Below are 168,498 nucleotides of genomic sequence, written 5' to 3' on the forward strand. Positions count from 1 at the left end.
TCGGGGTTGGAGGCAACGACCACGTCGGCTAACGGATTGGTCTCGCGAATGATGCGCTCGACCTCATCGCCGGTGCCAACCGGAACGGTCGACTTGGTCACCACGACCGTGAAGCCGGTGAGTGACTGCGCGATCTCTTTCGCGGCAGCGTAGACATAGGAGAGATCGGCGTGACCGTCACCACGGCGCGACGGCGTGCCGACCGCGATGAAAACCGCATCGGCGTCCGCGACCGGCTTGGACAGGTCGGTGGTGAAGTCGAGCCGCTTGGCCTTGACGTTGCTCGCGACCAGCTCGTCCAGCCCGGGCTCGTAGATCGGGATCTCGCCGCGATGCAGTGCCGCGATCTTCTTCTCGTCCTTGTCGACGCAGGTGATGTCGTGACCGAAATCCGCAAAGCAGGCGCCGGACACCAGTCCCACATAGCCCGTGCCGATCATCGCGATGCGCATGAAAAGGTCTCTTTGTGTGGACGATAGACGTTTCGCAAACTCATCTAGTACATTTTCCTAGGCGCTCGCACGCCCAACCGATCCAGAAAGTGCGAATTCGGATTAGATCGTTAAGCGCCTTTTTTGCCGCGGGTTCTGACCGCTTCACCTCTCGTCACTTTGGACCAGCAACGCTCCAGATTGAGGCAATGGCTGCATGGCGATTGCACAGCGGCTTCATCTGCCAGCAACAACCTTTAAGCCGCTACTCGCGACCGCTCAGTTCGTTAATAATAGCCAACAATCCAGCTCATAATTACTCTGCTGCGGGTAGCTTCCCGGCAGGCTTTTGGGTTAGAAACATGCATCAATCTGTATGGGATTTGCATGACCAAAAAGCGCGCATTAATCACCGGTGTTACGGGTCAGGACGGCGCATACTTAGCCGAGTTGCTTCTCGGGAAAGGCTATGAAGTCCACGGCATCAAGCGGCGGACCTCACTTTTCAATACAGATCGCATTGACCACCTGTACCTCGATCCACACGAGCCCAATCCGCCGTTCGTGCTCCACTACGGCGATCTGACGGACTCGTCCAGCCTCATTCGGATCGTCGGCCAGGTGCAGCCGGACGAAATCTACAACCTGGCTGCGCAGAGCCATGTAGCCGTGTCGTTTGAGGAACCCGAATATACGGCGAATTCCGATGGACTCGGCACCCTGCGGATTCTCGAAGCTATGCGCATTGTCGGGCTCGAAAAGACGGCCCGCTTCTATCAGGCATCCACCTCCGAATTATATGGCTTGGTTCAGGAAATTCCACAGAAGGAGACCACTCCTTTTTACCCGCGCTCTCCTTATGCCGTCGCCAAGCTCTACGCCTACTGGATCACAGTAAACTATCGCGAAGCGTACGGCATGTATGCTTGCAATGGCATCCTATTCAACCATGAGTCCCCGGTTCGAGGCGAGACGTTTGTCACGCGAAAAATAACCAGAGCACTCGCCCGAATCCATCTGGGTCTGCAAGAACGGCTATTCCTGGGCAATCTCGACGCACTCCGCGATTGGGGGCATGCCCGCGACTACGTTGAGATGCAGTGGCGCATGCTACAGCAGGATAAGGCGGAAGATTTTGTCATCGCCACCGGCGTGCAGCATTCCGTGAGAGACTTCGTAAACGTTGCCGCTAAAGAAGTTGGGATGCGGATCCGTTGGGAAGGCAGCGGTGTTCATGAAAAGGGTTATAACGCCTCTACGGGCAAATGCATCGTCTCAGTCGACCCCCGTTACTTCCGGCCGACTGAGGTGTCGACTCTCTTGGGAGATCCGACGAAAGCAAAGCAGAAACTCGGCTGGGAGCCAACGACCTCTTTCGAGACGCTGGTCCAGGAAATGATGAAGGAAGACCTGGAGTCTGCGAAGCGGGATGAACTAATCAAGCAACACGGATTTCGCTACTTCCCGCGTCACGAGTGACTTGCTTCAGAATGCAGACGAGTTCCCGAGATCGAGGCGGGGCGTTGGCTCGGACCAACAACGATCCAGACTAAGGCCCAGCATAAGTCGCCCCCGAGCCCCGCGGCGACTTGCTCCTAGGGTATCGGAATGACGTCTTTGACCGGAAGCGCGATTTCTTCAGTCGCGGTCCGCGGCTTGACTTCCTTAGAGCTGGTACGCGTCAACTTCATTTCGTCAGCCCATCGACGAACAATTGTTTGACGATCCCAACGTTCAATTGAGCGCTCCCTGCCAGTTGTGCTGAGGTTCTCGCGAAGGCTCTGATCTTCAGCGAGCTTGCACATTGCAATAGCTAGGGCACCGGTGTTTCCCGGATCAATGACCAGACCTGCACCTTTCACTTCGGCCGCGAGCCCGGTACCTTCACCAGCCATCGCGATCACCGGACGTCCCGAAGCGAAGATAGCGCCCAATTTCGAGGGCAGGACCAAGTCGGCAGCTTCTGACTTCTGCGGAATCAAGTGGAAGTCAGCTGTCGCCATCAGTTCATTGAAGCTCTCATTTGGCTGCAATCCAAGAAAGTGAATTGTCCGGCGGTCCGACGCCATCTCCATCAGCTTAGCCTTGTGAGGCCCCTCGCCGGCTAGGATGAAATGAATGTGCGGATGACTTGACTCAAGGGCGGCAGCGGCCTCGATGACGAGATCGAGACCTTGCTTGTTGGACATTGTTCCGGAATAGAGGGCAACGACATTCTGTTCGCTCAGACCCAGCTGCTGACGATATCTGGTCTGTTTGGGACGCGGGAAGACCGTTTGGGTGTCGATCCAGTTCCTCACCTCCACTGTTCGTTCCGGTGCGACACCCTTGTCCCAGAGGCGCTCCAGCATCTGAGGCGAGATAGTGGAGACCCGATCAAACGAGCGGAGAATAGCTGCCTCGGTCTTGAGCATCATCTGGCGCAGTGAGCTGTTCCGGAGCAACCCCAGCTCGAACGCTGCGTCCACTTCGAAATCCTGCACGTGAAGCCATGAGGTGGCTTTGATTCGACGAGCAATCGTCGAAACCAAAACAGCCGACATTAAAGACGGGGCAACCGAAAGCACGATGTCGGGCCGCCAGGAAAATGCCTGGGCCAACATTGGTGCCATGCTCGTCAATGCAAACGATGCATGATGAAGCAATCGCTTGGCACCGGACGGATTTTTGGGCACGTATATTGGCGACCGTGTGACACGGACAGCATCAATGAACTGCGCCCTGAAATAGGCTCTCTCGCAATCAGCGGGGATCTTCCAGGCCGGGTAGTACGGAGGCGCGGTGATGACTCGCACCTCGTGCCCTTCAAGGACGAGAGTTTCGCAAAGCTCCGTGTTGTATTTTGCAACGCCGATCAGATCGGGCGCATAGTTGATGCCGACCAACAAAATACGCATCAAACGAAGTCCAAGTTGACGATTAAAGTTTCAAGATTTGAGAATCAAACACTCACCAATTCAGCTAGCGGCCACCTCCAAGTGACGTCCGTAGCCGCGTAGAAAATCGTCATATGCAGCGGTGAGCCCCGCGTGCAGAGAGATCGTTGGTCGCCATCCGAGCGCCCTGATGCGCGAACTGTCGAGAAACTTGCGGGGAGTGCCATCAGGCTTAGCCGCATCGAAAACGAGTCGGCCCTTGTAGCCGACGACTTCGGCGACGGTCCTCGCAAAATCTGCAATGGACAGTTCGTCGCCGCTCCCGACATTGATCGGCTGGTCGCTTGAATAGTTCTTGAGAAGGAAGATACAGGCGTCCGCGAAATCTTCCACGTTGAGAAACTCTCGAAGCGGCGTGCCGGTGCCCCAGACACTCACGGTCGGCGCCTGCGCAAGCTTTGCTTCATGAAAGCGACGGATCAGCGCGGCCGGTACATGACTGTGATCGGGGTGGTAGTTGTCGCCACGGCCGTACAAGTTGGTAGGCATCGCCGAAATGTAATCGTCCCCGTACTGCCGTCGATACGCTTGGCACATCTTGAGACCCGCGATCTTCGCGATGGCATACCATTCGTTCGTCGGCTCGAGCGGCCCGGTCAGTAATTCACTCTCGGCGATCGGTTGTTTGGCATGCTTGGGATAAATGCAAGACGACCCCAGAAACAAGAGGCGCCGCACACCGATGCTGTGACTTGCGCGGATCACATTGAGCTCGATGGCGAGATTTTCGCAGAGAAAGTCCACGGGAAAGCTGCTGTTCGCCGCGATGCCCCCAACCTTCGCGGCAGCATGCACCACCGCGTCAGGACGGTTCGATTCCAGCCATCGGAGCGTCGGCTCCTCCTTGGTCAGGTCCAACTCGCGACGATCCGCAGAAAGCACCGTACAATTTTCGGAAGCGAGACGCTGCAATACGGCTGAACCGACCATGCCACGATGACCCGCGACGAAGACCCGCTTGCCCGAAAGTTCGTAGGTAGAAGCCCCAGTCATATTTACCCCCTGACTCGGTCTTCCCTATGCGGAAACCGACAACTCAGCCCTTTTACGTGCCGCGGATGCGCCGGTAGCGAGGGCTCGCGTGCCATCTCAATTGCTAACACAATCTTCACCATCGAGCAGCCCGCTTGGCCAGGCAAAGGTATTAATGGTGAACTGCAGCAACGTGCATAGACTCGATGCGGACGACTGGCACGAAAACAGGCAGCGCAGCCGCGCTATCCGCACGACTGCTTCGTCGACCAAAACGTCATCTCGCTAGGCGCGGATCAGTATGCGCGCCGGAGGATCGGGCCCATGGGCGCACAGACGCGGTCCAAATACCAACCGTATGGGGTCTCCACCCGAACGAGCGGACAGTGATGCGACGGCACATACCGGTAGGGATAGGGCTGCGCCCAAAAAGTAACCGGCGTTACCTGGGCGGCGCCGGTGAGCAAGGGCGCGCTTGCAGGCATCTGCATGCCAGCCTCTGCACAGGTGGCAGCAAACAGGGAAGTGGCCAATGCCAAAAGACCCACGCGCGCAAACGTCTTCATCCGTAATGCTCCCTTTGCCCTAACGGACCTCACCAGCGAAGCAACCCTTGCGGACTGTTCCGGCAGCACTGAGATCCATCGATCACCCCAGAAATCGCCCTAAATAGCCGGGGTAGATTACCAAGCCCAACCGGCGAAACGCAACTATTCCGGGCGGCAAATTTGCGGCAGATGCGAAATGGCACAGTACTGTGGCTTCTCGGCCCTAGTTCTCTCCGCTCCAGGCGCCCGGAGCGCCAAGGTCGGGTGAGCGGCGGTAGACGTCACGAAGAAACTGATAGTCCACCGTCTGCGCGAGCGGCACGTCCTCCTCACCGAGCTTCGCGAACGTCAGGATGTCCCGAAGGGTCCTCCAGCGGCTTTCGTCATAATCGGCGATGCGGCCGCCGGTCGGCAGCACGAGGCTTCGCTGCTGTTGCAACTCGGCTTTCAGACGGTCCGGGCTGAGCCTTTCCGGCGCGAAACTGGCTAGAACAGGCACGCTCCGTGCATAGTCGGCATAGACAAACTGCCAGCCGCGGATCAGGCCTTGTAGTACGTCGGTAATCACGGATGGGCGGTCATGAATGAGGTCGTTGCTGGCAAAATAGACCAGCCCGGGGACATGAATACCGTAGTCCTGCGGCTTGATCACATTCAGCCGGACATAGTTTGTACCGGACAGAGTTGGCTGATCATCGATGGCAGCGATGATGGCGTCGACCTCGCCGGCGCGGAGCGCATCGAAGCTGTTGCGATCGGCTACTTTCGTCACTTGGCTACGGGGCAGGCCGAGCTGTGCCATCATCGCATCGAAGACGACGTCCCCCTCGCTGGCCCTGCGATAGCCGACGCGTTTGCCGAGAAGGTCAGGGGGGCGGCGCAACCCGGAGCTTTCCAGGGTAAAAATCGCGATCGATGTATCCAGAAAGCTTGCTGCGAACGCCGTTACCGGAACGCCGCGCCACGCCGCCAGCAGAAACTTCTGGCCGCTTGTCACGCCAATGGCATGCTCGCGCGCGATCTTTTCGACGAAATTCGGGTCATCAGGGTGCGGCCCCAACGCGATCCGGGAAGTAAAAAAGCCCTGCTTGAGCGCAATCAATTCGCCGGCAAAGCGCGCCGCGTAGGGTCCATCGAGGAGCAGAGTTGCCGCCGCCGCTGGGTTCGACGCTTGCCGCAGCGGCACGGAATCCGGGCGTAGTGCGACAAGGGCAAGACCCAGCAAGGCAACGGCCGCAAGACCGGGCGCCACATACCGGCTGGACCTTCGCCTTGATCGCCGTCGGGACCAGGTCTGAGGCACTGAAGCCATCCTAAGGAACTATGAAATTTAACATATCAGGCAGGGGCAAATGCGCTACAATCGATCTGTTGAAGTAAGGTTACTTTTGCGTTCTCCTTGTTTTTATTGCGATTTTGCTCGATAGCACTGTGTATTCGGATAGCGAATTGGTCGTAGGTGAGTTTTAACGCGATGACAATTCTATTGCCCAGATCAGCGTCTGTGCCTGATTCCGCTACGGAAATTCGCCTGCTGGAGCAGGTTTCGCCCGCATCTCAGGGTTCGGCATGGAGCTTTCTTCGACCATCGATCGTGGAACGGATGGCGATGGTCGGCGATGCCGTGCTGGTGGTGCTGAGCGGGCTCGGATGCGCAATTGTCTACCATCTCTACACGCAATCGGCGCTCGGCAAGGCGAATGTCTATGCCGCGGCGAGCGTGCTGGTCGCGATCAACTTCGTCCTGCTGACGACGGTCCAGCACGGCTACCGTCTTAAGAACATCACCAGCCTGTCGCGCATGTTCCGCACCACGGTCACCACGTGGACCGGGCTGTTCGGGGCGTTGCTGGCGATCGCCTTTACCATGAAGGTCAGCGAGGAGTTTTCCCGCGGCACGACGATCTCGTTCTACCTGGTCGGACTTGCCGTGCTGCTCGCCTGGAAGGTGGCCATCGGCCGCTGGACCGCCCGGGCGCTGGCCACCGGGGCGTTCGCCAACAGCCGCGCGATCATGATCGCCGAATTGGGGCTGCCGGCCGCCTCCAACACCATGATGGACCTCGCCCAGCACGGCTATCGCCTGATGCGGATCATGGAGATCCGCGGCAGCGATCTCGCCTCGCCGCTGCTGCTGTCGGCGATCGCGCCGCGCTTCGACGAGCTGATCGCCTATGCGCGCGAGAACCGGATCGAGCATATCTTCCTGTTGATGAACTGGAGCCGGCAGCACGCCATCGACAGCATTCTGGACGCGCTGAAGATCCTGCCCGTTCCCGTGCATCTGGTGCCGGATGCCCACGCCGCCCGCTTCCTGCGCTATCCGCTGCGATCGACCGGCGGCACCTTCACGGCGGAGCTGCGCCGCGCGCCGCTGTCGTGGAACGAACGCGCGCTCAAGCGCACGCTCGACCTCGCCGGCATCAGCCTGGCGCTGATGGTGTTCGCCCCCGTGATGCTGCTGACCGCGCTGGCGATCAAGGCGACCTCGAAGGGGCCGGTGTTCTTCCGCCAGACCCGCAACGGCTTCAACGGGCGCGCCTTCAAGATCTACAAGTTCCGCACCATGCGCGTGCTCGAGGACGGCCCGAAGATCGTGCAGGCGCAGAAGAACGACCCGCGCGTGACCGGCATCGGCAAATGGCTGCGCAAGACCTCGATCGACGAGCTGCCGCAGCTGTTCAACGTGCTCAAGGGCGACATGTCGCTGGTCGGCCCCCGCCCGCACGCCGCCGCCCACAACTCGGAATATGAGCAGATCATCGGCAACTACGCCTTCCGCCACCACGTCAAGCCCGGCATCACCGGCTGGGCCCAGGTTAATGGTTATCGCGGAGAAACGCGCACCGTCGGCATGATGCAGAAGCGCGTGGAGTATGATCTGTGGTACATCAACAACTGGAGTCTTTGGTTGGATATCAAAATTGCGGTTCGAACCCTTGCGATTGGCTTTGGTCAGAACGCAGCCTATTGAACTCGGAACGACCAACTTCTTAACATACGCGAACAGATGCCCTGGAAAGTGATATGAAAGAGCTGAGCTCAATATCTGGTTACAAATTCCGTGATGCCGAATTGAATCAAGCTCATTCATACTTGGTGCCGTCGCTAATCTCAATTCTGGATAGCATTGGTCGACCGGCAAAGAGCTTGCGCTTAATGGATCTCGGCTGTGGCAACGGATCAGTTGCGGAGCTACTGCATAAGCGCGGATATTCCGTTGTCGGGGTCGATCCTTCCGAAGATGGAGTTCGGAAAGCAAAAGAAAACTATCCGCACCTCACAATCGATCGAGCATCCGCCTATGATGATCTCGCGAAAGTCTACGGGAAATTCGATATCGTCGTCAGCCTCGAGGTCGTTGAGCATGTCTACAGTCCCCGCGATTACGCGAACACCGTTTACGACCTTCTTTCTCCGGGTGGCATAGCCATCATTAGCACGCCGTATCATGGATATCTCAAAAATGTGGCACTCGCCCTGGCGGGAAAACTAGACGCACATTTTACAGCCTTGTGGGATAACGGCCACATCAAGTTTTGGTCCATCCGAACGTTGACGAAACTCCTGGAAGAGACGGGATTCAAAGACGTTCGCTTCCTGCGCGTCGGACGTGTCCCAACGTTTGCAAAATCGATGGTCGCTTACGCGCGAAAATAACTTCAAGCGAGATGATAGCCCGTCAGCCGCCCAAGCTCCGCCAACCGTTGTTCATTTCCCTCACACTTGCTCAACTTGGATTCGAACTCTTCGATTTTCGCACCCACGAGAAACCGATACCAAAAGCCCTGGAGAAAGTGATAAACTAGGCCTGGTCGGCCGTCCAAAAAACCGAGTTGAAACGCATAACGATAGATAAAGTAGAACAGCGGTCCGAACCAGAATGGCAAGCGGTTGTAGACCTGCTCCTTGATGCGTCGCTTCAAAGCCGCCTGTTGAGATGCGGATTCCCAACTTAGCTCTTCGAGCGGACCGAGCCGGTATTTTCGGGTAAGCACATCGATAGCTTCGCGCGTAGCGTAGTTATTGTGTTTATCCGTGAAGAACGTGAGATCGTTTAGATTTACGTCCGAGAATCCGCCATCGAGCGTTACAGTCCTTCCGCCCCCGACAATTATATGCTCATCCATCCAACGCTGTTCGATTCGGCCATGGCCCGTGCGCCAAATTCGAAGCAGTATGAGAGGATAGCGACCGCCATGACGTATCCAACGCCCCATGAAGATGTGCTTTCGCTTTAGGTTCACCCCTACGACATCCGGTGGCAAGAGCGGAAGTTGTTTCTGAATTTCGGCCGTCAAATCCGATTCGATAATCTCGTCCGCATCCAAACGCATCACCCACGCCGCCGTTATTGGCGCGTTCGCCAGGGCCCAATCGAACTGCTTTGCCTGGCTCACAAATTTGTTGCGCAGAACTTTCGCTCCCGCTCCCTCCGCAATTTCTGTTGTTCGATCTGTTGAGTGACTGTCAACGACGAACACCTCCTTCGCTATCCCACGGACTGATTCAATAGCGCGTGCGAGGTGAATCGATTCGTTGAATGTGAGAATGATCACCGCAAGGTCAACCATAGATGGTTTCCGTATCTTTGTGGAAAGCTTAAAAGTTAACTGGATTGAATCGCGTTCGATGACGCGCGTACGATTCGTTCATGTGCTGCTTGGTCCTGTGCGGAAAAGCGATGTCCAATAACCTTCGCCGGCACACCGCCAACAATTGTGTATGGAGGCACGTCACGCGTCACCAAGGCTCCTGCGCCCACGATCGCGCCGGAACCGATACGCACACCCTCCATGATGAGCACGCGCATACCGATCCACACATCCATTCCGAGCACGGTCACAGATCGTGCTCTCGTTGGCATACCGAGTCGGGTCGGCGTACCCACGATTCCAAAAGCGTGATCGACCCCGATTATTTTGCACCCGGAGGAAACAAGGCAGAGGTCACCGATGACAACCGTGCCGTGGCACTCGAATTGAGGCCCTAAATACACATAACGTCCAATTCGGCTGCCGCGACCGATCTTGATCATTCCAGAACGTGGCCCCTGGAAGCCTTCGCCCACTTCGTCGAGCCTATATACAGATCGGAACAGCGGGACCAGCAATCTTCGAATGAATGCCTTTCCGCTGCCTTCGATTTCCTTTCGGCTGCGCGCAATAATGGCATCAGCTGCTCGTTCGGGCTCCTCTGCTCGGGCGGCAATTGCACTTCGCTTACCCATGAGATCTCGCTTTAAAGATGGCGGTCTCGATTATCTCGGCCTGGACGGTAGGGCACCAACGGGCCGCGATCTCCTCACGGCAATGAGATCGTATTTGCTCTCGGTCAATTTCCGGGCTCAACCATGCAGAAATAACGCGCGCAAGGCTCTTCGGATCATTTTGTCTGAAGCGCGCTCCGGTTACCCCCTCCCGGACCGCCTCTACCTCTGGCATTTGCTCATCATCATTGTCGTGAGTGATAACTGGTGTGCCGTACATCAGGCTGTGCATCGCAGTTAGGCCAACTTTGCCCGGCGACACGGTCACGGTCGATCTGTAGAGGAGCTGTGACAATACCCGCTCATCATAACAAGCACCGAAGAAATGTACTGGCAGAGCGAGATGAGTTGCTAGATTCTTCAGAGATTGAGCCATTGGACCGTCTCCGACCAGTAACACATTGCAACGCGTTCCCTGGGTCCTCAGAATCTCCACCGCCTCAAACAGGAGATCGAAACGGCAAGCTTGGGTAAGACGCGCTGTGCAGATAATTATCGGACAGCCTCGCTCCCGGAAGAAGCTGTCAGGATCAACGTCGTTTAGATCGCCGCGAGCAATGAGATTGAAGAAGCGATCCGAGGTTGAATAATCAAGGCTGTTATAGACAACATCGATGCGCTCTTCCGGATATCCTGCCGCCGTTCCCAACCGTTTGGCACGCGGGGCATACACGAGCATCCGATCGGCAAGCCTAAAAAAGAGAAGTCGCAAGTTGCTTTTGATTGTGCCCTCGCGACGCTTCCAACCGTGCTCCCAGAACAGGACAGAGATGTGCCGACGGCGCGCTAACCAGGCCGCAACCCACGTCGACAGAAAATTCGGGTTGCCGAGAAAAATGAGTGCGTCGAGCTGCTCTGTCGCCGCTATTTTGATAGCCTCGGGCTGCCATAGGAATTGTTTAACAACCGCGAACGGCGCCGGACGGAAGCGCTTGACCGCCGACGGATCGACGTGGAGGATTCGATCAAATGGCTCGCCACTACCTACGAATAGATACTCTATGCGGTCAGAGCGATCGAGCGCCTCCATGACTGCTCGGCGATAGTGTGGCCACATATGATACACGATGGCAACTTTTAGCATGAGCAACACTGGTTAGATGGACACTTGACAGGTTCGACCAGAAGGCCCGGCCGCCTAGATGAAAACGATGCAGGGCATAGGATCAGTTTGAGAGATTATCGCGTGCGCTCTGTTGGTACACTTGCACGGAACGCACGAAGACAGGATTGTCACCGCTGCTGATTACTAAGATCATATGATGGCGATCGATCACCGAGAAATCGAGGTAATCCTCCATCCTTTCTCGTGGCGCTAAGTAACTCCTCCAGCAATGCGACGGAGCAACGGGCGTACCGTTAAAGAATGTCTGAATACAGCCGGGGCGACCTGCAGTTGCCGGTGTCCAAACTCCAGTGACGATCTGCCATTCGTTCCAATCGGTCTCAGCCGGAAATACTTCCGGTTTTAGTGTAAAGGATCCGGCGCGCTTACAAAACGGACGGTGGCAAATTTGAGTTCCCACTCTTAGATCGCCACTTGCAAGATACGGCCCAAACCAGTCGATCCAACTGCTGAGAAAGCCGGGCGGCGACACTTTGTAGTACTCAAGTATGTCCCACTCGGCAAAGTGCGTAAATCCAGCGTTCTGCCCCGGCCAACGATCATCACCACTTCCGTCGAGATGCTCCTTGGACATAGCCCAGAATGAGGGGTGTGCACCATTTGCCGAGCGCCGAGTCGGATCGAACCTAAGCTTCACCTGTATACAAGCGCCACCGCCAAAGGCTGTACCAACGAAGCCGGGCGGTTTGGGCGACATTGCGGCTGAGACAAGATGGCCACTGAAGTCGCCTTGAGCCGAGATGCTACCATCTGAGTGTGTTTGCGAGAGCTGCTGGTTGGCTCTGACATTGAACCAATTCCAGCGGTACCATCGGTACCCCGGCCGATAGGAGTCATCTTCATCGAAGCTCTGATTGCCCTTACTGAAGTCGCTATCGAATGTTTTCAGTTCGTAACCCACTGCTCGGCAGGGAGAAGGCACTTCGGCCATCGCTGGAGCAGCTGCTGCGACTGCAATGATGCAGAGGAATGAATTAAGACTGCTTTTCATTGCTCGGGCCTTTACTTCCCTGAGGGAGAAGCCATTCAGAAAAAAAGAACTCCGCCTCTTGAGAACGCTTCTTGTCTTTGGTTACGAAACGCAAGAGACGCCTTGCACCGCGTTGCAGTTGAGGTCTCAATTGCTGACGGATGGCGAACCAAGGCCAATAGATCATGCGCCCGACGACGAATACAGGATTAGACATCCCAAGAAATTCACGGTGCATCTTCTTCACCGAAAGGTATTCACCTCGCTTGCGCGATTTGAATTGCGCGGAGGCTTGGCTCTCCCGAATTCGAAATGCGCCGAGGCGTTTACTTACCCAATATCCGCGTCGCCCCCAGCGTAGGCGCAGAAAGAAAGCATAATCGGTGTAAACTCTTAGATTGTACGCTTCGCGCGGGAGATAGCGGCTTATCGAGCGCTTCCAATAAACGCACTCCGAACACATCTGCCTATAGAATAGAAAATGGTCGAGATCTGACAGGCCGCTTATGGGCGGCCCATAGTAGTAGCCTCGATTCCCCTCGTCGAATGCGACGTCATCCGAGTAAACGAAGTCGACGTCGCATTTGGCAAAGACTGCTCTTACCTCTGAGAAGGCGCCTGGCATCACAATGTCATCAGCGTTTAGCCACAAGACAATATCGCTGCGCGCCATACGAAGGCCTTTTTGCAACGCATCGAGTTGCCCCTGGTCGGGCTCAGAAATTACTCTTATAGGCAAGCTTGGGAACGCGGCCGCCACAGCAAGTGTATTGTCGGTGCTATTACCATCAACCAAAATGACTTCTATGCCATTGGTACCTTGCGATAGGACGGACCGCAGCGTCGCAGCAAGGTACGGCCCTGCATTGTATGCCGGAATGACCACGCTGATTGAAAAAGGGGGGCCGCTGCTAGTCATGGGCCGCAACCATAGTTCTTCGGGCGGACTGGTGCCACCGAACAATGAACAACGAGAGCACAATCGCGAAAAGCACGAAGTGGGCCGCAGCACGTAACCACAGCGATGTGGTTGCGTTCATCACCACGAGGGGAATGCATGCTCCTGCGACTAGAACGACCGCTGCAACAAGCGATGCAAATAGCTCTGGCGGCGCTGATATCCGCGCCTGGAAAAACACCGAAAAGGGAGCTTTCGCGAACATGGCCGCTCCTGCAACCACCGCAAGGGTCAATGGTTGTATGCCAACTTGATACTTGCTGGGCAACAATAAGACTATGAACGGACCGACTTCTATGAAGACCACGACGCCCAGCACGCTCACACAGAATGCCATCACCCCCGCGCGCATTGTCTCGCGGAGCTGGTCGTACTCTCGAGTAGCTGCGCTTAGGCGGCGCAGGAGCAAAGGGCCGAATATCCCCGGCAGAAATATCACTACGTTATAGAATTGGTTACCCAGCGCAAAAACGGCTCCTTCGACAGCGCCTCCGCGGATAAGGAGTTGTCGCTGCAGAAACCAAAGACCGAACTGGAATGACAGCGAGGCGCAAAAGGAGAGCAGCGAGAACAAGAAGATGCTGCTTCCATTGCGCTTAAGAAATCCGACGAAGGAGTCGTGGACGTGCCTAACATCTCGGTGCAGGCCACCACCAAGCAGCATCGATACCGAGAGGATTCCACCTGTTGAAACGGAAAGCGCCGCAAGCCGTAATGCTTCGGTTAGCGACACGCTCTGCGCTATCGCAAGGGTCACGCACAGCGTCGCGGCGCTTAAAAGCGCGCCAAGCGCACTCCTGAACCGTTCACCGCGAGCTATCAATGCAGCCCCGCTTAGCAACTGCAAGCTACTCATGCCTGTAAACACAAGAAACCAAGCCAACCCACCAAAACCAAGCGACATCTGAGGAAACGCAAAATAGAAGCAACCTAATGCGACCACCATCGCAAATGAAACCGCCCCCAACAGAACGGCGCTTAATATTGAATTTTCGAGCTGCAAGCGATGCCCCCCGCCGCGCGCAAGAACCACGGCAATTGGCGTAGGTGAGTTTAAGGTCGTAAAAAGCACAATCAGATTAGTGGAGGTCTGAAGAAATGCGTATAAACCAAAATCGGCAGAGTTCATCGCGTGAGCGAAAAGCAAAATGCTGACGAAGCTAAGAGCGCGAGCCAGCACTGTCAGGACTACATAGGTTACCAATGACGCGGGGATCATATTTAGTGGTCAAGCCAAGGCGCGTGATGGGAGCGTGATTGCAAGAAAGAAGACGAGAAACGAAGGGTATAGATTTTGGAGCGCCGCCTCCACAGAAGCGAAAGCGACGGTCACGGTGCAGGCTGCTACTGCGAAATTGAGCAGAGCCAACTCATTTCGGTCTGGAAATCGCTGTCGGGAGAGACGTCGCGCCGCAGCCAAGCAGGCATAAGGTGCGCTCAATAACACCGCAATAACTCCTAGAGCTCCTATGATTCCAGATTTCGCAAGGTAGTTGATCAGGACAGAATGGTAGTAGAATAGAAGACTCTTGTCCGCGCTAAGGTCCTCAGTCGCGAACGTCGTTCCAAGCCCATTGCCAACTATCATATTGCTATCGAAATCTGACAAACCTAATTTCCAGATTTCTATACGGCCCATCGTAGAGCCAGAATACTGGTCTTCTCTGACCGAAATTGGCATGAGGTCAGTAGCTATGGCGATAGGAAGTATGGTGGAAGCGAGCACGGCACTCGCAAATAACATCCACGGCCACACAATAGAGCGCCGCAAAATACCCGAGTAAATGAGTCGGATGATTCCAAATTCGCAGAGGAGAGAAAGAGGAAAAGCGATTTCGCCAGTCCGCGAGTCGGCCATGTAAATTACCATCGCACCAACTGCGGCAATGATACCATCGCGTAAGCGCAGGATTACGCGGCGCTTACTGAAGAGAGCTGCGGATCCGAATACTGTTGCAACCAAGCTAGCAAAATAGCCCAAGATCGCCGGATGCGGCGTCAATCCATAGAGTCGTTCCCGCTGAAGCCCAATCAAACGAAAGGCACGCTCGGGCGCAACAAAGCCTAACGCAAGTGACCCAATGACGACCGCGGCGCTGGTAAAGAGAATTATCCGAGCGATCCTTGTTCGGTCAGAAAGCGCCAGCGTACCGGCGAAAATCGCGAGAATCCCTGCGCCTAGGATCCTCGCAAATATAGAGAAAGAAACGTCAACAGCACCATTTGAAAGCATGGTGAGGCCGAGCGCGCCAAGAAAGAACGCAATCGACCAGCCACGACCAATGCCGCGCATTGGTACGAACGGCGTCGCAAGGCACATGAGAACAATGATGACCCAGCGGACCGGCGGCACTACGTCGGCGGCGCCGCCGAGGAGTTCGGGTTCGACAGCCCAAGAAAATACAAACAATGCGCATAAGAGAGGAACCGCCCAAGTCCCAGCTACGCCGCGATCCTTCCTATCGACCGCAGCACGTGGCGCCGCCAACACGTCCTCGGTAGACATTAAATTACCCTTTGTTTCCGAGCGTTAGCGCCGCGAAGTAGGTTGACGTGCTGACCGGGGCCCGATAGCGCCGAACGAATGCTAGAAGCGGCACACGCTTTCCGAATACTTCTGACAGATACAGCTTAAGGTCTATATCCTTTCGGTGACGAACGGCAAAACGTAGGGCCCGCGCGCAGCCGACCGGTAGCAGCCAGAGGGGCGCTCTGATTAGCTCCTTGCGCAGGTAATTTGCTGCTTCGAACGCGAGATGACGACCTTGGCTCCGATTGATGGGGGATTGCGAGTGGAAAACACGTATTGCCGGTGCACTGCGGATTTCGAACCCAGCGTCCATAAGCCGCAGCGATCGCTCCACCTCCTCACCCTGGCGATAGAACTCGCTAATATAGTCACCTGTCGCGGTGATCGCCTCGCGGCGATAAACATTCCCGCAGCCCTTGTACGTTCGAACGCGGATCGAATTCGATTCGAGTGGCCAGAGATATCCATGATCAGCCAGCCGAATGTTTAAGGCAGCGACCCCGGTGCTCGGATGCTCCCGCATGAACGCAATGATAAGCTCGAGACCGTTATCGTCCTCCAACCAGCTATCATCATCGAGATTGAGAATGAATTCGCCAGTGCAATGCGCCGCTCCATAATTGCGCGCTCCAATAAGCCCTAAATTCTTAGGCGTACGCAGATAAATAACCCCTGGGAATTCCCTTACAGTATCGCGGATTGCAGAGTCTGGTGTACCATCATCGACCACTACGATTTCTTTATCGACGTAGCATTGGTCTATCGTGCGATACAACGTAGTGCGCAGGTCCTGCGCGCGGATATACGATGGGATAAGTATCGAAACTCTACCGATCACAAAAGCAACGGCGTTACTCGCGCGCATACCGTGAAGCTGGTCTGAGCGCATCGCGGACGCAAGGGGTACATTCGTCACCTCTGTACCGAATTCAGGCAAGAGCGTCTCCATTATACCATTCTCGCGAGAGCTTTTCGAACGCTGTGCTCGAGATGATGACGCCTATCTTTGCTGGATGGAATACCGAAAGAAACTCACGTTTCGCATGGTACCCAAAATTGTATCGACTCGCTTGTATCCCTCTAACGTGACCTCATTGCATCGGTCCGATTTGTAGTAGCAAGCCTTGACCTTGATTGTCCTCGGACAGTTGTTCTTAATGCTAACAACATGATCCACCATAGCTGGATTTACGACCTGTGGACGAGCAGCAGCTTCCACGTCGAGACACGGGCGGCCGAGTGCATCTCGAATCGGTGCGTTGGATTGCTCGGCTTGTCCTTGCATCATAAACTTTGACACGTTCGGAGTTGTGGTGGTTTGCGCTGGCGCTGGAGCCGGCAGGACTGCAAGCGCAGCACCAAACACTCCTCCGCATAATCGACCGCACTGCATACTCACTATCTCCAAGGTCTCTCGTCCGTCGCGATCCCGGGTATAGGCAACTTGAGCCCATCCGCGACAAGTCGTTTATACAGGCTCTGTCTTGAAACAATATCGGCCGAGCCAAGCGCGGCGAGCAGTTGCTCACGGTGTTGCCACCCCGCACTCTCCAGATTCAGTGCCGCGTCTTCTATGAAATCAGAATCGACCATCTCTTCAAACTCTGAGACCACCGCAGAGCGCAGGGCTGGACTCAACATCGGGAAAACCCCTAGCGCCATCCGGTTGCGGCGCAGCGATATCCAACCCTCGTGCGGCCCCTCTGCGTAGGACCGATCGAGAAAGCGGATTAATTGAACCTCGAAACCGCTACGTGCCGTTTCAGCCGAATAGAGCATCAACCACAGAAATGAATCTCTGGGGCTTAACGCTAGCGCCAGCCTGATGTCCTTTAAGGCATCTGATACGCTGCGATCCGCCTCTGCCGAGTTCTTGCGCGCCATCGCGTCTTCTGCAAGCCGCAGCTGCACAAGGGCTTTAGCGCGCACGATCTCCGATTGCGAGAGTACTGCAGCTGCTTTGGCATCGATCTTGTCCAAAACGTGCACGAGAGCACCTGGCCTAAACCGATCGTCGGCCATGATTCGCGTGGCGGCATCGCTCGCCGGTATCGTACGCCAGAACGACGGCAGGACGATAGCCGACCACAGCCCGCTCGCGAATCCGCTCGTGAGTAGCACACTGCGCAGCACTGCGTGCGCACCACCCCTCGGTCTGTTACTCCACATACCCATATCGGGCATAGTATTTTTGGTAGTAATAACGACCATGATATGACTCGTAGCGCGCAAGCGCCTTGGTGTCAGCTTTGTTCAGCACCACGCCGAGCAGCTTGTCATGGATCTCCGGCGCCCCGCGCAGATTGTGCCTGACCACGTCGATGTTGGTCCTTCCCCACTCCACCACGAACACGTAGGAATCGACGAAGGATGAGGTGACGCGCACGTCCACCACCGGCGCCATGGGCGGCATGTCCAGCACGACGTAATCGAATCTCGAGCGCAGCTCGGTCACCAGCGCGTGCATCGCCTTGGAGGCGAGGATCTCGTTGGTGTGCAGCAGCTTCGAAGTGGTGCCCGCCGGCAGGATCGACAGCTTGGTCTCGGGATCGACGAACAGCGCGTGCTCAAGCTGGACCTTCTGGCCGACGACATCGACCAGGCCGATCTTCGCGTCGGGCACCAGGGCGCGTGACAGTGAGGGATTGCGCAAATCGGCATCGACCAGGATGACGCGCGCGCCGCCATGCGCCATGAGCTGGGCGAGGTTGGTCGAGAGCGTGCTCTTGCCCTCATTCGGCAGGGTCGAGGTGGTCGCCAGCACGCGGTTCTCACGCACGATGGAATTGAGGTCGATCGCCACCTTCACCGAGCGCACGGCTTCCGCGAAGCGCGACAGCGGGTTGTCGACGACATAGCGCAGGAGATCAGGCTCCGGATTGCCCTTCCTGGCGAGCTTGCTCCCCAGCATCTTTTCGCCGAGCCCCGGTCCGGAAGCGGCCGCGCCGAGCGCGGGCAGGATCGCGATGCAGTTCGCGCCCAGAATTTCCTCGACCTGGCCGGTGGTGCGGAACACCTTGTCGGTGAGCTCGCGCGCCAGCGCAGCGCCGAAGGCCAGCATCAAGCCGCCGAGCAAGCCCGCCACCAAGACGATCAGCGTCTTCGGAGAGCTCTTCTTGAGAGGCGCCGTCGCGGCGCTGATCACCCGCGCCTCCGTGATCGGGAACGATTGCTGCTGCACGCTTTCCATGTAGCGCTGGAGGAAATTGTCGTACATCGCCTGGTAGCTCTGCGCATTGCTCTGCAGCTCAGTCAGCTGCACCTGCGCCTGGTTGGTGAGCTGCGATTCCGAGACGACATTGGCGAGGCTCGACTTGATGCTCTCCTCGCGCGTCACCGCGATGTCGTAGTCGCTCTTGTAGGATTCCTGGATGCGCTTCAGCTCGTCCTGGATGTTCTTCTTGATCTCCGCCATCTGCCGCCGCAGGTTGACCGCGGCCAGATGATCCGGGCCGTATTTCATCGACCAGATCGATTCCTTGGAGGCCATGTCGACATATTGGCCGCGCAGCTTGACGATCGTGTCGTTCTTCAGCGCGTCGGCGACATTGGCGTCCGGGACGTCCTGCTTCTGGATGTCGTTCATGCGGTCGAGCCGCGCCTTGGCCTCGGCGGTGGCCGCATGCGCCATAATCAGCTGGCTGTTGACCTCGGCGAGCTGCTGCTCGTTCATCAGCCGGCCGCCGGTGTCGACGATGTTGTTGGCCTGCTTGAAATCGACCACCGCCCTCTGCGCGGCGGAGGCCTGGGTGCGCAGTTCCTTGATGCGGTCCTGCAGCCAGACGCTGGCGCGGCGGGTCGCCTGGTACTTCGCCTCGAGCTGGTCGACAATGTAGGCGTCGGCGATGGCGTTGGCGATTTTAGCTGCCTTATTCGGGTCTTTCGAGGTGTAGCCGATCTCCATCACATAGGTGAGACCGAGCCGCTTGATGGTGCGGTTTTTCTCGAACAGTCCGAGAGCCTTGCGGGTTTGCTCGAATTCGGATGACGCATGCTGTTCGGAGAACAGGCTACTGATGAAGCCGAGCACCGCACCGATGACGCCGCCGCCCGCCCCGGTGAATTCAGGATCATCGATCAGGTGCAGGTCCCGGATCACGGCGAGGCTGATATTCTCGGATTTCAGGATCTCGACCTGAGTCTCGACCGTCGCGGAATCGACCGCGATGTCGCCGAGCACCGATTGCTGCTGGAACAGCTGCACCTTGCGGGTGTCGATCACCATCGATGCGGTGGAGGTGAACTGCGGTGCGGCGGTGAAGAGATAGAGCAGCGCCAGGATCACGCAGGCCGAGACGATCGCGACGATGGTCGGGAATTGCCGCCTGATAATCTCGACGTAGGAAGTGAGCGTCTGGCCCGGAGAGCCGTCGCCGAAATGTTCGCGATTGATCTCCGAAGTCGGCTTGTTCACTTGCAGCATCGGGCAATTCCCAAAAGCAATCCGTTAAACTGAAGGATTGGAGGTCCGGCAGCGCGGGCTCAGCGGTCGCGATGCGCTCGCATCAGGGCGACGCCGCACGCCATAATAGCACGGCCTCATCGCAACCAGAACTGTGTTGATGCAGCGCAATGCGCCAAGCCCGTGCCAATTGATGTGAAGCTTAACGCCCGAAATGCAAAACGGCGCGATAAAGCGCCGCCTTGACTAGATCGCGAATGAGGCCGCCAGGAGGCCTTTGAACTACGGTCAAATACGGTCAGCGCGTGCTGACGCGGCCGGTGCTGGTCGTGCCGCCCACGGAGCCGCTGCCGGTACCGGAGCCGCTGTTGGCGGAGTGCAAGCCGCCGAACGTCGTGGCACCGCCGCCATTACCGCCAAACGCAAAGCCACCCGTTCCGGTCGGGCCACCTGCGCCGGTGCCGCCGCCCGCGCCACCGCCGGTCGCGGCGATCTGCACGTCACCTGTCGCCGCCTGATAGGCTGCGATCACGTCGGGGTTGTTGGTGGCGGCAATCGCGGCCTGAATCTCGTTGGCGAACGCCTGGTCGGCGGTCGCGGCCATGCGGGCGATCTGGGCGAGGCCGGCCACGATCGCGCGCATCTGGTCCTTGGTCGTCGCGGGATCCTTGAGAAGCCCGATCAGGGCCGGAACCGTGGTGGGATCAGAGGCGCCGAGATCGCGCACGCGCGAGATCAGCTGCGCACCGCCCGGATATTGCTGCAACAGGCTGCCCGGTGTGGTCTTGAAATCCGAAATGACTTGCGGCGGCAGCTGACGCTGCGGCGGGTAAATGGCTGCGCTGGCGGCGCTTGAAATCGTCACGGCAAAGGCCGCGGCGGTGGCCAGACGAAGCGCAAACTTGAGAACGCCCATAACATACCTCCAAAATATCAACGCCCGCCGTCGTGCTCGCAAATAGCCCGGGCAAATGACAGTGCAGCGCAGAAGTTAGCGTAAGAAGAAGCTGCTGTCCATCTATCCTAAAAACTTCGTAAACAAGCTAACTGCTTCAAAATTGGACAGTTTTATGAACCGCAGGCTCGCGCCGCCGCGCCGGCCTGGCCCTCTCGCCCGGGGCCGCTTCGGCCTGCCGCGCCGCCTTCACCGCAACCCCCGGCTGCGCCTCGCCCGAGCGGAACGATTGCGCCAGCCCCGCGCCGAAAAGCGCAAAGAACGGAATGGAATAGCCGGGGATCTGGAGCGTGAAATCCAGGCACGAATGCAGCAGCGACAGGCTCGCGGTGGCCGCCGCCGCCAGCGGAATGATGACGTCGCGGCGCCGGGCGAACACGCCACGCGCGAGGATGACGAACATCACGACCCAGGCGGTCGCCACCAAAAGCGCCATGGGGATGCCGACGTCGGAGGCGAGCTCGAGCGGCGTCGAGTGCGCGATATCCCAAATGCCGCGAATCGAGATGTTGGGGCTGCGGTAGGGTGGGAACGCCCATTGGAACGTCCCCATGCCGGTGCCGAACCACGGGTTGTCCGCGATGATGTGAAGCGTCGATTTCCAGGCCTCGATGCGGCCCTCGTCGACCAGCCCGTTGCTGTCGAAGCGGCTCGAGACGCGGCCGCCGAGCAGCTGCATCAGGCCAACGGCCACCACCACGCCGGAGCCAAGCGATATCCAGATGCCGGTCCGCTGCGGCAGATCCTTCCTCATGAACAATGTGAAGGAGAGGATCATGGCGAGCAGCGACAGGCTGACGCCAGCGCGCGAGCCGGTCATGAACATCGCCATCAGACAGATGAGCAGTGCTCCGAGTTGCGGCAGGATCTCGCGCGGCGGGATCGCACGAACGTCGAGCGACAGCCGCTTCCATTCGATGTGGCGCTCAGGCAGGCGGCGGCGGACGTCCTCCAGGATCAAGAGTATCCAAATCACCGCGCACGAGCCGAAATACGCCGCCGCGGTGTTGCGGTTGATGAAGGTGCCGGTGACGCTGCCCATATAGGCGGTCTTGTCCCGCCACAGGATCATGGTGGGCTCGATCAGGAAAGAGAGCACGCCATAAAGCGCGTAAAGCGCGCCGGAGATGGCGATGACCCAAAGCATGCGTCGAGCGCGCTCGCGCTCGGCGCCGACGGTGATCCCGAGCAGGATCGCAAGAATGTTCGCAAGCGGCGCCCCCAGCGCGAAGAACGCCTCGTTCTTCACGATTGAGGCTGAGGGCGCAATCGGAACGCCCAGGAGGTCGGACGCCTGCTTCCAGATCGGGTTGAACGGCGCAATCCAGGGATGATCCGACAGCTGCTCGTGCAGGACAAAGGCGTAACCCGCGACGATGACACCGATGCCGGCGATCATCCAGAGGTGCGGCTTTCGCAAGTCTCGCGTCGGCGCGAAGATCAACGCAAACCCAAGGCAAAGGCACCAGAACGCGATCGAGAGGTCGTTGGTCGAGCCGAACGGAAACGGCGCGCCGGCAACGACGAAATAGAGGATGAACGTGGCGGGAAGGCTCCACGACCAGCCTATATGGGGAAGCCGAAGGCGCATCGTTGGTTAAGCCGGCCTTTGCTCTAGCTTCTACAAGAAGCAATTGATCGGATAGATCTTCAGATCCACATTCAAGCGACTGTTACGGGTCTGCGCCCGGAAGCCGTAGAACAGTCCAATATTATCACTCCCCTGATCGAGCTTTATTCCAGGGGTTAACTCATCGGGCGGCACCAGAAGACCGATGTGACGGTTGATGGCGGAGATCTCGATCCGCCCCTCCCCGTCGCCGAAATGCCCGACAAGCTGGGTGACCGTTACCTTCGGCAGCCCGCGGCGCTGATGGCAAAGCTCCTCCTCCCAGAGCTTGGTCTGCTGGACCAGCGGCTTGTCTGATCTATCGGGAACAACGATATCCGGAAATGACGGGTGCAGCATCCCGAAGAACTTGGTTTCCTTGGAATTCGCCGACAGCCGGACCGTAAAGGAGAGCTCGCCCTTGGCCCCACGCAGGTGCTGCAAGATCGGCGCATCGGGTTCGGCGGAGACTACCACATCGATCCGATGGCGAACTCCGAGCTGCTGCGTTTGCCCGGCAGCCTCCCCGAGAAGCATAGCTCCCGCGAGAACATTGGCCAGAAAACACCAGAGGACTTGCCGCCCAAACCGCATGAGGCCTCACAACACTGGGCGGTGACCGATCACCGGCGCGCCTTGCTCAGTGGTGCCTTGATCCATAGCCGAAAACATTTGCGTCCGGTCTCTAAACGAAAATGGCACCGGGACAAAGCCCCGGTGCCATCGTTTGTGCAGATCAAGCAGGCCTTAGCTTACGGCGCCAGCTTGATGTTGTTGCGGAAGATCAGGGCATCGTTGCCGAGGTTCACGGCATCGCTGCCGGTCGCCATGATCACTCGCATGTAGTTCAGGAACTTGGCCACTTCGACGTTGGTCGAGTTCGAGACATAGATGATGTCCTGGTTCTTCATCATGACCTTGGTCGCGAGGAAGAAGCCACCCGGATCGCGGAGGTTCACGTTGAAGATGACCGGGATGGTCTCGGTGGTGTACTTGCTGACGTCGATGCCGAGCTGGGCAGCCACGTCACGCGGCTCGCGGCGGTAGAGATAGACGGCCGCCGGATTGGCTTGGCCATCGAGCAGACCGCCAGCCTTGCCAACGGCTTCGCCGAGGTTGATGCGCCAAGCATCGAAGTTGAACTCGCCGCTTTGGCCGCTCGCACCGAACGCCAGGAACTTCTGCTGTTCGCGATAGACGTAGATGCTATCGTCCGGGCGAACATAGATATTGTTCTCCGGAGCCATCACGAGATTCTCGAACGGCACGGTGGCGCGGCGCCCGCCACGCTCCAGCATGACCCAGGTCTCGAAGCCCTGGCCCTTGATGCCGCCCGCCCGCGTGATCGCGTCGAGCACCTTGTCCTTCGCACCCGCGGCGCTCGCGGGATAACGCGCCGGCGAATTGACTTCGCCAAGCACGCTGATGAGCTGGGTCCGCTGCGAGGACATCGCGACAATCGCCTGCGGCTCGATGGCGCGGTTGCCGATCTTTTCGATGATGGACCGCTGGATCTCGACCGCCGTTCGGCCCGCCGCCTTGATCTGGCCAGCATAGGGCACGGTGATGAAACCGTCATTGTCCACGGACTGGTCAGGCATGGTGACGAAGTTGCCGGGGCGCACGCCGGCTTCCGCCGGGATGAACAGACCGCCTGCTGCAGCTTCGAAGATGGTGACGGCGACCACGTCGCCGATCCCGAACACGATGCTGGCGGGAGGCCGCTTATCGGTGAATGCACCCGCGAGGCCCTTGGGCTCGTGCGTGCGCAGGATGTTCACTGTGGCAGGATTGAGCGGCACCAGCTCGTAAGCCGGCGCATTGTCGGTCTGGATCTTGTTGTTAACATCCTCGGTCAGCGGGCCGGAACCTGGATTGGTCGAGCACGCTCCCAGCGCCAAAGCGACGGCCAAAAACGCCGGCTTAAACAAATAACTCTTCGCAAAGGTATGCATGAATCGCCCCTTTAGTCCCCAATTAGCCCAAATTGGTACGGCCTAGCGGGCAGTGCGACAAGGGTTCCCGACCCGAACGAATGGTTAACGGCCCAATGAGTCCACGACTGTTGCGTGCAAGCCACGCATCGGAACCGGCATTAACCTTTTGTGACTATTTAAGGTAATGCTGTTGCCGTTTTCTCGTGCAAGGTGCCCCACCGAGCGCAGCGCTCAGCTCCTGCACGCTCTGCGGTTCTGCTATTAAGCGGGCGACCGCCACCCATTTGATGGACTTGCGACGTGTTAATATTGGCTGTTGCCTCGCTTGGGCTTCTCTCCGCCGCCTCCCCCATTCCGCCAGGGGGCAGCTGTACGAGCGCGATGGCATCCCGAGCGGCCTGCGTGCTTCAGGTCGCAAGTCCATCCTCGATCTGGAAGTTCAGCCGGACCCAAGGTCTCAAGGAGGGGGAGAGCTTCGCCGCCATCACCAAGACGGCCGAGACGATGCAATCCGATCCCGATTTCGCCGGCCTGATCGTCCGGTGCGCTCCCAAGGGCAAGGTCGACGTGCTGGTAGCCCTGATCCGCCCGTTCCCGCCCAGGAGCCACCCCAAGGTTACGATCACCTCCGCGACCGGGGGTTCCCTAACGTTCGAGGCCAGCATGGCGGCAGCAGGCGCTGCGGTCCTCCTGCCTGACGAGGTCTCCGCCTTCGCTGCGGGAAACTGGCAGACGACGCCCTCGCTGTCCGTCCTCGTCAAGGAAAGTGACAGCGAAATCAAAGGCGTGGTGGCCCTGAACGGGCTTCGCGAGGCCTATAATTCCCTGCTGGCCAATTGCGGCCAGTAGACAAAATTTAGCCATACGACTTAAGGGTCTTTTTAGAGTGCGGAACCTAAGGTCCGGAGCACGGAGTGTTTCGGATGACCGAGCTTTTGATTTTTAGCTTTCTCGCAGGCGCCGTCTTGGGCCAACGCTTTCGCGTCCTGATGCTCCTGCCGGTGACCTTCTTTTTGGTGCTCACCGTGCTCCCGGTCGGCTTGATGACAAGCCTCGGCTTCCTCGAAGGTCTGAAGGCTGCGGCGTTCGTAGCGATTGCTCTGCAGGCCGGCTATCTCTTTGGCTCAGCCGCCCGCTTTGCCCTCGCCGCCAGTCGTGCCGCCCGCGTGTTTGCCCGACCGCTGAAGACCGCCCGCTGATCTCTGGCCGCTGGTCTCCCTGGCCGAAGAAATCAAGAAGGCTTCTGAGAATCGCTGGGCAAAGCTTTCTTGGATTGAGGTTCTGCGCTTGTTGCTCGCAGACCTCTGTTGAAAACCAACCTGCGGCTTGTATGGTGACCTGACCGTTTCAGGATTCCTTCCAGGCGCGCCGTTTGTCCTTCGCTTATTTTGCCCTCATCGTTTCCATCGTTTCCGCCTCCGTTCTCGAAATTGCTGGCGCCAAGTTCGGCGCGCAGCTCGGGATGACGGCTGCGGCGCTGAGCCTGTTGGGAGCCACCTTCAGCGCACGCAAGGCCGATTACGAGCATTATCTGCGCGCCACCTCATGGGGCCGGTGGATTTTGATCCTCATTCCCGTTTGCATCGCGGCCCAGCTTGCGCCGGTCTGGTTCGGCTGGGCGCATCCGATCTGGGCGAGCAGCCACGACGCTCTCGGCGGCCTCTCGCTGGGGCCGATTACGGCGGATCTTGGTTTGACGCTGAATGCGCTGTTTCAAGCGCTTGCAGCGCTCTCGTTGCTCGGAGTGACGATCGTTGTGGTCCGTGATCGCAGCCGGGCCGAGTTGGTGCTGTTTGTCCTGAGCGGAGTAACGGCGGCCTCCGCCTTGACGTTGGATCTGCATGGGTTGTCGTCCGCCTTTGGAGCGGCCGTGCCGTCCGGGCTTGGCACAACCATGGCCGGTCTCGGTATCATGCTCAATTTGGCCGTCATGCAGCTGGCCGCCGAGCGGGCGGAGACACGCCACTCGCTGGTCCGCTCGATTGCGATCGGTCTCTGTGGTCTGGTGGGGGCCCTGGCAAGCGCGGTTGCCATTTTCGGCTTGTCCGGCACGAACAGCGCCGTCGCCGCGGCCTTTGGGATCGTGCTGCTCGTGTTGATCCTGATCATTCGCCGGCTGGACCTATCGCCATTGGCGGCAAGCGCACTATCGGTTGCCGCGATGGCGGGGACAGCGATTGTCCTGACTTTCCTCTTCGAACAGAGTTCCGGTCCGCTGCTTTTGCGGCTGGTCCCGGATGTCGGGGCTGAAACCAGAGCCGCGCTCGAACGTATGTTGGCCGACACGCGATGGTTCGGAGCAGGCGCAGGGACCTTTTCGGCCGTAGCCAGGATCTATCAGAGCGACTCCGGTGCGGTATTGACCCCACCCTCGGCAGCGATAGCCATCTTTGCCGGTATGGGATGGATTGGCCTGGCTGCGGGGCTGGGATTGGGCGTGATGGCCATAGTGCGCCTGTTCTTCGGCTCACTGAGGCGCGGACGCGACTCGTTCTTTGCCTCGGCGGCCGCTGCCTGCGTTGTCTTTGCCCTGATTCAGAGCTTCGCCGGTCCAGGGCTGCTGCGCCCGGCCGTCATCCTTTGCCTTGCCGTGATCGTGGGACTGGGATTGTCGCAAAGCGTCAGCCAGTCCTCACGATAGAGTGCCCGTCATCAAACGTTGCGATCCCCGCCGAGTGAAGCCCAGTAGTTCGGGTTCTTGGGCATCTGGATGCGAACCCAGCGATAGGACTTCTTCGACCAGGGCAGGATGTGCCCGGTGAGATTATCCAGCACGAGATCGCCGGAGAACGTGCGCACCACGACCACGAGATGATGCTCACCCCAGGTCGTGACGACCTCGCTGAGCAACACCGAGCGCGCCGGGAAGCCCTTGGCGATCAGGTCGTGACGTTTTGTCACGGCGTAATCGTTGCAATCGCCGCTGGCAGGATGCAGCAGCCATTTCTCCCCGCGCAGCCCTTCCAGATTGGGCTCGGGTTGGATTGCAGCGTTGACCCGCTGATTGACCTCCTGAAGCTGGGCCATACGTTCGGCCGTGAGCTTCAGACGACCGCCCCGGAACACGATGTGCTGCGGCCGCGGCTTACACTCGCCCTCGTATTTCAGGCAAAAGATCGTGAACGCCATCGGCGCCAAGGTCGGCTGGTCGAACTTGATATATTGGATGGCGCCCCTCAGGCCGAGCGGCGCGCCAACGAAGGCGGCCTCGGCGCTCTGCTGCGCTCCCGCAGCCATCACGACAGCGGCCACGGCCGCCAGGAACTTTACAAATCTGCGCATCTCGCGCTCCCCGTTCTTGTTGGGAAAACGCTACGCGAGACCTCTTGAAATGCGGCTCAAATGAGCAGTGGCCCTTTAGTCAAAACGGGGGCAAGTCGTTCGGAAACAATTAGGAATACCGATGTGTAACTTGTTCTGCTATGAGCGATCATGATGTCCATTGACGACGCCAGACGCGATTCGACCAGCTGATGGGCCTTTCCAAACGCTTCCGTAAGAATGTTAAGCCTCGGCTTCCCGACGGCGTGAGGATCTATTGCATCGGCGATGTGCATGGCCGCGCCGACTTGCTTCAGTCTCTCTTAACCGTCATCGACGCTGACCTCGCTCGCTCGGCTCCCGAACGGGCCATCCAGGTCTTTCTCGGTGACTATGTCGACCGCGGCCCGGACTCACGCGCCGTGCTTGATATCCTGATCGAACGCTCGAAGTCGCACGAGACGGTATGCCTCAAGGGCAATCACGAAGTCTTCCTTCTCGAGGTCCTCAACGATCCGGGACGCCTTCAGGAATGGCGCCACTATGGCGGGCTCCTGACGCTGGTCTCGTACGGCATCGCGCCGAGCATGAACCCTACCGCGGAGCAACAGATCGAACTGATCGAGGAATTGAGACGCGCGATCCCGCCCGAACATCTCGCCTTCCTTCAGCAGTTGCGCTCGTCCTTCACCTGCGGTGACTTCTTCTTTGTCCACGCCGGCGTCAAGCCGGGTGTAGCCCTCGACCGACAAAAGGACGAGGATCTGCTTTGGATCCGCGAGGAATTTCTCGAATCCGAGCGGCGTTTTGGCAAGTATATCGTTCACGGCCATACGCCTGTGAGCGCCCCCGACATCCGACCAAACCGCATCAATATCGACACCGGCGCCTATGCGACCGGTAACTTGACGCTCCTGACGATCCAAGGCGATAGTCTGCTTGCGATTTAGTCCGTCGCAGGATTGTCGGCCGGCCTTCATAGGTCCGCTTCACGAGTATTCCGAATTCAATCATGAACCACATGATCTTGCTTCGCGTCGTTGGCGTTTGCATCGCAGTGATGCTGCTGCTCTATGCAGGATTGGGATTTTACGGCGATCTGACGCGGTCGGATTTTCGGGCGAGCGATTTGTTCTTGGGCGAGATTCCGCCCGAGAAGGTCAATGTGGCTTCATCGGGCGTTCTGGCGCCGTATTCATTCGATGGCGACCTGCTCGCGAACTTCGCGGCAGCCAAAGCCGCGGACTTTCTGCACCGTCCCTCAGCCGAGGCGAACAGCAGGGCTATCGAGAACGAGGCTGCCCAAACTAGCGTCGTCGCGGCGCTGAAGGTATCCCCAATCCGGCCGGCGCTATGGCTCACCCTCGGCAGGCTGAAAGCTGAGTCCGGCGCCCCCGTGACAGCCGCGGTGAAAATGTCTTACTTGACCGGGGCCGTACCGATGCCGGTTGCTTTCGCTAGGATCCAAACCGTGACTTCGAGCGCGGCCGCAAGCGACGAGGACATCAAGCTCCTGGCGCAATCGGACATCCGCTCGGCACTTGCCAACCGTTCTCGCTACGAACAACTTCTGATCGCGGCCTATGTGCAGGCGACGCCGCAAGGAAGGTCGCTGCTGCTGGAGGCCACGCAGGCGGCCGATCCCAAGTTCAACCAGATCCTGCGGCGCTATTGACGTTCGGACGCGAATTGGTTTGCCGTGACTTCTCAACGCGCCGCTTTCGGGGCGACAGGCACGAAATCCTGCTGGCGACGCGGCTGATCCGGTTGTCCTTGGTAGACGAACATCCCCTTCTTGGTCGAGATGATGTCGCCTCGCTGCAGGCCTTGGTCGTTGAGCAGGCGCTCGGTTGCGACGAGATCGGGATCTTCCGGAACCGCCACATAGAGCTCGGGATGTTCGTGGCGCTCACGCGCGACCTCGTTGGCGCGTCGCCGTGCATCCTCGATCCGCTGCCGCCATTCGTCGCGCGTCAGTTCGGGCTCTTTTGATGGAAGATAGTCGTTGAGCGAAGATTCCGGTTCTGTTTGAGCAAGACAGGGGTGCCAACAGGCCAGACAAAGGGCGAGCCCGCCGGCGATGGTGATCGTTCGAGACGCAAACCTCCTTGCGGAAGCCGGCGAATGGTCACGCTGAATAGGTCGCAAACGGACAACTCCAGACAGAGGGCATAATGACGAGCATTGGCTGGGTGCAATTGCTTCTTCAGTTCCGCCCGAGTTTATAGCTTTGCCGATTGCAAGAAAGCGAATTCACGGGCAAGCTCCATGCTTTAGCGTGCGAGGATTTTAGCACCGTGGTTCGCAGCACCGTTTTTCTGGCTCTGTTGATCTGGTTTGGGATCCACTCGGCAACGGCCGCCCAGATCGAATACCCGCAAATTATCCGGACCCAGTATGAAGCCGTCGACCAAAAGGCCGGCGGACATTTCGTGCTCTGGTCGGAGCGCGAACGGATATTCTATGGCTTAGACCAGAAGCTTTTCCCCGGCGCCCGCTATGTCGAAATTACCCAGGTTACCCCGACAGCAGGCTCCATGACCCTCACCTATGTCGAAGTCCGTACGGTCGGCAGCACAACCTCCGACTACCTTTATCTGACGGGTAACGTCCGCTTCCGGGTCAGCGGGATGGCACTGAAAGCCAGCAACTTCCCGACCGGCAGCGGAATGACACCGTCCAATCAGTAGCCTCGGTCAGCGGCTACGGCTCGAACCGCTGCCCCGCGTCCTGCTCCCGTAGTAAGGTCGGGCTCGCCCGCCGCTAATCGGCGGAGCTTGAATCGTGCTCGGGATATTCCGCGTCGCCGTTGTTGGCGATGGTTGCGACGGGTTCACGATGATGACGTTGTGGTTGGGTGTCGATGGATCATTGACCCCTTGGGCGCCTGCGGCAACGGGCGCGAGAAGTAAAAGTCCGGCCAGAGCTACACGTTGCATTGATATCTCCCGAGCAAAAACGCCCGGCAGGCCAGCTCGTTCCCACACGTTTCTCGGATGCCCTTACCTTGGTACGGCGACCAGTTTGCCATCCCGCCACACCCCCTGAGCCGACATTCCGTTCGGAAGTTTGCCCGGCGCCAGGTTCCGCACCGCCGTCGGGCGCGAGGCGCTCTCGGTGGTGTTGGTCTTTTTTGTGGTTGTGGTCACGATGCTCGTGCTGGTCAAGTTGGGCTTATCCTTGACCCCTTGTGCGAAACAAGGTTGCACCAGGAGAGCCACAAAGGTCAGTGCAAGTAAGCCGCCGCGCATGATCAATACCGGAAAGAGGACCTCCCCGAAATGTCACAGGTTTTCGCCCAAAAGCAAGCGCCTTGGGCGGCCCGATGAGGGCTCTTGCAAACCCGGCAACGAAGCGGGGCGTGTGGGTGAAGGGCTTTGAAGCGAAAAACCCTAGCGAAACAGAACCATCCGGGTTACTTGATCGGCCTTAATGACGGACCCCGGCGACAGTGCGGCCAACGCCCCGAAGACGCACGAGATCAAGACCGGGCTTGTGCGTCTTCTGTCCAGCCAGATCCGCGACATATCGGGCAATCCGCGGCTGATGCGCGAGATCGTTTACGAACTGGCCCGCGTCAAGCTCCTGGAACAGTTCACCCACGCTGACGTGCGGGAGGCACGTGAGCTCCAGCAGCTGCTCGAACGCGCCATTCGGGAGGTTGAGCGTTCGTTTGAGCGTAGCGCCGCCGAGCAAAAGGCAGGCTCCGCAGCGTCCGATATCGCGTCGTCAGCCGTCTCGGACCCTCCGCCGGTCGATACGTCTGCTGTGCCGTCAATTCCAGTTGAATCGCCACAGCCGGCCGCCAAAATCGCGGAAAAGCCACGCCGTCCTGTCGTGCCGCCGGGATCGCCGGCCAAGCCACGCGGCGGGTTCGGCTCCCTCATGCGACTAGCCGTCATTGCCGCGACCATCGCGGGCGCCTCCACGACGGCTGCCTATTGGCCGCGCTTGAGTGCGCGATTCCTCGCGATATGGCGGTTCGCGGCACCGGCCGAGCACGCCTCGAGAAGCCCCGAACCTCAGCCCGCCACCAGCGCAATCGTCTCGAGCAGTGAAACACGCGAGCGGGCACCAGATCCTGCAAAGGAGGCGGCGCCACCTTCGATGCCTTTGCCCACCACGTTCGGCGTCTACGCCCTGAGCGAGGGCCAACTCCAGGAACTCAAAGCGGTGCCGGGAAAGATCCCGGACCATCGTGTGGCGATCTCAGCGGCAATCAACACGCCGAGCGCAACGACGCTGACGAGCGGAGACGTCAAATTCATTGTGTTCAGGCCCGACGGGGGTCTCGATGCAAGCGGGACCGAGGTTCGGGTGGTAGCCAAAGTCTCCCGAGCAATGGGGGTCGATGCCACCGGCAAGGCCGCCATGGTCAGCGCCGGCGATTCCTGGGTGGTTCGCAGCATGTCCTACCCATACAAAGTGGGTCCGATAGAGGATCAGGCGAGAATGCTGTTGTTGCAGCCAGAGCAGGACGGCTTCACGCTTTCGCCCGGGCGCTACGTCGTGGTGGTTAAAGGCATGGGCTATGACTTCAGCGTGGCCGGCATGGTCACAGATCCCAATCAATGCGTTGAGCGCATCAATGCAACGAACGGCGCATTCTACTCCCCGTGCCCACCGCCTCGCTAAAGCGGCGATGAGATCGAGATGATCGTCATCGCACGCAGTTCATTTTCAGCATGATCTTTTCGGAAGCCGACGACGCAGTTTCCGGATCGTTATCGAGCGGAGCGCATACTTCGCTTACTTTTTTGCCTTGGTATCGTTGGCTGTGTTCGCCGGCACCTCGTCGGCCTTGCCGTTGTTCGCCACGCATTTGCTGAAGTAGTCGCGCCGCTCCTTGGCCGTCCCGGCGCTGCCGGCAGCGGGATTGCCGATCTGCTTCGGCGGAAAGGCTTTGGCCAATGCTGCGTCACATGCGTGCGCCACATCGACCGTAACGGCCGAGGCGGCTACTGGTGCGCTGAAAGCCAACACGAATGCCAATCCAACTGATTTTTGCAAATGTCTGCGGGGCACCTGGCTCCCTCCTTTAGTCCGTTCCAGAACGCAACACCAAACCATATCAAAAAGAACAAAAGAACCAATCGTCAAAGGCGAACGGGGTGCACGAGACTGATCCGCGTCCTGGAGCATAGCCGAGGCCGACTCCAACTCTCTGCCCCTGGGCTCGATGCTGCTGAGCGTCTGGACCGCCCGGAAAGCGCCAAGCCTAGCTGTTGAGCTGGGGCGCTTTGAGGTCGGGGAAGCGAGTGAGCATCGCGGCCTTGACGAATTTCAGGTGCGAGATGGTGCTGGCCAGCTCCTTGAGCCGTCGCTGTCCATTCGATATGTCGGCAGCAAACAGATCCTGATGGTAGCTGTCGAGCGGCTCCCGCTCGAGATATTCATCGGTGCCGTTGCCGAATGTGACGGACGCACGCGCCAGCGCATCGTCGACGCGTCGATTGAGGCCAACCTGCTCCCTTTCGGCCTCTTGCAGGGCGGCATCGATCGCGATGATCACGGCTTCGATCCGCACGCGATCGGTCGCAGCATCGCGCTCCGCGGAGCGGGCCTTGAAGCCCTTGTCCTCGCGACGGAGGTGCAGAAGATTATGCGCGCGCGCTCTCAGGAACAGCTGGAACATTTAGGCCATCCCACATCACATTTGGGGCGATACCATCGGTCAGACATAGTTAACAAAGCCTAAACCGTCGGCCTGGTCTGCCCGGCTTTGTGCTATCCATGCTCTCCAGGACTTTTCATGTTGGGAATAGAGCTCAAGCCATCGCTTGTCGGTTCGCGCTCGCCTTCCGCGCTCCTCCAGCCCGGGTCCAGCATGAACAGCTTCGATCAGGGCATTGTCCAACAATTCAAATTCCGCCGTCTCCTCCAGCGAAAGGCCGATTAAGACCCGGTCTCCTTGCGCATCGACGAAGTACCTGCGAGGTGCGTTACGCCTTTGATCAACCATTTCTATGGCCATCAACAGATGATCCGCGCACGTCGGAGATTTTTGAAACAAACAGAAGTAACGAGCAGACGTCTTGTTTCGCCCAGCACGGCAATTGGATCGGCCATTTACGCTTTCCCGCTGCGCCTCGGAAAAATCGAGACGATTAAAACCTTGCCAGAAATGCGGACCTTTCTAAGCCATGGCTCTGAAGCGCTCAAGGATGGCTACACGTTAACCTAACCGCAAATGGTTATTTCGAGCTTCGCTGCAGCGTCCTGCACTTGATCCTTCCGTCATGATGGATGCTGATTTCGATCCAATCCCATGGAGGCCGAACCATAGGGCGCGTAGAGACGATATCGTGCGGATCGCTTGCGGGAGCGCCACGCGCGCACGCCGTACCCGCAGCAAAAGCCACCGCCGAAGATCAAAGCCAAAACCAGAATTGCTGCCATTTGGAATATCCCAATTTCCGGAATGTTCCTCCCCGGCTATTTCATCTTACCATTGTGGCGACTTCAACATCGGGGCCGCTGAATCTTTTGTCAGACGAAGATGAAGTTTGTGCAACGGATTGCTTGAAGTTTGATCGCCTGACAAAGAGCAAAGAGCCCGAGGTAGAATCTGGCCGAAGCGCTGATCTTGCCTCCCGCTGTCACGATTTCGCTACGCCATGGATCGGCAAGATCGAGCTCGAGCTCGAGAACGGACTCGCAAGATGAGTCCGTTGCTTTTGTGACAGCCGACATGGTGGCAGAACATCCTCGATTGCGGCTACGGGCACGCGCGGATCGGCCGCGCTGACGAAAAGTCCCGTGGTTGTACGGAGCGTTCAGGGCCGCTTTCCTCCAGGTAAGGTTGAGCGGTTAGCTTAATCCGCAGACTTTGTTGCGCGTTTCGTTGGATCGCATATCCATCTCCGCACCGGGCTTCCCCAAGGCCCGGCCCCACCCAAGCAAAGCCGTCGAGCGACATGGGTCCGCTTGGCGGCTTTGTCGTTGTGTCGAGATGAGAGGAATTTTTCGGTTATGGCGCGCAAGCCCTGGTCGTTCAAGGAAGATCGCAAGCTGATGGAGCTGGCCAAGTCTTCGACATCGCTGGAAGAGGCGGCGAAGCAACTCGGGCGGACGCCTGACGCGATCAAGCGCATGGCCTTGCGACTCGGCCTGTCGCTCAAGACCAAGGTCGGCAAGAAGGCCTGATAGCGCCAGCCAAGCCGTCCGGCGTGGAACCGGCAGGTCATTTCAGCGTTGCTCCATCGGGAGCTTGCTGAAAAGGCGGAGATTCCGTCGTGGCACATTATTTCATTCTCGGAATATTGGTCTGGCTTGGCATTAACGTTGCGTTTGTCGGGTTGCGCCTGTGGGTCACCCGTCCGGTCGGCCGCCAAGTCTATGCAGGCGGTTCTCAACTGAGCGAAATCCGCGTAGGGCGGCGTCTACACCGCTGACAATACAAGCAATCTCCATGCAATCGGTCCGCCAGCTCACGCACGGCGGGTCACGCCTAAATCCGCAGACCGGCTTAAACCCTATCTTAGCGCCTCCGAGGTAGAGTTGGGGTAACCCCCTCTTAACCTCCCTGGGCCGGATGAAAGCAGCACGGCCGAAACTCTCATTAGCGGCGCTCCTGCTGGCGGGCACGGCGGCGTTCGGCCTCGCCGGTCACTTCGCTGCGACGCAGTTCATCCACCATCAGCAAGCGCGCCAGCTCGAAGAGCTGACCGAAGTCGTGCTGCGCCGGTCCGAATTTGCCGTCGATTTTGCGGCCGCGAGTCTCGACGAGCTGGCGGGCCGGGGGCTTGCGACCTGTGATCCGAACTCGCTGCAGGCGATCCGCCTCCACGTCTATCAGCGCTCCGCCGTGAAGGATGTCCGCCTCGTCAATTCGGACGGCTCGGTGATCTGCTCGGCCTATTCGGAGACGCTCGAATTCGACAAGGGCTGGGTGGATCGTGCCGACATGCTTGGCTCGCGCGATTCGAGGCTGATGTTGTTCCGCGTCGAGCAGTTCGGTGGCGACGCGCTCGGCGTGCTCAGGGACGTCGGCGACAAGAAGGCGCTGGTCGCCATCCTCGGCATCAATTCCAGCCTGTTCGACATCATGCCGGCCGAGTTGCGCGCCCATGGCGAGGTGCTGCTCGCGCTCAATAACGGCGCACGGCTCGGCGAGTTCGTACTCGACGCCGGCAAGGCGCCGGCGCATCCCGTCGATTTCGAAAAGAGTTCGGCACGCTATCCGCTGCGCACCATCGTTCGCATCGACAGGTCCGTGCTGTCGACATGGAACAGCGAGGCCTACTGGCCAGTGATGGCCGTCTCGCTCGCGCTCGGCATGATGTTCGGCCTGCTTCTGTCACGGACCCGGCGCATGGAGGGTCCCGTCGCCGATCTCGATCGTGCGCTCGCGCGCGGCGAATTCAGGCCGTATTTCCAGCCGATCTTCGATCTTCGGACCCGCGATATCAGGGGCTGCGAAATCCTGGCGCGCTGGCTGCGTGAAGACGGCTCGGTGGTCCCGCCGTTAAATTTCATTCCGCTGGCGGAATCCAGCGGACGCATCGAAGCCATGACTTGGCAGTTGCTCAGGTCCGCACTGGCGGATTTCCAGCCTCATCTGAAGGCCGACAAGGATTTCAAGCTCTCGCTCAATGTCGTGCCTCGGCACCTCCTGAGCGCCGGCTTCGTCGAAACGCTTCGCAGCACCGTCGCCGCGGCGCGAGTCTCCGCGCGCCAGATCGTGGTCGAGGTGACCGAGCGGGACGAACTCGACGATCTCGCGCGCGCCGCAGCCGTCGTCAGCGAACTGCGCGACTACGGCTTCCGTGTTGCCATCGACGACGTCGGTGTCGGCCACAGCGGGCTGTCGCGGCTGAAGGGGCTCGGGGCCAACACCATCAAGATCGACAAATTCTTCGTCGACACGATCACGGTGGACACCTCGACCACGACGATCGTCGAGATGCTGGTGGCGCTCGCCAGGGACTTCCACATGACGGTGGTTGCGGAAGGCGTCGAAACCGAGGAGCAGGTGCGCGCCCTGATCTCATGCGGCGTAGAAGAGGGTCAGGGCTATCTGATCGCAGCGCCGCTGCCTTTCGCCAAGCTCAACGAGCTGATGGCGTCGCGGCCTGCGGCCGAAGCTCCGGTGGACGACACCGCGCTGGTGGCCTGAGCGTCCGGCTGGCCCCGAAACCGGCACCCTTGCCCGCATGCACTCTCCAGACCTGTCCCCGGTGCGAGTACCGGTCCCGAGGGTCTATCGGGTCCGTGCGACCTTAACGATATTCCCGGCTTTGGAGAGCGGCAGGCCGCCCGAGCGGCTATGATAATGCAATGCGTCGCAACCATCTCATCGCAGCCGCGGCCATCTGCCTCGCGCTGATCGTCTATGCCACGCTTGCCAGGCTCACAGGCAGGCCCGCGCTCATGGGCCACGCCGAAGCCTATTGGGTCGTCGTCATCGAGCGCTTCAGCGCTTACGGCCTCCTGGGCTTCCTTCTTAGCTTCCTGCTGCCGGGACGGTTCGCTTTGGCTTGCTCTCTCGTCGTCGCCGTCGCCGTGGGACTGGAGCTCATGCAAGCGCTGACGCTCGACCGGCATCCGGGCTTCCTTGACGTGCTGCAAAAGGCGGCGGGAGGCACCGTGGGCGTCATCCTCGCGCAGACCATCCTGGCCTTCTTGCCGAGACCACCGTCCTAGAGCGCCGAGAGCTCCGATCACCGGCGAGGCACCGGAGCCGGCTCTTACTTCATCATCTGCCCGCGAAGCTCACCACCCGGATTCATGGCCGTGTGAATGTTCGCGTACCACTTTCCAGCCAGCAAATCCGTCGCCTGATTGTCCGTGAGAGTCGCGCTGCCCTGGATCGGGCTCTGGACGGTCTTGAAGGGCAGCACGATGCCGGCGTTCTTGCCGGCCTCCACGGGACCATGGAAGTGTGCCCCCATCACGGGACCCGTCAGGCCGGCATAGGTGACCGTATAGGTCAGGGTTTTCGTCTCGGTATCGTAGGTCGCTTCCGCCCTGCCTGATCCGGACGAGTTGTTGGGAGGCACTTCATTGCCGCCTTTGAGGTCCGCCTGCAGCTTCACGACCTCTGCGCTTGCCGTTGCGACCGTCGTGAAGACCAGTCCACCCAGCATCGCCGTTCCTAAAAGGGTCACGCAGACCCGATGGTTGGCCTTCCTCATTGCATCCTCCTTGCGGGCTCTCAGGCCCGTGCGGGTTGGAACCCCGGCCGCAGCCGTAAATTCCAGATGCCGATTTATGCCTGATTCGAGACAACCATCGCGGGAATCTCGACCCCCGGCCGCGCTACCCTCTAACGGATCTGCTTTGTGTGGCTGAAGCCGACCGGCGCCCGCTGAGGAACTCGTTGGGCGTGAGGAGTTCGGCCATCTGCCGGTGCGTCGCCTGGAGTGCCTCGATGGCGCTATCCAGATCAAAATCCGCCTCGCGGACCGACGCGAAGAACTTCGCTGTCAGCGCCAGGTCCAGTTTGACACGGGTCGCTCCATCGCGACTTTTGCGACGATCAAGTGATAGGTGAATGGCAAGCACTCTGGCCTCGCTGCTGGGACAGTCACAGAGTTTCGCGAGTTCGTCGTATGTCATCCAGATCTGAGGCATGCTCTTCCACCACCCTTGCTCCGCCGCAGATTAGGTTTTCATGTCTAAAGGCTTCGTTGGCGCGGTGCGCTGGTTGCGGAGCTTCGCCGCAACAGCGTCAACGCAGCACTAAAACGGGCCGCTAAGACACTGGTGCCCTGGGCTGCGCCAACGGATGGTGCGGCCGCGACCGGTTGTCGAGGCCCTTGGGCAATTTGTCGGCATTGAGCTTTACCACCGCGCATCTGGCGTCCGCCGCCGGCACCTCTTCCTGGCTGTAGATCAGCGTTGCCTCGAACTTGATGTCAGGCGCTTCCCTGGCCGTTCCCGAACAGGTCGCCACCGCACCGCTGCACACGCCGGAAAGCCTGACCTCGAACTCGTCCGGACCAAACACGCTCGCGGGGCCCTCGGCATGCCGTTTCACCGTCAGGACGCCCGTGAAGCGTTGCTGATCGACCTGATAGGAGCCGCCGTAAGTGAAGAAGCTGTCGCGACCCGTGATCCGGCCCTCGACCAGATCCACGAGGCCGGTGCCCTGGCCACGCTGGGTCCTGAACCAGGCAGCGTATTTGCCGTCTCTCAGCATCAAAATACCCGTCGTAGAATTCAGACGGTATTTGCGTCGAACTCTGGGGCGCGACAATGGCTGATATAACGCGCGTTGCACCACGGTTAACCGCCTGCAAAATCGATTCGTCAAATTGACGATGTCGCACGCGCGACGCCGCCGAGCGCCATCAAAACAGTTCTATGCCGTCGCCCGCGGGCTCGACTGCCTCGACACGGCGCGCGGCGGCGGTCGACCCCAGCCCGAGAGTTCGCAGGAATTCCCGGTGGACCTCCCGCTCGCACGCCATTGTGTAACGCGCGAACAGATCGTCGAGCATAGCCACGTCTTGCGGCTCGGGCCGTTGCGCGCCCGCGACTGCGCCTGCAATCTCGAGGCGCGCGGCAACGGCGGGCAACGCCGCAGAGCTTTCGCCGAGCGAGCTCATCAGGCCCTGCGCCGAATTTATCAGACCTTCGAACTCAGCGCCCTCGTCGACGAGCTCGCTCATCAGCTTGCCGAGCCGCTGGTTGCCGGCCTCGACCTCGCGGAGCGCCTGCAGGATCTGCGGCTCGAGCTTGGCAAGCTGGGTCGGATCGCCCCGAACGCGCAGCTCCTTCAGGTCGTTGGCGCAACGCTCGATGTCGTCGAGCACGGGCCGCAAGCGCGCGGCGCCCGCCGAGACCTGGTCGGCGGTCGCCTTGAGCTCGTTGGCAATGACGACAAAGGCGCTGCCGCGGCTGCCGAGATGGCTGGCCTTGAGCCCTGCATTCATCCCGATCAGCGTAATGTCGACGGTGGCCTCGGCCAGCCCCGCGATCGCCTGGCGGAATTTCGCCAGAGTGTCCTCGACCATCGCCAGTGCATCGTCGACCGCGCGGCCGGCGCTCTCGCATGTCTCGATCAGCGTGGAGGCCTGCGCCAGCGTATGCTTGATGCGGGCCAGGAACGATGACGAGCCGCCATCCTCTCCGCCGAATAGCGAGCGACCGTGACCGACGACGCTGGCCGCATCGTTCAGGATGCTCGACAGCGCCCGAATGATTTGGCCGATGTCGCCGCCGAACTCGCGCTGAGCGTCCCTGAGCTGGGCTGCCTGCAACCGGCAGATCACGCGCCCGCCATCATCGCTCTTAATCGGCTCCGGGACCAGGCTCGGCCCGGACCCAAATGAAAGTCGCAGCCCGTGACAGACATGCTCGAGGCGCTGACGCATGCTGTCGCCAGCCTGCAACGAGACGATCGCGCCGCCGACGGCCTCGGCGATCTTCCTGGTGCTGCCGCTGGCGAGGTCGGCCAAGTGGGTGCTCCTGCTGCGCTGGTCGCGCAGGCCGGAATGGGCGGCGCCGAGCTCGGCGCTCTCCGCGATCAATTTGTTGCCGTAGCGGCTCTCGAATTCCTTCTGCCGGCCGGATGCGGTCGCGACCGCCTCCGAGAGACGCTGCTGGTCCCGCGCGCAGCCCTCGATCGAGTGCTGCACGGCCTTGCCGAGATCGTAGGCCTCCTGCGTGAAGGCGAGAAAGCCCTCGCGATCACCGTCGAGCGAAGCCGCCTCGATCCGCGCGCTGCGCGCGATGATGGTGATCATCTGGATATGCTTGAACAGCGGCTTGAGCAGCGAAGACGCCTCCACCGTGCTCTTGCCAATCGCCGTGAGCAAAGCGCTCTCGGCCGGCAGCGCCTGCGCGAGTTCGGTGAGCCGCGCGGCGATCTCCTTCAACGCGGCCGCAGCACCTTCGATCTCGGCGCCGGACAGTTCCCGGGATAGCGTCGCGAGACCCTGATTCAGCTCCTTGAAGATGATGTGGCCACGACCGAGCTCCTGGCCGACGCGCGCAAAGACGTCCTCGATTCGCGACGAGACGTCCTCGACCGCAGCGATCGCATCCGTCAACGTGCTGGCCGGGATGGCAGACATCGCGATCAACCCGCCACCGCCGTGTGCCCGGCCTGATACCAGAGCATGATTTCGCGCGGGATGTGGTGCAGCGAGACCACCTTCTCGACCCCGCCATGGGCGATGGCTTCCTTGGGCATGCCGAATACCACGGAGCTTTCCTCGTCCTGCGCCCGCGTCGAGGCGCCGAGCTTGCGCATCTCCAGCATCCCGCGCGCACCGTCGTCACCCATGCCGGTCATGATGACACCGAGCGCATTGGCGCCGGCGTGCTGGGCCGCCGAGCGGAACAGCACGTCGACCGATGGACGATGGCGCGACACCGGCGGGCCGTCCTTGATCGCGATCTGGTAGCGCAGGCCGATGCGCTGGAGCAGCATGTGACGGGCGCCGGGCGCGATATAGGCCCAACCCGGCAGCACCGCCTCGCCGTCCTCAGCCTCCTTGACGCGGATCTGGCAGACGCCGTCGAGACGCCTCGCGAAGGCCGCGGTAAACCCTGCCGGCATGTGCTGGACGATGAGGATGGGCGGACAATGCGCCGGCAGCATCTCGAGGACATCGTTGAGCGCTTCCGTTCCTCCCGTCGATGCACCGATGCACACGATGCGCTCCGTCGTCGGTCGAACCCTGCCCTGCACCGGCGGCGGGATGATGGCGTCCGCTGTCAACTTCTTCTCGATCACCCGGCGCTCCGTGCGCGCACGCACGCGCGCGCGAGCCGCCGATTTCACGGATTCGCGCAGCCGCGTCGAGCATTCGAGCAGCGCCTGCCTTGTGTCGATCTTCGGCTTGGGCACGATGTCGACGGCGCCCGCCTCGAACGCCTCGAACATCACGTCGGACCCTTCCTCGGTGAGCGAGGAGCAGATGATCACGGGGATCGGACGCTGCGCCATGATCTTGCGCAGGAACGTGAGGCCGTCCATACGCGGCATTTCAATGTCAAGAATGATGACGTCAGGCAGCTCCTGCTCGAGGCGGCGCACCGCGACAAACGGATCCGAGGCCGTCGCTATCACCTCGATCTCCGGATCCTCGCTCAGGATCGTCAGGAGGATTTGGCGCACCGACGCCGAATCGTCCACGATCAGTACGCGAACTTTCTCCTTCGACATTTTTGGTTGGGCTCCAATCAGACCTGAAAAATGGTGGGTTGAACCTGCTTCAAGCCGGGAATGGCACTGTGGATCATGGATTCGGAGTGCCCGACCAGCAAATAGCCACCCGGCCGCAAATGGCTGCAGAGTTGCTCGACCACCTTGCGCTGCGTGGGCTTGTCAAAATAGATCAGGACATTGCGGCAGAAGATGATGTCGACGTCCCGATCCACCGGATAGGACCCATCCATGAGATTCATCCGCATGAAGTGCGTCATGCGCCTGAGCTCCGGCACTACCCGCACTTCGCCGCGCGACTTGTCGCGCGAGAACAGGAAATATCGCTTCAGGAAGTGCTCCGGCACCGGCGCAAGCACGTCGCGGGTGTAGATCCCGGTCTTGGCAAGGCGCAGCACCGCGGTCGAAATGTCCGTGCCGAGGATGCGAAACTGAAATTGCGACCCGCTGCGGGTCATGTCATCCAGCACCATCGCCGTGGTATAGGCCTCCATACCGGTGGAGCTCGCCGAACTCCAGATCTTCAGCTTCGCGCTCTTGCGCCCGTGCTGCTTCAGCAAGGCCGGGACGGCGGTGTCCCTCATGAAGGTGAAATGCTGCGGCTCGCGGAAGAAATCGGTCTTGTTGGTGGTCACCACATCGATGAGATGGGTGAGCTCTGCCTCGAAATGGTCGGCCTCGAACAGATTGTCGACATATTCATTGAGATCGGAGAAGTTCAGCGCGCGAACGCGCTTGTGCAGCCGTCCCTCCAGCATCAGCCGCTTGCCCTGCGGCAGCTTGATGCCGACCTGGCCCTCGATCAATTCGGCGATGGTCCTGAAATGACGGTCCGACAGATGCACGGCCGTATCCTGCATGGCAGGCATCATCGCTGCCAACTCCGGCCCGAGATGGCCGCCTGCATCGAAGATCGGGCCATACGAGCCATCCCAAGTCCTACGCGTCAACACAATTTCCGGACGCGGACCAGACGCCCCGCAACGAGGCGCCGGTCCGCGAAAATCCTAGCGCTGGAAATCGGCGTCCCGATCGTCCTCGCCCTCGTGCATTTCGAAAGCGAAGCCGCCGCCACCGGCAGCCTTCACGGCGCGCACCGGCTTGGCTTGCGGCTTCCGGGCCGGGCGCTCGGCCGCTGCCATATGCGCGGCCTTGCTGCGCAACTGATGCACCGCCCGGTCGATCGGCGCAGCCGCTTGAGTCTTTACGGCCTGTTCGATGCGGAAATAGGCGATGGTCGACTGCAGCTGCTCGGCCTGGGATGCAAGCTCCTCCGACGTCGAGGACACCTGCTCGGACGCGCTGGCGTTCTGCTGGCCGACCTTGTCGAGCTGCTGGATCGCCTGGTTGATCTGGGCCGAGCCGACGTCCTGCTCGCGGCAGGCTGCCGTGATCTCCTCCACCAGCTCAGCGGTCTTCTTGATGTCCGGAACGAGCTTCGCAAGCATCGAGCCCGCCTCCTGCGCGACCTTGACGGTTTCGACCGACAACGTGCCGATCTCGGCGGCGGCCGCCTGGCTGCGCTCGGCAAGCTTGCGCACTTCGGAGGCGACCACCGCAAAGCCCTTGCCGTGCTCGCCCGCGCGTGCGGCCTCGACCGCGGCGTTGAGCGCCAGCAGGTCGGTCTGCCGCGCGATCTCCTGCACGATGGTGATCTTCTCGGCGATAGTCTGCATCGCATTGACGGCGCGAGTTACAGCGGCGCCGCTGGCTTCGGCATCCCTGGCCGACTGGGCGGCGATCTTTTCGGTCTGGTTGGCGTTGTCGGCATTCTGCTTCACGTTGGAAGCCATTTCCTCCATCGAGGAAGAAGCTTCTTCCGCCGAGGAGGCCTGCTCAGTCGCGCCCTGAGAGAGCTGCTCCGCGCTCGCAGAGAGCTCCTGGCTGCCGGCCGAGACGTTCTGCGCCGCGGTAAGCGCGTCCGAGACGATCTGGCGCAACTTTTCGACCATGCGCTCCAGCGCGAGGCCGAGCGTATCCTTGTCAGACAAGGGCTTTGTCTCGGTGGTCAGGTTACCCTGCGCAATCTCGTTGGCAATTGCAGCAGTTGCGTTCAAGTTCGCCGTCATCGCGTTCAGCGACTTGATCAGGTCGCCGACCTCATCATTGCTGACGACGTCGATCTTTTGGCTAAGGTCGCCGATCGCAACCGCGTCGGCGAGATTTACGGCCCGCGACAAGGAACGGCTGATATTCACGGCAATCCAGACGGCGGCAGCGATTGCAATCACGAGCGAGGCAAGAACGAGCGCGATCAACAGCATCTGGGCATGCGCACCATCCAGCTTTGCCTGCTCGGTGCGCGCGGCCATGGTGCTCTTGACGTTGGCGATATAGTCGCCCATGGCATCGATGGCTGCTCCGCCGGCCTTTTTATTTTCTGTTGCAGAACGCTCGACGGCCTTTGCCTTGTCGACTTTGACCAGCCTGATTGTCTCGTCCTCGGCCGCGTTCATGTTGAGATCGGCGGCAGCAAATTTTTCGAGTAATTTCCTGCCGTTTTCCGATGCGAGCGCGTAAAGCTCATCCTTTTTCTTGGCGATCGACGCGCGCACCGCCATGATCTCGGAAATGTTTCGGTCCGTCTCGCTTTCGGAAGGAGCCATGATGGCGTTCTTCTGAGCTCGCACCTGCATCAGGATATCCTTCTGCAGATCCTCGCCCCGCTCGATGCGACCTGACGCCGCCACAAGGACATCGGTCGTCGCGACCATGTCGGTCAGCTTCATGTACGCAACACCGCCCGCAATCATGGAGAGCAGGATGATCGCGCCAAAGGCGCTCGCAAGCTTGGCTTTGACTGTGAATCTCATGTCAATCTCGTTGGTTCGAATGGAGGTTCTTACGCTTGCTGCACTAAGTCCTGGATCAGGCGGCACGGGACGCATCAGCCGCCGCGTCGCGTCCTTCCGGAATCTCGTCGTTGGCCATCAGCTTGGCGAGGTCGAAAATGACGACAAACTTCTCGCCCTTGCGGCCGATGCCGGCGGCATAATTCGACTGCCATTTGCCCCCCACCTCGGGGATGGGCTCGATGGCCTGCTCGTCGATATCGGTAACCTCGAACACGCAATCGGCGACGAACCCGACGCCGACCAGGCGATCCTTCATCGGCACGTCGAGAATGATGATGCGGGTCGATTCCGTCGCCGTGACGCTCGGCAGACCGAGCTTGATCCTGAGATCGACGATCGGATAACCGCTGCCGCGCACGTCGATCATGCCAAGCAGGAAATTCGGCGCATGCGGCAGGCGCGAGATCGACCGCATGTCGAGGATTTCCCGGACGTTCCGGATGCTGATGCCGAACGTCTCGCCGGCGAGCCCGAGCGTCAGGTATTGCGAGGTTTCGGCCATGATGCGTTCCCGCAGTCAGAAGTGTTGGGAATGAGCGCGGTCCGGCACGAAGCCGGACCGGCGGGGCTAACGCTGAAATTCGGCGTCGCGATCGTCCTCGCCACTTTCCATGTCGAAGGCGAAGCCGCCCGCGCCGCCTGCCGCTTTGAGGGCACGCGCAGGTCTCGCGTTGGGCTTCTTGCCGCCGCGTTCGACGGCCGCCATGCTGGCAGCCTTGGCGCGGAGCTGGTTCACCGCGCGATCAATCGGCTTTGGGCCGGCCTTGGCTTTGCCTGCACTCTCCTCGATGCGGAAGAACGCAATGGTCGACTGCAACTGTTCGGCTTGCGAGGCGAGCTCTTCCGAGGTCGAGGAGACCTGTTCGGAGGCGCTGGCATTCTGTTGGCCGACCTTGTCGAGCTGCTGGATCGCCTGGTTGATCTGAGCCGAGCCAACGTCCTGCTCGCGGCAGGCGGCCGTGATCTCCTGGACCAATTCGGCGGTCTTCTTGATGTCGGGCACGAGCTTGGAGAGCATTTCGCCGGCTTCCTGCGCGACCTTGACGGTTTCGGTCGAGAGCGTGCCGATTTCGGCAGCGGCGGCCTGGCTGCGCTCGGCGAGCTTGCGCACTTCCGAGGCGACCACCGCAAAGCCCTTGCCGTGCTCGCCCGCGCGTGCGGCCTCGACCGCCGCGTTGAGGGCGAGGAGATCGGTCTGACGCGCGATCTCCTGCACGATCGTGATCTTCTCCGCGATCGTCTGCATTGCATTGACCGCCCGACCGACGGCGGCGCCGCTGGCTTCGGCGTCCCTGGAGGACTGACCCGCAATCTTTTCGGTCTGGTTGGCGTTGTCGGCGTTCTGTTTCACGTTGGAGGCCATCTCTTCCATCGAGGAGGACGCTTCCTCGGCCGAAGACGCCTGCTCGGTTGCGCCCTGCGAGAGCTGCTCGGCGCTCGCGGAGAGCTCCTGGCTGCCGGCGGAGACATTCTGGGCCGCGGTGATGGCTTCCTGCACGATCTGGCGAAGCTTCTCGACCATTCCGTTGAGCGATGTCACGAGGTCACCGACCTCATCGTTGCTGCTGATCGCAATGGTCTGAGTGAGGTCGCCGCCAGCGACGGCACCGGCCAGACCAACGGCTCGGCCGAGCCCGCGAGCGATGCTGATCGATATCCAGAGCGCGGCGCCGATTGCGACCAGTAGCGATACGGCAACGATCGAAAGCAGAGTGACTTGAGCGCGCTGGCCCTCCTCCTTCGATTCCACTGCCTGCTGCGCCATTTGCTTCTTGGTCAGCGCCACATAGCCGGAGATCGCGTCCAGGGCATCGGCCACCACCTTGCGTCCGTCGTGCATCGAACGATCGGTTGCTTTTGCCTTGTCGGACTTCGCCAGTCGGAAGGATTCTTCCTGATAAACATTCATTTTCGCGTAGGCAGCGGCGAAGACATCGAGTTGCTTCTTGCCGTTCTCGCTGGCAAGTGCGTAGACCTCGTCTCTGGTCTTCAAGTTCCCGTCGCGAATCTTTGCGGCATCGGCCGCAAATTGCTCAGCATCGGCTTCCGTGCCCATGATGGCGTTCTTTTCGGCGCGAACTTGCGACAGAATGCTCTTTTCGATCTCACCCGCTTTTTCCATCCGGGACGCGCGAAGGATCATGCTGTCCTCGGTCGCCATCATGTCGGCAAGCTTCACATAGGCCACGCCGCCCGCCACTCCCGACAGGACGATGATCACACCGAACGCGCTTGCCAGCTTGGCCTTGACCGTAAATCTCATCTTCAGCCCCTTTACGTCCCCTCGCCGGGACACGAATTCAATTCAGGATGCGTTCCATGTTCGGAACGATGACGAACTCTTCACGCCACTTGGTGATGAAGCGGATGAACTCCGGCTTCCAGTGCATCCCGACGCGCGGTGTCTGCTGCACGTCAGTTTGCGAAATCTCCGTGACCTCGTACACCTTGTCAGCGGTCACCCCGACCAGCACCGGCTCGTTGTCGATCTCGATCTCGATGACGACAATCCGCGTCTCGGCAGAATTTTCGCTTTGTGGCATGCCGAAGCGGATGCGCAGATCCGCCAGCGGAATGACGTTGCCGCGCACGTTGATCACGCTGGGAACGAACGATCGCGCGCCCGCCACCTTCGTCACCGGCACGGGATCGATGATCTCGCGTACGAGCCCGGCATCGAGGGCGAACTTCTCCTCGCCGAGCCCGATCATCACGACCTGCATCGCGTCGGCCTGATGCTCCCCGGCCTGCCGTTCGTTCATCACGCCGCCTCGCTGATGTGTTTTTCCACTTTCGACTGCGCCAGCGCCACGAGCTGCGTGACGTCGAGGATCAGCGCCGCCGTACCGTCGCCCAAAATCGTCGCGCCGGAGAAGATCGTGACGTCGGAGTGCAGCTTGGAGAGCGACTTGATCACGGTCTGGTGGTTGCCGATGATCTGGTCCGCGACGAGCCCAACCCGGCTCTCGCCGGTCGAGATGATGATGGTCTTCTGGTGACGGTCTGGCGTGCCAGATGCGGACATGATGTCGCGCAAGCGCAGGAACGGCACGAGATTGCCACGCATGTTGAGGAAGTTCCGACTGCGCGAGCGCTCGTTCTCGGCGGTCAGCTCGACGCACTCCTCCACCGCCGACAAAGGGATAATGTAGCGGCCCTCACCAACGCGGATCAGGAGGCCCTCGATGATGGCGAGGGTCAGCGGCAGGCGCAGCGTCACGGTGGTGCCCTGCCCCGGCCGCGTCGACAGATCGATCGAGCCGCGCATGTTCTCGATGGTGCGCTTGACCACGTCCATGCCGACGCCGCGGCCTGACAGCGCCGAGACGGTCTTCGCCGTCGAGAAGCCCGCATGGAACAGGAACTGGTGGATCTCGTGATCGGACAGCGTGGCGCCCGGCGCGATCAGCCCCTGCTCTTCCGCCTTGGCGCGGATGCGCGCCGTGTTGAGGCCGCCGCCATTGTCCTTCACGGTGACGAGGACCTGGGCGCCGGAATGAACGGCGGCGAGCTCGATCCGGCCCTGCTCGGTCTTGCCGGTGGCGGCGCGGGTCGCCGTATCCTCGATGCCATGATCGATGGCGTTGCGGATCAGGTGCACCAGCGGATCGGCCAGGCACTCGATCATGGTCTTGTCGAGCTCGGTGTCCTCGCCCGTGGTGACGAAATCGACCGGCTTCGACAGATCGCGCGACAAATCGTGCACCAGGCGGCGGAAGCGGCCGAACAGCGAACCGATCGGCACCATGCGTGCACCCATGGTGGTGTCGCGCAGGCTGGAGGCGAGACGCTCGATCTCCTCGGCGATCATCTTGATCGAGAGGTCGGAGCCGGACGCGGCAAGCTGGGTCAGCCGTGCCTGCGCAATAACGAGCTCTCCGACCCGGTCCATCAGCTCGTCGAGGCGTTCGGCCTGAACGCGGACGGTGGCGATACCGCGCTCATCACGCTTGCCCTCGGGCTTCGGCTCCGGCTTCGATTCGGCTATGGGCTCCGCCTTTGCGACGGGCTGCACTGCGGCCGGGGCAGCAGCCTCGACGACCGGGACGGACATTTCGGCCGCAGGCGCCGGCTCGTCGTCGAGGAGTTGAAACAGCGGTGCCGGCGGTGCTTCGAAATGTGCCAGCGGCCCAAGCGTCAGCTTCATCTCGTCCTGGACGAACATGAAGACGTCGTCGATCGCGTCCTTGTCGCAGGCGGCGTGAAGCTTGACATCCCACTTCAGATAACAGTCTTCCGGGTCCATCTCGTCGAGGAACGGGATGCCCTCGGTAATCGGCACGACGAAACAGGGGCCGAGCTTGCAGAGATCTTCCAGCAGATCGAGCGGGTTCGAGCCGTTGCGCAGGATGTGGGATTCGAATTCCAGGCGAAGGTGCCAGCCCGCCTGCTTGCTCTCGGCGGGGGCCAGCGGCGGCGCTTCGACGGTCACGACAACCGGAGCTTCAGGCCGATCGGAGAACACGAAGCGCTTGAGGTCGTCGAGGATCCCATCACCAATGACATCGTCGGTCGACCGGGGGTCTTCGATCAGCGCGCGGATATAGTCTTTGGCTGCAAGCGCGACCGAGATCAGTTCCTGGGTCGGCTTGATCTCGCCTTTGCGAACGCGATCGAAGGCGGTTTCGAATTCATGGGTGAAGGAGGCGACCTTGTCGAAGCCAAACATCGCGCCCGAACCCTTGATGGTGTGCAGGGCGCGAAAGGCGGAATCGACCAGTTCGCGGTCGTCGGGACGCAGGCCGAGGTCGAGCAGGGCCCCTTCCAGGACCTCGAACAGCTCGCTCGCTTCCTGGCGAAAGATCTCCGTCGGGTCCATGGTGCTCATGCACGCACCAGCTTGGCGACGACGGCGAGCAACTGCTCGGGCTTGAACGGCTTGGTGATCCAGCCGGTGGCGCCGGCGCTTTTGGCTTCCTGCTTGACCGTGTCGTTGGATTCAGTGGTCAGGAACACGATCGGCATGCCGACCGCGCCCGGCAGCTTGCGCAACGCGCGGATCAGCTCCAACCCGTTCATGACAGGCATATTGAGATCGGTGATGACGAGATCGAGCTTGCCGGCCTGCGCCTTGGCGAGCCCCTGCGCGCCGTCGCCGGCCTCGATCACGCTGTGGCCGGCCGGCTCGAGCACGACCTTGATCATCTGCCGGATGCTGGGAGAGTCGTCGACGGTCAGAATCGTGGCCATCAGGTGCCATCTTTCTTTTGCAAAAAATGCTGATCAATCGTCGCCTCGGTTGCGAAGCCAGCGCGGCGAAGAGTGTTGCGCAGTGACTGCGAGAATGACGTGAGCACGACCGGACGGCCCTGGGCCTCGCCGGTCTTAGTCGTCGATAGCAACAGCTGGATCGACGTCACGTCGGCCTTGTCGACGTTGGAGCAATCGATCTCGAGCCGGTCCTGCCGGCCGAACGCCTCGCGGACCTGGTCATAGACGCTGCGGATGGCGGCGATACTGCAATCTGCGGGCAACCGCAGCGACCACTTCGGCTCGGTGGCATCACGCGTCATTCGTCCCCCCAAGTCCCCGTATCGGAGTGCGTGCAACCACGAATCCGAAGCAACCGATCTTTGACGCGGAGAGTGTGCAAAGTGCTAACGGGCGCGCCCGTACAACTACGGCTGATAAGCCGATAAAACTCCCGTCTGCACGTAAGCGTGCATAGCGACTCTCATCTGACGCGTTTGCTTCAAGCATTTCTCGCGGACGCACGTTTGCTCCGTATTAAACCAGCGGCGCTATTGCTCCACGATGCCTCGCCCTTCCAACGAGCCCGGCCGCCGATGCTGACCCAAGCGCTCCTGATTGATGACAGCCGCTCTGTCCTCAATTTTCTGAAACGGCATATCGAAGCGGACGGCTTGGTCGAGGCCACCACCTTCCTCGATCCCATCGAGGCGCTGGTCTGCGCGCGGGAGCGCGCCTTCGACCTCGTGCTGGTCGACTACGAGATGCCGCATATGGATGGCATCAGCTTCATCCGCATCTTCCGTGCCCTGCCCGGCTGCGCCGACGTCCCGATCGCGATGATCACCTCGCGACAGACCGACGACATCAAGATGGAAGCGCTGCAGGCCGGCGCAACCGACTTCTTGCCCAAGCAGCCGCAGAGCGTCGAGATGACGGTGCGCCTGCGGAACTTGGTCCAGCTGGGTGCAGCCGTGCGCAAGCTCAACGATCGCGCCGCGCATCTGGCCGGCGAAGTCGCGGCCGCGACACGCAAGCTTGGCGAGCGCGAGGAGGAGATCATCCTGCGGCTCGCACTCGCGGTCGAATACCGCGACAACGACACCGGCGAGCACACGTTGCGGGTCGCCCGCTACAGCCGGGTCATCGCCGAGCAATTGGGCCTGCCGCCCCGGCTGTGCCGCGACATCTATCTCGCCGCACCCCTGCACGACGTCGGCAAGGTCGCCATTCCCGACCATATCCTGCTCAAGCCCGGCCGGCTGACCGATCAGGAGATGGCGGTGATCCGCACCCATGCGGCGATCGGCGAAAAGATTCTGGCCGACTCCGGTTGCGAGCTGATTCAGCTCGGTGCGCAAATTGCCGCAGGCCATCACGAGCGCTGGGACGGTGCGGGCTATCCGAACGGCCTCAGGGCGGATGCGATCCCGGTCGCCGCGCGCGTGGTCGCGGTCGCCGACGTCTTCGACGCCCTGACCACGCGACGGCCGTATAAAGAACCGATGCCGCTGGAGGTAGCGCGCGCCTATCTGATCGAGAACCAGGGACGGCAGTTCGACCCAGCCTGCGTCGAGGCCTTTTTGGCGCGCTGGGATGAGGTGGTGGAAATCGCCACCGGCCAAGGCGGGACATCGTTGCAGAGATCCGAAGCTGCCCTGTCACCCCTCATGGAAGACGTGGCGGGAAACTGCCGGGCCCCGAACCACTCGCCCGATCCCGCTGCGGTCTGATATCGCGCATCGGGTGGTGTTTGCTTCAACTCCGCTTTCTGCCATCGCGGGTCTGAACCTGTTCCTGCTAGAGTGAACCTGTAACAAAGGTGATTCTGATCACACTTGACTGTGCCATGCGCTGCTAAGCTTCGGCCAGGGCGGGGATCAGTCGCATGTCGTTCGAACTGGATGAGAAAGCCCATGAGAAGCCTGATCGGCACCATTGTCGTCGTGTTCTGTTTCGCGGCCCCGGCCCTTGCGGAAACGCCGGCCGCGATCGTCGAGGACGTGCAGGGCAAAGTCGACGGCGTCGAGTTCATGGACTATGTGGCGCCCGGCAAGATCATCAAGCTCGGACCCAAGGCGGGGATCACGCTCAGCTATCTCAAATCATGCCAGCGCGAGACCATCAGCGAAGGCGTCGTTCTGGTCGGCACCGAGCAGAGCACCGTGCAGCTCGGCAACGTGCAACGGGTCAAGGTCCCCTGCGACGCCAACGCCGCGCAGCTCTCGGAACGCGAGGCGAACCAGAGCGCGGCGACCACGTTTCGTACCATGCGATCCGACGGCAAGGCGGCGCCGGCCAAGCTGCCCACGATCTACGGCACGGCACCGCTGGTGCAGGCCAGGAGCGGCAGCACGCTCGTGATCGAGCGCACCGACGGCAAGGAGCCCATCATCAGCGTTCCGCTCAAGGGCGACATCATGGTCGCCGGCAAGTTCTATGACTTGTCCAAAGCCGGAAAGTCGCTGACCCCGGGCGGCACCTATCTCGCAACGCTCGGCGCCAAGCGATACGCCTTCCAGGTCGACACCAGCGCGACCGCGTCCCCGACGCCGATTGTAGGCCGCTTGCTGCGGCTCGAATAGCCGGGCCGCGACAGCGCGATGCGGCGGATCGGCAGGCGGGACATGGTTGTGGCGATCCTGATTGCGCTCGTTGCAGGCGCGGTCTTCACGTCTCCGCCACTTCAAATGCTACAAGGTTTCTCGCTCGACATCCTCACGGCCTTGCGCGGCAAGCTCGTCGGCGACCAGCGCGATCCCGCGACATCGCCGGTCGTCGTGGTGGCCATTGACGGGGAAACCTACAACACCCCGCCCTTCAAGGGATCGCCGACGCAGACCTGGACGCGCGAGATCGGCCGCGTGCTCAGGAGCATCAGTGACGGCGGCGCCAAGGTGGTCGGCTTCGATGTGATCTTTCCAAGCTCGATCGAGCAATCCGAGATCTCCTTTGGCGATGCGCCGCTCGGCGGCCGCATCAAAGGCTTTGACCGGGACTATCTCATCGCCCTGCGGAAGCTGTCCGACAGCGGCCTGCTCGTCCTCGGCGAGAAGCTCAGCAACGACCATCCGGAGGGGCCCGACCCAGCACAGCGACTCGCGGTGAAAAACAATGTCCGCGCCCTCAACGTTTACACCGATCCCGACGATGTGATCCGACGGATGCCGCTGAGCTTCTCCATCGGCGGCAAGCCGGTTCCTGCGATGGCCGTGGAGCTCGCCGCGCGTGCGCTCGCTGCACAGCCCGAGACCACGCCGTCCGGCGCCACCGAACTATCCGGCTATGCCATCCCAAGCGCGGTCCCAAACACGCTGACCCTGAATTTCCGCGGCATGGGGCGCGACGTGCCGGCCTATTCCTTCGCCGACCTGCACGCCTGTGTCGAGAAGGGTGATCGCGATTTCTTCCGCCGTGCCTTCGACGGCAAGGTCGTGCTGCTCGGCAGCATCCTCACCTCCGACGACCGCAAGCTCACTTCGATGCACCTTTCCGGCGGATATGACGGAACGCCGGGCGCACGGTGTACCCTGCCCGCCTCGGCGCAGGCCGTTCAGAGGGCCCGCAGCGACATCGCCGGCGTTTTCGTGCATGCCACGGCCGTGCGCAACCTGATGGAACGAGATGGGGTCACAGAGCTCGGCGTTCCGGCGCGAACGTTTGTCACGATCGCATTCGCGGCGATCATCGCCTTGGCGGCGTGCCTGCTCGCACCGGCCGGCGCGGTGCTCACCTGGTTTGGACTCACCGCAGCCTACACCGCTGTCGCCGTCAGCACGTTCGTCCACGCATTGGCGCTGCCGCTGACAGAGCCTGCGCTCGCGGGTCTCGCCGCACTCGCCATGATGATCGGCTATCGCTTCGTCGTCGCCGATCGCGAAGAGCGCTTCCTGCGCAAGAGCTTTGCGCTCTATCTCGCCCCGGAGGTGATCAACAGCATGGTCAGCTCCGGCAAGATGCCCGTGCTCGGCGGCGAGATGCGCAACATCACCATGTTCTTCTCGGACCTCAGTGGCTTTTCGTCGATTGCCGAGAAGATGACACCGGGCGAGCTGGTCGCATTGATGAATGAATATCTGTCCGCCATGACCGATATCATCGAAAGCCATGGCGGCTATGTCGACAAATATATCGGCGACTCCATCGTCGCCATGTTCGGCGCTCCGGCCAACGATCCCTTGCACGCCCGCAACGCCGTTCGCGCCGCGCTGAAGTGCCGCGACAAGCTGGCCGCGCTCAATGCAAGCAGCGCCGCTTTCGCCGGCCGCGGCCTGTCACATCGGATCGGGCTCAACAGCGGCGAGGCCGTGGTCGGCAATATCGGCTCGACCCGCCGCTTCAACTACACTGTGATGAGCGACACCGTGAACGTTGCCTCGCGACTCGAAGGCGCCAACAAATATTACGGCACCGCGATCATGGCGTCGGAGACCACGATGACGCAGGCCGGCGACAGCTTCGCCTGGCGCGAGCTCGACGCGATCAGGGTCCTGGGACGCGGCGAGGCGATCAAGGTGTTCGAGCCATTGGCGGAGCAGGGCGGGGAGAGCGAGGAGCAGGCGAAGGCCGCGGCGGCTTACGCAGAAGGACTGGCGTGCTGGCGGGCAAGGGAGTTTGCGAAGGCGGCTGATGCGTTCGGGCGAACGGCAGACATTGATCCAGCATCGGCGCTGTTTGGAACGCGCGCGAGAGCGCTCGCAGCAAATCCACCGCCGCCGGATTGGACGCCGGTCAATATCCTGGAAGGGAAGTAGCGGAGCGTCGCACCACCCTTCGAAATCACTCCTCTTAGAACGGCAGCCCGACATAATTCTCCGCCAGCAGCCGCTGCGCCGTCTCTGACGAGATCAGGTAGTCCAGCTCCGTCTGCTGAAGCCGGTCCTCGTATTCCAGCCGGTCGGGGAAGCGGTGCAGCAGCATGGTCATCCACCACGAAAAACGCTGCGCCTTCCAGATCCGCGCCAGCGCCTTGGCCGAATAGCCCTTGAGGCCGGAATCGTCGCCGTGCTGATAATGCGCGAGCATGGCGTGGTAGAGATAATAGATGTCCGAGGCCGCGCTGTTCAATCCACGCGCTCCGGTCGGCGGCACGATATGAGCGGCGTCGCCGGCGAGAAACAGCCGCCCATAGCTCATTGGCTCGGCAACGAAGCTGCGCAACGGAGCGATGCTTTTTTCGACCGAAGGGCCTGTGATCAGGCGGCCCGCGACTTCCTCCGGCAACCGGCGTTTCAACTCGGCCCAGAACGCATCGTCGGACCAGTCTTCCAACTTGTCGGTCAGCGGCACCTGAACGTAGTAGCGGCTCAGCACCTGCGAACGCAGCGAGCAGAGCGCAAAGCCGCGCTCGTGCTTCACATAGATCAGCTCCGGCGACACCGGTTTGGTGCGCGACAGCACGCCGAGCCAGCCGAACGGATAGACCTTCTCGTATTCGCGCAGCACGTCGCTCGGGATCGACTTGCGGCTGACGCCGTGAAAGCCGTCGGCACCCACGACGTAGTCGCAATCGACGCGGATGGTTTCGCCGTTGAGTCGATACGTCACGTAGGGCCGCTCCGACGTCAGATCATGCGGCATCACGTCCTCGGCGCTATGCACGATCTTGCCGCCAAGACGGTCCCGGGCTTCGTAGAGGTCGCGCGTCAGCTCGGTCTGGCCGTAGACCAAAACCGAATTGCCGCCGGAATGTTTGTGCAAGTCGATATGGGAGAGCGTGCCGTCATGGGCGATCTCGAAACCCTTGTGGATTTCGCCTTCGCGATCCATCCGCTCGCCGCATTGCGCCTCGCGCATCAGCCTGGCAAAGCCGTGTTCGAGCACGCCGGCCCGAATGCGGGCCAGCACGTGGGCGCGGCTGGATCTCTCCAGCACGAGCGTGTCGATCCCCTTCAGGTGCAGGAGCTGGGACAATAGCAGCCCGGACGGCCCACCGCCGATGATGCAGACCTGAACTTTCATTTTCGCGTCCTCCCGTCCATACGTTTTTTGCAGAATTTTCGCGGCGGACCGATGGAGGCTTTCGTCTTTGTCTTGTACAATTCGAACATGAGAACCGCAGCCCCCGCCCCTGCCATCCAGGTCTACAATTTGTTCGGCGAGTCCGCCGACCTGCCCGACGTGGTGCATTGCGAGACGATCGCGTCCCGCTCGGTGCTGCATGACTGGACCCTGGCCGTGCACCGGCATGCCCGGTTGCACCAGGTGCTCTTGATCGAGCGCGGCGGCGGCGAGGCGAGCCTCGATGGCCGCGTGGTGCCGCTGAGGCCGATGCAGATCGTCAATGTGCCGGTCGGCCACGTCCACGGCTTCCGCTTTCTGCCCGACACCCAGGGCTGGGTGCTGACCATCGCCGCGGAAATTCTCGACGAGGCGCTGCTCGCCGCCGAAGGCCTGCGCGGCGCGCTGTCGCGATCGGCCGTGGTGCGCGGCACGCCGCAGATCCGCGCCACCATGAAGCAGATCTTTGCCGAACACGCGGCGCGCAATTTCGGCCGCGCACATGTGCTGCGCGCCTTGTCGGCGGCCATGATCGGGCTGGTGGCGCGGGCGCTCGCGAGCGAGAGCGGCGGCAATGGCACCGCGGAATCAAGTCTGTTCCGCCGGTTCGAAGCTTTGCTCGAACAACACCATCTGCAGCGCTGGAGCGTGGCGGACTATGCTGGGGCGTTGTCAATCACCCCCACCCATCTCAACCGGGTGACGCGTGCGGCGACCGGAGACACCGCCTCGCATCTGATCCTCCACCGGCTCATCCGCGAGGCGCGGCGCAACCTCGTCTATACCAACCTGCCGGTCTCCACGATCGCCTATGCCCTCGGCTTTGAGGACCCGGCCTATTTCAGCCGGATCTACACCGCCGCCACCGGACGATCGCCGCGTGCGTTTCGCGCCCAGCTTCATGGCGGCGAAGGCTGACGCGTCGGGCGTAAGGCACTCCGAGCGCACCCTCCACTATTGGACTATTGGCGCGCTCTCTCCTGCCCGGATTGCATGGTCGCTTCCTCAGGATGCGCCTTCTCGTAGTGGAGAAAGAGATCGAGTAGAGCCAGGAGCACGATGACGGCACCGAAGCCGATGCTAAAATGCATCGCCCGTGTGTGTGGGAATCCGAGGAGCCAGGGCGAAGCGATCAGCCAAACGCCCATGAGGACATTGAGCCATTCCTCCCAGTCCCGATAAGCGATCATGGCAGCGAGCGAAAGCACGCCGATGATCGCGCTGGTCACCCACAGATCGATCTTACCCTCACTGTTCGTCAGCTTGAACAGCCAGGGCGATATGAAGAGCACGGCCGCGAGAAACAGATTATAGAGGTCGGGGACGGATTCGCGTTCTTGCCAATGTTTCACGACGCACCTCTCCCGAAGGTATGTCGTGGGAACTGTTCGAAGGCGTCTTTGGTTCCCGTCGAAGCGTACGCGGTCGGATAGACTTTGGTTGCAGGTCAACGACCCAGCTGCGGCCATCCCACGCGTTGCGACGGCCCCTCCGCAGAGGGGCCGATCCTGTTGGGCGGGATTGATCAAACGTCGAAGAACACGGTCTCGTCCGGCCCCTGCAAATTGATCGTGAAGGAATACACGACCTTGCCGGAGCGTTCGGTGCGAGTGGCGATGAGCGTCTTGCGGCGCACCGGCTGCTCGATCAGGTTGAGCACGGGATCGGCAGCATTCGCGGCCTCTTCGTCCGAGAAATACAGCCGCGTATTCAGCCCGATATTGATGCCGCGCGCCACGATCCAGAGGTTGACGTGCGGCGCGCATTTGCGCCCTGCCTTGTCAATGATTGCGCCGGGCTTGATGGTCTCGAACGTCAGAAGTCCGCTCTCGAAATCGGAGCCGGCGCGGCCCCAGCCGCGAAAATCTCCGTCGAGCGCCGCGGCCGAGCGGTCGGACGGATGGTTGTAGCGGCCGGCCGCATTGGCCTGCCAGATCTCGAGCAAGACGTCGCGCAGCGGCGTGCCGCTGCCGTCGACCACTTTGCCTTCGAGCGTGATGCGTTCACCCTCGGTGTTCGGCGTCACCAGCACGTTGGAAAAGTTCTTCTCAAAGATGTCGAAGCCGGCCATGGCCGGGATCAGCCCGATATGGACGTAGGGCCCGGCGGTCTGCGAGGCGGTTTCCTTGAGATAGTTGAGCGGCTGCGGCATTGACTCAGTTCCCCTCGGTGCGATTTTCGAAATAGGTGGAGCGGGCGCCGCGCAGCACGATGTCGAAGCGGTAGGCGAGCGAGTCGAACGGCGTCGAGGCATTGAGGTCGAGCGGCGCGACCAGACGGTCGAGCGCGTCCTTGTCCGAGATCGTGGTCAGGATCGGGCAGACCGGGATCAGGGGATCGCCCTCGAAATACATCTGCGTGATCAGCCGCTGCGCAAAGCCCGAGCCGAACACCGAGAAGTGGATGTGGGCCGGACGCCAGCTGTTGACGTAGTTGCGCCAGGGATAGGGCCCCGGCTTGACCGTACGGAAATAGTAGTTGCCGGTATCATCGGTCAGCGCGCGGCCGCAGCCGCCGAAGTTCAGATCGATCGGTGCAAGATAAGTATCCTTCTTGTGCCGGTAGCGGCCGCCGGCATTGGCTTGCCAGAACTCCACGAGCGTGTTCGGTACGCCGCGGCCGGTCTCGTCGAGCACGCGGCCGTGGACGATGATCCGCTCGCCGACCGGATCGCCGTCCTTGGCGTAGTTGCGGATCAGATCATTGTCGAGCGGCCCGAGATCGTTGTGGCCAAACACCGGCCCCGTAATCTCCGAAACCGAATTCTCCAGCGAGAGCAGCGCGTTGCGCGGCGAGCGCAGCACCGATGATTTGTAACCGGGCGCATGCGCCGGCGGATGGATCGAGCGATCGCGCTGGAAGAAGCCGCCGTCGCGCGGCGTGAACGGCTCAGGACGGTTGAGGCGGGGATCCTGCAAGGCTGAGATTGGAGCCTGGGCATTCATCGGCGTTGTCTCTCCCTTGGGCGCGCCGTCCGGGCGCGCGGCTTATCGGGAGATCATGGGCCGCGCTATTCTCAAGATAAATAGATCGATTATAATAAATCGCATGAAGAAAATCGATTATTTGGCCCTGGATGGTCGCGCCCTCAAGCTGTTCCTGGCCGTGCTTGAGGAAGGCTCGGTGACCGCGGCGGCAACGCGTCTCGGGCTGACCCAATCCGCCGTCAGCCACGGCTTGAACAAGCTGCGGCGGATCGCCGGCGATCCGCTGTTCGCCAAATCCGGCCGCGGCATCGTCGCCACCTCACATGCGCAGGCGCTCGCGGCGAAGGCGCGCGCGTTGATCGATGAGATGCGGAGCTTCTCGGGCGCCGTAAGCTTCGAGCCTGCGGTGGCCCAACTCTCGCTGACGGTGGCGGCCAACGACTTGCAGCGCGACTTGTTGTTGCCGCGGTTCTTCGATCGTGTCGCGGCGCAGGTGAAGAGCCTGAACCTGCGCGTGATCCCCTCCCAGTCGCCCTCGCCCACGATGCTGCGCGAGAACCGCTGCGACCTCATGATTACACCGCTGCCGCCATCCGGCGCCGATATCGTGCAGAAGCGCCTGCTCAGGGATCATTACGTCTGCTACTACGATCCCCGGGCACGCACCGCGCCGGCGAGCCGCAGCGCCTATCTCGCGGCCCGCCACATCACCGTCGTCTACACGGACAATGAGCGGCTCGACTTCGACCGCCGGCTTGCCGCCAATGACTTCCACCGCGACATCGCCATCTCGGTGCCGAGCTTCTCCGGCGTGCCGCCCTTCCTGCGCGGCTCGCAGATGCTGGCGAGCATGCCGAGCCTGCTGGCATCCGGCGTGATGCGCGGATTTGCCCATGTGCGGATTCCACTGGCCTCGCGCACCCAGACGCTGGCCGAGCTGCCGATGTTCATGGTCTGGCACCAGCGCTACCAGAAGGACCCGGCCCATCGCTGGATTCGGAGCGAGCTCGAGACCGTCGCGGCGACGACCGCAGGCGGAGCAATGGACCCGGCGGCGAAAACCTGATCCCCGCCAAACCCACTGGTTGTGCACGGGCGGCCACGCTAGAATTGCCCCATGACAGTGACCGACATTGCGAGCCGGACCTACAATCACAGCTGGCGGCTGGATCCCATCATCCGCAGCCTGCTTGATACCGACTTCTACAAGCTATTGATGTTACAGATGATTCGGGAATCCTACCCGTCTCAACAGGTGACCTTCTCGGTGATCAACCGCTCGCGCCATGTGCGGCTTGCCGAGATCATCGACGAGGGCGAGCTACGCGCCCAGCTCGACCACGCCCGCACCATCCGCTTCGCCAAGAAGGAGCTGATCTGGCTGGCCGGCAATACCTTCTACGGCAAGACCCACATGTTCTCGGCGGATTTCATCCGCTGGCTCGCCGAATTCCGATTGCCCGAATACGAGCTGCGCAAGGTCGAGGGCCAGTACGAGCTGCATTTCCACGGGCCGTGGACCCACACCACAATGTGGGAAATTCCGGCGCTCGCCATTCTCAACGAGCTGCGCTCGCGCGCGGCAATGAAGGGCCGTGGCCGCTTCGAGCTCGACGTGCTCTACGCCCGCGCCAAGGCGAAGCTGTGGACCAAGGTCGAGCGGCTGCGCGAACTGGAGAATCTGCGCCTATCCGATTTCGGCACCCGCCGCCGCCACGGCTTCCTCTGGCAGCGCTGGTGCGTGGAAGCGGTCAAGGAAGGCTTGGGTCCGTCCTTCATCGGCACCTCCAATGTGCTGCTCGCGATGGACAATGATCTCGAAGCCATCGGCACCAACGCGCATGAACTGCCCATGGTCGCAGCCGCGCTCGCCAGGGACGATGAGGAATTGCGCTGGGCGCCCTATCGCATCCTCGACCAGTGGCGTCAGACCTATGGCGGCAATCTGCTGGTCGCGCTGCCGGACGCGTTCGGCACAAAGGCGTTCCTGCGCGACGCGCCGGAATGGGTGGCCGACTGGACCGGCTTCCGCCCGGACAGCGCGCCGCCGATCCATGCCGGCGAAGAAATCATCAAATGGTGGGAATCGAAGGGTCGCAACCCCAGGGACAAGTTGCTCGTCTTCTCCGACGCGATGGACGTCGGCTCGATCGAGGAGACCTATCACCATTTCGGCGGCCGGGTGCGGCTCTCCTTCGGCTGGGGCACCAATCTCACCAATGATTTCGTCGGCTGCCCACCGGATGGGTCGATCAATCTCGATCCCATTTCGCTGGTTTGCAAGGTATCGTCGGTCGACGGACGACCGGCCGTCAAGCTCTCCGACAATCCCGAGAAGGCAACCGGCCTGCCCTCTGAGATCGAGCGCTACCTGCGCGTGTTCGGCGACGCCGGCCGGGTGCGCAAGCCGGTGCTGGTCTAGCACCAGATCGATCTGCCTTAGGTAAGCCAATCGGGACGAATCCGAGACATTGGCGCGCCACGACTGTGCCGGTTCCGGGTTGCCGACATTTGAAACGATCTGCGCGCATCGGCTTCACGACGCATTCACCCTGCGCTGCAATCCCCCGCGCCTTTGAGGTCGAGTTCAGCAACTTTCTCCTCTACCTTGCATTGCAAGCGCGACGCTCCGCAGGGGTCGTTGAGCGATTTGGGGAATGCAGGGTGTTTCGTAGAACAGCGACGTCAACAAAGGGACGCAATTTCCCTCATGTCATCAAGCTCGTCTCGCCGTTCGTCGCAGTTGTCTTGCTGCAGGCGGCGATCGCCGGATTCAGTCTCGAGGTCATGTCCTCGGTCCGCGCTTATGTAGCGGGTGAAGCGATTTGGTCGCGGTCGCAGAAGGACGCCGTCTATTTCCTCAACCTCTATCTGCATTCGGGCGAAGCAAGCCAGTTTGCGCGGTATAAGATCTCACTCGCCGTCCCGATCGGAGACGAGTTCGCGCGCTGGGCGCTCGAGCGCGATCCGGTCGACATCGAGACCGCCCGCATCGGCTTCCTGCAAGGCGGCAACCATCCTGACGACGTGCCGGGCTTGATCTGGCTGTTCCGCCATTTCAGCCGCGTCAGCTTCCTCCAGGAGGCGATCCGGGAGTGGGCTGCCACAGATCCCATGTTGCTGGAACTGAGCGTCTTTGGCGAGGTCATCCGTTCCGAGTTGAAGAATGGTCCCATTGAGGACAGCGGCCGCCTCAACCTTTTGTCGTCGCGGCTCTCCGACCTGAACAGCCAGTTCACGGGACATGCCAACCGGTTCTCGACGGTGTTGGGTGAAGGCTCGCGCGCCATCAAGGTGACGCTGACGTCTGTGAATATCGTCACCGCAGCGATGCTGATCCTGCTCCTGATCTGGCACACATGGCGATTGGTGCTGCAGCGCCAAGCCTTCGAGGATGCATTGCATGCCGAAAAGGAGCGTCTCGCCTTTCAGGCCTCGCATGACTGGCTGACCGGGATTGCCAACCGGCGAGACTTCGAGGCGCGCCTGCAAAGCGAGCTCGCTGGTTCCGGCGAGGATCCGCTCAGCTTGATCCTGCTCGATCTCGACCAATTCAAGAGCGTCAACGACAGCTGCGGCCATCTCGCCGGCGACCGCCTGCTCTGCCAGGTCGCGCGCCTGTTGCAGCAGGAGCGGCGACCGCACGATCTGGTGGCCCGGCTCGGCGGCGACGAGTTCTGCCTGATCCTGCCGCAATGCGCGCCGTACGATGCCGTCGATATCGCCGAACGGCTGCGCCGGTCGCTCGAGCTGTTCAGCTTCACCTGGGATGACCGCTGCTTTGCGGTGACGGCCAGCATCGGCGTTGCCTGCATCACCGATGGCAACACCACGCTCGAGGACGCGATGCGGCGCGCGGATGCCGCCTGCTATCGTGCCAAGGAGAAGGGGCGCAACCGGGTGCAGGTCGACAGCCCCGGGGCGGACATTATGCTCGTCACGTCACGGCGGCACGCAGCTGCTCAGGCATGACACCGGAGGCGGTCACGAGACCTCGGAGCGCCGCTCTTGCGCGTAACGCACCAGTGCCGCGAAACGATAAATACCGTGCACGAACTTGCCGTAGGGCATGGTGATGAACAGCGCGAACACCGCGCCGAGATGCAGCGCGAGCAGCGGCCCCATGGCGGCGGTCTCGCGCAGCGCAAGAAGTGCCATCCCGGAAAGACCGGTCAGCAACAGCATCGCGATGAAGCCGACATCCATGCCGTAGCGGTTCTCGTCGAGCAATTCCGGGGCACGGCGCGACTTGGCGACGAGCAGACCGATCGGCCCGACGACGAGACCGATACCACCGAGCGTGCCGAGCACCACGGGCAGATCCCACCACGGATACGGCGCCTCGCGGTCGATGAGATAATAGTACAGCGTGGCAACCGACGTCGCGGCGAAGCACAGCAGGAAGCCGTAGAAGGTCAGGTGGTGATAGAGCTTGCGCCGGTCCGTCGGCTTGTCGTCCTCATTGTAGCAGCCGACCCCGCCGCCATGGAGATAGCGCAGCTCGCCGGCGTCGCGGATCGCCTGGAAGATCGAGCCCCCCTCGGCACGGCCGCCGATCGGCGTCCCGATATCGCGCCAGAAGGCGCGCACGCTCATGACGAGCGCAAGGATCGCATAGATGAACGCAGCGCTGAACAGGGCAGCCATCGCGCTATGCGGCATCAGTTTGTAAAACGCGCCCGGGCCAGTGTGGACGCCGAACAGCACGCTACGGTCGTTCAAGACGGCGAAGCCGAGGATAAAGGCGGCCATGCTGAGTGCGGCGACGATGCTGATGACGAGGCCATTTCTGGCGAAGGCGCCGGAGAGCGCTTGCGGCCAGGCATAAGCCGCGTAGGACTCGGCGCGCGCAACCGCGAGCGTCTTCGGGACGTTGACATTGAACTCGTGCGGCGGTGAGAACTGGCAGTCGACGTAGCAGGCGCCGCAGGCATGGCAGAGATTGGCGAGATAGTTGAGGTCGCCGTCGGAGAAGGCGCGCCGCATCTCCATCGCCGGAAACACCGCGCAGAGACCTTCGCAGTAGCGGCAGGAGTTGCAGACCGTCATCAGACGATCGGCTTCGTCCAATGTTCTAGTTGCGTGCATGCTTCGCCGCTTCCCGTCCTGCGATCCGCCCGAATACGCTGCCGATGGTCATGCCGATGCCGGCCGCGTAGCCCTTGCCCAGCACGTTGCCCGCCATGATCTCACCGGCGGCAAACATGTTGGCCGACGGCTTGCCGTCAGCCATCAGTATGCGCGCTTCCTGGTTCACGCGCGTGCCGAGATAGGTGAAGGTGATGCCGGGCCGCACCGGATAAGCGAGATAGGGTGGCGTTTCGATCCGCCGCGCCCAGTGCGTCTTCTGCGGCACGACGCCTTCGGTGCAGCAGTCGTCGAGAATGGTGTGGTCGAACGTGCCGGGCTGCACCGCGGCGTTGAATTCTCTGACGGTCTTTTCCAGCGCCGCCGGATCGAGCTCGAGCTTGCCAGCGAGTTCGGCCACCGTCTGGCCGGCGATGGGCGGGAACAGCGTGGGCATGAAGCTGGTGACAACGGTCGAGTCAAAGATGATGTAGGCGATCTGATCGGGCTGCGCCGCGACCAGCCGGCCCCAGATCGCGTAGCGCTTGGGCCAGATATCCTCGCCCTCGTCGTAGAAGCGCTGCGAATGCTTGTTGACGACGATCCCGAACACGACCGAGTCGTGTCGCGTGATGATGCCACCATCGAACTTGGGTGCGCGGGCGTCGATCGCGACCGCATGGCACTGCGTGGGGTCGCCGACCTCCTGCACGCCCTTCGCCAGCAGCATCTTCAGGATCGAGCCGCGATTATAGGGTGTGCCGCGGATCAGGAAATTGTCGGCGGCCTCGCCCCAATATTGCTTCAGCCATTCGATGTTGGCCTCGAAGCCGCCGGCGGCAGCAACCAGCGACGTCGCCCGGATCTCGGTCTCGCCCTGGATGGGCCGGTTCAGGCGCGCGGCGAGGAACATGCCGTCCTCGATCACGAGGTCGGTGACCTCGGCGTCGTATTCGACATCGACCCCGAGCCGCTCGGCGGTCAGATACAGCGCGTTCAGCATCGCGCGGCCGCCGCCGAGAAAGAAGGAATTGGTCCGGCCGAGGCTCAACGTGCCGCCGAGCGACGGCTGCCAGCGCACACCCTGCTCCACGATCCAGTTCAGGATATGCTTGGATTCGCGGATCATGTGGCGGGCGAGCCCCTCGTCGGTCTGCCCGCCGGTGACGCGCAGCAGATCCTCCCAAAACTCCTCCTCCGTATAGGGACCGGTGAGAATTTCGGTCGCGGCGTCATGGGCACAGCGCATGTTGCGGGTGTGGCGGGTGTTGCCGCCGCGATAGAATTTTGGCGCGCCCTCGAGCACCAGCACGGACGCGCCGCCACGCCGCGCCGCGATCGCCGCGCACAGCGCCGCGTTGCCGCCGCCGATCACCAGCACGTCGTATTTGCTGCTCATGCCCTCTGTCCGATGGGACGAAGCTAGAGACGTTCTGCCCGCCGGCGGCCTCCGTCAACCCAGCGCGCCATTGCGTACTTTTGTATACAAATATATACAGAGATGGCGCAAGCGGCATCTCTGCATGGGCGGGATGCGCCTTGTGATCACAGGAGTAGGCATGGGCAGACGCCCGGCAAAGGCAGGCGGATCGATCGATCGCGGCGGCGGCGTAGCCTTGGGCGAGGCCGTGTTCCGGTCGCTCTGCGAGGCGCTCCAGGCCGGCAGCTACCGCGCCGGCGATCGCCTGCGCGAGGAAGAAGTCGCGCAGCGGCTCAAGGTCAGCCGCACACCGGTCCGGGAAGCGCTCGGCCGGCTCGCGGCGCGCGGCTTCGTCGAGCCTGGGGGTGGCCGAGGCCTGGTCGTGCGCAACCTCGACATTTCCGAGGTGCTCGAACTCTACGCCATGCGCGAGATCATGGAAGGCGCCGCCGCGCGACTGGCGGCCGAGCACGCCTCCGCGCCCGAGATCGATGCCCTCAGGGACATCGAGCAGGCTTTTGTCGAAATGTCCGGGACCGACACAGCCCATATGGCACGGCTCAACCGGGCTTTCCACGAAGCGATCTGCCGCGCAGCGCGCAACCGCTATCTCGACACTGCGTCGGGCGAGTTGCAGGACTGGATCGCGCTGCTCGGCCCCACGACGTTTACGGTCTCGGGGCGGTCGACGACGAGCCATGGCGAGCACCAGGCCATCATCGACGCCATCGCCGCACGCGACGGCGACATGGCGGAAAAGCTCGCGCGCGCGCATATCCGCGAGGCGCTGCGCTGCCGGCTGAAACTGCTACAGAAGCAATAGATCGAGACGCTCACGCGACCACATCCGCGACGATCGCCTTCAACACATCCCGTGCGTCGCCCGGCTTGAGCCGCACCTGCAAGCCGCGCTGGCCACCGTTGAGATAGACCTGATCGTGCGCGAGCGCGCTTCTCTCGATCACGGCGTGCACCGGCTTGCGCTGCCCGAACGGACTGATGCCGCCGACCTTGTAGCCGGTGAGGCGCTCGGCCTCCGGCGGTTTCATCATCTGCGCGGACTTGCCGCCGACAGCGGCGGCGAGCTTCTTCATCGAGACTTCCTGGTCGGACGGAACGATCACGCAGACCGGCTTGCCGTCGACCAGCGCCATCAGCGTCTTCAAGACGCGCGCCGGGCTCTCGCCGAGAGCGGAGGCGGCCTGAAGGCCGATGCTCTCGGCATCAGGATCGTAGTCGTAAGTGTGAACGGTGAAGGCGACTCCGGCAGATGTGAGCGCGCGGGTGGCGGGGGTGACTTTGGACATGGTCACGTTTACCACCGTCATTGCGAGGAGCGAAGCGACTAAGCAATCCAGAGTCTCCCCGTGGAGGTGGTCTGGATTGCTTCGCTTCGCTCGCAATGACGGCGCGGGTGCGGACGGCGAAGCCTACTCCGCGGCGTCACGCATTTCCGCGCGCTCGGCTCTTGCCGCGCAGAACTTGAACTCCGGGATCTTGCCGAACGGATCGAGCGCCGGATTGGTCAGGAGGTTCGCCGCCGCTTCCGCGTAGCAGAACGGCATGAACACCATGTTCTCCGGCACGTCGCGATCGGAACGCACCTTGACTTCGACAGCGCCGCGGCGGGTCTCGAGGCGGATGAAATCGCCGGGCGCGAGCTTCTTCCTGTGCATGTCCTTTGGCGACATGAAGGCGACCGCCTCCGGCTCGATCTGGTCGAGCACCTGGGCACGGCGCGTCATCGAGCCGGTGTGCCAGTGTTCGAGCACGCGGCCGGTCGACAGCACCATTGGATATTCGGCGTCGGGCACCTCGTCCGGCGGGATGACGTGGGCCGGCACAATCTTGCCCCGCCCGCTCGCGGTCGGAAAGCCCGTGGTGAAGATGATCTCGTTGCCGGGCTTGTTCGGATCGTCCGCCGGATAAGTGACAGCACCTTCGCGCACCAGCCGTTCCCAGCTGATGTTCTTCAGCGACGGCATCAGCTCCGCCATTTCGGTGTAGACTTCGCCGGGGCCGGCATAATTCCATGGCAGGCCCATGCGCTTGCCGATCTCCTGGATGATCCAGAGATCCTGCCGCGCATCGCCGGGCGGTTTGATGACCTGGCGCGCGAGCTGCACGCGGCGATCGGTATTGGTGAAGGAGCCCTCCTTCTCCGCGAAGGCCGATGCCGGCAGGATGACGTCGGCGTGGAACGCCGTCTCGGTGACGAAGAGATCCTGCACCACGAGATGATCGAGCATCGCGAGCGCCTGGCGCGCATGCTGGAGATCGGGGTCGGACATCGCGGGGTTCTCGCCCTCGATATACATGCCCTTGATCTCGCCGGCGTGGATCGCGGTCATGATCTCGACCACGGTCAGGCCACGCTCGGGATCGAGATCCTGCTGCCACAGCTTCTCGAACGCGCCGCGCAGATCGTCGCGGCCGACCGGCTGATAATCCGGCAGGAACATCGGGATCAGGCCCGCGTCGGAGGCGCCCTGCACGTTGTTCTGGCCGCGCAGCGGATGCAGTCCCGTGCCCGGACGGCCGACCTGGCCGGTGATCAGTGCCAGCGCAATCAGGCAGCGCGCATTGTCGGTGCCGTGAACATGCTGGCTGATGCCCATGCCCCAGAAGATGATCGAGGATTTTGCCCGCGCATAGGTCCGCGCCACCTCGCGCAGCGTCTGCGCCGGGACCCCGCAGATCGCCTCCATCTTCTCCGGCGTGAACTCCTTGATCTTCTCCTTGAGCTCCTCGAAGCCCTCGGTATAGCCGGCGATGTACTGATCGTCGGTCAAGCCTTCGGTGATGATCGTGTTGATCATCGCGTTCAGCATGGCGACGTCGGAGCCCGGCTTGAACTGCAGATGCTTGGTCGCATGGCGCGACAGCGTCTGCCGGCGCGGATCCATCACGAACAGCTTGGCGCCGTTCTGCTTGACCGCGTTCTTGATGAAGGTCGCGGCGACGGGATGGTTCACGGTGGGATTGGCGCCGATCACGATGATCACCTCGGCGTCCATCGCAGCCGAGAACGGCGCCGATACGGCGCCCGAGCTCAGGCCCTCGAACAGCGCCGCGACAGACGAGGCGTGGCAAAGCCGCGTGCAGTGATCGACATTGTTCGAGCCGAAGCCGGTTCGCACCAGCTTCTGGAACAGATAGGCCTCCTCGTTCGAGCCCTTGGCCGAGCCGAAGCCCGCGAGTGCCTTCACCCCGTTGGTGTCGCGGATCTTGACCAGACCCTTGGCCGCAATGTCGAGAGCCTCGTCCCACGATGCTTCGCGGAAATGCGTGAAGGGATTGGCTGGATCGACCTGGTCGTTGGAATCCTTCTTCGCGTTGGGCAACCGCACCAGCGGCTTGGTCAGGCGATGCGGATGGTGGATGTAATCGAAGCCGAAGCGGCCCTTGACGCAGAGACGGTTGTGATTGGCGGGGCCGTCACGGCCTTCCGCATAGATGACCTTCTCGTCCTTGACCTCATAGGTCACCTGGCAACCGACGCCGCAGAACGGGCAGAGCGAATCCACCTTCTTGTCCGCGTAAGTGACGCGGGTCTGCTTGTCGTCGAGCATCACGGCCGGCATCAACGCGCCGGTCGGACAGGCCTGCACGCATTCGCCGCAGGCGACGCAAGTGGACTCGCCCATCGGATCGTCGAAGTCGAACACGACTTTCGAGCCGTGACTACGATAAGCCATGCCGATCACGTCGTTGACCTGGACCTCGCGGCAGGCGCGCACGCACAGGCCGCACTGGATGCAGGCATCGAGGTTGACGCGCATCGCTGGATGGCTGGCGTCGGCGTCCCAGCGCTCGGCGGCGGGGAAGCGGCTCTCGGTGACGCCTGTTGTCTCGGCCCAGTGCCAGAATTTGGATTCCGGATCGTGCGAGGTCTCGCGCGCCGGCTGATCGGCGACGAGCAGTTCCATCACCATTTTTTGCGCGGCAACGGCGCGGGCGCTCTCGGTCTTCACCTTCATGCCGACCGACGGCGTGCGCTTGCAGGAGGCGGCCAACACGCGCTCGCCCTCGATCTCGACCATGCAGGCGCGGCAATTGCCGTCGGGGCGATAATCCGGCGCCGGCGAATAGCACAGATGCGGGATCTCGCGGCCCTGGCGCTGCGCGACCTGCCAGATGGTCTCGCCCGCTTTGGCTTCGACCTGCTTGCCGTCGAGCTCGAACGTAATCTTGGTCATTCGGCCGCTTCCTTGAACTCGTCAGGGAAATATTTGATCACTGAGGACAGCGGATTCGATGCCGCCTGCCCGAGTCCGCAGATCGAGGCATCGCGCATCGCCTGGCTCAATTCCTCCAGCAATGCGCGGTTCCAGACCGGCTGCTGCATCAGAACTGCCGCCTTCTGGGTTCCGACCCGGCACGGCGTGCACTGGCCGCAGCTCTCGTCTTCGAAGAACTTCATCAGGTTCAGGGCGGCGGCGCGCACGCTGTCGTTTTGCGACAGGATGACGATGGCGGCCGATCCGATGAAGCAGCCGTATTTCTCCAGTGTGCCGAAATCGAGCGGAATGTCGTCCATCGATGCCGGCAAAATGCCGCCGGAGGCACCGCCCGGCAGATAAGCGTAGAACTGATGGCCGTCGGCCATGCCGCCGCAATATTCGTCGATCAATTCGCGGACGGTGATGCCTGATGGCGCGAGCTTCATGCCGGGATTTTTCACGCGGCCCGACACCGAGAAGCTGCGCAGGCCGTGGCGCTCATGGCGGCCGTGGCCCTTCCACCACTCGGCGCCCTTCTCGACGATGTCGCGCACCCACCACAGCGTCTCGATGTTGTTGATCAGCGTCGGCAGGCCGAACAGGCCGACCTGGAACGGGTAAGGCGGCTTGTGCCGGGGCAGGCCGCGCTTGCCCTCGATGCTTTCCAACAACGAGGATTCCTCGCCGCAGATATACGCCCCGGCGCCGCGCCGCATATGCAGCGTCGGACCGCCCGCAGGCAGTTTCGCGATCTCGCGTTGCAGGATTTCGCGCGCCGCCGGATATTCGTCGCGGATGTAGATGTAGACGTCGGACGCCTGCACCACGTGCGCGCCGATCAACATGCCCTCGATAAAGCGATGCGGATCGGTTTCGAGATAGACGCGGTCCTTGAACGTGCCGGGTTCGCCCTCGTCGCCATTGATCGCCATCAGCCGCGGGCCGGGCTCGCCTAACACCGCGCGCCATTTGCGCCCCGTGGGAAAGCCGGCGCCGCCGAGGCCGCGCAGCGATGCGTCATCGAGCGCCTTCAGGAGATCATCCTTCGGCAATTCGCCGGAGCGCAGGCGGTTGAGCAGTTGGTAACCGCCGCCAGCAACATAGGCGTCGTAACCGATGTAGTTGGGCAGATGCGCGTGGGTGTCCCCGGCCTTCGCGGCTGCCGTCACGTTGGCGACGGTGGCATGATCGACGAAGTTGTGTCCGACTTCCGCGGCAGGCGCCGTATCGCAACGGCCGACGCAGGGCGCGCGCACGACGCGGATGCCGGGGCCCGACGCGCTCTGCAGATCTGCGAGCAGTTTCTCGCCGCCGAGCATCGCGCAGGTGAGCGAGTCGCAGACGCGGATCGTCAGCGGTGCGATGTGAGGCTCGCCTTCCTTCACCACGTCGAAATGCGCATAGAACGTCGCGGTCTCGAACACCTCCGCAAAGGCAAGCTTCATCTCGTCGGCAAGTGCTGCGAGATGAGCGGCCGAAATCTGGTGATATGTGTCCTGGATCAGGTGCAGATGCTCGATCAGCAGGTCGCGCCGCCGGGGCCTGTCCCCGAGCAGCTGTTCGATCTCATGCGCGGCGGTGGGGTCGACCTGTCGTCCCTTCGGCGTGGCCTTGGCGCGCTTGCGCCCTCCGCCGGGATGCTCGAATTCGCGAACCTTGTGAACGTCGTCGTGGCCCATCGGTGCGTCTCGCAGCCTTTCTTCGGAACAAATCCAAACCTACCTCTTGGCATACCAGATGCCAAGAAAATTCGTATGTTCCATAAAGCATTTAAGGGGCCTGGAGCCCGCCGAGCTCCACGCCCCTCGCCGAATCGGATGTGCGCCGTCTCAGGTCTTTTCCATGCACTCTGCGATGTAGAACCAGCGGTCGTCGCCGGCGAGACCCTTCGACTTCACATCGGCCCGGCAGGCCTTCAGCTTCGGCTTGTTGGCGGACCACTTCGCCTTCATGTCCTTCAGCTTCTGCATGGTGAGCTTCATCTTTCCCGGCGGCTTGGCGCTGGTCGTCGCAGCGGGTGCAGGCGTCGCGGGTGCGGTTGTGGTTTGCGCCGATGCAGTACTGAGGGCTGCGGCCAGCAGCATGGCGGTGAGGCAGATACGGATGCGAAGCATAAAAATCCCCCTAGGTCCCATTCTCAAGTGTTGGTCTGGCGAGCAACGCGGGATGCTGACTTGCCGCATCCCGCGTGCTGGGTTTGCGATCAGAGGATCTTAACCGCGCTCTCGAGTGTCTTGTAGACGCCCCAGGCCAGCGGAACGCCGACGAAGAGCCAGAACATCGCAGCCTTGGCGTCGAGGCCGCCAGTGCCGATCCCGAACGACCCCGTCTGGACCGTGCTTGGGCCTGCGTTTGTCGCCTGCGATTTGGCGAGCTCCGCCTCGCTCATGTACCACTTTGCATCGACGGGCTTGATCAGATAGTTGCAGATGATACCCGCAATCAGCATTGCACAAAGAATGTACATGGTCGTGTTGTAGAGCTGATCACGCGGCACACCCGCCGCGAGCTGGAACTCCCGGATGTAGTTGACCACGACCGGGCCGATGATGCCCGCCGTCGACCAGGCCGTCAGCAACCGGCCATGGATGGCGCCGACAAACTGCGTTCCGAACATGTCCGCGAGATAAGCCGGCACGGTCGCGAAGCCGCCGCCATACATCGACAGGATGATGCCGAAGCCAAGCACGAAAAGGAGCTTCGAGCCCATCGCCGCAAAGGTCGGCGCCAGCGCGTAAAGGACGATGCCGAGAACGAAGAACGTATAGTAGGTGTTCTTGCGGCCGATATAGTCCGACAGCGTCGCCCAGGCGAAGCGGCCGCCGATATTGAACAACGACAACAGCCCGGCGAAGCCCGCAGCGATCGCTGCAATGGCGGTCTTCTGCTCAGCCGAAAGCTGGCCGAAGGTCAATTCCGGATGGCCGATCAGCTTGCCTGCGAAGATTTCCTGCAACATCGGCGAGGCCATGCCGATGACCCCGATTCCCGCCGAAACGTTCAGGCACAGCACCCACCAGATCAGCCAGAATTGCGGCGTCTTGTGCGCATTGTTGAGATGGACGTGGTGCTCGGAGATCATGGACTTCTTTTCGCTCGGCGGCGTCCAGCCCTCGGGCTGCCAGCCGCTCGGAGTGACCCGATAGGCAAATGCGCCGATTGTCATGAAGACGAAGTAGACTAGGCCCATCACGATGAAGGTCTGCCAGACTCCGACGTCAGTGGGCGTCTTGAAGTAATTGATCAGGAGATTGGCGAATGGCGCGCCGATCATTGCACCACCGCCAAAGCCCATGATCGCCATGCCGGTCGCCATGCCGCGGCGATCGGGAAACCACTTCACCAAGGTCGACACCGGCGAGATGTAGCCAAGGCCGAGGCCCACGCCGCCGATGACGCCGGCACCGAGCCACATGATCCAGAGTTGATGGACGTAGACACCGAAGGCCCCGATCAGAAGCCCGCCGCCCCAGCATAACGCTGCCACGAACCCTGCTTTGCGCGGACCCGCACGCTCGAGCCAGCCGCCCCAAATCGCAGCCGAGACGCCCAGGAGGACGAAGAACAGGGTGAACATCCACCCGAGGCTGGCGACCTTCCAGTCACACGTGGTGGTGAAGAGCTCCTGCCACAGCGACATGTCCGGGCAGGCCTTCGGCGCAGTCAACCCAATCGCGCGCGAGAGCGGCAGCCAGAACACCGAGAAGCCGTAGGCCATGCCGATGCAAAGATGGATGCACAGCGCTGCCGGCGGCACCAGCCAGCGATTGAAGCCGGCCTTGGCGACCGTGTGCTCGCGATCAAGCAAGCCTGCACCAGCGCCCGAAATCCTTCCAGCGCTTTCAATTGTCGTCATGCATTCCTCCCCTGAGGCCGCCCTTCTGAGCGAGCCTGCCGCTGCCATCCTGTCCTCAGCCCGGCGCGGTGCAGCTATTGTCCCTACTGCTCCGCACAATCACCCGACACGCGCCAGGATCGTCACGCGCGTCTGAAAAGTTAACCCCTCAAGCGGGGCTCTATGCCCGATATGACGTCAGGCTTCTGAGTGGCCCGGTGATCCGCATATCGCAGACAAGACTCAACCTCCGTGCCCGCACGGAGAGCGACAATTTGGGCAGAAGCCATGCGCGATGTCGATAGACAAAAGGTCGGTATCAGCGCGGTAACGGCTCAAGAATGCAGCGCAGCATTGAAATTGCCTATCGAGCCATTCGTTTTCTCTATCAAGAACACGATGCGCGCGTCAGTGCGCTGGGTGATCTCAACCTTGTCGCCGGTCTCGCGAATGAGGTTCGGAATGTCGATCACCGAAAGCGGATCGGTGCAGTGCACTTCGAGCTGATCACCCGGCTGCAACGGTTTCAGCGCCTTGCGTGTTTTCAAGGCGGGCAGCGGGCATTTCAGTCCGGTGAGATCAAGCGTCGTTCTGGTCATGGCCGCAACATGGCGGGACAGGTGGATGGCGTCAACGCGCCGCCTCAGATCAAACCGGCGTAGGACAGGAAACCTACGCTCGCGCCCGGCTCGACACGCGTGATGTCCTCGCCGAGTTCGATGAGGCCGTCGGTCTCCACCAGGGATGACAGCAGCCCGGCGCCCTCGCGCGGGAACTTGACCGCCTCCAGCGCGCCGTCCTCCGCGCGCCGCAACGACGCGCGAACATATTCGCGCCGGCCGATCTTCTTCTTGTAGGTGAAGGCCGCGCGCACGGGAACCGGCAAGAGCGGCTCCGGCAGGCTGCCGGCGAGTGCCAGCACAGTCGGCCGCACCACATGGACGAAGGTGACAAAGCTCGCCACGGGATTGCCGGGCAATCCGATCAGCGGGGTGCCCTCGATGATGCCCATCGCCACGGGTCGGCCGGGCTTGATCGCCATCCGCCACAGCACCAGCGAACCGACACTTTCCACAGCCGCCTTGACGTGATCTTCCTCGCCGGTCGAGACGCCGCCCGTGGTGAGAATCAGATCATGTGCGCCTGCGACTTGTTTCAGGCCGCTGGCAAGCGAGCTGGGTTCGTCGCGCAAAATGCCGAGATCGCTGACCTCGCAGCCGAGCCGGCGCAGCATCGCCATCAGCATGAAACGATTGGAATCGAACAGTTGCGACGTCGCGCGCGGCTCTCCGGGCGAAGCCAGCTCGTCGCCTGTCGAGAACACCGCGACACGGATGCGCCTGATCACGTCGAGCCGGGCCAGGCCGAAGGCAGCAGCAAGCGCAACGTGTTGCGGGCGCAGCCGCTGGCCGGCGCGCAGGGCGATCTGCCCTTTCGAGATGTCCTCGCCCGCAGGGCGGACATTGGCACCAGGTTTCAGCCCCGCCGGCAATACGATTTTGCCGGTGTCATCGATGCGGACATCCTCCTGCATGAAGACGGTCTCGGCGCCTGGCGGCATCGGAGCGCCGGTGAAAATGCGCGCGGTGTGGCCGGGCTTGATCGTGGCATGCGCGGGGCCGCCGGCCTGGATGCGGCCATCAAGCGGCAGCGCTTGCTCCGTTTCTTGCGGAAGGTCCGCGTTGCGCACGGCATAACCATCGACGGCGGAGTTGGTGAAGGGCGGCAGCGGCAGGGGCGCCGCGATGTTGCGCGCCAGCACGCGTCCGTCGGCATCGACCAGCGCCACCGTCTCGAGATCGGCAATCGCATTGACACGCGCCGCGATCAGGCCGACCGCCTCGTCGACCGACATCATCGGTCCGCCGAAGGCAAAGCAATCGTTCGACAGTTGCGCCATGGTACCTCGTCAGCGCGTCGCAGCGCTTTTCCGGACCGCTTCCTCGACCGGCATCGCCGCACGCAACAGCAATGCGGCTGCGGCCGGGATGTCGTCGAGATGCACGGTCGGCAGCCTGGTTTCAACTGCGACGTCCGTCACGATTCCGACAATGCCGGGATCGTCGGGAAACAGTAGCGGCTTGCCATTGGCGGCACGATGCACCTCGATCTTGCGATGCGGCTCGCGCTTGAAACCTTCAACGACGACGAGATCGACTGCGGATAGCTTGCTCAAGAGTTCCGGCAGCCGCCGCTCGGCCGCCCCGCGCAATTCATGCATCAACGCCCAGCGGTTTGACGAAGCAATCAGCACCTCGGCCGCACCGGCCTCGCGATGGCGCCAGGAATCCTTGCCGGGCACATCCACGTCGAACTGGTGATGCGCATGCTTGATGACGGAGACGCGCAGGCCCTGCGCGTTGAAATGCGGAATCAACCGCGTCAACAGCGTGGTCTTGCCCGCACCGCTCCAGCCTGCAAGGCCGATGACTTTCATTCCAGTCTGTCTCCGCGAACGACCCAGGTCCTTGATGGAACCTGTCTCTTCTCCGTCATTGCGAGCGAAGCGACGCAATCCAGACTGCCACCGAGGAAAGACTCTCGATTGCCTTGCTGCGCTCGCAACGATGACGAGAGGCATTTTCGTCTTCCGCCTGCATGCTTATATCGGCCTGACCCGAATGTCATGCTAACGTCGCAGCCATGATGAAGATCGACAAAGCCCCGGTACCGCTCATCCTCCCGAACCCGGACGACCCGCGCCTGACCCAGAGCGTCACGGGGACCGACCAGACAGGCGCCAGGGTCGAGATCAAGGTGCCGATGGAGCGGCCGCTGACGCTCTACCTGAACGCCCAGGAGATCGTCACCATGATGACGATCGGCGACTATCCCGAATATCTGGCGCTGGGCTATTTGCTTAACCAGAACATGCTGAAATACGATGACGCCGTCACCGAGGTCGAATACGACGACGACCTCCAGGTCGTCGTCGTGCGCACCGAGCACCACACCAATTTCGAGACCAAGCTGAAGAAGCGCACGCAGACCTCGGGCTGCGCGCAGGGCACCGCCTTCGGCGACCTGCTCGAAGCGGTGGAAAGCGTTGCGCTGCCGAAAGCCGAGCTGCGCACATCCTGGCTCTACCAGATGACCCAGACCATCAACACCATGCCCTCGCTCTATCTGGAGGCAGGCGCGATCCACGGCTGCGTGCTCTGCAAGCAGGGCGAACCGCTGTGTTACACCGAGGACGTCGGCCGCCACAACGCCGTCGACAAGATCGCGGGCTGGATGTACCGCCACGGCGTCGATGCTGGCGACAAGATCCTCTACACGACGGGGCGCCTCACCTCGGAGATGGTGATCAAGACCGTGCGCATGGGAATTCCGATCCTGGTCTCGCGCTCCGGCTTCACCGCCTGGGGCGTCGATCTCGCCCGCCAAGTCGGACTGACATTGGTCGGGCGCGCGCGGGGAAAGCGCTTCATCGCCCTCGCGGGCGAAGAGCGGATCGTCTACGACCAGAGCCTCGCTTATGTCGAGGAAGAGGCGGCGAAGCACAAGCGCAAGGGCGAAAGTGGTGACGACTGAAACTCCGCCGACGAGCTTTCCGTCGACTGTCGGCGTGCTGCTCGCCGGCGGTCTCGCACGACGCATGGGCGGCGGCGACAAGCCGATGCGCTCCATCGGCGGCCGCACCATTCTGGAGCGCGTGATCGCGCGGCTGCAGCCGCAATGCGACGGATTGATCCTCAATGCCAATGGCGATCCCGCGCGCTTCGCTGCATTCGGGCTGACGATCGTTGCGGACGACGTGCCCGGCTTCCCGGGTCCGCTCGCCGGCATCCTCGCCGCGCTCGACTGGGCCGGGACGAACCGGCCGGAGATCGAATGGGTGCTCAGCGCCGCCGGCGACTGTCCGTTCCTGCCGCGCGATCTCGTTGCGCGCCTGCATGAGGCGCGGCAGCGAGAGAACGCGCAGCTCGCGGTCGCTGCATCCGGCGATCAGTCGCATCCCGTGATCGGGTTGTGGCGCGTGGACCTGCGCGACCAACTGCGTCACGCGCTGGTGGTCGAGGACCTCCGCAAGATCGACCGCTGGACCGCCCGCTATCCGCTCGCGACGGTGAGGTGGCCGACCGAGCCGCTCGACCCGTTCTTCAACGCCAACACGGTCGAGGACATCGCCGAAGCGGAACGGCTGGCGGCAGTGGATGAGAGCCGCCCGGCCTGAACGCTCGTTCGTCTAGGCCGGCCGGAATCCGGCTCGTTCCAGCGCAACGCGGGCGGCGTCCGAACCGAGCGCATTAAGAAACGCCTGCACCGCAGGGCGCTGCTTGCGCGCTGTCACCAGCGCGAAGTCATAATGCTCTTCCGCGAGCGGAATGAAACCGAGGCCGACCGCGTGGGCGACCGGCGCAATGGTCATGCCCCAGTCGGCGCGGTTCTGCGCGACGGCCGCGGCAACCGCATTGTGCGAGCGCGGCTGGTTCCAATAGCCTTCCGGCCGCGCGCCGCCGAGCAGCCGATCGATCAGGATGCGTGTGCCGGCGCCCTGGTTGCGATTGACCATGATGCAGGCGGCATCGGTCAGCGCGGCGGCAACGGCCTGCTTCGCCCCGAGTCCCTCGAAACGTTTGTCGCCTTTGCGAAACACGATGCCCTGCATCCGCCGCCAGCCCGGTACGAGCTCCAGCCCCTCGACCAGATAGGGCGCGTTGTAGGTCTCAGTATTGTCGTCGAACAGATGGATCGGCGCGAGATCGCATTCGCCGCGCCGCGCTGCTGCAAGTCCGCCGAGACTGCCGACGGCGATCGAGCGCACGGTCAGGCCGGCCTGCGCGAGCGGCGCGGTGACGAGATCGAGGCCGGTGCAGTGGCTGCCCACGATGACGAGATCCGGCACGCGCGCATGCGGCGTGAACAGCGTCACCTCGGCCGCGGAGCCGGCCGGCATCTGGTCGGCGAGCGCATCAATACGCAGGAAGCCGTCGGCCTGCGTAAAGGACGTGATCGCGCCGGACCCCTTGCCGGACGGATAGGCGATCAAACCATCCCTGCCCTCGACCAACGAGACCATCACGAATTCGGTGCGACCGAGCTCGGATGCGATCCGCACCGGCACGGTCGCGCTGACCTTGGTATCGGAGCGCGGCGGCAGGCCCGCCATCTTGCGCAGCACCGGCACGATCATGTCGTGGAACGTGAACATCGCCGAGGTCGGGAAGCCCGGCAGGATCACCACCGGCTTGCCGTCGCAGACCGCAAGGCACAGCGGCTTGCCGGGCTTGAGCGCCACGCCATGCGCGATGATGCCGGGCTGGCCGAGCCGACCGATGATGCGATGGGACAGGTCGCCGGCGCCTTTCGACGTGCCGCCTGACAGCACCAGCATGTCGGCGTCAGCCAGCGCGCGACGCATGGCGGATTCGAGCTTTGCCTCGTCATCGGGAATGGCACCGAGGAAAATTGCCTCCCCGCCATTCTCGTCGATCGCGGCCGCGACGATTGCACCGTTGGCATCGTAGATCGCGGCCGGTGCAAGCACCTCACCGGGCTGGACCAGTTCGTCGCCGGTAGAGATGACGGCGACACGCGGCTTGCGCGCGACATTGACTTCCGCGATCCCGCAGGCGGCGAGCATGCCGATCTCGCGCGAGCCGATCATCGTGCGGGCGCGCAGCAGCGCCTCGCCGCGCGCGATGTCGGACCCGGCGTAGGACACGAATTGCCCTGGCGACGCGGCGCGACGGACGTCGATCGCATCCGGACCGGCCGGCTGGGTGTGCTCGACCATGATAACGGCGTCAGCGCCGCGCGGCACCTGTCCGCCGGTGGCGATCGGGGTCGCAGTCCCCGCCGCCACTTGCAGCGCGGGCGCCGTGCCGCAATGGATGGTCTCGTCGTTCAGAATGAGGCGGACAGGCGCGCCTTCGCCGGCCGCTGAAAGGTCCGTCGAGCGCACGGCAAAGCCATCGACGTTGGAGCGATCGAACGGTGGTACGTCGATCGGTGCCGTGACATCTTCGGCCAGCGCCGCGCCGAGCACATCGGCCAGCCTGCGCCTTTCGTTCGGAATTGCGCGCGGGAACAGGGCAGCGTCAAAGCGTGCCAGCGCATCTTCGCGCGACAGGATGTCGAGGAACTGCTCCTGCTCGCGCGCGCTGCGATCTTGCGTTTGCGATACCTTCGTCATGTCGGAACCCATATCATTCCCGCATCAGATAGGCATCGACCGCCGCGCCCGCTGCAAATCCCTCGCTGCTGCCGGGAATGAGCAACCATGCATGCGCCCGGGCGATGGCCTGAAGCGGCCATTCACCCACCGCAAGCGGCGTCCACGCGTGATGTTCCTCGGCCAGCAGCGCAATTTCGGCGATGCCGACAGTCGACGCGATCTTGCGCGCGAGTGGCAGGGTTCGCGGGCGACGCGGCCGCCGCGCCGACAATCGATCGACGAGCGGGAGCACCAGCGCAACCCAGACCGCGAGTGCGTGATCGGGCAAGCCGGGCAAAGCGACAGCGGGAACTCTTCCAAGCCGCCCCACTGCTGCGGTCCGTCCGGGCAGGAGCGCAAGGCCATGGGCGTTCACGCTGCCGCGCCGAACGAGTGCCGCAACGACGGCATCCTGGCGACCGACGCCGCTGCCGCCGATCGTCAGCAGCAGATCGCAGGCGGAAACATCGAGCGCCTCCGCGATCGACGCGACATCGCGCGCACCGGCTTCATGCGCGCTCACATCCAATCCCGCCGCACGCGCGACGTCGGCAATCATCTGCATCGTCGCTGTTGCACCCGGCAGGTTGACGATGCGCAGCCGTGGACGCCGCACGCTCAGCCTTTCCGCGCCGGCGATACGTGCGAGCAGCAGGGCCGCTGCACCGACGGGAGATCCCTCCACGGCGACAGGTGTTCGATCGGGGACGTCGATGCCAGCGCGTCTGACGCCTTGCCCCGGCACGCCCTCCGCCAGAACCTGAGCGAGCGGGCCGGACAGCTCGACCGCGTGGGTATCGAGCACGCAGTCGCATCCATCCGGCATCGCATCACCGGCATCAACCCACACTGGAAGCGTGGTCAGAGGCAGCGGCGAATAGGAGGACGCGCCGACGAGATCATTGGCGCGCAACGCCCAGCCGTCCGCGGCGGCGATGTCGCAAGGCGGATAAGCCGCGAGCAACGGCGCACCTGTCGCGACGCAGCCGATCGCTTCGCTCAGCGGCAATGCGACCGGCGCGACCGGATCAACGCCGCGCAGCAGCGCGGCGAGCGCAGTGTCGAGCGGCGTGAGCGAGGGCGGCAGGCGCTGGATCATGCGTCATGATGGACCACGCATCGCCCGGTTTGGCAACAGCTCGCGCCGCGAACATCAGCCGCCCGACTTGTCCGCGTTCGGAAAGAACACCTGCTGTCCATCGACCTTGTAGCCGGCGATCGCCGCCTGGCCCTCCGGCGAGATCAACCAGTCGACAAAGATCTGGCCTAGCTCCTGCTTTACGTTCGGATGCTTCTCCGCATTCACCAGCATCACGCCATACTGGTTGAGCAGCCGCTTGTCGCCTTCGACGACGATGTCGAGATCGCCGCGGTCTTTGAAGGAGATCCAGCTGCCGCGGTCGGACAGCACATAAGCATTCGCCGTGCGCGCGGCCTCGAGCGCCGCGCGCATGCCCTGCCCGAGCTCGCGATACCAGGCGCCCTTGACGCTCGCGATGTCGATGCCGGCGACGATCCAGAGCGCGAGTTCCGCCGCATGCGTGCCGGATCGATCGCCGCGGGTCACAAACGGCGCTCCCTTGGCCTCGATCGCCTTCAAGGCGGTTGCGATGTCCTTGCCCTTGACGCCGGCGGGATCGCTGCGCGGCCCGATCAAGACGAAATCATTGTACATGACGTCGAAGCGTTTTGCGCCAAAGCCGTCAGCGACGAATTTCTCCTCCTGCGGCCGCGTGTGCATCAACACGACGTCGGCTTCGCCCCGTCGTGCTCCGTCGAGCACCTCGTCGGTACGTCGTGCGATCACCGTGACCTCAATGCCGGTCTTGTTTTGGAAAATCGGCAGCAGATAGTCGAGCAGGCCTGAATCCTGCGTCGATGTCGTCGATGAGAGGACGATCGAGCGGTCCTCAGCGGATGACGCGGCAATGCCGGCGGCGAAGCCGCAGAGAAGCGCAAGTGCGACGGACAGTTCGCGAACGGCCATGAATGGGTCCCCGTGAGGTGGGTCGTCTTCATGATCATGAGTGCGGATTGCGCCGCGCTCGTGACGCGATTGCCCACTTGCGCACTCGGGAAATCTCGGCAATGCGCGCATTCGGGATCGTTCACCACGACGAGAATCGCGCGTGGGATGTGTTGCAAAGCAACAAGATGTTCGGGCATGGTCGCTGCGGACCGAACTGAAGTGCAGAATTCCACCTGCGTCGAACGTCTAAAAAAGAAGCAAGAATTTGCATAGGAATGCAGGATGGAATTCCTGACGACCAGCGAAGCCGCTGACTATCTCCGCCTTGGCGAACGCAAGCTCTACGAACTCGTCACCACCGGCGCGATCCCCTGCACCAAGGTGACCGGAAAATGGCTCTTTCCCCGGCATGCGCTCGACCTCTGGGTGCTGTCCGGAATGGCACGTCCTGCGGGCATGCTGACCGCGGAGCCGCCGCCGGTCGTGGGCGGCAGCCAGGACGAACTGCTGGACTGGAGCCTGCGCGAATCCGGCTCAGGCCTTGGATCGATGAGCGAGGGCAGCGCGCGCGGGCTCGAGCGCCTGCGGCGCGACGAGGTGGTGGCGGTGGCGGTCCACTTCCACAGCCTCGATGCCTCGGACAATCTCGCCTCGGACGCCAATATGACGGCGCTGCGGGACGCTCCGGATCTGCACGATGTGCTGCTGGTCGCCTTCGTGCGGCGCGAGCAGGGCCTCGTGCTGCCGCCCGGCAATCCAAAGCAGCTACGCGGGCTCTCCGACGTGCTAGCGCTCGGTGCCAGAATGGCGATGCGACAACAAGGCACGGGCGCACAGATGCTTCTCGACGTGCTGTTGAAGCGCGCGGGCGCCACGATGCGGGATCTGCGCCGGGTCGAGACGCCGTGCCTGACCGGATCGGATCTCGCCGAACTGGTCCGCGCCGGGCAGGCCGATTGCGGCGTGGCGACGCGCGCGGCGGCGCGCTCGGCCGGCCTCGATTTCGTGCCGCTGATCTGGGAGAATTTCGATCTGGCGATGCGGCAGCGCAGCTATTTCCGCCCGGCCATGCAGGTCCTGATCCGGTTCCTGGGCGAACGGCGGCTGCAGCAGCGGGCCGAGGAGCTGACCGGCTACGACCCCTCGCCCGCCGGACAAATCCGTTTCGCGGCCTGACATTGACGCCCGCCCCCAAATAGTTGCAAAAGAAACCAATTCAGCCGGGCCATACCCGGGAGCAACAGCGGCCAACGCGCCGATGAGGGAGGACGAGCGTGAATCCAGCCAGATTTGGACTGCCGGTCGCTGCCGCGTTGGCAGCGACGCTGATGTCGGGCGTGGCCTCGGCACAGGTTTCGGACGATGTGGTCAAGATCGGTGTGCTGACGGACATGAACGGCCCGGCCTCCGCGCCGACCGGCCAGGGTTCGGTGACGGCGGCGCAGATGGCGATCGACGATTTCGGCGGCACCGTGCTCGGCAAGCCGATCAGCATCGTGATCGGCGATCACCAGCTCAAGGCCGACATCGGCGGCGCCATTGCGCGGCGCTGGTACGACGTCGACCAGGTCGATCTGATCGTCGACGTGCCGGTCTCGGCGGTCGGGCTCGCGGTGCAGAACATCGCGAACGAGAAGAAGCGGCTGTTCATCACCCACTCGACCGGCACCGCCGATTTCCACGGAAAATTCTGCTCGCCCTACGCGATCCAGTGGGTGTTCGACACCCGCGCGCTCGCGGTCGGCACCGCGGACGCCGTGGTCAAGCGCGGCGGCGACAGCTGGTTCTTCATCACCGACGATTACGCGTTCGGGCACTCCCTCGAACGCGATGCTTCGAGCGTCATCACCGCCAGTGGCGGCAAGGTGCTGGGCTCGGTGCGGCCGCCGCTCGCAACGCCCGACCTCTCCTCCTTCGTGCTGCAGGCGCAGGCGTCCAAGGCCAAGATCATCGGCATTGCCGCAGGTCCCCCCAACAACATGAACGAGATCAAGACCGGCTCGGAGTTCGGCGTGTTCAAGGGCGGCCAGCAGATGGCGGCGTTGCTGGCGCTGATCACCGACATCCACGGCCTCGGCCTGCAGGCAGCGCAAGGGCTGTTGCTGACGACCTCGTTCTATTGGGACATGGACGACAAGACCCGGGAATGGTCGAAGCGGTATTTCGCCAAGATGAACAAGATGCCGTCGATGTGGCAGGCCGGCGTCTATTCCAGCGTGATGCACTATCTCAACGCCATCAAGGAGACCGGAACCGACGATCCGCTCAAGGTCGCGGCGAAGATGCGGGAAAAGCCGATCGAGGATTTCTTCGCCCGCAACGGCCGCTTACGCGACGACAATCTGATGGTGCACGATCTCTGGCTGGTGCAGGTGAAGACGCCGGAGGAGAGCAAATATCCGTGGGACTATTACAAGATCCTCGCGACCATTTCCGGCGACAAGGCCTTTGGGCCGCCGGACCCGGCATGCGCGATGGTGAAGAAGTGACCGCATAGCGGTCATTCCGGGATGGTCCGAAGGACCAGGCCCGGAATCTCGAGATTCTCAGGTGTGCGCAAGTGCGCACCGGAGTTCGCGTCTTCGACGCGCCCCGGAATGACGATCGCTTTAAGCGATCGTCACTTCACCACGCCGATCTCGCGAAAGTATTTCATCACGCCGGGATGAATCAGCTCGGGCATCGGCGCGGCGGCGACGGTGTTTGCGGCCGTGGTCTCGCAGGCCTGCGCCAGCGTCTTGCAGAAAATCGGCTCGATGCCGTGCAACGTTTTCGCCAGCCGATAAGCGACATCGTCGGGCAGGTCCTCGCGTGTCAGCACGAAACTCCACGAGCCGAGCGAGGCGATCGGCTCGGACTGGTTTGGATAGCTGCCGGCTGGCACGGTGAGCGGCTTCAGGAACGCATGCCTGGTGCGGATGCGCGCGATCTCCTCGGCATCGGGCGCGATGAAACGCGCGCCCGGCGCGCTCGATGCCACCGCCACAAAGCCGGGCCAGCCGATGCCGGCGCCCCACAGTGCGGCGACACGTCCATCCTCGACCATCGCAGGGCCATCGCCGGCGCGATCGAGATAGATCGCCTTGAAATCCTCGTCCTGCTTGAGGCCGAGCCCGTCCAGCACATAGCGGGCCAGGATCGGCAGGCCCGAGCCTTTTGCGCCGAAAGCCACGGGCTGGCCGACGAGATCGCGAATGCTCTTGTAAGGACTGTCCGGCCGCACCACGAATAGACCGGGATTGGAATAGATCGCGGTGAGAATCTTCAGCCGTACTGGCGCGCGGCCGATGCCGGCGAACGCCTCGTAGGCGGGCTCGCCGGCGACCAACGCGAGATCGATCTCGCTTTTCTCCAGCAGCGGAATGTTTTCGTTGCTGCCCTTCGTGTTGCGCGGGGCAATCGTCAAGGACGGATCGGCCGCGTTCATCACCGCCGCAAAGGCGTTGCCGTAGAGCGGGAAGCCGCCGCCGGGCGTCGCGGTGCCCAAGCTGATCGTCGTGGTCGGAATGGCCTTGTCTCCGGTTTGCGCGGTGGCCGTGCCCGCAAGGGGATTTGCGAGCACCGCCGCGGCGAGAAGCATGTTCGAAGCAAATCTCATGGTCGTTTCCGGCGGGCCTGCGTCAACATCGACTTGAGATGATGTAGGCAGCGAGCCTATTTTGTGAAAGCATGTGCGCATAAGACAATAAAGCAATGGGGGCGACATGTTTCGAATTTTGCGGCGCGCTGTTTTCGGGCTCGCGATCATCTCGAGCCTGTTCAGCATGACCCCGCCCGCCTCCGCCGCCGACTATCCCAACCGCCCCGTGCACTGGATGATCGGCTTCGCCGCCGGCGGCCCGGTCGACATCGTGGCGCGGATCATGGCGCAGTGGCTGTCGGACCGTCTCGGCCAGCAATTCATCGTCGAGAACCGCACCGGCTCCGGCGGCAACATCGCGGCAGCTGCTGCGATCGCCTCGCCGCCGGACGGCTATACGCTGCTGTTCGTCGCGCCCAACAACGCGATCTCGACCTCGCTGTACAAGAAGCTGCCGTTCGACTTCCTGCGCGACACCGTGCCGGTCGCGAGCATCATGCAGCTCACCAACATGCTGGTCGTCTCCAACGCGTTTCCCGCGAAGACGGTTCAGGAGTTCGTCGACTATTGCAAGGCCAATCCCGGCAAGATCTCCTTTGCCTCGTCCGGCAACGGCACCTCGGTGCACATGTCGGCCGAGCTGTTCAAGGCGATGACGAAGTGCGACATGATCCACGTGCCCTATCGCGGCTCGGCCCTCGCCTTCCCCGACATCATCTCCGACAAGGTGCAGCTGATCTTCGACAACCTTCCCTCCGCGCTCGAGCAATCGCGCGGCGGCAGCGTCCGCGCACTGGGGGTGACCTCGCCGCAGCGCTGGCCAAGCGTGCCCGACGTGCCCGCGATCGCCGAGACCGTGCCGGGATTCGAATCGGTCGGCTTCTACGGCATCTCCGCGCCGAAGGGCACGCCGAGCGAGGTGGTCGAGATCCTGAACAACGCCGTCAACGAGGCGCTAAAGGACCCGAAGCTGGTGGCGCGCCTCACCGAGACCGGCGGCATTCCCAAGCCGATGACGCCGGCCGAGTTCGGCAAGCTGGTCAGCGACGAGACGGAGAAGTGGCGCAAGGTGGTGGAGTTCGCGGGGGTGTCGGTGGACTAGGCCTGCTCGCTGCCGCAGCTTGAGGCGCGCCGAGGTGACATCGGAGGGGAGCGGAAGCCCCCCTTCCAATCAAAATGTGCGAAAACAACCCCATGCACAGTAGACGAGGCTAGCGATTACAAGGGGTTACGGGACAGTTGACCGAACCCTTGGCGGGGGCGATTTGACTCGTCGGGCAAAACAGGACTAAAAGGGCATCATCGCCGATTTCGGGTATTCGAAAATCTCTGGCCATCGCTGCGCCAGCATTTCATCCGCTGTGGCCAGCATTGCACCCCCGCCTCCGTTTCTGTAAACGAACCGCGCACCGTTGCCAGCCGCGCAGTCTCGCGGCCGTCTCGCGGCGGGGCCTGTAGCTCAATGGTTAGAGCCGGCCGCTCATAACGGTCTGGTTGCAGGTTCGAGTCCTGCCGGGCCCACCATGCGACGCTTGCTTCTCGAGAGCGCGTAGGCGACGAAGGCCCGTGACGGGATCCGAGGCGGCATTCGCCGAACAAGATTTTGGTTCGTAGAGAGGATGAACCGGCGGAATGATTACACAGCCCACAACCTTTGTTGTTGGTGCGGGTGCGAGCTGTGAATACGGGCTTCCACTTGGTGCCGATCTGAAGAGCAAGATCCTGTCAGCGGTTAACTTCAACGTCGACATCCGAGTCACGACCGATGATGACCTTCTCCTGCAAGCGCTCAACAAGGAGTCGATGTCCAACCCCGCAAGGCTCGTGGATGCCGGCTTGGTACTTGCGCAACATGCGTTTCCGAACGATTCAATTGATGAAGCGCTTCACGCATTTTCTGGCAACGAATCCGTGATTCTCGTCGGAAAGCTCGCGATCGCAAGCCAGATCTTGGGTGGTGAGCGACGAAGTTCTCTGTTTGATAAGGCGCAAGAAGGTCCAAATCGGATTGCGAAGATTGGCGGCTGGTTGCCACGGCTGTTCTCTCTGGCGGTTAACGGTCTTCCGCGCACAAAGATACCTGACACGTTCAGAACCGTGGCGATCATAAACTTCAACTACGACCGTGTGATCGAGCATTACCTATATGGGGCAGTCAGAGCACTTGGACTGCCTCACGAGGACGCAGCCGAGACGGTGAATAACCTAAACGATGATCCGGCCCTACGGTTCATTAGGGCCGCTCCCTTGGCAAGAAAAAGGCGCTGTCGACTATGGACAATATCAAGAAAACCTAGTCCAGATGGCGGGCTCCCTTCGAACTTTCACGGAGACTCTACACGAAGACATTAAGTCTAGAATATCCACGCGGCTCGATCAGAGTGCCGTTGTCATTTATCTAGGTTTCGGCTTTCACAAGCAGAATACCCTGATTATGCAATCTCAAAACCAGGCGTTCAACGGCACAAGGGTGTTTGCAACTGCCTATGCCGTCGACGAGTTGAACTATTCGTCTTTACGCCAAGCAATCAGGCAATCGCTGCGCAAATTCGACGAAACCATGATCGATATAACGCCATGGACCTGCAGTACTCTGCTCGAAAAAGCGTGGCCTGCAATAAGCCTTGGCAGTCTCGTAAGCTCGAAATGGTCGGCGCCCCAATATCGGGAAGCCAGGACTACAGTGGCAGCGTGGCCCTTAACGCTGACCTGCTTTCCCCGCCGGGAATCTAGCACTCCGGAATCGGCGCAATTGGCCCAGCGACATGTTTGTGACCCTTTTACACTCAATAATTATCCTGCATCAGCCGTCAGTTCAGCAGAACTCGCCACAACAAGCGCTGGTGTGGTCAGATGCCACACCTCTTCCGCCAAGCCAGCGAGGATTACGGCGCGATTGCGAACCGCCTCGGCATTCCAAGCGGAAAATGGCTTTAGAGATTGCACTGCACGGTCTATTGCTGTGTTGCCAATGCTAATGTGGCCAGAAATGCTTCGCGTCAGAAGCAGCTGTGACATGGGATAGATCTTGCTCTTGTACGAGAACGGCATATTCCCAAGAGATTGATTGATCGCACTCTCCGCCAAACCAAGATTGCCGATCGACCACACCGTTCCGAGATCAGAGGCCCCGACGCCGAATTCTGCTTCTACCTCTGGAGTCAGCGTTTGGGGCAGAATGTGTTCAATGTGATTGGCGCCGCCATCGCAGTAACGTGAGAGCCATCGATGGCCGGCAGAGTGCTTGCCGTACGCGGCCAGATCAACGTACTGCGTGAGCTTCGCCAGGACATACCGCAGCTGAAACTGTTTTATTGACCGGCCATCGAGAGTGGGAAACTCCCTAATGAAACGCGCGGCAAGCTCTCCCCGTCGCTTTGCAAAGGTTCTCGCTGAAAATTGCTTGTACTCTTCAAGCGAAGTGACGGCTGCGATTTCGGGGGCCCAGGTCTGGAAATAGACTTCGAACTCGCGGTTTATTTGCCGAGTAACCATGTATACAAAGACGAGATCCTCAGCGTCTTGGCAAGCCGCCGCAAAGACTTCAGGCGGTAGAGCGCGAGCAGCGAGGAGGATTATGAGATGCTGACGAACAGATTTTCCAGCTAAAAGGGATAGCGACTCGACGTTCTGGTGGAGATTGCCATCCGGCCCTTTCCCACCGAGGAAATGCAGGTACGCGTCCGCGGCATCGCTCAACGCGTCTACAAATTTCAGTGGGCTCGCGCCGTACCCGACCAGACTCTCGTGGTCGACCAACCACTGATAAAGTTCATCCTCTTGCAATTTCCCGACGTTAGGATAGGTCGCAAAAATAAAATAGCGCAAGAAACGTAGCGGCTTCTCTCCTGCCTTGTATAATTTGTCGGCGAGGAGCTTCCATTTGTTCTTGAGCTTGTCAAAATCGTCGGCCTTTGTTTTTATAAACAGGAGGTTTTTTAGGAGATCCATCGCGTCAAGGCTGACGCCTCGATCATTGATCGTCTCAAATATCTTCAACGCGCGAGCAAGGCTATTCGTCGTGATGCGAATGATCTTGACCTTGTTGATCAGGTATCCATAAAACGAGCGTAGACCCGCCACGTCGCCGCTAAACTCAGATGTGAAGAATTCAAGTGCGGTGAAGTATGCTTCTGCAACGTTTCTCATTGACCGAGTGGGCGCCCGCTTGTTGGGCACGGCGCCCGTAACAAGACCGTTAAATACGTCCCCAGCATCTTCATACTGTGGATCGAGCCGAGCCTCGAAACGTTCCACACCTTCTTCGTCAACCGTGTCTTCGGCGATAAGACGTCGGATATGCTGTGTTTTTTCGCCTAGACTTTCGTACCGGTCACGCATCGCGCAGAGCGCAATGAAGAGCGTAGTGAGCCGTTGCTGACCATCGATCAAATCGAGGCGGCCGTTTTGGCCGGGACACACGACAATCGAGCCAATAAAATACTCGGAATTTGTCTGATCCGACTGCTCAGTTCGGATGTCCCGGAGTAGTTGGTCGACTTGATCTTCCGTCCAGACGTACTCCCGTTGATAATCCGGAACGGCGTAAAACTCCTTGAACACGTCTCCCAACTTCAGATCCTGTGATTCAATCGTAGACACGCCTGCCCCCAACGGTTGTGTTTTGAAATGATGCCGGAAATTAGCTCCGATCTCAATGGGCTTGCCTTCCGCCGCTGCAGAGTCGTCGTATTGCGTTTCCGATCTATAGTGATGCCTGATGCCCCGCGTCATTGCGAACGAAGCTCGTTGACGTGAATCCACGAACTCGTTCTGATGGGTGGGGATACACCAGTGCCCGCCCTCTCTCCGCAGGAGACCTCCATGACCAGTGAAAAAGGCCCGAACATCAAGAAGAAGCAGAAATGCAAGAATTGTGAGGGCAAAGGCTTGCTCAAGAAGGGCGACAAGGTGGTGAAGTGCCAGCGCTGCAAAGGCACGGGGGTGCGGTGATGTTGCGTTGATAGCCTCGCTTGCCCCCGCCAACTCCGTCAAGCTGACGTCGACTTTTATTCAAGTTTTTTGCTCTATAAACTACAGAAGGTTATCTGTAACGCGGACATCAATTGTCCCGTGGCGCGAGACAGACGCGCGTGAGCGGCTGCCATTGATGCCGCCGATGTGACGGATCGTGAAAACACGTGCCGATTGTGACGAGCGTGGCCGCGCCTTAAGTGAACAGACGTGCCGGCTTCCCTGGAGATAATGCGATGCGTTCCCTTTTGAGCTTGGGCTTTCTCATTGCCCTCAGTGCCTCGGCCAATGCCGCGACGGTCGACCACCAACACCGCAGACACGCCGTGACGCGTCAGGATCATCCCGGCGTGGTCATGAGCCCCGCTCCCTATGATGCCTACGCCGGGCCCTATGGTGCCTACGCCGAGCCTCGTCCACGTGTCTACTTCAACGACCAACCGGATCCTCTGGTGGATTCCCCCTACAAGAACTGGGGAGGCTAGAGCATGTTTCGGCGAGCCGCGTAGCGGCTTTCCGAAATCATCATGCGCAAACAAAACGGATCAATTGTCGCGCGGTGCAGGGCGATCGCATTCAACACCGTGCTCCCTGCGGCCGATCCTTCGAGACGCCCGCCTTGGCGGGCTCCTCAGGATGAGGGCGGAGTGCGCGGTCGCAGTTTCAGCGGGCGCCGATGCCGGTTAGGCCGGCCAACAGCCATGTGCGATGGCCCCGACCCCAGTGCGGGCCGCTCGCGCGATAGCTAGCAAGTGCGCCATCACTGTCATGAGAGGCCGGCAAAAGCGCGTGGACCCTCCGCTTGTATCGGCTCATATTGGCTAGGCATCACTTTGTTCAACGAACAAGGGAGCCTGCGAATGTACGCCAACATTCTCTTGAGCACGGACGGATCGGACGTTGCGCGAAAAGGCGTCGAGCATGGCATTGCCCTGGCAAAGGCCTTGAACGCCAGGCTGACGATCATCACGGTGACCGAAGCGCTGCCGGTCGACTATGGCGGCGGACACACCTCGGGATGGATTCCGACGCAGGAAGAAGTCGACAGCTATGACGCGGCCTGCAAGGCCCGCGCGGGCCAGGTGCTCGAGGAAGCGCGCGGCATGTCGGAGCAGGTCGGCAAGCCTGCCGAACTTTTGCATGTTCCGAATGCGCATCCGGCGACTGCGATCATTGAAACCGCAAAGTCCCTGGGCTGCGACTTGATCGTGATGGCCTCTCACGGGCGTCGCGGCCTCAGGAAGCTGTTTCTGGGCAGCCAGACATCCGAGGTCCTGGTCGACGGAAGCATTCCGGTGCTGGTGGTGCCGAAGCCGGCATAGATGATCCTGCAGGGCTTGCCCGGCGCCGCCCGGTTGTCCGCATCAATGCTCGACCCGGTACAGGCGCCAGCGCTCCGGCACGCCCTTGAGGCGGTGCATGCCGTGATCCCTCAGACGGATCGCCGACTGCGACATCACCAGGTCCTTGACCGCGCTCGAGACCAGGACTTCGCCGGCGCGCGCTTTCGCGGCGACACGGGTGCCGATGTGGAAGGCGAGACCGACCATTTCGCCACCACTCACCGTATACTCGCCGGCATGCAAGCCCACCCTGATCTCGAGGCCCAGCGTGCGCACGGCTTTCTGAATCGCGGTCGCGCAGCTGATGCCGGCGGCGGGCGCCTTGAACGTCGCCAGCACGCCGTCGCCCGTGGTCACGACTTCCTTGCCGCGCGAGCTCTTCAGTTCTTTACGGACCGCCGCGTAATAGTGGCCCATGATCTTGGTCCAGCGCGCATCGCCGAGCTTTGCGGCTTGTTCGGTGGAGCGGACGATATCGACGATCAGGATGGTGGCCAGGGCCTGCTTGAGCTCAGCGCTGCGCTCGGCGGAGCGGCGCCGGCTTGCGATCGGTCCGGCCAGCGGTTCATAGCGATGATTGCGCCGCCGCGCGATCGCGGCCTTGGCATAGTCCTGGGCCCGCGGCACCGTGCGGCAACGGACCGTCTTCTCCTGCGGCAGACGGGTCCAGCACACCTTGCGCCCGGCTCCGGCGCCATGGACCTCGACGGCGCCCCATTTCAGGAACACCACCGAGCCGACCCGCCTGATGCACCACGCCTTCGAGGTGTATCCGGAAACGTTCGATTGATGGATTCCGATGCGCAGGAATTTGGGCATGAACGAGCGGCCAGTCGCAGGAACGTTCGGGCGAACTTGGCGTAAACCGTAGTCACACAATCCTGCGTTGGCAACAGCACGCCCCGTTACGGCGGCGACAGCGCAAAGGACATCGAGCCGGGGTTGGCCTTCGCTATTCCATCCACCTCTTGGCCTTCAGGTCGCGGATGCGCTGCTCCGCCTCCTGCTTCGACGTGACGATTTCGGACTCGTCGGGCACGCGCGCCTCCCTGCTCAGCCGCTTCAGCTGTTCGAGTTGCTCGGGTGTCGGTTTTTCGCTCATGTGGCGTCCTCCGGAACTCTGCTCGCAACCGGCCGCATCGACGAAGGTTCCTCGGTCGCGCGACGCATACTCGTCCTGCCTGCTTTCGGCTGCCACGATTCTTCACGCCGGCTCAGGAACGCTCACGCGCCGGAATCTTTTTCTCTGCGGTCCGCTTCGTCGGCTGCACCCGACCGAACCGCAATCAGGCAAAGGATATCAAGATGAAAGCGCTTATGATGACGGCCGGGCTCGCTGCGGCTCTCCTGGCTCAATCTCCCGCCTTCGCGCAAGGTGCGGGTGCGTCCAGGACCGGCTCGAGCATCGATTCCCCCGGCACCGGCGGCACGACGGGAGCGGGAGCTTCCAACCTCAATACCTCTTCGGACAACAACAGCGGCGGATCGAACGCGCCCGCCAAATCGAGCACGCCCCGGCCCGAGGATAACGATACACGGCAAAGCCAGGGCGGCCAGATGGGTGGTCCGGGCTCCGGCACCTCGGGAGCGAACCGCAAATAGGTTTGCCACGGAGACAAGCCGCGGTTCGCGCTTACCCCGCCATCACGGCTTCAGCCGTGAAACGCAAACAACTCGATCGGCTCGCTGAAGCCGCGCACGGCGTGCTCCCCCACCCGCTCGAGCTCGAACTGCGGCGCTACCTGCTCCGCAAAGGCGCGCGACAGCAGCACCGTCTTTCCGAGCTGCTTGGTGAGGGCCTCGAGCCGCGAGGCCATGTTGACGGCGGGACCGATGACGGTGAAGTCGAGCCGGGTGCTCGACCCGATATTGCCGTACATGACGTCGCCGACATGGACGCCGATGCCGTAGTTCAGCGGCGCGCGGCTGCTCGCGCTGTTGCGCTGGTTCAGGGCGGCCATGGCCTGACGGGCTTCGGTCACGGCATGCAGCAGGTTCGCGCACGCGTTGGGCTCGTCGAGCGGGAAGATAGCGAGCAGGCCGTCGCCGATGAATTTCAGGATCTCGCCGCCGTGGCGCGCAATCGGCTCCGACATCGCGTCGAAATAATCGTTGAGGAGATCGATGACGTCATCGCGCGGCCAATTGTCCGAGATCCTGGTGAACTCGCGCAGGTCGCAGATCATGATCGCGGCGCGGACCGTGGTGCCGGTGCCGCGCCTGGTGGCGCCGGCCAGGATCAGCTCGCCGGCATGGGAGCCGACATAGGTCTCGAGCAGCGTTCGCGCCAGACGGTTCTTGACGCGGATCTCGCTGACCAGCGCCAGCACCGGCAGCAGCTTCTTAAGCCCCGCAATATGCGCGTCGTCGAAACCGCCGGGCCGGTCGGTCGCGAAGGTGACGATGTGCCGCTTGCCGAGCGTATGATAGAGCGGCCAGGCCACGTAGTCGGTCAGGCCCTTCGCCCGCATCTCGTCATAGAGTGCGTGCTTGCGGCCGAGCGACGGATCCTGTTCGAGGCGCTCACGCACCTCGACGGCTCCCTCGTGGATTTCGTTGGCGGAGCTGCCGATATATTCGGATCGCTCCCGCACGTCGAAATCGACCCGCGCGATCTCCGCCTCGCGCATGCCGTCGGACCACATGATACGGGCACCGAGCCATTGCGGGTGCTGGATCAGGACGTGAAGCGTCGAGCGCTTGAGGGGAATGCCGGCCTGTTGGAGCCGGATGCACATCTCGGCAAAGATGTTGTCGATGAAGCGCTGATCGCGCGTGCCGTTGGTCAGCCAGTCGATGACGGCGTCGCTCCCGGCACGGACAGAGTCATTGTTTGGTGGCGCGTTCATGTGCTGTCCTCGGCGGCGATCTGCAACCCCGGACATATCGGGTTCCGGCGCGACGGCGTCAACCTGGCCAGTTGCCCGGATTGTGCGCACCGGGCCGATGGACAAGACTAGCGCTAACCGACCAGCTGAATCGAGCCCAACACCGCCAGCCCTGAAACGAGCGAGAGTTTCGAGGCCTCGGTCAGCTCGACCTTCAGCGTGCTGCCGTCGGCAAGTGCGAATTTCTTCGCGTCGAGGCGAATGCTGCAATCGCCGCAGGCGGCGTAAAGGAGATGCGTGCCGGGGGACAATCTCCGGTCGCCGGGCTCGCTCAGCGCCAGAAGCTCGATCTCCGCTGCGCCACGCCGCGCCATCAGGTTCACGACCTCGACCGGACCGGCTTCGAGCTCGGTCATGATCTCAAGCTCGCCGCTGAAGCGCACGGTGGTGAACGACTCGCGTTCGTCGAATTCCTGGCCGCGCGCCTTGAGCACCAGCCCGCGCCCGCCGACGACCATCTGCAAGCGGTCGATGCCGGGCATATGCGAGAACGGCCCGGGCGCCACGATCGGCGTCGCGGCGAAGCGCCAGAGAAGGCTGTCCCAATCCTTCAGCCTTGCATCGGCGCGATGGGCATCCGCAATATCGGTGAAAATGCCGCCGCCGTTTTTCCAGGGCGAGCGGGTGTAGTCTTCAGGTTTCAGCAGCGTGGTTTTCATGGATTGGGGCTTACCACAAAAAGCATCCTTCTTCACAGATGCCGCGCGCCTCACTCCCCCTTGCCGCTCTTCAGCTTCGGAAGGGTCTCGACGATCTTCTGCTTGCCGTCGACGATCTTGGCGAGAAAGCTCGCGCGGTCGATATCGCCGTTCTGGTCCCAGCTGGCCTCCATCAGAATACCGGGTGTCTTGTCCGGCGTCAGGGTCAGGCCCTTCATCATTGCGCCAAAGGCCTTGCTGTCGAACTTGCCGATCTTCTCGGTGACGTATTTGACGAGATAAACGGCGGTGTAGCCTTTGATGCCGTTGTGGTCGGGCCGGTACTTGTAGCGCTCGCTGAATTTCTTCGTGAACTCCTCGATCGCGGGCACGGGCGCGTCGGCGCTGAGGCCGACATGGCCGCGCACGCCGTTGGCGGCGGGGCCGGCGAGCTCGACCACCTTTTGGCTGAGCAGCGTGGTCTCGCCGAACAGCGGCGTCGCGAGATTTTGCCGCTTCGCCTCGATCAGGAAGCGAGCGCTCTCCTCCTCGTTGGTGTAGACAAAGATCGCGTCGGCCTTGGCGCTCTTCAGCTTGATCACGTCGGAGCCGAAATCGACCTGGCCCTGCTCGGTGGAGATATCGGCCGCGACCTCAATGTTGCGCGCCTTCATCTCCTTCACGAAATTATCGCGGCCGCCCTTGCCGAAATCATTGTTGACCCAGACCACCGCGACCGACTTCACCTTGAGCCGGTCGTGCAGGTAGTTCGCGATCTTCGGCATCGAGAATTGCTGGCCAAAGGCGGTGCGGAACACCCACGGGTTGCCTTGCGTGGTGATGTCGGCGGCCTCGGCGCCGACGATCTGCGGAATTTCGGCCGCTTGCGTCAGCGCCATGTTGACCTTGACCGAGCCGGAATAGATCGGCCCGAGTACGACATAGGGATCCCTGTCCAAAACCTTCTGCACCTGCGCGCGCGAGATGCCGGGATTGCTCTGGGTGTCGAGATGCTCAGTCTGGATCTTTCGGCCCAGAATGCCGCCGGCATTGTTGATCTCGTCGACCGCGAGCGCGACGCCGTCGCGCCAGTTGGTGCCTGAGACGGCGCCGGGCCCGGACAGCTCGATGACATCGGGGATGTAGACGGTGGTCTGCGCGCCGGCCGCGCCCGCCCACAGTGATGCCGCGATGGCGATGCCGAACGGCCCTGCAAGATGCCTCATGACGTCCCTCCCATTTTGCTTCGTTCGTTATCTTGTCCGGTCCGTACCGCCGTCGAAGCCGAGCAGCCTTGCCGGCGTTCGCCACAGCAGCCGATGCTGGTCGCCGGGATCCGGAAACAGCTCCGTCAGGACCGCGAGCAGCGGCCCGTAATCGAGCCGTTCGGGCGCGCGCAGGAACGGGTAGTCCGATCCCCAGACGCATCGGTCGAGCGTGAAGGCTTCGACGAGCGCGGCGATGAACGGCCGGGCGTCCTCGTAAGGATGCGGCTGCTGCGAGAATTTGTAATGGCCGGAGAGCTTGACGTGCGCGTCGCGCTCACGGCCGATGGCGAGCAGCGTCTGGAAGGCCTTGCCTTGCAATCCCTGCGCAATCGAGGGGCGTCCGCAATGGTCGAACACCAGACGCACCGGTGATTTTTCGATGAGCGGCAACAGCGGGATGAGCTGATCGATCTCGACCTGGATTTGCAGGAACAGTCCGAGGCGCGTCAGCTTCTCCAGCAGCGGCGCTGCCTTGAGATAATATTCGGCGCCATGGAACGGCACGTTGAAGGCGACGCCGATCACGCCGGCGACTTTCAGCCGCTCGAGCTCTTCAAGCTCGACGTCGTTCTCGACGACGGCGACGCCCCTGAAACGGCCGCCACCCTGCCTCAAGGTGTCGAGCAGGATGCGGCTGTCGCTGCCATAGCCGGTGTTGGTGGCCACCACGAGCGCGTGGCGGACATCGAACGCGTCGAACACGCGAATGAGCTGCGCGGCGGGCGCGATCTCCTGGCCGGTCGGTCGGTAGGGCGTATCGGCACCATACGGAAAGCGGACGGGATCGATGACATGGATGTGACAGTCGATCTTGGGGCACGCCGGCAAGGTCATGGCGGACAACTCCCCGATGCAAGCGTCAGAACGTTGCCTCGATCGTCGTGATCAGCTCGGGCGTCACGTCCGGCATAACGCCGAACCAGGCCTTGAAGGCGAGCCGCGCCTGGTTGAGCAGCAGGCCGAGCCCGTTCACCGTCACGCAACCGCGCGCACGGGCCTCGGCCAGGAACGGCGTCTCGAGTGGGGTGTAGATGAGATCAGCCACGAGTGTCGCAGGCCGCAAGCGCGACAGGTCGATCTCCAGCGCGTCCTTGCCGACCATGCCGCGATCGGTGCAGTTGACGAGCAGCGCGACGTCCGCGAGTGCGGCGCCGCGATTGTTCCAAGCCACCGTGCTGACGGCCGCGCCGAAGTCCTTGGCGAGCGCCTGCGCCTTCTCAGGCGTACGGTTGGCGATACGGATCTCGCGCGCGCCGTTCTCTAGCAGCGCCACGACCACGGCACGCGACGCGCCGCCGGCTCCCAACAGCAGGATCGGCCCCGCATCGCCGCGCCAGTCGGCCCTGGCGTCGCGCAGGCTCTGCACAAAGCCGTTGCCATCATTGTTGAAGCCGGAAAGCGTGCCGTCCGCTTCGACGACGATGGTGTTGACGGCGCCGATGCGTTTTGCGGTCTCGTTGACGCGGTCGAGCAGTGTCATCACCGTCTGCTTGTGCGGCATGGTGACGTTGCAGCCGCGAAAGCCGAGCGCAATCAGCGCGTCGAGCGCATCCTCGAGCCGCTCAGGTTTCACTGCGAGCGGCACATAGCTGCCGCGAATGCCATGCGCCTTCAGCCAATAATTGTGAATGACCGGCGAGCGCGAATGCCCGACCGGCATGCCGATGACACCTGCCAGCCCGAATCCATCCGCCTGCGACATGCTGCGCTTCCATCCTCGACAGCGCCATTCGGCGCGCGACCATTTTATTTGGTCGACTGTACAAGATAATTAGAGGGAATGGCTAGTGCGTGCAATCTGAATCTGGCGGCCATGAAGCAAGCAAGGGGCGGAACGACGCGCCACGGTGGCGCGCATTCGCGCCATCGCCTGTCCTCGCCTCCCGGCTACTTCGTGGTCAGCGCCGCGACCGGCCGCCACGCCGCATCGGGCGCGGTCGCAGCCAGCAGCCGGCAACGGTCGCGCATCAATTCGGCCGGGCGATCATGGCCGCGTTCGCTCAGGACGGCTTCGAAATCGGCGAGCGCTGCGGCAAACCGGCGTTCGCGATAATTGGCGAGGCCCTGCGCGTAGCGGCCGATCCAATCGGGCGTCTCGCCGCCGTCCTCCCCGGCAAGCCCGATCAATTCGTAGACCGGAAAGCCCTCCTCGCGCCCGTACACGGCGATGCTGTCGATCTCGCGCGTCACAATGGCGCCGCGTGCCAGGCGTTCGGTGGCCTCGCCAATCAGGATCTGCGTGCCGAAAGACTTGTTGGCGCCCTCGAGGCGGCTTGCGACGTTCACGGTGTCGCCGATCACGGTGTAGTTCAACCGCAGCTCCGAACCGATATTGCCGACCAGCATGCGGCCGGAATTGATGCCGATCCGGATCCCGAGCGGCTGGCCGAGATCGTCGGAAAGGCCCGACGCTGCGATCGCGCTTCGGCACTCGAGCGCTGCGCGACAGCAGCGCAGCGCGTGATCAGCCTGCGGCTGCGGCGCGCCCCAGAACGCCATCACGGCGTCGCCGATGAACTTGTCGATGGTGCCGCCATTGGCGACGACGGCTTCGGAGGCGAGGTCGAGATAGCGCGACAACAGCGGCACCACGCGATCGCCGAGCCGCTCGGAGAGCCCGGTGAAGCCGGCGATGTCGACGAACATCACGCTGAGCTCCTGGATGCTGCCACCGGGCCTGGCCTCGACGCCCTGACGCAGCAACCCGCGGACCAGATCGGCCGGGATGAATTTGCGGAACGCGGACAGGCCGGCCGCCATCTCGGCGATGGCGCCCGACAGGCTCGCGATCTCCTTGAGCCGCGACGGATGGCGGCGGACCTGTTCCAGCGCGAACGCCTCGACATGGCGAAGCTCGCCGACGACGCGCGACAAGGGTGCGGCGATGACGGACCGCGCCAGCGCCGCCGAGGCCAAGGCCGCGAGCACGGCGCCGATGGCGAGGCCGAGGATCAGCCGTCGCAGCGTGGTCTCGACCGGCCCCAGGAACTCGGCCTCGGGGATCACCGTCGCAAGCGACCAGCCCGGAAACGGCAGCGGCGCGAGCGCGACTTCATAGGCCCCGCCGTCAGCGACAAGCCGGCTTCGCCACGCGTCCTTGCGGCCGGCATCGCCGGCCTTTGCCAGCGCCAACTGCGCCAAGGGCAGCAGCTTGTTCTCACGGTGAGCGACGTGCAATTCGTCGGCGTTCATGTCGGGCGCGGCGACGAGCTCGCCGCCGCCGTCGAAGATGAAGGCGCTGCCCGTGCGTCCGACCTCGAGCTGCGACAGGAAGCGCGCGAGCCTTGTATACTCGATCATGATCGCGAGGACACCCTGGCGCTCCTGGTAGACGTCGATCGGTCCGGCAAAGGCAATCGACGGCCGCTCGCCGGTCGGATGGTCCAGCACCCTGAACCATTGCGGCCCGTCAGCCGCCAGGCCGGTCTTGAACCAGGCGCGGTCGGCGACGCGAAATTCCGTCGGCTCGAAGCGGCGATTGGCGAATTCGATGTCCCCGGGCACCACGTCATATTCGTCGATGCGGCGCTGGCCGGGATGATCGGTCAGCGATATCTCCATCATCTCGAGGCGGCGGTCGCCGAGCTTGTGCGCGGCGAAGAAGGACCCGTCGGGCCAGCCGAACGCGACCCAGGAGATCGTGGCCTGCGACTGCAATTGCGACAGGAAGACGAATTCGCGCTTGTCGGCCTCGCGGGTGTCGAGCACGTTCTGGAGGAACAGGGTGCGGATCGCGGTGTGTGCGGCGCGCGCCTCGTCGACGATGGCCGAGACCTCCTTGCGCACCGCCGCCACGATCTGCTCGTTGATGGTCGAGGCGAGCTGCCGGCTGGTCGCCTCCGCCGTCCGCCACCACAACAGGCTGGAGAGCGCGGCCGTCAGCAAAATCGCGGTGAGGACCAGCGCCGAGATGGCCAGGCGGATGCTGACCGTCAGCCTGGTGATCGCGTGAAGCTGCCGTCCGGGGTCGACATTCATCGCTGTTTCCGCCTTGGGGCCGGGCATGATTCCTGAACCGCTCTACGCGGTCCATTGCCTTTCGTTACGTCTGGCAGGCCCGGCCGGCCAGGGCCAATGCTCTCCCGCTAACGTCTCGATAGCAGCAAGGCATTGGATTTGACCGGCCGCTTGCCTGCAAATCCGGCCATGGCGCACGGCCTGTGCACTCACCCAACGGTCTCACGGACTCGTGAGCGGCTCTAAGGTAACGCGGGTCGTGGACGAGGCGAATGGGACAATGCGCTGCACGCTTGCCAAGCAATGCCATCTCAACAGGAGAATCCGATGTCTGCCAAACTTGCCGTCACCACGCTCGTTCTCGCCGGCGCCATGTCGACCGCGCTCGCAACGCTCGCCGCCGCCGCTCCGCTGACCAAGGCGGAGGCCGATGCGGCCGTCGCCGCCAAGAAGGAAAAATGCTTCGGCGTTGCGCTGAAGGGCCAGAACGATTGCGCGGCGGGACCGGGCACGACCTGCCAGGGCACCTCGACAACCGATTTCCAGGGCAATGCGTGGAAGTTCGTCCAGGGCGGCACCTGCGCCAGCATCGACCTGCCGAATGGCAAGAAGGGCTCGCTCAAGCCGGTGTAAAGCCACCGCTTCGCGATCACGAGAACAAGGGACAGCGGAGAGAAACCATGACAATCGCGCCCGACGCGTTCGTGATGCCCCTCCGCTATTCCGTCCCGATCGGCGGCGTTGCCGGAACGAGCTTCAGGCCCGAGCACCTGCAGGCGATCCTGAGCGCAGGCCGGCAACGCGGCTTTTTCGAGGTTCACGCAGAAAACTACATGGGCGCGGGCGGGCCGCCGCATCGGGCGCTGGAGGCGATCCGCCGCGATCACCCGCTCTCCCTGCATGGCGTCTGCATGTCGATCGGCGGACCGCAGCCGCTCGACAAGGCGCACCTGGCCCGATTCCGCAGCCTGGTCGCGCGCTACCAGCCGGCGCTGGTGTCCGAACATCTCGCCTGGTCGACACACGAGACCAGCTTCTTCAACGACCTTCTGCCGCTGCCATACACAGAGGCGACGTTGCGCAATGTGTGCGATCATATCGACCAGGTGCAGGAGGCGATCCGCCGGCCGCTGCTGCTGGAAAACCCCTCCACCTATGTCGCCTTCCGCGAATCATCGATGAGCGAGACCGCCTTCATCGGCGCCGTTGCCGAACGCACCGGCTGCGGGCTGCTGCTCGACGTCAACAACGTCTTCGTGTCCGCGACCAATCATGGTTTCTCGGCACTCGAGTATCTCGCGGACTTCCCGCTCTCGCGCGTCGGGGAAATTCATCTCGCCGGTCACGCCGAGCAAACCGACGACGACGGCGATCTGCTGCTGATCGACAGCCATGACGGCCCGGTCGCGGACGCCGTGTGGAAGCTGTACGAGATCGTCATCCGGCGCTGCGGTCCGGTGCCGACGCTGATCGAGTGGGACAGCAAGATCCCGGATTGGCCGGTCCTGCAGGCCGAGGCTGCCGCCGCGCAAGTCATCCTCGATCGCTATGGTCGAGCCGCACCGACGGGAGATCGCGATGCCGCCTGAGCAGGATCTCTCGTTTGCCGCGGCCTTCGTGCCGGCACTGCTCGATCCGACGCGTCCTGCGCCCCCGATCGTGACCGGCCGGGACGGCAAGGCCGCCGGCAAGCGCTACGATATCTACCGCAACAACGTCACAGTCAGCCTGATCGACGCACTGGCGGCGATCTATCCGGCGGTGCAGCGCATCACCGGCCCCGATTTCTTCCGCGCTATGGCGCGCTCCCATGTTCGCCAGACTCCGCCGACCTCGCCGCTGCTGTTCGACTATGGCCGCGACTTTCCGGCCTTCATTGAGGCCTACGAACATGCGCGGCCGCTGCCCTGGCTTGCCGACGTCGCCCGCATCGAACGGGCCTGGCTCGACGCCTATCACGCGCGCGACGCCGCGCCGCTCGCGCCGGCGCAGCTGTCCGCGGTTCCCCCGGACCGGCTCGGCGATCTCGTTTTTACCCGTCACCCGGCGGCGTACGTCGTGCGGTCGCAATTCTCGGCGGTGACGATCTTCGCCGCCAACCGCGAGACAGCGCCGGTCGAACGCATCGACGCGTCGATGCCGGAAGACGCGCTGATCACACGCGCCGAATTCGACGTCACGGTCCGGCACCTTCCGCCGGGTGGCGCGGTGTTCGCGGCCAATCTGATGTCGGGCCGGCCGCTCGGCGAGGCCGCCGCGTTAGCACTGCAGGCGTCATCCGATTTTGACATCGCTTCGAATATCGCCGGCTTGATCGAGGCCGGCGCATTCACCTCGATTGCCCCTGGAGACGCATGATGATCACGGACCAACGCCTGGCGGCCGGCAGCCTGCCGACACTCGGGTTGCTCATCGAGAAGGCCGATCATCTGGTGCAGACCATCGCGTCGCCGTCGATCGTCCAACTGGTGCTGCGCGTCGCCCTTGCCGTGCCGTTCTGGCGCTCCGGCATTCTCAAATGGGGCGGCTTCCTGAGGCTCAACGATACCGCGGTGACGCTGTTCACGGACGAATTCATGCTGCATCTGCCGGGCGGCCCCTATCACTATCCGGCGCCGACGGTGATGGCGTTCCTGTCAGGGTGCGGCGAGATCACCTTCCCGATCCTGCTGGTGCTGGGTCTCGGCACGCGGTTCGCTGCGCTCGGACTGTTGTTCATGACGGCGATCGTCGAGCTCACCGTGCCCGATGGCTGGCCGGTGCATATCACCTGGGCAGCCATGGCGCTCGCAATCATGGCTTATGGGCCGGGGCGGGTCTCGTTCGACCATCTGATCGGCCGGACGCTTTCTTCCGAACGATAAGCCCGACGGCGCTATTGCTCGCATTCCGAGAGGCCGCCCTGATCGCAGCCACAGGGATCGCTCCGCTCCCTACCAAAAGCTCCGCTGCATCGGCTGCGCCGGTTGATAGTACTGGTACTGGCCGCCGCGGCGGCGCGGATTGACGGGCTGCGGGTAGGGCTCGCGCTGCTGGAAGAAGAAGCCGAAGCCGTTGCCGCCATTGTCCCAGCCGTCGCTGCTCGCGACGTCCATCGGAGGCGCGGTCGGCTTGCGCGTGATGAAGCCGCCCTGGGGATGGTTGCTCAGCACCGCGACGAATTCGGTGCGGTAGTTGGTCTCGGCGCTCAGCGGCTCGTCCGAAATGATGATCGACGAGCGCGGCAACGCCGTCGGTGCGATGCGATCGAGCACCTCCTGCGGAATGGTGATGCGGTCGAGCGCGTCCTTGGCGTTGTCGCCGTCGTCGATGCTGACGACGCTCCAGCGCAGGCCCGAATCATTTTTCGCCATCGCCGTGAAGATATGCGTGCCGAGCGGCTGGTCGGGATTGCGGATCGTGACGGGGACCTCGATGCTGGTATCGAACACCTCGCCGCCACCATCCGGCGCCGGCTTGTGGGTATTGCGCCGTACGTAAAGCTTCTGGGTTGCGCGGCTGATGTAGACCGAGACCGGCTCGAGCGCGAGCTTTGCATCGGTCGCTGCTTTGACGGCGTCGGCCTTCCTGGTCGCGGCGGCCTTGGCGGCCTCCTTTGTAGCGGCAACCGCATCGCGCTTCGGCTGCGCGGCAGCCTTCGCGGCATCGAGCTGGGTTGCGGCATCGGCTGCCTTAGCCGCGGCCTTGAGCTTCAACTCGTCGGCCTTTGCCTTGGCCTGGTCGTTCCTGGCATTCGCAACCAACTTGTCGGCATAGGCGTTTTCGGCGTCGGCGCGGGCCTTCTGCTGCTCCAGCTTGCGCAGCGACGCAGGGAGCGATTGAGCGTCTTTCGCTGCCGCCACGGCGGCCTTCTTGGCCTCGTCGGCAGCTCTCGTAGCCTCCTCGGCCTCGGCGGAGAGCTTGTCGGCGCGCGCCGGGGCTGCCGCAATGGCATCCTTGCTCGGCACGAACAGCGAGGGATGCGAGAAATCGACCGGGGCGGCGTCGTTCGGCGAAATGATCACCCGCATCCCGATGTTCGTCTTGTCGAACAGATTCTCGGCGAAGCCGAACGGCATCCGCACGCAGCCATGCGAGGCCGCATAGCCGGGCAGCGGCCCGCCGTGCAGCGCGATGCCGTTCCAGGTGATGCGCTGCATGTTCGGCATCCAGGCATCGTCATACATGGTCGAATGATGGTCCTTGTCCTTCTCGATCACCGCGAAGACGCCGGCGGGCGTCTCGCGGCCGGTGGTTCCGGTCGAGACCGGGGCACGCAGGATCCAGCCGTCGGCGTCGTAGAAGGTGACCTGCTGGCTCTTGATCGACACGATTGCCATGATCGGCTCGCCGGCTTCGCGCTGCGCCACAGCTTCGAGGGGCTGATGCGCCTGCTTGGCCGCAGCGCTGCCGGGCGACCCGGCCAGCGCGGCCAGCGCCGCAACCATCGCAATCCCGACTGGCCCCCAGCGCCGCTTCGTCACGGTGGACTGCGCCGTCGTCAATCGGTCGTTCATGCCATACCCCGGTCGTCGAATGCCTGTCTGCACTTGCGTCGCTCATCTGTCAGATTGCGATCTTTGCATTAAGAAATCGCAGCCACTTTCTGTTCCGTATCCGGCGATATTCGGTCCGCACCGTGACATGGCTCTCATATACGACCGCCCGCGCGGGCGGAAGGGCGCTACGGGGCCAAGCTAGTCCGGAGCTGGCTGCGAATTGGTCCGGCGGAATCTCCGTCCGCGGCGGCGAGGACAGGATGTGACCGAGATCACGGAGAATTGCGTCAGACCGCGGCTGGGCCGTAGATGGCGACCGAGACCGAGCCGTGCCAGCCCCGCCCTAAACGCCCAGCGCCTTGCGATTGAAGGTTCGCACGAAGCGCAGGGACAGGGTGCGCACATTCGCGACGTTGAGCAGCCACGCTGCAGCTGCGTAAGCGAGGCCGCCCGCGACGCTCACCACGACGAGCGAGACGAAACCGGTGCCAGTGACCTGCGACCGTGCAGCGAGGATCGCGCCGGCCATCGCTGCGGCCGAGATGGCGACGCCGGCGAGCCGGTTGATTTCGAACGGCACGGGATGGGCGCGGTGCATCAGGGTCAACGCAACGACCAGGCCGATAGCCTCGGTCGCAAGCGTCGCCAGCGCCGCGCCGTAGAGGCCGTAGCCCGCCACCAGCGCGAACATCAAGGCCACGCTCACGACCAGCGTGACAAACGACTGCGCCGCCAGCATGAACGGCCGCTCGGCAAGTTGGAAGCTGATCTGCACATAGAACTGGTTGGCGATGCCGAAGAAGCGAGCGAGCACCAGAATCGGCAATAACGCCGACACGCCGGCGCGAAAATCGACCCCGACGAGCGTGCCTGCCACCTGATCCGCCGCGAGCGCAAGCCAGACCGCAACCGGCGCGACGACGACCAGCAGCAGTTCGAGGCTCTCGGTCAACCGCTCCCGCGTCGCGTCGTTGTTTTTCTCCGACAGCGAGCGGAACACCAGCGGCACGGTGGCCGCTGCAACGCTGCCGGCGATCATGACCATGAACTGACGCGGCAGGTCGGCGGCCACGCCAAAGATGCCGGCGGCCTCCTTGCCGAGCAGCCAGGCGACGATCAGACGGTCGCTGGTCGAGTAGAGCGCGACAGAAAGGCCTGCCAGCGTAAGCGGCAGGCCGTAGCGCGCGAGTTGCGTGAACTGGCTGCGTGAAAAGCGCGCGATCTTGGTGCGATCGCCGACGAGATTGAGAACGATGCCGGTCAGTGAGCCCAGGCCGAACGCCGCGAGCAGGCCCATGCCGCCCCAGCCCAGCCAGATGCCAAGCAGGCCGAAGCCGACGCTCGACACGCTGCGTACGATCGAGATCATCGCGAAGCGATAGGGACGCAGCTTGGCGCGCTCGAACTCCTGGCCGACATCGACCGCATTCGACATGATCGCGACGAACATGCTGGCGAGCACCAGCTCGACACTGACGTCGCTGCGGAACAGGAACACCAGCGGGGTCGCGGCGCACATGGCAACGACCGTCAGCGCGAACGCGACCATCGCTGTGCCGCGAAAATCGACCTCCGACGACATCGCCTGGTAGCGCGACACCGACAGCTTGATCCAGACGAAGAAGATCGCCCCCAGAATGCCGGCAATGCTGGTGCCAACGACGTAGACGCCATACTCCGCCGGCATCAGCAGCCGCGTGTAGGCGGTGACCGCGAAGAAGCCCACCGCCGCAGGCAGGATATGGGCGACAAGATAGATCGAGAAATGGCGATTCAGCATGCGTGCACGGGACCGGCGGCCTTGAAATCGAACGGCCGTTAATCAGTTGGACCTTGGCTTGACGATCAAAGCTTGGCGATCGGACTGCGCCGCAGCATCTCCCAACATAGTCATTTAAGTCTGCAGATCGGCCGCCGAATGGGGCGGCCCCATCGGTTTCGCGCGTTAGCGTTAAGTTTGCCCTGTCCTTGAACGCACCGCCGCGATCACCGAAAACAAACCATGATTTTAAAGCCTCGCCCGAGGTTTGGTTAATGCGTGGACGTGGCTAAAATGGACGTTGTCGAACGTGTAAGGGCAAACCCTGCCTCCCTGCCCCATGGCGGAACGGATGCGTCCCTGGTCCCGGCGGCCCCTGCGGACGGGCACGAGCGGATGACACTCAATTTGTTCTTCGAGGAGCGGGACGACCGCTGGTTTCCGGGCGACCGCCACGTCCGGCCGCTGCTGCGGCGGATGCTGCTCGGAAAATCCTGGATCAGTGGCCAGCGCCGCGTGTTCCTCAATCTCTGTGCGGGGCTCGACCGGGTCGGCATCCGCTACCGGGTCAACGATTACGGCTACATCCGCAAGCATCCGGAGGAATTGGCCTGCATCATCGGGCGTCCTTTCGTGCTCGACTGGTTCGCGTGGCAAAACCCGCTCTTGCTCGGGGTCGCCATGTACAACCATCCCGTGGATGCACCGGAGCATCTGAAAGACTTGCACACCAGGACCATCCTTGTGCCCTGCGACTGGTATGCGGAGATGTGCCGGCCGTACTGGCCGCACGTCGAAGTCTGGCCGGTCGGCATCGAAACCGATTTGTGGACTGAGACCCCCGCCGAGCAGAAGAGCGTCGATGTGTTGCTCTATGACAAGGTGCGCTGGGAGCACGAGCGCTACGCGGGCGAACTGATCGAACCGATCCGTAAGCATCTCGAAGCCAGCGGCCGCTCGGTCGAATTGATCCGCTACGGTCACTACATGGAAGACGACTACAGAGCGGCGCTGGCGCGCTGCCGCAGCATGGTGTTCCTGTGCGAGCATGAGAGCCAGGGCATCGCCTGCCAGCAGGCGCTGTCGAGCGGCGTGCCCGTGTTCGCGTGGAATCGCGGCGGGCCGTGGCAGGATCCCGAGTATTTTCCGGACAAGGTGAGATACGAAGGCGGCGTATCCTCGGTGCCCTATTTCGACGCACGTTGCGGCCGCACGTTCATCGACGCGAACGGCTTCGTCTCCGGCTGGAGTGAGTTCTGGTCGCAGGTCAGCGCGGGCAACTTCGCACCTCGCGATTATGTGATGGACAATCTCACGCTCGAGAAGGGCGCGCTGCACTATCACGGGATCGCTGAAGCGGCGATGCAGCGTCAGGCGCGCTGACAAGACTGTTCGCGAAAGTTAACCCAACAACAGGAAATCGCGGCGTCGCAAGGCGCCGGTTGGTACATTGGCGCGTTGGTTCCGGAAGGACGGCCGCCACATGATCAAGCTCGACAGACGCGAATTTCTGCTCGGCAGCGCCGCCACGCTCGCAGCGGGCGCGTCGGCGTCGGCACTTCCGGCGTCGAAACTTGCGCAGCGCCGTCCGGGCTATGGCGCCGCCGCCACGCTCTGGGACTTGCAGGCTGATCCGCGGCTCGGTGAGGCCATCAGCACCTATTGCACCCAGGTGGTGCCGGTGCTCGAACTGAAATGGCCGATGCTGCGGCCGGACGCGCACACGTTCGCCTTCGAGCGCGCCGATGCCATCTATGATTTCGCAGTGAACAACGACCTGACCATGCGCGGCCACACGCTCGCCTGGTATCACGACATTCCGGACTGGACCAAGCAGATCAAGGATTCGAAAGGCGTCGAGCGGGCCTATGTCGATCACGTCTCGACAGTCGTGTCCTATTATAGGGACAAGCTGACCTCGTGGGACGTCGTCAACGAGCCCATCCCCGACAATCCCAAGAGCGTCACCGACCGGCGCGGCACGTTCTGGACGCAGCATCTCGGCGACCGCTGGATTCCGCTCGCCTTCCGCACGGCGGCGGCAGCCGATCCCTACGTCAAGCTCGCGATCAACGAATACGACATCGAATCGGCGAAGGATTCGTTCATCGCCAAGCGTGCGGCCTACCGCAATCTCATCATGAGCCTGCTCGACCAGGGCGTGCCGCTGCACGCGGTCGGACTGCAGTCGCATCTGCATGCCGAACTCGAGATCGACACCCATGGGCTCGCCGAGTTCGTGACCGAGCTGCGCGCGTGGGGCCTGGAGGTCTACGTCACCGAACTCGACGTCGACGATCAGAAGCTGACAGGAAGTCCTTCGGAGCGCGATGCCATCGTCGCCAAGCGCGTCGACGATCTCTTGACGGCGATTGCGACCAGCGGGCCGGTGCGTTCGATCCTGACCTGGGGCATTTCCGATCGTTACAGCTGGCTCAACCGCACCGTCGCCGGGAAGGAGAAGCAACCGAGCCGTCCGCTGCCGCTCGATGGCGAGTTCAAGCCGAAGCCGTTCATGGATGTGATCAGCAGGTTCACGAAAGACGTCTAACGGCCAGATGTTGTGCCAGGAGATTGTCCATCTGGACCGCGATGCTTAACTCGACAGCAGCGCGCGCGCGGCGCGGGCAAGGCGACGACCGGCGGTCTTCTGCCGAAGGGCCTCGGTCCAGTCGAACATACTTGAATTGACATCATAGTCGCCCCGTTGAGCTTCCGGTATCGCGCCGGCCACGATGCGTGAGATCAAGTGCGGCAATTCCCGATAGAATGCGTCCGTGCGATACGGTGGATGGAGCGAGTAGATCCCGGCTCCTGAACCGAGAAAGTCGATTCGGGACAGTCCCTTGCTCATCATGGCTGCTGTAAGAATCTCCTCGGCTGGCATCGACAGCGGCGACTGGCGAAACAATCGAGCGCGGATCCGGCGTCTGAGATTCGGACGCACCAAGTCCAGCGCCCCGATCGATGCATCGAACCGGGCTTGATCGATGACGAAGATTCGCGTGCTCACGCTGCGAAAGCGGTAGGCCGGGTAAGCGGCGGCCAACCGCTCGGGCGGTCGGATACCGGTCAACCCCGGAAACGATCCATGCAAATCGCCGAGTGTCCCGTCAGCGCGAGGCGGACCCGGGAGTGGTCCGGCGAACAGCGTATCCGGCGTCGTCCTCAGCCAGCCGATCGCCTCCTCGAGCCAGACCTGGCTGCCGCCGCCAAACAGCATGTCGCTGTCCATATGCACCACATATTCCGCATCCGCCTTCAGCAGACCGTAGAAATAGGCATGGAACGGTCCGCCATCGAAGGCCTTTTCCGGATAAGCGCGGCTTGTGGAGAAGTAGCGCTGCCGAACGGACTCAAGCGCCGCCGGCGAATAGTCGACTTCGGCAATTTCCGCCTTCGACGATTGCCGCGCGATGGCCTCGAGGAGCGCGAACAGGCCTCTGCGGCTCTCGTCATAAGCATTGCCGCTGTAGCGGCCGCTCTTGCTCTGCCTGGTGTCGACTGTGAACACGATACGATCGACCTGATCGCCCCATACCTCAAGCTGATGCGGAAGCGTGTGGACCGCGTGGCGCACGTCCAGCGGATGCAAATTGATCTGAAGCGCGGATCTGAAGCGCATTTCACTTCTCCTTGCCGATGAACGGCTTGGACGCGAACCGCCCGGACAGCGACACGTCCTCATCGTTAACGAGAACATAATGCCGTGTGTAACGCGTCAGCCAAGTGTCGATGCTGTCGCCGAGCAGCGAAAAGCGCTCGATATCCTCGGCATAGCTGGCAGTCAGCAGTGCAACGGAATGCATAAGGCGTGCTTAAAATGGCGTTTGAGTCCCACTCATACTCGCGACGCGGTGAGCTGGGAATTCACTTTCCGAATCAAGGTAAAGCAAAACGATGCTAGCCGTCCGACGGCAGCCCTCGTTCGATGCCGCGAAACCGCAGCGGCGCCAGGGCCGATGCCCGCTGCCACCAGTCGGCGACGCGGTCGTCGAGCGCCGTCGCGCCGCGGCCCTGGCCGGGAAAAATCCGGATCTGCTGGACCGCCTCGGCCTCGAACCTCTTGCCCTTGCGCGTGATCTTGATGACGGCGCCTTCACGATCCCGCTGGGTGAGCGGCACCAGCAGGCGGCCGCCCGGGCGGAGCGACTGAAGCCAATGCGGGTGCGGATGCGGGAAGCCGGCGTGCACGATGATCACGTCGGCGGGTTCGCACACCTCCTCGCATCCGTCGCCCTGGATGACGTCGACATTGCGATAGGGGCCAAGATAATTCGCGGCGCGAGCCGCGAGCCGCTCGTCGCATTCAATCGCGCGCACCGCGCCTTTCGCACCCACCAGCTTCGACAGGACAGCTGAAAAATAGCCGAGCCCGCAGCCGATCTGGATGACGCGATCGTTCTCCTTGATGCCGAGCAGATCGATGAAATGCGCCCACAGGCTCGGGAGCCCGGTGTCGAGCTTGCGGCGCGCGTCGATCGCAACCAGCACATTGTCATAGAGGTGAACGGGATCGGCGTCGCGCGTCAGGCGGTAGCTGCGCCCCGCTTCGCTCTTGATCCGCCAGGGACCTTTTGCCAGGAAATTTTCGCGCGGAACTGCCGCCAGCGCTGCGAGTAGCTGCGGGGAGGAAATCCGCTCGCGCTTCGCGATCAACTCGACATAGCGGGAACGCGCGGCGGCAAGATCGCTCATTTCACCGGATCGGGCTGCTGACGAACCGGTGCCTCCCCACCGAGCTCGTGCACGAGCTGCATCGCCTGCTTCAGGTCCGGCGTGAGGAATCCCTCGTTGAACTTGCCGACGATCGGCAAAAGCAGGAGCGTTGCGTGCTCGCGCTTGCCGGTTTCGTGCGACAGGCGTGCGAGGCTGACGGCGGTGCGAAGTTCCCAGGACAACGCGCCCTGCTTGCGCGCCGTCTCCAGCGACAGTTCGAACAAATCCTCCGCCTCCTCCACCGAGGCCGGATTGCCGTCCGACAGCGTGATCTCGCCTTGCAGGCGATAGACCTCGGCGAGATAGGAGTGGTCGCCGGTCCGTCTTGCGGTCGCCAGCGCACCGTCCAGCGCGCGCAAGGCGGCGTCGCGCATGCCAACCTTGGCATAGGCCTCCGCGAGCAGGCAGCGGAACCAGCAGCCGGCGAGCCATGAATCCATCGCCTCATACTCGTCGAGGCCGAACCGCATCTGGCTGATGCCCTCGTCGGCCTCGCCGAGCTGGGCCAGCGCCCAGCCGCGCAGGATCGCGGCCTGCTGCTTCCAGTGCAGGAAGTTGTGCTCGGTGGCGATGATCATGGCGCGGTTGGCGTGGTCGCGCGTGCCCTCGATGTCCCGCAGGTGCTGGCAGAGATAGGCACCGAACACCAGCGCGAAGGCGAGCGAGAAAGGATGGCGAATCTTCTCCGCAAGCAGGATGGCCTGCTCGCTGTGCTGGCGCGCCGCATCGGGACGACCGAGGAACCACAGCAGATAGCCGAGATAGGACAGCGAGACCACGCCGGGATCGGTGCCGTGGCGCTCCATCAGATCGGAGTGCAGATCGGGGCTGTAGAGATTGATGCAGCGGTGCAGATGATGTTGCGAAGCCGCAAAGCGGCCGCGATAGAGCATGGTCATCGCGATCGAGCGGTGCGCCTCGATCAGGTATCCGGTCTGCTGCGCCGGCTGCGTCCGCTCGTTCAGCCGCTCGCGCTTGGCGAATTTCAACAGCTCGACGCTGAGATCATGCGCGCGGGTGAGATCGGCGCGGATGAAATGGCACACCCAGAGGCCGCGCGTTGCCGCAAAGGCATTTTCGTCGTCGTCGAGCTCGTGGCCGAGTTCGAGCGCGCGGATGTAGTTCTCCTCGACCTCCTGCACCGCATAGCCCTTGGCGGCGATCAGCGCGTTCCCGAGCGCGATGCGCAGCTCGAGCTCCATCTCGTCGGCGCCCTGCATTCGCGCATTGGCTTGCACCACACTCAGTCCGCGGCGCAGATGGCCGATCGCCTCCAGATTGGCGCCGCTCTTGGCCGCCTGCTTGCCGGCCTTGAGCCAGAAGCTCGCCGCGCCCTCGCTCTGGCCGGACTCGGTCAGATGATGGGCGAGAAGCTCAGGCTCGCGCTCGGTCTTCTCCGGATACATCTCGGCGAGCACCTGGGCGATGCTGGCATGCAGCTTGCGCCGCTCGCTGTGCAACAGGCTCGCATGCGCGGCGTTCTGGATCATCACATGCTTGAAGGAATAGAGCGCGTCGGGCGGGTGACCGCGGCGCATGATCAGCCCCGCCTCCTCCAGGTGGTTGAGCGCCGCCTCGATCTGCTCCGCGGGCGTGTTGGCCACCGCGTGAAGGGTTTCATAGGAGAACTCGCGGCCGATGGTGGCGCCGATCTGGGCGATCCGCTTGAACGGGCCCATCCGGTCCAGCCGCGCCATCAACGAGTCCGTCAGGGTCGCCGGGATCGCAAGCTGGCGCCATGGGCCGGACAGCACGTAGCGCCCGTGGCGCTCGGTCAGCAGGTTGGATTCAAGAACGGTCTTGGTGAGCTCTTCCAGGAACAACGGCACGCCGTCGGTCTTGACAATGATCTCCTCGACGACCTCCTTGGGAAGCTCGCGTCCCGCGACGCGCTCGACCATGGTCGCGCGCAGCTGCCGGCTCAGGCGGTTGAGCACGAGTGTCGTGACGTGCGAATGCGCGTTCCAGGTCGGCTGGAATTCCGAGCGCGCGGTGATGACGACTAGGATCGGCCGGTTCTGCACCCGGTCGACGAGGAGGTCGATCACCTCGCGGGAGGTCGGATCGATCCAGTGCAGATCCTCGAACGCGATCACCAGCGGCTGGTCGCGTGCAAGGCCCAGGAAATGATTGACCAGCGCCGCGACGGTCGCGTCCTTCTGCTGCTGCGGCGACAGCTCGAGCGGCGGATAGCGGTCGCCGGCCGGTATCGACAGCAGCGCGGCGAACAGCGGCGCAACCTGCTCGATGTCGCCATTGGCGGCGGCGATTGCGGTCTCGAGGCTGGTCAGCGAGGCCGCGGATACGTCCTCACGATCCAGGCCGAGAGAGAACTTGAGTTGCTCGACGAAGGGATAGAACGCCGTGGAAGTATAGTAGGGCGAGCACTGGAACGAGACCTGCCCGTGGCGGTCGCCAGCGATCCGCTCGAAGATCTCCTGGACGATGCGCGACTTGCCGATGCCGGGCTCGCCGAACTTGACGACGACTTGGCCGCCGCCGTCCTTGGCCTGTTGCCAGCGCCCCATCAGAAGGGCGATTTCTTCCTCGCGGTTGACAAGCGGGGTCAGCCGCGTGCCCATGGCGGCAGCAAAGCGGGTCTCGACCCGCGAGGGGCGCATGACGTGCCAGGCTTGAGCCTTTTCCGAGATGCCCTTCAGCGCGTGGGCGCCGAGATTGCGGTAATCGAACTTCCCCTTCAGCAGCGATTGCGTCGAGGCGGAAATCACGACGCCGTTGGGCGGCGCCAGCGCTTGCAGGCGGGCGGCGAGATTGACGGTTTCGCCGACCGCGGAGTCGCGCTCCTCGGTGCCCTGGCCGACGAGGTCGCCGACCACGACGAGCCCGGTCGCGATGCCGATGCGGACGGCAGGCGCGTGGCTGAGCGCGCCGCGCGGCTCGATCGCGCGTGCGGTCGACAGCACGCGGACGATCTCGAGCCCGGCACGCACCGCACGCTCGGCATCGTCCTCATGCGCGGTCGGATAGCCGAAATAGACCAGGATGCCGTCGCCGACGAAGCGCGCGGCGTAGCCTTCGTAATGCTTGACCACGCGGACGCAGGTCTCGCGGAAGCTCGCGATCATGTCGCGCACGTCTTCCGGGTCGAACTGGGCCGAGAGCGCGGTGGAATCCACCATGTCGCAGAACATTGTGGTGAGCTGACGCCGCTCGGCGCCGACGTCTGTCCGGGTTTGCGGGCGCGCCGCCACGACAGGCGCTTCTGCCGTTTCAGCCTTGAACAGCGCGGCCATCGCCCGCTGGAGCCGCTTCCGATCACCTAGCGGCAATCCGAGCTCGGCGAGGTCAGCCTCGGTGAGGTCCCCCATGACGTCGAGATCGAGGCGGTGCTGCGTGAACAGATCGGTGTAGTGGCCAAGACCGACGCCCTCGAGCCAGCGCTTCAACCCGCCCTCCGTCTCCGGCTCTTTCTCCAGCATGGTGATTCCGCCCGACTATCACTCCGTCGAAGGGCTTAGGGCCCCTCAACCACAGATTTCGGGGCTCAAACTTCACCTCGGACTGGACGCGTTCCCTCAGTTCTTGGAAGAATAGCCCAACCAGATCAAAAGGGAATGGCATTGTCAGGCGTTGCATCCGAAGCGGGAGAGGAATGGGCCAGCTTGGGCGCCGAAACCAAGGTCTTTGTGCATCTTGGCGGCTTTCTCGACTTCTACGCGCGGAGGACACCGGCGGCGCCCGCCCTCCTCGGCCCCGGACGGCCGCCGCTCACCTATGGCGAGCTCGGCGCCAGGACCAGGCATCTGGTCCACACGCTGCGCGGGCTCGGCATTGCGCCAGCCGACCGGCTTGCGGTCGCGCTGCCGCGCGGGGCGGATACCGCGCTGGCGCTGATCGCGGTCGCCTCGGCCTGCGCCTGCATCCCCGTCAATCCCGACCTGACGGCGGACGAGCTGCAACGCTATTTCAGCGAATTGAAGCTGACCGCGCTCGTCACCCGGGCCGGCATGAATTCGGCGGCCCGCGACGTCGCCAAGGCGCTGGATCTCGCGGTGGTCGACTTCGTGCCGGGGCCGGAGACTGATCTCGGCGGTTGCGAATTCACCGGTTCGACGATCGGTCCGGCCTGTACGAGCGGCGTCGCGCGCGGCGACGACGACGCGTTCATCCTGCTGACCTCAGGCACGGCGGCGCGGCCGAAAATGGTGCCGCTGACGCATCGCAACGTGTGCCTGTCGGCTACCAACGCCGGCCGCGTGCTGTCGCTCACGCCGCACGATCGTCTCCTCAATGTCCTGCCGCTGTTTCATGCGCATGGGCTGATCTCCGGCCTGATCACGGCGCTGGCCGCAGGTTCGAGCGTGATCTGCACCGACGGTTTTGACGCACTGTCCTTCTTTGGCTGGATGCGAGCGCTGCAACCGACCTGGTACACGGCCGTGCCCACCATTCATCGCGCGCTGCTGACGGCGGCGGAAGCGGACCCGGACCGCGCAAGATCGTCGTCGCTGCGCGTGATCCGCTCGGCCTCGGCTTCCCTTGCGCCTGCGATCCTCAACGGCTTGCAGGCGACGTTCGGCGTTCCCGTACTCGAAACCTACGGCATGACGGAAGCGGCCTCGCAGATCGCCGCCAATCCGTTCGAGCTGCGCAAGATCGGTTCGGTCGGCCGGGCCGCGGGCCCCGAGATCGCAATCATGGACGCCATCGGCTGCAGCTGCGCAAGCGGCGAGCATGGCGAGATCATGTTGCGCGGGCCAAACATGAGCCGCGGCTACTATAATGACGACGCGGCGACGCAAGCCGCGTTCCGCGACGGCTGGTTCCGGACCGGGGATCTCGGCTACCTCGACGCCGACGGTTATCTCTTCATCGTCGGCCGCATCAAGGACGTCATCAACCGAGGCGGACAGAAGGTCTCGCCACTGGAGGTGGAAGAGGTCCTGTTGAGCCATCCGGCGGTGCTGGAAGCGGGCGTGTTTGCCGTTCCGCACCCAACGCTCGGGGAGAACGTCGCCGCCGTGGTGGTGCTGCGGCCCGGGTCGAAGCCAACCTCGGATCAGTTGCGCCAGTTCGCACGCAAGCGGCTTGCAGCCTACAAGGTGCCGAGCCTGATCCGCAACGTGGCGGCGCTGCCGAAGGGCGCCAGCGGCAAGGTCAAGCGTAACGCGCTGGCCGAGCTGATCGCGACCGCAAAGGGCGACGAGACGCAGTTGCCGCGCACCGCGCTGGAAATCCAGCTCGCGGAGATCTGGGCCAGTCTGCTCGAGCTGCCCCAGGTCAGAGTCGATCAGGACGTTTTTGCGCTCGGCGCCGACTCGCTCGCGGCAACGCAGATGCGCTCGCGGCTGCGCGAACGTTTCAATGTCGACTTCTCGTTCGAGGATATTTTCGATTGCGCCACGGTGGCCGCGCTCGCCGCCCGGATCGAGACCGCCGGGACCCACCGCGGGGCGAAGCTGCCGGCCTGGGGCCAGATCGCGGCGACCGCGGCACATGCGCCGCTGTCGTTCCAGCAGCAGCGGATGTATGTGCTCTCGCGGCTCGATCCGACGCACTACAATTATAATGTGGTCGAGGTCGCACTGCTCAACGGCCAGATCGACATCGCCGCCCTTGAGGCGGGCCTCGCTGCGATCTGCGAGCGCCACGAGGCGCTGCGCTCGGTCTTCATCGAAAGCCACGGCGAACCGGCGCAGCGGGTACTTCAATCGCCGCCGCAGTTCGCGCGGATCAAGCTCAAGCTTTGCCCCGCGGACAAGCAGGCCACGGTGGTCAGGCGCGAGGCGCTGAAGCTCGCGCAATATCCGTTTGATCTGGCGCACGAGCCGCCGTTGAAGGTCACCCTGCTGTCGTTCGACAAATCCAGCCATGCGCTGGTGGTCAATGTCCACCACCTCGTCACCGACGGCTGGTCGCAACGGCTGTTCTGGGAGGAGCTGGCCGCGGAATATGCTGCCGCGCGCAAGGGGGGCACCGCCACACTGCCCTCATCCACCTTCCAGTATCGCGATTTTGCGCGCTGGCAGCAGAGCTGGGCACAAACGCCGGCGGCGAAAGAGCAACTCGATTATTGGCGGACGCAACTCGACGGCGTCACCACGCTGCCGCTGCGAACCGACCGGCCAAGGCCTGAAATCTGGAGCGGCCAGGGCGGCCGTCACTATATCGAATTCTCGAAAGCCTTGTCCGCCGATGTGAGAGCGTTGAGCCAGGACCAGGGCGTGACGCCCTTCATGACGCTGCTTGCGGTGTTCCAAGGCCTCCTGTTCCGCCACACCGCGCATGATGATGTGGCAACCGGTTCGCTGATTGCCAATCGCAACCAGATCGAAAGCGAGCGCCTGATCGGGCTGTTCGCCAATACGCTGATCCTGCGCAACGATTTCAGCGGCGATCCGACCTTCGGCGAGCTGCTGCGGCGGGTGCGCCAGGTCACATTGGACGCCTACCGCAACCAGGACCTGCCGATCGAAGAGGTCCTGCGCGCCTTGCAGATCGCGCGAAGGACGGACGGCAATCCGCTGTTCCGGATCATGTTCATCCTCCAGAACGCATCGATCGAGGCTGCGCGCTTCCCGGGCCTGTCGACGCGCCGGCTCGAAGTCGATCCGAAGGTGGCACGTTTCGACATCACGCTCGAGCTGGTCGAGGCCGAAGGCCGTTTCACCGGCTTTTTCGAATACGCCACCGATTTGTTCGACGCGGCGACGATCCGGGGCATGGCGGCCCAGTTCAAGACCCTGCTCAAATCTGTCATCGCCAATCCCGAGCAGCGCATCTCGCGCGTGCCGCTCCTGACGGACACAGAACGCCGGCAATTGCTGACGCAAGGCGCGACTGCCAATTTTACGACGCGCGGCAATGTCTGTGAACGCTTCGCCCGCCAGGTGAAGAAGACGCCCGATGCGGCGGCGATCTCCGATGGACTTGTATCGCTGAGCTATCGCGAGCTGGCGCGCCGCAGTCAGGCGATCGCACGCTGGCTGGCCCGTGAAGGCGTCGGCGCCGAGACGGTGGTCGCGCTGCTTGCGGACCGGGGGCCCGACCTGCTCGCTGCGATGATCGCGGTGCAGCGCGTAGGCGCCGCCTTCCTGAACCTCGATCCCGAGCAGCCGCGCTCGCGGCTCACGACCATCCTCGGATCGAGTTGCGCCCGCGTGCTGCTGACCGGGCGTAAGCAATCCGCCATGGCCGAAGCGCTGCTTGAGCCGCTGGTCGAGCGGATCGCTGTGGCCGAACTTGAGGACACAATCGCGCTCGGATCGACCAAGCCGGCCCGCGCGGCGCCAAGGGCGGCCTCGAGCCTCGCCTATCTCGTCTACACGTCGGGCTCCTCCGGAGCGCCGAAAGGCGTCATGATCGAGCAGCGTGGGCTGTCGAACCATCTGGCGTCGCTGATTTCCGAGCTGGGCCTCACGAGCAGGGACGTGATCGCGCAGACCGCGCCGCAGAGTTTTGTGATCTCGGTGTGGCAGTTCCTCGCCGGTCCCATGGCCGGCGCGCGCGTCCATGTCTGCGGCAATGCCGTCGTGCAGGATCCGATCCTGCTGGCGCGGGAGATCGAGCGCGAGGGCATCACGGTGCTCGAGATCGTGCCATCGCTGTTGCGTGTGATCCTCGAACGCATGGACGAGGCACCAATCCAGCGCGCCTTCTCCAAACTGCGCGTCCTGATCTCGACCGGCGAGCCGCTGCCCGTCGAGCTCTGCCGCGCCTGGTTCGCCCGCTGCCCGACGGTGCCGCTGATCAACGCTTATGGCGCCTCGGAATGCTCCGACGACGTCTCCCTGCATCGGCTGACCAAAGCGCCGGCAGCGACGACGATCAATGTCCCGGTCGGCGCTGCGCTGCCCAATATCCAGCTTTACGTGCTCGATCCCAATCTGGAGCCGCAGCCGGCCGGGGTGGTCGGCGAGCTCTGCATCGGCGGTGCCGGCGTCGGCCGCGGCTATATCAACGATCCCGCGCAGAGCCGGGAGCGCTTCATCCCCGATCCGTTCGCGCGCGAGACAGCCGCGCGGCTGTATCGCACCGGTGACCTCGCCCGCCGCCGCACCGACGGCACGATCGAATGTCTTGGCCGCGCCGACCATCAGGTCAAGATCCGCGGCTACCGCGTCGAGCTGAAGGAGATCGAGACCACGCTCGCCGATCATCCGGACCTGCGCACCGGCATCATCGAGCCGCGCCGCGACACCAATGGCGATGTCAGGCTGATCGCCCATGTCGTTGCCAAGGCCGGTAGCCACGCCAACGCCAGCGAGTTGCGCGACTTCCTCAAGAGCCGATTGCCGGGCCATGCGATCCCGTCAGCGTTCCTGTTCCTGGACCAGATTCCGCTCAATGCCCACGGCAAGCTCGATCGCTCCGCACTGCTCGCGCCGGCGCAACAGGAGACCGCCGGCCCGGAGCTCGCGGTGCCCGCACGCCGCTTTACCGAAAAGGTCCTGTCCGACATCTGGATAGACCTGCTCAAGGTCGAGAGCCTCGGTATCACCGACAATTTCTTCGATCTCGGCGGCCATTCGTTGCTGGCGGGCCGGACGATGGCGCGTGTCGCCCGCGCGCTCGGGGTGTCGCTACCGATCAAGACCATTTTCGAGGCGCCGACGGTCGAGGAGCTCGCCCGCCGGGTCGATGAAGCGATCGCGGCAAAGCCGCGGAAGCCCGAGGCAAGCGTCGCGCGGCTGGCCGAAAGCGGGTCTCCCACGCTCTCGATCGCGCAGGACCAGATCATTCGGATCGAGCAAAGCCTGCCGAATCTGCCGCTGTTCAACCTGCCCTTCGCCTTCCAGCTCGATGGCCCAATCGATGTACGCAAGCTGGCACAGGCGATCGATGACATCGTGCGCCGCCACGAATCATTGCGGACGGCGTTCGGCTGGAATGGCGACGAGCCGGTCAGCCGCATCATGGCACCGGACACCGTCGGCACGGTCCTGACGGTCGAGACCGTTGGCGACGGCTATCCCCACAGGAACAAACGGCGCAAGGCGCTCGAACTCAGGAAGATCAAGCTCCTGATGCAACGAGAGACCTATATCCCGATCGACATCGGGCGCGCGCCGCTGCTGCGGGCACGGCTGCTGCGGCTTCACGATGAGGATCACGTGCTGCTGCTGACGTTGCACCATGCCATCGCCGATGGTTGGTCGATCGGCGTGATATTCGAGGAGCTGTCCAACCGTTATGCCGCGCTCGTCGGGCATCCGTCCGTCCCATTGCCCGAACTGCCGCCCGCCTTCTCCGACGTTGCGCGCTGGCAGCGCTGGTGGTGCGGCACTGATGCGGCCCGGCGGCAGGCCGCCGAGTGGACGGACGCTCTGCGCGGCGCCGGCCCGGTGTTTGACGGCGAACCTAGTCCCAGCGCGTCGACCGGTCATCATCCGGTCAGCCTGGAGCCGGAGCTGATCGCCCGGCTCGCGGCCTTTGCCGGCCAGCACAACAGCACGCCGTTCATGTGTCTCCTGACCGGCCTGAAAACCTTGCTGATGGCGCGAACGGGACGCACGGACATTTCGGTCGCCACCGCCATGGCCAATCGCGCCCAGCCGGACACCGAGCGCATCGTCGGCCCGTTCGAGAACACGGTGATCGTCCGCACCAAAATCACGCCGGAGCTGTCGTTCGCGCAGGCCTTGGGACGGGTGCGCGAAAGCGTGCTCGACGCACATGCGCGGCAGGAACTACCGTTCAACATCCTGGCCGACCACCTTGAGCAGGAGGGAATCGATCCGGCCTCGCTGCTCCAGGTCTATCTCACGCTGCAGAATCCGCTGCGCCAACCGCTCCAGCTGCCCAATATCACCGTGCGATCGACCGGAAACGTCGCGCGCGAGGGCCAGCCGGTGCTGCCGGTCGACCAGACCTGGTTATCCCTGATGCTGAAGGAGCGTCCGACCGGCATCAGCGGTTCTTGCAATTACAAGACCGACCTGCTCGACGGCAGCACGATCGGCGCATGGATGGAGGATCTCGTCGCGCTGCTGGTGGCGGCGGTCGCCCGGCCGAATACGCCGCTCGGCCGCCTGCTCGAGCGGAGGGCGGCATGACCGGCGTTGGTCCCGCACAGAATGCGGGTTCACCCGCCAAAGCTGTGAATGATCAAGTTGCATCTTGATTATTTCGCGCTTGCCGCGCAAGATTATTCCTGCGCGTTTGATTTGGACGGATTATTTTCAACCGGGGGAGTGTCGTTATGGGTTTCATCAAATTTACCAAAGGTACCTCGCTGAGCGACAAGGACCGCAAGTCGTTGCGGAAACTGCTCAGCGACGAGAAGAAGAAGCTCCAGTCCGCGCTGAAGGACGTCGATAGCAGCCTTTCGATGCTGGGCGGATCGAAGAAGGCCAAGAAGAAGAAGTAAAGATTTGTCGGCAGGGATGCCGCACGATCTTCGGGCTTCACTTTTCGGATAAGGCCGCTCGCCTGTCGAGTTGGGGCCTCGCATAAGCTTGGGTCTTTAAACCGGTCGGCAATCGACAAGAATTTGCCCGGGTGGATCGCTAGACGCGGTCCACCCGGTTTGCTTCTGTTGGTTGTTGCCTCAGGACCGGATTTGGCCTCCGCCTGACGCTATGGGCCCGATTAATGGCAGACGACGGAATTGAGCTGTTTGTCGGACTGATCGAGGGCATCGACACGCCGGTCGCGGTCGATACGTGCCGGCGTTTGCTCTCGCTCGACGAACGAATGCGCGCGGATCGCTTCGTGTTCGAGCGGCATCAGCGGCAATATATCTTCGCCCACGCCATGTTACGCCTCGCGCTCTCGCACGCGGCACCTGAAGTCGCGCCCGCCGACTGGTCCTTTGCGGCCGGCCACTACGGGCGGCCCTTTGTCGCATCGCCCAGGACCTCGGGCGCGCTGCATTTCAGCCTGTCCCATGCCGACGGCTGCGTCGCCTGCGTCGTGTCCAGGCACGAGGCCGTCGGCGTCGATGTCGAGACGGTGTCGCGGCGGGTCGCGCCGCTGTCGACCGCGCTTCGTTTCTTCGCGCCGGAAGAGGTCGAAACGCTGCGCGGACTGCCTGAGCCGGCTGCGATCGAGCGCTTCTTCGACTATTGGACGTTGAAGGAAGCGTATCTGAAGGCCAGGGGCTTTGGGCTCAATTTGCCGCTCGACGCGTTTGCGATGCAGGTGTCGCGGGAGGCGATCGCAATCAGCTTCAAGCCCGATATCACCGATGATCCGCAAGCATGGTGTTTCTCGCTGAGCTCGCCCTCGCCCTCGCATCGCCTTGCGATCGCCGACGGCTCGCGCGCGGCCGGCGGCCTTCCCATCACCCGCAATGCCTGGCCGCTCCGGGAAGCCGCTGAATGACACCCCCACGGCTGCGCGTCTTTCCCGCGATCTCGCGCAACCGCGATCCGAAGACATATGTCGGCGAACTGATGCGAGTGGCGCAGTTCGCCGACCGCAGCGGCTTTGAAGGCATTCTGCTGTTCGAAGGCAACGACGTGTTCGTCGAGCCCTGGGCCATGGCCCAGCACATCATGGCGGAGACGACGCGAAGCTCGCCCCTGATCGCCGTCAATCCGGTCTACATGCATCCGTTCACAGCAGCCAAATTCGTCTCGTCCTTCGCGCAGCTCTACGGCCGCAAGGTCTATCTGAACATGATCACGGGGACCGCGGTCAGCGACTTGCAGGGGCTGGGCGACGAGCAATCGCACGCCGACCGCTACGTCCGCCTCCGCGAGTTCGTCGCGCTGATGCGCCAGCTGCTCTCAAGTCCGCGGCCGGTGAATGTCGAAGGCCAATTCTATCGCGCGAGCAATCTGCAGCTGCGGCCGCGCCTGCCGCCCGAGCTGATGCCGGAATTTCTCATCGCCGGCCAGTCGGAAGCGGCGCAACGCGCGGCGCAGGAGACCGGCTGCATCAAGATGCAGATGCTGCCGCCCGATCTCGATCGCGGCCTCAACGCGCCTGGAATGAATTTTGGAATCTTTGCCCGCGAGAGCGGTGACGAGGCGCGGCAGGCGGCGAAAACGCGTTTCCGCGACAACCCCGACGATCGCGAGCTGCTCGCGCTGACGGTAGAGAACAGCGATTCCGTCTGGAAGCGGCAGCTATATGACGGGCAAAGCGGCGAGCTTCAGGACAATGGCTACTGGCTGCTGCCGTACCTCACCTTCCAGGCCGACTGCCCCTATCTCGTCGGCAGCTACGCCGAGATCGGCGCGAAACTAAGGGATTTTGCGGCGAAGGGCCTGACCACGATCATGCTCGACATGGTCGCGGACGAGGCCGAGATGCAGCACGTCTGCGAGGCGCTCGCGGCGAGCGGGATGTTTTGATTTGTTGATGAAGTCGACCTTCCATCCACATCGTCATTGCGAGCGCAGCGAAGCAATCCAGGCTCCCTCCGCGGAAAGATTCTGGATTGCTTCGCTGCGCTCGCAATGACGGAGAATGACGGGCTACCCAGCGACAATCACCGCGCCTGTTCGAATCCGGCGAGCACCGCGGTCAGATTGGCGCCCAGAATATCCGAGAGATAGCCGCCTTCCTGCACGAACACGGTCGGCAGGCCCATCTTCGCGATGGCTTGGCCGATACGGCGGAAGCCCGGCGTGGTGACGGCGAGCCCCCTCAGCGGATCGTGTTCGGAGGCGTCGAGGCCGAGCGCGATGACGAGAGCGCCGGGCGCAAAGGACTCGATCGCCTTGCGCGCCACATCCATCGCCTGGATGTAGCCGTCATCGCCGGTGCCGATCGCCAGCGGGATGTTGAGATTGGCGCCCAAGCCCGGGCCTTCGCCGCGTTCATGCGCATAGCCCCACACGTAAGGATAATACGCGACGGGATCGGCATGGATCGACACCGTGTAGACGTCAGGCCGCGCGTAGAAAATGCCCTGCGTTCCGTTGCCATGATGGACGTCAACGTCGAGGATCACGACGCGCTCATGCTTGAGCCGCAGATGCGCCGCCGCGATCGCGCTGTTGTTGAGGAAGCAGAAGCCGCCGGCCATATCGCGATAGGCGTGATGACCGGGCGGACGGCAGAGCGCATAGGTCGCGTCTTCACCGTCCATCACCATCTGCGCCGCGGTGACAGCGACATCCGTCGCGGCACAGGCCGCGGCCCAGGTGCCCGGCCCGATCGGCGCGGCAGTGTCGGCGGTGTGCCAGCCGAGCTTGCCGACGATATGAGCGGGATAGGTCGCGGCATGACGGACCGGATGGATGTTGCCGATCATCTCCGGACCGGAATCGCCCAGTGCTGTCCAGGCGTCCCAGGCCTCGCTCAGGAACGATAGATATTCCGGACTGTGAATGCGCGCGCGCGGGCCCTGCCCGAACGTCGTCGGCTCGACCAATTGATGCTTGCCGTCCTTCAAACCCTTCAGCAGGCGGTCGGCCCGCTCGGGCTGCTCGGTCGTGCGCTTGACGACACCGCGAACCAGGAAGAATTGCGGATCGTGGCTGCGGTGCAGTTCGGTATGGACGGCTTTCACTCACGCACTCCGTGCTCGCATTGACGATGGCCACAGATGTCTAAATCCCTGCGGCCGCCGGATGCAAGCAAGAAGAATGCCGTCTTCTCAGCACCGCTCTGCGCCAAAAGCAGACCGCCCGCAAGGTGCTCAGCAGCGCCCGCGCTGGAGACAGTGCTCGCGACCCTGCTGGTCGGCGCGAAAGGACTCGATGAAGCCGCCCTGGCGCTGCGTGACGAAGACGGTCTTGCCGTCGCTGCCGCCGAAGGCGAGGTTGGTGGGCTCCTTGCCTTTCAGCACGATCTCGCGCTCGACCGCACCGTTGGGCTTCATCAGCGTGATCGTACCCTTGAGAATGCGTGCGAGGTAGAGGCGGCCGGCGACATCGGTGCGCAGCCCGTCGATGGTGTCCGGCTGAAACGTCTTCACGAGCTTGGCGTCGACGAGCGCGTTGCCGACAATGCTGTATGACCAGACCTGTCCGCTGCCGGACTCGCCGACATAGAGCGTCTTGCCGTCGGGGCTGAGGTCGATGCCGTTGGTGGTGCCCATCGTGCGCGGCGCGGCCATGATCTGCCCCTGTACAACACCGTCGGCTCCCTTCGCGACGCGCCAGATGTGGCCTTCCCTGCCTTTCCAGTTCGGATCGCTCGCATAGATCGTGCCGTCGCGGGCGATGGTGATGTCGTTGGGCTGGTTCATCTCGTCGGAGTGAAACCAGACCGTCGGTTCGCTGCCGCCTTTCGCGATCGCGAAGATGTTGTGCTTCTTGTAGTCCGCGATGAACATCGTGCCGTTGCGATCGAAGCGGATGGCGTTGCCGACGCTGCCATCAGGAAGTGCGGTGAACGGCTCGGAGGCCGTGCCGCCCGCGGGCAATTTGCCGATGGTGCCGGGCTTGCCGAAATTGACGACGAAAAGATTGCCATCGAGATCGGCGGCAGGCCCTTCGATGCCGAAGGTGTATTCGCTGGCGGGCGTCACCTGCACGCTTTCGAACAGCTTCGTCTCGGTTGCGGCCAGCGGCGTCGCGATGACCAGCAAAATACTACTGCACAGGCACCAGAAATTCCTGCCGGATGTAATAGCCATCGTCGTCGCTGCATTCGCCATTCAGATAGGGATCGGCCGGCCGGAAAAATCGGCTGAAGCCGGCTTTGTCTACAGCGTTGCTTTGTGTCACGACGACGACCTTGGCGGCCGGTATTTCGCCGCATTCCTTGTTCGCCTTGCTGAAAAACTTGCGCTGCGGCAGCCCGAGCTTCACGCGCATCCGCGTTCCCGGAACCATTTTCGCGACGAGCAGGTCCGCGTTCGTGAGCAGACCCGCATAGCCGGGTTCGGTCTTCGGCAGGCTTTCGCCGCCCGGCGGCATCAGCTTCTCTGCGCCGATGCCGCGCAGCCGCGTGCGCAGCTTGCCGGAGTCGGGATCACCCGGATAGATCCAGCCGTCCTGCGACAGCATGAAGCGCAGTACGGCTGAGTCCTTGTCCGCGTCCGATTGTCCGGCCTTCAGGCCGAAATCAGAGTGGCAGCCGACGCAGTGCTTTTCGACAAGGCTCTTGCGCAGCGTGGTGAGCCGGATCCGATTCTGCGCGTCTTTGCCGACGAAGGCGGCGAGCTGGTCGATCAGCGCCAAGCTGCGCGTGTCGCAGGGCAGCGGCGGCGGCGGTTCGCCAGCGGCGCGATCGATGCGGATCACCGTCTGGTTCTTGTCCTCGACCAGCCAGATCGCGCCGTCCTCCGCGACCGTCATGCCGACCGGCGCGCCTTGCGGCCGCGCGCCGTTGACGCGGTGCCAGCCCGCGATCAGTTCCTCAAACGGCGCGGCAGCGACCTCGCCCGCGTCGGTCTGAAAGCTGCGGGTCGGGTCGGCCGCACAACTGATGTGATAGCGCACCGGCGCCGGGCTCGACTTGGGAAACCCGTGATCGTCGACGTCGTAGGCGAGGACCCTGCTTCCGGTCGGGCGATAGCCGTGCAGGCCGACCAGGAGCTTGCCTTCGAGCTCCGGGAATTTGGCGCCGTGATAATAGAGCATCGCGAGCGGCGCGCCGTGCGGCGGCAGCAGCGACAACGGCTGCCTGTAGATGGCGTTGGCCGTGCAAAGGGATTTGTAGGTCCCCGATTGCAGCACGGTTCTGAACTCGGGGCTCGGCGTCGACAGGTCGAAACAATAGGGCCAACCATAATGCCTGCCCTGCTCGATCGCGTTGATCTCTTCGTTCGGCTTGAAGATGTCGGGCAGGTCGCGGCCATTCTCACCTTGCAGGAAGGCGTAGCCGGCATCGGGAAAGTTCGGGTGCAGCGCCATCGCCATCGAGTTGCGCAGGCCGCGCGCATAGACGGCGTGGGGCGGATCGGTATCGCCAGGTTTCAACGCCGGGAAAACACCGCCGGCGGGCGGCGTGAACAGCCAGATCGCGGCCATCGCGGAGGCACCTTCAGCCGCCGCACAGGGCCGCGTGATCGGCGCGGGCGTGATGCAGTCGTCGCTGTGGGCGCCGATATTGACGAACAGCCGGCCGGTCTTGTCGAAGGCGAATTGCTTGAGCGGATGCGCGCTCTCGTCGAGCCTGGTGCCATCGGGCAGCGTAATGCGGCGGCCCGGCATGTGGCGGATGACGGTCTCGACCGTGCCACGCGGATTGTCCGCGAGCGGGTCGAACCGGAAGATGGTCTCGGCGGTCGAGGCGTAGAGCTTCCTGTCCGGACCGATCACAAGCCCGAACGGATATTCGACACCCGTCAACAGCTCCTTGAACCGCTGGCCTGGGGACGCATGCGGATCGAGCAGCAGCAACCGCCCGTCGGCATGGCCCCAACCGCCCATGTCTGCGACCACGAAGAGATCATGGCCGGGCACCTGGATGATCGAGCGCGGAAATTTCAGATGGTCCTCTTCGCTGGCGACAAGGCCGGCGCAAAATCCCGCCTTCATGTCGATCTGGATTTTGGGAAAAGCGAGATCGCCGCTGCCGCAGGTCTCAGCTCCGATGGCGTAGCCGCTCTTGCGCGCCGGTTCCGATGACGCCATCGAGGCGAGGCCGAGCAGGGCAACCAGGGCGGCCATGCATGCACGCGCGCTTCGGCGTTCACGCGAGAATGTGAGGTGGTTCACGGCAGCCTCCCGGATTTTCCGTCCAGGGTTGTTCCATGCCGCCCAAGCGCCGTCCAGTTGATCAACACCCCCTTGTGATCAAACCCCCAGGGGTCTTCGACCCGACCAATATCCGTAGATTCCCTTACCGGGCTCGACCCGAATGTTTCGCGAAGGCTTCAGATGGTATTCGTGTGCCGTCCTCATCGCTCTCGACAGGAGGCGTGTATGGTCCAGATGTATTTCCACTGCTCCAATGCCGAAGGCACGCTGATCGATCGGTATGGCACTGCGGTCGCCAACCTGACCGAGGCGCGCGACCGCGCCGCCCAGATCATGCAATCGATGATTCGGACGCCCGGCGCCGAGGATTGGCGCGACTGGGTGATCCATATCAGCGACGACGATGGCGAGGAGATCTTCGAACTCCCCTTCACCGCCATGCTCGGCAAGCCGCATTGAGGTGATGTCGTGCTGCTCGCTTCACTGACCCTGCTCTGCCAGCCCCTGAGCTTCGTTGCCACCAAATGGCAGAAGCTGGTGCGGATCGCGGCCAATCCCTATCGCCCGGAACTTCACTACATGCGCGGGCCTGGCCCAAAATGGCACGCCAAGTATCAGGCCAGCCGCCTGAGCCGCGAGCTCTGAGGTCTGCGGCTTCGCCGCTCTTTCCTGAAAAAGCTCTCTCCATTGTTCATGCCCGGGCCTAGCCGTCCGAAGGACGGCGTCGCTTCCGCTCGCGTATGCCCCGGGCATCGACGTTTTTGGCATCTGCCCGAAAGACGTGGATGGCCGGGACAAGCCCGGCCATGACGGCGGCGCGGCTTGCCCTGGGTCACCGCACCGTAAACTGCGCCTTGCGCTTCATCCCGCGCCTGTTTCACACCTGCCATGTCGCTCCTCGGTGTGGATGTTCTCGTTGACGGCAATGTGCCATCTTCGCGCGCAGCCAATTGCAGAGCTTCAAACATCGGCGCAACGAAGCCAAGACAACGCACAGGCGACATCATGCCTCACCAGTTCAGCCTCGCCCAAGCGATCCGCAAGCCCGCAATCAAGTCCAGGGGCGGCATCGTCGCGGCGCAGTCGCGACGGGCGGCCGAAGTGGGAGCGCAGGTGCTGGCGGCGGGTGGCGACTGCGTCGACGCAATCGTCGCGACCACCTTTGCGCTGAACGTGCTGGAGCCCTGGAACAGCGGCATCGGCGGCGGCGGCGCGATGGTGCTCTACCGCGCCAAGGAAAACCGCTACGAGGTGATCGACTACGGCATGTGTGCGCCGCAGAGCCTGCGCCTTGCCGACTATCCGCTCAGCGGCGACGGGGCAGCTTCCGATCTGTTTCCCTGGTCGCGGGTGAAGGACGACCGCAACATCCACGGCCCCGGCGCGATCGCCGTGCCCGGCGTCGTGGCCGGCATGGAAGAGGCGCATCGTCGCCACGCCAGGCTGCCATGGAAGGATCTGCTCGCGCCGTCAGTCGCGCTCGCCGGCGAAGGCCTGCTGGTCGATTGGTGGACCACACTGACCATCGCGAGCGCGGCCGCCGACCTTCGCCGCTATCCCGCGAGCGCGGCAGCGTTCCTCAAGGACGGCCTGCCGCCAAGCCCGGCATGGGCCATCAAGTCAGAGACGCGACTGCCGCAGGATAGGTTGAAGGCGACACTGTCGCGCCTTGCCGAAGCCGGGCCGCGCGACTTCTACCAGGGCGATCTCGCCAGGAGCATCGCGTCAGACGTCCAGGCCGACGGCGGCGCGCTGTCGGTGGAGGACCTGGCGGCATTCCGCAGCTATCTGCGCGAGCCGCTGGCGATTCCCTATCGCGGCGGCAAGGTGCTTGCCACGCCTGAACTCACGGCCGGACCGACATTGGCGCATGCGCTGCGCCTGCTGCAGCAGAATCTGAAGCCGGCAGGCACGCCTAACGCGGCCGCCTACGCCGAGTATGCGCTCGCTTTGCAATCGGCTTATCGCGAGCGGCTCGGCGACATGGGCGATGCCGACGGCAAGCGCTCGCTCGGTGCCGACTATCTGGCGCCCGCCTGCACCACGCACTTCTCGGTGGTCGACCGCCACGGCAACATCGCCGCGGTGACCCAGACGCTGCTCTCGTCATTCGGCTCGAAATATGTGACGCCGCACACCGGCATCGCCATGAACAACGGCATCATGTGGTTTGATCCGACCCCAGGCACCACCAACTCACTCGCCCCCGGCAAGCGCTGCCTCACCAACTACACGCCCGTCATCGCCGAAACCAGACATGGCAAGCGCCTCGCGGTCGGCGCCTCCGGCGGCCGCCGCATCCTGCCGGCGGTGATGCAGCTTGCGTCCTTTGCAATGGATTTTGGCATGGAGCTCGATGCCGCAATTCACCAGCCGCGCATCGACGCCAGCGAGGGCGCGATCGTGATCGGCGACACCCGCCTGCCCGCGGAGGTCCGCAAAGCGCTCGCAGCGCGGTTCGACTATCAGGAGGCGCAGGTGCAGGCGGTCCCGGCGAAGTTCGCCTGCCCGAGCGTCGTGATGCGCGATGGCGACGTCAACTCAGGCGCGGTCGAGATCTTCCAGCCCTGGGCCGACGCGGTGGCGGAGGGCTAGATCCCCAGTCGGTCGCGTACGCGACCCGCGATCACGGCCGTGGTCACGCCCACGGGCCAGAACGCATGCATCGGGATCGGCTTGATGCCGGTGAGGGGCATATCGAGCTCGGCCTTGGCACCGCCGATCAGGCGGCGCGCGAGCTGCGCGCCCATTGCGGTCGAGAGCGCGACGCCGCGACCATTGCAACCGAGCGAGATCAGAATGTTCTCCGCCGGCTCATGCACGTGCGGATAATGGTCCTTGGTGATGGCGAGGCGGCTGTTCCAGCCATGGGTCCAGCTGACGCCCTTGAGCTGCGGCCACAGCCGCTCAGCGTAACGCATGAGATAGGCGACGTCGCTCGGCGAGTTGATCCAGCGCATCGGGCCGCGGCCGCCCATCAACAGGCGGTTGCTCTGATCGATGCGGTAATAAACCGTGATGTGCCCGCTCTCGTAGAGGACGGGGCGCGTCGGCATGATCGAGCGGGCGACCTCATCGGGGAGAGGTGCGGTCGCGGCAATCGACGAAAACACCGGCACGATGGTGCGGCGGAGCGCCGGCCAGAGGTCGTCGGTGAACCCGTTGGTCGCGAGCAGCACCTTGTCCGCATGCACGATCGCGCGCGGCGTCTCGATGCGCCAGCGCGTGCCCTCGCGGCGCAGCGACAGCGCCGGCGTCTCGCCATGAACCTTCGCGCCTGCGGAGATCGCGGCGCGCGCAAGGCCACGGGCGTAGCTCAGCGGATGCAGATCGCCGCCGCGCGTATCCAGCATGGCGCCGATGTAGCGGTCGGTGCCGGTCATCTCGCGCAACTGCTCGCGGTTCAGATACGTCACCGGCATGCCGCGACGGATGCATTGCTGCGCTGTCTGCTCGATCGCGGCTGCGCTCGATTCGTTATAGGCGGCACGCAGCGTACCGTTCTGCCGCGCTTCGCACGGGATCTGATAGCGCCGGATCAGGTCGTGGGTGAAATTCGTCGTGCCGTAGGAAAACGCGATCATGCGGCGGCCGAGCTCGGCGCCGAAATCGGCTTCGATCTGATCGGGATCGTGCTTCAATCCGGGATTGGTGTGGCCGCCATTGTTGCCGGATGCGCCCCAGCCCGGCTCCTGCGCCTCCAGCACCAGCGCCTCAACGCCCTGCTCGGCCAGATGCAACGCGGTGGAGAGACCGGTGTAGCCGCCGCCGATGATGGCGACCGAGACGGTGCTGTCCGTGTCGAGCGGCGGCGTGGCGACGGGTGCCACGGCGGTGTCGGCATAGAGCGAGGGCGGCAAGGGCAGACGCGTGTTCATGGCAGACCGATCAGAGCGGATGCAGGACCCGGCGCAAAAAGTCCTGGGTGCGCGGATGCTGGGGTTGATTGAGCAGCGCCTTGGCCGGCCCCTGCTCGACAATGACGCCGCCGTCGATGAACAGCACGCGGTCGGCGACGTCGCGGGCAAAGCCCATCTCGTGGGTGACCACGACCATGGTCATGCCGTCGTCGGCGAGCTTGCGCATCACGCCGAGGACGTCACCGACCAGCTCGGGATCCAGCGCCGAGGTCGGTTCGTCGAACAGGATCGCCTTGGGCTGCATCGCCAGCGCACGCGCGATCGCGACGCGCTGCTGCTGGCCCCCTGAGAGCTGCGGCGGATGGGCGTCGGCCTTTTCCGCCAACCCCACTTGCGCGAGCAGCGCGCGGCCGCGCGCGAGCACCGCAGCGCGCGGCTCCTTCTTCACATAGAGCGGGCCTTCGACCACGTTCTCCAGCACCGTGCGATGCGGAAACAGGTTGAAGCGCTGGAACACCATCGAGACCTGCGTGCGGATTTTGACAATCGACGGCGCATCGCGGTCGACCTTCAGGCCTTCTAGGCTGATCTCCCCGCGATCGTAGGTCTCGAGCCCGTTGATGCAGCGCAGGATGGTGGACTTGCCTGAGCCAGACGGTCCGATGATGCAGACCACCTCGCCCTTCTGCACGGAGGCCGTGATGCCCTTGAGCACCTCGTTCTCGCCGAAGCTCTTGTGGACGTCGCTGAGCTCGATCATTTCTTGCCCGCCCGCTCCTCGAAATGGCGGACCAGCAGGATCAGCGGAATGCTCATGGTCAGATACATCAGCGCGACCATCGTGAACACGTTGGTGTTCTTGAAGGTCGAGGATGCGATCAGCTTGCCCTGAAGCGCGAGCTCGGCGACCGTGATGGTGGAGGCTTGCGAGGAATCCTTCAGCATCATGATCATGACGTTGCCGTAGGGCGGCAGCACGATGCGCACCGCCTGCGGCAGCACAACACGGCGCATGGTCAGCCACCAGCCCATGCCGATCGACTGCGCCGCCTCGATCTGCCCCTTGTCGATGGCCTCGATGCCGGCGCGGAAGTTCTCGGCCTGGTAGGCCGAGTAGGCGATGCCGAGCCCGAGGATCGCCGCCTGCAAGGCGGACAGCGTCACGCCGAGATCCGGCATCACGAAATAGAGATAGAACAACAGCACGATGATCGGAATGCCGCGGATCACGTTGATCAGGCTGGCGCTGAGCATCGACAGGACCTTGATACCGGAGACCCGCATCATCGCCCAGACCAGGCCCAGCACCGTCGAGAGCAGCAGCGAGCCGATCGTGACGATGATCGTCAGCGCGACGCCGCTCATCAGGATCGGGAAGAACTCGACGGCGTCGTGCCAAAAGCCTTTCATCAGTCAGCCTTCATCGAGCGGCTCCCGACGATCAACCCTGCGCCTTCTGGCCCCACTTCTCGAGGATCTTGTCGATGGTGCCGGCGGCCTTCAGCTTGGCAAGCGAGGCGTTGATCTTGCCGAGCAACGCGCTGTCGCCCTTGCGCACGCCGATCCCGACCGAGCCGACGGTGACGGGCTTGTAGCCGTCGACCAAACGTACCTCGGGGAAGCCGCCCTGCTTCAGATTGTAGGCGAGGATCGGATAATCGGCGTAGCCGGCCTTGAGCCGGCCGGTGTTCACGTCGCGCAGGATGTCGGGGATGGTGTCGTAGGCCTTGACCTCGGCGAACAGGCCGGACTTCTTCAGCGCGTCGACGAAGGCGGTGCCGACCTGGGCGCCGACGGTCTCGCCCTTGAGATCGTCCTGCGTGGCATAGGCCTTGGTGTCGGCCTTCGGCACCACGAGGCCTTCGCCATAGGTGTAGATCGGGTCGGAGAAATCGACGACCTCCTTGCGCGGCGCCGTGATGAACATCGCTGCCGCAATGATGTCGATCTTGCTGGAGGTCAGCGACGGGATCAGCGCAGAGAACTGCATCGGCTCGATCTGCACGTTGAAGCCGGCATCCTTGCCGATCTCGGTGACGAGATCGACCATGATGCCTTGAATGGTGTTGGTCTTGGTGTCGAGGAAGGTGAAGGGAATGCCCGTCGGCGTCGAGCCGACCTTCAGCACCTGCTGCGCGGAGGCAGGCATGGTGGCCGACATCGCGAGCGCCGCGACTGCGGCCTGGACAAAACGCTTCAACGCCATCGCATCCCCCTTTGGGTCCGGCCGCTTGCGGCGCTTGCAGATGTCATCATCGCAGACATTGCGGGCCAAGCCGTTTCAGCCTAGTTTCACCAATATGAAAATTTGGTCACACTTTGGCGCAGGAGGCAAGCGGTTTTCATGCACATGAAGGAAGCGGTTTGACGTGAGCGGTGGCAAACGAATGCGCAAACCGGCCGCCGCAAAGCCGGCGAAGCAGGTGAAGGCGATCGCGAGGCCGGCCGAGCCCGCGATGGACGTCGCGGTCGGCCGCCGCATTCGCGATCTCCGCCGCGTCAGACGGCTCTCTCTCGAAACCGTCGCAGAGCGCACCTTGCTGTCAATCGGCTTTCTCAGCCAGATCGAGCGCGGCCTGTCCTCGCCCTCGCTGCGCGTGCTGGCGACGCTCGCAGACGTCCTCGGCGTCGGGATCGCCGCGCTGTTCGGCGCGAGCCCGAGCGGCGACGCCGCATCCGATCAGGTGGTGACGCGCGGATTGCAGCGGCCCGAGCTGAAACTCTGGCGCACCGGCGTCTCCAAGCAATTGCTCAGCCCGGCCAGCGCCGACAACCGGCTCAATCTCTTCCTGGTGCATCTGGAGCCGGGAGGCTCGACCGGCGACGAGCTCTACACCCATGACGGCGAGGAAGCCGGCCTCGTGCTCGAAGGCGAGATGATGCTGAGGGTGGACAGCGAGACGTGGTCGCTGAAGACCGGCGACAGCTTTCGGTTCGCAAGCCGGAGGCCGCACCGGTTTTCCAATCCGGCCAACGACGCGAAGGCCGTGGTGCTGTGGGTGAATTGCGTGACGGGGTCGGCGTAGCGCAGCCGTCATTGCGAGCGAAGCGAAGCAATCCAGACTCTCACCGCGGAGGCATTCTGGATTGCTTCGCTTCGCTCGCAATGACGAGGGGACAGAGTGTCACCCAAACCGGTGCTGATACCGGTCCACCGTCAGCGCGCTGACATCGACATCCGGCTTCTTGCCCGACAGCATGTCCGCGAGCACGCGGCCGGAGCCGCAGGACATGGTCCAGCCGAGCGTGCCATGGCCGGTGTTGAGGTGGAGGTTGGCGTATTTTGTCGGGCCGATCACCGGCGGCCCGTCCGGCGTCATCGGTCGAAGGCCGCTCCAGAACGTCGCCTTGGAGAGATCGCCGCCGCGCGGAAACAGATCGGTCAGCGAGTGATCGAGCGTGGCGCGCCGCGCATTGTAGAGCTTGGTCGAGAAGCCGGAGATTTCGGCGGTGCCGCCGACGCGGATGCGATTGCCGAGCCGGGTGATCGCAACCTTGTAGCTTTCGTCCATGACGGTGGATTCCGGCGCACCGGAGGCGTCCTTGATCGGCACCGTGATCGAATAGCCCTTGACCGGATAGACCGGCAGCGAAATGCCGAGCGGCGCAATCAGCCGCGACGACCAGCTTCCGAGCGCCAGAACATAGGCGTCGGCCTGCAACAGGCCGGCGCTGGTCGCGACACCGGTCACGCGGGTGCCATCCGCAACGATATTGTCGATGCCGGTGTTGAACATGAAGCGCACGCCGAGCGCTTCGGCGTGCTTGGCCAAGGCCTGCGTGAACATGTGGCAGTCGCCGGTCTCGTCCTCCGGGAGCCGAAGTCCGCCGGCTAATTTCTCCTTGACGCCGGCGAGCGCCGGCTCGACCGCGATGCAGCCTTCGCGGCTCAGCAGCTCGTAGGGAACGCCATATTGCTTGAGCACGGCGATGTCGCCAGCGGTGCCGTCGAGCTGCGCCTGGTAACGGAACAGCTGGAGCGTGCCCTGCGAGCGCTCGTCATATTGAATGCCGATGTCGCGGCGGAGATCACGCAAGCAGTCGCGGCTGTATTCCGCGATCGGGATCATCCGGCTCTTGTTGATCGCGTAGCGAGCGCTGGTGCAGTTGCGCAGCATCTTGAGCAGCCAGACCCACATCACCGGATCGAGCTTCGGCCGGATCACCAGCGGGCCGTGCTTCATCAGCAGCCATTTGACCGCCTTCACCGGCACGCCGGGGCCGGCCCAGGGCGATGAATAGCCGGGCGACACCTCGCCGGCATTGGCAAACGAGGTCTCCAGCGCCGGCTCCGGCTGACGGTCGACGACCGTCACCTCGTGGCCGGCGCGCGCGAGATAATAGGCAGAGGTGACGCCGATGACACCGCTGCCGAGGATCAGAACTTTCACGCTTGGTCAAACTCCCGCGGCATCACGCCCGCCGCTGCAAGAGCAATTATCAGGCCACCCGCTTGATGGCGTCGCCCAGGATCGACACCATGTCGTCGATATGGCTCTTCTCGACGATGAGCGGCGGCGACAATGCAAAGGAGTCGCCGCTCATGCGGAAGTAAAGCCCGCGATTGAAGCAGTCGACCATGACGTCGTAGCCGCGCGCGCCGACCGCGCCGTCGCGCGACGACAGCTCGACCGCGCCCATCAGGCCGCAATTGCGGATATCGACGACGTTGGGCAGGCCCTTCAGCGTATGCAGCGCATCGCGCCAGTATTCCGCGATCGACGCACCGCGCGTGAGCAGGCCTTCGTCCTTGTAGATGTCGAGCGTCGCGATGCCCGCCGCGCAGGCCACCGGATGGGCCGAATAGGTGTAGCCGTGGAACAGCTCCATCATGTTTTCCGGACCGACCATCATAGCGTCGTGCACCTTGCGATGCGCAAACACAGCACCACAGGGCACGGTGCCATTGGTGATGCCCTTGGCCGTCGTCATCAGGTCCGGGGTCACGCCGAAGAAGTCGGCGGCGAACGGCGTGCCGAGGCGGCCGAAGCCGGTGATGACCTCGTCGAAGATCAGGAGAATGCCGTGCTTGTCGCAGATCTCGCGCAGACGCTGGAGATAGCCCTTCGGCGGCGGCAGCACTGCGGTCGAGCCCGGCACCGGCTCGACGATCACGGCCGCGATCGTCTCGGCGCCGTGCAGTCCGACCAGCCGCTCGAGATCGTCGGCGAGTTCGACGCCGTACTCAGGCTGATCCTTGGCGAAAGCGTTGCGGGTAAGATCGTGGGTGTGGCGGATGTGGTCGACGCCCGGCAGATGGGTGGCGAACGCTCGGCGGTTGGCGACCATGCCGCCGACCGACATGCCGCCGAAGCCGACACCGTGATAGCCGCGCTCGCGGCCGATCAGGCGGGTGCGGGACGCCTGGCCGTTGGCGCGGTGATAGGCGAGCGCGATCTTCAGCGCCGTATCGACCGATTCGGAGCCGGAATTGGTGAAAAAGATGCGGTCCAGGTTCTTCGGTGCGATCTCGGCGAGACGCTCGGCGAAATCGAAGGCCAGCGGATGGCCCATCTGGAACGAGGGCGCGAAATCCAGCGTCATCAGCTGGCGCTCGACCGCGGCGGCGATCTGCTTGCGGCCGTGGCCGGCATTGACGCACCAGAGGCCCGCGGAGCCGTCGATCACCTTGCGGCCGTCGACCGTGGTGTAGTGCATGCCCTCGGCCGAGGAGAACAGCCGCGGCGCCTTCTTGAACTGACGGTTGGCCGTGAACGGCATCCAGAACGAGTCGGTCTTGATGGTGTTCGGAATCTGATGAAGGGTCACGGGCCGCTCCTTTGCTGACGTGCTAGCAGAGCCACGGCTTCAGAACCGCAACAAGTCCTTTTCTGTCAACCTGCAAGCCATTGATTTGGTTAGGGCTGCCGGTCCATATTTGCGCGATCCGCAACACCTGCAACAGGGACCAGGGGCATGAGCGTCGACATCGGTGGACGGCTGCGATTCATCCGGGCGCGCCAGAAGCTGTCGCAGCGCGAGCTCGCCAAGCGCGCCGGCGTCACCAATTCGACGATCTCGCTGATCGAATCCAACCAGATGAACCCGTCGGTCGGCGCGCTCAAGCGCATCCTCGACGGCATCCCGATGGGGCTCGCCGAATTCTTCGCGCTGGAGCCGGAGATGCGGCGCAAGATCTTCTACCGCTCGGAGGAGCTGACCGAGGTCGGCAAGAAGCCGATCTCCTATCGCCAGATCGGCGACAATCTGTTCGGCCGCACCTTGCAGATTCTGAAAGAGCGTTACGAGCCCGGCAGCGACACCGGGCGCGTTCACCTGGTCCATGACGGCGAGGAAGGCGGCATCGTGATCTCCGGCAAGCTCGAGGTGACCGTCGAAGACGAGCGCCGCATCCTCAATCCCGGCGATGCCTATTATTTCGAAAGCCGCCGCCCGCACCGTTTCCGCTGCGTCGGCGGCAAGCCGTGCGAAGTGATCTCGGCCTGCACGCCGCCGACGTTTTGAGGCGGCGGCAGGCCGAACGGCTTCAAAGCTGCGTCAACAGATCCTCGATCTTGATCGGGAAACGACGCACCCTCACCCCCGTCGCATGCCAGACGGCGTTGGCGACCGCGCCGGCGCTGCCGGTGATGCCGATCTCGCCCACGCCCTTGATGCCGAGCGCATTCACATGCGGGTCGTGCTCCTCGACCGTGATCACGTCGAGCGGCGGCACGTCGGCATTCACGGGGACGTGGTACTCGCCGAGATTGGCGTTCATGATCCTCCCGCTGCGGCGATCGGTGATGGCTTCCTCGTGCAGCGCGAACGACATGCCCCAGATCATGCCACCGAACAGCTGGCTCTGCACCATGCGCGGATTGACGATGCGGCCCGCGGCGAAGGCACCGACCATGCGGGTGACGCGGATCTGGCCGAGCTCGGGATCGACCTTCACCTCCGCGAACACCGCGCCGTGGGCGTGCATGGCATATTCCTCCATCGCCGCCGGATTCGGCGCGCCGGTGCCGCGTGCCTCGACCTCGGCCACGCCCGCACGCGCGAGGATCTCGGCATAGCTTTCGCTGCGGCTGTCGTCGTCGCGACGGATCAACCTGCCGTCGCGCGCGATGACGCCGGTATTGCCGGCGCCGAACAGCGGCGAGCGCTCGTCGTTGGTGGCGAGATCGGCGAGTTTTGCAATCACGGCCGCGCCGGCGCTGTGGATCGCAGCACCCGCGGTCGCGGTATGCGCGGAACCGCCGGCGATGCCGGCGTCGGGCAGGTCTGACGTACCCGCCTTGAACGCGACGCGGTCGATATCGAGTCCGAGTTCGTCGGCCGCGATTTGCGCCAGCGCGGTCCAGGCGCCCTGTCCCATGTCATGCGCGCCGATCTCCATGACGCCGGAGCCGTCGCGGCGAAGAACGGCACGGGCCTCGGCCTGGAACATCAGCGCCGGGAACGTCGCGGTGCCCATGCCCCAGCCGACCAGGAGGCCGGCATCGTCGCGCATCTGCCGCGGCTGGAGCGGTCGCTTCGTCCAGCCGAAACGCGCCGCGCCTTGCTCGTAGCAGGCCCGCAACGCTTTGGACGAAAACGGCTTGCCCGTGATCGGCTCGACCTCCGCATAGTTCTTCAGGCGAAAGGCCAGCGGATCGATGCCGCAGGCCCAGGCCATCTCGTCGATCGCGCTCTCCAGCGCAATCGAGCCGGTCGCCTCGCCGGGTGCGCGCATGAACAGCGGCGTGCCTGTGTTTACGCGCACGGCATCGTGCGAGGTGCGGATCGCAGGCGCCGCATAGAGGGTGTGCGAGGCATCGGCAGCCGGCTCATAGAAGTCGTCGAAGGTGCTCGTGACAGTCCGGGCATGATGATCCAGCGCGGTCAGGCGTCCTTCAGGGTCGGTACCGATACGCAGCCGCTGACGGGTCGGCGCGCGATGGCCGACCGGGCCATACATCTGCTCGCGGCGCAGCACGAGCTTGACCGGCTTGCCGACAAGCTTTGCGGCCATGATGCCGAGCACCGGCGGACCGGCCATGAGGCCCTTGGACCCGAAGCCGCCGCCGAGGAATGGGCTGCGGATGTGGATCTTGTCGTGCGCGATACCGAACAGTTCGGCGACCCGCGCCAGCGACAGCATGAGACCCTGAGTCGGCATGTCGATCTGCAGACTGTCGCCGTCCCATGCAGCCACGACCGCATGCGGCTCCATGGCGTTGTGATATTGCGGCGGCGTCACGTAAGTCGCGTCGATCTGTTTCTCGGCCGAGGCAAGCCCCGCCTCGACATCGCCGCGGTGATTTTCCGCGGGGTTGCCGACGCCCACGACCGGCGGCACAAAGCTTTCACCAGCATCGAGCCCGACAAGCGCAGGCAGCGTCTCATAGCGCGGCGTCAGCAGCGCCGCGCCTTCGGTCGCAGCCTCCAGCGTCTCGGCGATCACGACGGCGATCGGCTGGTTGACGTAGCGAACCTCGTCGCTCTGCAACACCTCCATGCGGAACACAAACGGGTTGGTCTTGACTTCAGGGTCGATCGCCAGCGGCGGCTTGTGCTCCGTGGTCATGACATCGACCACGCCGGGATGGCCCTTAGCGGCGGCGACATCGAGCGAGACCACGCGTCCGCGCGCGATGCTTGAGACCGCCATCACCGCGAACAGCATCCCGGGCGGATGATTGTCGGCGGCGTACGTCGCCTGTCCCTTCACCTTGAGCACGCCGTCGCGGCGAGTCAGCGGCTGGCCGATGTTGGAGCCGTGGCGCAGATGAGCGGGAGCGCTGGTGAGATTAAGCTCGGGCATGAACGGCTCCGGAGGTCGAGGCAAAAGGAGAGGCTGGCAGCGCCGGCAGGCGCGCCGGCGTACCGGCAGCGGCCAGCGTCAGCGCGCGCACGACGATGCGGCGCGCGAGCTCGATCTTGAAGGCGTTGTCGCCGGACGGTTTTGCGTCGGCGAGCGCGCGCCAGGCGGCTTCCTGGAAGGCGTCCGCCGTCGGTGCGACACCCTTGAGCACATCTTCGGCAGCGCGGGCGCGCCAGGGCTTTGCAGCAACGCCACCCAGCGCAAGCCGTGCTTCCGCGATGTTGCCGTTCTCGATCCGCAACGCCGCGGCGGCCGAGACGACGGCAAAGGCATAGGAGGTCCGCTCGCGAACCTTGAGATAGCGCGCATGCGCCGCGAACCTGCGTGCCGCAGGCGGCAGACGCACCGCAATGATGAGGTCGCCGGGTTCGAGGGCCGAGTCTCGCTCGGGCGAGCTGCCCGGCAATCGGTGCAGTTCGTCGAGCGCGATCTCGCGCCGGCCGCTTCTGCCCTCGATCTCGACAATGGCATCGAGCGCGACCAGCGGCACGCAAAAATCCGAGGGATGCGTGGCGATGCAGCTCTCGCTCCAGCCGAGCACGGCGTGGGTCCGGTTCTCGCCTTCGCGCGCATCGCAACCGCTGCCGGCTTCGCGCTTGTTGCAGCGGCTGGCCGTGTCGTAGAAATAGGCGCAGCGCGTTCGTTGCAGAAGATTGCCGCCCACGGTGGCGGCGTTGCGGAGTTGCGCGGAGGCACCCGACAGCAGCGCTTCCGCAACGGCGGGATAGGACTTCGCGAACTCTGTGTCATGGGCAAGATCGGCATTGCTCACCAGCGCGCCGATGCGCACGCCGCCGTCGGCGAGATGCTCGATCCCGTCGAGCCCTTCGAGGTGCGTGAGGTCGACCAGGCGATCCGGACGGCTGATGCCCCCCTTCATCAGATCGAGCAAATTGGTGCCGGCGGCGAGATAGACCGTGCCCGGCTGGGCCGCGGCGGCAACGGCCTCTGCGACCGTTGCGGGCCTGACGTAATCGAACTGTTTCATGCGGAGCGCCTCCGGTTGGCTTCATCGGTCCCGGCCTGCGCTTCGAGCACGGCATCGACGATGCCGGCATAGGCGCCGCAGCGGCACAGATTGCCGCTCATGCATTCGCGGATACGTTCGGGGTCGGCGCCGGCCTGGCCTTCGCGCATCATGCCGATCGCGCTCATGATCTGGCCGGGCGTACAGAAGCCGCATTGAAATCCGTCATGGGCGATAAAGGCGGCCTGCACCGGGTGCAGTTGGTCGCCGCGCGCGACGCCTTCGATGGCGAGGATGTCGGCGCCGTTGTGGCTGATGGCGAGTGCCAGGCAGGAGTTGATGCGCTTGCCGTTGACGAGAATGGTGCACGCCCCGCACTGGCCGCGGTCGCATCCCTTCTTGGTTCCGGTCAGATGGAGGCGCTCACGCAGGAGATCGAGCAGCGTCACGCGCGGATCGTCGAGGACGAATTTGCGCGGCGCACCGTTCACGGTGAGGCTGATGGAGTGGTTCATACAAGGCTCCGATCAGAAATGGACATGACTCATCGCGCAGCGCGCCATGCCGTGGCCGCCGTCGATTCGAGCGCCCCCGAACATGTTCCGGGCCAACGCCTCAGCGAAGATACGGAGGCACCCTCCGCTTAACAAGGGTCGTCAAAGAATTATTTGGAATTCGTCAAAAGCCCGCGGACAGACAACGCGATCGGGCCCTGCAAGGGTTCAATCTAACCAATTCGTGATCTACATTAGGGTGATGGACGATCACGCCGACCAGATCCGCAAGCCTCGCGCCGATGCCGTGCGCAATCGTGAACGCGTGCTCGAGGCGGCAAAGGTCGTGTTCAACGCCGGCGGCCCGGAAGCGAGCCTGGAGGCCGTGGCAAAACGCGCCGGTGTCGGCATCGGCACGCTCTATCGGCATTTCCCGACGCGCGAGGACTTGTACGAGGCGGTGTACCGGCGCGAGGTCGGGCAGCTCAGCGAGTTCGCCGAGCGTCTGCGAAGCGCCAAGGATCCGGTCGATGCGCTGCGGCGCTGGCTGAGTTCCACGGTCGAGTTCATTGCCACCAAAAAAGGCATGTCGGCCGCGCTGGCGCTGACGTTCCAGAGCTCGTCGGAGCTCGCGGCGTTCTCGATGGATCGTCTGACCAAGGCGATCGGCTCGCTGCTCGATCGCGCCGTGGCAGCCGGCGAGATGCGCGCCGACATCAGCCCGGAAGACCTGCTCAGGGCCCTGATCGGCATGTGCTACATGCATGATCAGCCCGGCTGGCAAGCATCGGTCCTGCGGATGCTCGACGTGTTCGTCGACGGGCTGCGCCTGCAGGCGGGCACCAAGGCGAAATCGCGCGCGGCCAAACCGGCGAAGACGGCGACAAAACGCAAGCGATAGCGCGTCCCGCCTTTCCCAAAGTCGTGCTAGGGTCGCGACCGTCGGATATCAACGCGGAGCCTGCCATGCGCATCGCAGTCTTGCTCGTCGCTCTCACTGTGGCTGTCAGCCCCTCCGCATTCGCCGACGATGTCACAACGGCACAGGGTGTGATCCGCGCCCAGGAGCAAGCCTTCGGCCACGACGATGCGGCCGCCGCCTATTCCTACGCCGCGCCCGCGATCAAGCAGATCTTTCCGGCGCCCGACATCTTCATGTCCATGGTGCAGAACGGCTACCCGCCGGTGTACCGGCACAGGAGCTTTGAGTTCGGCGACAGCAAGAGCGAAGGCAACTCGATTGCCCAGCACGTCCACATCATTGATGCCGATGGCGAGGCCTGGGAGGCGCTCTATACGCTCGAGCAACAGCCAGACGGCAGCTACAAGATCACGGGTTGTTCGCTGTTGAAAGCCGGACAGGCGGTTTAGGTCGCGAACCCCGGTCCGGTCCTGACTGCATTCATTCGCGAACGGATCAGCAGCGTCAGGACGATCAAGACATTGAGGGCGTTCCACGCCACGCCATTGGCAAAGGCAGCCGCATAGGAACCGGTGGCATCAAAAATCACGCCGGAAACCCAGCCGCCGAAGGACATGCCGAACACCGACGCAAAGATCACGATGCCGACGCGGGTTGCGGCTTGGCTGGCCGGCATCGCCTCGCGCACGATGATGGCATAGCTCGGCACGATCCCGCCCTGAAACAGGCCGAACATCGCGGAGATCAGATAGAGCGAGGTCAGGCTGTCGAAGAACAGGTAGAACGCCAGCGCAAAACCCTGGGCCACCGATCCGATCAGCAATGTCGGGATGCCGCCGATCTTGTCGGCGAGATAGCCCGAGCCGATGCGGCTGACGATGCCGCAGCCCATCATCAGCGACAGCATTTCGGCGCCGCGCGCGACGCCGAAGCCGAGATCGCCGCAATAGGCGACGATATGGACCTGCGGCATCGCCATCGCCACGCAGCAGGCGACAGAGGCGATCGAGAGCAGCACCGTCAGCGTGTTGGTCGAGAGCTTGAGATCGACGCGCGGCGGCGGCGCGTTGGCGTGATTGCGAACCTTGTCGTCGCCCATCTGCGAACGCAGGACCAGCACGAGGACCGTCATCAGGCTGGCGCAGACGAGACCTATGCCGATGTGAGTATAGCGCCAGCCGATGGTCTGGATGCCGAAGCTCACGATCGGCGGCCATATCGTGCCGGCAACGTAATTGCCGCTCGCGACGATGGTCACGGCAAGCCCGCGATAGCGCTCGAACCAGTGCGAGGCCTCGGCCATGAGCGGCGCGAAGGTCGCCGAGGTGCCGAGGCCGATCAGGAAATAGGCGGCGACGAACTGCCAGAGATGCGTCGACAGTCCCGCCAGCACATTGGCGATGCCAAGGAACGCGATGCTGATCGCCATCGCCTGCACGATGCCGAACCGATCGGTGATCCTGCCGGCGATCACGCCACCGAGCCCGAAACCGAACATCATGAGGGTGAAGGCCAGCGACACCGCGCCGCGCGAGGCAGCGAACTCAGCCTGCACCACGGGAATCACGACGACGACCGCCCACATGCCGACGGCACCGATCGAGCCGATCACAAGCGCGATGAGGAGCCGCACCCAGGCCTGACGCGAGTCGGGAGTGAAAGCGGAAGGTTTCTGTTCCGGATGATTTGGTGCGTACACGGCCGGGACCATGTTCGCTGATCGCCTCACGGTCAAGCATCGTGCCGCGATATTGGGCATGCGCGGTGCACTGCGGTAAGAAGGAGCTTGGCGAAATCGCGCTTTGCCATTAGTTTGCAATCCGCGTGTGCGACATTGCCGCGCGATGAGCATGTCGGAGAAATGTTGTTGCAATTGACGCGATCGATGCGGATCAGGGTGGGGCGCCTCGTCGCGCTCGCCTATCTGTTCTGCGTGCTCGCGCCGGCGGCAGCACTTGCCTGGGGCAGCGGTCCGGCGCCGTGCCTTGATGATACGCTGCTGGCCGATCTCGTGCCGGTGCATCATCAGGTGGCGGCGGCTCACAGCCATGAGGGCAATGTGACGCATGACAATACCGGCAAGCACGCGCATCACCAGGCCGCCGCGCAGGACACACCCGCTCCGCATCATCATGACAGCAAGGGCAAGGTGGGCCCGTGTTGCGCGATGATGTGCGTGAGCGCGCTGCCGGCCGACCTCCCCAGCGTCGCCCAGCCGCTGCAGCCGATCTCCGCCTGCACGCCCGGGATCATGGCCAGCCTGCACAGCCAGGCGCCGCCCCTGCTCTACCGCCCTCCCATCGTCTGACCTGAACAACGTCACGACTTGAGGCGTCGCGCGTCTGCGCGCGCACGCCCGTGGTCCTCGGACAGATCAGGGATGACTCATGCTTACGCTTCTCGGGGCGAGATCCGCCGCCGTATTCTCGGCGCGTGGACGATACTTTCGATTCATTTGGCCGTTGCTAGTAGCGTTTGGACTGGCCGGCTGCATGCCAGCGGCCGTGCCGCTCGCCAGCGGCGGCCCTGCCGATCCAGCGGCCAGGGTTGCGCCTGTCGGCTATCGATCGACGATCGCGCCCTACACCAGCCTGCGACCCACCACGCCGGCACCATGGCAAGAGCGCAATGACAGCGTTGCGCCGCAGCCGAAGCCACAGCACTAGGAGCGCGCCATGGCACACCCTTTGGCGCGCAGCCTTCTCGTGCTCGCTGCGTTCGGCCCTTTAGAGCTTGCTCTTGCCGGCTGCGCGTCGTTCTCGCCTGACAGCGGCATGTCCGCGGTCTCGGAGCTGACAAACCAGACCATCCACAAGGACGTGGCCTTCGTTCGGTCGCCGGAAGGCGCGGACGCGGCCGGCGCAACCGTCCGCCGGCTGTTGTCGCGCACGCTGAGCGTCGATGCCGCCGTGCAGATCGCGCTGCTCAACAACAAGGGGCTGCAAGCCGCCTACAACGAGCTGGCGCTGGCCGAGACCGATCTGGTCGAGCAGAGCCTGCCGCCCAATCCGATGTTCTCGGTCTCGCGCATCAGCGGCAATGGCGCCAGCGAGATCGAGCGCCAGGTGGTCGGCGACATCCTGGCGTTGGCCACGCTGCCGTTCCGCTCCGACATCTCGCGCGACCGCTTTCGTCAGGCGCAATTGCGCGCGGCGCTGGCCACCTTGCGCCTCGCCGCCGATGTGCGGCGTGCCTATGTGCGAGCGGTCGCCGCCAACGAGATGGCCGCGCTGCTGACGGATGCGAAGTCGACGGCGGAATCCACCGCGCAGCTCGCGGTCAAGCTCGGCGAGACCGGTTCGATCAACAAGCTCGACCAGGCCCGCGAGCAGGTGTTTTACGCCGAGACCACCGCCGATCTCGCCACCGCGCGGCAGGCGGCGACGAGGGCGCGCGAAAGGCTGGCGCGGTTGATGGGACTGTGGGACGACGGCCTCGATTTCCGTCTGCCCAATGCTTTGCCGGCGTTGGCGCGGCGGCCGCAAGCGCTGCCTTCGATTGAAGCCGACGCGGTGGCGCATCGGATCGACCTCCAGATCGCGCGGCTGGAGCTGACGGCGCTGGCAAAGTCGTTGAACCTCACCGAGGCGACGCGCTTCGTGACGCTGCTCGATCTCGCCGGCATCTCCCGCCGCTCCAAGGATCCCGAGGGCGCGCCGTTTCGCGAGCGCGGTTTTGACGTGCAGTTCCAGATCCCGATCTTCGACGGCGGCGAGGTGCGGGTGCGGCAAGCGGCGGAGGCCTACAATTTCGCGTTCGATCGCCTGACCGAGCGCGCTGTGAATGTTCGCTCGGAAGCGCGCGATGCCTACCGCACTTACCGATCCGCTTACGAGATCGCGAGCCACTACCAGCGCGAGATCCTCCCCCTGCGAAAAATCATCACCGAGGAAATGCAGCTGCGCTTCTCCAGCATGCAGGTCGACATCTTTGCGCTGCTGACCGAAGCCCGGCAGCGGCTCGCGTCGCTGCGCGGCGCGATCGACGCGAAGCAAAATTACTTCCTCGCTCAATCCGACCTGCAAACCGCCGTCAACGGAGGCGGCACGCCTGCGGCCGGCCGCGACAATCCAACCACCATCGCCGCGGCAGCGCCTGCCGACGGCGGCCACTGAGATGGAGGACAACATGTTTTCCCGCCGAGGATTTCTGGGCACCGCCGCGTTCGTCGGCGCGAGCGCGATTCAGGGCCGCGTCCAGGCCGCGGGCATTCCGGAAGCCGCGCATATGGACAAGGCGGTCATGCAGCCGCCGTTGCATCCGGCCAGCGGCCCGGACTACCGCCCGGTCGTCACGCTGAACGGCTGGACCCTGCCGTTGCGCATGAACGGCGACTGGAAGGAATTCCATCTTGTCGCCGAGCCGGTGGTGCGCGAACTCGCCGAGGGCATGAAGGTCAACCTGTGGGGCTATAACGGCCAGTCGCCGGGACCGACGATCGAAGCCGTCGAAGGCGACAAGGTCCGCATCTTCGTCACCAACCGCCTGCCCGAATACACCACCGTGCACTGGCACGGCATGATCATTCCAAGCGGCATGGACGGCGTCGGCGGACTGACCCAGCCGCATATCCAACCCGGAAAAACCTTCGTCTACGAATTCGAGATGAAGAAGAGCGGGACCTTCATGTACCACCCGCACTCCGACGAGATGGTGCAGATGGCGATGGGCATGATGGGCATGGTCGTCGTGCATCCGCGCGATCCAAACTTCCGTCCCGTCGACCGCGACTTTGTCTTCGTCATGAGCACCTATCTTGTCGACCCCGGCACCTACCTGCCGAAGGTCAACGAGATGACCGAGTTCAACATGTGGACCTGGAATGCGCGGGTGTTTCCCGGCATCGATCCGCTCCCGGTCAGGCTCGGCGACAAGGTGCGCGTGCGCATGGGCAATCTCAGCATGACCAACCATCCGATCCATCTGCACGGCCACAGCTTCGCGGTGACCTGCACCGACGGCGGCTGGATTCCGGAGAGCGCGCAATATCCGGAGACGACCACCGACGTGCCGGTCGGTGCCGTGCGCGTATTCGACGTCCTCGCCGATAATCCCGGCGACTGGGCGTTCCACTGCCACAAATCGCATCACACCATGAATGCGATGGGCCACAACATGCGCAATTTGATCGGCGTGTCGCGCAAGGATCTCGCGAAGGCCGTCGGCAAGCTCGCGCCCGACGGCATGGCGATGGGATCGACCGGCATGGCGATGGGCAACATGGAGATGCCTGCGCCCGACAACACGCTGCCGATGATGACCGGCACCGGCCAGTTTGGCCCGATCGAGATGGGCGGCATGTTCACGGCGATGAAGATCCGCGACGGGCTTGCGCGCGACGATTATCGCGATCCCGGCCCCTACCAATTCCCGCAAGGCACCGTCGCCTACGAGGTTGCTTCGCCCGCGGCGGAGCCAGCACGGCAGCAACCCGGCGCCGCGCCGATGCAGAAGATGAAGATGTGAGCGTTTCGATCAACCACCAACTGGAGAAGAAGATGAAGACGACGATTAAACTCGCTTTGGCGCTGGCCGCGCTTTCGATCGCGCCTGCGCTCGCGCATGAGCATCGCGCCCACGAAAGCTTCGCGGCCGGCGAACCCGGCGACCCCAACAAGCCTGCACGCACCGTCGAGATCGCGATGAGCGAGATGTCCTACGAGCCGTCGAACATCACGGCGAAGCGCGGCGAGCAGATCCGATTCGTGCTGCGCAATGTCGGCAAGGAGGACCACGAATTCCTGCTCGCGACCACCAAGGAGAACCTCGCGCATGCAGAGGTGATGAAGAAGCATCCTCATATGGAGCACGACGACCCGAACGGAGTGCGGCTTGCGCCGAACAAGACGGCCGAGATGGTCTGGAAGTTCACCAAGGCCGGCACCTTCGAATTTTCCTGCCTGATCCCCGACCATCGCGACTACGGCATGGTCGGCCACGTCACCGTGAAATGAGCTGATGGAGAGAGCCATGAAACCGACCATCCGCATCACCGCGGCGCTCACGCTGACGCTGGGCTTGACCGTGAGCGCAATCGCGCAAGCGTCCTCCATCAGCGGCGAGGTGAAGAAGATCGACGAGAGCGCCGGCAAGATCACGCTCAAGCACGGAGCCGCCAAGAACCTCGGCATGGATCAGCCCATGACCATGGTCTACCGCGTCAAGGACCCCGCCCTGCTCAAGCAGGTGAAGGTCGGCGACAAGGTGACCTTCGAAGCCGAGGAGGCGCCGTCGGGGTACACGGTGACGAAGCTGCAGAAGGCAAAGTAGGGCCATCCTGGTCATTCCGGGTTCGCCCTTCGCGCGCCCCGGAATGACGATCTGAGAGCCGGAAATATCCCGCTCTGACCGCCTGCCTCCCCCGTCGTTAACCCTTTGCTAACCATACACCGGGCAAAAATTGCCCAGTGGAGTCGAGTGTCGTCAGCCGCGTAGAACGGGAGCTCCCGTGGACGCCAGTGCGGTGCCTCACTTTCGGAACGGCGGCCCTTCGGCCGCCGCGCAGACGTTTGGGGCGCGTGGACGGCAGTCACGCGGGGGAGCAGCTACCATGGTCGACGTCACCGCGGGACAGGGCGTAGGTAGCACGAACGCCGGCATTCCCACCCTTGCCGAGATCGGCAATATCCTCAAACGCGGCGATATCGCGCTGGCGCTCGGCGTCCTCACCATCCTGGTGGTGCTGATCCTCCCGTTGCCCGCGATCGTGCTGGATCTTTTCCTGGCGATCTCGATCACGCTCTCGATCCTGATCCTGATGACGTCGCTGTTCATCCAGGCGCCACTGGAATTCTCGGCTTTCCCGACCGTCCTGCTCATCTCGACCATGCTGCGGCTGTCGCTCAACATGGCTTCGACGCGGCTGATCCTGTCGCACGGGCACGAGGGCACGGACGCGGCCGGTCACGTCATCGAGGCCTTCGGCAGCTTCGTGATGGGCGGCAATTTCGTCATCGGCATCATCGTTTTCGCCATCCTGATCATCGTCAACTTCGTCGTCATCACCAAGGGTTCGGGCCGCATCGCCGAAGTCGCCGCCCGCTTCCACCTCGACGCCATGCCCGGCAAGCAGATGGCGATCGACGCCGACCTCTCGGCCGGCCTGATCGACGAGAAGGTCGCCAAGCAGCGGCGCAAGGATCTGGAGGACGAGAGCGGCTTCTTCGGCGCCATGGACGGTGCCTCCAAGTTCGTCCGCGGCGACGCCATCGCCGGCCTTCTCATCGTCTTCATCAACGTCGTCGGCGGCATGATCATCGGCGTGGCGCAACAGGGCCTGTCCTTTGCCGACGCGGGGCGCAGCTACACGCTGCTGACCGTCGGTGACGGCCTCGTCACCCAGGTGCCGGCGCTGATCGTCTCGACCGCGGCCGGCCTGCTGGTCTCCAAGGCCGGCGTTTCCGGCGCCGCCGACAAGGCGCTGATGAAGCAGTTCTCCGGCTATCCGCAGGCGCTGGCGATGTCCGCGGCCGTCATGCTGGTGCTGGCGGCGCTGCCGGGCATCCCGACCCTCCCCTTCCTGGCGCTCGGCTCCGGCGCCGGCGCGCTCGCCTGGCACGCCCGCAACCGCAACCGGGCGACGGCCAGGGCCGACGAAGCTGCAAAGGCCGCGCCCGCGGCCGGGACGCCCGGCGCGCCAGGATCCGCCGCGGCCGAGGAGCCGATCTCGGCGGCGCTCAAGATCGACGACCTCAAGATCGAGCTCGGCTACGCGCTGCTGCCGCTCGTCAACGGCCCCGACGGCACTGACCGCCTCACCGAGCAGATCAAGGCGCTGCGCCGCTCGCTGGCGATCGAGATGGGCTTCGTGATGCCGGCGGTGCGCATTCTCGACAATGTCCAGCTCGAGGCCAACACCTACATCATCAAGATCAAGGAGGTCGACGCCGGCACCGGCAAGATCTGGCCGAGCCAGTTCATGGTCATGGACCCCGGCGGCAGCCAGGTGCAGGTGCCCGGCATCCACACCACCGAGCCGACCTTCGGCCTTCCCGCGACCTGGGTCGATGCCAGCCTCAAGGAAGAGGCTTCGCTCAAGGGCTACACCGTCGTCGACGCCGCGACGGTGCTCTCCACGCACCTCACCGAGCTGCTCAAGGCCAACATGTCGGACCTGCTCTCCTATGGCGAGGTGCAGAAGCTGCTCAAGGAGCTGCCGAAGGAGCAGGGCGAGCTGGTCAAGGACATCGTGCCGGGACAGGTGACCGTGTCCGGCATCCAGCGGGTGCTGCAACTCCTGCTCGCCGAACGCATCTCGATCCGCGACCTCTCGACGATCCTCGAAGGCATTGCCGACTCGCTCGCCTTCTCGCGCAATCCCGCCACCATGGTCGAGCATGTCCGCGCCCGGCTGGCACGGCAGATCTGCGCGCAGAACACCTCCTACAGCGGTTATTTGCCGCTGATCGCGCTGTCGGCGCGCTGGGAACAGGCCTTTGCCGAGTCCATCATCGGCCAAGGCGAAGAGCGCAGCCTCGCCATGCAGCCCTCAAAGCTGTCGGAGTTCATGACCGCCGTGCGGGAGGCGTTCGAGCGCGCCGCCCGCGAAGGCGAAGCGCCGGTGCTGGTCACCTCTGCGGCAATTCGTCCGTTCGTCCGCTCTCTCGTCGAGCGGTTCCGCGCCCAGACCACGGTCTTGTCGCAGGCCGAAATCCACCCCAGGGCACGGTTGAAAACGGTCGGAAGCATCTGATTTGCCTTAAGAAGCCGTGTGTTTTTTGGCCACAGGCAAATGGTTTTTGGGTTTTTGACGCCTCCGCGCCCGAATGTGCAAAAGGCGGCCTATAAGCGAACTAGAACTTTGAAACTACTGGAGAATATCACGATCGACGGTCGCTCTCGATCGCGACTCTTCACGTCGTGTCACGCTCTTGTGATCGCCTCTTGGGAACGAATCCCCCCAATACTAGGTTGTTGGGCACCGGAAGCATGAACCTGCCTAAACAAGGCGGCGACTACTTCGGGTAGATGGCGGCAGGAGCCTTCCATGAACCACTCGATTTACAGCGCAGATCGCTCGACCCACCTGAAGATCGTGGTCGTGGCCCTCGTCGCAGGGATCGCGGTGGCAGGCTTCGGCATCACCTCGCGCTCGGGTTCGGACGACGGCCTGACCCAGACCGCGCGCGTCATCAAGGCCGGCAAACCGGTTGTGATCACCAGCTCGAACGCATCGCTCGTTCGTTAAGGAGTTTTGACGAGTTTTTCGAATTCACGCGGCTCTTTACCAGCCCCCCAAAGTCGCCACGTGGATATGTAGACGACCCCAACCCCAAGTCGACTACAGAAAGCGCCCGCCCCCCACGGGCGCTTTCTCACGTCTGGCCCCCTCGTCATTGCGAGAGCAGCATCGCGACGTCGCGCGATGCTACCGCGCCCCATAAGTCGGCGGCGGCGCCTGCACCATCGGCGCTGCCGCGGCGAACAAGTCCGCCTTGCGTCCCGAGAGCGGCGGATAGATGCGCTGGCGGTTGATGGTCTGTTTGGTCGCCTTCGCGGCCTCGCCAATCGTTCGCACCTCCCGGTCCCACCCTTCGGTATAAAGCGCACCCCAATCGCCGAGATCGAGCACGGTCACGTACCAGTCGATCTGCAGCGGCAGCATCGGCTGGCCTGCTAGATCGGCCACGACATTGTGGCCGGCGAAGCGGCCCATCGGACGGGCGAACTGGCAGGACATCACGGTCGGATGCGAACCGTCGACCACGCTGCAGGCGACGTCGCCAGCCGCAAAGACGCCGGGCAAGTCCGCAACCCGCATGAACGGGTCGACCAGGATGCGCCCGAGGCGGTCGCGCTCGCCCGGAAAGCTCGCCGCGAGCAGACTCGCGCGCATGCCGGCGCACCAGATCACGGTTTGCGCGGCGATGAACTCGCCGGAATCCAGGCTGATGCCGGCGCTCTCGATGGACACGACGCGGGCGCCAAGTCGCGTCTCCACCCCGAGGGACGACAACGCCGCCTCGATCACGGGCCGCGCATGCGCGCCGATGGTGGCGCCAACTGCAGAATTGGGATCGACCAGAATGATGCGGCGGCTGCCGTTGACACCCGCACGCGCCAGACTGCCCGGCATCTCGGCCGCGACCTCGATGCCGGTAAAGCCTGCGCCGACCACGACGACCGTCGAAAGCCCGGACGACGGCGCGCTGCGTCCAAGCGAGACGAGATGCGCCTCGAGGCGGAGCGCCGCGGCGTAGGTGTCAACGTCGAAGGCGTGGTCGGCAAGGCCGGGAATGTCGGGCCGCATCACTTCGCTACCGAGCGCCAGCACGAGGCGGTCGTAGTAAAGCATCTCTTCGCCGCCGCGCGTGACCAGCGAGATCCGGCGTTGTGCCGGATCGATAGCCTGGACCTCACCGAGGACATGGCTGACTCCGATCGGATCGAGCAGTTGCGCCAGTGGAAGCGCGACGTCGCTGAGATCGACCTCGTAATTGCGCACGCGGATGTTGTGATAGGGATTGCGATCGACGACGCAGATTTCGATGTCGTCTCCTGCGCCGATCTCGTCGCGCTTGCGCGCGGCGCCGATGGCCGCCCACAGACCGGCAAAACCGGCACCGAGCACAACGATACGCGCCATGTCCGCCTACCGTGCTTTCCAAGGAGATCCTGCGGCCTGCCCGCGCAGGCAAATATAGCTGATGTCTCCGGATCGACCAACTGTGCCGCCGCCGCTGAACGAGCTTGCGGCTCAGGCCTCGCGCAGTTCGGACGGCGTCGTGGCAAAGCGCTTGCGGAAGGCGCGGTTGAAATAGGACAGGTCAGAGAAGCCTGAGGAGTGCGCGATGTCGCTGATCTTGCGCGTTCGGGCGCGGGGATCGCAGAGCAGCTTTCGCGCGAGCAAGAGGCGCTGCTCCAGCACGAATTCGGTGAAGGTCGTGCCCGCCTGCTCGAACAGCCGCTGCGCCTGGCGCGGGCTGAGGCCGGAGCGCGTGGCGACTTCGGACAGGCAGAGGTCGTTGCGGCTCAATGCCGCCATCACGTCGGCGCGCATGAGATCGAGACGGGCCGCCGCCTGTCCGCGACCGCGTGCGAGCGCCGCGTGCTCGGCATCGGTGCCGAGCAGGAGACCGACGAGATCGACCATGTGTTGTGCGGTGAGGCGCTGGCCGACCGCGTCGAGATGTGGCGCGTGATGTGCGGCGAGCGCGTGGTAGCGGAAGATGGTTTCGGCGACCGCACCGTCGCTGAGCACTTGCGACAGCTTCTCCTCCGCGCGCGGATTGATGTCGAGCAGTGCGCGGCGCGGCATCCGGATGGTGGTGAAGCGGTTCTCGTCGGTGTGGCCAACACTGCCGGTGATGCTCATGTCGACGAGCACCATCTGTGCCGGCACGAGCTCCACGCTGTGACCGTTCTGCGCGACAAGGACGAGGCCCGCATGCGCAGCGATCAGCACGAGATCGTCGCTGCCGTCGGCAAGCCGGCTCTGCGTGCGCGAATATTGCGCGGAGGCGCCTTCGGGGATGGCCAGCGCGATATTGTCGACCACGCTGATCTGGAGCCGGCAATCGATGCTGTCGCCATGGCTCGGCCCGATATCGAGGCCACAGGGTCCGCAGGCCTTCTCGCGCCAATGCTCGAACGCTGGGCCATGCGGTAGCCCGGCATATTGGTGAATGAAGATGCCCGGCGACTTGACTGCATCCATTTGATTTCTGGCCCCTCTCCGGCATCACGGTCGGCAGGGCCGACCTTAAATTCCGGGCATTTGACGCCGCGGATTGCCGGGAGGTTCAAATCGGCGACGGATTCGGCCGGACTTGTCGGGATGCGACGACAGGATGGACCGTAGCGACGTAGCGCGAATGACCCGATCCTCGCTCGGAGACGGCTGTTACTTCTTCGCGGGCGCCTGCCGCTGGGTCGGCGGCACGGTCTCGATCAGCTTGCCGGAAAATACCGGTGCCGAGGTCGGCTGACCGTTGGGCGAGCCGCCCGACTGCTCGACGGTGACGGCATAGGTCGCGCCGTTGACGACGTCGGAATCGAAGCCGGCGAGCACTGGACGCGCGGTGAAGTCGCCATTGCCGATCACACCGAGCGAACGCGGGCGCGGCAGCTTGTCGGAGATCAGCCACAGCTCGAAGCTCTTGCCTGGCTCCGGCGTTGCGCCGACCTTGCGCACCGTGAAATTCCTGGTCGCACCATCAATGGTGAGAATGAAAGCGGGTCCGCCGCTCTGGCCCTGCAACAGTGCCACATATTGCGCCGGCGCAGCCAAGGGCGCGGCCGGCGTCTTCACCTCGACCGTCTGGATGCGCGGCGCGGGACGCAGCGCGCCTGGCAGTGCATTGGGCATCAGGATCTGAAGCGACAGCGTCACCAGCAGAGCGGCCGCGAACGCGCCCACGGCGGCGGCGGCATTGCGCCAACGCTTCACGCGGCTCTCGAGATAGATCACGTTGGTGTCGTCGACGATTGGCACCTGCGTCATCGGCAGGACGCTCGGGTCCGGCGCATGGGTCTGCGGCATGAATTGCGGCGGCAAAATCGGAATCGCGTCGGAATCGGACTGCGGCCCTGCGGGCTGCTGCACATCCAACGATGGCGGCTCCGGCGGTGCAGTCACGGGTGACGAAAGCTCCGGCGCAGGAGAGACGGGCAGTGGCGGCGGCGCGTCCGACATCGCCGGCGGCTCCGGAGAAGAGTCCTGCGATGATGCCGCCCGCGCGATCTCGAGCCTGATGTTCTCCCACACGATCGGCCGCGGCTCGATCGTGCCAACCATCTGGTTGAGGACGCCGAGCCGGAATTCCCAGGCCTGCACGATACCGGCGAACTCCGGGTCCACCGCCATCATGGTCACGACCTGCGCGCGCTCGTCGGCGTCGAGTGTGCCGAGCGCATATTCCGCGGCGAGCGCGATATGGTCCTCGCTATAGGCCATCAGTGTCCTTCACTTCTCCTATCGGGAGACGTGAAGTGAGAACGCCGCGCTTGCATAGTCACTCTCACCATCATCTATAGTCCGAGGCACTCGCGGATATCCAACATGCTGCGCCGGAGCCACGTCTTCACCGTGTTGACGGGTGCGGCGAATTTCTCCGCCAATTGGTCGCGGCTCCAGCCGTTGTAATAGGCGAGAAGCACGAGCCTCTGACGGTCCGGCTCGAGCCGGCCAATACATTCCAGCAGCCGTTTCAGCTCCTCCGACATCTCCCGGCGCGCCAGGGGATCGGGACTGTCGGCGGTGACCTCCATCGCCTGAGGCTCCTCCTCGATGGAGGCTTCCGTCTTCTTTCGCACGACATCGATGGCGCGGTTGCGCGCGATCGACGCCATCCACGTGATCGGCGAGGACAGTGCAGGTTTGAACTGTCCGGCGCTGTTCCAGATCTTGACGTAGGTCTCCTGAATGACCTCCTCTGCGAGATCCTGTCGGCGCAAGATACGGAGCACGACCCCATAGAGTTTCGCGCGCGTGGCGCCATAGAGGCGCTCGAACGCGGCCTGGTCGCGCTTCGCCACCTCCTCGATCAGCCCGACCAGCTCTGCTGGCGTCAGCATTCGGCCCCCCAATGCGCGGCCCGTCGCATCCCGCGCGGACCCCGGCACCCCTGCCTCTACCATAGCGCGCGGCAAAGCGTGCCACCAAGGGGGCGACGCGCCACACTGTGGACAGCAAATGCAAAAACCCGGACCTTGCGGGTCCGGGCTTCGCGAATTGTCGGCGGTTTGACCGCTGGCTGTGCCTTTAGGCGATGGCACCCATGCGGGCGCGCATCAGGCCGATGCTATCGAGATCAGCCTGCTCGCGGGCATTTTCCTCGGCCCGTTCGCGGGCCTGATCGCGCTCGTCCAGGAGCTCGACCTTCTTGAGCTCCTCGAAGGCTTCGCCGAGCGCAGCCTTGGCTTCCTCGAGCTGGCCCTTCAGCTCGTCGGCCGAGCGGGTCAGGTTCTCGCGGCGCTGGATCGCGGCCTTGGCATAGGTCGGATAGGCGAAATGCGAGGGATCATTGATCCCGGCGCGGTCCTGCTCGGTCTGGATCTCCCGTTCGAGATCCACCGACATCCGCTGGAAATCGGCAATCATGGACTCGATCTGGGCGACCCGGCGGCGCTTCTCGTCGACCTGAAATTTCTTCAGGCGGATGAGGGTATCACGTGACTTCATCGACTCGTACTCCCCAGAAGTCCCTTGGCTGCACGTGGGACAACACCGCTCTCCCCACAGGCCCGATTTGGGCCCAGACCGGCGTGACTACTCTGTGGGGTCGGATGATGACGGGACAAAGTTAGCGTTCCGTTTCCAAATTACCGAGGATTTGCCCCAACTGGCGGTAGCCGTCGGCCAGCGAGGCATTTTCGTCCTTGCCCTGGCGCAGGAACGCCTCCAGCGGCTCGTGCAGGCGGATCGCCTCGTCAACCTCCGGGCTGGAGCCGGCCCGGTAGGCGCCCAGCCGGATCAATTCCTCCATGTCGGCGTAGGTCGCCATCACCTGGCGCGCCCGCTGGATGGTCGGCCAGAACTGCGGATCGGCCGATTTCGGCATGGTGCGCGAGACGGATTTGAGGATGTTGATGGCCGGGTAGCGGCCGCGCTCGGCGATCGAGCGCTGCATCACGATGTGGCCATCGAGGATGCCGCGGACCGCGTCGGCGATCGGCTCATTATGGTCGTCGCCATCGACCAGCACGGTGAAGATCGCAGTGATCGCGCCCTCGCCGAGACCGGGGCCGGCGCGCTCCAATAGCTTCGGCAGCTCGGTGAAGACGGTCGGCGTGTAGCCCTTGGCGGTCGGCGGCTCTCCGGCGGACAGCCCGATCTCGCGCTGCGCCATGGCGAAGCGCGTCACCGAGTCCATCAGGCAAAGCACGTCCTGGTCCTCGTCGCGAAAATACTCGGCGACCGCAAGCGTCAGATACGCGGCCTGCCGCCGCATCAGCGCCGGCTCGTCGGAGGTTGCGACCACCACGACGGAGCGCGCCAGCCCCTCCTCGCCGAGGTCGTCCTGCAAGAATTCCTGCACCTCGCGACCGCGTTCGCCGATCAGGCCGATGACGCTGATATCGGCATCGACGTTGCGCGCCAGCATCGACAGCAACACCGACTTGCCGACGCCGGAGCCCGCGAAGATGCCCATGCGCTGCCCGCGACAGCAGGTGAGGAAAGTGTTCATGGCGCGCACGCCGAGATCGAGCGGGGCACCGACGCGCTTGCGCGAATGCGCTGGCGGCGGCGAGTTGCGGAACGGCATCGGCGAGGCGCCTTGCGGCAACGGGCCCTTGCCGTCGATCGGCTCACCCAATGCGTTGACGACGCGGCCGAGCCAGGCCGACGACGGACGCACCTGATTGGCGGCATTGGCGATGACGGCCTTGCAGCCGCGGCGCACGCCCTCGAGGCCGGCGAACGGCATCACGACGGCATTATTGCCGGAGAAGCCGATCACCTCGCAGGGAATCGAACGGTTGGCACCGGTCTCGATCACGAGCCGCGCCCCGACCGACATGGCGTGAATCGGGCCGGCCACCTCGACCATCAGGCCGCGAACGCCGACCACGCGTCCGTATATATTGACGCCGTCGATGTCGCCGATCTGTTCGGCAAGAGCCTTCATAGTGTGGCCTTCATGGGGTGGCCTTCATGGGGTGGCCTTCATAAGCAGCGCGTGGCGAGACTCTTAAGTTTCGCCATATTTCTGAACAGGGCTTAACTCCGTGTTTACCCGCATCGTTAATCATTGCGTCACTGTCTTTGTGACTGAGCGCTTCTCCCCTTCAGAAGAAGGTTGAGTCGCGGGAGTCGGTTAGGCCCGTCTCTTAAAGTGGACCTTGAACGGAGCCGGATAACGAAAGCTGCTTCCTACACAAGACCTTAGGGCGATTCGACAAAAATTGCACTGGGGGGACTTGCGTTCCAGAATCAGAGTTTGTTAACCATCTATCGTCAGGATCCGAATCAGTTGTTCAAAGGCGTTTTGTTGAGTGCCGCGAATGCGGCCGACCTGACGCCCAGGAGCGGCGACTATGGGGAACTGGCATGCGCGTTTTGCTGATTGAAGATGACAGCGCCGTCGCGCAGTCGATCGAGCTGATGCTGAAGTCTGAGAGCTTCAACGTCTACACGACCGATTTGGGGGAAGAAGGCGTCGATCTCGGTAAATTATACGATTACGACATTATTCTTCTCGACCTCAACCTGCCCGACATGTCCGGATACGACGTGCTCAAACAGCTCCGGGTCTCCAAGATCAAGACACCGATCCTGATCCTCTCCGGCCTCGCCGGCATCGAGGACAAGGTCAAGGGTCTCGGCGTCGGCGCCGACGACTACATGACCAAACCCTTCCACAAGGACGAGCTGGTCGCCCGCATCCACGCGATCGTGCGCCGCTCCAAGGGCCATGCCCAGTCGGTCATCCAGACCGGCGACCTCGTCGTCAACCTCGACACCAAGACGGTGGAAGTTGGCGGCCAGCGCGTGCATCTGACGGGTAAAGAATACCAGATGCTGGAGCTGCTCAGCCTGCGCAAAGGCACCACCCTCACCAAGGAAATGTTCCTCAACCACCTCTATGGCGGCATGGACGAGCCGGAGCTGAAGATCATCGACGTCTTCATCTGCAAGCTCCGCAAGAAGCTCGCCAACGCCTCGGAAGGCCGCAACTTCATCGAGACCGTGTGGGGCCGCGGCTATGTGCTGCGCGAGCCGCACGAGGTCGAAGAGCGCATCCCCGCCTGATCCGTTTCAAGTCGCAAGCCCTGCGGGGCTTGCTCCTCCCAGCCTGGATGAACCCCGCCGCAAATGGCGGGGTTTTGTTTTTGGGCGCCTATGAGGTCCGGCGCAGCAACGATCAGGCCCTTGCGAGAGACGGGGCCGCCAGGTCCTGCTTCCAAACCGGACAACGCGCCGCCGCCTCGCGGAGCCGGCCGATCATCGCATAGCCGATGATGAAGCCGAACGCGAAGGTCGGAAGCACGAAGGATGCTAAGAATGCCCATCCAGAGAGGTGGTCGACGATTTCCATCACCGGCACGGGGACGATGTGGTGGATGATCATCAGCACCCACAGCATCACGGTCATACCGCCGCCGAAGACGAGACCATCTCTCACCTGCCGCGTCTTCCGCGACCGCCTGCCCCAGGTCGAATCCTGCACCAGCAGGGCGGTCATCGCGCCGATGCCCCACGGGAAGATCAGCAGCGGCAGCTCGCGCAGCACGACGTCGGGATAGGCTCGATCGGGAAACTGATAGAAATCGAATATCGCCTGGATCGGTAAGAAGATCAGAGCGCTACAGAGACCGATCGAGAGGATGAATCCCACCGGAAGCCGGCCGAAGATCGTCTCGTTCGCAAAACCGTAGTACCTCTTGAAATAGTAGATCAGCCAGAAATTCAGGATGAACTGCAGCGGCGTCGTGACCAGGGTGCGCAGGACACCGGCGGCTTGATCTCCCGGGACTTGAATGATCTTGCCCGATCCGAGCAGCCACAGCAGGCACCAACCGAAGGTGAAAGCCGCAACGGTCGCCACGAACTTGACGATGCCCGGCGGGGACGGCTCCAGTGTGAAGCCGATCGCGCCCAGCCTTCGCTTGCTGCGGCCGAGCGACCATTCGCCGGCGAGCGCCGCGCGCGCGGCAAACAGCAGAAGATTGTTGAGCAGCGAATCCATGTCCTTGCGAACATCCTCGAGCATGCATCCCGCCGCCGTCTGGGCCGCCAGTTGAAGCTGGCTGACCACGCTATGGCGGGTCGAGAGCTGATCGAGTGCCTGCCAGTCGTCCGGCTCGACCTGGCTGTCTTCCATGATCGCGCCGTAGATCTCGGCGCTGCTCTTGAGCACCCGCACCGTGCGGAAGCACAGCGCGTCATACACCGCCAGCAGCTCCGCATAGACGTCGGAATTGCGCTCCATGAAGCTCTCGCTGGTTCCGGCCCAACTCTCGAGGTGCAGCATGAGCGCCGAGATCTTCAGCAAGCGCGACTGGATGGCAGTCGATTGCACGGCACGAAAGTCATCGATCTGGTAGCCGACCCTGGCGAGCTTGCGCTGAAGGCTCGGCATGTCCTCCGAATGGACCTGGAAGGGCGCCGCGGCCAGCATGTCGCGCAGCGCGAGCGCGCTTGCCGGAATTCCGGCCAGCCCCTGGCAAAGGCTTCGCCACCACGCCGGAACAATTGGAATGCGCCAGACGAAGATGAGGAGCCAGATCGTGGCCAGCGGCGACAGCTTGTCCGGAAGCAGCGCGTAGAGGATCATGAACGGCGTGATGAAGGCGGCGACGCCAAACACGAACAAGGGCTTTGTCGTGAAGGAGCGGGTGCCCTTGAGCGTGTGGAATCTGAACCAATAGAACAGGACGACGAGAAGCGGTCCGCCAAAGGACCCGAAGAAGGCGTTCAGGGGGTCTACGACATTGTCGAGCGTCACGGTGAACTCCTATTGCCAGGGTTCGCTGATGAAGACGCACCGGACGCCGCAGCATCCGGCGGTCATGCGAATTAGGCAGCCTGGGCGACCATCTTGGCTTTCTGGACCAGGAGATCGATGTTGTCGGGCGCGAGCGCAATCGCGCTGTCCATATCGTTTTGGGCCTTCGCCACGTCCTTGATCTGGGCATAGGCATTGGCCCGCGAGACCAGGTATTTCGGCTCGTTCTCGTTCGTCGCAATCGCCATGCCGAAGGCCTTGATCGCCTCCTCAAGATAGCCGCCCTTGTCGTCGGTGCCGGCGGCCGTCATGCTGACGATGCCCTTGATCCAGTAGAATTCCGCGTTCTTCGGCTTGAGCTTGATCGCCTCCGCGATGTCGTTGAGCGCATTCTCGTAGAGACCGACCGTCACGTTGAAATTGGCTCTGCGCACGAAATACTCGGGCTTCGCCGGATCAAGCTTCAGCATGTAGGCGAAGCTCGCGGCGGCCTTGGGAATTTGCTTCTGCTTGTGCTGAAGCGTGCCGAGATCGAAATAGACTTTTGCCAGCCGAACCGAGAGTTCACTGTCATCGGCAAGCAGGCTGTGAAGCTCCTGCCCGCGCCGCGTCAGATCCTCCAGCGCCTCGATCGTGGTCGCGCCGGCGGCAAGCGCCTCCATGAATTCGTCGCGCCGCTGCCGCAGCATTTCCTTCGAGGGCCGCGCCGCCTCGGGCGGGATCGGCTGCGGCGCCTCGACGTCAAAAATCCGGCCGTCGGACGAACGCATGTAGAGGACCGGGATTCCCCATTCGACGCGGGACTTCTCCTGGATGAATTTACGCGCGAGCGTGACTGCATCGTCGATCGGACGGTTGCCGGCGAGCGCAGCGTAGAATCCTTCCGACATCGAAATCGCGGCACCGTCGGTAATGGGAAACTGCATCGCCACCACGGCGGGCAGCCATCCCGTCTTCATCAACCCGATCGCGGGATTGCCGAAGCGATCGCCGACATTGATACGCGCGCTCTCGCAGCAATTGAGCACGATCAGGCGAAGGCTTCGCTTTGCCCCTGTCAGCATCATCGCAAGGTCGGAGGCGAATTTCTTCACCGGCTTGCCGTCCTCGTCGACCATGACCACGAAGCCGGTCGCACCGGCGCCGGGCGAGGCTTCCTCGACACCGCCATGCCCGATGAAATGGAAGATGTGCCAATCCCCCTCGAGCAGCTTCTTCATCAGGTCTTTTCCAGTCCCGCCGGGGACCCACTGGAAATCGACCTTGCCTTCGTGCTGGAGCGCGTCGATGCCCTTGTTGATGCGATCGCGCTCCTTGACGACATTGAGCTTCGGCCATTCGCTGGTCGAAGGATCGGAGATCATGCCGAGGATGCGCAGCGGTCCCTTGACGCCCATCCGGCCGACGGCGCCCGCCGTTTCGAGATAGCGCACGATGGGGCGCGTGAGACTGACGAAGCCCGGCATGTCGTCTTCGTCGTAGAGATATTCCCAGGGCAGCCCGGCAAGGTCGGCCGCCTCGATCCGCAGCTTGATCCTCAGGTCCTGGGCCGCGCCCTTGCTGCGTTCATAGATCCGCTGGATCGACGGGACGTCGGTGAAGACGCTGCGAAACACCCCGCGCCCGAAATCCCGCAGCACCTGCTCGCCGCGCGTCGTCGGGCCCTGCCGATTTTTGTCGTCGATCTCCAGGACGGCGTTTTCCAGTTCGCCCCGCAGCTTGGCCAATTCGCCGGGAGCGGAAAACCAGAACTTCACCTGGCTCTTCGGCGCCTCACCGGCCGGTGACCTGACCACCCGCCCGTAATATTGCTGAGGGCCGCCACCCACCGGCAGATCGGAGCCGATCTCGAGCTCGAAATCTTCGTATTCGGCAACAGGCATTTTGAGCCCTCACTCAACAAGATTTCCAGCTGCGAAGAATTCCTCGAACTAGCAGTGGCCGATAGCAATGGGGACCACCGCGACATCAATGGGCCGGACTATCACACACAACCTCGAGACGCATTTGTGAAGCATGTCTCATACGGCAGGTGAATTTGTGCGGTGCCCCAGCACCCGCAGAGAGCCGGCCTCGTTTCTGGGGATCGAACCCATCTGCCCGGTGCGGTGACAAAGCGATCGTGCCAGAATCCGCGCGGTAGAAATTGGACCTCCCCATGATCCTGCAATCGCTCGCCGGCCTGCCCGCTTTCCTGGTCTATTTCTGCACCGGCCTGATCGCGATAGTAGCGTATCTGTTCGTCTACACGCGGATCACGCCGCATAATGAGTTCCAGCTCATCCGCGAGAACGATCCGGCCGCAGCCATTGCGCTCGGTCTCAGCCTGCTCGGCTTCGTGGCGCCGCTGTTCAGCGCGATCGCGCATGCGGCCAATGTGCTGGACTGCCTGATCTGGGCCTTCGTCGCACTGATCGTGCAGGTCGCCGTGTTCTATCTCGTGAAGGTGCCGGTGCCGAACCTGTCGGGGCGGATCGCGGCCGGCGAGCTTGCGCCGGCGATCTGGCTCGGGCTGTCCTCGCTCGCCGCGGGCCTCTTGAACGCTGCCTGCATGATCTACTGACATGGTCGCGAAACCTCCCACCAAGGAATTTGGCAAGCGCCGGCCGGGTCCCATAGCGTCGGCACCGCGAGAGCCGGTGAAACGCTCAGGCCATGTCGCGCTGCTGGTGATGGGCACGATCGCGGTCGGCACCACTGCCTACACGCTGATGCCGCGACAGAGTTGCAGTCCCCCTTCGCCCGGAGCGTCAGTGCCGGGCGCGGCGGCGCCGGCACAGGCGAGCACCAATTGCGGCAGCAGCCACGGTTGGTCGGGCAGCGGCAGTTCAGGATCGTCGTCGCGATCGAGCTTCTTCAGCAGCGACTCCTCGAGCCATTCCTCATCGGGAGGCTCGTCCGATTCAGGCTCTGGCGGCGTCACGCGCGGCGGCTTCGGCTCGTTTGCGCATGCGTTCTCGGGCGGCAGCTGAGGCGCGGGTTTGTGGGTTCACAGTATTCTGCGGCCCTGCTTAGGTAAGCCCGCGGGAGGAAGCGCATGAAACGTTCGCGAAGGGTCGTGCTCACCCTGATGGGCACTGCCGCGCTCAGTGCGGTCTCGATGGGATTTGTGAAGCGCGAGCGCCCGTGCGGCTCCGGGCTCGAGGCTGTGCCCGGTATCGACGGCAGGCCCTATTGCCGGCCGGCCTATGGCGGCTTCGGCGGCACGCTGCATCAGATGCACCGCCATGGCCATTCCGGCCAAGGTCATGGCGGCCACGGTCACGGCGGCGGCTGACACATGCAACGCATCGTCTGTCCCGAACGCGACGATTGGCGGCAAACCGCCGAGCAATGCGGCTTTGCCTTCCACACCTTCGACGGCGAGCGCTATTGGGACGAACGCGCCTATTACGCTTTCACACTCGACGAGATCGAACGCGGCATCGAGACGCCGACCGGCGAGATCGACGCGATGTGCCTTGAGCTTGCCGGACGGGTGATCGGCGAGGAGCGGCACTTGCGGCGGCTGAAGATTCCGGAAGCATTCTGGGGCTTGATCGCGGAGAGCTGGGAACGCGACGACCGCAGCCTCTACGGCCGGCTCGACCTGAAGTTCGACGGCGAGACGCCCGCAAAGCTGCTCGAATACAATGCGGACACGCCGACCTCGATCTTCGAGGCCGCGGTGTTTCAGTGGACCTGGCTGGAGCAGGCGATCGAGCGGCGCATCATCCCCGCGCGCGCCGACCAGTTCAACTCCATCCACGAGCGGTTGATCGAGGCATGGAAGACGATTGGCGCTGGCCGTCATCTGCATCTCACCGGCACCACGGGCGCCGAGGAAGACGCCGGCACGCTCGCCTATCTCGAGGACACCGCGCGCCAGGCAGGGCTAACCACCACGCTGCTCGATGTCGAGGAGATCGGATGGCGCGACGGGACGGGTGGCTTCGTCGATCTCGATGATCGCGACATCGCACTCGCGTTCAAGCTCTACCCTTGGGAATGGATGTTCCACGACGCCTTCGGCGCCAAGCTCGCAGACGCGCCCACGCGCTGGATCGAGCCGCCGTGGAAAGCGGTGCTCTCCAACAAAGGCATCCTGCCGCTGCTCTGGGAGATGTGTCCGAACCATCCGAACCTGCTGCCGGCGTTCTTCGAGGACGACCCACGCGCGGTCGAGCTTGGCAGCTCCTATGTACGCAAGCCGCTGCTGTCGCGCGAAGGCGCCAATGTCACGCTGGTCTCAGCTGGCGTCCCGCTTGACGCGCACGCGGGCCCTTATGGCGCAGAAGGCTTCGTGCACCAGGCGCTCTCGCCGCTGCCGAACTATTCAGGCTTCTATCCCGTCGTGGGAAGCTGGCTGGTGGACCACGAGCCGTGCGGCCTCTCGATCCGTGAGGATGAGAGTCCGATCACCGGCAACAGTTCGCGGTTCTTGCCGCATGCGATTTTGTGAGGATCGTCATTCCGGGGCGCGACGTCGTCGCGAGCCCGGAATCCATAACCACAGGCAGATCGAACGGCCCCACGTCTAACCGCCTGCCTATTTCAATGGCCTGTGGTTATGGATTCCGGGCTCCGCGCTAACGCGCGGCCCCGGAATGACGTTCACTTCGCGGCGGCAATCTTCAGCGGCTGCGGCATCAATCCGCCCATCGGTCGGCCGGAGCGCGCTGGATTGAGCTGGTAGAGGCCACGTCGCTCGGTCACCGGACGGAAGGCGTCGGTGATGCCGACGACGGATTCAGCTGCTCCCAGCAGCAGCGTGCCGTCCGCCTCGAGGACCTTTGTCATGCGCTCGAAGATCACGGCCTTGGTGTCCTGGTCGAAATAGATCAACACGTTGCGGCAGAAGATCACGTCGAACGTCCCGAGATGAGAGAAGTCCTGCAACAGATTGAGCTGGCGGAACTGCACCATCGCACGGACATCGGCATTCAGCTGCCAGACGTCGCCGATTTGCGTGAAGTATTTCATCAGAAGCTGGATCGGCAGGCCGCGCTGCACCTCGAACTGGCTGTAGACGCCGGCCCTGGATTTCTCCAGCACCTCCTGCGAGAGGTCGGTGCCGACGATCTCGATACGCCAGCCGGCGAGAGCAGCGCCCATTTCCTTCAGGCACATCGCGATCGAATAGGCCTCCTGCCCGGTCGACGACGCCGCCGACCAGATGCGCAGCGATCTGCGCGCGGCGCGGGCCTGGATCAGGCCCGGCATGATGCTGTCGCGCAGGTGATCGAACGGGATCTTATCGCGGAAGAAGAAGGTCTCGTTGGTGGTCATCGCTTCGACCACGTCGGTCGCGAGCCGGCCGTCGCCGTTCCTGATCTTGAGAACGAGATCGGGGATGCCGGGCAGGCTCGCCCTGCGGGCGAGCGGCAGCAGCCGGCTTTCGACCAGATACTGCTTGTCGGGGGAGAGATCGAGACCGGAGCGTTCTTTCAGAAACTTGCGCAGATACTCATAGTCCGCGGGCGTCACGAGCGGTCTCCCGCAAACAGGCGATTGACCTTGGCGCCGATCTGGTTGAGCGGCAGGATTGCCGCGCAGATGCCGGCATTGGCGGCGGCGCCCGGCATGCCCCACACCACGCTGGAGGCTTCGTCCTGCGCAATGACGCTGCCGCCGGCCGCGACGATGTCCTTGCCGCCGCGCATGCCGTCCGAACCCATGCCGGTCAGGATCACGGACAGGATGGCGCCATGCCAGATGTCGATGGCGGAGCTGAAGAGCGGATCGACCGCGGGCTTGCAGAAGTTGACAGCGGGGCCGTCGTCGAGCGCGATTGCAGCCTCGGCGCCGTTACGCACGACGCGCATGTGCTTGCCACCGGGCGCGAGGTAAATGCGACCCGGCTTCACAGGCTCGCCGTCGACCGCCTCACTCGCCGGCTTGCGGCTCGAACGCGCCAGATGCTCGGCGAGAATGGTGGTGAACGTCGGCGGCATGTGCTGGGTGATCAGCACCGGGACGCGGTCGATCACCGGGCCGAGTTCGGTGACAAGCGCCATCAGCGCCTGCGGGCCACCGGTCGATGAGCCGATCAACAGCACTTTGGGTGCCTGGGATGAGAACGGACGCGTGGTGAGCGGCCCCGACGACAGGGCATGCAGGGCTGGAGCGGCTACGGGCGCAGCTGGGCGTGCGACAGCCGGTCCGCGCGCGGCCGGCGCCGGGGTCGCTGGTGCCAGTGGCGGGCTTCCGACCGCTGACTTCCTGCGCAGACGCGCGCCGAGATGACGGATCTTCTGGATAAGGTCGTGGTGGAAGATGTCCGCGGCGGACGCTTCGCGCGTCGACTCCGGCTTCGGAATGTAGTCGGCGGCGCCCAGCGACAGCGCCTTGAAGCTGATCTCCGCGTTGCGGCGGGTCAGGGTCGAAGCCATGATGATGACGAGGTCGCGCTTCTTTGCCAGCAGTTGCGGCAGCGCCGAGATGCCGTCGAGCTCGGGCATTTCGATATCGAGCACGGCGACATCGGGATTGATGCGCTCGATCTGGTTGACGGCCTCGAGCCCCGTGCGCAGCGAGGCGGCGACCTCCATGTCATGCTCGGCGCCGACCCAGCGCGAGATCAGACCGCGAATGACGACGGAATCGTCCACGATCATCACGCGTAGCGGCCCGGCTTCGCGCGACGGACTCGTGGTCGAACTACCTGCGAACGCAACACTCATTACTCACCAACTCAGACTGAAACGGTTCAGTGGAAAACAAACGCCGAAGGATCCGTCCAGCCTCCGGGGCAGTCGCTAGATCAGGCCGACTTCCTGGAACTTCGCCGTCACGATGTCCTTGTCGAAGGGCTTCATGATGTACTCGTTGGCGCCGGCGTGCAGCGCGCGCGCGATATGCGCGACGTCATTCTCGGTGGTGCAGAACACCACCTTGGGCTGATCGCCGCCGGGCATGCGGCGGAGATGGCCGAGGAACTCGTAGCCATCCATGATCGGCATGTTCCAGTCGAGCAGCACCGCGTCGGGCAGTCCGCGCTTGCAGGCTTCCAGCGCCTTTTCACCGTCCTCGGCCTCGAGAATCTGAAAGTCGAGGCCCTCCAGGATCCGGCGCGCAACCTTGCGGATGACGCTGGAATCATCAACGACGAGACAAGTGCGCATGTGAACCTCTGCTTCCTCCCCTTTTCCCGGGGGCACTTCAATTGCAAGTCCGCCGGCAGCGATGCCGCCGGATCAGGCCGCCATCATCTCGGGCGCGAGCTCGAGGACGCGATCGACGTCGAGGACGACCATGAGCTGACCGTCGAGGCGGTGGACGCCGCCGGCGAGCTTGG

General features: G+C 63.1%; 152 protein-coding genes, 1 tRNA gene and 3 pseudogenes. 62 read left to right on the plus strand and 94 right to left on the minus strand.

The features are described 5' to 3' along the window. Positions 1 to 452 (minus strand): 2-dehydropantoate 2-reductase N-terminal domain-containing protein (locus AC0L2O_RS21890; RefSeq protein WP_473371142.1); only part of this gene is annotated, 452 nt, incomplete at its 3' end. A 366-nt stretch (positions 453 to 818) separates the two neighbouring features. Here AC0L2O_RS21890 and gmd point away from each other — a divergent pair. Continuing rightward, the gene (gene gmd / locus AC0L2O_RS21895) at positions 819 to 1,910 is read left to right on the plus strand and encodes a GDP-mannose 4,6-dehydratase (protein WP_473371143.1); all 1,092 of its coding nucleotides are present in this window, start codon (positions 819 to 821) and stop codon (positions 1,908 to 1,910) included. Positions 1,911 to 2,026: 116 nt separating this feature from the next. Here gmd and AC0L2O_RS21900 read toward each other — a convergent pair whose 3' ends face one another. The 3 genes from AC0L2O_RS21900 to AC0L2O_RS21910 all read right to left on the minus strand — a co-directional run bounded on the left by AC0L2O_RS21900 (position 2,027) and on the right by AC0L2O_RS21910 (position 6,112). Further along, complete coding sequence (locus AC0L2O_RS21900) at positions 2,027 to 3,328, minus strand: WcaI family glycosyltransferase (protein ID WP_473371144.1); 1,302 nt, start codon at positions 3,326 to 3,328, stop codon at positions 2,027 to 2,029. A gap of 60 nt (positions 3,329 to 3,388) precedes the next feature. Beyond that, a complete protein-coding gene (locus AC0L2O_RS21905) occupies positions 3,389 to 4,360 on the minus strand; it encodes a GDP-L-fucose synthase family protein (protein ID WP_473371145.1) in 972 nt (323 codons plus the stop codon). A 750-nt stretch (positions 4,361 to 5,110) separates the two neighbouring features. Then, complete coding sequence (locus AC0L2O_RS21910; protein ID WP_473371146.1) at positions 5,111 to 6,112, minus strand: ABC transporter substrate-binding protein; 1,002 nt, start codon at positions 6,110 to 6,112, stop codon at positions 5,111 to 5,113. A 279-nt stretch (positions 6,113 to 6,391) separates the two neighbouring features. Between AC0L2O_RS21910 and AC0L2O_RS21915 the strand changes: the two genes are divergently transcribed. Together AC0L2O_RS21915 and AC0L2O_RS21920 are read left to right on the plus strand one after the other, a co-directional pair. Further along, a complete protein-coding gene (locus AC0L2O_RS21915) occupies positions 6,392 to 7,861 on the plus strand; it encodes an undecaprenyl-phosphate glucose phosphotransferase (RefSeq protein ID WP_473371147.1) in 1,470 nt (489 codons plus the stop codon). 53 nt (positions 7,862 to 7,914) lie between these two features. Next, positions 7,915 to 8,547 (plus strand): class I SAM-dependent methyltransferase, encoded by a 633-nt coding sequence (locus tag AC0L2O_RS21920; protein WP_473371148.1) that lies wholly within the window; start codon positions 7,915 to 7,917, stop codon positions 8,545 to 8,547. 2 nt (positions 8,548 to 8,549) lie between these two features. Here the strand turns inward: AC0L2O_RS21920 and AC0L2O_RS21925 are convergent, their stop codons facing one another. From AC0L2O_RS21925 to AC0L2O_RS21990, 14 genes and pseudogenes are all read right to left on the minus strand, one after another. Beyond that, a complete protein-coding gene (locus AC0L2O_RS21925) occupies positions 8,550 to 9,461 on the minus strand; it encodes a glycosyltransferase family 2 protein (protein WP_473371149.1) in 912 nt (303 codons plus the stop codon). Between the two features lie 104 nt (positions 9,462 to 9,565). Beyond that, a pseudogene (locus AC0L2O_RS21930) lies at positions 9,566 to 9,730 on the minus strand (LbetaH domain-containing protein); the annotation flags it as partial. Positions 9,731 to 10,109: 379 nt separating this feature from the next. After that, complete coding sequence (locus tag AC0L2O_RS21935; protein WP_473371150.1) at positions 10,110 to 11,186, minus strand: glycosyltransferase family 4 protein; 1,077 nt, start codon at positions 11,184 to 11,186, stop codon at positions 10,110 to 10,112. 136 nt (positions 11,187 to 11,322) lie between these two features. Beyond that, entirely contained in the window at positions 11,323 to 12,273 is a 951-nt protein-coding gene (locus tag AC0L2O_RS21940) for a hypothetical protein (protein ID WP_473371151.1), read from the minus strand. Continuing rightward, positions 12,257 to 13,171 (minus strand): glycosyltransferase, encoded by a 915-nt coding sequence (locus AC0L2O_RS21945; protein WP_473371152.1) that lies wholly within the window; start codon positions 13,169 to 13,171, stop codon positions 12,257 to 12,259. Before AC0L2O_RS21945 ends, AC0L2O_RS21940 begins: the two co-directional genes overlap by 17 nt. After that, positions 13,164 to 14,429: a polysaccharide biosynthesis protein gene (locus AC0L2O_RS21950; RefSeq protein WP_473371153.1), complete on the minus strand. Its 1,266-nt coding sequence runs from the start codon at positions 14,427 to 14,429 to the stop codon at positions 13,164 to 13,166. Before AC0L2O_RS21950 ends, AC0L2O_RS21945 begins: the two co-directional genes overlap by 8 nt. A 9-nt stretch (positions 14,430 to 14,438) precedes the next feature. Next, positions 14,439 to 15,716, minus strand: coding sequence for an O-antigen ligase family protein (locus AC0L2O_RS21955; RefSeq protein WP_473371154.1), 1,278 nt, complete (start codon positions 15,714 to 15,716; stop codon positions 14,439 to 14,441). Positions 15,717 to 15,720: 4 nt separating this feature from the next. Further along, on the minus strand, positions 15,721 to 16,689 hold the full coding sequence (locus AC0L2O_RS21960; RefSeq protein WP_473371155.1) for a glycosyltransferase family 2 protein: 969 nt from the start codon (positions 16,687 to 16,689) through the stop codon (positions 15,721 to 15,723). Between the two features lie 449 nt (positions 16,690 to 17,138). Next, the gene (locus AC0L2O_RS21965) at positions 17,139 to 17,951 is read right to left on the minus strand and encodes a hypothetical protein (protein WP_473371156.1); all 813 of its coding nucleotides are present in this window, start codon (positions 17,949 to 17,951) and stop codon (positions 17,139 to 17,141) included. Beyond that, on the minus strand, positions 17,899 to 20,163 hold the full coding sequence (locus tag AC0L2O_RS21970; protein ID WP_473371157.1) for a polysaccharide biosynthesis tyrosine autokinase: 2,265 nt from the start codon (positions 20,161 to 20,163) through the stop codon (positions 17,899 to 17,901). The genes AC0L2O_RS21965 and AC0L2O_RS21970 overlap by 53 nt, the downstream gene beginning before the upstream one ends. Positions 20,164 to 20,440: 277 nt before the next feature. Further along, on the minus strand, positions 20,441 to 21,058 hold the full coding sequence (locus tag AC0L2O_RS21975) for a hypothetical protein (protein ID WP_473371158.1): 618 nt from the start codon (positions 21,056 to 21,058) through the stop codon (positions 20,441 to 20,443). Positions 21,059 to 21,194: 136 nt separating this feature from the next. Beyond that, the gene (locus AC0L2O_RS21980; protein WP_473371159.1) at positions 21,195 to 22,688 is read right to left on the minus strand and encodes an O-antigen ligase family protein; all 1,494 of its coding nucleotides are present in this window, start codon (positions 22,686 to 22,688) and stop codon (positions 21,195 to 21,197) included. Positions 22,689 to 22,718: 30 nt separating this feature from the next. Then, entirely contained in the window at positions 22,719 to 23,300 is a 582-nt protein-coding gene (locus tag AC0L2O_RS21985; protein ID WP_473371160.1) for a hypothetical protein, read from the minus strand. 158 nt (positions 23,301 to 23,458) lie between these two features. After that, entirely contained in the window at positions 23,459 to 24,661 is a 1,203-nt protein-coding gene (locus tag AC0L2O_RS21990; RefSeq protein WP_473371161.1) for a polysaccharide biosynthesis/export family protein, read from the minus strand. Between the two features lie 363 nt (positions 24,662 to 25,024). Here AC0L2O_RS21990 and AC0L2O_RS21995 point away from each other — a divergent pair, with 363 nt between their 5' ends. The 3 genes from AC0L2O_RS21995 to AC0L2O_RS22005 all read left to right on the plus strand — a co-directional run bounded on the left by AC0L2O_RS21995 (position 25,025) and on the right by AC0L2O_RS22005 (position 27,284). Further along, the gene (locus tag AC0L2O_RS21995) at positions 25,025 to 25,492 is read left to right on the plus strand and encodes a hypothetical protein (RefSeq protein WP_473371162.1); all 468 of its coding nucleotides are present in this window, start codon (positions 25,025 to 25,027) and stop codon (positions 25,490 to 25,492) included. A gap of 74 nt (positions 25,493 to 25,566) precedes the next feature. Continuing rightward, positions 25,567 to 25,842, plus strand: a complete 276-nt coding sequence (locus AC0L2O_RS22000; protein WP_473371163.1) for a hypothetical protein — start codon at positions 25,567 to 25,569, stop codon at positions 25,840 to 25,842. A 173-nt stretch (positions 25,843 to 26,015) separates the two neighbouring features. Further along, positions 26,016 to 27,284, plus strand: a complete 1,269-nt coding sequence (locus AC0L2O_RS22005) for a hypothetical protein (RefSeq protein ID WP_473371164.1) — start codon at positions 26,016 to 26,018, stop codon at positions 27,282 to 27,284. An 11-nt stretch (positions 27,285 to 27,295) separates the two neighbouring features. On the opposite strand, the gene AC0L2O_RS22010 is transcribed toward AC0L2O_RS22005, so the two are convergent. After that, positions 27,296 to 27,925, minus strand: a complete 630-nt coding sequence (locus AC0L2O_RS22010; RefSeq protein ID WP_473371165.1) for a transglutaminase-like cysteine peptidase — start codon at positions 27,923 to 27,925, stop codon at positions 27,296 to 27,298. Between the two features lie 191 nt (positions 27,926 to 28,116). Here AC0L2O_RS22010 and AC0L2O_RS22015 point away from each other — a divergent pair, with 191 nt between their 5' ends. From AC0L2O_RS22015 to AC0L2O_RS22035, 5 genes are all read left to right on the plus strand, one after another. After that, on the plus strand, positions 28,117 to 28,854 hold the full coding sequence (locus tag AC0L2O_RS22015) for a metallophosphoesterase family protein (RefSeq protein ID WP_473371166.1): 738 nt from the start codon (positions 28,117 to 28,119) through the stop codon (positions 28,852 to 28,854). Between the two features lie 110 nt (positions 28,855 to 28,964). Beyond that, positions 28,965 to 29,579 carry a hypothetical protein gene (locus AC0L2O_RS22020; RefSeq protein WP_473371260.1) on the plus strand — a complete coding sequence of 205 codons (615 nt, stop codon included), beginning with the start codon at positions 28,965 to 28,967 and terminating at the stop codon, positions 29,577 to 29,579. After that, positions 29,576 to 29,896 (plus strand): hypothetical protein, encoded by a 321-nt coding sequence (locus AC0L2O_RS22025; protein ID WP_473371167.1) that lies wholly within the window; start codon positions 29,576 to 29,578, stop codon positions 29,894 to 29,896. Before AC0L2O_RS22020 ends, AC0L2O_RS22025 begins: the two co-directional genes overlap by 4 nt. Before the next feature lie 305 nt (positions 29,897 to 30,201). Further along, positions 30,202 to 30,594, plus strand: a complete 393-nt coding sequence (locus AC0L2O_RS22030; protein WP_473371168.1) for a hypothetical protein — start codon at positions 30,202 to 30,204, stop codon at positions 30,592 to 30,594. 742 nt (positions 30,595 to 31,336) lie between these two features. Beyond that, the gene (locus AC0L2O_RS22035; RefSeq protein WP_473371169.1) at positions 31,337 to 32,539 is read left to right on the plus strand and encodes a hypothetical protein; all 1,203 of its coding nucleotides are present in this window, start codon (positions 31,337 to 31,339) and stop codon (positions 32,537 to 32,539) included. 114 nt (positions 32,540 to 32,653) lie between these two features. On the opposite strand, the gene AC0L2O_RS22040 is transcribed toward AC0L2O_RS22035, so the two are convergent. From AC0L2O_RS22040 to AC0L2O_RS22050, 3 genes are all read right to left on the minus strand, one after another. Next, the gene (locus AC0L2O_RS22040; protein WP_473371170.1) at positions 32,654 to 33,046 is read right to left on the minus strand and encodes a hypothetical protein; all 393 of its coding nucleotides are present in this window, start codon (positions 33,044 to 33,046) and stop codon (positions 32,654 to 32,656) included. Between the two features lie 76 nt (positions 33,047 to 33,122). Further along, complete coding sequence (locus tag AC0L2O_RS22045) at positions 33,123 to 33,539, minus strand: hypothetical protein (RefSeq protein ID WP_473371171.1); 417 nt, start codon at positions 33,537 to 33,539, stop codon at positions 33,123 to 33,125. 39 nt (positions 33,540 to 33,578) lie between these two features. Next, positions 33,579 to 33,878, minus strand: a complete 300-nt coding sequence (locus AC0L2O_RS22050) for a hypothetical protein (RefSeq protein ID WP_473371261.1) — start codon at positions 33,876 to 33,878, stop codon at positions 33,579 to 33,581. Positions 33,879 to 34,876: 998 nt separating this feature from the next. Here AC0L2O_RS22050 and AC0L2O_RS22055 point away from each other — a divergent pair. From AC0L2O_RS22055 to AC0L2O_RS22065, 3 genes are all read left to right on the plus strand, one after another. After that, entirely contained in the window at positions 34,877 to 35,050 is a 174-nt protein-coding gene (locus AC0L2O_RS22055; RefSeq protein ID WP_473371172.1) for a hypothetical protein, read from the plus strand. A 388-nt stretch (positions 35,051 to 35,438) separates the two neighbouring features. Continuing rightward, positions 35,439 to 37,022, plus strand: coding sequence for an EAL domain-containing protein (locus tag AC0L2O_RS22060; protein ID WP_473371173.1), 1,584 nt, complete (start codon positions 35,439 to 35,441; stop codon positions 37,020 to 37,022). 161 nt (positions 37,023 to 37,183) lie between these two features. Then, on the plus strand, positions 37,184 to 37,549 hold the full coding sequence (locus tag AC0L2O_RS22065) for a VanZ family protein (RefSeq protein ID WP_473371174.1): 366 nt from the start codon (positions 37,184 to 37,186) through the stop codon (positions 37,547 to 37,549). Positions 37,550 to 37,593: 44 nt separating this feature from the next. Here the strand turns inward: AC0L2O_RS22065 and AC0L2O_RS22070 are convergent, their stop codons facing one another. From AC0L2O_RS22070 to AC0L2O_RS22130, 13 genes are all read right to left on the minus strand, one after another. After that, on the minus strand, positions 37,594 to 38,040 hold the full coding sequence (locus AC0L2O_RS22070) for a CHRD domain-containing protein (protein WP_473371175.1): 447 nt from the start codon (positions 38,038 to 38,040) through the stop codon (positions 37,594 to 37,596). 124 nt (positions 38,041 to 38,164) lie between these two features. Next, positions 38,165 to 38,479, minus strand: coding sequence for a hypothetical protein (locus tag AC0L2O_RS22075; protein WP_473371176.1), 315 nt, complete (start codon positions 38,477 to 38,479; stop codon positions 38,165 to 38,167). Positions 38,480 to 38,600: 121 nt separating this feature from the next. Next, positions 38,601 to 39,047 carry a hypothetical protein gene (locus tag AC0L2O_RS22080; RefSeq protein ID WP_473371177.1) on the minus strand — a complete coding sequence of 149 codons (447 nt, stop codon included), beginning with the start codon at positions 39,045 to 39,047 and terminating at the stop codon, positions 38,601 to 38,603. Positions 39,048 to 39,198: 151 nt separating this feature from the next. Next, positions 39,199 to 40,926: a chemotaxis protein gene (locus AC0L2O_RS22085; RefSeq protein ID WP_473371178.1), complete on the minus strand. Its 1,728-nt coding sequence runs from the start codon at positions 40,924 to 40,926 to the stop codon at positions 39,199 to 39,201. 5 nt (positions 40,927 to 40,931) lie between these two features. Continuing rightward, positions 40,932 to 42,023 carry a protein-glutamate methylesterase/protein-glutamine glutaminase gene (locus AC0L2O_RS22090; RefSeq protein WP_473371179.1) on the minus strand — a complete coding sequence of 364 codons (1,092 nt, stop codon included), beginning with the start codon at positions 42,021 to 42,023 and terminating at the stop codon, positions 40,932 to 40,934. A 17-nt stretch (positions 42,024 to 42,040) separates the two neighbouring features. Further along, a complete protein-coding gene (locus AC0L2O_RS22095) occupies positions 42,041 to 42,895 on the minus strand; it encodes a CheR family methyltransferase (protein WP_473371262.1) in 855 nt (284 codons plus the stop codon). A 135-nt stretch (positions 42,896 to 43,030) separates the two neighbouring features. After that, positions 43,031 to 44,836: a methyl-accepting chemotaxis protein gene (locus tag AC0L2O_RS22100; protein ID WP_473371180.1), complete on the minus strand. Its 1,806-nt coding sequence runs from the start codon at positions 44,834 to 44,836 to the stop codon at positions 43,031 to 43,033. A 55-nt stretch (positions 44,837 to 44,891) separates the two neighbouring features. After that, entirely contained in the window at positions 44,892 to 45,380 is a 489-nt protein-coding gene (locus AC0L2O_RS22105; RefSeq protein WP_473371181.1) for a chemotaxis protein CheW, read from the minus strand. A 66-nt stretch (positions 45,381 to 45,446) separates the two neighbouring features. Then, positions 45,447 to 47,141, minus strand: coding sequence for a methyl-accepting chemotaxis protein (locus AC0L2O_RS22110; protein ID WP_473371182.1), 1,695 nt, complete (start codon positions 47,139 to 47,141; stop codon positions 45,447 to 45,449). A 37-nt stretch (positions 47,142 to 47,178) separates the two neighbouring features. Continuing rightward, on the minus strand, positions 47,179 to 47,640 hold the full coding sequence (locus AC0L2O_RS22115) for a chemotaxis protein CheW (RefSeq protein ID WP_473371183.1): 462 nt from the start codon (positions 47,638 to 47,640) through the stop codon (positions 47,179 to 47,181). Next, positions 47,640 to 49,706 carry a chemotaxis protein CheA gene (locus AC0L2O_RS22120; protein WP_473371184.1) on the minus strand — a complete coding sequence of 689 codons (2,067 nt, stop codon included), beginning with the start codon at positions 49,704 to 49,706 and terminating at the stop codon, positions 47,640 to 47,642. The genes AC0L2O_RS22115 and AC0L2O_RS22120 overlap by 1 nt, the downstream gene beginning before the upstream one ends. Next, complete coding sequence (locus AC0L2O_RS22125; RefSeq protein ID WP_247985556.1) at positions 49,703 to 50,068, minus strand: response regulator; 366 nt, start codon at positions 50,066 to 50,068, stop codon at positions 49,703 to 49,705. Before AC0L2O_RS22125 ends, AC0L2O_RS22120 begins: the two co-directional genes overlap by 4 nt. After that, positions 50,068 to 50,391, minus strand: coding sequence for an STAS domain-containing protein (locus tag AC0L2O_RS22130; RefSeq protein ID WP_473371185.1), 324 nt, complete (start codon positions 50,389 to 50,391; stop codon positions 50,068 to 50,070). Before AC0L2O_RS22130 ends, AC0L2O_RS22125 begins: the two co-directional genes overlap by 1 nt. 273 nt (positions 50,392 to 50,664) lie before the next feature. On the opposite strand from AC0L2O_RS22130, the gene AC0L2O_RS22135 reads away from it, so the two are divergent. The 3 genes from AC0L2O_RS22135 (at position 50,665) to AC0L2O_RS22145 (ending at position 54,822) form a co-directional block, all read left to right on the plus strand. Continuing rightward, positions 50,665 to 51,801, plus strand: a complete 1,137-nt coding sequence (locus tag AC0L2O_RS22135) for an HD-GYP domain-containing protein (protein ID WP_473371186.1) — start codon at positions 50,665 to 50,667, stop codon at positions 51,799 to 51,801. A 183-nt stretch (positions 51,802 to 51,984) separates the two neighbouring features. Then, positions 51,985 to 52,653 carry a hypothetical protein gene (locus AC0L2O_RS22140; RefSeq protein ID WP_369726061.1) on the plus strand — a complete coding sequence of 223 codons (669 nt, stop codon included), beginning with the start codon at positions 51,985 to 51,987 and terminating at the stop codon, positions 52,651 to 52,653. An 18-nt stretch (positions 52,654 to 52,671) separates the two neighbouring features. Next, entirely contained in the window at positions 52,672 to 54,822 is a 2,151-nt protein-coding gene (locus AC0L2O_RS22145; RefSeq protein WP_473371187.1) for a CHASE2 domain-containing protein, read from the plus strand. 34 nt (positions 54,823 to 54,856) lie between these two features. Here the strand turns inward: AC0L2O_RS22145 and pobA are convergent, their stop codons facing one another. Then, entirely contained in the window at positions 54,857 to 56,029 is a 1,173-nt protein-coding gene (pobA, locus tag AC0L2O_RS22150; RefSeq protein ID WP_473371188.1) for a 4-hydroxybenzoate 3-monooxygenase, read from the minus strand. 51 nt (positions 56,030 to 56,080) lie between these two features. Between pobA and AC0L2O_RS22155 the strand changes: the two genes are divergently transcribed. Then, positions 56,081 to 56,986 carry a helix-turn-helix domain-containing protein gene (locus AC0L2O_RS22155; RefSeq protein WP_369726066.1) on the plus strand — a complete coding sequence of 302 codons (906 nt, stop codon included), beginning with the start codon at positions 56,081 to 56,083 and terminating at the stop codon, positions 56,984 to 56,986. A gap of 44 nt (positions 56,987 to 57,030) precedes the next feature. On the opposite strand, the gene AC0L2O_RS22160 is transcribed toward AC0L2O_RS22155, so the two are convergent. The 3 genes from AC0L2O_RS22160 to pcaH all read right to left on the minus strand — a co-directional run bounded on the left by AC0L2O_RS22160 (position 57,031) and on the right by pcaH (position 59,013). Continuing rightward, on the minus strand, positions 57,031 to 57,420 hold the full coding sequence (locus AC0L2O_RS22160; RefSeq protein ID WP_473371189.1) for an SPW repeat protein: 390 nt from the start codon (positions 57,418 to 57,420) through the stop codon (positions 57,031 to 57,033). A 173-nt stretch (positions 57,421 to 57,593) separates the two neighbouring features. Beyond that, entirely contained in the window at positions 57,594 to 58,220 is a 627-nt protein-coding gene (gene pcaG, locus AC0L2O_RS22165) for a protocatechuate 3,4-dioxygenase subunit alpha (RefSeq protein WP_473371190.1), read from the minus strand. Positions 58,221 to 58,224: 4 nt separating this feature from the next. Then, complete coding sequence (gene pcaH / locus AC0L2O_RS22170; protein ID WP_473371191.1) at positions 58,225 to 59,013, minus strand: protocatechuate 3,4-dioxygenase subunit beta; 789 nt, start codon at positions 59,011 to 59,013, stop codon at positions 58,225 to 58,227. Between the two features lie 103 nt (positions 59,014 to 59,116). On the opposite strand from pcaH, the gene AC0L2O_RS22175 reads away from it, so the two are divergent. From AC0L2O_RS22175 to AC0L2O_RS22185, 3 genes are all read left to right on the plus strand, one after another. Next, positions 59,117 to 60,061: a LysR family transcriptional regulator gene (locus tag AC0L2O_RS22175; protein ID WP_473371192.1), complete on the plus strand. Its 945-nt coding sequence runs from the start codon at positions 59,117 to 59,119 to the stop codon at positions 60,059 to 60,061. A gap of 51 nt (positions 60,062 to 60,112) precedes the next feature. Next, on the plus strand, positions 60,113 to 61,417 hold the full coding sequence (pncB, locus tag AC0L2O_RS22180; RefSeq protein ID WP_473371193.1) for a nicotinate phosphoribosyltransferase: 1,305 nt from the start codon (positions 60,113 to 60,115) through the stop codon (positions 61,415 to 61,417). A gap of 242 nt (positions 61,418 to 61,659) precedes the next feature. After that, entirely contained in the window at positions 61,660 to 62,967 is a 1,308-nt protein-coding gene (locus tag AC0L2O_RS22185; protein WP_409190119.1) for a GGDEF domain-containing protein, read from the plus strand. A gap of 12 nt (positions 62,968 to 62,979) precedes the next feature. Here AC0L2O_RS22185 and tcuB read toward each other — a convergent pair whose 3' ends face one another. Together tcuB and tcuA are read right to left on the minus strand one after the other, a co-directional pair. Continuing rightward, positions 62,980 to 64,083, minus strand: coding sequence for a tricarballylate utilization 4Fe-4S protein TcuB (gene tcuB, locus AC0L2O_RS22190; RefSeq protein ID WP_473371194.1), 1,104 nt, complete (start codon positions 64,081 to 64,083; stop codon positions 62,980 to 62,982). Continuing rightward, the gene (gene tcuA, locus AC0L2O_RS22195) at positions 64,070 to 65,461 is read right to left on the minus strand and encodes an FAD-dependent tricarballylate dehydrogenase TcuA (protein WP_473371195.1); all 1,392 of its coding nucleotides are present in this window, start codon (positions 65,459 to 65,461) and stop codon (positions 64,070 to 64,072) included. Before tcuA ends, tcuB begins: the two co-directional genes overlap by 14 nt. Positions 65,462 to 65,621: 160 nt before the next feature. On the opposite strand from tcuA, the gene AC0L2O_RS22200 reads away from it, so the two are divergent. After that, complete coding sequence (locus AC0L2O_RS22200) at positions 65,622 to 66,305, plus strand: GntR family transcriptional regulator (RefSeq protein WP_409190121.1); 684 nt, start codon at positions 65,622 to 65,624, stop codon at positions 66,303 to 66,305. Between the two features lie 10 nt (positions 66,306 to 66,315). Here the strand turns inward: AC0L2O_RS22200 and ybaK are convergent, their stop codons facing one another. The 8 genes from ybaK to mobB all read right to left on the minus strand — a co-directional run bounded on the left by ybaK (position 66,316) and on the right by mobB (position 75,977). Then, positions 66,316 to 66,789, minus strand: coding sequence for a Cys-tRNA(Pro) deacylase (ybaK, locus tag AC0L2O_RS22205; RefSeq protein ID WP_369726074.1), 474 nt, complete (start codon positions 66,787 to 66,789; stop codon positions 66,316 to 66,318). A gap of 123 nt (positions 66,790 to 66,912) precedes the next feature. Next, the gene (gene fdhF, locus AC0L2O_RS22210; protein WP_369726075.1) at positions 66,913 to 69,681 is read right to left on the minus strand and encodes a formate dehydrogenase subunit alpha; all 2,769 of its coding nucleotides are present in this window, start codon (positions 69,679 to 69,681) and stop codon (positions 66,913 to 66,915) included. After that, positions 69,678 to 71,384 carry an NADH-ubiquinone oxidoreductase-F iron-sulfur binding region domain-containing protein gene (locus AC0L2O_RS22215; RefSeq protein WP_473371196.1) on the minus strand — a complete coding sequence of 569 codons (1,707 nt, stop codon included), beginning with the start codon at positions 71,382 to 71,384 and terminating at the stop codon, positions 69,678 to 69,680. The genes fdhF and AC0L2O_RS22215 overlap by 4 nt, the downstream gene beginning before the upstream one ends. 150 nt (positions 71,385 to 71,534) lie before the next feature. Further along, positions 71,535 to 71,819, minus strand: coding sequence for a hypothetical protein (locus AC0L2O_RS22220; protein ID WP_369726077.1), 285 nt, complete (start codon positions 71,817 to 71,819; stop codon positions 71,535 to 71,537). Between the two features lie 89 nt (positions 71,820 to 71,908). Continuing rightward, a complete protein-coding gene (locus AC0L2O_RS22225) occupies positions 71,909 to 73,561 on the minus strand; it encodes an OFA family MFS transporter (protein ID WP_369726078.1) in 1,653 nt (550 codons plus the stop codon). Positions 73,562 to 73,875: 314 nt separating this feature from the next. Further along, positions 73,876 to 74,139, minus strand: a complete 264-nt coding sequence (locus tag AC0L2O_RS22230; protein WP_369726079.1) for a sulfurtransferase TusA family protein — start codon at positions 74,137 to 74,139, stop codon at positions 73,876 to 73,878. Positions 74,140 to 74,183: 44 nt separating this feature from the next. Further along, positions 74,184 to 75,440: a molybdopterin molybdotransferase MoeA gene (locus AC0L2O_RS22235; RefSeq protein WP_473371197.1), complete on the minus strand. Its 1,257-nt coding sequence runs from the start codon at positions 75,438 to 75,440 to the stop codon at positions 74,184 to 74,186. A 9-nt stretch (positions 75,441 to 75,449) separates the two neighbouring features. Continuing rightward, positions 75,450 to 75,977, minus strand: a complete 528-nt coding sequence (gene mobB / locus AC0L2O_RS22240; RefSeq protein WP_473371198.1) for a molybdopterin-guanine dinucleotide biosynthesis protein B — start codon at positions 75,975 to 75,977, stop codon at positions 75,450 to 75,452. A gap of 206 nt (positions 75,978 to 76,183) precedes the next feature. Here mobB and fdhD point away from each other — a divergent pair, with 206 nt between their 5' ends. After that, positions 76,184 to 77,074 carry a formate dehydrogenase accessory sulfurtransferase FdhD gene (fdhD, locus tag AC0L2O_RS22245; protein ID WP_473371199.1) on the plus strand — a complete coding sequence of 297 codons (891 nt, stop codon included), beginning with the start codon at positions 76,184 to 76,186 and terminating at the stop codon, positions 77,072 to 77,074. Beyond that, the gene (gene mobA, locus AC0L2O_RS22250; protein ID WP_409190127.1) at positions 77,064 to 77,717 is read left to right on the plus strand and encodes a molybdenum cofactor guanylyltransferase MobA; all 654 of its coding nucleotides are present in this window, start codon (positions 77,064 to 77,066) and stop codon (positions 77,715 to 77,717) included. The genes fdhD and mobA overlap by 11 nt, the downstream gene beginning before the upstream one ends. A gap of 12 nt (positions 77,718 to 77,729) precedes the next feature. Here the strand turns inward: mobA and AC0L2O_RS22255 are convergent, their stop codons facing one another. The 3 genes from AC0L2O_RS22255 to AC0L2O_RS22265 are packed head-to-tail and all read right to left on the minus strand — an operon-like array spanning position 77,730 to position 81,687. Then, on the minus strand, positions 77,730 to 79,679 hold the full coding sequence (locus tag AC0L2O_RS22255; protein ID WP_473371200.1) for a molybdopterin biosynthesis protein: 1,950 nt from the start codon (positions 79,677 to 79,679) through the stop codon (positions 77,730 to 77,732). 13 nt (positions 79,680 to 79,692) lie between these two features. After that, the gene (locus AC0L2O_RS22260) at positions 79,693 to 80,799 is read right to left on the minus strand and encodes a molybdopterin-binding protein (protein ID WP_473371201.1); all 1,107 of its coding nucleotides are present in this window, start codon (positions 80,797 to 80,799) and stop codon (positions 79,693 to 79,695) included. 54 nt (positions 80,800 to 80,853) lie between these two features. Continuing rightward, positions 80,854 to 81,687 (minus strand): ABC transporter substrate-binding protein, encoded by an 834-nt coding sequence (locus AC0L2O_RS22265; RefSeq protein WP_473371202.1) that lies wholly within the window; start codon positions 81,685 to 81,687, stop codon positions 80,854 to 80,856. A gap of 264 nt (positions 81,688 to 81,951) precedes the next feature. Between AC0L2O_RS22265 and AC0L2O_RS22270 the strand changes: the two genes are divergently transcribed. Beyond that, positions 81,952 to 82,845 carry a substrate-binding domain-containing protein gene (locus AC0L2O_RS22270; RefSeq protein ID WP_473371203.1) on the plus strand — a complete coding sequence of 298 codons (894 nt, stop codon included), beginning with the start codon at positions 81,952 to 81,954 and terminating at the stop codon, positions 82,843 to 82,845. Positions 82,846 to 82,943: 98 nt separating this feature from the next. Further along, complete coding sequence (locus AC0L2O_RS22275) at positions 82,944 to 84,158, plus strand: ABC transporter substrate-binding protein (RefSeq protein ID WP_369726087.1); 1,215 nt, start codon at positions 82,944 to 82,946, stop codon at positions 84,156 to 84,158. A 131-nt stretch (positions 84,159 to 84,289) separates the two neighbouring features. Here the strand turns inward: AC0L2O_RS22275 and AC0L2O_RS22280 are convergent, their stop codons facing one another. After that, positions 84,290 to 85,267 (minus strand): TAXI family TRAP transporter solute-binding subunit, encoded by a 978-nt coding sequence (locus tag AC0L2O_RS22280; protein ID WP_473371204.1) that lies wholly within the window; start codon positions 85,265 to 85,267, stop codon positions 84,290 to 84,292. A 106-nt stretch (positions 85,268 to 85,373) separates the two neighbouring features. Here AC0L2O_RS22280 and AC0L2O_RS22285 point away from each other — a divergent pair, with 106 nt between their 5' ends. The 3 genes from AC0L2O_RS22285 (at position 85,374) to AC0L2O_RS22295 (ending at position 87,601) form a co-directional block, all read left to right on the plus strand. After that, on the plus strand, positions 85,374 to 86,351 hold the full coding sequence (locus AC0L2O_RS22285) for a Bug family tripartite tricarboxylate transporter substrate binding protein (RefSeq protein WP_473371205.1): 978 nt from the start codon (positions 85,374 to 85,376) through the stop codon (positions 86,349 to 86,351). 346 nt (positions 86,352 to 86,697) lie between these two features. After that, positions 86,698 to 86,773, plus strand: a tRNA-Ile gene (locus AC0L2O_RS22290). 108 nt (positions 86,774 to 86,881) lie between these two features. Then, entirely contained in the window at positions 86,882 to 87,601 is a 720-nt protein-coding gene (locus AC0L2O_RS22295) for a hypothetical protein (protein WP_473371206.1), read from the plus strand. A gap of 441 nt (positions 87,602 to 88,042) precedes the next feature. Here the strand turns inward: AC0L2O_RS22295 and AC0L2O_RS22300 are convergent, their stop codons facing one another. After that, positions 88,043 to 89,983, minus strand: coding sequence for a DUF262 domain-containing protein (locus AC0L2O_RS22300; RefSeq protein ID WP_473371207.1), 1,941 nt, complete (start codon positions 89,981 to 89,983; stop codon positions 88,043 to 88,045). 90 nt (positions 89,984 to 90,073) lie between these two features. Here AC0L2O_RS22300 and AC0L2O_RS22305 point away from each other — a divergent pair, with 90 nt between their 5' ends. From AC0L2O_RS22305 to AC0L2O_RS22315, 3 genes are all read left to right on the plus strand, one after another. Beyond that, positions 90,074 to 90,202, plus strand: coding sequence for a hypothetical protein (locus AC0L2O_RS22305; protein WP_007600646.1), 129 nt, complete (start codon positions 90,074 to 90,076; stop codon positions 90,200 to 90,202). A 257-nt stretch (positions 90,203 to 90,459) separates the two neighbouring features. Then, complete coding sequence (locus AC0L2O_RS22310) at positions 90,460 to 90,708, plus strand: hypothetical protein (protein WP_369726093.1); 249 nt, start codon at positions 90,460 to 90,462, stop codon at positions 90,706 to 90,708. 375 nt (positions 90,709 to 91,083) lie between these two features. Beyond that, positions 91,084 to 91,545, plus strand: a complete 462-nt coding sequence (locus AC0L2O_RS22315; RefSeq protein ID WP_473371208.1) for a universal stress protein — start codon at positions 91,084 to 91,086, stop codon at positions 91,543 to 91,545. A gap of 42 nt (positions 91,546 to 91,587) precedes the next feature. Here the strand turns inward: AC0L2O_RS22315 and AC0L2O_RS22320 are convergent, their stop codons facing one another. Then, positions 91,588 to 92,385 carry an adenylate/guanylate cyclase domain-containing protein gene (locus AC0L2O_RS22320; RefSeq protein ID WP_473371209.1) on the minus strand — a complete coding sequence of 266 codons (798 nt, stop codon included), beginning with the start codon at positions 92,383 to 92,385 and terminating at the stop codon, positions 91,588 to 91,590. A 133-nt stretch (positions 92,386 to 92,518) separates the two neighbouring features. Continuing rightward, positions 92,519 to 92,668, minus strand: a complete 150-nt coding sequence (locus tag AC0L2O_RS22325) for a hypothetical protein (RefSeq protein WP_473371210.1) — start codon at positions 92,666 to 92,668, stop codon at positions 92,519 to 92,521. A 203-nt stretch (positions 92,669 to 92,871) separates the two neighbouring features. Here AC0L2O_RS22325 and AC0L2O_RS22330 point away from each other — a divergent pair, with 203 nt between their 5' ends. Next, positions 92,872 to 93,168 (plus strand): hypothetical protein, encoded by a 297-nt coding sequence (locus AC0L2O_RS22330; protein WP_409190137.1) that lies wholly within the window; start codon positions 92,872 to 92,874, stop codon positions 93,166 to 93,168. Between the two features lie 50 nt (positions 93,169 to 93,218). Here the strand turns inward: AC0L2O_RS22330 and AC0L2O_RS22335 are convergent, their stop codons facing one another. From AC0L2O_RS22335 to AC0L2O_RS22360, 6 genes are all read right to left on the minus strand, one after another. After that, the gene (locus AC0L2O_RS22335) at positions 93,219 to 94,415 is read right to left on the minus strand and encodes an adenylate/guanylate cyclase domain-containing protein (RefSeq protein ID WP_473371211.1); all 1,197 of its coding nucleotides are present in this window, start codon (positions 94,413 to 94,415) and stop codon (positions 93,219 to 93,221) included. 113 nt (positions 94,416 to 94,528) lie between these two features. After that, entirely contained in the window at positions 94,529 to 95,113 is a 585-nt protein-coding gene (locus AC0L2O_RS22340; RefSeq protein ID WP_473371212.1) for a HutD/Ves family protein, read from the minus strand. Positions 95,114 to 95,163: 50 nt separating this feature from the next. Beyond that, positions 95,164 to 96,318 carry an ABC transporter substrate-binding protein gene (locus AC0L2O_RS22345; RefSeq protein WP_473371213.1) on the minus strand — a complete coding sequence of 385 codons (1,155 nt, stop codon included), beginning with the start codon at positions 96,316 to 96,318 and terminating at the stop codon, positions 95,164 to 95,166. A 27-nt stretch (positions 96,319 to 96,345) separates the two neighbouring features. Next, entirely contained in the window at positions 96,346 to 97,194 is an 849-nt protein-coding gene (locus AC0L2O_RS22350) for an amidohydrolase family protein (protein WP_473371214.1), read from the minus strand. Positions 97,195 to 97,219: 25 nt separating this feature from the next. Beyond that, positions 97,220 to 98,062 carry a shikimate dehydrogenase gene (locus AC0L2O_RS22355; RefSeq protein ID WP_473371215.1) on the minus strand — a complete coding sequence of 281 codons (843 nt, stop codon included), beginning with the start codon at positions 98,060 to 98,062 and terminating at the stop codon, positions 97,220 to 97,222. 185 nt (positions 98,063 to 98,247) lie between these two features. Continuing rightward, positions 98,248 to 100,338 (minus strand): adenylate/guanylate cyclase domain-containing protein, encoded by a 2,091-nt coding sequence (locus AC0L2O_RS22360; RefSeq protein ID WP_473371216.1) that lies wholly within the window; start codon positions 100,336 to 100,338, stop codon positions 98,248 to 98,250. A gap of 306 nt (positions 100,339 to 100,644) precedes the next feature. Between AC0L2O_RS22360 and AC0L2O_RS22365 the strand changes: the two genes are divergently transcribed. The 4 genes from AC0L2O_RS22365 to AC0L2O_RS22380 are packed head-to-tail and all read left to right on the plus strand — an operon-like array spanning position 100,645 to position 103,181. Continuing rightward, positions 100,645 to 100,950 (plus strand): BufA1 family periplasmic bufferin-type metallophore, encoded by a 306-nt coding sequence (locus AC0L2O_RS22365; protein WP_369726103.1) that lies wholly within the window; start codon positions 100,645 to 100,647, stop codon positions 100,948 to 100,950. 47 nt (positions 100,951 to 100,997) lie between these two features. Then, positions 100,998 to 101,906: an MNIO family bufferin maturase gene (gene bufB / locus AC0L2O_RS22370; RefSeq protein ID WP_473371217.1), complete on the plus strand. Its 909-nt coding sequence runs from the start codon at positions 100,998 to 101,000 to the stop codon at positions 101,904 to 101,906. Continuing rightward, on the plus strand, positions 101,896 to 102,675 hold the full coding sequence (locus AC0L2O_RS22375) for an HvfC/BufC N-terminal domain-containing protein (RefSeq protein WP_473371218.1): 780 nt from the start codon (positions 101,896 to 101,898) through the stop codon (positions 102,673 to 102,675). The genes bufB and AC0L2O_RS22375 overlap by 11 nt, the downstream gene beginning before the upstream one ends. Further along, positions 102,675 to 103,181 carry a DoxX family protein gene (locus AC0L2O_RS22380; protein WP_473371219.1) on the plus strand — a complete coding sequence of 169 codons (507 nt, stop codon included), beginning with the start codon at positions 102,675 to 102,677 and terminating at the stop codon, positions 103,179 to 103,181. Before AC0L2O_RS22375 ends, AC0L2O_RS22380 begins: the two co-directional genes overlap by 1 nt. A 69-nt stretch (positions 103,182 to 103,250) precedes the next feature. On the opposite strand, the gene AC0L2O_RS22385 is transcribed toward AC0L2O_RS22380, so the two are convergent. Continuing rightward, positions 103,251 to 104,813 carry a L,D-transpeptidase family protein gene (locus tag AC0L2O_RS22385; protein ID WP_473371220.1) on the minus strand — a complete coding sequence of 521 codons (1,563 nt, stop codon included), beginning with the start codon at positions 104,811 to 104,813 and terminating at the stop codon, positions 103,251 to 103,253. Positions 104,814 to 105,138: 325 nt separating this feature from the next. Continuing rightward, positions 105,139 to 106,575 (minus strand): lipopolysaccharide biosynthesis protein, encoded by a 1,437-nt coding sequence (locus AC0L2O_RS22390; RefSeq protein WP_473371221.1) that lies wholly within the window; start codon positions 106,573 to 106,575, stop codon positions 105,139 to 105,141. A 273-nt stretch (positions 106,576 to 106,848) separates the two neighbouring features. On the opposite strand from AC0L2O_RS22390, the gene AC0L2O_RS22395 reads away from it, so the two are divergent. Together AC0L2O_RS22395 and AC0L2O_RS22400 are read left to right on the plus strand one after the other, a co-directional pair. Next, a complete protein-coding gene (locus AC0L2O_RS22395) occupies positions 106,849 to 107,937 on the plus strand; it encodes a glycosyltransferase (RefSeq protein WP_473371222.1) in 1,089 nt (362 codons plus the stop codon). Positions 107,938 to 108,037: 100 nt separating this feature from the next. Continuing rightward, positions 108,038 to 109,105 carry an endo-1,4-beta-xylanase gene (locus AC0L2O_RS22400; protein WP_473371223.1) on the plus strand — a complete coding sequence of 356 codons (1,068 nt, stop codon included), beginning with the start codon at positions 108,038 to 108,040 and terminating at the stop codon, positions 109,103 to 109,105. Positions 109,106 to 109,150: 45 nt separating this feature from the next. On the opposite strand, the gene AC0L2O_RS22405 is transcribed toward AC0L2O_RS22400, so the two are convergent. The 4 genes and pseudogenes from AC0L2O_RS22405 to AC0L2O_RS22420 form a co-directional block, all read right to left on the minus strand. Next, a complete protein-coding gene (locus tag AC0L2O_RS22405) occupies positions 109,151 to 110,149 on the minus strand; it encodes a glycosyltransferase family A protein (protein ID WP_473371224.1) in 999 nt (332 codons plus the stop codon). A 58-nt stretch (positions 110,150 to 110,207) separates the two neighbouring features. Next, positions 110,208 to 110,363 (minus strand): annotated as a pseudogene (locus AC0L2O_RS22410) (DUF6492 family protein); the annotation flags it as partial. Positions 110,364 to 110,457: 94 nt separating this feature from the next. Continuing rightward, on the minus strand, positions 110,458 to 111,252 hold the full coding sequence (locus tag AC0L2O_RS22415) for a protein-L-isoaspartate O-methyltransferase family protein (protein ID WP_473371225.1): 795 nt from the start codon (positions 111,250 to 111,252) through the stop codon (positions 110,458 to 110,460). Further along, the gene (locus AC0L2O_RS22420; RefSeq protein ID WP_473371226.1) at positions 111,249 to 114,713 is read right to left on the minus strand and encodes an ATP-binding protein; all 3,465 of its coding nucleotides are present in this window, start codon (positions 114,711 to 114,713) and stop codon (positions 111,249 to 111,251) included. Before AC0L2O_RS22420 ends, AC0L2O_RS22415 begins: the two co-directional genes overlap by 4 nt. A 135-nt stretch (positions 114,714 to 114,848) precedes the next feature. Here AC0L2O_RS22420 and AC0L2O_RS22425 point away from each other — a divergent pair, with 135 nt between their 5' ends. From AC0L2O_RS22425 to AC0L2O_RS22440, 4 genes are all read left to right on the plus strand, one after another. Then, positions 114,849 to 121,289: an amino acid adenylation domain-containing protein gene (locus AC0L2O_RS22425; RefSeq protein ID WP_473371227.1), complete on the plus strand. Its 6,441-nt coding sequence runs from the start codon at positions 114,849 to 114,851 to the stop codon at positions 121,287 to 121,289. Between the two features lie 146 nt (positions 121,290 to 121,435). Then, positions 121,436 to 121,603 carry a hypothetical protein gene (locus tag AC0L2O_RS22430; RefSeq protein ID WP_369726114.1) on the plus strand — a complete coding sequence of 56 codons (168 nt, stop codon included), beginning with the start codon at positions 121,436 to 121,438 and terminating at the stop codon, positions 121,601 to 121,603. Between the two features lie 224 nt (positions 121,604 to 121,827). Continuing rightward, positions 121,828 to 122,559, plus strand: coding sequence for a 4'-phosphopantetheinyl transferase family protein (locus tag AC0L2O_RS22435; protein ID WP_473371228.1), 732 nt, complete (start codon positions 121,828 to 121,830; stop codon positions 122,557 to 122,559). Then, a complete protein-coding gene (locus AC0L2O_RS22440) occupies positions 122,556 to 123,536 on the plus strand; it encodes an LLM class flavin-dependent oxidoreductase (protein WP_473371229.1) in 981 nt (326 codons plus the stop codon). Before AC0L2O_RS22435 ends, AC0L2O_RS22440 begins: the two co-directional genes overlap by 4 nt. A gap of 137 nt (positions 123,537 to 123,673) precedes the next feature. On the opposite strand, the gene AC0L2O_RS22445 is transcribed toward AC0L2O_RS22440, so the two are convergent. The 3 genes from AC0L2O_RS22445 to AC0L2O_RS22455 form a co-directional block, all read right to left on the minus strand. After that, positions 123,674 to 124,699 carry a histone deacetylase family protein gene (locus AC0L2O_RS22445; RefSeq protein ID WP_473371230.1) on the minus strand — a complete coding sequence of 342 codons (1,026 nt, stop codon included), beginning with the start codon at positions 124,697 to 124,699 and terminating at the stop codon, positions 123,674 to 123,676. A gap of 129 nt (positions 124,700 to 124,828) precedes the next feature. Continuing rightward, positions 124,829 to 125,770, minus strand: coding sequence for an SMP-30/gluconolactonase/LRE family protein (locus AC0L2O_RS22450; protein ID WP_473371231.1), 942 nt, complete (start codon positions 125,768 to 125,770; stop codon positions 124,829 to 124,831). Then, entirely contained in the window at positions 125,727 to 127,799 is a 2,073-nt protein-coding gene (locus tag AC0L2O_RS22455) for a PQQ-dependent sugar dehydrogenase (RefSeq protein WP_473371232.1), read from the minus strand. The genes AC0L2O_RS22450 and AC0L2O_RS22455 overlap by 44 nt, the downstream gene beginning before the upstream one ends. Before the next feature lie 207 nt (positions 127,800 to 128,006). Here AC0L2O_RS22455 and AC0L2O_RS22460 point away from each other — a divergent pair, with 207 nt between their 5' ends. The 3 genes from AC0L2O_RS22460 to AC0L2O_RS22470 all read left to right on the plus strand — a co-directional run bounded on the left by AC0L2O_RS22460 (position 128,007) and on the right by AC0L2O_RS22470 (position 130,376). Then, a complete protein-coding gene (locus AC0L2O_RS22460; protein WP_369726120.1) occupies positions 128,007 to 128,240 on the plus strand; it encodes a DUF6894 family protein in 234 nt (77 codons plus the stop codon). A 9-nt stretch (positions 128,241 to 128,249) separates the two neighbouring features. Next, positions 128,250 to 128,426: a hypothetical protein gene (locus AC0L2O_RS22465; protein ID WP_369726121.1), complete on the plus strand. Its 177-nt coding sequence runs from the start codon at positions 128,250 to 128,252 to the stop codon at positions 128,424 to 128,426. Between the two features lie 360 nt (positions 128,427 to 128,786). Further along, a complete protein-coding gene (locus AC0L2O_RS22470; RefSeq protein WP_473371233.1) occupies positions 128,787 to 130,376 on the plus strand; it encodes a gamma-glutamyltransferase family protein in 1,590 nt (529 codons plus the stop codon). Here AC0L2O_RS22470 and AC0L2O_RS22475 read toward each other — a convergent pair. From AC0L2O_RS22475 to AC0L2O_RS22490, 4 genes are read right to left on the minus strand one after another with little or no spacing between them, the layout of a single operon-like run. Next, on the minus strand, positions 130,373 to 131,659 hold the full coding sequence (locus tag AC0L2O_RS22475; protein ID WP_473371234.1) for an NAD(P)/FAD-dependent oxidoreductase: 1,287 nt from the start codon (positions 131,657 to 131,659) through the stop codon (positions 130,373 to 130,375). The two genes, AC0L2O_RS22470 and AC0L2O_RS22475, sit on opposite strands and share 4 nt — an antisense overlap. A 10-nt stretch (positions 131,660 to 131,669) precedes the next feature. Continuing rightward, entirely contained in the window at positions 131,670 to 132,401 is a 732-nt protein-coding gene (locus tag AC0L2O_RS22480; protein ID WP_473371235.1) for an amino acid ABC transporter ATP-binding protein, read from the minus strand. Next, positions 132,398 to 133,051, minus strand: a complete 654-nt coding sequence (locus AC0L2O_RS22485) for an amino acid ABC transporter permease (protein WP_369726123.1) — start codon at positions 133,049 to 133,051, stop codon at positions 132,398 to 132,400. The genes AC0L2O_RS22480 and AC0L2O_RS22485 overlap by 4 nt, the downstream gene beginning before the upstream one ends. A gap of 31 nt (positions 133,052 to 133,082) precedes the next feature. Further along, positions 133,083 to 133,847: an ABC transporter substrate-binding protein gene (locus AC0L2O_RS22490; protein ID WP_473371236.1), complete on the minus strand. Its 765-nt coding sequence runs from the start codon at positions 133,845 to 133,847 to the stop codon at positions 133,083 to 133,085. 181 nt (positions 133,848 to 134,028) lie between these two features. On the opposite strand from AC0L2O_RS22490, the gene AC0L2O_RS22495 reads away from it, so the two are divergent. Next, positions 134,029 to 134,667 (plus strand): helix-turn-helix domain-containing protein, encoded by a 639-nt coding sequence (locus AC0L2O_RS22495; protein ID WP_369726125.1) that lies wholly within the window; start codon positions 134,029 to 134,031, stop codon positions 134,665 to 134,667. 99 nt (positions 134,668 to 134,766) lie between these two features. Here AC0L2O_RS22495 and AC0L2O_RS22500 read toward each other — a convergent pair whose 3' ends face one another. Further along, the gene (locus AC0L2O_RS22500; protein WP_473371237.1) at positions 134,767 to 136,032 is read right to left on the minus strand and encodes a D-amino acid dehydrogenase; all 1,266 of its coding nucleotides are present in this window, start codon (positions 136,030 to 136,032) and stop codon (positions 134,767 to 134,769) included. Positions 136,033 to 136,081: 49 nt separating this feature from the next. Beyond that, the gene (aptA, locus tag AC0L2O_RS22505; protein WP_473371238.1) at positions 136,082 to 137,410 is read right to left on the minus strand and encodes an omega-aminotransferase AptA; all 1,329 of its coding nucleotides are present in this window, start codon (positions 137,408 to 137,410) and stop codon (positions 136,082 to 136,084) included. Between the two features lie 147 nt (positions 137,411 to 137,557). On the opposite strand from aptA, the gene AC0L2O_RS22510 reads away from it, so the two are divergent. Further along, the gene (locus AC0L2O_RS22510; protein WP_473371239.1) at positions 137,558 to 138,106 is read left to right on the plus strand and encodes a cupin domain-containing protein; all 549 of its coding nucleotides are present in this window, start codon (positions 137,558 to 137,560) and stop codon (positions 138,104 to 138,106) included. 22 nt (positions 138,107 to 138,128) lie between these two features. Here the strand turns inward: AC0L2O_RS22510 and AC0L2O_RS22515 are convergent, their stop codons facing one another. Genes AC0L2O_RS22515 through AC0L2O_RS22525 form a run of 3 tightly spaced genes read right to left on the minus strand, consistent with a single transcriptional unit; the run spans position 138,129 to position 141,932 of the window. After that, complete coding sequence (locus tag AC0L2O_RS22515; RefSeq protein WP_473371240.1) at positions 138,129 to 140,390, minus strand: xanthine dehydrogenase family protein molybdopterin-binding subunit; 2,262 nt, start codon at positions 140,388 to 140,390, stop codon at positions 138,129 to 138,131. After that, a complete protein-coding gene (locus AC0L2O_RS22520) occupies positions 140,377 to 141,438 on the minus strand; it encodes an FAD binding domain-containing protein (protein ID WP_473371241.1) in 1,062 nt (353 codons plus the stop codon). The genes AC0L2O_RS22515 and AC0L2O_RS22520 overlap by 14 nt, the downstream gene beginning before the upstream one ends. Beyond that, positions 141,435 to 141,932 (minus strand): (2Fe-2S)-binding protein, encoded by a 498-nt coding sequence (locus AC0L2O_RS22525; RefSeq protein WP_473371242.1) that lies wholly within the window; start codon positions 141,930 to 141,932, stop codon positions 141,435 to 141,437. Before AC0L2O_RS22525 ends, AC0L2O_RS22520 begins: the two co-directional genes overlap by 4 nt. A 241-nt stretch (positions 141,933 to 142,173) precedes the next feature. On the opposite strand from AC0L2O_RS22525, the gene AC0L2O_RS22530 reads away from it, so the two are divergent. Both AC0L2O_RS22530 and AC0L2O_RS22535 read left to right on the plus strand, forming a co-directional pair. Further along, complete coding sequence (locus tag AC0L2O_RS22530) at positions 142,174 to 142,812, plus strand: TetR/AcrR family transcriptional regulator (protein WP_473371263.1); 639 nt, start codon at positions 142,174 to 142,176, stop codon at positions 142,810 to 142,812. 65 nt (positions 142,813 to 142,877) lie between these two features. Further along, positions 142,878 to 143,282: a DUF4864 domain-containing protein gene (locus tag AC0L2O_RS22535; protein ID WP_473371243.1), complete on the plus strand. Its 405-nt coding sequence runs from the start codon at positions 142,878 to 142,880 to the stop codon at positions 143,280 to 143,282. Here AC0L2O_RS22535 and AC0L2O_RS22540 read toward each other — a convergent pair. Beyond that, positions 143,279 to 144,544 carry an MFS transporter gene (locus tag AC0L2O_RS22540; RefSeq protein WP_473371244.1) on the minus strand — a complete coding sequence of 422 codons (1,266 nt, stop codon included), beginning with the start codon at positions 144,542 to 144,544 and terminating at the stop codon, positions 143,279 to 143,281. The two genes, AC0L2O_RS22535 and AC0L2O_RS22540, sit on opposite strands and share 4 nt — an antisense overlap. 75 nt (positions 144,545 to 144,619) lie before the next feature. On the opposite strand from AC0L2O_RS22540, the gene AC0L2O_RS22545 reads away from it, so the two are divergent. From AC0L2O_RS22545 to AC0L2O_RS22580, 8 genes are all read left to right on the plus strand, one after another. Continuing rightward, on the plus strand, positions 144,620 to 145,141 hold the full coding sequence (locus tag AC0L2O_RS22545; protein WP_473371245.1) for a hypothetical protein: 522 nt from the start codon (positions 144,620 to 144,622) through the stop codon (positions 145,139 to 145,141). A 79-nt stretch (positions 145,142 to 145,220) separates the two neighbouring features. Continuing rightward, entirely contained in the window at positions 145,221 to 145,499 is a 279-nt protein-coding gene (locus AC0L2O_RS22550; RefSeq protein ID WP_473371246.1) for a hypothetical protein, read from the plus strand. Between the two features lie 9 nt (positions 145,500 to 145,508). Further along, entirely contained in the window at positions 145,509 to 146,948 is a 1,440-nt protein-coding gene (locus AC0L2O_RS22555; RefSeq protein WP_473371247.1) for a TolC family protein, read from the plus strand. Between the two features lie 13 nt (positions 146,949 to 146,961). Then, positions 146,962 to 148,299, plus strand: coding sequence for a copper oxidase (locus AC0L2O_RS22560; protein WP_473371248.1), 1,338 nt, complete (start codon positions 146,962 to 146,964; stop codon positions 148,297 to 148,299). A 32-nt stretch (positions 148,300 to 148,331) separates the two neighbouring features. Then, positions 148,332 to 148,787, plus strand: a complete 456-nt coding sequence (locus tag AC0L2O_RS22565; protein WP_473371249.1) for a cupredoxin domain-containing protein — start codon at positions 148,332 to 148,334, stop codon at positions 148,785 to 148,787. A 16-nt stretch (positions 148,788 to 148,803) separates the two neighbouring features. After that, positions 148,804 to 149,103 (plus strand): copper-binding protein, encoded by a 300-nt coding sequence (locus AC0L2O_RS22570; RefSeq protein ID WP_369726135.1) that lies wholly within the window; start codon positions 148,804 to 148,806, stop codon positions 149,101 to 149,103. 280 nt (positions 149,104 to 149,383) lie between these two features. Further along, positions 149,384 to 151,525, plus strand: coding sequence for a flagellar biosynthesis protein FlhA (flhA, locus tag AC0L2O_RS22575; protein WP_369726136.1), 2,142 nt, complete (start codon positions 149,384 to 149,386; stop codon positions 151,523 to 151,525). Positions 151,526 to 151,819: 294 nt separating this feature from the next. Beyond that, the gene (locus AC0L2O_RS22580; RefSeq protein WP_369726137.1) at positions 151,820 to 152,020 is read left to right on the plus strand and encodes a hypothetical protein; all 201 of its coding nucleotides are present in this window, start codon (positions 151,820 to 151,822) and stop codon (positions 152,018 to 152,020) included. 180 nt (positions 152,021 to 152,200) lie between these two features. On the opposite strand, the gene AC0L2O_RS22585 is transcribed toward AC0L2O_RS22580, so the two are convergent. The 6 genes from AC0L2O_RS22585 to fliI all read right to left on the minus strand — a co-directional run bounded on the left by AC0L2O_RS22585 (position 152,201) and on the right by fliI (position 158,402). Then, positions 152,201 to 153,418, minus strand: coding sequence for an NAD(P)/FAD-dependent oxidoreductase (locus tag AC0L2O_RS22585; RefSeq protein ID WP_473371250.1), 1,218 nt, complete (start codon positions 153,416 to 153,418; stop codon positions 152,201 to 152,203). Positions 153,419 to 153,529: 111 nt separating this feature from the next. After that, the gene (locus tag AC0L2O_RS22590) at positions 153,530 to 154,489 is read right to left on the minus strand and encodes a helix-turn-helix transcriptional regulator (protein ID WP_473371251.1); all 960 of its coding nucleotides are present in this window, start codon (positions 154,487 to 154,489) and stop codon (positions 153,530 to 153,532) included. A 186-nt stretch (positions 154,490 to 154,675) separates the two neighbouring features. Then, positions 154,676 to 155,728, minus strand: coding sequence for an anti-sigma factor (locus AC0L2O_RS22595; protein ID WP_473371252.1), 1,053 nt, complete (start codon positions 155,726 to 155,728; stop codon positions 154,676 to 154,678). 74 nt (positions 155,729 to 155,802) lie between these two features. After that, on the minus strand, positions 155,803 to 156,348 hold the full coding sequence (locus AC0L2O_RS22600) for a sigma-70 family RNA polymerase sigma factor (protein WP_473371253.1): 546 nt from the start codon (positions 156,346 to 156,348) through the stop codon (positions 155,803 to 155,805). A 187-nt stretch (positions 156,349 to 156,535) separates the two neighbouring features. Further along, the gene (fliJ, locus tag AC0L2O_RS22605; RefSeq protein ID WP_409190173.1) at positions 156,536 to 156,955 is read right to left on the minus strand and encodes a flagellar export protein FliJ; all 420 of its coding nucleotides are present in this window, start codon (positions 156,953 to 156,955) and stop codon (positions 156,536 to 156,538) included. A 121-nt stretch (positions 156,956 to 157,076) separates the two neighbouring features. Continuing rightward, positions 157,077 to 158,402 (minus strand): flagellar protein export ATPase FliI, encoded by a 1,326-nt coding sequence (gene fliI / locus AC0L2O_RS22610; RefSeq protein WP_409190174.1) that lies wholly within the window; start codon positions 158,400 to 158,402, stop codon positions 157,077 to 157,079. A 422-nt stretch (positions 158,403 to 158,824) separates the two neighbouring features. Between fliI and ctrA the strand changes: the two genes are divergently transcribed. Next, positions 158,825 to 159,526, plus strand: coding sequence for a response regulator transcription factor CtrA (gene ctrA / locus AC0L2O_RS22615; RefSeq protein ID WP_007600544.1), 702 nt, complete (start codon positions 158,825 to 158,827; stop codon positions 159,524 to 159,526). Between the two features lie 112 nt (positions 159,527 to 159,638). Here the strand turns inward: ctrA and AC0L2O_RS22620 are convergent, their stop codons facing one another. Further along, on the minus strand, positions 159,639 to 161,222 hold the full coding sequence (locus AC0L2O_RS22620) for a hypothetical protein (protein WP_473371254.1): 1,584 nt from the start codon (positions 161,220 to 161,222) through the stop codon (positions 159,639 to 159,641). Positions 161,223 to 161,293: 71 nt separating this feature from the next. Then, positions 161,294 to 163,105, minus strand: a complete 1,812-nt coding sequence (locus AC0L2O_RS22625) for a CHAT domain-containing tetratricopeptide repeat protein (protein ID WP_473371255.1) — start codon at positions 163,103 to 163,105, stop codon at positions 161,294 to 161,296. A 275-nt stretch (positions 163,106 to 163,380) separates the two neighbouring features. Between AC0L2O_RS22625 and AC0L2O_RS22630 the strand changes: the two genes are divergently transcribed. Further along, positions 163,381 to 163,785: a DUF350 domain-containing protein gene (locus tag AC0L2O_RS22630; protein ID WP_409190177.1), complete on the plus strand. Its 405-nt coding sequence runs from the start codon at positions 163,381 to 163,383 to the stop codon at positions 163,783 to 163,785. Between the two features lie 138 nt (positions 163,786 to 163,923). On the opposite strand, the gene AC0L2O_RS22635 is transcribed toward AC0L2O_RS22630, so the two are convergent. Beyond that, positions 163,924 to 164,145: a hypothetical protein gene (locus AC0L2O_RS22635; RefSeq protein ID WP_473371256.1), complete on the minus strand. Its 222-nt coding sequence runs from the start codon at positions 164,143 to 164,145 to the stop codon at positions 163,924 to 163,926. A gap of 114 nt (positions 164,146 to 164,259) precedes the next feature. On the opposite strand from AC0L2O_RS22635, the gene AC0L2O_RS22640 reads away from it, so the two are divergent. Together AC0L2O_RS22640 and AC0L2O_RS22645 are read left to right on the plus strand one after the other, a co-directional pair. Further along, entirely contained in the window at positions 164,260 to 164,499 is a 240-nt protein-coding gene (locus AC0L2O_RS22640) for a hypothetical protein (protein ID WP_473371257.1), read from the plus strand. Positions 164,500 to 164,502: 3 nt separating this feature from the next. Continuing rightward, positions 164,503 to 165,663, plus strand: a complete 1,161-nt coding sequence (locus tag AC0L2O_RS22645) for a glutathionylspermidine synthase family protein (RefSeq protein ID WP_473371258.1) — start codon at positions 164,503 to 164,505, stop codon at positions 165,661 to 165,663. A 152-nt stretch (positions 165,664 to 165,815) separates the two neighbouring features. Here AC0L2O_RS22645 and AC0L2O_RS22650 read toward each other — a convergent pair whose 3' ends face one another. The 4 genes and pseudogenes from AC0L2O_RS22650 to AC0L2O_RS22665 all read right to left on the minus strand — a co-directional run. Next, positions 165,816 to 166,688, minus strand: coding sequence for a CheR family methyltransferase (locus tag AC0L2O_RS22650; protein WP_473371259.1), 873 nt, complete (start codon positions 166,686 to 166,688; stop codon positions 165,816 to 165,818). Continuing rightward, entirely contained in the window at positions 166,685 to 167,884 is a 1,200-nt protein-coding gene (locus AC0L2O_RS22655; protein ID WP_409190182.1) for a protein-glutamate methylesterase/protein-glutamine glutaminase, read from the minus strand. The genes AC0L2O_RS22650 and AC0L2O_RS22655 overlap by 4 nt, the downstream gene beginning before the upstream one ends. 75 nt (positions 167,885 to 167,959) lie before the next feature. Then, positions 167,960 to 168,325, minus strand: coding sequence for a response regulator (locus AC0L2O_RS22660; RefSeq protein ID WP_008138864.1), 366 nt, complete (start codon positions 168,323 to 168,325; stop codon positions 167,960 to 167,962). Positions 168,326 to 168,397: 72 nt separating this feature from the next. After that, positions 168,398 to 168,498 (minus strand): annotated as a pseudogene (locus AC0L2O_RS22665) (chemotaxis protein CheW); the annotation flags it as partial.

The sequence above is a fragment of the Bradyrhizobium sp. Kon10 genome (assembly GCF_055807395.1).

What these genes read in the sequence shown, in the direction of transcription:
- AC0L2O_RS21945 (WP_473371152.1), bottom strand. Translation starts at nt 13,171, where the DNA reads ATGACTAGCAGCGGCCCCCCTTTTTCAATCAGCGTGGTCATTCCGGCA.
- AC0L2O_RS22255 (WP_473371200.1), bottom strand. Translation starts at nt 79,679, where the DNA reads ATGACGAAGGTATCGCAAACGCAAGATCGCAGCGCGCGCGAGCAGGAG.
- AC0L2O_RS22595 (WP_473371252.1), bottom strand. Translation starts at nt 155,728, where the DNA reads ATGGCCTATAGCGAGGACCATATCGCGCTCGCCGCGGAATATGCGCTC.
- AC0L2O_RS22535 (WP_473371243.1), top strand. Translation starts at nt 142,878, where the DNA reads ATGCGCATCGCAGTCTTGCTCGTCGCTCTCACTGTGGCTGTCAGCCCC.
- AC0L2O_RS22510 (WP_473371239.1), top strand. Translation starts at nt 137,558, where the DNA reads ATGAGCGTCGACATCGGTGGACGGCTGCGATTCATCCGGGCGCGCCAG.
- AC0L2O_RS22540 (WP_473371244.1), bottom strand. Translation starts at nt 144,544, where the DNA reads ATGGTCCCGGCCGTGTACGCACCAAATCATCCGGAACAGAAACCTTCC.
- AC0L2O_RS21935 (WP_473371150.1), bottom strand. Translation starts at nt 11,186, where the DNA reads ATGGAGGCGCTCGATCGCTCTGACCGCATAGAGTATCTATTCGTAGGT.
- AC0L2O_RS22550 (WP_473371246.1), top strand. Translation starts at nt 145,221, where the DNA reads ATGCTTACGCTTCTCGGGGCGAGATCCGCCGCCGTATTCTCGGCGCGT.
- AC0L2O_RS22010 (WP_473371165.1), bottom strand. Translation starts at nt 27,925, where the DNA reads ATGCGCAGATTTGTAAAGTTCCTGGCGGCCGTGGCCGCTGTCGTGATG.
- AC0L2O_RS22300 (WP_473371207.1), bottom strand. Translation starts at nt 89,983, where the DNA reads ATGACGCGGGGCATCAGGCATCACTATAGATCGGAAACGCAATACGAC.
- AC0L2O_RS22600 (WP_473371253.1), bottom strand. Translation starts at nt 156,348, where the DNA reads ATGCTGACGCCAGCAGAGCTGGTCGGGCTGATCGAGGAGGTGGCGAAG.
- AC0L2O_RS22175 (WP_473371192.1), top strand. Translation starts at nt 59,117, where the DNA reads ATGAAGAAAATCGATTATTTGGCCCTGGATGGTCGCGCCCTCAAGCTG.
- AC0L2O_RS22360 (WP_473371216.1), bottom strand. Translation starts at nt 100,338, where the DNA reads ATGAATGTCGACCCCGGACGGCAGCTTCACGCGATCACCAGGCTGACG.
- tcuA (WP_473371195.1), bottom strand. Translation starts at nt 65,461, where the DNA reads ATGAGCAGCAAATACGACGTGCTGGTGATCGGCGGCGGCAACGCGGCG.
- AC0L2O_RS22035 (WP_473371169.1), top strand. Translation starts at nt 31,337, where the DNA reads ATGACGGACCCCGGCGACAGTGCGGCCAACGCCCCGAAGACGCACGAG.
- AC0L2O_RS22640 (WP_473371257.1), top strand. Translation starts at nt 164,260, where the DNA reads ATGAAACGTTCGCGAAGGGTCGTGCTCACCCTGATGGGCACTGCCGCG.
- AC0L2O_RS22145 (WP_473371187.1), top strand. Translation starts at nt 52,672, where the DNA reads ATGCGGCGGATCGGCAGGCGGGACATGGTTGTGGCGATCCTGATTGCG.
- AC0L2O_RS22395 (WP_473371222.1), top strand. Translation starts at nt 106,849, where the DNA reads ATGGACGTTGTCGAACGTGTAAGGGCAAACCCTGCCTCCCTGCCCCAT.
- AC0L2O_RS22105 (WP_473371181.1), bottom strand. Translation starts at nt 45,380, where the DNA reads ATGGCCGAAACCTCGCAATACCTGACGCTCGGGCTCGCCGGCGAGACG.
- pobA (WP_473371188.1), bottom strand. Translation starts at nt 56,029, where the DNA reads ATGAAAGTTCAGGTCTGCATCATCGGCGGTGGGCCGTCCGGGCTGCTA.
- AC0L2O_RS22270 (WP_473371203.1), top strand. Translation starts at nt 81,952, where the DNA reads ATGGAATTCCTGACGACCAGCGAAGCCGCTGACTATCTCCGCCTTGGC.
- fliI (WP_409190174.1), bottom strand. Translation starts at nt 158,402, where the DNA reads ATGAAGGCTCTTGCCGAACAGATCGGCGACATCGACGGCGTCAATATA.
- AC0L2O_RS22425 (WP_473371227.1), top strand. Translation starts at nt 114,849, where the DNA reads ATGGCATTGTCAGGCGTTGCATCCGAAGCGGGAGAGGAATGGGCCAGC.
- AC0L2O_RS22350 (WP_473371214.1), bottom strand. Translation starts at nt 97,194, where the DNA reads ATGACCTTGCCGGCGTGCCCCAAGATCGACTGTCACATCCATGTCATC.
- ctrA (WP_007600544.1), top strand. Translation starts at nt 158,825, where the DNA reads ATGCGCGTTTTGCTGATTGAAGATGACAGCGCCGTCGCGCAGTCGATC.
- AC0L2O_RS22390 (WP_473371221.1), bottom strand. Translation starts at nt 106,575, where the DNA reads ATGCTGAATCGCCATTTCTCGATCTATCTTGTCGCCCATATCCTGCCT.
- AC0L2O_RS22430 (WP_369726114.1), top strand. Translation starts at nt 121,436, where the DNA reads ATGGGTTTCATCAAATTTACCAAAGGTACCTCGCTGAGCGACAAGGAC.
- AC0L2O_RS21925 (WP_473371149.1), bottom strand. Translation starts at nt 9,461, where the DNA reads ATGGTTGACCTTGCGGTGATCATTCTCACATTCAACGAATCGATTCAC.
- AC0L2O_RS22435 (WP_473371228.1), top strand. Translation starts at nt 121,828, where the DNA reads ATGGCAGACGACGGAATTGAGCTGTTTGTCGGACTGATCGAGGGCATC.
- AC0L2O_RS22090 (WP_473371179.1), bottom strand. Translation starts at nt 42,023, where the DNA reads ATGTCGAAGGAGAAAGTTCGCGTACTGATCGTGGACGATTCGGCGTCG.
- AC0L2O_RS22340 (WP_473371212.1), bottom strand. Translation starts at nt 95,113, where the DNA reads ATGAAAACCACGCTGCTGAAACCTGAAGACTACACCCGCTCGCCCTGG.
- AC0L2O_RS22260 (WP_473371201.1), bottom strand. Translation starts at nt 80,799, where the DNA reads ATGATCCAGCGCCTGCCGCCCTCGCTCACGCCGCTCGACACTGCGCTC.
- AC0L2O_RS22200 (WP_409190121.1), top strand. Translation starts at nt 65,622, where the DNA reads ATGGGCAGACGCCCGGCAAAGGCAGGCGGATCGATCGATCGCGGCGGC.
- AC0L2O_RS21950 (WP_473371153.1), bottom strand. Translation starts at nt 14,429, where the DNA reads ATGATCCCCGCGTCATTGGTAACCTATGTAGTCCTGACAGTGCTGGCT.
- AC0L2O_RS22320 (WP_473371209.1), bottom strand. Translation starts at nt 92,385, where the DNA reads ATGCCCAAATTCCTGCGCATCGGAATCCATCAATCGAACGTTTCCGGA.
- AC0L2O_RS22630 (WP_409190177.1), top strand. Translation starts at nt 163,381, where the DNA reads ATGATCCTGCAATCGCTCGCCGGCCTGCCCGCTTTCCTGGTCTATTTC.
- AC0L2O_RS22355 (WP_473371215.1), bottom strand. Translation starts at nt 98,062, where the DNA reads ATGTCGCAGGCGGATGGATTCGGGCTGGCAGGTGTCATCGGCATGCCG.
- AC0L2O_RS22125 (WP_247985556.1), bottom strand. Translation starts at nt 50,068, where the DNA reads ATGGCCACGATTCTGACCGTCGACGACTCTCCCAGCATCCGGCAGATG.
- gmd (WP_473371143.1), top strand. Translation starts at nt 819, where the DNA reads ATGACCAAAAAGCGCGCATTAATCACCGGTGTTACGGGTCAGGACGGC.
- AC0L2O_RS22485 (WP_369726123.1), bottom strand. Translation starts at nt 133,051, where the DNA reads ATGAAAGGCTTTTGGCACGACGCCGTCGAGTTCTTCCCGATCCTGATG.
- pcaG (WP_473371190.1), bottom strand. Translation starts at nt 58,220, where the DNA reads ATGCCGCAGCCGCTCAACTATCTCAAGGAAACCGCCTCGCAGACCGCC.
- AC0L2O_RS22130 (WP_473371185.1), bottom strand. Translation starts at nt 50,391, where the DNA reads ATGACGCGTGATGCCACCGAGCCGAAGTGGTCGCTGCGGTTGCCCGCA.
- AC0L2O_RS22230 (WP_369726079.1), bottom strand. Translation starts at nt 74,139, where the DNA reads ATGACCAGAACGACGCTTGATCTCACCGGACTGAAATGCCCGCTGCCC.
- AC0L2O_RS22525 (WP_473371242.1), bottom strand. Translation starts at nt 141,932, where the DNA reads ATGAACCACTCCATCAGCCTCACCGTGAACGGTGCGCCGCGCAAATTC.
- AC0L2O_RS22335 (WP_473371211.1), bottom strand. Translation starts at nt 94,415, where the DNA reads ATGAACGCGCCACCAAACAATGACTCTGTCCGTGCCGGGAGCGACGCC.
- AC0L2O_RS22520 (WP_473371241.1), bottom strand. Translation starts at nt 141,438, where the DNA reads ATGAAACAGTTCGATTACGTCAGGCCCGCAACGGTCGCAGAGGCCGTT.
- AC0L2O_RS22045 (WP_473371171.1), bottom strand. Translation starts at nt 33,539, where the DNA reads ATGTTCCAGCTGTTCCTGAGAGCGCGCGCGCATAATCTTCTGCACCTC.
- AC0L2O_RS22480 (WP_473371235.1), bottom strand. Translation starts at nt 132,401, where the DNA reads ATGATCGAGCTCAGCGACGTCCACAAGAGCTTCGGCGAGAACGAGGTG.
- tcuB (WP_473371194.1), bottom strand. Translation starts at nt 64,083, where the DNA reads ATGCACGCAACTAGAACATTGGACGAAGCCGATCGTCTGATGACGGTC.
- AC0L2O_RS22120 (WP_473371184.1), bottom strand. Translation starts at nt 49,706, where the DNA reads ATGAGCACCATGGACCCGACGGAGATCTTTCGCCAGGAAGCGAGCGAG.
- AC0L2O_RS21970 (WP_473371157.1), bottom strand. Translation starts at nt 20,163, where the DNA reads ATGCTGCAAGTGAACAAGCCGACTTCGGAGATCAATCGCGAACATTTC.
- AC0L2O_RS21985 (WP_473371160.1), bottom strand. Translation starts at nt 23,300, where the DNA reads ATGCGGTTTGGGCGGCAAGTCCTCTGGTGTTTTCTGGCCAATGTTCTC.
- AC0L2O_RS21975 (WP_473371158.1), bottom strand. Translation starts at nt 21,058, where the DNA reads ATGGGCGTTCTCAAGTTTGCGCTTCGTCTGGCCACCGCCGCGGCCTTT.
- AC0L2O_RS22315 (WP_473371208.1), top strand. Translation starts at nt 91,084, where the DNA reads ATGTACGCCAACATTCTCTTGAGCACGGACGGATCGGACGTTGCGCGA.
- AC0L2O_RS22140 (WP_369726061.1), top strand. Translation starts at nt 51,985, where the DNA reads ATGAGAAGCCTGATCGGCACCATTGTCGTCGTGTTCTGTTTCGCGGCC.
- AC0L2O_RS21980 (WP_473371159.1), bottom strand. Translation starts at nt 22,688, where the DNA reads ATGCGCCTTCGGCTTCCCCATATAGGCTGGTCGTGGAGCCTTCCCGCC.
- AC0L2O_RS22440 (WP_473371229.1), top strand. Translation starts at nt 122,556, where the DNA reads ATGACACCCCCACGGCTGCGCGTCTTTCCCGCGATCTCGCGCAACCGC.
- AC0L2O_RS22135 (WP_473371186.1), top strand. Translation starts at nt 50,665, where the DNA reads ATGCTGACCCAAGCGCTCCTGATTGATGACAGCCGCTCTGTCCTCAAT.
- AC0L2O_RS22040 (WP_473371170.1), bottom strand. Translation starts at nt 33,046, where the DNA reads ATGCTCCAGGACGCGGATCAGTCTCGTGCACCCCGTTCGCCTTTGACG.
- AC0L2O_RS22590 (WP_473371251.1), bottom strand. Translation starts at nt 154,489, where the DNA reads ATGGATGCAGTCAAGTCGCCGGGCATCTTCATTCACCAATATGCCGGG.
- pcaH (WP_473371191.1), bottom strand. Translation starts at nt 59,013, where the DNA reads ATGAATGCCCAGGCTCCAATCTCAGCCTTGCAGGATCCCCGCCTCAAC.
- AC0L2O_RS22490 (WP_473371236.1), bottom strand. Translation starts at nt 133,847, where the DNA reads ATGGCGTTGAAGCGTTTTGTCCAGGCCGCAGTCGCGGCGCTCGCGATG.
- AC0L2O_RS22515 (WP_473371240.1), bottom strand. Translation starts at nt 140,390, where the DNA reads ATGCCCGAGCTTAATCTCACCAGCGCTCCCGCTCATCTGCGCCACGGC.
- AC0L2O_RS22055 (WP_473371172.1), top strand. Translation starts at nt 34,877, where the DNA reads ATGGCGCGCAAGCCCTGGTCGTTCAAGGAAGATCGCAAGCTGATGGAG.
- AC0L2O_RS22070 (WP_473371175.1), bottom strand. Translation starts at nt 38,040, where the DNA reads ATGAGGAAGGCCAACCATCGGGTCTGCGTGACCCTTTTAGGAACGGCG.
- AC0L2O_RS22265 (WP_473371202.1), bottom strand. Translation starts at nt 81,687, where the DNA reads ATGGCCGTTCGCGAACTGTCCGTCGCACTTGCGCTTCTCTGCGGCTTC.
- AC0L2O_RS22325 (WP_473371210.1), bottom strand. Translation starts at nt 92,668, where the DNA reads ATGAGCGAAAAACCGACACCCGAGCAACTCGAACAGCTGAAGCGGCTG.
- AC0L2O_RS22380 (WP_473371219.1), top strand. Translation starts at nt 102,675, where the DNA reads ATGATCACGGACCAACGCCTGGCGGCCGGCAGCCTGCCGACACTCGGG.
- AC0L2O_RS22310 (WP_369726093.1), top strand. Translation starts at nt 90,460, where the DNA reads ATGCGTTCCCTTTTGAGCTTGGGCTTTCTCATTGCCCTCAGTGCCTCG.
- AC0L2O_RS22400 (WP_473371223.1), top strand. Translation starts at nt 108,038, where the DNA reads ATGATCAAGCTCGACAGACGCGAATTTCTGCTCGGCAGCGCCGCCACG.
- AC0L2O_RS22415 (WP_473371225.1), bottom strand. Translation starts at nt 111,252, where the DNA reads ATGAGCGATCTTGCCGCCGCGCGTTCCCGCTATGTCGAGTTGATCGCG.
- AC0L2O_RS22225 (WP_369726078.1), bottom strand. Translation starts at nt 73,561, where the DNA reads ATGACGACAATTGAAAGCGCTGGAAGGATTTCGGGCGCTGGTGCAGGC.
- AC0L2O_RS21995 (WP_473371162.1), top strand. Translation starts at nt 25,025, where the DNA reads ATGGCATCCCGAGCGGCCTGCGTGCTTCAGGTCGCAAGTCCATCCTCG.
- AC0L2O_RS22560 (WP_473371248.1), top strand. Translation starts at nt 146,962, where the DNA reads ATGTTTTCCCGCCGAGGATTTCTGGGCACCGCCGCGTTCGTCGGCGCG.
- ybaK (WP_369726074.1), bottom strand. Translation starts at nt 66,789, where the DNA reads ATGTCCAAAGTCACCCCCGCCACCCGCGCGCTCACATCTGCCGGAGTC.
- AC0L2O_RS22085 (WP_473371178.1), bottom strand. Translation starts at nt 40,926, where the DNA reads ATGTCTGCCATCCCGGCCAGCACGTTGACGGATGCGATCGCTGCGGTC.
- AC0L2O_RS22385 (WP_473371220.1), bottom strand. Translation starts at nt 104,813, where the DNA reads ATGAACGACCGATTGACGACGGCGCAGTCCACCGTGACGAAGCGGCGC.
- AC0L2O_RS22420 (WP_473371226.1), bottom strand. Translation starts at nt 114,713, where the DNA reads ATGCTGGAGAAAGAGCCGGAGACGGAGGGCGGGTTGAAGCGCTGGCTC.
- AC0L2O_RS22565 (WP_473371249.1), top strand. Translation starts at nt 148,332, where the DNA reads ATGAAGACGACGATTAAACTCGCTTTGGCGCTGGCCGCGCTTTCGATC.
- AC0L2O_RS22075 (WP_473371176.1), bottom strand. Translation starts at nt 38,479, where the DNA reads ATGCCTCAGATCTGGATGACATACGACGAACTCGCGAAACTCTGTGAC.
- AC0L2O_RS22330 (WP_409190137.1), top strand. Translation starts at nt 92,872, where the DNA reads ATGAAAGCGCTTATGATGACGGCCGGGCTCGCTGCGGCTCTCCTGGCT.
- AC0L2O_RS22625 (WP_473371255.1), bottom strand. Translation starts at nt 163,105, where the DNA reads ATGCCTGTTGCCGAATACGAAGATTTCGAGCTCGAGATCGGCTCCGAT.
- AC0L2O_RS22100 (WP_473371180.1), bottom strand. Translation starts at nt 44,836, where the DNA reads ATGAGATTCACAGTCAAAGCCAAGCTTGCGAGCGCCTTTGGCGCGATC.
- AC0L2O_RS21965 (WP_473371156.1), bottom strand. Translation starts at nt 17,951, where the DNA reads ATGGTCGTTATTACTACCAAAAATACTATGCCCGATATGGGTATGTGG.
- AC0L2O_RS22285 (WP_473371205.1), top strand. Translation starts at nt 85,374, where the DNA reads ATGTTTCGAATTTTGCGGCGCGCTGTTTTCGGGCTCGCGATCATCTCG.
- AC0L2O_RS22155 (WP_369726066.1), top strand. Translation starts at nt 56,081, where the DNA reads ATGGAGGCTTTCGTCTTTGTCTTGTACAATTCGAACATGAGAACCGCA.
- AC0L2O_RS21920 (WP_473371148.1), top strand. Translation starts at nt 7,915, where the DNA reads ATGAAAGAGCTGAGCTCAATATCTGGTTACAAATTCCGTGATGCCGAA.
- AC0L2O_RS22215 (WP_473371196.1), bottom strand. Translation starts at nt 71,384, where the DNA reads ATGGGCCACGACGACGTTCACAAGGTTCGCGAATTCGAGCATCCCGGC.
- AC0L2O_RS22645 (WP_473371258.1), top strand. Translation starts at nt 164,503, where the DNA reads ATGCAACGCATCGTCTGTCCCGAACGCGACGATTGGCGGCAAACCGCC.
- AC0L2O_RS22555 (WP_473371247.1), top strand. Translation starts at nt 145,509, where the DNA reads ATGGCACACCCTTTGGCGCGCAGCCTTCTCGTGCTCGCTGCGTTCGGC.
- AC0L2O_RS22450 (WP_473371231.1), bottom strand. Translation starts at nt 125,770, where the DNA reads ATGGCTATTACATCCGGCAGGAATTTCTGGTGCCTGTGCAGTAGTATT.
- AC0L2O_RS22530 (WP_473371263.1), top strand. Translation starts at nt 142,174, where the DNA reads ATGGACGATCACGCCGACCAGATCCGCAAGCCTCGCGCCGATGCCGTG.
- AC0L2O_RS22585 (WP_473371250.1), bottom strand. Translation starts at nt 153,418, where the DNA reads ATGGCGCGTATCGTTGTGCTCGGTGCCGGTTTTGCCGGTCTGTGGGCG.
- pncB (WP_473371193.1), top strand. Translation starts at nt 60,113, where the DNA reads ATGACAGTGACCGACATTGCGAGCCGGACCTACAATCACAGCTGGCGG.
- AC0L2O_RS21905 (WP_473371145.1), bottom strand. Translation starts at nt 4,360, where the DNA reads ATGACTGGGGCTTCTACCTACGAACTTTCGGGCAAGCGGGTCTTCGTC.
- AC0L2O_RS22020 (WP_473371260.1), top strand. Translation starts at nt 28,965, where the DNA reads ATGCTGCTGCTCTATGCAGGATTGGGATTTTACGGCGATCTGACGCGG.
- AC0L2O_RS22345 (WP_473371213.1), bottom strand. Translation starts at nt 96,318, where the DNA reads ATGAGGCATCTTGCAGGGCCGTTCGGCATCGCCATCGCGGCATCACTG.
- AC0L2O_RS22220 (WP_369726077.1), bottom strand. Translation starts at nt 71,819, where the DNA reads ATGCTTCGCATCCGTATCTGCCTCACCGCCATGCTGCTGGCCGCAGCC.
- AC0L2O_RS22655 (WP_409190182.1), bottom strand. Translation starts at nt 167,884, where the DNA reads ATGAGTGTTGCGTTCGCAGGTAGTTCGACCACGAGTCCGTCGCGCGAA.
- AC0L2O_RS22050 (WP_473371261.1), bottom strand. Translation starts at nt 33,878, where the DNA reads ATGGCCATAGAAATGGTTGATCAAAGGCGTAACGCACCTCGCAGGTAC.
- AC0L2O_RS22460 (WP_369726120.1), top strand. Translation starts at nt 128,007, where the DNA reads ATGGTCCAGATGTATTTCCACTGCTCCAATGCCGAAGGCACGCTGATC.
- AC0L2O_RS21900 (WP_473371144.1), bottom strand. Translation starts at nt 3,328, where the DNA reads ATGCGTATTTTGTTGGTCGGCATCAACTATGCGCCCGATCTGATCGGC.
- bufB (WP_473371217.1), top strand. Translation starts at nt 100,998, where the DNA reads ATGACAATCGCGCCCGACGCGTTCGTGATGCCCCTCCGCTATTCCGTC.
- AC0L2O_RS22095 (WP_473371262.1), bottom strand. Translation starts at nt 42,895, where the DNA reads ATGATGCCTGCCATGCAGGATACGGCCGTGCATCTGTCGGACCGTCAT.
- AC0L2O_RS22570 (WP_369726135.1), top strand. Translation starts at nt 148,804, where the DNA reads ATGAAACCGACCATCCGCATCACCGCGGCGCTCACGCTGACGCTGGGC.
- AC0L2O_RS22065 (WP_473371174.1), top strand. Translation starts at nt 37,184, where the DNA reads ATGCGTCGCAACCATCTCATCGCAGCCGCGGCCATCTGCCTCGCGCTG.
- AC0L2O_RS22365 (WP_369726103.1), top strand. Translation starts at nt 100,645, where the DNA reads ATGTCTGCCAAACTTGCCGTCACCACGCTCGTTCTCGCCGGCGCCATG.
- AC0L2O_RS22280 (WP_473371204.1), bottom strand. Translation starts at nt 85,267, where the DNA reads ATGAGATTTGCTTCGAACATGCTTCTCGCCGCGGCGGTGCTCGCAAAT.
- AC0L2O_RS22660 (WP_008138864.1), bottom strand. Translation starts at nt 168,325, where the DNA reads ATGCGCACTTGTCTCGTCGTTGATGATTCCAGCGTCATCCGCAAGGTT.
- fdhD (WP_473371199.1), top strand. Translation starts at nt 76,184, where the DNA reads ATGATGAAGATCGACAAAGCCCCGGTACCGCTCATCCTCCCGAACCCG.
- AC0L2O_RS22115 (WP_473371183.1), bottom strand. Translation starts at nt 47,640, where the DNA reads ATGAACGAACGGCAGGCCGGGGAGCATCAGGCCGACGCGATGCAGGTC.
- AC0L2O_RS22580 (WP_369726137.1), top strand. Translation starts at nt 151,820, where the DNA reads ATGAACCACTCGATTTACAGCGCAGATCGCTCGACCCACCTGAAGATC.
- AC0L2O_RS22470 (WP_473371233.1), top strand. Translation starts at nt 128,787, where the DNA reads ATGCCTCACCAGTTCAGCCTCGCCCAAGCGATCCGCAAGCCCGCAATC.
- AC0L2O_RS21990 (WP_473371161.1), bottom strand. Translation starts at nt 24,661, where the DNA reads ATGCATACCTTTGCGAAGAGTTATTTGTTTAAGCCGGCGTTTTTGGCC.
- flhA (WP_369726136.1), top strand. Translation starts at nt 149,384, where the DNA reads ATGGTCGACGTCACCGCGGGACAGGGCGTAGGTAGCACGAACGCCGGC.
- AC0L2O_RS22475 (WP_473371234.1), bottom strand. Translation starts at nt 131,659, where the DNA reads ATGAACACGCGTCTGCCCTTGCCGCCCTCGCTCTATGCCGACACCGCC.
- AC0L2O_RS22295 (WP_473371206.1), top strand. Translation starts at nt 86,882, where the DNA reads ATGATTACACAGCCCACAACCTTTGTTGTTGGTGCGGGTGCGAGCTGT.
- AC0L2O_RS22305 (WP_007600646.1), top strand. Translation starts at nt 90,074, where the DNA reads ATGACCAGTGAAAAAGGCCCGAACATCAAGAAGAAGCAGAAATGCAAG.
- mobB (WP_473371198.1), bottom strand. Translation starts at nt 75,977, where the DNA reads ATGAAAGTCATCGGCCTTGCAGGCTGGAGCGGTGCGGGCAAGACCACG.
- AC0L2O_RS22375 (WP_473371218.1), top strand. Translation starts at nt 101,896, where the DNA reads ATGCCGCCTGAGCAGGATCTCTCGTTTGCCGCGGCCTTCGTGCCGGCA.
- fdhF (WP_369726075.1), bottom strand. Translation starts at nt 69,681, where the DNA reads ATGACCAAGATTACGTTCGAGCTCGACGGCAAGCAGGTCGAAGCCAAA.
- AC0L2O_RS22060 (WP_473371173.1), top strand. Translation starts at nt 35,439, where the DNA reads ATGAAAGCAGCACGGCCGAAACTCTCATTAGCGGCGCTCCTGCTGGCG.
- AC0L2O_RS21960 (WP_473371155.1), bottom strand. Translation starts at nt 16,689, where the DNA reads ATGGAGACGCTCTTGCCTGAATTCGGTACAGAGGTGACGAATGTACCC.
- AC0L2O_RS22000 (WP_473371163.1), top strand. Translation starts at nt 25,567, where the DNA reads ATGACCGAGCTTTTGATTTTTAGCTTTCTCGCAGGCGCCGTCTTGGGC.
- AC0L2O_RS21940 (WP_473371151.1), bottom strand. Translation starts at nt 12,273, where the DNA reads ATGAAAAGCAGTCTTAATTCATTCCTCTGCATCATTGCAGTCGCAGCA.
- AC0L2O_RS22110 (WP_473371182.1), bottom strand. Translation starts at nt 47,141, where the DNA reads ATGAGATTTACGGTCAAGGCCAAGCTGGCAAGCGCGTTCGGTGTGATC.
- fliJ (WP_409190173.1), bottom strand. Translation starts at nt 156,955, where the DNA reads ATGAAGTCACGTGATACCCTCATCCGCCTGAAGAAATTTCAGGTCGAC.
- AC0L2O_RS22235 (WP_473371197.1), bottom strand. Translation starts at nt 75,440, where the DNA reads ATGGCGCAACTGTCGAACGATTGCTTTGCCTTCGGCGGACCGATGATG.
- AC0L2O_RS22495 (WP_369726125.1), top strand. Translation starts at nt 134,029, where the DNA reads ATGCGCAAACCGGCCGCCGCAAAGCCGGCGAAGCAGGTGAAGGCGATC.
- AC0L2O_RS21955 (WP_473371154.1), bottom strand. Translation starts at nt 15,716, where the DNA reads ATGTCTACCGAGGACGTGTTGGCGGCGCCACGTGCTGCGGTCGATAGG.
- AC0L2O_RS22015 (WP_473371166.1), top strand. Translation starts at nt 28,117, where the DNA reads ATGGGCCTTTCCAAACGCTTCCGTAAGAATGTTAAGCCTCGGCTTCCC.
- AC0L2O_RS22080 (WP_473371177.1), bottom strand. Translation starts at nt 39,047, where the DNA reads ATGCTGAGAGACGGCAAATACGCTGCCTGGTTCAGGACCCAGCGTGGC.